This window comes from Mesorhizobium sp. B2-3-2 (assembly GCF_006442295.1).
GTDB lineage: Bacteria > Pseudomonadota > Alphaproteobacteria > Rhizobiales > Rhizobiaceae > Mesorhizobium.
The window spans coordinates 733,376-957,884 of the sequence record NZ_VFWA01000001.1 but is presented as its reverse complement, the minus strand read 5'-3'; the positions used below and the strand labels follow the sequence as shown (position 1 = coordinate 957,884).

General features: G+C 63.6%; 221 protein-coding genes, 3 tRNA genes and 1 riboswitch (2 of these 225 cut by a window edge). Of the genes, 131 read left to right on the top strand and 93 right to left on the bottom strand.

Annotated elements, in window-relative coordinates; translation table 11 throughout:
* The 7 genes from fabF to FJ964_RS04715 form a co-directional block, all read left to right on the top strand.
* A protein-coding gene (gene fabF, locus FJ964_RS04745) for a beta-ketoacyl-ACP synthase II (RefSeq protein WP_140494455.1) crosses the window boundary here: on the top strand, positions 1-579 show its 3' portion. 684 nt of this gene lie to the left of the window's left edge; 579 of the gene's 1,263 nt are visible here — the last part of the coding sequence; its start codon lies off the left edge, out of view; its stop codon occupies positions 577-579.
* Between the two features lie 102 nt (positions 580-681).
* Complete coding sequence (gene mltG / locus FJ964_RS04740; protein ID WP_140494453.1) at positions 682-1,890, top strand: endolytic transglycosylase MltG; 1,209 nt, start codon at positions 682-684, stop codon at positions 1,888-1,890.
* Between the two features lie 166 nt (positions 1,891-2,056).
* Complete coding sequence (locus FJ964_RS04735; RefSeq protein WP_140549286.1) at positions 2,057-2,947, top strand: YicC/YloC family endoribonuclease; 891 nt, start codon at positions 2,057-2,059, stop codon at positions 2,945-2,947.
* Between the two features lie 3 nt (positions 2,948-2,950).
* Positions 2,951-3,607, top strand: a complete 657-nt coding sequence (gene gmk / locus FJ964_RS04730) for a guanylate kinase (RefSeq protein WP_140494448.1) — start codon at positions 2,951-2,953, stop codon at positions 3,605-3,607.
* Positions 3,608-3,830: 223 nt separating this feature from the next.
* The gene (locus tag FJ964_RS04725; protein WP_140549285.1) at positions 3,831-5,207 is read left to right on the top strand and encodes a c-type cytochrome; all 1,377 of its coding nucleotides are present in this window, start codon (positions 3,831-3,833) and stop codon (positions 5,205-5,207) included.
* On the top strand, positions 5,204-5,707 hold the full coding sequence (locus FJ964_RS04720) for a (2Fe-2S)-binding protein (RefSeq protein ID WP_140494444.1): 504 nt from the start codon (positions 5,204-5,206) through the stop codon (positions 5,705-5,707). Before FJ964_RS04725 ends, FJ964_RS04720 begins: the two co-directional genes overlap by 4 nt.
* Entirely contained in the window at positions 5,707-7,956 is a 2,250-nt protein-coding gene (locus tag FJ964_RS04715; RefSeq protein ID WP_140549284.1) for a molybdopterin cofactor-binding domain-containing protein, read from the top strand. Before FJ964_RS04720 ends, FJ964_RS04715 begins: the two co-directional genes overlap by 1 nt.
* Positions 7,957-8,013: 57 nt before the next feature.
* On the opposite strand, the gene rsmA is transcribed toward FJ964_RS04715, so the two are convergent.
* From rsmA to lptF, 6 genes are all read right to left on the bottom strand, one after another.
* Positions 8,014-8,850 carry a 16S rRNA (adenine(1518)-N(6)/adenine(1519)-N(6))-dimethyltransferase RsmA gene (gene rsmA / locus FJ964_RS04710; protein ID WP_140549283.1) on the bottom strand — a complete coding sequence of 279 codons (837 nt, stop codon included), beginning with the start codon at positions 8,848-8,850 and terminating at the stop codon, positions 8,014-8,016.
* Between the two features lie 10 nt (positions 8,851-8,860).
* Complete coding sequence (gene pdxA, locus FJ964_RS04705) at positions 8,861-9,877, bottom strand: 4-hydroxythreonine-4-phosphate dehydrogenase PdxA (protein WP_181172358.1); 1,017 nt, start codon at positions 9,875-9,877, stop codon at positions 8,861-8,863.
* A gap of 13 nt (positions 9,878-9,890) precedes the next feature.
* Complete coding sequence (locus tag FJ964_RS04700) at positions 9,891-10,823, bottom strand: peptidylprolyl isomerase (RefSeq protein WP_181172357.1); 933 nt, start codon at positions 10,821-10,823, stop codon at positions 9,891-9,893.
* 88 nt (positions 10,824-10,911) lie between these two features.
* Complete coding sequence (locus tag FJ964_RS04695) at positions 10,912-13,332, bottom strand: LPS-assembly protein LptD (protein WP_181172356.1); 2,421 nt, start codon at positions 13,330-13,332, stop codon at positions 10,912-10,914.
* Positions 13,332-14,417, bottom strand: a complete 1,086-nt coding sequence (gene lptG, locus FJ964_RS04690; protein ID WP_181172376.1) for an LPS export ABC transporter permease LptG — start codon at positions 14,415-14,417, stop codon at positions 13,332-13,334. The genes FJ964_RS04695 and lptG overlap by 1 nt, the downstream gene beginning before the upstream one ends.
* Positions 14,414-15,616: an LPS export ABC transporter permease LptF gene (gene lptF / locus FJ964_RS04685; protein WP_140549278.1), complete on the bottom strand. Its 1,203-nt coding sequence runs from the start codon at positions 15,614-15,616 to the stop codon at positions 14,414-14,416. The genes lptG and lptF overlap by 4 nt, the downstream gene beginning before the upstream one ends.
* A 362-nt stretch (positions 15,617-15,978) precedes the next feature.
* Here lptF and FJ964_RS04680 point away from each other — a divergent pair, with 362 nt between their 5' ends.
* Positions 15,979-17,499, top strand: a complete 1,521-nt coding sequence (locus tag FJ964_RS04680; RefSeq protein ID WP_140549277.1) for a leucyl aminopeptidase — start codon at positions 15,979-15,981, stop codon at positions 17,497-17,499.
* Between the two features lie 9 nt (positions 17,500-17,508).
* Positions 17,509-17,958, top strand: a complete 450-nt coding sequence (locus FJ964_RS04675) for a DNA polymerase III subunit chi (protein ID WP_140549276.1) — start codon at positions 17,509-17,511, stop codon at positions 17,956-17,958.
* A 6-nt stretch (positions 17,959-17,964) separates the two neighbouring features.
* On the opposite strand, the gene FJ964_RS04670 is transcribed toward FJ964_RS04675, so the two are convergent.
* From FJ964_RS04670 to FJ964_RS04660, 3 genes are all read right to left on the bottom strand, one after another.
* Positions 17,965-18,573: a T6SS immunity protein Tdi1 domain-containing protein gene (locus FJ964_RS04670; RefSeq protein ID WP_140549275.1), complete on the bottom strand. Its 609-nt coding sequence runs from the start codon at positions 18,571-18,573 to the stop codon at positions 17,965-17,967.
* 205 nt (positions 18,574-18,778) lie between these two features.
* Positions 18,779-19,378 (bottom strand): YdeI/OmpD-associated family protein, encoded by a 600-nt coding sequence (locus tag FJ964_RS04665; protein WP_140549398.1) that lies wholly within the window; start codon positions 19,376-19,378, stop codon positions 18,779-18,781.
* Positions 19,379-19,518: 140 nt separating this feature from the next.
* Positions 19,519-19,983: a carboxymuconolactone decarboxylase family protein gene (locus tag FJ964_RS04660; RefSeq protein WP_140549274.1), complete on the bottom strand. Its 465-nt coding sequence runs from the start codon at positions 19,981-19,983 to the stop codon at positions 19,519-19,521.
* A gap of 85 nt (positions 19,984-20,068) precedes the next feature.
* Between FJ964_RS04660 and FJ964_RS04655 the strand changes: the two genes are divergently transcribed.
* From FJ964_RS04655 to FJ964_RS04645, 3 genes are read left to right on the top strand one after another with little or no spacing between them, the layout of a single operon-like run.
* On the top strand, positions 20,069-20,728 hold the full coding sequence (locus tag FJ964_RS04655) for a TetR/AcrR family transcriptional regulator (protein WP_140549273.1): 660 nt from the start codon (positions 20,069-20,071) through the stop codon (positions 20,726-20,728).
* A gap of 37 nt (positions 20,729-20,765) precedes the next feature.
* Positions 20,766-21,377: a hypothetical protein gene (locus FJ964_RS04650; protein WP_140549272.1), complete on the top strand. Its 612-nt coding sequence runs from the start codon at positions 20,766-20,768 to the stop codon at positions 21,375-21,377.
* Positions 21,374-22,222 carry a 23S rRNA (adenine(2030)-N(6))-methyltransferase RlmJ gene (locus tag FJ964_RS04645; RefSeq protein ID WP_140549271.1) on the top strand — a complete coding sequence of 283 codons (849 nt, stop codon included), beginning with the start codon at positions 21,374-21,376 and terminating at the stop codon, positions 22,220-22,222. Before FJ964_RS04650 ends, FJ964_RS04645 begins: the two co-directional genes overlap by 4 nt.
* A gap of 59 nt (positions 22,223-22,281) precedes the next feature.
* On the opposite strand, the gene FJ964_RS04640 is transcribed toward FJ964_RS04645, so the two are convergent.
* Positions 22,282-23,088, bottom strand: a complete 807-nt coding sequence (locus FJ964_RS04640; RefSeq protein ID WP_140549270.1) for an AraC family transcriptional regulator — start codon at positions 23,086-23,088, stop codon at positions 22,282-22,284.
* Between the two features lie 183 nt (positions 23,089-23,271).
* On the opposite strand from FJ964_RS04640, the gene FJ964_RS04635 reads away from it, so the two are divergent.
* The 5 genes from FJ964_RS04635 to FJ964_RS04615 all read left to right on the top strand — a co-directional run bounded on the left by FJ964_RS04635 (position 23,272) and on the right by FJ964_RS04615 (position 26,209).
* Positions 23,272-23,712 carry a VOC family protein gene (locus FJ964_RS04635; RefSeq protein ID WP_140549269.1) on the top strand — a complete coding sequence of 147 codons (441 nt, stop codon included), beginning with the start codon at positions 23,272-23,274 and terminating at the stop codon, positions 23,710-23,712.
* An 18-nt stretch (positions 23,713-23,730) separates the two neighbouring features.
* The gene (locus tag FJ964_RS04630) at positions 23,731-24,096 is read left to right on the top strand and encodes a DoxX family protein (RefSeq protein WP_140549268.1); all 366 of its coding nucleotides are present in this window, start codon (positions 23,731-23,733) and stop codon (positions 24,094-24,096) included.
* 113 nt (positions 24,097-24,209) lie between these two features.
* A complete protein-coding gene (locus FJ964_RS04625; RefSeq protein ID WP_140549267.1) occupies positions 24,210-24,662 on the top strand; it encodes a hypothetical protein in 453 nt (150 codons plus the stop codon).
* 132 nt (positions 24,663-24,794) lie between these two features.
* The gene (locus tag FJ964_RS04620; RefSeq protein ID WP_140549397.1) at positions 24,795-25,376 is read left to right on the top strand and encodes a TetR/AcrR family transcriptional regulator; all 582 of its coding nucleotides are present in this window, start codon (positions 24,795-24,797) and stop codon (positions 25,374-25,376) included.
* The gene (locus FJ964_RS04615) at positions 25,373-26,209 is read left to right on the top strand and encodes a DMT family transporter (RefSeq protein ID WP_140549266.1); all 837 of its coding nucleotides are present in this window, start codon (positions 25,373-25,375) and stop codon (positions 26,207-26,209) included. Before FJ964_RS04620 ends, FJ964_RS04615 begins: the two co-directional genes overlap by 4 nt.
* A 51-nt stretch (positions 26,210-26,260) precedes the next feature.
* On the opposite strand, the gene FJ964_RS04610 is transcribed toward FJ964_RS04615, so the two are convergent.
* Positions 26,261-26,572 (bottom strand): transcriptional regulator, encoded by a 312-nt coding sequence (locus tag FJ964_RS04610; RefSeq protein ID WP_140549265.1) that lies wholly within the window; start codon positions 26,570-26,572, stop codon positions 26,261-26,263.
* 541 nt (positions 26,573-27,113) lie between these two features.
* On the opposite strand from FJ964_RS04610, the gene FJ964_RS04605 reads away from it, so the two are divergent.
* Positions 27,114-27,560, top strand: coding sequence for a histone (locus FJ964_RS04605; protein WP_140549264.1), 447 nt, complete (start codon positions 27,114-27,116; stop codon positions 27,558-27,560).
* Positions 27,561-27,942: 382 nt separating this feature from the next.
* Positions 27,943-28,539: a glutathione S-transferase family protein gene (locus FJ964_RS04600; RefSeq protein ID WP_140549263.1), complete on the top strand. Its 597-nt coding sequence runs from the start codon at positions 27,943-27,945 to the stop codon at positions 28,537-28,539.
* Positions 28,540-28,601: 62 nt separating this feature from the next.
* Here FJ964_RS04600 and FJ964_RS04595 read toward each other — a convergent pair whose 3' ends face one another.
* Positions 28,602-29,258 carry an outer membrane protein gene (locus tag FJ964_RS04595; RefSeq protein WP_140494406.1) on the bottom strand — a complete coding sequence of 219 codons (657 nt, stop codon included), beginning with the start codon at positions 29,256-29,258 and terminating at the stop codon, positions 28,602-28,604.
* 411 nt (positions 29,259-29,669) lie between these two features.
* On the opposite strand from FJ964_RS04595, the gene FJ964_RS04590 reads away from it, so the two are divergent.
* The 6 genes from FJ964_RS04590 to FJ964_RS04565 all read left to right on the top strand — a co-directional run bounded on the left by FJ964_RS04590 (position 29,670) and on the right by FJ964_RS04565 (position 34,845).
* Complete coding sequence (locus FJ964_RS04590; protein WP_140549262.1) at positions 29,670-30,431, top strand: SDR family oxidoreductase; 762 nt, start codon at positions 29,670-29,672, stop codon at positions 30,429-30,431.
* Positions 30,428-32,491 carry an excinuclease ABC subunit UvrC gene (gene uvrC / locus FJ964_RS04585; protein WP_140549261.1) on the top strand — a complete coding sequence of 688 codons (2,064 nt, stop codon included), beginning with the start codon at positions 30,428-30,430 and terminating at the stop codon, positions 32,489-32,491. The genes FJ964_RS04590 and uvrC overlap by 4 nt, the downstream gene beginning before the upstream one ends.
* Positions 32,492-32,653: 162 nt before the next feature.
* Positions 32,654-33,250 carry a CDP-diacylglycerol--glycerol-3-phosphate 3-phosphatidyltransferase gene (pgsA, locus tag FJ964_RS04580; RefSeq protein WP_140494400.1) on the top strand — a complete coding sequence of 199 codons (597 nt, stop codon included), beginning with the start codon at positions 32,654-32,656 and terminating at the stop codon, positions 33,248-33,250.
* Positions 33,251-33,252: 2 nt separating this feature from the next.
* Positions 33,253-33,507 (top strand): molybdopterin converting factor subunit 1, encoded by a 255-nt coding sequence (gene moaD / locus FJ964_RS04575; protein WP_140549260.1) that lies wholly within the window; start codon positions 33,253-33,255, stop codon positions 33,505-33,507.
* 1 nt (position 33,508) lies between these two features.
* On the top strand, positions 33,509-33,988 hold the full coding sequence (locus tag FJ964_RS04570; protein WP_140549259.1) for a molybdenum cofactor biosynthesis protein MoaE: 480 nt from the start codon (positions 33,509-33,511) through the stop codon (positions 33,986-33,988).
* A gap of 92 nt (positions 33,989-34,080) precedes the next feature.
* Positions 34,081-34,845 carry a YbaY family lipoprotein gene (locus FJ964_RS04565; RefSeq protein ID WP_140549258.1) on the top strand — a complete coding sequence of 255 codons (765 nt, stop codon included), beginning with the start codon at positions 34,081-34,083 and terminating at the stop codon, positions 34,843-34,845.
* Positions 34,846-34,871: 26 nt separating this feature from the next.
* Here the strand turns inward: FJ964_RS04565 and FJ964_RS04560 are convergent, their stop codons facing one another.
* Together FJ964_RS04560 and ndk are read right to left on the bottom strand one after the other, a co-directional pair.
* A complete protein-coding gene (locus FJ964_RS04560) occupies positions 34,872-35,480 on the bottom strand; it encodes a class I SAM-dependent methyltransferase (protein ID WP_140549257.1) in 609 nt (202 codons plus the stop codon).
* A gap of 132 nt (positions 35,481-35,612) precedes the next feature.
* Positions 35,613-36,035, bottom strand: coding sequence for a nucleoside-diphosphate kinase (ndk, locus tag FJ964_RS04555; RefSeq protein WP_010915217.1), 423 nt, complete (start codon positions 36,033-36,035; stop codon positions 35,613-35,615).
* A gap of 243 nt (positions 36,036-36,278) precedes the next feature.
* Here ndk and FJ964_RS04550 point away from each other — a divergent pair, with 243 nt between their 5' ends.
* Positions 36,279-36,527: a DUF2934 domain-containing protein gene (locus FJ964_RS04550; protein ID WP_224713240.1), complete on the top strand. Its 249-nt coding sequence runs from the start codon at positions 36,279-36,281 to the stop codon at positions 36,525-36,527.
* Positions 36,528-36,591: 64 nt separating this feature from the next.
* Here the strand turns inward: FJ964_RS04550 and FJ964_RS04545 are convergent, their stop codons facing one another.
* Positions 36,592-37,284, bottom strand: coding sequence for a glutathione S-transferase family protein (locus tag FJ964_RS04545; protein WP_140549255.1), 693 nt, complete (start codon positions 37,282-37,284; stop codon positions 36,592-36,594).
* Positions 37,285-37,349: 65 nt separating this feature from the next.
* Between FJ964_RS04545 and FJ964_RS04540 the strand changes: the two genes are divergently transcribed.
* The 3 genes from FJ964_RS04540 to FJ964_RS04530 all read left to right on the top strand — a co-directional run bounded on the left by FJ964_RS04540 (position 37,350) and on the right by FJ964_RS04530 (position 40,646).
* Complete coding sequence (locus FJ964_RS04540; protein ID WP_140549254.1) at positions 37,350-37,862, top strand: DinB family protein; 513 nt, start codon at positions 37,350-37,352, stop codon at positions 37,860-37,862.
* A gap of 320 nt (positions 37,863-38,182) precedes the next feature.
* On the top strand, positions 38,183-38,632 hold the full coding sequence (locus FJ964_RS04535; protein WP_140494381.1) for a MucR family transcriptional regulator: 450 nt from the start codon (positions 38,183-38,185) through the stop codon (positions 38,630-38,632).
* 136 nt (positions 38,633-38,768) lie between these two features.
* Positions 38,769-40,646, top strand: coding sequence for an ABC-F family ATP-binding cassette domain-containing protein (locus FJ964_RS04530; RefSeq protein ID WP_140549253.1), 1,878 nt, complete (start codon positions 38,769-38,771; stop codon positions 40,644-40,646).
* Positions 40,647-40,698: 52 nt separating this feature from the next.
* Here FJ964_RS04530 and FJ964_RS04525 read toward each other — a convergent pair whose 3' ends face one another.
* Together FJ964_RS04525 and FJ964_RS04520 are read right to left on the bottom strand one after the other, a co-directional pair.
* Positions 40,699-40,986 carry an addiction module antidote protein gene (locus tag FJ964_RS04525; RefSeq protein ID WP_140549252.1) on the bottom strand — a complete coding sequence of 96 codons (288 nt, stop codon included), beginning with the start codon at positions 40,984-40,986 and terminating at the stop codon, positions 40,699-40,701.
* A 1-nt stretch (position 40,987) separates the two neighbouring features.
* Positions 40,988-41,272, bottom strand: coding sequence for a type II toxin-antitoxin system RelE/ParE family toxin (locus FJ964_RS04520; RefSeq protein WP_140549251.1), 285 nt, complete (start codon positions 41,270-41,272; stop codon positions 40,988-40,990).
* Positions 41,273-41,366: 94 nt separating this feature from the next.
* Between FJ964_RS04520 and FJ964_RS04515 the strand changes: the two genes are divergently transcribed.
* The gene (locus FJ964_RS04515; RefSeq protein WP_140549250.1) at positions 41,367-43,475 is read left to right on the top strand and encodes a molybdopterin oxidoreductase family protein; all 2,109 of its coding nucleotides are present in this window, start codon (positions 41,367-41,369) and stop codon (positions 43,473-43,475) included.
* Positions 43,476-43,609: 134 nt separating this feature from the next.
* Positions 43,610-44,413: an agmatinase family protein gene (locus FJ964_RS04510; protein ID WP_140549249.1), complete on the top strand. Its 804-nt coding sequence runs from the start codon at positions 43,610-43,612 to the stop codon at positions 44,411-44,413.
* 76 nt (positions 44,414-44,489) lie between these two features.
* On the opposite strand, the gene FJ964_RS04505 is transcribed toward FJ964_RS04510, so the two are convergent.
* Both FJ964_RS04505 and FJ964_RS04500 read right to left on the bottom strand, forming a co-directional pair.
* Positions 44,490-45,632 (bottom strand): NAD(P)/FAD-dependent oxidoreductase, encoded by a 1,143-nt coding sequence (locus FJ964_RS04505; RefSeq protein WP_140549248.1) that lies wholly within the window; start codon positions 45,630-45,632, stop codon positions 44,490-44,492.
* A gap of 66 nt (positions 45,633-45,698) precedes the next feature.
* On the bottom strand, positions 45,699-46,184 hold the full coding sequence (locus FJ964_RS04500) for an Lrp/AsnC family transcriptional regulator (RefSeq protein WP_181172375.1): 486 nt from the start codon (positions 46,182-46,184) through the stop codon (positions 45,699-45,701).
* Positions 46,185-46,280: 96 nt separating this feature from the next.
* Here FJ964_RS04500 and FJ964_RS04495 point away from each other — a divergent pair, with 96 nt between their 5' ends.
* From FJ964_RS04495 to FJ964_RS04485, 3 genes are read left to right on the top strand one after another with little or no spacing between them, the layout of a single operon-like run.
* Positions 46,281-47,489, top strand: coding sequence for a diaminopropionate ammonia-lyase (locus tag FJ964_RS04495; protein WP_140549246.1), 1,209 nt, complete (start codon positions 46,281-46,283; stop codon positions 47,487-47,489).
* Entirely contained in the window at positions 47,486-48,712 is a 1,227-nt protein-coding gene (locus FJ964_RS04490; protein WP_140549245.1) for a Zn-dependent hydrolase, read from the top strand. The genes FJ964_RS04495 and FJ964_RS04490 overlap by 4 nt, the downstream gene beginning before the upstream one ends.
* Before the next feature lie 17 nt (positions 48,713-48,729).
* On the top strand, positions 48,730-49,887 hold the full coding sequence (locus tag FJ964_RS04485) for a M20 aminoacylase family protein (RefSeq protein WP_140549244.1): 1,158 nt from the start codon (positions 48,730-48,732) through the stop codon (positions 49,885-49,887).
* Positions 49,888-50,099: 212 nt separating this feature from the next.
* Here FJ964_RS04485 and FJ964_RS30910 read toward each other — a convergent pair whose 3' ends face one another.
* Positions 50,100-50,240 (bottom strand): hypothetical protein, encoded by a 141-nt coding sequence (locus FJ964_RS30910; protein ID WP_181172355.1) that lies wholly within the window; start codon positions 50,238-50,240, stop codon positions 50,100-50,102.
* A 111-nt stretch (positions 50,241-50,351) separates the two neighbouring features.
* Here FJ964_RS30910 and FJ964_RS30905 point away from each other — a divergent pair, with 111 nt between their 5' ends.
* The 6 genes from FJ964_RS30905 to FJ964_RS04460 all read left to right on the top strand — a co-directional run bounded on the left by FJ964_RS30905 (position 50,352) and on the right by FJ964_RS04460 (position 54,254).
* Positions 50,352-50,525, top strand: a complete 174-nt coding sequence (locus FJ964_RS30905; protein WP_181169231.1) for a hypothetical protein — start codon at positions 50,352-50,354, stop codon at positions 50,523-50,525.
* A 69-nt stretch (positions 50,526-50,594) separates the two neighbouring features.
* Complete coding sequence (locus FJ964_RS04480) at positions 50,595-52,688, top strand: ATP-dependent helicase (protein ID WP_140549243.1); 2,094 nt, start codon at positions 50,595-50,597, stop codon at positions 52,686-52,688.
* Positions 52,598-52,996, top strand: coding sequence for a hypothetical protein (locus FJ964_RS31770; RefSeq protein WP_318013064.1), 399 nt, complete (start codon positions 52,598-52,600; stop codon positions 52,994-52,996). The genes FJ964_RS04480 and FJ964_RS31770 overlap by 91 nt, the downstream gene beginning before the upstream one ends.
* A 353-nt stretch (positions 52,997-53,349) precedes the next feature.
* Positions 53,350-53,553, top strand: coding sequence for a DUF680 domain-containing protein (locus FJ964_RS04470; RefSeq protein WP_140494361.1), 204 nt, complete (start codon positions 53,350-53,352; stop codon positions 53,551-53,553).
* 43 nt (positions 53,554-53,596) lie between these two features.
* Positions 53,597-53,824, top strand: coding sequence for a DUF680 domain-containing protein (locus tag FJ964_RS04465; RefSeq protein ID WP_140549242.1), 228 nt, complete (start codon positions 53,597-53,599; stop codon positions 53,822-53,824).
* Between the two features lie 190 nt (positions 53,825-54,014).
* Positions 54,015-54,254 (top strand): DUF680 domain-containing protein, encoded by a 240-nt coding sequence (locus FJ964_RS04460; RefSeq protein ID WP_140549241.1) that lies wholly within the window; start codon positions 54,015-54,017, stop codon positions 54,252-54,254.
* A gap of 48 nt (positions 54,255-54,302) precedes the next feature.
* On the opposite strand, the gene FJ964_RS04455 is transcribed toward FJ964_RS04460, so the two are convergent.
* From FJ964_RS04455 to purM, 3 genes are all read right to left on the bottom strand, one after another.
* Positions 54,303-54,818 carry a histidine phosphatase family protein gene (locus tag FJ964_RS04455; protein WP_181172354.1) on the bottom strand — a complete coding sequence of 172 codons (516 nt, stop codon included), beginning with the start codon at positions 54,816-54,818 and terminating at the stop codon, positions 54,303-54,305.
* 193 nt (positions 54,819-55,011) lie between these two features.
* Complete coding sequence (gene purN / locus FJ964_RS04450) at positions 55,012-55,725, bottom strand: phosphoribosylglycinamide formyltransferase (RefSeq protein WP_140549239.1); 714 nt, start codon at positions 55,723-55,725, stop codon at positions 55,012-55,014.
* Positions 55,722-56,798: a phosphoribosylformylglycinamidine cyclo-ligase gene (gene purM / locus FJ964_RS04445; protein WP_140494348.1), complete on the bottom strand. Its 1,077-nt coding sequence runs from the start codon at positions 56,796-56,798 to the stop codon at positions 55,722-55,724. Before purM ends, purN begins: the two co-directional genes overlap by 4 nt.
* Before the next feature lie 172 nt (positions 56,799-56,970).
* Here purM and FJ964_RS04440 point away from each other — a divergent pair, with 172 nt between their 5' ends.
* Genes FJ964_RS04440 through hdaA form a run of 3 tightly spaced genes read left to right on the top strand, consistent with a single transcriptional unit; the run spans position 56,971 to position 59,426 of the window.
* Positions 56,971-57,528: a CDP-alcohol phosphatidyltransferase family protein gene (locus tag FJ964_RS04440; RefSeq protein WP_140549396.1), complete on the top strand. Its 558-nt coding sequence runs from the start codon at positions 56,971-56,973 to the stop codon at positions 57,526-57,528.
* Positions 57,500-58,687 carry an AI-2E family transporter gene (locus FJ964_RS04435; RefSeq protein ID WP_140549238.1) on the top strand — a complete coding sequence of 396 codons (1,188 nt, stop codon included), beginning with the start codon at positions 57,500-57,502 and terminating at the stop codon, positions 58,685-58,687. Before FJ964_RS04440 ends, FJ964_RS04435 begins: the two co-directional genes overlap by 29 nt.
* Before the next feature lie 34 nt (positions 58,688-58,721).
* On the top strand, positions 58,722-59,426 hold the full coding sequence (hdaA, locus tag FJ964_RS04430) for a DnaA regulatory inactivator HdaA (RefSeq protein ID WP_140549237.1): 705 nt from the start codon (positions 58,722-58,724) through the stop codon (positions 59,424-59,426).
* A gap of 382 nt (positions 59,427-59,808) precedes the next feature.
* Here the strand turns inward: hdaA and FJ964_RS04425 are convergent, their stop codons facing one another.
* The 4 genes from FJ964_RS04425 to FJ964_RS04410 form a co-directional block, all read right to left on the bottom strand.
* Positions 59,809-60,819: an ABC transporter substrate-binding protein gene (locus FJ964_RS04425; RefSeq protein ID WP_140549236.1), complete on the bottom strand. Its 1,011-nt coding sequence runs from the start codon at positions 60,817-60,819 to the stop codon at positions 59,809-59,811.
* Between the two features lie 27 nt (positions 60,820-60,846).
* Complete coding sequence (locus FJ964_RS04420; protein WP_140549235.1) at positions 60,847-61,635, bottom strand: ABC transporter permease; 789 nt, start codon at positions 61,633-61,635, stop codon at positions 60,847-60,849.
* Complete coding sequence (locus FJ964_RS04415; RefSeq protein ID WP_140549234.1) at positions 61,635-62,501, bottom strand: ABC transporter ATP-binding protein; 867 nt, start codon at positions 62,499-62,501, stop codon at positions 61,635-61,637. Before FJ964_RS04415 ends, FJ964_RS04420 begins: the two co-directional genes overlap by 1 nt.
* A gap of 304 nt (positions 62,502-62,805) precedes the next feature.
* Positions 62,806-62,882 (bottom strand) — tRNA-Pro (locus tag FJ964_RS04410).
* Positions 62,883-63,022: 140 nt separating this feature from the next.
* Here FJ964_RS04410 and FJ964_RS04405 point away from each other — a divergent pair.
* The 5 genes from FJ964_RS04405 (at position 63,023) to FJ964_RS04385 (ending at position 66,325) form a co-directional block, all read left to right on the top strand.
* Entirely contained in the window at positions 63,023-63,328 is a 306-nt protein-coding gene (locus tag FJ964_RS04405; protein ID WP_140494338.1) for an ETC complex I subunit, read from the top strand.
* A gap of 58 nt (positions 63,329-63,386) precedes the next feature.
* Positions 63,387-63,463: transfer RNA gene (locus FJ964_RS04400), tRNA-Arg, on the top strand.
* 288 nt (positions 63,464-63,751) lie between these two features.
* On the top strand, positions 63,752-63,976 hold the full coding sequence (locus FJ964_RS04395; protein WP_140549395.1) for a hypothetical protein: 225 nt from the start codon (positions 63,752-63,754) through the stop codon (positions 63,974-63,976).
* Between the two features lie 186 nt (positions 63,977-64,162).
* Positions 64,163-64,951 (top strand): GGDEF domain-containing protein, encoded by a 789-nt coding sequence (locus tag FJ964_RS04390; protein WP_140549233.1) that lies wholly within the window; start codon positions 64,163-64,165, stop codon positions 64,949-64,951.
* Positions 64,952-65,104: 153 nt separating this feature from the next.
* Complete coding sequence (locus FJ964_RS04385; protein ID WP_140549232.1) at positions 65,105-66,325, top strand: anion transporter; 1,221 nt, start codon at positions 65,105-65,107, stop codon at positions 66,323-66,325.
* Between the two features lie 98 nt (positions 66,326-66,423).
* Here FJ964_RS04385 and FJ964_RS04380 read toward each other — a convergent pair whose 3' ends face one another.
* The 5 genes from FJ964_RS04380 to FJ964_RS04360 form a co-directional block, all read right to left on the bottom strand.
* A complete protein-coding gene (locus FJ964_RS04380; RefSeq protein WP_140549231.1) occupies positions 66,424-66,744 on the bottom strand; it encodes a cupredoxin family copper-binding protein in 321 nt (106 codons plus the stop codon).
* Positions 66,741-67,265 carry a DUF4142 domain-containing protein gene (locus FJ964_RS04375; protein ID WP_140549230.1) on the bottom strand — a complete coding sequence of 175 codons (525 nt, stop codon included), beginning with the start codon at positions 67,263-67,265 and terminating at the stop codon, positions 66,741-66,743. Before FJ964_RS04375 ends, FJ964_RS04380 begins: the two co-directional genes overlap by 4 nt.
* 115 nt (positions 67,266-67,380) lie before the next feature.
* Positions 67,381-68,049: an RNA polymerase sigma factor gene (locus FJ964_RS04370; RefSeq protein WP_140549229.1), complete on the bottom strand. Its 669-nt coding sequence runs from the start codon at positions 68,047-68,049 to the stop codon at positions 67,381-67,383.
* Positions 68,050-68,138: 89 nt separating this feature from the next.
* Positions 68,139-69,227 (bottom strand): HPP family protein, encoded by a 1,089-nt coding sequence (locus tag FJ964_RS04365; protein WP_140549228.1) that lies wholly within the window; start codon positions 69,225-69,227, stop codon positions 68,139-68,141.
* A 211-nt stretch (positions 69,228-69,438) separates the two neighbouring features.
* Positions 69,439-70,623 carry a cystathionine beta-lyase gene (locus tag FJ964_RS04360; protein ID WP_140549227.1) on the bottom strand — a complete coding sequence of 395 codons (1,185 nt, stop codon included), beginning with the start codon at positions 70,621-70,623 and terminating at the stop codon, positions 69,439-69,441.
* 589 nt (positions 70,624-71,212) lie between these two features.
* On the opposite strand from FJ964_RS04360, the gene FJ964_RS04355 reads away from it, so the two are divergent.
* From FJ964_RS04355 to FJ964_RS04335, 5 genes are all read left to right on the top strand, one after another.
* The gene (locus FJ964_RS04355; protein ID WP_140549226.1) at positions 71,213-72,241 is read left to right on the top strand and encodes an amino acid ABC transporter substrate-binding protein; all 1,029 of its coding nucleotides are present in this window, start codon (positions 71,213-71,215) and stop codon (positions 72,239-72,241) included.
* A 65-nt stretch (positions 72,242-72,306) separates the two neighbouring features.
* Entirely contained in the window at positions 72,307-73,494 is a 1,188-nt protein-coding gene (locus FJ964_RS04350) for an amino acid ABC transporter permease (RefSeq protein WP_140549225.1), read from the top strand.
* Positions 73,495-73,498: 4 nt separating this feature from the next.
* Positions 73,499-74,656 carry an amino acid ABC transporter permease gene (locus FJ964_RS04345; RefSeq protein ID WP_140549224.1) on the top strand — a complete coding sequence of 386 codons (1,158 nt, stop codon included), beginning with the start codon at positions 73,499-73,501 and terminating at the stop codon, positions 74,654-74,656.
* A gap of 15 nt (positions 74,657-74,671) precedes the next feature.
* Positions 74,672-75,475: an amino acid ABC transporter ATP-binding protein gene (locus tag FJ964_RS04340; protein ID WP_140549223.1), complete on the top strand. Its 804-nt coding sequence runs from the start codon at positions 74,672-74,674 to the stop codon at positions 75,473-75,475.
* A gap of 114 nt (positions 75,476-75,589) precedes the next feature.
* Positions 75,590-76,249, top strand: a complete 660-nt coding sequence (locus tag FJ964_RS04335; RefSeq protein ID WP_140549222.1) for a TIGR02117 family protein — start codon at positions 75,590-75,592, stop codon at positions 76,247-76,249.
* Positions 76,250-76,337: 88 nt separating this feature from the next.
* On the opposite strand, the gene FJ964_RS04330 is transcribed toward FJ964_RS04335, so the two are convergent.
* Both FJ964_RS04330 and FJ964_RS04325 read right to left on the bottom strand, forming a co-directional pair.
* The gene (locus tag FJ964_RS04330; protein WP_140549221.1) at positions 76,338-77,576 is read right to left on the bottom strand and encodes an FAD-dependent monooxygenase; all 1,239 of its coding nucleotides are present in this window, start codon (positions 77,574-77,576) and stop codon (positions 76,338-76,340) included.
* An 18-nt stretch (positions 77,577-77,594) separates the two neighbouring features.
* Positions 77,595-77,840, bottom strand: coding sequence for a zinc-finger domain-containing protein (locus FJ964_RS04325; RefSeq protein WP_140494310.1), 246 nt, complete (start codon positions 77,838-77,840; stop codon positions 77,595-77,597).
* Between the two features lie 200 nt (positions 77,841-78,040).
* Between FJ964_RS04325 and FJ964_RS04320 the strand changes: the two genes are divergently transcribed.
* Both FJ964_RS04320 and ppx read left to right on the top strand, forming a co-directional pair.
* A complete protein-coding gene (locus tag FJ964_RS04320) occupies positions 78,041-80,233 on the top strand; it encodes an RNA degradosome polyphosphate kinase (protein WP_140494308.1) in 2,193 nt (730 codons plus the stop codon).
* Positions 80,233-81,768, top strand: coding sequence for an exopolyphosphatase (ppx, locus tag FJ964_RS04315; protein ID WP_140549220.1), 1,536 nt, complete (start codon positions 80,233-80,235; stop codon positions 81,766-81,768). The genes FJ964_RS04320 and ppx overlap by 1 nt, the downstream gene beginning before the upstream one ends.
* Positions 81,769-81,772: 4 nt before the next feature.
* Here ppx and FJ964_RS04310 read toward each other — a convergent pair whose 3' ends face one another.
* The 5 genes from FJ964_RS04310 to FJ964_RS04290 form a co-directional block, all read right to left on the bottom strand.
* Positions 81,773-82,177, bottom strand: a complete 405-nt coding sequence (locus tag FJ964_RS04310) for a DoxX family protein (RefSeq protein ID WP_140549219.1) — start codon at positions 82,175-82,177, stop codon at positions 81,773-81,775.
* A gap of 164 nt (positions 82,178-82,341) precedes the next feature.
* The gene (locus FJ964_RS04305; RefSeq protein ID WP_140549218.1) at positions 82,342-82,764 is read right to left on the bottom strand and encodes a DoxX family protein; all 423 of its coding nucleotides are present in this window, start codon (positions 82,762-82,764) and stop codon (positions 82,342-82,344) included.
* Between the two features lie 179 nt (positions 82,765-82,943).
* Positions 82,944-84,341 carry a class II fumarate hydratase gene (fumC, locus tag FJ964_RS04300; protein WP_140549217.1) on the bottom strand — a complete coding sequence of 466 codons (1,398 nt, stop codon included), beginning with the start codon at positions 84,339-84,341 and terminating at the stop codon, positions 82,944-82,946.
* 142 nt (positions 84,342-84,483) lie between these two features.
* The gene (locus FJ964_RS04295) at positions 84,484-85,257 is read right to left on the bottom strand and encodes an SDR family oxidoreductase (RefSeq protein ID WP_140549216.1); all 774 of its coding nucleotides are present in this window, start codon (positions 85,255-85,257) and stop codon (positions 84,484-84,486) included.
* Between the two features lie 221 nt (positions 85,258-85,478).
* Entirely contained in the window at positions 85,479-86,267 is a 789-nt protein-coding gene (locus FJ964_RS04290; protein ID WP_140549215.1) for an NIPSNAP family protein, read from the bottom strand.
* Between the two features lie 118 nt (positions 86,268-86,385).
* Between FJ964_RS04290 and FJ964_RS04285 the strand changes: the two genes are divergently transcribed.
* From FJ964_RS04285 to FJ964_RS04255, 8 genes are all read left to right on the top strand, one after another.
* Complete coding sequence (locus tag FJ964_RS04285) at positions 86,386-87,051, top strand: TetR/AcrR family transcriptional regulator (RefSeq protein ID WP_140549214.1); 666 nt, start codon at positions 86,386-86,388, stop codon at positions 87,049-87,051.
* A 111-nt stretch (positions 87,052-87,162) separates the two neighbouring features.
* Positions 87,163-88,296, top strand: a complete 1,134-nt coding sequence (locus FJ964_RS04280) for a metallophosphoesterase (RefSeq protein WP_140549213.1) — start codon at positions 87,163-87,165, stop codon at positions 88,294-88,296.
* Positions 88,297-88,770: 474 nt separating this feature from the next.
* On the top strand, positions 88,771-88,980 hold the full coding sequence (locus FJ964_RS04275; protein WP_010915421.1) for a cold-shock protein: 210 nt from the start codon (positions 88,771-88,773) through the stop codon (positions 88,978-88,980).
* A gap of 331 nt (positions 88,981-89,311) precedes the next feature.
* Positions 89,312-89,539: a hypothetical protein gene (locus tag FJ964_RS04270; protein WP_140549212.1), complete on the top strand. Its 228-nt coding sequence runs from the start codon at positions 89,312-89,314 to the stop codon at positions 89,537-89,539.
* Positions 89,539-89,943: a hypothetical protein gene (locus FJ964_RS04265; protein ID WP_140549211.1), complete on the top strand. Its 405-nt coding sequence runs from the start codon at positions 89,539-89,541 to the stop codon at positions 89,941-89,943. Before FJ964_RS04270 ends, FJ964_RS04265 begins: the two co-directional genes overlap by 1 nt.
* A 1-nt stretch (position 89,944) precedes the next feature.
* Complete coding sequence (locus FJ964_RS30900; protein ID WP_181172353.1) at positions 89,945-90,112, top strand: hypothetical protein; 168 nt, start codon at positions 89,945-89,947, stop codon at positions 90,110-90,112.
* Positions 90,113-90,116: 4 nt separating this feature from the next.
* A complete protein-coding gene (locus FJ964_RS04260) occupies positions 90,117-90,500 on the top strand; it encodes a YkgJ family cysteine cluster protein (protein WP_140549210.1) in 384 nt (127 codons plus the stop codon).
* A gap of 74 nt (positions 90,501-90,574) precedes the next feature.
* Entirely contained in the window at positions 90,575-91,186 is a 612-nt protein-coding gene (locus FJ964_RS04255) for a LysE family translocator (RefSeq protein WP_140549209.1), read from the top strand.
* A gap of 99 nt (positions 91,187-91,285) precedes the next feature.
* Here FJ964_RS04255 and FJ964_RS04250 read toward each other — a convergent pair whose 3' ends face one another.
* The 4 genes from FJ964_RS04250 to FJ964_RS04235 form a co-directional block, all read right to left on the bottom strand.
* Positions 91,286-91,564 carry a hypothetical protein gene (locus tag FJ964_RS04250; protein ID WP_140549208.1) on the bottom strand — a complete coding sequence of 93 codons (279 nt, stop codon included), beginning with the start codon at positions 91,562-91,564 and terminating at the stop codon, positions 91,286-91,288.
* Between the two features lie 106 nt (positions 91,565-91,670).
* Positions 91,671-92,057 carry a nuclear transport factor 2 family protein gene (locus FJ964_RS04245; protein ID WP_140549207.1) on the bottom strand — a complete coding sequence of 129 codons (387 nt, stop codon included), beginning with the start codon at positions 92,055-92,057 and terminating at the stop codon, positions 91,671-91,673.
* A 19-nt stretch (positions 92,058-92,076) separates the two neighbouring features.
* On the bottom strand, positions 92,077-92,523 hold the full coding sequence (locus tag FJ964_RS04240; protein ID WP_140549206.1) for an OsmC family protein: 447 nt from the start codon (positions 92,521-92,523) through the stop codon (positions 92,077-92,079).
* Between the two features lie 36 nt (positions 92,524-92,559).
* Complete coding sequence (locus tag FJ964_RS04235) at positions 92,560-93,570, bottom strand: NAD(P)-dependent alcohol dehydrogenase (protein ID WP_140549205.1); 1,011 nt, start codon at positions 93,568-93,570, stop codon at positions 92,560-92,562.
* A gap of 99 nt (positions 93,571-93,669) precedes the next feature.
* Here FJ964_RS04235 and FJ964_RS04230 point away from each other — a divergent pair, with 99 nt between their 5' ends.
* Positions 93,670-94,281, top strand: coding sequence for a TetR/AcrR family transcriptional regulator (locus FJ964_RS04230; protein ID WP_140549204.1), 612 nt, complete (start codon positions 93,670-93,672; stop codon positions 94,279-94,281).
* Positions 94,282-94,381: 100 nt separating this feature from the next.
* On the opposite strand, the gene groL is transcribed toward FJ964_RS04230, so the two are convergent.
* From groL to FJ964_RS04215, 3 genes are all read right to left on the bottom strand, one after another.
* Positions 94,382-96,037 carry a chaperonin GroEL gene (gene groL / locus FJ964_RS04225; protein ID WP_140494274.1) on the bottom strand — a complete coding sequence of 552 codons (1,656 nt, stop codon included), beginning with the start codon at positions 96,035-96,037 and terminating at the stop codon, positions 94,382-94,384.
* Positions 96,038-96,106: 69 nt separating this feature from the next.
* On the bottom strand, positions 96,107-96,403 hold the full coding sequence (gene groES / locus FJ964_RS04220; protein WP_006203049.1) for a co-chaperone GroES: 297 nt from the start codon (positions 96,401-96,403) through the stop codon (positions 96,107-96,109).
* 393 nt (positions 96,404-96,796) lie between these two features.
* Positions 96,797-97,423, bottom strand: coding sequence for a TetR/AcrR family transcriptional regulator (locus FJ964_RS04215; RefSeq protein ID WP_140549203.1), 627 nt, complete (start codon positions 97,421-97,423; stop codon positions 96,797-96,799).
* Positions 97,424-97,546: 123 nt separating this feature from the next.
* On the opposite strand from FJ964_RS04215, the gene FJ964_RS04210 reads away from it, so the two are divergent.
* The 3 genes from FJ964_RS04210 to FJ964_RS04200 are packed head-to-tail and all read left to right on the top strand — an operon-like array spanning position 97,547 to position 101,169.
* On the top strand, positions 97,547-98,728 hold the full coding sequence (locus tag FJ964_RS04210; protein ID WP_140549202.1) for an MFS transporter: 1,182 nt from the start codon (positions 97,547-97,549) through the stop codon (positions 98,726-98,728).
* A 12-nt stretch (positions 98,729-98,740) separates the two neighbouring features.
* Entirely contained in the window at positions 98,741-100,033 is a 1,293-nt protein-coding gene (locus FJ964_RS04205; protein WP_140549201.1) for a D-arabinono-1,4-lactone oxidase, read from the top strand.
* A complete protein-coding gene (locus FJ964_RS04200) occupies positions 100,030-101,169 on the top strand; it encodes a DSD1 family PLP-dependent enzyme (RefSeq protein WP_140549200.1) in 1,140 nt (379 codons plus the stop codon). Before FJ964_RS04205 ends, FJ964_RS04200 begins: the two co-directional genes overlap by 4 nt.
* A gap of 64 nt (positions 101,170-101,233) precedes the next feature.
* Here FJ964_RS04200 and FJ964_RS04195 read toward each other — a convergent pair whose 3' ends face one another.
* The 5 genes from FJ964_RS04195 to FJ964_RS04175 all read right to left on the bottom strand — a co-directional run bounded on the left by FJ964_RS04195 (position 101,234) and on the right by FJ964_RS04175 (position 106,189).
* Positions 101,234-102,277 (bottom strand): ABC transporter permease, encoded by a 1,044-nt coding sequence (locus FJ964_RS04195; protein WP_140549199.1) that lies wholly within the window; start codon positions 102,275-102,277, stop codon positions 101,234-101,236.
* Positions 102,274-103,071, bottom strand: a complete 798-nt coding sequence (locus FJ964_RS04190; RefSeq protein WP_140549394.1) for an ATP-binding cassette domain-containing protein — start codon at positions 103,069-103,071, stop codon at positions 102,274-102,276. The genes FJ964_RS04195 and FJ964_RS04190 overlap by 4 nt, the downstream gene beginning before the upstream one ends.
* A gap of 85 nt (positions 103,072-103,156) precedes the next feature.
* A complete protein-coding gene (locus FJ964_RS04185) occupies positions 103,157-104,164 on the bottom strand; it encodes a substrate-binding domain-containing protein (RefSeq protein ID WP_140549198.1) in 1,008 nt (335 codons plus the stop codon).
* 85 nt (positions 104,165-104,249) lie between these two features.
* Positions 104,250-105,155: a sugar phosphate isomerase/epimerase gene (locus tag FJ964_RS04180; protein WP_181172352.1), complete on the bottom strand. Its 906-nt coding sequence runs from the start codon at positions 105,153-105,155 to the stop codon at positions 104,250-104,252.
* Between the two features lie 2 nt (positions 105,156-105,157).
* Positions 105,158-106,189, bottom strand: a complete 1,032-nt coding sequence (locus FJ964_RS04175; RefSeq protein ID WP_140549196.1) for a Gfo/Idh/MocA family oxidoreductase — start codon at positions 106,187-106,189, stop codon at positions 105,158-105,160.
* Between the two features lie 180 nt (positions 106,190-106,369).
* Here FJ964_RS04175 and FJ964_RS04170 point away from each other — a divergent pair, with 180 nt between their 5' ends.
* The 7 genes from FJ964_RS04170 (at position 106,370) to FJ964_RS04140 (ending at position 114,360) form a co-directional block, all read left to right on the top strand.
* Positions 106,370-107,395 carry a LacI family DNA-binding transcriptional regulator gene (locus FJ964_RS04170; protein ID WP_140549195.1) on the top strand — a complete coding sequence of 342 codons (1,026 nt, stop codon included), beginning with the start codon at positions 106,370-106,372 and terminating at the stop codon, positions 107,393-107,395.
* Between the two features lie 62 nt (positions 107,396-107,457).
* Positions 107,458-107,668, top strand: a riboswitch (cobalamin riboswitch).
* Positions 107,669-107,923: 255 nt separating this feature from the next.
* A complete protein-coding gene (locus FJ964_RS04165) occupies positions 107,924-108,712 on the top strand; it encodes an ABC transporter ATP-binding protein (RefSeq protein WP_140549194.1) in 789 nt (262 codons plus the stop codon).
* A gap of 46 nt (positions 108,713-108,758) precedes the next feature.
* Positions 108,759-109,706, top strand: coding sequence for an ABC transporter substrate-binding protein (locus tag FJ964_RS04160; RefSeq protein ID WP_140549193.1), 948 nt, complete (start codon positions 108,759-108,761; stop codon positions 109,704-109,706).
* Between the two features lie 41 nt (positions 109,707-109,747).
* A complete protein-coding gene (locus FJ964_RS04155; RefSeq protein WP_140549393.1) occupies positions 109,748-110,734 on the top strand; it encodes an iron ABC transporter permease in 987 nt (328 codons plus the stop codon).
* 129 nt (positions 110,735-110,863) lie between these two features.
* Positions 110,864-111,343 (top strand): MarR family winged helix-turn-helix transcriptional regulator, encoded by a 480-nt coding sequence (locus FJ964_RS04150; RefSeq protein ID WP_140549192.1) that lies wholly within the window; start codon positions 110,864-110,866, stop codon positions 111,341-111,343.
* Positions 111,340-112,518: an HlyD family secretion protein gene (locus FJ964_RS04145; RefSeq protein ID WP_140549191.1), complete on the top strand. Its 1,179-nt coding sequence runs from the start codon at positions 111,340-111,342 to the stop codon at positions 112,516-112,518. Before FJ964_RS04150 ends, FJ964_RS04145 begins: the two co-directional genes overlap by 4 nt.
* A 309-nt stretch (positions 112,519-112,827) precedes the next feature.
* Entirely contained in the window at positions 112,828-114,360 is a 1,533-nt protein-coding gene (locus tag FJ964_RS04140) for a DHA2 family efflux MFS transporter permease subunit (protein WP_140549190.1), read from the top strand.
* A gap of 35 nt (positions 114,361-114,395) precedes the next feature.
* On the opposite strand, the gene FJ964_RS04135 is transcribed toward FJ964_RS04140, so the two are convergent.
* Positions 114,396-114,902, bottom strand: a complete 507-nt coding sequence (locus FJ964_RS04135; protein ID WP_140549189.1) for a CAP domain-containing protein — start codon at positions 114,900-114,902, stop codon at positions 114,396-114,398.
* Between FJ964_RS04135 and FJ964_RS04130 the strand changes: the two genes are divergently transcribed.
* Both FJ964_RS04130 and FJ964_RS04125 read left to right on the top strand, forming a co-directional pair.
* The gene (locus tag FJ964_RS04130; protein WP_140549188.1) at positions 114,889-115,095 is read left to right on the top strand and encodes a hypothetical protein; all 207 of its coding nucleotides are present in this window, start codon (positions 114,889-114,891) and stop codon (positions 115,093-115,095) included. The genes FJ964_RS04135 and FJ964_RS04130 overlap by 14 nt on opposite strands.
* 136 nt (positions 115,096-115,231) lie before the next feature.
* The gene (locus tag FJ964_RS04125) at positions 115,232-116,056 is read left to right on the top strand and encodes a DUF2189 domain-containing protein (RefSeq protein WP_140549187.1); all 825 of its coding nucleotides are present in this window, start codon (positions 115,232-115,234) and stop codon (positions 116,054-116,056) included.
* 26 nt (positions 116,057-116,082) lie between these two features.
* Here FJ964_RS04125 and FJ964_RS04120 read toward each other — a convergent pair whose 3' ends face one another.
* From FJ964_RS04120 to FJ964_RS04110, 3 genes are all read right to left on the bottom strand, one after another.
* A complete protein-coding gene (locus tag FJ964_RS04120) occupies positions 116,083-116,715 on the bottom strand; it encodes a LysE family translocator (protein WP_140494241.1) in 633 nt (210 codons plus the stop codon).
* A gap of 114 nt (positions 116,716-116,829) precedes the next feature.
* Positions 116,830-118,806 carry a TadE/TadG family type IV pilus assembly protein gene (locus FJ964_RS04115; RefSeq protein WP_181172351.1) on the bottom strand — a complete coding sequence of 659 codons (1,977 nt, stop codon included), beginning with the start codon at positions 118,804-118,806 and terminating at the stop codon, positions 116,830-116,832.
* 194 nt (positions 118,807-119,000) lie between these two features.
* Positions 119,001-120,914, bottom strand: a complete 1,914-nt coding sequence (locus tag FJ964_RS04110; RefSeq protein ID WP_140549186.1) for a pilus assembly protein — start codon at positions 120,912-120,914, stop codon at positions 119,001-119,003.
* A gap of 248 nt (positions 120,915-121,162) precedes the next feature.
* Between FJ964_RS04110 and FJ964_RS04105 the strand changes: the two genes are divergently transcribed.
* Together FJ964_RS04105 and FJ964_RS04100 are read left to right on the top strand one after the other, a co-directional pair.
* Complete coding sequence (locus FJ964_RS04105; protein ID WP_140549391.1) at positions 121,163-122,023, top strand: TIGR01459 family HAD-type hydrolase; 861 nt, start codon at positions 121,163-121,165, stop codon at positions 122,021-122,023.
* A gap of 6 nt (positions 122,024-122,029) precedes the next feature.
* The gene (locus FJ964_RS04100; RefSeq protein ID WP_140549390.1) at positions 122,030-123,010 is read left to right on the top strand and encodes a bifunctional riboflavin kinase/FAD synthetase; all 981 of its coding nucleotides are present in this window, start codon (positions 122,030-122,032) and stop codon (positions 123,008-123,010) included.
* Positions 123,011-123,183: 173 nt separating this feature from the next.
* Here the strand turns inward: FJ964_RS04100 and FJ964_RS04095 are convergent, their stop codons facing one another.
* Positions 123,184-123,738, bottom strand: coding sequence for an HdeD family acid-resistance protein (locus FJ964_RS04095; RefSeq protein WP_140494237.1), 555 nt, complete (start codon positions 123,736-123,738; stop codon positions 123,184-123,186).
* Between the two features lie 229 nt (positions 123,739-123,967).
* Here FJ964_RS04095 and FJ964_RS04090 point away from each other — a divergent pair, with 229 nt between their 5' ends.
* The 3 genes from FJ964_RS04090 to FJ964_RS04080 all read left to right on the top strand — a co-directional run bounded on the left by FJ964_RS04090 (position 123,968) and on the right by FJ964_RS04080 (position 128,864).
* Positions 123,968-124,738, top strand: a complete 771-nt coding sequence (locus tag FJ964_RS04090; RefSeq protein ID WP_224713236.1) for a MipA/OmpV family protein — start codon at positions 123,968-123,970, stop codon at positions 124,736-124,738.
* A gap of 234 nt (positions 124,739-124,972) precedes the next feature.
* Positions 124,973-127,936 carry an isoleucine--tRNA ligase gene (gene ileS, locus FJ964_RS04085; RefSeq protein WP_140549184.1) on the top strand — a complete coding sequence of 988 codons (2,964 nt, stop codon included), beginning with the start codon at positions 124,973-124,975 and terminating at the stop codon, positions 127,934-127,936.
* Between the two features lie 247 nt (positions 127,937-128,183).
* Positions 128,184-128,864, top strand: a complete 681-nt coding sequence (locus tag FJ964_RS04080) for a hypothetical protein (protein WP_140549389.1) — start codon at positions 128,184-128,186, stop codon at positions 128,862-128,864.
* Between the two features lie 41 nt (positions 128,865-128,905).
* Here FJ964_RS04080 and FJ964_RS04075 read toward each other — a convergent pair whose 3' ends face one another.
* Positions 128,906-129,355 carry a nucleoside deaminase gene (locus FJ964_RS04075; protein ID WP_140549388.1) on the bottom strand — a complete coding sequence of 150 codons (450 nt, stop codon included), beginning with the start codon at positions 129,353-129,355 and terminating at the stop codon, positions 128,906-128,908.
* 182 nt (positions 129,356-129,537) lie between these two features.
* Here FJ964_RS04075 and FJ964_RS04070 point away from each other — a divergent pair, with 182 nt between their 5' ends.
* The 5 genes from FJ964_RS04070 to FJ964_RS04050 all read left to right on the top strand — a co-directional run bounded on the left by FJ964_RS04070 (position 129,538) and on the right by FJ964_RS04050 (position 135,888).
* Positions 129,538-131,571 (top strand): pseudouridine synthase, encoded by a 2,034-nt coding sequence (locus FJ964_RS04070; RefSeq protein WP_140549183.1) that lies wholly within the window; start codon positions 129,538-129,540, stop codon positions 131,569-131,571.
* Positions 131,568-132,122, top strand: coding sequence for a 16S rRNA (guanine(966)-N(2))-methyltransferase RsmD (gene rsmD, locus FJ964_RS04065; protein WP_140549182.1), 555 nt, complete (start codon positions 131,568-131,570; stop codon positions 132,120-132,122). The genes FJ964_RS04070 and rsmD overlap by 4 nt, the downstream gene beginning before the upstream one ends.
* Positions 132,123-132,260: 138 nt before the next feature.
* A complete protein-coding gene (locus FJ964_RS04060; protein WP_140549181.1) occupies positions 132,261-133,643 on the top strand; it encodes a pitrilysin family protein in 1,383 nt (460 codons plus the stop codon).
* A 2-nt stretch (positions 133,644-133,645) separates the two neighbouring features.
* Positions 133,646-135,022, top strand: a complete 1,377-nt coding sequence (locus FJ964_RS04055; RefSeq protein ID WP_140549180.1) for a pitrilysin family protein — start codon at positions 133,646-133,648, stop codon at positions 135,020-135,022.
* Positions 135,019-135,888 carry a patatin-like phospholipase family protein gene (locus tag FJ964_RS04050; RefSeq protein WP_140549179.1) on the top strand — a complete coding sequence of 290 codons (870 nt, stop codon included), beginning with the start codon at positions 135,019-135,021 and terminating at the stop codon, positions 135,886-135,888. The genes FJ964_RS04055 and FJ964_RS04050 overlap by 4 nt, the downstream gene beginning before the upstream one ends.
* A 92-nt stretch (positions 135,889-135,980) precedes the next feature.
* Here the strand turns inward: FJ964_RS04050 and FJ964_RS04045 are convergent, their stop codons facing one another.
* Both FJ964_RS04045 and efp read right to left on the bottom strand, forming a co-directional pair.
* Complete coding sequence (locus tag FJ964_RS04045; protein ID WP_140549178.1) at positions 135,981-136,523, bottom strand: dihydrofolate reductase family protein; 543 nt, start codon at positions 136,521-136,523, stop codon at positions 135,981-135,983.
* A 184-nt stretch (positions 136,524-136,707) separates the two neighbouring features.
* Positions 136,708-137,277: an elongation factor P gene (efp, locus tag FJ964_RS04040; protein WP_140494213.1), complete on the bottom strand. Its 570-nt coding sequence runs from the start codon at positions 137,275-137,277 to the stop codon at positions 136,708-136,710.
* Between the two features lie 123 nt (positions 137,278-137,400).
* Here efp and epmA point away from each other — a divergent pair, with 123 nt between their 5' ends.
* Entirely contained in the window at positions 137,401-138,447 is a 1,047-nt protein-coding gene (gene epmA, locus FJ964_RS04035) for an EF-P lysine aminoacylase EpmA (RefSeq protein ID WP_140549177.1), read from the top strand.
* A gap of 26 nt (positions 138,448-138,473) precedes the next feature.
* On the opposite strand, the gene FJ964_RS04030 is transcribed toward epmA, so the two are convergent.
* On the bottom strand, positions 138,474-138,890 hold the full coding sequence (locus tag FJ964_RS04030; RefSeq protein ID WP_140549176.1) for a VOC family protein: 417 nt from the start codon (positions 138,888-138,890) through the stop codon (positions 138,474-138,476).
* 157 nt (positions 138,891-139,047) lie between these two features.
* Between FJ964_RS04030 and FJ964_RS04025 the strand changes: the two genes are divergently transcribed.
* The 6 genes from FJ964_RS04025 (at position 139,048) to lpxK (ending at position 144,640) form a co-directional block, all read left to right on the top strand.
* Positions 139,048-140,391, top strand: coding sequence for a TldD/PmbA family protein (locus tag FJ964_RS04025; RefSeq protein ID WP_140549175.1), 1,344 nt, complete (start codon positions 139,048-139,050; stop codon positions 140,389-140,391).
* Entirely contained in the window at positions 140,378-141,181 is an 804-nt protein-coding gene (locus tag FJ964_RS04020) for a 3'(2'),5'-bisphosphate nucleotidase CysQ (RefSeq protein WP_140549174.1), read from the top strand. The genes FJ964_RS04025 and FJ964_RS04020 overlap by 14 nt, the downstream gene beginning before the upstream one ends.
* A gap of 76 nt (positions 141,182-141,257) precedes the next feature.
* Positions 141,258-141,503, top strand: coding sequence for a DUF4170 domain-containing protein (locus FJ964_RS04015; RefSeq protein ID WP_140549173.1), 246 nt, complete (start codon positions 141,258-141,260; stop codon positions 141,501-141,503).
* A gap of 5 nt (positions 141,504-141,508) precedes the next feature.
* A complete protein-coding gene (locus FJ964_RS04010; RefSeq protein WP_140549172.1) occupies positions 141,509-142,300 on the top strand; it encodes a lysophospholipid acyltransferase family protein in 792 nt (263 codons plus the stop codon).
* Positions 142,297-143,613, top strand: a complete 1,317-nt coding sequence (gene waaA / locus FJ964_RS04005; protein WP_140549171.1) for a lipid IV(A) 3-deoxy-D-manno-octulosonic acid transferase — start codon at positions 142,297-142,299, stop codon at positions 143,611-143,613. Before FJ964_RS04010 ends, waaA begins: the two co-directional genes overlap by 4 nt.
* Before the next feature lies 1 nt (position 143,614).
* Entirely contained in the window at positions 143,615-144,640 is a 1,026-nt protein-coding gene (gene lpxK, locus FJ964_RS04000; protein WP_140549170.1) for a tetraacyldisaccharide 4'-kinase, read from the top strand.
* Here the strand turns inward: lpxK and FJ964_RS03995 are convergent.
* Positions 144,637-144,870 (bottom strand): DUF2093 domain-containing protein, encoded by a 234-nt coding sequence (locus FJ964_RS03995; protein ID WP_140494196.1) that lies wholly within the window; start codon positions 144,868-144,870, stop codon positions 144,637-144,639. The two genes, lpxK and FJ964_RS03995, sit on opposite strands and share 4 nt — an antisense overlap.
* A 172-nt stretch (positions 144,871-145,042) precedes the next feature.
* On the opposite strand from FJ964_RS03995, the gene FJ964_RS03990 reads away from it, so the two are divergent.
* On the top strand, positions 145,043-145,585 hold the full coding sequence (locus FJ964_RS03990; RefSeq protein WP_140549169.1) for a hypothetical protein: 543 nt from the start codon (positions 145,043-145,045) through the stop codon (positions 145,583-145,585).
* Positions 145,586-145,588: 3 nt separating this feature from the next.
* On the opposite strand, the gene FJ964_RS03985 is transcribed toward FJ964_RS03990, so the two are convergent.
* Complete coding sequence (locus FJ964_RS03985) at positions 145,589-146,515, bottom strand: LysR substrate-binding domain-containing protein (protein ID WP_140549168.1); 927 nt, start codon at positions 146,513-146,515, stop codon at positions 145,589-145,591.
* A gap of 93 nt (positions 146,516-146,608) precedes the next feature.
* On the opposite strand from FJ964_RS03985, the gene FJ964_RS03980 reads away from it, so the two are divergent.
* The 3 genes from FJ964_RS03980 to FJ964_RS03970 all read left to right on the top strand — a co-directional run bounded on the left by FJ964_RS03980 (position 146,609) and on the right by FJ964_RS03970 (position 148,931).
* Positions 146,609-147,502 carry an EamA family transporter gene (locus FJ964_RS03980; protein ID WP_140549167.1) on the top strand — a complete coding sequence of 298 codons (894 nt, stop codon included), beginning with the start codon at positions 146,609-146,611 and terminating at the stop codon, positions 147,500-147,502.
* A 163-nt stretch (positions 147,503-147,665) separates the two neighbouring features.
* The gene (locus tag FJ964_RS03975; RefSeq protein ID WP_140549166.1) at positions 147,666-148,541 is read left to right on the top strand and encodes an alpha/beta hydrolase; all 876 of its coding nucleotides are present in this window, start codon (positions 147,666-147,668) and stop codon (positions 148,539-148,541) included.
* Between the two features lie 63 nt (positions 148,542-148,604).
* Positions 148,605-148,931 carry a hypothetical protein gene (locus FJ964_RS03970; RefSeq protein WP_140549165.1) on the top strand — a complete coding sequence of 109 codons (327 nt, stop codon included), beginning with the start codon at positions 148,605-148,607 and terminating at the stop codon, positions 148,929-148,931.
* A gap of 21 nt (positions 148,932-148,952) precedes the next feature.
* On the opposite strand, the gene mutL is transcribed toward FJ964_RS03970, so the two are convergent.
* Together mutL and FJ964_RS03960 are read right to left on the bottom strand one after the other, a co-directional pair.
* Entirely contained in the window at positions 148,953-150,842 is a 1,890-nt protein-coding gene (gene mutL, locus FJ964_RS03965; protein WP_140549164.1) for a DNA mismatch repair endonuclease MutL, read from the bottom strand.
* Between the two features lie 67 nt (positions 150,843-150,909).
* Positions 150,910-151,812 (bottom strand): LysR substrate-binding domain-containing protein, encoded by a 903-nt coding sequence (locus tag FJ964_RS03960; protein ID WP_140549163.1) that lies wholly within the window; start codon positions 151,810-151,812, stop codon positions 150,910-150,912.
* Positions 151,813-151,904: 92 nt separating this feature from the next.
* On the opposite strand from FJ964_RS03960, the gene FJ964_RS03955 reads away from it, so the two are divergent.
* The 5 genes from FJ964_RS03955 (at position 151,905) to FJ964_RS03935 (ending at position 158,465) form a co-directional block, all read left to right on the top strand.
* Positions 151,905-153,452: a trimethylamine methyltransferase family protein gene (locus FJ964_RS03955; protein WP_140549162.1), complete on the top strand. Its 1,548-nt coding sequence runs from the start codon at positions 151,905-151,907 to the stop codon at positions 153,450-153,452.
* Between the two features lie 39 nt (positions 153,453-153,491).
* Entirely contained in the window at positions 153,492-155,141 is a 1,650-nt protein-coding gene (locus tag FJ964_RS03950) for an ABC transporter substrate-binding protein (protein WP_140549161.1), read from the top strand.
* Between the two features lie 117 nt (positions 155,142-155,258).
* Positions 155,259-157,241, top strand: a complete 1,983-nt coding sequence (locus FJ964_RS03945; RefSeq protein WP_140549160.1) for an FAD-dependent oxidoreductase — start codon at positions 155,259-155,261, stop codon at positions 157,239-157,241.
* A 140-nt stretch (positions 157,242-157,381) separates the two neighbouring features.
* On the top strand, positions 157,382-157,861 hold the full coding sequence (locus FJ964_RS03940; RefSeq protein WP_140549159.1) for a DUF3828 domain-containing protein: 480 nt from the start codon (positions 157,382-157,384) through the stop codon (positions 157,859-157,861).
* Positions 157,862-157,865: 4 nt separating this feature from the next.
* Positions 157,866-158,465 (top strand): hypothetical protein, encoded by a 600-nt coding sequence (locus FJ964_RS03935; RefSeq protein ID WP_140549158.1) that lies wholly within the window; start codon positions 157,866-157,868, stop codon positions 158,463-158,465.
* Between the two features lie 9 nt (positions 158,466-158,474).
* On the opposite strand, the gene queF is transcribed toward FJ964_RS03935, so the two are convergent.
* Positions 158,475-158,936 carry a preQ(1) synthase gene (queF, locus tag FJ964_RS03930; protein ID WP_140515582.1) on the bottom strand — a complete coding sequence of 154 codons (462 nt, stop codon included), beginning with the start codon at positions 158,934-158,936 and terminating at the stop codon, positions 158,475-158,477.
* 142 nt (positions 158,937-159,078) lie between these two features.
* On the opposite strand from queF, the gene FJ964_RS03925 reads away from it, so the two are divergent.
* Positions 159,079-161,124, top strand: a complete 2,046-nt coding sequence (locus FJ964_RS03925; RefSeq protein WP_140549157.1) for an NADH:flavin oxidoreductase — start codon at positions 159,079-159,081, stop codon at positions 161,122-161,124.
* Positions 161,125-161,259: 135 nt separating this feature from the next.
* Here the strand turns inward: FJ964_RS03925 and FJ964_RS03920 are convergent, their stop codons facing one another.
* Positions 161,260-161,667 (bottom strand): hypothetical protein, encoded by a 408-nt coding sequence (locus FJ964_RS03920; protein ID WP_140549156.1) that lies wholly within the window; start codon positions 161,665-161,667, stop codon positions 161,260-161,262.
* 146 nt (positions 161,668-161,813) lie between these two features.
* Here FJ964_RS03920 and FJ964_RS03915 point away from each other — a divergent pair, with 146 nt between their 5' ends.
* The gene (locus FJ964_RS03915; protein ID WP_224556790.1) at positions 161,814-162,212 is read left to right on the top strand and encodes a MarR family transcriptional regulator; all 399 of its coding nucleotides are present in this window, start codon (positions 161,814-161,816) and stop codon (positions 162,210-162,212) included.
* 54 nt (positions 162,213-162,266) lie between these two features.
* Here FJ964_RS03915 and FJ964_RS03910 read toward each other — a convergent pair whose 3' ends face one another.
* Together FJ964_RS03910 and FJ964_RS03905 are read right to left on the bottom strand one after the other, a co-directional pair.
* The gene (locus FJ964_RS03910; RefSeq protein ID WP_140549154.1) at positions 162,267-163,001 is read right to left on the bottom strand and encodes a polysaccharide deacetylase family protein; all 735 of its coding nucleotides are present in this window, start codon (positions 162,999-163,001) and stop codon (positions 162,267-162,269) included.
* 71 nt (positions 163,002-163,072) lie between these two features.
* Positions 163,073-165,145, bottom strand: coding sequence for an EAL domain-containing protein (locus FJ964_RS03905; protein ID WP_140549153.1), 2,073 nt, complete (start codon positions 165,143-165,145; stop codon positions 163,073-163,075).
* A 308-nt stretch (positions 165,146-165,453) separates the two neighbouring features.
* On the opposite strand from FJ964_RS03905, the gene FJ964_RS03900 reads away from it, so the two are divergent.
* Both FJ964_RS03900 and tdh read left to right on the top strand, forming a co-directional pair.
* Positions 165,454-166,641: a glycine C-acetyltransferase gene (locus FJ964_RS03900; RefSeq protein WP_140549152.1), complete on the top strand. Its 1,188-nt coding sequence runs from the start codon at positions 165,454-165,456 to the stop codon at positions 166,639-166,641.
* A 52-nt stretch (positions 166,642-166,693) separates the two neighbouring features.
* Positions 166,694-167,728 (top strand): L-threonine 3-dehydrogenase, encoded by a 1,035-nt coding sequence (gene tdh / locus FJ964_RS03895; RefSeq protein ID WP_140549151.1) that lies wholly within the window; start codon positions 166,694-166,696, stop codon positions 167,726-167,728.
* 39 nt (positions 167,729-167,767) lie between these two features.
* On the opposite strand, the gene FJ964_RS03890 is transcribed toward tdh, so the two are convergent.
* From FJ964_RS03890 to FJ964_RS03875, 4 genes are all read right to left on the bottom strand, one after another.
* Positions 167,768-168,415, bottom strand: coding sequence for a CDP-alcohol phosphatidyltransferase family protein (locus tag FJ964_RS03890; protein WP_181172350.1), 648 nt, complete (start codon positions 168,413-168,415; stop codon positions 167,768-167,770).
* An 82-nt stretch (positions 168,416-168,497) separates the two neighbouring features.
* Entirely contained in the window at positions 168,498-169,448 is a 951-nt protein-coding gene (locus FJ964_RS03885) for a phosphatidate cytidylyltransferase (protein WP_140549149.1), read from the bottom strand.
* Positions 169,445-170,083 carry a lysophospholipid acyltransferase family protein gene (locus FJ964_RS03880; RefSeq protein ID WP_140549148.1) on the bottom strand — a complete coding sequence of 213 codons (639 nt, stop codon included), beginning with the start codon at positions 170,081-170,083 and terminating at the stop codon, positions 169,445-169,447. The genes FJ964_RS03885 and FJ964_RS03880 overlap by 4 nt, the downstream gene beginning before the upstream one ends.
* A 158-nt stretch (positions 170,084-170,241) precedes the next feature.
* Positions 170,242-170,685, bottom strand: a complete 444-nt coding sequence (locus tag FJ964_RS03875; RefSeq protein WP_140549147.1) for a MarR family transcriptional regulator — start codon at positions 170,683-170,685, stop codon at positions 170,242-170,244.
* 99 nt (positions 170,686-170,784) lie between these two features.
* Here FJ964_RS03875 and hmgA point away from each other — a divergent pair, with 99 nt between their 5' ends.
* The 3 genes from hmgA (at position 170,785) to FJ964_RS03860 (ending at position 173,809) form a co-directional block, all read left to right on the top strand.
* Positions 170,785-172,098, top strand: a complete 1,314-nt coding sequence (gene hmgA / locus FJ964_RS03870) for a homogentisate 1,2-dioxygenase (protein ID WP_140549146.1) — start codon at positions 170,785-170,787, stop codon at positions 172,096-172,098.
* A gap of 119 nt (positions 172,099-172,217) precedes the next feature.
* Positions 172,218-173,231 (top strand): fumarylacetoacetate hydrolase family protein, encoded by a 1,014-nt coding sequence (locus FJ964_RS03865; RefSeq protein WP_140549145.1) that lies wholly within the window; start codon positions 172,218-172,220, stop codon positions 173,229-173,231.
* 17 nt (positions 173,232-173,248) lie between these two features.
* Positions 173,249-173,809 (top strand): DinB family protein, encoded by a 561-nt coding sequence (locus FJ964_RS03860; RefSeq protein ID WP_140549144.1) that lies wholly within the window; start codon positions 173,249-173,251, stop codon positions 173,807-173,809.
* Here the strand turns inward: FJ964_RS03860 and FJ964_RS31285 are convergent.
* The 3 genes from FJ964_RS31285 to hppD form a co-directional block, all read right to left on the bottom strand.
* Positions 173,788-173,979: a type II toxin-antitoxin system VapC family toxin gene (locus tag FJ964_RS31285; protein ID WP_224713235.1), complete on the bottom strand. Its 192-nt coding sequence runs from the start codon at positions 173,977-173,979 to the stop codon at positions 173,788-173,790. The genes FJ964_RS03860 and FJ964_RS31285 overlap by 22 nt on opposite strands.
* Before the next feature lie 177 nt (positions 173,980-174,156).
* Positions 174,157-174,372: a type II toxin-antitoxin system prevent-host-death family antitoxin gene (locus FJ964_RS03850; RefSeq protein ID WP_224713234.1), complete on the bottom strand. Its 216-nt coding sequence runs from the start codon at positions 174,370-174,372 to the stop codon at positions 174,157-174,159.
* A 70-nt stretch (positions 174,373-174,442) separates the two neighbouring features.
* A complete protein-coding gene (gene hppD / locus FJ964_RS03845) occupies positions 174,443-175,555 on the bottom strand; it encodes a 4-hydroxyphenylpyruvate dioxygenase (RefSeq protein ID WP_140549142.1) in 1,113 nt (370 codons plus the stop codon).
* A gap of 135 nt (positions 175,556-175,690) precedes the next feature.
* On the opposite strand from hppD, the gene FJ964_RS03840 reads away from it, so the two are divergent.
* Positions 175,691-176,158: an Lrp/AsnC family transcriptional regulator gene (locus FJ964_RS03840; RefSeq protein WP_140549141.1), complete on the top strand. Its 468-nt coding sequence runs from the start codon at positions 175,691-175,693 to the stop codon at positions 176,156-176,158.
* On the opposite strand, the gene FJ964_RS03835 is transcribed toward FJ964_RS03840, so the two are convergent.
* The 4 genes from FJ964_RS03835 to aztA form a co-directional block, all read right to left on the bottom strand.
* The gene (locus FJ964_RS03835; RefSeq protein WP_140549140.1) at positions 176,155-176,493 is read right to left on the bottom strand and encodes a TIGR01244 family sulfur transferase; all 339 of its coding nucleotides are present in this window, start codon (positions 176,491-176,493) and stop codon (positions 176,155-176,157) included. The two genes, FJ964_RS03840 and FJ964_RS03835, sit on opposite strands and share 4 nt — an antisense overlap.
* Before the next feature lie 142 nt (positions 176,494-176,635).
* A complete protein-coding gene (gene aztC, locus FJ964_RS03830; RefSeq protein WP_140549139.1) occupies positions 176,636-177,577 on the bottom strand; it encodes a zinc ABC transporter substrate-binding protein AztC in 942 nt (313 codons plus the stop codon).
* 27 nt (positions 177,578-177,604) lie between these two features.
* Positions 177,605-178,480 carry a zinc ABC transporter permease AztB gene (aztB, locus tag FJ964_RS03825; RefSeq protein ID WP_140549138.1) on the bottom strand — a complete coding sequence of 292 codons (876 nt, stop codon included), beginning with the start codon at positions 178,478-178,480 and terminating at the stop codon, positions 177,605-177,607.
* Complete coding sequence (gene aztA, locus FJ964_RS03820) at positions 178,480-179,313, bottom strand: zinc ABC transporter ATP-binding protein AztA (RefSeq protein WP_140549137.1); 834 nt, start codon at positions 179,311-179,313, stop codon at positions 178,480-178,482. Before aztA ends, aztB begins: the two co-directional genes overlap by 1 nt.
* Before the next feature lie 221 nt (positions 179,314-179,534).
* On the opposite strand from aztA, the gene FJ964_RS03815 reads away from it, so the two are divergent.
* Positions 179,535-179,879: a RidA family protein gene (locus tag FJ964_RS03815; protein ID WP_140549136.1), complete on the top strand. Its 345-nt coding sequence runs from the start codon at positions 179,535-179,537 to the stop codon at positions 179,877-179,879.
* 101 nt (positions 179,880-179,980) lie between these two features.
* Here the strand turns inward: FJ964_RS03815 and hutC are convergent, their stop codons facing one another.
* Positions 179,981-180,727, bottom strand: a complete 747-nt coding sequence (hutC, locus tag FJ964_RS03810; RefSeq protein WP_140549135.1) for a histidine utilization repressor — start codon at positions 180,725-180,727, stop codon at positions 179,981-179,983.
* Between the two features lie 13 nt (positions 180,728-180,740).
* Complete coding sequence (locus tag FJ964_RS03805) at positions 180,741-182,096, bottom strand: formimidoylglutamate deiminase (protein ID WP_140549134.1); 1,356 nt, start codon at positions 182,094-182,096, stop codon at positions 180,741-180,743.
* A gap of 96 nt (positions 182,097-182,192) precedes the next feature.
* Between FJ964_RS03805 and hutI the strand changes: the two genes are divergently transcribed.
* The 8 genes from hutI (at position 182,193) to FJ964_RS03765 (ending at position 200,199) form a co-directional block, all read left to right on the top strand.
* Complete coding sequence (gene hutI, locus FJ964_RS03800) at positions 182,193-183,428, top strand: imidazolonepropionase (RefSeq protein WP_140549133.1); 1,236 nt, start codon at positions 182,193-182,195, stop codon at positions 183,426-183,428.
* Positions 183,425-184,960 carry a histidine ammonia-lyase gene (hutH, locus tag FJ964_RS03795; RefSeq protein ID WP_140549132.1) on the top strand — a complete coding sequence of 512 codons (1,536 nt, stop codon included), beginning with the start codon at positions 183,425-183,427 and terminating at the stop codon, positions 184,958-184,960. The genes hutI and hutH overlap by 4 nt, the downstream gene beginning before the upstream one ends.
* Before the next feature lie 220 nt (positions 184,961-185,180).
* Complete coding sequence (gene hutG / locus FJ964_RS03790; protein WP_140549131.1) at positions 185,181-185,996, top strand: N-formylglutamate deformylase; 816 nt, start codon at positions 185,181-185,183, stop codon at positions 185,994-185,996.
* A gap of 25 nt (positions 185,997-186,021) precedes the next feature.
* Positions 186,022-187,695 carry a urocanate hydratase gene (gene hutU / locus FJ964_RS03785; protein ID WP_181172349.1) on the top strand — a complete coding sequence of 558 codons (1,674 nt, stop codon included), beginning with the start codon at positions 186,022-186,024 and terminating at the stop codon, positions 187,693-187,695.
* A gap of 11 nt (positions 187,696-187,706) precedes the next feature.
* Positions 187,707-188,294 (top strand): HutD family protein, encoded by a 588-nt coding sequence (locus FJ964_RS03780; protein WP_140549129.1) that lies wholly within the window; start codon positions 187,707-187,709, stop codon positions 188,292-188,294.
* A gap of 267 nt (positions 188,295-188,561) precedes the next feature.
* Positions 188,562-197,138, top strand: coding sequence for a glucoamylase family protein (locus FJ964_RS03775; protein ID WP_140549128.1), 8,577 nt, complete (start codon positions 188,562-188,564; stop codon positions 197,136-197,138).
* A 354-nt stretch (positions 197,139-197,492) separates the two neighbouring features.
* Positions 197,493-199,265: a glucan ABC transporter ATP-binding protein/ permease gene (locus FJ964_RS03770; RefSeq protein WP_140521731.1), complete on the top strand. Its 1,773-nt coding sequence runs from the start codon at positions 197,493-197,495 to the stop codon at positions 199,263-199,265.
* Between the two features lie 169 nt (positions 199,266-199,434).
* Positions 199,435-200,199 carry a heme ABC transporter permease gene (locus tag FJ964_RS03765; protein ID WP_140549127.1) on the top strand — a complete coding sequence of 255 codons (765 nt, stop codon included), beginning with the start codon at positions 199,435-199,437 and terminating at the stop codon, positions 200,197-200,199.
* A gap of 24 nt (positions 200,200-200,223) precedes the next feature.
* Here the strand turns inward: FJ964_RS03765 and FJ964_RS03760 are convergent, their stop codons facing one another.
* On the bottom strand, positions 200,224-201,282 hold the full coding sequence (locus FJ964_RS03760) for a D-TA family PLP-dependent enzyme (RefSeq protein ID WP_181172371.1): 1,059 nt from the start codon (positions 201,280-201,282) through the stop codon (positions 200,224-200,226).
* Between the two features lie 186 nt (positions 201,283-201,468).
* Between FJ964_RS03760 and FJ964_RS03755 the strand changes: the two genes are divergently transcribed.
* Complete coding sequence (locus tag FJ964_RS03755; RefSeq protein WP_140549125.1) at positions 201,469-202,155, top strand: D-lyxose/D-mannose family sugar isomerase; 687 nt, start codon at positions 201,469-201,471, stop codon at positions 202,153-202,155.
* Positions 202,156-202,251: 96 nt separating this feature from the next.
* Here FJ964_RS03755 and FJ964_RS03750 read toward each other — a convergent pair whose 3' ends face one another.
* The 5 genes from FJ964_RS03750 to FJ964_RS03735 form a co-directional block, all read right to left on the bottom strand.
* Entirely contained in the window at positions 202,252-203,121 is an 870-nt protein-coding gene (locus FJ964_RS03750; protein WP_246676167.1) for a L,D-transpeptidase, read from the bottom strand.
* Positions 203,122-203,287: 166 nt separating this feature from the next.
* Positions 203,288-203,542 carry a hypothetical protein gene (locus FJ964_RS30895; protein ID WP_181172348.1) on the bottom strand — a complete coding sequence of 85 codons (255 nt, stop codon included), beginning with the start codon at positions 203,540-203,542 and terminating at the stop codon, positions 203,288-203,290.
* Positions 203,543-203,604: 62 nt separating this feature from the next.
* On the bottom strand, positions 203,605-204,099 hold the full coding sequence (locus FJ964_RS03745) for a hypothetical protein (RefSeq protein ID WP_224713233.1): 495 nt from the start codon (positions 204,097-204,099) through the stop codon (positions 203,605-203,607).
* Between the two features lie 152 nt (positions 204,100-204,251).
* A tRNA-Gln gene (locus FJ964_RS03740) sits at positions 204,252-204,325 on the bottom strand.
* A gap of 123 nt (positions 204,326-204,448) precedes the next feature.
* Complete coding sequence (locus FJ964_RS03735) at positions 204,449-205,381, bottom strand: lysylphosphatidylglycerol synthase domain-containing protein (protein ID WP_140549124.1); 933 nt, start codon at positions 205,379-205,381, stop codon at positions 204,449-204,451.
* 401 nt (positions 205,382-205,782) lie between these two features.
* Between FJ964_RS03735 and FJ964_RS03730 the strand changes: the two genes are divergently transcribed.
* Positions 205,783-207,129 carry a Ppx/GppA phosphatase family protein gene (locus tag FJ964_RS03730; protein WP_140549123.1) on the top strand — a complete coding sequence of 449 codons (1,347 nt, stop codon included), beginning with the start codon at positions 205,783-205,785 and terminating at the stop codon, positions 207,127-207,129.
* Positions 207,130-207,154: 25 nt separating this feature from the next.
* Entirely contained in the window at positions 207,155-207,868 is a 714-nt protein-coding gene (locus FJ964_RS03725) for an RlmE family RNA methyltransferase (protein WP_140549122.1), read from the top strand.
* Positions 207,869-208,029: 161 nt separating this feature from the next.
* On the opposite strand, the gene FJ964_RS03720 is transcribed toward FJ964_RS03725, so the two are convergent.
* Positions 208,030-209,451, bottom strand: a complete 1,422-nt coding sequence (locus FJ964_RS03720) for an MFS transporter (protein ID WP_140549121.1) — start codon at positions 209,449-209,451, stop codon at positions 208,030-208,032.
* A gap of 210 nt (positions 209,452-209,661) precedes the next feature.
* On the opposite strand from FJ964_RS03720, the gene FJ964_RS03715 reads away from it, so the two are divergent.
* The 5 genes from FJ964_RS03715 to FJ964_RS03695 all read left to right on the top strand — a co-directional run bounded on the left by FJ964_RS03715 (position 209,662) and on the right by FJ964_RS03695 (position 213,021).
* Entirely contained in the window at positions 209,662-209,907 is a 246-nt protein-coding gene (locus tag FJ964_RS03715) for a type II toxin-antitoxin system prevent-host-death family antitoxin (RefSeq protein ID WP_140549120.1), read from the top strand.
* The gene (locus FJ964_RS03710) at positions 209,904-210,353 is read left to right on the top strand and encodes a PIN domain-containing protein (RefSeq protein ID WP_140549119.1); all 450 of its coding nucleotides are present in this window, start codon (positions 209,904-209,906) and stop codon (positions 210,351-210,353) included. Before FJ964_RS03715 ends, FJ964_RS03710 begins: the two co-directional genes overlap by 4 nt.
* A 137-nt stretch (positions 210,354-210,490) precedes the next feature.
* Positions 210,491-211,993 (top strand): IMP dehydrogenase, encoded by a 1,503-nt coding sequence (gene guaB, locus FJ964_RS03705; RefSeq protein WP_140494114.1) that lies wholly within the window; start codon positions 210,491-210,493, stop codon positions 211,991-211,993.
* A 31-nt stretch (positions 211,994-212,024) separates the two neighbouring features.
* Positions 212,025-212,573, top strand: a complete 549-nt coding sequence (locus FJ964_RS03700; protein WP_224717411.1) for a hypothetical protein — start codon at positions 212,025-212,027, stop codon at positions 212,571-212,573.
* Positions 212,574-212,601: 28 nt separating this feature from the next.
* Positions 212,602-213,021, top strand: coding sequence for an MAPEG family protein (locus FJ964_RS03695; RefSeq protein ID WP_140549117.1), 420 nt, complete (start codon positions 212,602-212,604; stop codon positions 213,019-213,021).
* Between the two features lie 33 nt (positions 213,022-213,054).
* On the opposite strand, the gene rnd is transcribed toward FJ964_RS03695, so the two are convergent.
* The 4 genes from rnd to FJ964_RS03680 form a co-directional block, all read right to left on the bottom strand.
* Positions 213,055-214,206, bottom strand: a complete 1,152-nt coding sequence (gene rnd / locus FJ964_RS03690; protein ID WP_140549116.1) for a ribonuclease D — start codon at positions 214,204-214,206, stop codon at positions 213,055-213,057.
* Between the two features lie 74 nt (positions 214,207-214,280).
* Entirely contained in the window at positions 214,281-215,525 is a 1,245-nt protein-coding gene (locus FJ964_RS03685) for an MFS transporter (protein WP_140549115.1), read from the bottom strand.
* Between the two features lie 96 nt (positions 215,526-215,621).
* Positions 215,622-215,879 (bottom strand): EamA family transporter, encoded by a 258-nt coding sequence (locus tag FJ964_RS31765; RefSeq protein ID WP_318013066.1) that lies wholly within the window; start codon positions 215,877-215,879, stop codon positions 215,622-215,624.
* A gap of 15 nt (positions 215,880-215,894) precedes the next feature.
* Positions 215,895-216,533, bottom strand: a complete 639-nt coding sequence (locus tag FJ964_RS03680) for a DMT family transporter (RefSeq protein ID WP_318013063.1) — start codon at positions 216,531-216,533, stop codon at positions 215,895-215,897.
* Between the two features lie 122 nt (positions 216,534-216,655).
* Here FJ964_RS03680 and FJ964_RS03675 point away from each other — a divergent pair, with 122 nt between their 5' ends.
* The gene (locus FJ964_RS03675) at positions 216,656-217,492 is read left to right on the top strand and encodes a LysR family transcriptional regulator (RefSeq protein WP_246676166.1); all 837 of its coding nucleotides are present in this window, start codon (positions 216,656-216,658) and stop codon (positions 217,490-217,492) included.
* 366 nt (positions 217,493-217,858) lie between these two features.
* A complete protein-coding gene (gene aspS / locus FJ964_RS03670) occupies positions 217,859-219,649 on the top strand; it encodes an aspartate--tRNA ligase (RefSeq protein ID WP_181172369.1) in 1,791 nt (596 codons plus the stop codon).
* 124 nt (positions 219,650-219,773) lie between these two features.
* Here aspS and FJ964_RS03665 read toward each other — a convergent pair whose 3' ends face one another.
* Complete coding sequence (locus tag FJ964_RS03665) at positions 219,774-220,964, bottom strand: hypothetical protein (protein ID WP_140549112.1); 1,191 nt, start codon at positions 220,962-220,964, stop codon at positions 219,774-219,776.
* Between the two features lie 309 nt (positions 220,965-221,273).
* On the opposite strand from FJ964_RS03665, the gene parC reads away from it, so the two are divergent.
* Together parC and FJ964_RS03655 are read left to right on the top strand one after the other, a co-directional pair.
* Positions 221,274-223,526, top strand: a complete 2,253-nt coding sequence (gene parC / locus FJ964_RS03660) for a DNA topoisomerase IV subunit A (RefSeq protein ID WP_140549111.1) — start codon at positions 221,274-221,276, stop codon at positions 223,524-223,526.
* 243 nt (positions 223,527-223,769) lie between these two features.
* Positions 223,770-224,509 carry the 5' portion of an AI-2E family transporter gene (locus FJ964_RS03655; protein WP_140549110.1) on the top strand. Its footprint extends 460 nt past the window's final position, so 740 of the gene's 1,200 nt are visible here — the first part of the coding sequence; its start codon is at positions 223,770-223,772; its stop codon lies off the right edge, out of view.

Genomic DNA, 224,509 nt, shown 5'->3' with positions numbered 1-224,509 from the left:
CCCTATGACCGTGATCGCGACGGCTTCGTCATGGGCGAGGGCGCCGGCGTCGTCGTGCTTGAAGAACTCGAGCATGCCAAGGCACGCGGCGCGAAAATCTATGCGGAGGTGACCGGCTACGGCCTGACCGGCGACGCCTATCACATCACCGCACCGGCTGAAGACGGCGACGGCGCATTCCGTTGCATGACGGCGGCGTTGAACCGGGCAAAGCTGACGCCCGCCGATGTCGATTACATCAACGCGCACGGCACTTCGACCATGGCCGACACGATCGAGCTCGGCGCCGTCGAGCGGCTGGTCGGCAACGCCGCATCGAAGATTTCGATGTCGTCGACCAAATCGTCGATCGGCCATCTCCTCGGCGCGGCAGGGGCTGCCGAAGCGATCTTTTCGATCCTCGCCATCCGCGACAACATCGCGCCGGCAACCATCAACCTTGACAATCCGGAACGTGAAACCGCGATCGACCTGGTGCCGAACAAACCGCGTGCCCGCCAGATCGACGTGGCGTTGTCCAATTCCTTCGGCTTCGGCGGCACCAACGCTTCACTGGTCTTCCAGCGCTACAATGGCTGACCGTCCGCCTGCCGGACGGCGCTTCGGCGTGTCGTCAATTTTGCCATATTCGCCCCTACTCTGCCGCAGGGGATTCGTTGAGAGATCAAACGGTAGGGCGAAATGAACACAAATCCGGCCGGCAACGGAGAGTTCGGGCAAGGGCAGGCGACATCGGGGCCGATCGTGCCGAAGACAGCCGCCGAAGCCTTGCGTCCGGAGGCCGGCACGCCGCCGCCGAAGCGCTCGCGTGCTTCGCGCAGTCAGGTCGTCGTGTTCATGAACTTCGTCATCTCCTTGGTGATGCTGATGGTTCTGGCGGCGGGTATCGCGCTTTACTTCGGCAAGCAGGAATTCACCGAGCCCGGCCCATCGGCTAATGGCGACACCTTCCTGGTCAAGCCGAACACCGGCGTCCAGGATATCGCCGACCAGCTCGAGCGGCGCGGCCTGATCAGCGACGCCCGCATATTCCGTCTTGGCGTGCGCGCCTTCGGCAATGATTCGGCGCTGAAGGCCGGCGAATACGAGATCAAACCCAGGGCGTCCATGCGCGACATCATGGAATTGCTGAAGAGCGGCAAGTCGGTCATGTACTCGCTGACCATTCCCGAAGGGCTGACCGTCGAGCAGGCGCTGGCGCGCATCGCAGGCGAGCCCGCCTTGAGCGGCGACATGCCGGCCACCGTGCCTCCAGAGGGCAGCCTCGCCACCGATACGCTGCGCTTCACGCGCGGCGCCACGCGCCAGCAGATGATCGACAAGCTGCTGGCCGACCAGAAGAAGCTTGTCGAGGAGGTCTGGCAGCGGCGCGCCGCCGACCTGCCGCTCGCCAGCATTGATGAGTTCGTCACGCTGGCCTCGATCGTCGAGAAGGAAACAGGCAAGGGCGATGAGCGTTCGCGCGTCGCCGCGGTCTTCCTGAACCGGCTGGCCAAGGGCATGCGCCTGCAATCCGATCCGACCATCATCTACGGTCTGTTCGGCGGCAAGGGCAAACCCGCCGACCGGCCTATCTATCAGTCGGACATCCAGAAGCCGACGCCCTACAACACCTATGTGATCAACGGCCTGCCGCCGACGCCGATCGCCAATCCCGGCCGCGCGGCGCTGGAGGCGGTAGCCAATCCATCAAAGACCGACGACCTCTATTTCGTTGCCGACGGCACAGGCGGACACGTCTTCGCCGCCACGCTTAACGAGCACAATGAGAACGTCGCGCGCTATCGAGCCCAGCAGAAGAAGCAAGTCGACGACGCGGCCAAGGCTGATGCCAAGGTGGAGGGGCAGACCGACGCTCCCATTGACGGCGACGCGGGGGCGGCCCAGTAGCGGCGCACGGTTTTCCAACTCGTCCACGCTGGTTGAAGGCAGGAGCGTTGGATTTTATCGGAGCGCCTCGCAAGCCGGTTGGCAGGCGGGCATTTCGGCTTTCTGAAGGTGCGCGAAGCCGGGTCAAGCAGTATCCGCAGTACGCGCCAGGGGGTATGCAGGCACGATGAATTTGCAGAGCATGACCGGATTTGCGCGTGCTGTCGCCGAACATGACGGCACCTCGATTGCCTGGGAGGTCAAATCCGTCAACGGCAAGAGCGTCGAGGTGCGGCTGCGGCTGCCGCAGGGTTTTGAGCGGCTGGAGCCGGCCATCAGGCAGACGCTTCAGAAACGTTTCGCGCGCGGCAATTTTCAGGCGACGCTGACCATCACGCGCGCCGTCGGAATGCAGTCCCAGCCCGTTGTCAACGAGGCCTTCCTCAAGGACCTGGCCGGGCTCGCCAAGCGGATCGAAGAACAATTTGGCGTTGCTCCTGCGACCGCCGACGGACTGTTGTCGCTGCGCGGCGTGCTCGAAATTCCCGAGACCACCGAAACCGAGGATGTAAGGACAGCGCTCGACAACGCCGTCATGGCGGCCCTTGAGGCGGCGCTGGAGGGGCTGGAGCGGTCCCGCCAGGGTGAGGGCGCGGCACTTCGCACGCTTCTGCTGGGCCATATCGACGCCATAGAAGCGCTGACGCTGGGCGCCGAAGCGGATCCGTCGCGCGAACCGGCGGCGATCCGCGAACGCCTCGCCGAACAGGTGCGGCTCTTGATGGATGCTTCGGCCAATCTCGACGCCGGCCGCTTGCACCAGGAAGCCGCCTTCCTCGCCACCAAGGCGGACATTCGCGAGGAGATCGACCGCTTGAAGACGCATGTGGCGTCGGGTCGGGCATTGCTTTCCGGCGGCGGCGCCGTCGGCCGCAAGCTCGATTTTCTGGCACAGGAATTTAACCGCGAATCGAATACGCTGTGCTCGAAATCGAACGCCGCCGCGGTCACCGCCATCGGACTGGAACTGAAGGCCGTGGTCGATCAATTCCGTGAACAGGTCCAGAATCTGGAGTAGCCGATGGTCGCCAGGGATTTGGGGTCCCGCATTCGCCGCCGGGGCCTGATGCTCGTGCTGTCGTCGCCGTCGGGCGCCGGCAAGTCGACGATTGCGCGCAACCTTCTGGAAAGCGATTCCAGCCTTGAACTCTCGGTCTCCGTCACCACCAGGCCGCGCCGCGGCTCGGAGATCGAAGGCGTTCACTATCATTTCCGCACCATGCGCGAGTTCGAGCGGCTGCGCGATTCGGACGCCCTGCTCGAATGGGCGGAGGTGCATGGCAATTGCTACGCGACACCGCGCGAACCTGCGGAACTTGCGCTCGCTCAAGGGCGCGACATGCTGTTCGACATCGATTGGCAAGGCGCCCAGCAGCTCAAGGAGAAGATGCGCGCCGACATCGTCTCGATCTTCATCCTGCCGCCCTCGATGAAGGAGTTGAAGGCAAGGCTGAAGCGCCGCGCCGAGGACCAGGAAGCAGTGATCGAGACGCGGCTGAAGAACGCGCGCAACGAGATCGAGCACTGGAAGGAATATGATTTCGTCATCGTCAACGATGACCTCGATCGCGCCTTCGCCGAAGTGCGCGGCATCGTTGTCGCCGAGCGGTTGCGGCGCGATCGTCGGCCCGGGCTCTTCGACTTCGTCTCGGGACTGTTGGACGAGAAGACGAGCTAGCACTTTCCTCTGCCCATAAAGATGGGCCGGCGGACAAGTCGAAGGCCGGCAGGCACTAAACGATGTGCCCGAGCAGGTCGCGCCAGATGCATTTTTCGGCGACATAAATCAGACAATTGACGAAGAGGGCAACGCCCCTAGTTTCTCCGGCACGAGAGCGCGCGCGTGGTCGGTAACGGCCGGTTCGGCGGCGTCTCACCGTAGCCATGAGGGAGAGCAGATCTTGAAACGCTTCTGGCTGGGCGTTCTTGTCATCGTCATTGTCTGCGGCGCCGGATTTTTCGCCTATGCGTGGAAGCCGGCGATCGATCCTATCGAGCCGCCGCAACGATCGTCGTTCGACCCGGCGTTGATCGAGAAAGGCGCTGTGCTGGCCTCGGTCGGCAATTGCACCTCCTGCCACACCAGGCCCGGTGAAAAGTCCTTTGCCGGCGGGCTCGCCGTGCCGACGCCGTTCGGCACCATCTATTCGACCAACATCACGCCAGATCCGCAGACCGGCATCGGCCGCTGGTCGCAGGCAGCCTTCAACCGCGCCATGCGCGAAGGCGTCGACCGCGAGGGCAGGCATCTCTATCCGGCCTTCCCATTCGATCATTTCACGCGTGTCTCCGATGAGGACAACCGTGCGCTCTACGCCTATCTGATGACGCGCCAGCCGGTGAACAACCAGCCGCCTCCGAACGAGCTGCCTTTCCCGCTCGATATGCGCCTCGTGCTGGCCGGCTGGAAGCTGCTGTTCTTCGACAGGGGCGCCTATCAAAACGATGCTTCGCAAAGCGCGCAGTGGAACCGCGGCGCCTATCTGGTCAATGGGCTCGGCCATTGCGGCGCCTGCCACACGCCGCGCAATCGGTTCGGCGCGGAAGAGAAGGGTTCGCACATGGCCGGCGGCGAGGCGGAAGGCTGGACGGCCTTTGCGCTCGACGGCACTTCACCGGCGCCGATACCATGGACGCATGACAGCCTGTTTGCCTATCTCAGGCAAGGCTGGCATGCCGACCACGGCGTCGCCAATGGCCCGATGGGCGAAGTGACGGGCAATCTCGGCCGGCTTCCCGATGCCGACATCGACGCCATGGCCACTTACGTCATGTCGCTCATGGGCGAACCATCCGCCGAACGGACGGCAGCCGCGCAGGCTATCCGCGGCCGCGCCGCAGCCGACCCGGCGTCCACCGCCGCCGTGGTGCCGACATCCGCCGATACGCCGGCGGCGCGTGGAGCTGTCATTTACCAGGCAGCATGCGCCACCTGCCACGACGGCAGCCGTCCGCCGCCTTTTGGCGGTATCAATTTCCATCTGTCGAGCGCGGTCAACGCGCCCGATCCGCAGAACGTCATCAACACCGTGCTGTTCGGCCTGCCGGCGGCGGGTGGACGCCCGAGCGCGATCATGCCGGGATTCGCGGCGACGCTGAAGGACGACCAGGTGAACGACTTGCTGGCCTATCTGCGCGATGCCTTTGCCGGCAAGCCGGCCTGGCAGGAAGCGGCGGCCAGGATCGCCGACACCAGGAGCGGAAAATACCAGGTCAGCGTCCGGCCCTCGGACGGCATCGAGCGCGGCCCGGACAATGTAGGAGCGAAGGACAGATGATCAATCTCAACGTCAACGGCATCTCTCACGACGTCGACGTCGATCCCGCGACGCCGCTGCTTTACGTGCTGCGCAACGATTTGAAGCTGAACGGCGCCAAGTTCGGCTGCGGCCTTGGCCAATGCGGCGCCTGCACGGTGATGGTCGACGGCAAGCCCGTCTTCTCCTGCCTGACGCCAGCGATGCTGGTGGAAGGCCGTGAGGTCAAGACGGTCGAGGGTTTGGGCACGATCGAGAACCCCGGCCCGATGCAGAAAGCGTTCATCGAGGAGCAGGCGGCGCAATGCGGTTATTGCATCGCCGGCATGATGATGCGGGCGCAGGCGCTGCTCGAGGCCAAACCCGATGCCGGTGACGCCGATATCAGGCAGGCGCTGGAACCTAACCTCTGCCGCTGTGGCACGCATATGCGCATCCTGCGGGCGGTGAGCCGCGCGCGCGACCTGATGAAATCGAAATCGGCCGGCTTGGCGCCGGCTGCGGCCGCGGGGAGGGCATGATGAACGCGTCAACCTTTCCCGAGCTGACACGACGCGGCTTTCTCGCCGGGACCGGCGCGCTGGTCGTGTCCTTCACCATCCCCGTGCAGGCTCAGGAGGCCACGCCCTCGGCGCAAACGCCCGCGACACCGGTCCCGGCCAAGAAACTGCCGGGCAGCCTTGCCGATACCCCCTCGCTCGACGCCTGGATCAGGTTGGATGCCGACGGTTCGATCACCGTCTTCACCGGCAAGGCCGAGCTCGGCCAGGGCACCAGGACGTCGCTGCGCCAGATCGCCGCCGAAGAACTGGAGGTCGAGCCGGCTTCCATCAAGCTCATCACCGCCGACACCGCGCTCACGCCGAACGAGGGCTATACCGCCGGCAGCCAGACGATCCAGAACAGCGGCACCGCTATACGCTACGCCTCGGCGCAGGTGCGCCAGATCCTGGTCGCCAAGGCCAGCGAAAAGCTCGGCGTTCCGGCCGACCAGCTCAAGGCGGCAAGCGGCAGGATCACCGGGTCGGACGGGAAGTCCGTGGGCTATGGCGAACTCGTGGTGGCGGATTTGCTGCATGTGGACGCATCGGCCGACACGGCGCTGAAATCGCCGGACAGTTATCACGCGATCGGCAAGCCGTTCGCCCGCGTCGATATTCCGGCAAAGGTGACGGGCGGCGAGGCCTATGTGCAGGACATGCGGCTTCCCGGCATGGTGCATGCCCGCGTCGTTCGCCCGCCAAGCTATTCGGCCAAGCTCGTCAGCGTCGACGAGGCCGCCATCAAGACGATGCCCGGCGTGGTGGCGGTGATCCGCGACGGCGACTTCCTGGCCGTGGTGGCCAGGCAGGAATTCCAGGCGGTCCGGGCCATGCGCGCCATGGCCGCCAAGGCGAAGTGGCAGGAGCAGCCGGTCTTGCCGGACCAGGACAATATCCCCGCCTTCCTCGAACGCTCGGTCGCCGAGGTCGGCACCGTGACCTCGGTCGGCGCGGAAACGGCAGCCGGCGCAAAGACGCTGCAGGCGCAGTTCACCCGCGCTTACCAGATGCATGGGTCGATCGGCCCCTCCGCTGCCGTTGCCCTGTCAGACAAGGGCCTGATCACGGTGTGGACGCATACTCAAGGCGTCTATCCAGACCGCAAGGCGATCGCCGAGATGCTCGGCGTCGGACCGGAAAAGGTGCGCTGCATCCACACCGAGGGATCGGGCTGCTACGGCCACAATGGCGCCGACGACGCGGCGGCCGACGCCGCACTGATCGCACAGGCGCTGCCCGGCACGCCGGTGCGCGTGCAGTGGATGCGCGATCAGGAGCATTTGTGGGAGCCTTATGGCCCTGGCATGCTGACGCGCGCCAGCGCAACGCTGGACGCCGGCGGCAAGATCGTCAACTGGCACTATGATCTGTGGAGCAACAGTCACGGCACCCGGCCGGGAACGGCAGGTTCGCTGATCGCCGGCCGGCTGGTGGCGAAGCATTTCCCGCCGGATCCGGCCAAGCTGCAGATCTCGCCGCTCGGCAATGGCGATCGCAATGCCATCCCGCTCTACGACGTGCCGAACCAGCGGGTGAACTGGCATTTCGTTGCCGACATGCCGGTGCGCGTCTCGTCGCTGCGCGGCCTCGGCGCCTACTGCAACGTCTTCTCGATCGAAAGCTTCATGGACGAGCTGGCCCTCGCGGCCGGCGCCGACCCGGTGGAATACCGGTTGAGGCACATGAAGGATCCGCGCGCCAGGAAGGTGATCGAGGTTGCGGCGCAAAAATTCGGCTGGAGCAATGATCCTATGCCGGAGGGCCGCGGCCGGGGGTTCGCCTTCGCCAAGTACAAGAACCACGCCGCCTATCTCGCAGTCGCGCTTGAAGCGGAGGTCGATCGCGACAGCGGCGCCATCGCCATCTCGCATGTGGTTTCGGCGGTCGACTGCGGCGAAGCGGTGGCGCCGGATTCGATCGTCAACCAGACCGAAGGCGGTATCCTGCAGTCAATGAGCTGGACGCTCTACGAGGCCGTCCATTTCGACGACACCCGCATCCTGAGCGCGGATTGGTCGGCCTATCCGATCCTGCGCTTCAGCGCCGTTCCCGACAGCGTGGAAGTGCATGTCGTCGACAATCCCGGCACGCCCTATCTCGGCGTCGCGGAAGCAGCGCAGGGCCCGACCGCCGGCGCGATCGCCAACGCCTTCCGCCATGCCGCGGGAAAACGCATTTATGATCTGCCCTACACGCGCGAGCGCGTCAAAGCGGTGTTGGGCGTGTAGTTCGAAGCATGCGCTCGACAAGGATCAGATTTCGCCGCGCTTCGACGGCCGGCGGCCCTACACCGCATTGGTCAGCCGCACGAACTCCTCGACATCGAGCGTCTCGGCGCGCCGGGTCGGGTCTATTCCCGCGCGTTCGAGCAGGGCCTCGCCGCCGAGGCTCTTCACGCTCTGCCGCAGCATCTTCCGCCGCTGGCCGAAGGCGGCTTCCGTGACGCGGCCGAGTTTTTTCACGTCGGCGCATAGCGGCGTCACGCGCGGCTCGAGATGCACGACGGAAGAGGTCACCTTGGGCGGCGGTGTGAACGCCTGGGGTGGCACGTCGAACGCTATCCTGGCCTGCGCGCGCCACCCCGCCAGCACGCCGAGCCTGCCATAGGCCTCGCTGCCAGGCGCGGCGACGATACGCTGGGCCACCTCGCGCTGGAACATCAGGGTCATCGAGGCATAGAAGGGAGGCCACTCCGCGACGGTCAGCCAGCGGACCAGCAGTTCCGTGCCGATATTGTAGGGCAGGTTGGCAACGATCCTGACCGGCCCGCCGTCACCGGCGGTCGCGGCAAGCGTCGGGAAGTCGATCTTCAGAGCGTCGCCGGAAACGACCTCCAGCCGGCCGGGATAATGGGCCGATATCTCGGCGAGGGCCGCCAGGCAGCGTTCGTCGCGCTCGATGGCGACGACCTTGCGCGCGCCGTTGAAAAGCAGGGCCCTTGTCAACCCGCCGGGGCCGGGGCCGACCTCGATCACGGTCGTCTCCGCCAGGCTGCCGGCGGCGCGCGCTATCTTGCCGGTCAGGTTGAGGTCGAACAGAAAATTCTGGCCCAGTGCCTTCTTTGCCTGCAAACCGTGGCGCTCGATGACCTCGCGCAGCGGCGGCAGCCCATCCATGCTCATGAGTTGAGCCTCATTGCGTGACGAATTTGGCGCCGGCGTCGGCCAGCTGCCGTGCAAGCCGCAGCGCCGCCATCAGGCTGTCGGGCCGGGCGATGCCCTTGCCGGCGATATCGAAGGCGGTGCCGTGGTCGGGCGAGGTGCGGATGAAGGGCAGGCCGAGCGTGACATTGACCGCTTCATCGAAGGCGAGCGCCTTGGCCGGTATCAGCGCTTGGTCGTGATACATGCACAGCGCCACGTCGTAGCCGGCCCGGGCCCGGGAATGGAACAAGGTATCCGCGGGCAATGGCCCGAACGCGTCGATGCCTTCGGCTCGCAGGATCTCGATCGCCGGTCGGATGATGCGCTGGTCCTCCAGGCCCATGGCGCCATCCTCGCCCGCATGCGGGTTGAGGCCGGCGATGGCGAGCCGTGGGTTGGCGATGCCAAAGCGGTCCCTGAGGTCGGCGGCGGTGACCCGCGTCGTGGCGAGGATCAGGTCGGTGGTCAGCGCCTTCGGCACTTCGGCCAGCGCGATGTGAATGGTGACGGGAACGGTGCGCAGGTCGGGGCCTGCCAGCATCATCACCGGCATCGCTTCCACGCCGCTGTGCCGCGCCGCCAGATGCGCCAGATATTCGGTATGGCCGGGAAAGCGGAAGCCGGCGTCGTAGAGCGGCTTCTTGGCGATCGGGCAGGTGACGACGGCCGCGGCGTCGCCGGCGAGGCTCGCGGCCACCGCCCGATCGATCGCTTCGATGATGCCCGCCGCATTGGCCGGATCAGGCTGGCCGGGGCTGTCGATGAAGCCGGCAGACAGCGTAACGACCGGCAGTGCGCGACCAAAGACCTCGGTCGCCTGCGCTGGCGTCGTTTCCTCGATAGGCAGCGAAACGCCGATGCGGCGCGCCCGTGAGGCGATCAGCGCGGGATCGGCGAGGAGATAGAAGGGCGGAAGGGCTGCGGCTGTACGCGCCAGAAACGCGGCAATCGCGATTTCCGGCCCGATGCCGGATGGATCGCCGACGCTCAACGCCAGCGCGCGCATCGCCCTGTCCACCTCAGCGCTTGACGATGCGGGCTTTTGCCTTCAGCTCGTCGACATATTTCTTGCTGAGATCGTCGGCCGCCTTGTCGTTGGAGCCTTCGCTCTGGAACACCATCTGGGCGACCTTGTCGTCGGACACCTCGCGCGACGAACAGATGCCGATGAACTCGACACCGCGCTCCGTTTGGCGGGTAGGCGTGGCGCCGCCAACCTTGGTGGCCTTGATCTGCTCGGCCCAGTCCGGCGGCAGTTGCGGCGCCAGCACCCGGCCGAGATCGCGAACCGTGACGTCGATCAGGCCCTTGGCGAACTGCCGCGTCGTGTTGCAGCCGTTGAAGCGGGCACGCATGGCGTCTGCTTCGCGCTTGCGCTTGCCCAGCGTCGCGCTGCGTTCGGCCGCCGGCACGACGAAGATGACCTGCTGTAGCATGTATTCAGTGGCGCTCGGCTTGGAGCCGCCCTTGTCGAGCATGCGCCTGACCGCGTCCTGTTCGGTCACGCTGCCGCCTTCGCCGGAACGGTACCGCGCGCTCAAGGCCTGATTCCAGGCCATCTGGGCGCGGATGAACTCCTTGAAATGGCCCTTGCTGACGCCGGACTTTTCCATGACGCCGTCGAGCTGGCTGAGCTGCATCTTGTTGCTCGAGGCAAAGCGCTGGTACGCGGCCTCGACCTGCGCGTCGCTGATGCGGATCCCAAGCCGTCTGGCTTCGGCCATGCGCAAGGTCTGATCGATCATTTCCTGGCCGGCGTCACCCTTCTTGCGCTGAAGCTTGAGGAAGGCGGCGCGATGCGCGATGTCGCCGCTGGTGATCGGTATGTCGTTGACGACGTACTTGATCTCGCTGGCGAAAGCCGGCGGCGTGATGACGGTCATCGACACGGATGTCGCCGCCACAAGCAGCGCCAACCCTGCTGAAAAGAGGTATTTCCTCATCGCAAACATCCCAATTCTGTCCCGGTCCGCCCAACTTCATCCTTCTTCGGGGTTTGTGAAGTCCCTGCCAGCCCTATGCGGCGAAACGATGTCGCGGCTACTGGGTGGTGTCGAAGGCGCTGCTCGACGATCCGAAATCGCCGAGGGTGCGGAACGACAGGTTGAAGCCGACGCTCTGCGTCACCTCCCTGGTGTGCAGGTCGCGCGACTGCGAGTACGTCATCAGATAGGTGAAGCAGGAATCATTGTAGGCGAAACCAACCCCGTCCTTGACCAGCAGGGTTTCCTCCAGGTCATAGGTTCCCGTCCCGAACACGCGCCAGTTCTCGGCAAGATGCGTGGACGCGCCGAGCGTGACCTCGTGGCGGTCGGTGGTGAAGCCATAGAGCGGCTGAGCCTGGATGAAGGCGTATTTGGCGCTCAGCGACACCGGCAGGCCGGAATAGGCGGCCTTTACCTCGGCGCGGCGAACCTCGAAGCTCTGCTCGTCGAAACGGCCGCTGACCGAGGCGGCGAACCCGTTCGGGCTGCTGACGCCAAACAGGCCGACATAGTCCGACTTGGTGTTTTCGAGGCCCGAATAGGCGCCGACATTGACCAGGTCCGGCGCGTCGAAGGAATTCTCGCCGCCGATCTGGTAGGACTGGCCGAAGATGGCATTGGTGCCCCAGCCGTTGATGTAGGAGCCGGAATAGCGCAGGCCGACATTGGCGCGCGAGCCGCCTTCGATGCGGTCATAGCCGGAGAACTTGTCGCGCTCGAACAGGGTGCTCGCGTCGAAGACCATGCTCTGGGCGTCTTCGTTCGGCACGGCGAGGCCGCCGACATATTGTTCGTTCGGGCGCAGGAACACCTGCGCCATCGGCTCGAACACATGACTGGAGCCGCTGGCCATGGAAAACAGCAGCGGCCAGCTCATCTCGAGTCCGGCGGTTGCCATATAGCGGGCGAAAGACGAGCGCATATCATCCTGCTCGCCCAAATTCGTCGCCATCTGGTTGACGGCTGCGAGTGATGCTGATGACGCGTTGACATAGTCGACGTCGCCCTGCAGCGCCAGCAAGGGTGTCAGCACCAACCCGTCATCGGTGACAAATGACCGCTTCCACTCGGCTTGGGCGGTGAGACGGCCGGATTCGCCCTCGATGCCGCGCACACGTTGGGTGCCTGAAGGGGGGAAGTAGGGGGTGAAATAGGTCTCGTCGAGGTCATCGCGCCGGATAACCCGCGAATTGACGTTGAACGACAACTGGCCGCCTGCGACCGACGTATCCGGAATGTAGGCATAGTCGAGCGAGGGCAGCACCCAGGGCTGCTGGCCGCTTCGCGCAGCGATGTTGCTGTCGAGCGTGTCTTCCTGCACCTCGAAATGCATGGCGCGCAGGTCGAAATAATTACGGCCGTCAAGCCCCGTCAGGTAAACCGACGACTGGTGAACGGACCCGTTGTATTTGTCGATGGCGTAGGTGTTCGAGAAATTCTTGTCGGTCTGCAGCAGCACGTCCCAGCCGAAATTCCAGCGCGCATTGATGGCGAACTGGCCCTGTGTGCCCATCATGCCGCGGAATTTGTTCGGATCGCCCGCCTCGCCCGAATCGACATTGCGGCCGGCGGCATCGATGAAGGCATCGGGATCCCGCTGCTGAATGCCCGCGATCTTCAGGCTGTATTCGCCATTGTTGAAGCGCTGGCGCCATTCAGCCTCACCGAGAAAGCCCTGCTTGGTAAAGCCGGTGCCGGTGACGGTCAGGTCGTAAGTCGGCGAGAGCGCGAAATAATAAGGGACCTTCACCCCCACGCCCAGATCGCTTTTGAAGACGATGCCGGGGATCAGGAAGCCGCTCTTGCGCTTCACCGTCGGGTCGGCGATCTCGAACGCCGGCAGGTAGGCGAGCGGGAAGCCGAAGAATTCGAAATTCGCGTTCTCGAAACGGACCGTCTTTTTCTCGCCGTTCCAGATGATCTTCCTGGCCTTCACGCGCCAGGTCGGCGCCTTGTCGGGCTTGTCCTCGCACGGTTCGCAGGCAGTGTAGACGCCATTGTGGAAGGTGGTCAGCACGCCGCCCATGCGTTCGGCGCTTTCGGCGGCGAAATAGGCCTTGTCGATGGTTTCGACCCGGAGCGCGTTGACGAAACCGTCGGCGAAGTCGTCGGTGATGTCGATATGATCCGAATTGATCTTGGTGCCGTCGCTGTTGATCACCTCGACATTGCCGCTTGCGACCATGCGCTTGGTGTTGCGGTTGTACTCGACCTTCTGCGCGACAAGTCGGTTGCCGCCATAGTCGATCTGGACGCCGCCGACGGCGGTCACGGTCTGGTTGTCGTTGTTGTAGACCAGCGTATCGGCCGCCAGCAGCATCTGCGAGCCGGACGGCACCTTGGTCGCCATCTCTCCGACATCCTGCGCCAACGCAGGCAGCGGAACCGCGCATGCAAACAGGCATGCCAAGGCGGTCGCCGCATAGAGGCGCGCCAAACCGGCCTGCCTGTTACTGGGCAAAAAGGCCTCCCTCACTAGCCGTCTTCCTTGTATAGCAGGAAAGTCACCCCGAAGAACATAGCTACCACGACCGGCACCCAGGCAGCTACGACAGTCGGCACGAACCCCGCCACGCCGAATGCCTTCACCAGCACCGAAACGACATAAAGCAGAAACCCGGCAACGACGCCACCCAGAATCATCGTTGCCGATTGCCCCATCCTCGCAAATCGCATTGAAACTGTTGCCGCAATCAGCGTCATGGCGACGAGCAGGAACGGCAACGCCACCAGCGAATCGAACTGCATGGCAAAGGCATTTGCCTTGAGGCCGAAGGAACGGGCAACCTCGATTTTTCCCGGCAGGTCGTAGAATGGAATGGTCTCCGGGCGCGCCAGCCGCTCCTGCACGAATTCGGGCTTCAGATTGGTCGGCACGCGATCGTTTGCCGCAGGCTGGATGGTGCCGTTCTTGAAGGTCTTGACGTCCTGCAATTCCCAGTAGCCGTCCCGCAGGTAGGCGCGCGCGGCATCCTTGCGCTCGACGATATCGCCTTGCGGGTCGAGGATGAAAAAGACCGCGTCAGCCATCTCCAGGCCCTGGTTGAGGATGGCGCGGGCTCCGATGATGGTGTCTCCGGAGCTGGTTTTCTGCCGGATCCAGGGCGCGGCGTCGGCCGACACCGTGTTCGACTTGCCCGAGCGCAACTGCGTTTCGATCTGTTCGGACCAGGAAAAGGCGTGCGCGGCGAGCGGGTTGATGAGACCGACCGACAGGACGCCGAACAACAGCGCTCCGATGCAGCACGGCAGAAGGAACTGCCAGGCCGAAACGCCGGCCGAGCGCGCTATGACCAGTTCATACCTGCGGTTGAGCGAGACCAGCGTCGCCATCGCCGAGAAGAGACCGACAAACGGCACGGTCTGCAGCATGATCATCGGCATCCTGAGCCCGGAAATGGCCACCGCCGTTCCGTAGGTAAAGCCGGGCAGGCCGGTCGTGCGGCCGGAAAGCTCGGTGAAATCGATCAGGAACACCAGCGCAAGCAGGCCGATGAAGAACCACACGGTGATGGTGACATAGCGGAAGAAGAAATAGCGTCCCAGCGTCCAGCCCATCAGCTGACCCCCTGGCCCGAGGCGCTGCGCCGGGACAGGCGCAGCTTGACGGCATTCCAGGCGTCAGCCATCCGGCTGGCGAGATTCGTCAGCCAATCTGCCCAGGCCACTGGCAGTTCCATCGTCCGGTTGGAGGCGATGAACCAGATTGCCACCGCCGACGACACGATCGGCACGCCGTAGACCATATACGCATATTGCGGGACCTCGCCGGCCTTGCCGGCGGCGAAGAAACCCAGCCAGCGCACGAACAGCGATATCGCGATGGCCGTGATCAGCGGATTGACGCGCGCCTCGCGATGCGAGCGTGCGTCTCCGGCGACCGCGAGTGCGATCAGCGCGAAGACCATCGAATAGAGCCATTCCGAGAACCGCTGGTCGACCTCCGCCCGGTATTCGTTCGGGCGCTGCTGATAGACCTTGTCATTGGCACTCGGGTTGAGCAGGTACTGGGTCGTCTGGTCTTTTGGCATCAGCGTCACCTCCGACGCTGCCGCCATGAAGGCCGACATGTCGAAGGCATAGGAGGTGAAGCGGATGACCGAGAGGTCGCCGGTCAGCGTCTTTCGATGGATGACGCCGTCATTCATCATCAGCACCTTTTCGCCGCCGCGTTCGACGATGCTGCCGGTCTTGGCATAATAGACGAGGTTGACCCCTTCCTCGCGCGAATCCGCGACGAAGATGCCGCCCAGCCGGTTGTCGGGGAGCCGCTCGCCTATCTGCAGGAACAGCCCGTCATCGATCTTGCGGAATGTGCCTTCCTGGATGATCAGCGACAGAAGATCCGCGCGTGACTCCGCCACCAGCATCCGGTTCTTCTGGCGCGCATAGGGGTCGATGCCGTTGTCGACGGCGAAGGAAAAGACGCTGGCCGCGGCCGCGAGAATCATGATCGGCCGCACGATGGTCCAGCGCGAGGCGCCCGCTGCGTTGACGACGGCGAGCTCCGAATCCGAATTCATGACGCTGAGCGTCTGGGCAACCGCCACCACGAGCGCGAAGGGCACCACGATCGGAATGATCGAGGGAAGAATGAGGGCCGCGACCTCGAAGAAGGTCAGCGCCGACTGGCCGCTGTCGGTGACGAGGTCGATCTTGGCCAGTACTTGCGTGGTCCAGACAATGGCCAGCGTCCAGGCCAGCGCTGCAATAAAGACCACGAAAGCGCGGCGCATGATGTAGCGTTCAACGACCTTCATGAAGGCTTTTCTCAATTTTCTCGAACGGCATCATGCCACCGGATAAGGGTAGCCGTCCGGCGACGCCCGCACAACTGGCTGCGTCGGGCTCTGTCAGGCAGACGATCCGGTTCCCGTCCCATATCGCGCGCCACGTTGGGGCGGAGTGTCGGCGGGATTGGATAAGAAAGGGCGAACATCGATGGTTAACAACAGGTTGCGGCCAAAAAGCGGAGCCGTGCCGCGACGAATCGCCATCGATTCATGTGCCATATGGGGAGCCCGTTTGGCAAAGTCTTGCCAAATGCCGGAAAACGACCAAATGTCGCGGATCGCTTCCAACCGCTTCGCGCGAGCCGCGCATTCCCCGAAAGCAGGACATGATGAACCAGAAACCCTCGATCGCCTTCGCAAAATTCGCCGCGCCGCAGACCGCCGCGAACAGGAAGGGGACGGTCTTCGTGCTGGCGACGGATGATGGCGGCCTGAGCGAAACCGCCGCGGCGTATGATCCTGGCAAGACGCTGGAACGGGCCTTCCCGGTGGCCGAATTCACGGCCAAGTTTGCCAGCGTGGTGGAAGTGCTGACGCCGCAGGCAAGCTCGCTCGACAGGCTGGTCGCGGTCGGCGCCGGCAAGGTATCGGGACTCGACGAATACGCCTGGACGAAGCTTGGAGGCACCATCGCGGGGTCGCTGCGCAAGGCGACTGACGTGGCGGTGGTGCTCGACGTGGTCGGCGCCTCGTCAAGCGGTGCGCAGGCGGCCAGCCTTGCCGCCGGTATTCTTCTGCGCAGCTATTCCTTCGACAAGTACAAGACCAGGAAAGACAAGGACGATGGCGAAGGCGACAAGGCCGAGCCGAAAAAGCCGGCCAAGATAACCATCCACACCGCCGATCCGGCGGGTGCGAAGAAGGCCTTCGCCGAGACCGAGGCGGTGATCGACGGCGTGCTTTTGGCGCGTGACCTCGTCAACGAGCCGGCAAACGTCCTGGGACCGGTCGAGTTTGCCGCCCGCGCCAAGGAACTGGAGGCCCTCGGCGTCAAGGTCGAGATCCTGGCTGAGAAGGAAATGAAGAAACTCGGCATGGGGTCGCTGCTCGGCGTCGCGCAAGGCTCGCCGCGCGGCGCCCGCATGGCCGTCATGCAGTGGAACGGCGGCAAGGCCAAGGACAGCCCGGTCGCCTTCATCGGCAAGGGCGTCACCTTCGACACCGGCGGCAATTCGATGAAACCGGCATCCGGCATGGAGGACATGAAGGGCGACATGGGTGGCGCCGCGGCGGTGACCGGACTGATGCATGCGCTCGCCGCCCGCAAGGCGAAGGCCAATGTCGTCGGCATCATCGGGCTGGTGGAAAACGCCGTCGACGGCCACGCGCAGCGTCCCGGCGACATCGTTACCTCGATGTCGGGCCAGACCATCGAGGTGCTCAACACGGATGCGGAAGGGCGCCTCGTGCTGGCCGATGCGCTCTGGTACTGCAATGACCGCTTCCAGCCGAAGTTCATGGTCAACCTGGCGACGTTGACCGGCGCGATCATGGTCGCGCTCGGCCAGCACTACGCCGGCCTGTTCTCCAACAATGACGAACTGGCGGAACGCCTGGCGACAGCCGGGCAGTCGACGCAGGAGCGGCTGTGGCGCATGCCGCTCGGTCCCGAATACGACAAGCTGATCGATTCCAAGAATGCCGACATGAAGAACATCGGCGGCCGCTATGGCGGCGCCATCATCGCCGCGCAGTTCCTGCAGCGCTTCGTCAAGGACACGCCCTGGGCGCATCTCGACATCGCAGGCACCGCCATGGGGGCGCTGTCGAACGAAATCAACCAGTCCTGGGGTTCCGGCTTTGGCGTGCGGCTGCTCGACCGGCTCGTGCGCGACCACTACGAGAACTGATCGGGACCCATGGCCGACGTGCTGTTTTATCACCTGACCGAATCGACGCTGGAGGATGCGCTACCCGGCCTTCTTGAGCGCAGCGTCGATCGCGGCTGGCGCGCCGTGGTGCAGACCGGCACCGAGGAGAGGCGCGACGCGCTCGACCAGCATCTGTGGACGTTCCGTGACGATTCTTTCCTCGCGCACGCCACCGACCGCGAAGCCCATCCTGCCGAGCAGCCGATCCTTTTGACCACGGCCGAAGTCAACCCGAACGTGGCGCAGATACGTTTCCTGGTGGACGGAGCGGCGCCGCCGGACCTTGGCGGCTACGAGCGCGCCGTATTCCTGTTCGACGGCCACGATGCCGCCCAGGTCGAGGCCGCCCGCAGGCACTGGAAGACGATGAAAGACGCCGGCCACGCGGTGACCTACTGGCAGCAGACGCCCGATCGCCGCTGGGAGCGCAAGGCTTGAGGGATGTCAGCGGTCGCTGATCGTCACCTTGTTGATTTTCGTGCCGGGCGGGAGATCCTTCACCTGACGGTGAATTTGCCCCGCAATGTGCACCTTCACGACGAAGAAGGTTTTTTCCATCTGCCCAACGCTCATTTCACCACCAATCACGGGCGGCTGTTTAAAGTCATAACATTCGCCAGCGCCAAGGATCATTCCCCTTTTTCGCGCCGCGATCACCAGACCAGCCAACACCAGATCGTCTCGGCGACCGGCGTCCTCCATCTGTGCTGCAAACTCCGCCCAACTCGCGGAAATCGGGGACAATCGCCCCTCGATCATGTCGAGATGATGGACCGAGCCATCAGCGGCGCGGAAGAAGATGTCGCCAAAGGCTGAAACGGCCGCCGGCTCCAGGCCGTCCAGGCCGATCCACGTCCAGCCGTCAAGCGCTTCCGCGACATCCTTGCCCGACGGTTCGATAAAGAAAAGCTGGAGATCGCGAGGCCATGCCGACCTGACCAGGCCGGTTGCTCGGGCCGCGCCTGTGTTGCTGCGTCGGCCGTCAGACCGATCACGTGCAGTACGAAAGCCGCCCAGAATTGAAGAAATAAACTTCCAAAGAGAGTTGCTCATAAAATCGTCCCCCAACCCATGTATACTTGCGGTTGGCTTTGACGGCAATCCGACGCGCGCCTTTCAGATGCATTCGGGGATCGAATGATGGGCATTGCTCCTGATCTGATTGTATATAAATGGCGCGAGGCCGTTGGCGGAATGGTAAATGCGGATCGCGATCATTGAACCGGAAGAAACCTGTCGGCTCGTTACATGAACAGCCTTACTTCTTCCCCTGCGGATGGATCGTCTCGCCGCGCTTGAGCATCTCGACAAAGGTCTCGATCTTCTTCCTGCGCCCGGCTTCGGTCTTCATGTTGTGGATACGGAAGGCGAGCGCGAAGCGGTTTTGCGCGCTGAGTTTTTCGAGCATTTGCCGAGCCTCTGGCTCGGCGTCGATCGCGGCCTGCAGGTCATCGGGAATTTTCATGTCCTTGCCACTGGCATAGGCGCGCGCCCAGCGCCCATCGGCCTTGGCGGCCTCGACCTCGGCCAGCCCATGCCGCGTCATCCGGCCGTCGTCGATCAGCCGGGCGACATTGTCGATGTTGATCTGGCTCCAGATGCTTTTCTTCGTCCTCCGCGTGTAGCGCTGCAGGAAGCTCTTGTCGTCGAGCCCCTTGCGCACCGCGTCGATCCAGCCCCAGCACAGCACGACGTCGATCGCTTCCTTCGGCGAGATCGACCTCAGTCCCGAGCCGGTCTTGTGGATTTTGATCCACACCTCGGTTTCCCTGTCATGATGCTCGCCGAGCCAGGTATAAAAGCTCTCGGCGTCCTCGAATTCGTGCACCTTGTCGGGGTCGACCTTGACCGGCGCCATTTGCGGCCTCGTCCATGCTTGCGATTGCACTTTCAATGCGGCATTTCCCGCGGGATGACAATCGAAGGCGAAGATGACGGCGCTGCCGGATGACGGCAGGTCCGCGGTGGCCCGCAGGCGCGGACCACCGCAGCGTCGTTTCATTGCCCGCCCATTTCCTTCTTGAACGTGTCGAAATCGACCTGCATGCCATTGAAGATGGTGCTCCAATGGCGGGTCAGCGCCGCCATCGCCACCGCCTCCTGGATTTCCTCATCGGTAGCGCCGGCGCGCTTGGCGTCTTGCGTGTCCGACCAGATGCAGTAGTTGCACGGGATCTGCGCCGCCACCGCCAGCGAAATCAATGACTTTACTTTTGGCGGCAGCGCCGTCTTGTCGCTGAGTTCGATGGCCTTGACCTCGGCCCAGGCGCCGGGCAGACCCGCTTTGGGAAGTTGCTTCACAAAGCTCGGCACGCCGCCCATGGTCGACTGGATGTCCTTTATGGTTGCATCGTAGTCATCGGCATAGGCAGGGGCCGCGGCGAGGACGCAGGCCACGGCGGTTAGAGCCAACGCACGATGGAAGGAAGAATGCACGGATTTGGCAATGCGATGGTGTGACATGTTTTCCTCCTCTGGTCTTTGTTAGCCTTACTGTGTAAGGTGAAATGAAAAATGAACCTTACGCTGTAAGTTGTCAAGCGCGGCCATGGACTCATCGATCAAAAAAAAGCGAGCACGCGCACGGCTGTCCCGCGAGATGATCGAGGATGCCGCTTTCGAGGTGATCGAGAAGGAGGGTCTTTCCGGTTTTTCGATGCGCAAGCTCGCCGCCGTGCTCGGCTGCGAGGCGATGAGCATTTATCATCACTTCCCCTCACAAGCGCACCTCTACGAGGCGTTGGTCGATCGCCAGGTCAGCGGGATGGTTATCCCCGACGACAGCATGCCCTGGCGCGACAGGATTAGGATGGTCATGCATGAGTTCCGCCGTGTTGCGAGGGAGCACCCGGCCTTCGCACCATTCCTTGTCGTCTACCGGATGAATTCGCCGCCTTGTCTGGCCATGCTGAACGGCGTCATCGGCCTGTTCGAGGCTGGCGGTTTCGGCCCGGAACTCAGTGCCAGGCTGTTTCGCACCGCCAGCTATTATCTCATGGGCGCAATCCTCGACGAGACCGCGGGCTACGCCAAGGGCCCGTCGGCGGTGACCACCGTCGACGACGAGCAACTGGCGAAGGATTTCCCCAGTGTCATGGCGGCCGGGACCTATTTCGGCACCGGCGGTTTCGACAAGACGTTCGAACTCGGCCTCGACATGCTATTGGACGAAATGGAGCGCCTGCGCGACAGGGCCAATGCAGGCTGATTGTCCGGCAACGCCCGATTACAAGGTGATTCCCTGAATGCGCTTTCTGTTCCTGTTGATCCTGCTCGCCGGCATCGGCGTCAGCGCCATCTATCCATGGGCGATGACCAATTTCTCCGGTCACCAGATCGGCAGCTGGCGGGTCTATGATGGCGGCCGCTTCAAGCAAGTCACCGTGCCGCTTGCCGCGCGCGACGCGCCGGTAAGGGTGCTGGTCGACTTGACCGCGAGGGCCGAGCGCATCGTTTCGCAGCAGCGCACGGTGCTGACGCTGACAGCCGCCACCGGCGGTCGCACGGTGCTTGCCTCGACGCTTCAGTTCAATCATTCCGACAATCCGCGTCAGGCGAGCCCGCAACTGCCCGACAAGATCTTCCGCGATGAGGCCGGCGTGATCGGGACCGTCGGCCCCGGCCCCTATGTCTTCACCGTCGGTCCCGGCGACGCCGAGGACATTCCGATACGCGCGGTCGATCTTGTCTTGCGCTCCGGTGTCGGCGAGACCGACAGCCGTGCGCGACCGGTTGGCTTCGCGCTGATGGCGATCGGCCTGATCGGCTTCCTGATGTCCTTGCGTTCTGCCGGCGGCCGGCCGCAAAATCCGAATTCACAGCCACCGCCGCCACGCTGGGGCAGGGGCGCCACATGAACTATCGCCACGCCTATCACGCCGGAAATTTTGCCGACGTCGTCAAGCACGTCGTGCTGACGCGGCTGCTCGAATATCTGAAGCAGAAGGACAAGGCCTTTCGCGTCATCGACACCCATGCCGGCATCGGCCGCTACGATCTGTCCTCGCTCGAGGCGCAGAAGACCGGCGAATGGCAAGGCGGCATCGGCCGACTGGTCGATGCTGCGCCCGAAGCCCAGGCCGCAATGCTGCTCGCGCCCTATCTCGACGCGGTGCGTGCGTGCAACGCAGACGGTCAATTGAAAAAATACCCGGGCTCGCCGCTGGTCGCGCGGCACCTTCTGCGCAAGCAGGACCGGCTGTCGGCGATCGAACTGCACCCGAAGGATGTCGCGAAGCTGAAGACGGAATTCGCCGGCGATTTCCAGACAAGGGTGATCGAGCTCGACGGCTGGCTGGCGCTCGGCGCGCACCTGCCGCCGAAGGAAAAGCGCGGGCTGGTGCTGATCGATCCGCCATTCGAGGAAGAGGGCGAGTTCGGCCGCCTCGTCGACGGGCTGGCGAAGGCGCACAAGCGCTGGCCGGGCGGCATCTATGCGCTGTGGTATCCGATCAAGGACCGCAAGGCGGTGATTGGCTTCCGCAAGGCACTGAAGGAAACCGGCGTTCCGAAACTGCTCGACATCGAATTCGAAATCCGGCCCGCTTCGCAAGAGCCCAGCCTCGACGGCAGCGGCCTGGTCGTGGCCAATCCGCCCTTCACACTGGAAGGTGAATTGCGCATTCTCCTGCCGGCCCTGCACAAATTGCTGGTCTTGGAAAAGCCGGCGCACTGGACGCTGAACTGGCTGGCAGGGGAATAGCGGCGGCGGCGGAATGCCGGTTGCAGGCGGCGTCCTTGCAGATGCGCCGCGACAAACAGTTAAAGCGGTTCTGCGGCCGGCCCGGCTCCGCTCCGATTCCGCGATATGCCGTGCGCCAATGCCGAGGGCGTTATGCCCGACAGCCGCCGGCTTTCGCGGATGAGATGAGCCTGGTCCGAATAGCCGGCTTCCGCCGCCAGCACCGCGGTCGAGACATCGCCGGACACCCGTTGCAGGCGACGGAAGCGATGAAAGCGCAGGATGCGGTCGAGCGTCTTCGGCCCGTAGCCGAAACTCTCTTCGAAGCGGCGGCGCAAGGTCCTCTCGCTCAGGTGCAGCGCGCGAAGCAGAAAGGGCACCAGAGGCGCGCCGGCCGGCAGGCCGCGGTTAATGGCGTCATAAGCGTGATGCATCACCGGATCGAGGACCTCATGCCCGTCGCCGGATTGGCCGACGGCGTTCTCCAGGGATTTCACCAGGACAGCGAGATCGGGATTTGCACGGACATGGCCCGCGAGCTGGCGTGCCCTGGCACCCCATAACTCATTCAGGTCGAGCCGCTGTCCGACGATCTCGCTCGCCGGCATGCCCAGCCAGGCCGCGGCGGCACCTGGTCGGAAGCGGAAGCCGATGACCAGGGCGCCGGAGGGCAGCGCCTCGACCTGCGGCTCCTTGTCCGGGCCGGCGATGCGGAACCGGCCGTCGATCCATTGCAGGTCGATCGTCGCATCCGGCGTGATGATGACGGGTGGCGCGTCCTTTTCCTGCATGGAGTGGACCCATACCGAAGCGAACGCGCCGCCCAGCCGCGGATGCGCGGGGCGTTCACGGAAAAAGCCGGTGGTCTGTGCCGGTACCGCTTCCATTCATCCGCCTTCGTCGGCTTTCCAATTTGGCCCCAGCGTCGGCATTTTGGCCGAAATCTTCAATTCGCGGCGCCTCCGCCATGGCAAATCAAACGCAGCCTGTCGGGGATGGTTGCGCGGACCAGTCATACCCGCTCCCCGCCCGGCGGCGAAACAACGCTGACCCTTGAAAGGAGAATCGATATGAAAGCCCGAATAAGTGTCATCACGCTTGGCGTCGACAACCTGGAAGCATCGCTCGAATTCTATCGCACCGGGCTGGGGCTTCCGAGCGAAGGGATCATCGGCCGCGAGTTCGAGCACGGCGCCGTCGCCTTCTTCACATTGCATGGCGGATTGAAGTTCGCCATCTTCGAGCGCAGCAGCATAGCACACGATGCAGGCATCGCCCATGATGCGGGCATCGGCCAGAGCGGCCGCAGCCCGACCGAGCTCACCCTCGGCCATAATGTGGCAAGCGAGACCGAGGTCGATGCGGTGATGGCTGAGGCGATCAAAGCCGGCGCGCACCTGGTCAAGCCGGCCCAGAAGACTTTCTGGGGCGGCTATGCCGGTTACTTCCAGGATCCTGACGACCATCTCTGGGAGGTCGTCTACAATCCTGCCTTGGTTCCCGAAGACTGAGGCGGGCGGAGCCTGGCCATGGTCACCGATATCGCATCGGCGTTCGGCCTGCTGCTGATCGGCGGCGTTTTCCTTTGGGCCGGGGTCGAGCATTTCGTCAGGTTCAGGGCGATCTGCGAAGACCTGGCGGCGCGGCGGCTTCCGGCTCCGGCCTTCCTGCTCGCCGCCGGCTCGGTGCTGGAGGTGGCGGCCGGCTTCTGCCTCGCCATCGGCATCGTGGTGCCCTATGCCGCCGGCGCGCTCATCCTGTTCACGGTGGCGGCGAACCTGCTCGTCCTGCCTTTCTGGCGCCATCACGGGCCGGAAAGGCAGGTGCTGAGGTCCGCCTTCCTGGTCAACATCGCCGTTATCGGCGGGCTGCTGCTGGCGGCGCGCCTCGGCTGATGGCCGGTGGCCAAAGCTGGCGGCCACACCCTGGAAACCATTGTCAATGCAATCGCTTGACCGCCGCCCGGCGAATCCCGCACAGTGCACGCAATCGACCTTGAGAGGCTGCCATGACTCGCTTCGCCCGCTCCGCCCTTGCCGCCCTGATCTCGCTCTGCACGCCGTTTGGCACATCGCTTGGCTTCACCCAGGCGGCGCAAGCCGCCGATCTTGCCGTCTATTCTGACGAGGACAGCGGCATTTGCGGCGAAGCCTGGGTGCTGAACAAGATCACCAGCCGCTTCTCCTACCAGGTGCGGCACGTGCCGCACCTGCCGGATGTCGCGATCACCGATTTCCACCGCATCCACCAGAATCGCTACTTGCCGGCCAGCGAGGAATGGCCGATCGGCCGTCGCTATTGCGGCGCCACGGTCGCCCTCTCGGATGGCCGCGACCGCGCCATCTGGTACCTGATCGAGGAAGGCCAGGGCTTTGCCTCGATCGGCGACAATGTCGAATTCTGCGTCTCGGGCTTCGACCGCTGGATGGTCTACAACGGCCGCTGCCGCATCCTGCGCTAGCAGGCGGTTTCCAGTCTCGATTTCGTTAGCGCCTGCGGCTCCCAGCCGCGGGCGCCTTTGTGTTGTCTTGACAGAAGACGGAATCGATCGCATCGTGATGAGACAGACCTGTCTCATCACCTGGTGATCACTGTGGCATCATCGCCTGTCTCCGACAAACGCCAGCATGTCGTCGAAACGGCCTATGCGCTGTTCAAGCGCGCCGGCTTTCATGCCACTGGGATAGACCGGATCATCGCCGAGGCCGATGTGGCCAAGATGACGATGTATCGCCATTTCCCGAGCAAGGACGAGTTGATCGTCGAAGTGCTCGATCATCGCGCCAGGCGTTTTGAGTGTCAGCTCGATCGCTTGGCCCGGGAGTGCACCACGCCGGAGCAGAAAATCGGAAAAATCCTCGACTGGCACGAGCGCTGGTTCCACAGCCCGGATTTCCACGGTTGTCTGTTTGCTCATGCGCTGGCTGAGTTCGGCGACCCCCAACATCCGGTGTTCAAAGCTGCCGCCAGGCAGAAGAACGGCCTCAGGCAGCGTATGCAAGCAATCCTTTCGGAGGTAATGCCGCGCGGGCGGGCCGGGAGCGTGGCAGCGGCACTGCTGATGCTGATCGAAGGTGCCACCCTGATGGCGCAGATGGGACAGGCGGATATAGCCATCCGCGCCGCCCGCAAGGCGGCCCTGGGCATCATCGCCACTTCGCGCAAGCCGCAATGAGCCCGCTGGTCGTCGGGCTCGCGCTCTTTGCGGCGCTCCTGCACGCAAGTTGGAACGCTTTCCTGCGAACGGGAACTGACAGGTTGTGGACCGTCACTGTCATGAGCTTCTCCAGCACGGCCCTCGCCATTCCCTTCGTGATTTTCCATGCTCTTCCGGCCGCGCCGGCCTGGCCCTATGTCTTGTTCTCAGCCTGTCTTCAGGTCAGCTACAGCATGTTTCTTGTGGCCGCTTACAGACATGGCGATCTGGGGCAGGTCTATCCGATCGTGCGCGGCAGCGTGCCATTGCTGGTCACGCTCGGTGGATTTCTGCTCGCTGGCCAGCGGCTCACCATTCCAGAGACGGTAGGTGTCGCCCTCGTTGGGGGTGGAATCATGGGTCTTTCAATTGGTCGAGGACGAGCCACCGCCAAATCGATCCTCTATGCGCTCGCAACGGGAGCAATCATTGCCGCCTATGCGACCGTCGACGCGATCGGCGTTCGCGCGGCGGGCAATGCTGGCGCGTACACTGCCTGGGTCCTGCTGATCTACGGCTTGTTGCTGCCCGCGGCGTTCGTCGTCTGCCGCGGCCGGTTGGCCGTCGATCCGCAGGCGCCGGAAACCTGGAAGGCGCTCGGCGGCGGCGTGTTTGCGCTTTTAGCTTACGGTCTGGTGGTGGCGGCTTTCGCCTTGGGACCGGCCGGCCCCATCACCGCGATCCGCGAGACCAGCGTCGTCTTCGCGGTCTTCATCGGACGCCTGTTTCTCGGTGAGACGCTGACACCGCGGCGGGTCGGCGCCTGCGCAATCGTCGCGCTCGGTGCCATCTGCCTCGGATATCAGCCGTGACGAAAATGTGTGCCGGCATTTCGCGCCGACAACGCTTGCGCGATCGCAGTGCTACTTCCTGCCCCGCGTCGCTTCGGCTTCGCCGATGATCTTTCGAAGAAAGGCGATGTGACCGCGAAAAGCGCGGCGCCCGATCGTCGTTGCTCTGATCCGTGTCCGCGGCCGCCGCCCGATGAAAAGCTTTTCAACATCGACGTAGCCCGCTTTGGCCAGCGTATCGAGATGCGCGCCGAGATTTCCGTCGGTGGTTTCGATCATGGCCTTCAGCTGCGTGAACTCCAGCGCCTCGCGTCTTTCCAGCGTGTTCAGGGCGGCCATGATCCTGAGCCGTGTACTCTGATGGATGATGTCGTCGGCACTCATCAATTGGCTCCAATGCTGCGGACCTTGATCTGTCACCCCTATGGCTCTGCTGCCTCGGGCAGTACTAAGCCTTCGCCTTAGTGAACGACATCGAACGCACTTGCCAGAATACTCTGGCATGCAGAGTAATCTGTCAATTCAGTGATGAAGCCAGGCTTGACAAGGTGATCTCCAGATCGGCGCATCGCATTGCACTTGTAATCCGAAGGGACCGGTCGTCTGCAAAAGATGATCATTCTCTATAAGCCGCAGCTCATGATATTCGCGGCCGAAGATCGATGCGCGAAGCTGCTTCCTGATCTTTGCAGTCTCATGGCAGGCGCGCTCTCGCAGCGTATCGAGAATGTCGGTGCCAAATTTCTGGCGATATCGGAAGATCACGCCATATTTTTGCGACGATGAGTGCGATCATGTGTCGATCGCAACGAAAATTTAAGCTGAGAAAATCATATCATTGCTTCGCTGGCTAGCGAGGCGCGAGTCAGATAAGCATGACACGCCGGGCCATTAACGGTCGTCGGCATAACGCAAGGGGCATCGCATGGCTAAGCAGTCATCAAAAGCGCCGGCATCCAAGGCACCGGCAAAGAAAGCACCTGTAAAAGCGGCAGCGGCGAAAGCCGCGACCGCAGTCAAGAAAGCAGCACCCGCTGCCAAGCCGAAGGCGGCAGCGCCCAAGGCGAAGGCGGCACCGGCCAAGAAGCCGGCAGCCAAGGCCGCCGCGAAACCGGCGGCGAAGAAGGCAGCGCCCGCCAAGGCCAGCGCCGCATCCGCAAAGAAGGCTGCACCGGCCAAGAAGGCCGCTCCGGCAAAGAAAGCCGCTCCGGCAAGGAAACCCGCTGCCAAGGCCGCGGCCAAGCCCGCTGCGAAGAAGGCAGCTCCGGCCAAGGCTCCGGCCAAGGCCGCCGCGGCGAAGTCTTCGGCACCGGTGAAGAAGGCGGCACCCACCGCCAAGAAAGCAGCGCCGGCGAAGGCCGCGAAGAAGTAGTCACGTTTCTTCGCGCCGGGGACCGTGTCGGCAGAAATGAGGGCAGGTGCCGCTGAGGCCCTCGCCCTCTGCTCCGGCATTGGGGCGCAACGAGAGGGGCGGACGCCAGATATCTTTCGCAGCTCCCAGGACTTCGCCGCAGGGCGAAGTCCGGTGGGCTTTTGTTGCGCGCTATTGTGCGGCAGCGGAACGATCGTTGGTCTTGTCCGGCCTGTCGGAGTGTTGCCGTCATCACATGTGGCGCATCCGGATCAAGGCGTACAAGAGACCAAGGCATGCAGGAGTGGTCGCCGGCTGCTGGCGGCTGGTTTTTCCGCTTCTGGCTGTTGCGCGGGTAAGGGCGCCCGGTCAACAGTGGCGGCCTGCCAACAGGAACCCGACCATGCCGAAGCTGCTTTACGCCTCCACGTCCCCCTACAGTTCCAAGGTACGAATGGCGGCACTTTATGCCGGCATCGCCGTCGACCTGGCGCCTGTCAAAACCGAAGACAAGCCGGCCGAACTGATCGGCGCCAATCCGCTGGGCAAGATCCCCGTGCTGGTGCTCGACGACGGCCGCTCGATCCACGACAGCCGAGCCATCACCCAGCAGCTCAACCGGATGTCGAAGAGCGCGCTGTTTCCGCGCAATCCCGACAAGCGGCTGGAAGCGGAAGTGCTGGAAGCGTTGGCGGACGGCATCTGCGACTGTGCGCTATCGATGGTCTATGAGCGCCGCACGCGGCCCGAGGAGATGGTCTACCAGCCCTGGCTCGATCGCCAGTGGGCGAAGATCACCGCCGCGCTCGATCTGCTCAATGCCAATCCGCCGAAACTGCCGAAGAAGATCACCGCCGGCCAGATGGCGCTGCGCGCCTGCCTTGGGTACCTGACGCTGCGTTTCGCCGGGAAATGGGAAAAAGGCCGCAACCGGCTGGTCCGCTGGGCCGCGCGCTTCGATGAGAAATTCCCGGACCTGAAGCCCTGCGTTCCCGCGTGAACGGCCGACAATAAAAAAGCCGGGCGCGAGGCCCGGCTTCTTCGTGTCGTGGCTTGAACGACTTAGAACTTCATACCGACGCCGAAGGTGACGCGGTTGTCGGTGGCCTTGACCTTGCCGATGCCATCGAAGTCCTTGCTGCCGAAGTCGGTGTAGCGGTATTCGACGCGGCCGAACACATTGTCGGTCAGCTTGATGTCGGTACCAAGACCGGCGGTCCAGCCGATCATGGTGGCGCGGTCGCTGGCGCCGAGGACGCTGTCCTCCACCTTCAGGCTCCTGCCGGCGAGACCACCGGTGCCGTAGAGCAGGATTTCCGGGGTCACAGCGTAGCCGAGACGGGCACGCAGTGAGCCTTCGAAGCCGGCCTTGGAATCGATGCCATTATCGTCGCCCTTGACGCCGTTGTAGCCGAGTTCGGCTTCACCGCCGTAGACGAAGTTCTCCTGCTGCCACTGATAGCCGCCGAAGACGCTGCCGATGAAGCCCTTGGTATCGGTTTCAACGTCGAAATCCTTTTCCTTGGTACGGCCGCTGAAGCCATAGCCAAGATTAAGACCGGCATAGGGGCCGGCCCAGGACGCGACGGGCAGTTCGGCGACCGGGGCAGGCGCCGGCGGCTCTTCCTGGACCACATCGGCGGCATAGGCAGTTCCACCGAGGGCGAAGAGCCCGAGCGCTACGGCCAGGGGCCGTGCGAATTTGAGATTGGCTTGCATTGTTGTTTACTCCTTAAGCCACAGGACACAGGCTTGTTCTTACGATCGCCCATCAACCCGTCCGGGGGGTGAAACGGATCTGGCGTTCGTCGGTTCCAAATGTCGTGTCGAAATACGGCTGAAGCGAACCTGAACTTGGGTCATTCCCCGGCGCGAATAAGGCAGAAATTTGGCGTTGCATCTTCGCAACAGCGAAATGTCAGCAGATTGGCCGTGCTGCACCGCAGGTCGCTTGGTGCAAGGAGTCCAGCCTCCTATATTGTGTTGAGGCCGGCTCATTGCGGGCCGGCTCGAGATGCGGAACCGGCCGTTTCGCCACAATGTTGCCGCAGCTGCGAACGCCATTTAACGGGTGGCGGGCCATAATTTGCCGGCGCCTTCCTTCGCGCCGAAACCGAGGATTGACAACAGATGAGCAAAGCCACCGCGGCGCTGGTGACGGGCGGGGCAAAACGGATCGGTAGCGCGATTGTCGAGGATCTCGCCGCCCACGGTTTTGCCGTCGCCATTCACTGCAACCGCTCGCGCGATGACGCGGATGCGCTTGCCCAGCGGATCAACCGCGCCGGCGGCCACGCCGCCGTGGTCGCCGCCGATCTGACCGACATGGCTGAGGTCGGCCGCCTGATCGGCCGCGCCGAAGCCGCGCTCGGGCCGATCTCGCTGCTGGTCAACAACGCTTCGCTGTTCGAGGACGATTCGGTCCTTGACTTCGACTGGCAGGGCTGGGACCGCCACTTCGCCATTCATGTGAAGACCCCGGCGCTGTTGGCGCAGAACTTTGCCCGGGCTCTGCCAGCCGGGCAGGAGGGACTGATCGTCAACATGATCGACCAGCGTGTCTGGCGGCCGACGCCGCGCTATTTCTCCTATGCGCTGTCCAAGTCCGCCTTGTGGACGGCAACCCAGATGATGGCGCAGGCGCTCGGCCCGCGCATCCGCGTCAACGCCATCGGTCCCGGCCCGACCTTGAAGAACGCGCACCAGGACGACAGCGACTTTGCCGCGCAGCTCGCCGGTCTCATTTTGAAACGCGGCCCGCAATTGCCGGAATTCGGCGCCACAATCCGCTATCTCTGGGAAGCCCGCTCGGTTACCGGGCAGATGATCGCGCTTGATGGCGGCCAGCATCTTGCATGGCGCACGCCTGATGTGACAGGCATGACGGAATGAGTCCCGCAGAGCAGAAACACAAGATGCGTGGCGGCGCCGACGACCTGCCTCCCGAAATCGACCTCGAGGACGAGGCGGCGGAGGAGATCGTCGAACCGGCCGGCCCGGACGTCGCCTTCACCGCCATCGACTGGACGCCGCATGCCGGCGATGCCGACGGCATGGTCGGCGCCGAGGTGATCCAGACGCTGGTCAAGCGGCTGCCCAATGCGCCGGGGGTCTACCGCATGATGAATGCCAATGGCGACGTGCTCTATGTCGGCAAGGCCCGCAGCCTGAAGAAGCGCGTCACCAACTACGCGCAAGGCCGCTTCCACACCAACCGCATCGGCCGCATGGTGCGCGAGACCGCAACGATGGAGTTCGTCGTCACCCGCACCGAGATCGAGGCGCTGCTGTTGGAGGCCAACCTCATCAAGCGGCTGCGGCCACGTTTCAACGTGCTGATGCGCGACGACAAGTCGTTTCCCTACATCCTCTTGACGGGCGACCATGTCTCGCCCGGCATCTACAAGCATCGCGGCGCGCGTTCGCGCAAAGGCGATTATTTCGGTCCCTTCGCTTCCGCGGGCGCGGTCGGCCGCACCATCAATTCCTTGCAGCGCGCCTTCCTTCTGAGGAGTTGTACCAACTCCTTCTACGAGAACCGCACGCGGCCTTGCCTGCTCTATCAGATCAAGCGCTGCGCCGGTCCGTGCACCGGCGAGATCTCGCATAGCGACTATGCCGAACTGGTCGCCGAGGCGAAGGATTTCCTTTCCGGTCGCAGCCAGAAGGTGAAGACCGAGATTTCGGCCGCCATGCAGCAGGCCTCGCAAGACCTCGATTTCGAGCGCGCCGCCATCTATCGAGACCGGCTGGCGGCACTCTCGCACGTGCAGAGCCACCAGGGCATCAATCCGCAGACCGTCGACGAAGCCGATGTCTTCGCCATTCATCAAGAGGGCGGCCAGGTCTGCATCCAGGTGTTCTTCTTCCGCACCGGCCAGAACTGGGGCAACCGCGCCTATTTCCCGAAGGCCGATCCGGCGCTGGAAGGGGCCGAGGTGCTGGGCTCGTTCCTGGCGCAGTTCTATGACGACAAGCCGACGCCGCGCGCCATTCTGCTGTCGCACGCCGTCGAAGACCAGGAACTGTTGGCCGAAGCGCTCTCGACCCGCGCCGGCCGCAAGGTATCGATCTCGGTGCCGCAGCGTGGCGAGAAGAAGGACCTGACCGACAACGCGTTGCAAAATGCTCGCGAGGCGCTCGGCCGTCGGCTGGCCGAAACCTCGACGCAGGCCAGGTTGCTTGCCGGCTTCGCAGAGACCTTCGGGCTCGAAAAGCCGCCGGTGCGCATCGAGGTCTACGACAATTCGCACATCATGGGCACCAACGCCGTCGGCGCCATGGTCGTCGCCGGGCCGGAAGGTTTTGTGAAGAACCAGTACCGGAAATTCAATATCCGCTCGACCGAGATCACGCCCGGCGACGATTTCGGCATGATGCGCGAAGTGATGGAGCGGCGCTTTTCACGATTGCTCAAGGAGCATGGCGATGTGGCGCCCGACGATGCCGCGGCAGGCGAGGCGGATAGCGATGAGGGCGACATGTCAGGCGGTTTCCCTGCCTGGCCCGACGTCATCCTGATCGATGGCGGCCAGGGCCAGATGAGCGCGGTGCGCAAGATCCTCGCCGATCTCGGCATCGAGGATCGGGTCGTGGCCATCGGCATCGCCAAGGGCCAGGACCGCGACGCGGGCCGCGAGCGCTTCTTCGTCAAGGGCAGGGATTCGTTTTCCCTGCCGGTACGCGACCCTGTGCTCTATTTTGTCCAGCGCCTGCGCGACGAGGTTCACCGTTTCGCCATCGGCTCGCACCGGGCACGCCGCAAGAAGGAGATGGTCAAGAGCCCGCTCGACGAGATCGGCGGCATCGGCCCCAGCCGCAAGCGGGCGCTGCTGATGCATTTCGGCACCGCCAAGGCGGTCGGTCGCGCGGCAATCGAGGACCTGGTAAAGGTCGACGGCATTTCCGAGCAGGTGGCCAGACTGGTTTACAACCATTTCCACGAGAACTGATGCATGTCGCCCGAAAGCGGCCGTCAGCTCCCGGGCGAAGCAAGGGCGTAGCCCGCGAGATGACAAGATTGGCCTATTTTTGCTGGCCAATCGATTTTGGCCTGTTGACCCCCTACATCAGCTTCTGATTTGAGTACGCAGGCAGAAAGAGTTCCCCCGGATATGGCTCAGCGCGCGTTCAACCTTCCGAACATCCTCACCTACGCCCGCATTATCGCGGTGCCGCTGGTGGTGCTGTGCTTTTTCCTCGAGGGACATCTGAAGTCGAGCGACTTCGCCCGCTGGTCGGCGTTGATCATTTTCCTGCTGGCGTCCATCACCGATTATTTCGACGGCTATTTCGCCCGCGCCTGGAAGCAGACCTCTAACATCGGCAAGATGCTCGACCCCATTGCCGACAAGCTGTTGGTCGCGACATGCCTGCTGCTGCTCGCCGCCGACACCGACCGCCATGCCGGCATTGCCGGCTGGTCGCTGTGGGCGGCGATCATCATCCTGTGTCGCGAAATCCTGGTTTCGGGCCTGCGCGAATATCTGGCGGCGCTCAAGGTCTCCGTGCCGGTGACGCAGCTTGCCAAATGGAAGACCACCATCCAGATGGTCGCTATCGCCTTCCTGCTCGCCGGTCCGGCCGGCGACAAGATTTTTCCGCTGACCACGCAGACCGGCCTGGTGCTGTTGTGGATCGCGGCCCTGGTCACGCTTTACACCGGCTATGACTATTTCCGTGCCGGCCTCAAGCACATCATGGACGAATAGGGATGACGAAGCTCATCTACTTCGCCTGGGTGCGGGAGCGTATAGGCAAGCCGGACGAAGACGTGGACTTGCCGCATGGCGTCGACACCGTCGCGGACCTCTTGCGCTGGCTGAAGTCTCGCGGCGAGGAATACGAGCGTGCGCTGCAATATCCCGACGTGATCCGCGTCGCCATCAACCAGGAACATGTCGAGCACGGCGAGACGATATCAGGCGCGCGCGAGATCGCGCTGTTTCCGCCGATGACCGGGGGCTGAGATGGCCGGCGCGGTCGTACCTGTCGTGCGCGTCCAGCGCCCAGATTTTGACGTCGCCGCCGAAATCGCCAGACTGACGCGAGGCCGCGCCGACATCGGCGCTGTGGTCACCTTCTCGGGCCTGTGCCGTGACGAGCAGGGGACGCTCTCGGCCCTTGAGCTCGAGCATTATCCGGGCATGGCAGAGGCCGAAATCGCCCGCATCGCGGCCGAAGCGGTTCAGCGCTGGCCGCTGCAGGGCATCACCGCCATCCATCGTCATGGCAAGATCCGGCCAGGCGAGAACATCGTGCTGGTGGTGGCGGCCTCCGCGCATCGGCAAGCCGCGTTCGAGGCGGCGAATTTCCTCATGGATTATCTGAAGTCGCGCGCTCCCTTCTGGAAGAAGGAGCATCGCGCCGACGGCTCCGAAGGCGGTTGGGTCGAGGCCAAGGAGAAAGACGAACAGGCGGCAGGGCGCTGGAGGCCACCGTCCGAATAAATTCGGCCTCAGCCACGCATTGACCGCAATCCTTTGGCCAATTCGCTGTTGGTCAGCCTGGGCTGTGGCCAGCCCGGGGAAGGGAAATGGTCATGCTGGACAGGATAGCGGAGTTCTTCGTCTTCGGTTTCGTGCCTCTGGTCGTCGGTATACTTGCCGTGCCGGAACTCTCCATGGCCGCCGAAAAAGCCCTGAAAGGCGAGGTGACCTACCGCGAGCGCATCGCCTTGCCGCCCAATGCCGTGCTCTCGGTCCAGCTTGCCGATGTCTCGTTGGCCGATGCGCCCGCCAAAATCGTCGGCGAACAGAAGCTGACGCCGGCAGGCCAGGTGCCGATCAGCTTTATGGTCACATTCGATCCGTCCCGGATCCAACAGAGGATGACCTATGCGCTGCAGGCCAAGATCACCGTCGGCGACAGGCTCCTGTTCATCTCGGATGAGCGCCATCAAGTCGACCCGCTGACCGATGCGCCGCAAACCATCATGCTCAAGATGGTGACGCCAAGCACGGAGCCCATGGCTTCCGTTCTTGGTCAGCTTTGGCTGCTCGATTATGTCGACGGCATCGGCGCCATCACCGCGCCGCAAGCGACGTTCCGGGTGAGTGAAGCAGGCAAGGCCGGCGGCAACGGTCCTTGCAACAGCTATTTTGCCACCGCCAACCTCGATGGCCAGAAGATCGCGATCAGCGACATCGGCTCGACCTACAAGGCCTGCGCGCCCGAGGTGATGGCGGAGGAAAAGGCGCTGTTCGAGGCTCTGGCAAAGGCGGCTTCGTATAAAGTCGATGCCGGCAAGTTGACCATCGCCGACGGGAACGGCCGCGAGATCCTGCGTTTCAGCGCCGCGAGCTGATGCCATGAAACGGCTGTCGGCGGAGGTCAGCCGCCCATTTTTTCGAACACGGCGCCATAGTGGTAGGGCGGTACCTCGACCAGCTCGATGAATTTGAGGCCGGCCGCCTCGACGGCCGTGATGGTCTGTTCCGGCGACATCCTCAATTCGGTCTTCGGCCCGCGGGGCTCGCCGAGCACCGTGGTTTGTTCACGCGGCTGCCGATGCCAGTTGACGACAACAAAGCGTCCGGCACGGACGAGCGCTTCGCGCACGGCTCGCGCCAGCCGTGGCCGGTCGGGCACGCCGTGAAAGGCGTTTGCCATGAAGATGAAATCGACGGGGCGGGACAGCAGGCTCGCGAGTTCATAGGCATCGCCCGCTACGAGATCGAAATTCCTCGTGCCGTTTTCATTGAGCCGGCGACGGGTGACGTCGAGCAGGTCGGTATCGATATCGATGCCGACGACATGGCGGGCGACCTTGGCGATGGGCAACGCAAACCAGCCGTCGCCACAGCAGAGGTCGGCCACCTCCATGCCCGGCTTCAGCCCCGTTGCCGAAAGCACGGCACCGGGGTCGGGCCACAGCACCTCCCACCAGCCGCTCGATGGCATCTCGGTGCCCTGGAAGAAGCCGGGAATGGTGCTGGTCATGCTTCGTCGGCTCCCTGTGCCTGACCGATTTTAGCGCGGGCAAGGGTTCAACGGCAGTGCCGGATCGATCCGTTTCAATGAAAAAAGGCCGGCAATCCGCCGGCCTTTTTCGGTCACAATGCCAGAGTCGACTCAGCCGACGATCTCGGTGTCGGAGAACCAGTACTTGATCTCCTGCGCGGCGGTTTCCGGCGCGTCCGAACCGTGCACCGAATTCTCGCCGATCGACAGCGCATGCACCTTGCGGATGGTGCCTTCGGCGGCGTTGGCCGGGTTGGTGGCGCCCATCACCTCACGGTTCCTGGCAATAGCGTTCTCGCCTTCCAGCACCTGCACGATCGTCGGCGCCGACGACATGAATTCCACCAGTTCGCCGAAGAACGGACGGTCCTTGTGGACGGCGTAAAAACCTTCCGCCTCGCGGCGGCTCATCCACACGCGGCGCGAAGCGATGACGCGCAGACCGGCATCTTCCAGCATCTTGGTGATGGCGCCGGTGAGATTGCGCCGCGTTGCGTCCGGCTTGATCATGGAAAAGGTGCGTTCGAGCGCCATTGGGTCGTCCTTGTCTGGTTGGATTGGGAGTGGCGGGCTCTATACAAGCCGGCCGGCCCATTGCCAAGAGGAAGTCGATAGAGGTGTCGACAGGGGAAGTCGACGCCATGCGCGTTTGCATGCCGGGCCGATTATCGGCGATGCCGCCGCCAGCCCGAGATCGGACGGCTGCAATATAAGGCTTTGCTTGCTATAGTTGCGTGTCGGCGCCGCGCTGAGGTCGGCCCGTATGGAGACATGACCATGACAGACGACCGCCAGGAGCGCATTCGCAACCGCGCACATCAGATCTGGCAGGAAGAAGGACAACCTGCCGGACAGCATGAGCGCCATTGGCAACAGGCGACGGCCGACATCGACCAGGAGGATGCGGGGTCATCCGCGGTGAAGAAGGCAGCAAGAAAGGCGCCCGTCGCCGGCAAGGCAAAAACCGCGCCCAAAGAGGCCAAGACCGCCGCCAAGCCCGGCAAGCCAAAAAAGGCGGCCAAATAAGACCTGGCCATATCGGAGCCGATGGCTCGTCGTTAGCCCTGCCGCAAGGTCAGGTGCTAAGCTTTCACGCGGCCGCCGCAACCTTGCGCCCCAGCCCGCCATGCAGGTCCAGGCAGCGGGCGAACCACTGCGCCACGGCATCGTGGTCGTCGAGCAACGGGTAGGGCGAGGCGATGCGTGCCCATTGCAGCGCGCCGAACACGATATAGTCGGCAAACAGGGGCGAATCTCCCCCGATGAATTGCTGATAGGCGAGCATGGAGCGCAGCGGCTCCAGCGAAGCCCTGAAAGTGCCAAGTCCGGCATCCCGCGCGGCCATCACGTCTTCCAGCCTCTTGCCCAGGCGCTGCTCCCGGCTCTGGCGGAAATAGGCGGCGTTCTCCGTATCCTGCATGGCATAAAGGTCCATGATCGCGGCGGTGGTCACATAGGGATGGATGGTCAGTTGCGACCAGCGCTCGATGAAGCGCGCCATAGCCTTGCCGCCTTCGCCGCCGAACAGCGACGGCCGCTCCGGATAGGTTTCGTCGAGATAAAGCGCGATGGCGAAGGAATCCGCGACGACCGTCTCGCCGTCGCGGATCACCGGCACGAGTTTCGATGCGCCGCCCTCGACGCGGGGCACTTCGAGAAAACGCGTCGGCACCGCGCTGATCTCCAGCCCCTTATGCGCCAGCGCCATCGTCGCCTTCCAGCAATGCGGGCTGAAGGGGCGGCTGGCGTCGCGTCCGACGAGATCATAAAGCAGAATGGTCATTGGCGGCGGCTTCCCTGCGGTTTAGGTATCCCGCAACGCCTCGACACAGGCCGGCGGGAGAAAAGATGAAACGGCACTTCATGATGTTTGCGGCCTATAATCAATGGGCCAATGGCCGCATCTACGATGCAGCCGCCGATCTCGACGAAGAGGAATTCAATCGCGACGTCGGCGCTTTCTTCGGCTCGATGAAGGGCACGCTCAACCATCTCCTGGCCGCCGATCGCATCTGGATGAAGCGCTTTACCGGCGAGGGCGATGCGCCGACGGCGCTGGACGCCATACTGTACCAGGCATTGCCGGGCCTGCGCATGGCGCGCGAGGCGGAGGACCGGCGGATCGTCGACTGGGTTGGCGGTTTGAGCGACAAGGCGCTGTCGGGCCGCTTTACATACATGACGGTATCGGACATGCGCACCGTCTCGCAACGGCTAGCTCCGGCGCTCGACCACGTCTTCAACCACCAGACCCACCACCGCGGCCAGGCCCATATGATCCTGACGGTTCTGGGCCGCCCTTCCGTGCAGCTCGATCTGGCGCATTTCCAGCGCACCGAAGAAGGGCGCGCATACGCCTGATTTCGGCCGCCGGCTCCGATAGAGCAGTTTTCACCGTCTCACGGAAACTGCGAACTGAAGGCCGAAAGACGTTGGAGCGCGTCATGACCGGCGGCGCGTGTTTTAGAGATATTGGCCTTCCAACCGGACCGCCTAAGTCTGCCGACCCCAAAAAATAGCTTTTCTAATTTGCACGGAGCCGATTTCCGTAAAAAATATTTGACTGCAAGTCTTGATTCGTTTTGAGATTTGCTGGTCCGTTTGGGGGACGCGGTTAAATAAATGCATCGACGAAATTCTTCTCTGGGGTAGATGATTTTGTCGCAAATAGGGTGAAAGATTTGTCAAATATCGAGGATAAGACCGTTATCGAGCTGACCGCTGACATTGTCTCGGCCTATGTCGGCAACAACCCGCTGCCGGTTTCCGGCCTGCCTGACCTGATTGCCAGCGTCAGTGCCTCGGTGCGAAAGCTCGGAGGTGCCGTTGTCGCGGAAAGCCCAAGCCTGGTTCCTGCGGTGAACCCGAAGAAGTCGGTTTTTCCCGACTACATCGTCTGCCTGGAGGACGGCAAGAAGTTCAAGTCGCTCAAGCGGCACCTCAGGACGGACTATGGGCTGAGCCCGGATGAGTATCGCACCAAATGGGGCCTGCCGCCCGACTATCCGATGGTCGCTCCGAACTACTCAGCGACACGGTCAGCGCTGGCGAAGTCGACGGGACTTGGCCGCAAGCCGGCAGCGCCGGCCCCCGTGGCCAAGGCGACAAAGCGCGGCAAAGCCAGCGCCTGAGCGCGGCCGACCGCAGCCGGAAGCCACTGAGCTGCAATGTTGACGGCGCCATTGCGCGCGCCGTTTTCATGCCTTGCGTGGCCAACCGGCCCGCAAGGTCTTGCGAAGCGCCGGTCTCCCGTGCAAAAGCGCGGCCATGCTTATCATCAACGACCTCTCGCTGCGCATGGCGGGGCGCTTGCTTCTCGACCATGCCTCGCTGACCTTGCCGGCCGGCACCAAGGCCGGACTTGTCGGCCGCAACGGCACCGGCAAGACCACGCTGTTCAAGGCCGTAACAGGCGATTTCCCCTCCGAGACGGGCTCGATCAGCCTGCCGAAGAACACGCGGATCGGCCAGGTGGCGCAAGAAGCGCCCGGAACCGAGGAGCCGCTGATCGAGATCGTGCTCAAGGCCGACCTCGAGCGCACGGCGCTGCTCGAGGAGGAAAAGACGGCGACCGATCCGCACCGCATCGCCGACATCCATATGCGGCTGGCCGATATCGACGCGCATTCGGCCGAGTCGCGCGCCGCCACCATTCTCGCTGGTCTCGGCTTCGACGACGCGGCGCAGCGCCGCCCCGCCTCCTCGTTTTCCGGCGGCTGGCGCATGCGCGTGGCACTCGCTGCCGTGCTGTTTTCCGAACCCGATCTTCTGCTGCTCGACGAGCCGACCAATTATCTCGATCTCGAAGGCACGCTGTGGCTCGAGAACTATGTTTCCAAATATCCGCACACAGTGCTGCTGATCTCGCACGATCGCGACCTGCTTAACCGCGCCGTCAATTCGATCGTCCATCTCGACCAGAAGAAGCTGACCTTCTGGCGCGGCGGCTACGATCAGTTCGAACGCCAGTACACCGAGCAGAAAGAACAGCAGGAAAAGGGCCGTATCAAGCAGGAAGCTGCCCGCAAGCATATGGAATCCTTCGTCGAGCGTTTTCGCGCAAAGGCATCCAAGGCAAGACAGGCTCAGTCTCGCATCAAGGCGCTTGAAAAGATGAAGCCGATCACGGCCATCGTGAACGACACGGTGCGACCATTCTCTTTCCCGGAGCCGGTGAAGACGGTGGCCTCGCCAATCGTCGCGCTGAACAATGTCAATGTCGGCTATACCCCCGGTGAGCCGATTCTGAAGAAGATGACATTGCGCATCGATGCCGACGACCGCATCGCGCTGCTTGGCGCCAATGGCAACGGCAAATCGACCTTCGCCAAGCTTCTGTCTGGCCGCCTGAAGCAGGAGACCGGCACCATGACCGTGGCGCCCGGGCTGAAGGTGGCGATCTTTGCACAGCACCAGCTCGACGATCTCAGGCCTGGGGAAAACGCCTACGAACATGTTCGCAGGCTGATGCCGGAAGCGCCGGAATCGAAAGTGCGCGGCCGTGTCGCCCAGTTTGGGCTCACCACCGAAAAGATGAACACGGCGGCGAAAGACCTGTCCGGCGGCGAGAAGGCGCGGCTGTTGATGGGGCTGTCGGCCTTCGAAGGGCCGAACCTGTTCATCCTCGACGAGCCGACCAACCACCTCGACATCGACAGCCGCGAATCCTTGATCCATGCGCTGAACGAGTTCCCCGGCGCCGTCATCCTGATCTCGCACGACCGCCATCTCCTGGAAGCGACGGCGGACCGGCTGTGGCTGGTCAAGGATGGCGCCGTCAACCCCTATGACGGCGACCTCGAAGACTATAAGACGCTTGTCACAGGCGTGTCCGGCGACCGGCGCGAGCGGCGCGAGGCGGAAAAAGCCTCGAAGGCCGACCGCCGCCGCGAGGCGGCCCAGCGCCGCGCCGCCTTCGAGCCCCTGGCCAAGGAGATCCGCGCAACCGAAGCGCTGATGGACCGCATCCGCAAGCGCATCGACGGTATCGAAGACGAGCTCGCCAATCCGGCAGTCTACGAAAAGGACCCCTCGACGGCGACAAGGCTGGCCAAGGAGCGCTCGCAATTGGCACAGCAGCTTGCCGCGCATGAGGACAAATGGCTGACCATGTCGGCTGAGTATGAGGAAGGCACGGCGGAGTAGCTGCGCCTTCTATCGCTCCGCAGTCGGGAGAATGGAATTGCGCTTTATGACGTCAGGGATGTGGCCTCGTGGTCAATTGCATCCCCAAGGCATTCATCACGGCAATCGTCGTCTTCAATGTTGGATTGCCGTCGCCGCTGAAGGACCGATAGAGCTGTTCGCGCGATAACCCCGTCTGCTTGGCGATTTGTGTCATGCCTTTGGCGCGCGCCACCACGCCGAGCGCATGTGCGATATATCCGCTGTCTTCGGTTTCGAATGCTTCTGCCATGAAGATGGCGATGGCCTCATCGGAGGTGAGATCTTCGGCGGGGTCGTATGTCGTCAGTTTTTCAGGCATGTCACTCACTCCAATCGCCTGAAAGGCGTTTTGCTGTTTTTATGTCCTTGGCCTGGCTGCCTTTGTCTCCGCCGCAAAGCAATATCAGCACCGTATTGCCGTATCTGCGATAGCCAGGCCCGTAGTGGATGCGCAACTCACTGATCCCATCACCAACTGGCTCAGCGTCTCCCGCGTGACCGAAAGCAAGACGATCCAGGCGGGAGGCGATCAATGTGCGTGCACGTTCGTCCTTGAGCTTCATTCGCCATTTGCGAAAAGTCTCCGTCTGCTTCAGCTCAAACATCACTTATTGTAGTTTTTAAACTACCAATCGTCAAGTTTTTGATTGCGCCGGTCTGGCCCTACACGCCGCTTCCGAAACCCGCTAGACACACGTCATGAACCAGCACGCCAAGCTCCGCATCGGCCATTCGGCCTGTCCGCATGACTGCCCGTCGACCTGTGCGCTAGAGGTCGAGTTGCTTGACGGCAACCGCATCGGCCGCGTCCATGGCGCCAAGGCAAACACCTACACGTCGGGCGTCGTCTGCGCCAAGGTCGCCCGTTACGCCGACCGCGTCCACCATCCCGACCGCTTGCTGAAGCCGCTGGTGCGCAAAGGCGCCAAGGGCGAGGGCGCCTGGCAGGAAACAAGTTGGGAGGCGGCGCTGGACCTCGTCGCCGAAAAGTTCATCGCGGCCGAGGAAAAATACGGCTCGGAGACGGTCTGGCCCTATTTCTATGCCGGCACGATGGGGCTGGTGCAGCGCGACGGCATCGAGCGACTGCGGCATGCGAAGAGATATTCGGGCTTCTTTGGCTCGATCTGCACCAACCTGGCCTGGACCGGCTGGATGATGGGGGCGGGCGCGCTGCGCGGTCCCGACCCGCGCGAAATGGCCAAGTCCGATTGCGTGGTGATCTGGGGCACCAATGCCGTGGTGACCCAAGTCAACGTCATGACCCACGCCATCAAGGCGCGCAAGGAACGCGGTGCCAGGATCGTCGTCATCGACGTCTATGAGAACGCCACGATGAAGCAGGCCGATATGGGCCTTGTCCTGAAGCCTGGCACCGATGGCGCGCTGGCTTGCGCGGTCATGCATGTGCTGTTCAGGGAAGGCTTGGCCGACCGCGCCTATCTCGAGAAATACACCGACGACCCGAAAGGTCTGGAAGCCCACCTGCGCACGCGTTCACCCGAATGGGCGGCCGCGATCACCGGATTGACCGTGGCCGAGATAGAGAATTTTGCCCGTCTCGTCGGCACGACCAGGAAAACCTATTTCCGCCTCGGCTACGGCTTTGCCCGCCAGCGCAACGGCGCAGTCAACATGCATGCCGCCTCCTGCATCGCCGCGGTCACCGGCGCCTGGCAATATGAGGGCGGCGGGGCCTTCCACTCCAATTCCGGCATCTTCAAGCTCAACCAGGAGGTGCTGGAGGGCACGCGCATGCGCGATCCCTCGATCCGCCATCTCGATCATTCGCGCATCGGCCCGGTGCTGACGGGCGCGCCGGATGCGCTCTATGGCGGGCCGCCGGTGACGGCGCTGCTCATCCAGAACACCAACCCGGCCAATGTTGCGCCCGAGCAGCGGCTGGTGAAGCAGGGTTTCTTGCGCGACGACCTGTTCACCTGCGTGCACGAGCAGTTCATGACCGACACGGCCAGGCTCGCCGACGTCGTGCTGCCGGCAACGATGTTCGTCGAGCATGACGACATCTATAAGGGCGGCGGCAATCAGCACATCACGCTCGGCCCGAAGCTGATCGAGCCGCCGGAAGGGCCGCGCACCAACCATTTCGTCATCGAGCAATTGGCCGAACGCCTCGGCGTCGCCGACAGGCCGGGCTTCGGCCTCACCGAGCAGCAGCATATCGACATCATCTTGGGCAAGCGCGGGCTTGGCAGCTTCGCCAGCCTGAAAGAGCAAAAATGGATCGACCTGCAGCCGGATTTCGAAGCCGCGCATTTCACCAAGGGCTTCGGTCATGCGGACGGCAAATTTCGCTTCCGCGCCGATTGGACCGGGCAAGCCGCCCCCAACCGGCCGCCCAAAAGCATGGGCCTGTTCGGCCCGGTGGAGCAGTTGCCGCAATTTCCCGATCATGTCGACCTGATCGAGGTTGCCGACGAGGCGCATCCGTTCCGGCTGGCTACGTCGCCGGCGCGCAACTTCCTCAACTCGACCTTTTCCGAAACGCCGGTGTCGAAGGCCAAGGAGGGCCGGCCGGAATTGCTCTTGCATCCCGACGATGCCGCCGCACACGGTTTGGCAGACGGCGACCGTGTCGAAATCGGCAATGCGCGCGGCGAGGTGGTGCTGCATGCACGGCTGTTCGACGGCATCAAGCGCGGCGTTGTGATCGCCGAAGGCATCTGGCCGAACAGCGCGCATGAGCGCGGCGAGGGCATCAACGTGCTGACTGGCGCCGATGCGCCCGCACCCTATGGCGGTGCGGCATTCCACGACAACAAGGTGTGGCTGCGCAAGGCGGGGTGATCCAGGCGTCCAGCGCCGGCGGTTTTCAATTCCGTCCGTTACGGATTTCGACATCTGGTCCAAGCGCCGGCGGTCGCGAGCACCCGCTCGCACACGTATAAAGGTGCTCGGTCTGACAGGAGGGAAGAGCGTCGATGGGAGCCGGAATTTCGCTTCTGGGAATACCGCATGACGGGAATTCGTCCTATCTGCGGGGCGCAGCCGAGGCACCGGCCCTCATCAGGCGCGAATTGCACAGCGACGCCTATAGCTCATGGTCGGAAACCGGCTTCGATCTGACAGGCCGCTTCATCGACCACGGCGACATCGATTTCAAGCAGCCCGGCGACCCTTGGCAGCGGATCGAAAGCGAGGTCGGCCGCGCTATGGACGGCGGCCATCCGCTGATCTCACTCGGCGGCGATCATGCCATATCCTGGCCAGTGCTGCGCGCGGTGCGTCGCCGTCATCCCGGTTTGACGATCCTGCACATCGACGCTCACCCCGATATCTACCATGCCTATGACAACAATCCGCGCTCGCATACCTCGCCCTTCGCACGCATCATGGAGGAGCGTCTGGCCGACCGGCTGATCCAGGTCGGCCTGCGCACGGTCAACGGCCATCATCGCGACCAGTTCAGGCGCTTCGGTGTCGAGGTGGTGGAGGCGGCGCGCTTCAGGGAAGGCCTGCGGCTCGATCTCACAACGCCAGTTTATATTTCAATGGACCTCGATGGGCTCGATCCCGCCTTTGCCCCGGGCGTCTCCCACCGCGAGCCCGGCGGCCTGTCGACCCGGCAAGTCATCAACTTGATTCAAAGCATCGACCAACCGATCGTGGCCGCTGATATCGTTGAGTATAATCCGAGCCAGGATCTCTCCAACCTGACGGCGCTCGTGGCCGCCAAGCTGTTGAAGGAGATTGCCGGAATGATGCTGAAGACTGCTCTTGGATAGAGCAGGCCGCCAGACGCGGTGATTTCGATCCGCAAGGGACGGAAGCCGCCGGGAGGTTTCGCCTTTTCGGCGCAAGTCACACCGGCAGGGTTTCGGCCGTCCTTTTTCTGTTCTGCCGGAGACGGATGTCGTCGGCGATCGCCTGGGCTTCGATTCCGATTTCGCGCAGCAGGCCGGTAACCGAATTGTGGAAGCCGACGAGATAAAGACCGAGTTCCGAAGCGCGCGCATTGACGCCGCTGCCGCCGGGCTCGACGCCGGGTCCGAGGAATTTGGCATAGGCTGGGCGGTAGCCGGTAGCGAAAATGATCGCGTCGAAGTCGCTGTGCCGACCATCGACGAAACGGGCGCCGCCTTCTGATATCTCGGCAATGTCGGGCGCTACCTTAATCGCGCCTTCGCGGATCTTGCCGATGGTGCCGACATCGATCACCGGGATGCGCGACGCCAGGGATATCTGCTCCAGCAATCCCTGTTTGGGCCGTTTGAGCCCATATTTCTCCAGCCTGCCCAATACCAGATCGAGGATGATAGGAAAGACGGCGTCGTTGACGCGCCGCGGCCCCAGGCGCGTCGCCATGCTGACGACCTGGATGGGCACGCCGAGCAATTCGCGCGGCACGATATGGACGCCGCCGCGCACGGAGATAGTGGGTTTCGCCCCGCCCTCCGTCAGGTCGAGCGCGATCTCGGCGCCGGTGTTGCCCATGCCGACGACCAGCACCGACTGGCCGGCAAACGGCGTGTTGTTGCGGTAATCCGCGCTGTGCAGACTTTTGCCCTTGAAACTGCCGGCGCCGGCGAATGCCGGCATCAGCGGCTCGGCATTGTATCCTGACGCAATCACCACATGGGAAGCGCGCACGGTGCCTGATGTCGCTTCGACGCCCCAGCTTCTGCCCTGCCGGCTGATCGCCCGCACCGCTTCCCCAAAGCGGGGCCGCAGATCGAAGCGCTGCGCATAGGCATCGAGATATTCGACGAACAGGTCGCGCGGCACATAGCGCGGGTAATGCCTCGGGAAGGGCACGAAGGGCAGGGACGAATAGCGCTTGGTCGTGTGCAGGTGGACGCGCTCGTAATGGCGCCGCCAGGCGGGAGCGGGCTGCTGCTCTTTTTCAAGCAGGATGAAGTCGACACCGGCCTGCCGCAGGCATGCGGCAACGGCCAGGCCCGCCGGCCCGGCACCGATAATCGCAACCGGGGTGGTGTCGTCCAAGCGCGCCTCCCGCCAATTCGCGATGCGGAGAATGGCGAAAGCATGCCAGACATGCAACCCGGTCGCTTATCCCGGCAGCGGCACCGTCAGGCCGACCTTGACGCGGTCCATGGCGACGAAGGTGCGAAATTTGCGGACATTGTTGCTGTCGAAGAACAGGCGCCGCGTCAGCGCCTCATAGGCGCTCATGTCGGCCACCGTAATGGCCAGGATGAAGTCGGCCTCGCCTGTCACATAGTAGCATTGCTGGACTTCCGGTGCCGCCAGGAATTGCCGCTTGGCCGCGTCGATCAGTTCGGCGCGTTCGCTTTCGAGTTCGACCTCGACGAAGATGGTGATGGGCTGGCCGACCGCCGCCGGTTCGATGACCGCGACATTGGCCGCGATGACGCCGGCCTGTTGCATGCGCTTGATACGGCGCTGCACCGCCGGCGCCGACAGGTTGACGGCCTCTCCGATCAGCCGCTGCGGCGTCGTGTTGTCCTTCTGCAGCACGGCGAGAATGGCGAGGTCGAAACTGTCGAGCGAGGCTGGCAATGCGGGCAACGGCATGTCCTGAAGAAACAAACTTGCATTTCGAGGCCTTGAATACAGCGCTTTTTGCGCCTGTCTTGCAATATAGTCTCGTTGTCAGCCAAGGAGGCCTTGATGTTCCTGCTCAACCGCAATGCCTTGCACGGCAGCCCACTCGATCCGGTCGACGCCGGAATGCTGGGGATTGCGGGGGCCGACGCGGCCGAGCGTTTCCTGTCCCATCGCGACATCAATCGGGAGACGCCGCTGGATGCGTTGCCGGCGCTGGCCGCGGAACTGGGCATTGGCGCTATCCACCTCAAGGATGAGGGGTTTCGCCTCGGTCTCGGCAGCTTCAAGGCGCTTGGGGGTGCTTATGCCGTCGTTCATCTGGTGCTGGAGGAAGCCGGCCGCCGGCTTGGCAGGCCGCTCGACATCGCCGATCTCGATGGGCCCGACGTCAGGGCGGTTGCCGCCACCATGACGATGGCTTGCGCGACCGACGGCAATCACGGCCGCTCGGTGGCACAGGGCGCCGAACTCGTCGGCGCGAGGGCGGCGATCTTCGTCCATGCCGGCGTCAGCCGCGAACGCATCACGGCTATCGCCCGCTATGGCGCCGAGATCATCCGCGTCGACGGCAACTACGATGATTCGGTCAGGCAAGCCGCGCAAGTCGCGACGGACAAGGGCTGGACCGTCGTGTCCGACACCTCGTGGCCCGGCTATGAGCGCATTCCGGGCCTCGTCATGCAAGGCTACACCGCGATCATGCGCGAGGCGTTGCGCCAGCTCGGCGAACCGCCCACCCACGTCTTCGTTCAGGCTGGGGTCGGCGGCATTGCCGCTGCCTTGGCTGGCCATCTCGCCATCGTGCTCGGCGATGCCAGGCCGGTCTTCACGGTGGTCGAGCCCGAACGTGCCGCTTGCATCTTGGGCGCCGCCAAGGCTGGCCACCCGGTCAAGATCGCGCATGGCGAAGCGACTGTCATGGCGATGCTCGAATGCTACGAGGCGTCGCCTGTCGCCTGGCGCGTGCTGGCGCGGGCCGCCGATGCCTTCATGACCGTCGACGAGGAGGATGCGGTCGCCGTGATGCGGAGGCTTGCGCGGCCGGCCGGCGGCGATCCGGCCATCGTTGCCGGCGAAAGCGGCGGGGTCGGCCTGGCCGGACTGATCCGGGCGCTGGCCGACAACAGGGCCGAACTCGGCCTCGACCGGACCTCGCGGGTGCTGGTCGTCAACACCGAAGGCGCCACCGATCCCAAGCGTTATGCCGAACTCGTCGGCGTGGCCGCCGCGGACGTGCTTGCGGGCAAGGTACTTTCAGGAGCAACGCCATGATCTCGGTCGACGCGCAGCGGCTGCTTGGCCGTATTCGGGACCTCGGCGCCATCGGCCGCGACGGCGAGGGCCGGCTGGTGCGGCTTGCTGCCTCGGACGCCGACCGGCAGGGCCGCGACCGCTTCGTCGGCTGGTTGCGCGAGGCGGGGCTCGAAGTCGCCATCGACCGCATGGGCAATATTTTCGGCATCTGGCGCACGCCAGAGAATGCCGGGCAGGCGCCGATCCTGATAGGCTCGCATATCGACACGGTCATAGATGCCGGCATTTATGACGGCTGCTACGGCGTGCTGGCCGGGCTGGAGGCAATCGAGACACTGAAGGCGTCAGGCTTTGTCCCGTCGCGCCCGTTGGCCGTCGCCGCCTTCACCAATGAGGAAGGCGTGCGCTATTCCCCCGACATGATGGGCTCGCTGGTTCATGCCGGCGGCGTCGCGATCGACGAGGCGCTGGCGGCCGTGGGGACCGACGGCAGCGTGCTCGGGCAGGAACTGGCGCGCATCGGCTATGCCGGCGACGAACAGCCGGGCTTCCTAAAGCCGCATACCTATCTCGAACTGCATATCGAGCAGGGCCCCGTGCTGGAGCGCGAAGGCGTGCCGATCGGCGCGGTGGAAAACCTGCAAGGCATCTCCTGGCAGCGCATCACCATCGACGGGGTCGCCAACCATGCCGGCACCACGCCGATGTCGATGCGCACTGACGCCGGCCATGCGGCCGCGCGTGTCGTCACCTTCCTGCACGATCGTGCCAAGGCTTCGAACACGCCGACCGTCGCCACCGTCGGCACGATGCGTTTCGAGCCCAACGCCATCAACGTCATTCCCTCGCGAGCGGTCTTCACCATCGACCTGCGCGATCCTTTCGAGCACCGGCTGCAGGCGGAGGAAGCAGCACTAGCCGCTCACCTCGAAGAACTCGCCGCCGCCGAAAGCGTGACGATCTCGGTCGAGCGGCTGGCGCGCTTCGAGCCGGTGATCTTCGACATCCGCATCGTGGAGCTGATCGAGGCCGCTGCCATCAATCGCGGGCTGGTTTCGAAGCGCATGACGTCCGGCGCCGGCCATGATGCGCAGATGATGGCGCGTATCGCACCTGCCGCGATGATCTTCGTGCCGAGCGCCGGCGGCATCAGCCATAGTCCGCGCGAACACACCGAAGATACCGAGCTCGTCGCCGGCGCCAACATTCTGCTCGATGTCGTCACCCGACTTGCAACCTAGTTGAGAGGGGCGGAGTAATGGCCAAAATCGATCTCGATGCCTTGAAGCAGGAGATGACCGGCTGGCGGCGCGATCTGCATGGCCATCCGGAATTCGGGTTCGAGGAAAAGCGCACCGCGGCCTTCGTCGCCGCCAAATTGCGCGAATTCGGCCTCGACGATGTGACCGAGGGCGTCGGCGGCACCGGTGTCGTCGGCACGCTGAAGCGCGGCAGCGGCAACAGAGCGATCGCGCTCAGGGCCGATATGGATGCCCTGCGCATCACCGAGCAGTCGGCCGTGGCCTATCGCTCGCAAAATCCCGGAATCATGCATGCCTGCGGCCATGACGGCCACACCACCATGCTGCTCGGCGCGGCAAAGCTGCTGGCCGGGGAGGGTGGGTTCAACGGCACGGTGCGCTTCATCTTCCAGCCGGCCGAGGAGTGGGGCAAGGGCGCGCTGGCCATGCTCGACGATGGCCTGATGCGCCGCTTTCCCTTCGATGAGATTTTCGGCCTGCACAATCTGCCCGGATTGCCGATTGGCCATTTCGAAACCCGCCCCGGCCCGATGATGTCGGCCGAGGACGTCTTCGAGATCGTTCTGAGAGGTCTTGGCGGCCACGCTGCCGGGCCGCAGGACGGCCAGGAGACACTGGTCGCCGCTTGCGCGCTGGTTACCAATCTGCAAACCATCGTCTCGCGCCGGCTGAGCCCGGCCGACATATCGGTGGTCTCGGTGACCGAACTGATCACCGACGGCACCGGCAACGCGCTGCCCGGCCTTGCCCGTATCCTGGGAGACGCCCGCAGCTTTCGCCCCGAGGTCAGCGCCGAGATCGAAAAGCAGATGCGCACCATCGCCGCCGGCACCGCCGCCGCCTACAACGTCACCGCCGAGGTTGCCTACAGCAGGGAATTCGTGCCGCTGCACAACGACGCCGAATTGGTCGACGAGGCCTTTGCAGCCGCCGGAAACGTGTTCGCGCCCGAAGACATCGCCGTCGCCCGCGAGCCGATGACCGGCTCCGAGGATTTTGCCCGTTTCCTCGATCACGTGCCCGGTTGCTTTGTCTTCCTCGGCAATGGCGACACGGCGCCGCTGCACAATCCGAGCTACGACTTCAACGATGACGGCCTGCTGTTCGGCACGAATTTCCATGCCGCGGTCGTCAGACGGCGATTGGGAGCATGAACGGCGCGGTCTTTCCAGAACTTTGCGGGAAGCCAAAGGGGTGGAATCCCCATGACGCTGCGGCAAGACTCAGCTAACATCCACTTGCGGCGGACCTGATATCCGCCTGGCCGGCGCTATCAGGCACCTCCCAAGCGGCGCCGGCCGTCCTTTCCAGGCTGTGCTTTGTGCTGTCCCGCTGTGGTCCGCGCCATTGCTGCACGCATGCCAACTCATTTGCCGGTCTTATCGGCTACAGGGTTGCCGGCGGCGTGCGGGTTTTCCGCTGCCGGAGCTTTGGTTGGCGGGACGTTGTTGTCGCAGGCCGAGACTGCCAGACTGATCAGCAAGAGGCCTAGGGAGAGCTTCTTCATCGCTACCTCCTCTCGCCTGACAACGGGACGACCTCGGTTTGGTTGCGACGATCAAGCCAGGGGAACAAAACCCCATGTCCCCGGTTGGATCAGGCAAAGGAGGACTGCTGGATGATCCGTCTGCTCTTGGCCTGCACCATCGCCTTTGTCACTTACCGCCTCGCGCGCAAGCTGATCGAGGACGTGCCCGACACCGTCGATCCCCTGTTGCTGCCGGTCCCAAAGAATGATCGGGAGGCATTGCGCAGGCAGTCTGCGGCCATGGGTGTCGATCCGGAACGCTGACCTGTCGACGCTGAGCTCGTTGCGCCGCTTCCTTGTTGCGAACAAAGCGGAAACGATGCTTGATGGGCGATGAACCTCGCCGCTCATGATTCGACATTTTCGGAATCGACTTCCCAGCCCGCTTATCTCGCGAGGCTGAACGACGCCCAGCGCCAGGCCGTCGAGCATGGCGACGGCAGGATCGCCGGACCGCTCCTGGTCATTGCCGGCGCTGGCTCGGGCAAGACCAACACGCTGGCGCATCGCGTCGCTCACCTGATCGTCAAGGGCGCTGATCCGCGCCGCATCCTGCTGATGACGTTTTCACGTCGCGCCGCCTCCGAAATGGCCAGGCGCGTCGAGCGCATCGCCGGCGAGGTGCTCGGCCGCGATGCCTCTATCGTCACCGATGCGCTGACCTGGGCCGGCACCTTCCATGGCATCGGTGCGCGGCTGTTGCGCGATTACGCGCAGGAGATCGGTCTCGACCCGGCTTTCACCATCCACGATCGCGAGGATTCGGCCGACCTGATGAACCTGGTGCGCCACGAGCTCGGCTTCTCGAAGACGGAAGCGCGCTTTCCCACCAAGGGCACCTGCCTTGCCATCTATTCGCGCGCCGTCAACGCGCAGGCGCCGCTCGGCGAGGTGCTCGGCTCCGCCTTTCCGTGGTGCGCCGGTTGGGCCGAACAGCTGAAGCAGCTGTTCGCCGGCTATGTCGAGGCCAAGCAGGCGCAGAACGTGCTCGATTACGATGACCTGCTGCTCTACTGGGCGCAGATGACGGCAGAACCGGAGATAGCGACGCACCTGGGCGGGCGCTTCGACCATGTGCTGGTCGACGAATACCAGGATACCAACCGGCTGCAGGCCTCGATCCTCATGGCGCTCAAACCCGATGGCGCCGGGCTGACGGTGGTCGGCGACGATGCGCAATCGATCTATTCGTTCCGTGCCGCTGAGGTGCGCAACATTCTCGATTTTCCCAAGCAGTTTGCGCAGGCCGCCGATGTGGTGATGCTGGAGCGCAACTACCGCTCGACCGAAACCATTCTGGCTGCCGCCAATGCGGTGATCGGCGAGGCCTCGGAGCGCTTCACCAAAAACCTGTGGTCGGAGCGCAAATCCGCCGCCAAGCCGAGGCTGGTGACGGTGCGCGACGAGGTCGAGCAGGCCAATTTCGTCTGCGAGGCGATCCTGGCCGAGCGCGAGGCCGGCACGGCGCTGAAATCGCAGGCGGTGCTGTTTCGCGCCTCGCACCACAGCGGGCCGCTGGAGATCGAGCTGACGCGGCGCAACATTCCCTTCGTCAAGTTCGGCGGGCTGAAATTCCTCGATGCCGCTCACGTCAAGGATGTGCTGGCGGTGCTGCGCTTTGCCGAAAACCCGCGCGACCGCGTCGCCGGATTTCGCGTGCTGCAGCTTTTGCCGGGCATCGGCCCCTCGGCCGCCGCGCAGATCGTGGAGACGATGACATCGGCGCTGGATGAGGCGATGGGCCTCGCCGGCTGGCGGCCGCCCCAACGCGCGGCGGATGACTGGCCGGGCTTCGTCTCGCTCTACACGGGCCTGCGTGCAGGCGCCAGATGGCCGGCCGATCTCGAGCAGGTCAGGCTCTGGTACGAGCCGCATCTCGAGCGCATCCACGAGGACGCAACCACACGCCGGGCCGACCTTCTGCAGCTTGAGCAGATCGGATCCGGCTACGCTTCGCGCGAACGGTTCCTGACCGAGCTGACGCTCGACCCCCCGGACGCGACCAGCGACCAGGCCGGGCCGCCGCATCGCGACGAAGACTATCTGATCCTGTCCACGATCCACTCGGCCAAGGGCCAGGAATGGAAGAACGTGTTTGTGCTCAACACTGTCGATGGCTGCATTCCGGCCGATCTCGGCGTCGGCACCAGGGAGGATATCGAGGAGGAGCGCCGGCTGCTTTACGTGGCGATGACAAGGGCCAAGGACAGTCTCAACCTGGTCATGCCGCAGCGCTTCTTTCCGCATGGCCAGGCGGCGCGCGGCGACCGCCATGTCTATGCCTCGCGCACGCGCTTCATCCCGGCTTCCCTCCTTGCGGCGTTCGAACAGACGATATGGCCGGCAGCGCAAGCAGCACCGGGCAGGGCGCCTCGGCCGGAGATACGCGTCGACATTGGCGCGCGCATGCGCGGCATGTGGAAATAGCCGCGGCGATGGCGCCAGTCAGGATCGCAATTGCCGGTGCCCTCGGCCGCATGGGGCGCCAGATGGCGGACGCCGTGCAGGCCGACTCGCGGCTGGCGCTCACCGCCCGCTTTCATCGAACGGCATTGCCGGCGATGGGCTGGTCAGCCGCGACGAGGCGCTCGGCCTGGCCGATGTGGTCATCGATTTTACCGCGCCGGCGGCATCGGCCGATTGAAGGCTCGGGCCTGCCACGGCGAGTGCGAAGCCACCCCGTGGAGAATACGGCGCGCCTCTGGGCCGTCCTCCACCCCGTTTGCAAGCCATAATCCCGACCCAGCTCAACGCCCGGATGCCGCTCGCGCGACCGCTCTTGCATAAAACCGAACCGTTCGGTTCGATTTCTGTTGACGGACCGTGCATCAAACGGTGAACGCAGGCTCCGCAAAAAACGGGTAGGCGCAATAGAGTTCCCTCAATAAGCCCCTGAATAGAAAAGATAAAATTGTGTCACGCAGCGAGGGTTTTCAATTTCAAGGGTCATTCCCAGAGCTTTTTCGGCACATTTTCGTGACTGGAAACGACAACATCGCAGACCCATCTCGGGGTGGTCCGAGCGACGCGAAATCCTCCCAAGGGCACGCCACTAGACGGACAGAACAAACATACTGGAGTAACCAAAATGACCAAGATCGCTCTTACCGCCGCTGCCATCCTCGTTGCCACGGGCACCGCTTTTGCCGGCAGCGACAATTATGGTTCGGCCAACGCCAATCAGCCCGCCGCCGCTGTCGACCATTCCGTCACCGCTTCGATCTCGAAGACGAACGGAACCGTCCAGGCCCCGGCTTCGCAGGGCGCCGACCGCAACCTTTTCGGCCGTTGATCGCGACTGCCGACATCAATCACTTGAACTCAGGAGTAAAGAAATGACCAAGATCGCTCTCACCGCCGCCGCCATTCTCATTGCCACGGGCAGCGCCTTTGCCGGCAGCGACAATTATGGTTCCAACAATGTCAACCAGCCGGTTGCCAACCAGTCGACCTCCAACATCGACACCACGCATACCGGCTCGATCGCCAAGTCCGTAAAGGCGCAGGGCGACGCGAACGCCAACGTGCCGGCTCAGTCTGGCCAGGGCATCTGGGGCCGTTGATTCTGTAAGTCTTCGACCACAAAGAGCGGTGGGCCTGGCCCGCCGCTCTTGTTTTTTGCGCATGACCAATCCTCCAAGCTCGGCAGAAAACAATCCGAGCCCAGGAATAAAACAGGACTGCCTGGGGTCTTGTCCTTAGCGGAACCGTCCTCCCAAGACGCCGCCTAACCGATGAACCCAGGAGATTGAAATGAACAAGATCGCCCTCGCCACCGCCGCCATCCTCGTTGCGACCGGCAGCGCCTTTGCCGGCAGCGACCACTATGGGTCCGACAATGCCAACCAGCCCGTCGCCCCGATAGCGGGCGTGGACCACGTTGTCACCGGCGCGCTCAAGGATACCGGCATGGCCGGTCACGAGACAGGCGATGCCGAGACGAAGCCCGCTACCGGCTGGCCCGAACCCGGCCAGGGCATCTGGGGCAATTAACGTCCCGCGCATGCAGCGGCCTTTGGCTGCCAGCTTAACCCCGGATTTCTAGCGCAGGTCCTTCGGACGCAGGCAATGCGTCAGCCGCGCGGACGACAGGTTGGACCAGGCGCCCTCGAAAACGAGGCGCGCAAAGGCTGCCGTTGGAAATTTTCCTTCGAGCCTCCTGCGCGCCTTGGCCTCTGACCCTGGCCCGGCAAGTTGTTTCGCCAGATATTGCAGGCCGGGATTGTGGCCGACCACCAGCAAGCTGCCGTTCGAGGGATCGACGTGACGAATCTGGCTCAGCATATCCGTCGCCGAGGATTCATAAAGCGCCTCGGAGAACGCGACCCGTGGATGCGCCGGCAACTCCGCGTCCACCAGCCGCCAGGTCTCGCGGGTGCGCAGCGCCGGCGATACCAGCGCCTGGTCCGGCAACCACCCGCGCGCCGCGAGTTCGCGCCCTATCAATTGGGCCGCCTTCAATCCGCGTTCGGCGAGCGGCCGATCGAAATCGTCGAGATCCGGGTCGTCCCAACTCGACTTGGCATGGCGAAGCAGCAGAAGCTGTTTCACCGGCATTGGTCAGGGCCGGCGAAGCTGGCCAGACGAGTGCGGGCCTTGTGCTTGATCGCCTCTATGTCGAAGGAACCGAATAGGCCGCTTTCCAATCCTTCAAGCCAAGCTCTGCGTAGCCTATCCGTTTCGATCTGGTGTGAATTCTGATTTAGCGATTCCGAGCCAAGCGACATGCCATCATTCCCGATCTGAGTCCCTACGGCGTGATCCGCGCCAATTGCTCGAAATCGATTTCCTCGCGCAGCGGGCTCGGTGCAATGATCGTCGAGGTTGCATTGTCGGCATCGTCGGCGAAGCGGGCAAACACGGCGCGGCCCTTTTCCATCCGGACCTTGCCCTCGGCGACCAGCCCCAGCGCCAGCGGATAGAGCTGGTGTTCCACCTTCAGCACCCGTGCGGCAAGTGTGTCGGCATTGTCGCCGACCATTACGGGCACCGCCGCCTGTGCGATGATCGGGCCGTCATCCATCTCGGACGTGACGAAATGCACCGTGCAGCCATGGATGCGCATGCCGGCGGCAAGCGCGCGCGCATGCGTGTCGAGCCCCTTGAAGGCCGGCAGCAGGGCAGGGTGGATGTTGATCATGCGACCCTGCCATTTCTGGACGAGGCCGGTGGTCAGAATGCGCATGTAGCCGGCCAGCGCCACGATCTCGGCATTGAAGGCCGCGAGCGCCGCATCGATCGCGGCGTCATGGGCCTGCTTGCTGGCGTGGTCGGACCGGGAAATCACCTGGGTGGCGATGCCGCGCGCCCTCGCCATGCCGAGCCCGGCGGCATCCGTCTTGTCGGAGATGACGCCGACGATTTCGGCGGGGAAAGCCGGGTCGCTGGCGGCGGCGATCAGCGCCGTCATGTTGGAGCCGCGCCCCGAGATCAGGACGACAGTGCGTTTCTTCTGCGCGCTCATAGACCGATCGAACCCCGATAGATGACGCCGGCGTCGCGGCGCGGCACGATCCGGCCGATCGGCGTCACCGTCTCGCCGGCTTCCTGCAAGACGGCGGCGACCTGCGCCGCCTGGCCGGACGCCACCGCCAGGATCATGCCGATGCCGCAGTTGAAGGTGCGCATCATCTCTTCGGGCGCCACACCGCCGGTCTTGGCCAGCCATGAGAACACAGGCGGCACGTCGATGGCGTCGAGATCGAGCTCGGCCGAGAACTCCTTCGGCAGAACGCGCGGAATGTTTTCAGGGAAGCCACCGCCGGTGATATGGGCCAGCGCCTTGATACCGTGCGTGTTGCGGATCGCCTTCAGGATCGATTTCACATAGATCCGGGTCGGCTCGAGCAGCGCCTCGGCCAGTGTGGCCTCGTCATTGAAGGGAGCCGGATCGGTCCATGCCAGGCCGCTGGTCGCAACGATGCGGCGCACCAGCGAAAAGCCGTTGGAATGCAGGCCCGACGAACCCAGCCCCAGCAGCACGTCGCCCTCGACGATGTCGTCGGTGGGCAGAAGCTGGCCGCGCTCGGCCGCGCCCACGGCAAAACCGGCAAGGTCATAGTCCTTGCCGTGATACATGCCCGGCATTTCCGCCGTCTCGCCGCCGATCAGCGCGCAGCCGGCCTGCCGGCAGCCCGCGGCGATGCCGCCGACGATCGCCGCACCCTGGTCCGGGTCGAGCTTGCCGGTGGCGAAATAGTCGAGGAAGAACAGCGGCTCGGCACCCTGCACGACGATGTCGTTGACGCACATGGCCACCAGGTCGATGCCGATCGTGTCGTGCTTGCCGGCGTCGATGGCGATCTTCAGCTTGGTGCCGACACCGTCATTTGCTGCGACCAGCACCGGATCGGTAAATCCGGCGGCCTTGAGGTCGAACAGGCCGCCGAAACCGCCGATCTCGCCATCGGCGCCCGGCCGGCGCGTGGCCTTGACCAGCGGCTTGATCTTCTCGACCATGAGATTGCCGGCATCGATGTCGACGCCAGCCTCGGCATAGGTGAGCCCGTTCTTACGCTTGACTGTATCGCGCTTCATATCTGGCTTGTCGCTGTTTCCTTTGCGGCTCTTCGCATGAACGGTTTCGGTCCGCAAGGAAAACGGCGCTGAAACTGCTGCTCCCCACCAGGGGAGGCTCGGCAGCTTCTCTCTTGCGCCTATCCCCCATCTCCATCATCTATCGTTCAGACAGAAGCGACGGGACATGCGCTTGACCATCCCCAACCTGATCACAATCATGCGCCTTGTCCTGATGCCTGCCGTGGTGCTGGCCATGCTCCAGGCGCGCTGGGATTGGGCCTTTGCCGGGTTCCTCGTTGCCGGCATCTCCGACGGCATCGACGGCTTCATCGCCCGCCGGTTCAACCAGCATTCCAAGCTCGGCGCCTATCTCGATCCGGTGGCCGACAAGCTGCTCCTGGTTTCCGTGTTCGTCGTCCTTGGCTTCATCGGGCAATTGCCGCTGTGGCTGGTCGTCACCATGGTATCGCGCGACGCGCTGATCATTTGTGCGGTGCTGTTGTCCACCGTGATGGCCCACCCCGTCGAGATGAAGCCGCTCCTCGTCTCCAAGGTCAACACCGCCATCCAGATTGTACTGGCGGCGCTGGTGCTGGGTGAGCTTGCTTTTTCGATCCATCTCGATCCACTTCGTCCCGCCCTCATAATGCTGTCCGGGGTCTTGACCGTGGCTTCGGCCGCAGCCTATCTCGTGGCTTGGCTGAGGCATATGAGCGGCTATGGCGAAGGCTCCACCCCGGGCACCTGACAAAGAAGTTGCGGCGAGCGCGCCGGCGGCAGCCGGTGATGATCCATCCGCCGGATTCCGCCGGCAGATCTTCTTCTGGCTGGCCGGCGTCGCCGCGCTCGCGCTTTTCCTTTATGTTTTCAGCGCCATCCTCTTGCCCTTCGTGGCCGGCATGGTGCTCGCCTATTTCCTCGATCCGGTGGCCGACCGGCTGCAGCGGCTCGGCCTCAGCCGTTTCATGGCAACGGTAGTCATCCTCATCACCTTCCTCGTCGTGCTGGTGCTGGCCTTCGTCATCCTCATCCCGGTGCTGGCGACGCAGATGGCCGATTTTGCCGGCAAATTGCCTGAGTACCTGACCCGGCTGCAGAGCCTGATCACCTCGTTCGATCCGAAATGGCTCGAACAGAAATTCGGCGTCAACGCCAATGGCCTGCGCGACGGATTGAACTCACTGCTGACATCCGGCTTCGGTCTGCTGACGACCGTGTTCACCTCGATATGGAGTTCGGGCGTGGCGCTGGTCTCGGTGGTCAGCCTGTTCGTGGTGACGCCGGTGGTCGCCTTCTACATGCTGCTCGACTGGGACCGCATGGTGGCGGTGATCGACAGCTGGGTGCCGCGCGACAATGTCGCCACCGTGCGCGCCATCGCCAGGGACGTCAACACGGCAACGGCCGGCTTCGTGCGCGGGCAGGGCACGCTGTGCCTGGTGCTGGGCGGCATGTATGCCACCGGCCTGACGCTAACCGGTCTCAATTTCGGCATCCTCATCGGCCTGTTCGCCGGGCTGATCTCCTTCATCCCCTATGTAGGCTCGCTGACCGGGCTGGTGCTGGCCGTTGGCGTTGCCTTCGTCCAGTTCTGGCCGGACTGGACCATGATCGTCGCGGTCGCGGTGGTGTTCTTCATCGGCCAGTTCGTCGAGGGCAATATCTTGCAACCGCGGCTGGTGGGCAAAAGCGTCGGTCTGCATCCGGTGTGGCTGATGTTCGCGCTGTTCGCCTTCGGCGCGCTGTTTGGCTTCGTCGGCCTGCTGATTGCGGTGCCTGCATCGGCCGCGGTCGCGGTGCTGGTGCGCTTTGCCATTGCGCGTTATCTGGAATCGCCGCTCTACAAGGGTCGCGGCAAGGCCGTGCCGCCATTGCCGGCCGATCGTCGCAAAGGCATCAATCCATGATCCGACCTTGCCGGGTCGCGCGGCTGAGCCTGGCATGAGCGACCAGAGGGCCGACCCGCCGCGCCAGCTGCCGCTCGATCTCGGCCATGGCACCGGCTATTCGCGAGACGAACTCGTCGTCTCCGGCACCAACAGCCAGGCAGTGGCGCTGGTCGACCGCTGGCCGGAATGGCCCTCGCCGGTTGTCGTGCTGGCCGGCCCGGCCGGCTCCGGCAAGACCCATCTGGCCTCGATCTGGCGGGCACGGGCGGATGCCGTTCAGGTCGACGCGCGCCGCGTCGGCGACAGCATCGCAAATCTGGGTGCCCGGCCGGCGCTGATCGACGATGTCGATACCGGCACCGTCGACCAGCAGGGTTTGTTTCATCTGATCAATGCGGTGCGCGGCAGCGGCTCGCACTTGCTTTTGACGGCGCGCCGCTTTCCCTCGGCCTGGGGCGTCACGCTGCCGGATCTGGCGTCGCGGCTGAAGGCTGCGGCAACCGTCGAGATCCACGAACCCGACGATCTCCTGCTGGCAGGTGTCATCACCAAGCTGTTCGCCGACCGCCAGGTCGAGGTCGAGCCGCATGTCGTGCAATATCTGGTGCGCCGCATCGAGCGCTCCCTGGCGACGGCCATGCGCGTGGTGGAGCGGCTGGACCGCGCCGCGCTCGAACGCAAGACGCCGATCACCCGGGCGCTGGCGGCTGAAACCGTCAGCGCCATGGACGAGGGGCAGGGCGAGTTCGAGGTCTAGCGCGCGATGGTCGCCGGCCGGCAAACGGTGGTTCCATGTCCCTTTAGCCGTCCCATTTCGGGAAACAAAAGCTGGCACCGATCTTGCGATACAAGCTTGCCGGCTGACCCCGGTCCTGATTGCGTTCCAAATCAGGTTGTAGGCTCGCCGGGAGTGGGGCGGTTGGGGTTCTCGCCCGGCGAGCTTGCCTTCATGTGACTTCAGTCACCCTCACTATTGCCGCGCGTTCGGTTTGCCTGCGCAAATGCCAAGCTACGTGAGAGAAGAACGGGTATTTACCCAAAACGGCGGCGAGGCCACCGAGTCGCTGAAATGCCGGCGCTCGGTGAACTCCGTGGCTAAGGCGAACGAGCCATATGCCCGCTGCTTGGCGTTGATCTCGTCAGTTGGCCTTCTTCGCCTTGTTCACATAGTCGTTCGTGTACGTCTGCGTGATGTCGATCTTGGCGTTGGCCACATCGGGCGAACCGAGAGAGAAAACGTCGAGCACGGCCTGCGCGCCTTTTGGATCCATGAGCCCAGTGGTCGAATACATGGGGAGCGCATTTTTCAACGCGGCCAGGTAGGCATCCTTGTCGCTGCCGATCAGATTGTCGGGGATCTGGGCCATGATCTCTTCGGCGCTGTGGGAGTGGATGTAATCCAGCGTGGCAAGCATGGCATTGGTCAATCCCTGCGTTGCCTGGGGATGCGCGGCCATCCATTCCGGCCGGGTGTAGAGCGCTCCGCCGGGATAGTCGCCTCCGAATACCGCCTCCGTATCTTTCTGGGTGCGCGTGTCCGCCAAGATGGTCAGGTCCTTATGCCTGGCCTGAAGCACGGTGACGGCCGGATCGAGCGTAACCACGGCGTCGATCTGCCCTTGCTCCATGGCGGCGACGGCGGTAGCGCCCAGCCCAACGCCGATCACGGCGGCGGATGTCGGGTCGATGCCGTTCTTCTGCAAAAGGAACTTCAGGAAGAAGTCGGTCGAGGAACCGGGAGCGGTCACGCCGACCTTTTTGCCAGCAAGGTCCTTCACTGATTTGATCTTGCCGGTCTGGCCCGGCGCCACCGCCAGCACCAGTCCCGGGAACTGGTCGTAAACGACGAAGGATTGCAGGCGCTGGTTCTTGGCGGTCAATTTCACCGTGTGATCGAAATAGCCGGACACAACATCCGCGCTGCCGCCCAGTACTGCGGTCAGTGATTGAGAACCGCCCTTGAAATCGACGAGGTCTGCATCGATGCCGGCTTTTTCATAGGCGCCGATCTGTTTGGCGAGCACGGTCGGCATGTAGCAGAGGCATGACGCTCCGCCGATCGAAATGGTGACCTTTTCGGCAGCGCCCGCGCTTGTGGCCGCCGCAAGCAACACGACGGCGGCGGCCGCCAGTTTCGAAATGATCCTCATGATCTCCTCCTTGAGCTGGATTGGGCCCTATCGGCCTGGTTTCGAGAATTCAGGCCGCCAGACAAGCAGCCTTTTTTCGACCAGCGTGACGATCCAGTCGATCAAGAGCACAAAAGCGGCGAGGACGAACATTCCGGCAAAGACGCCCGCCACGTCGAACACGCCTTCGGCCTGCTGTATCAGATAGCCCAGTCCGCCGGCGGCACCGAGATATTCGCCGACCACGGCGCCGACCACGGCAAATCCGACGGAGATATGGAGCGATGAAAACACCCAGGACAATGCCGATGGCATATAGACGTGGCGCAGCAATTGCCGTTCGTTCATGCCGAGCATTCGAGCATTGGCCAGCACCGTCGTGTTCACCTCCTTTACGCCCTGGTAGACATTGAAGAAGACGATGAAGAAAACCAGCGTCACGCCCAAGGCAACCTTGGACCAGATGCCGAGACCAAACCAAAGCGTGAAGATCGGCGCCAGCACGACGCGGGGAAGCGCATTGGCCGCCTTCACATATGGATCGAAGACGGCGGCAAGTGTCGGCTTGCGGGCAAACCAGAAGCCGATCGCGATCGCTGCCAGCGAGCCGATGGCGAAGGCCAGCATGGACTCCCACAGAGTGATCCACAGATGATGCCAGATCGTCCCGGTGGCAAACCACTTCCATATCTGGCCTGCCACCGCCAACGGGGTCGAGAAGAAGAAGGAAATGTTGTTCGGATCGCCGATCAGGTGCGTCGTCGACGCTGCCTGCCAGAGCGCGATGACGATGACGGCCACGGTTAGCTGTGCGAAAAACAGAGTCGTCCTTTTCATCAGATCGCTCCTTCTTCAATCTCGTCGTAAGCCTTGAGCACTTCCTTCTTCAGCATGTGCCAGATGTCGCGATGCAATTCCTGGAAGCGCGGTTCCAGCCTGATTTCCGAAATATCGCGTGGACGCGCCAGCGGGATTGGAAAGTCGCCGATGATGCGTGCGGAGGGACCGGCCGACATCACCACCACGCGATCAGCCAGCGCGATCGCTTCCTCGAGGTCGTGGGTGACGAACATCACCGCCTTGCGGTCATCCGACCACAGCTTGAGCAGAAGGCCGCCCATGATCAGCCGCGTCTGTGCGTCGAGCGGTCCGAAGGGTTCGTCCATGAGGATGATCTTGGGGTCGCGGATCAGCACCTGCGCAAGAGCAACGCGCTTTTTCTGGCCGCCTGAAAGCATGTGAGGGTAGCGCTCGCAGAAAGCAGCCAGGCCGACGCGTCCGAGCCATGCTCGCGCGCGTTCCTTTGCTTCGGAAGAGGGCACGCCTGCCACTTCCAGCCCGATGGCCACATTGTCCAGAGCGGTCTTCCAAGGCATCAATGCATCCTGCTGGAAGAGGTAGCCAGCCTGTCTGTTGAGACCGCGAAGCGGGGCGCCGAACACACGGACGCTGCCTGCCGAAGGCACGAGAAGCCCTGCGCCGGCATTCAGCAGCGTTGACTTGCCGCAGCCCGTCGGACCAATGATCGCCACGAATTCCTGGTCGCCGACTTTCAGATCGGCGCGGGAGACCGCCTGGAAGCTACGCCCAGCCGCCAATGCGAAATCTATGGTCACTCCATCGAGATCGACGGCGATGCCGGGTCCGGCTGGCGGCTGCCTGAATTTTCTCTCCGTGCCGCCCGTGGCGGTTTCCGTCGTCATGCTGAATGCCGCCCTGCGCCGAGACGGGTGGGTGTCCAACTGTCGCTCATGGTTCCTCCGTGAGGCTTTAGCGGAGACCGTCGATGTCCGATGGTCATCTGTCGCCCCACACAGTGTCGTGTTCCGGCTCACAATAGTCGATGCGGTGGAGCAGGCAACTTTGCCGTCCGTGGCTTTTCTTGCGACCGTGACATGCAGCAGCAAAGACCACTGGGCGCGCGGAGATTGCCGACAGCCCCATTCTGCACCCGACACATTGCTATTCGCAGGCGCCAACGCCCTCGATTGCCTTTTCTGTGTGAGGTGGTCGGAGTGGAGAGATTCGAACTCCCGACCCTCTGGTCCCAAACCAGATGCGCTACCAGGCTGCGCTACACTCCGAACGGTCTGTTGCCTATTCATTTCAGTGTTGCATGGCAAGTGCAAAAACCTGCAGGTGCAAAAACCTTGCCGCCGTCGGCATTGCGCAGTAATGACGGCGAAGAGGCGGCCATGCTGCCTTGCACAGCAATGAGGTGGTCATGTCCGCGCGCATTTTCAGTCCAGCCAAAACCGCGATGCAGTCCGGCACGGCCAAGACCGGCCACTGGGTGCTGGAATTCGATCCCGAGATGCGCAAGAAGATCGACCCGCTGATGGGCTACACCACTTCCGGCGACATGAGGAGCCAGATCAAGCTGACCTTCGACACGCGCGAAGAGGCCGTGGCCTATGCCGAGAAGGAAGGGCTCGCCTACCGCGTCGAGGAGCCGAAAGAGCCCAAGCGCCGCCAGATTTCCTATGCGGAAAATTTCCGCTATGACCGCAGGACGCCCTGGACGCATTGACCGGCAAAGCCCGGGCGGGCGCCAGCGCAGACATCTTACCGGCTCCGAGCCGGCCAGCGGTCCCGTAGCTCAGCTGGATAGAGCACCGGCCTTCTAAGCCGATGGTCACAGGTTCGAATCCTGTCGGGATCGCCAATTTTTTCAATGGCTTAGCTACTCCGGAAGGGAAAAGTTCCAACGAGGGCAGGAACCCGGTTGGACCTTTTCGTCCCTTTCCGTCTTCACGAATGCGCTTGCAGCCGAGCCGGCGGGACCCCGCCGCCGCCGCGCCCTTTCCGTATTATTTCGTGACCTTGTCGCGCGGGAACCTTCGCAAGGATCAGGCGTTCGGGGCCTTGTATTCGCGGCGTCTCATAAACATAAGCATGCGGGCTGCGAATGGCGGGCAAACAAATATGGGTTGGGGAAGGAGAGAACGCCGTCATGTCGAAACGTGAAATTGGAACGTCGCCCGCCTTGGGGCGACGTATCGCCGAGCTCAAGGCCAAGATGCAAACCGCCCGGATTTCCGACCATGAGATGAAGGCCTTCCACAAGGTTGCCGCCATCATGGGGGCCGGCGAAGGCTCTCTAGGCCTGGATGCCGACGATCTGATCGCGGCATCCTTTGTTGCAGAGACGCTGGGCGAATCGGCGCCCAACGGCTGACGGCAGGACCCTCCTGTCGTAGGTCCGGATCGATCATCCGGACAAATCTTCCAAACGCAGGCCGGAGGCGGCCGCCGGTCCGGCGGCCGTGATCCTGCGACTTCCGCTGTCGAATTGAAGGGAAAGTCTTATCCTTTTGTTTGCGTTAGCGCGTCATAGTAGACGCGGCTAACGGAGTACAAGGGAATGAAGCTCGACCTGTCGCCGACGAGTTGGGGCAGGGTGATCGCCGTCACCGCCGCCGGCACGGCCTTCTTCATTGGCGTGGCGTTTTTCGTTGATTCGTTCAATTTCCCCTATCTTTCGCCCGAGGCTGTGTGGCGGGCACAGCTGACCGACATTCTGTTGCCGCTGGTGCTGGGTGGATCGTTTCTCTTCTTCCTGATGTGGAAGATACGCCAGTTGGCCATTGCCCAGCGTGACCTCAGCGTCGTTGCCGCCACCGACAGCCTGACGGCAGTCCTCAACCGGGGCGCTTTCTCCATGCTTGTCGAAGCCTATCTCGAACAGGTCCGCAAGCAGGCGTCGGCCAATTCCGGTGCGCTGCTGATCATCGACGCCGATCACTTCAAATCGATCAACGATCGGCTTGGGCATGACTGCGGCGACCAGGCGCTCAAACTGATCGCGCAGACGATCAAGGATCAGCTCCGCGGCACCGACATCGTCGGCCGCATCGGCGGCGAGGAATTCGGCGTGTTTCTTCCCGGCGTCGATCCCTCGCAATCCTGGCTGGTTGCCGAAAGCATCCGCCGGCGAATTCGTGAGGTGGAATTTTCGCCGGGCGGCCGGTCCTGTCCGCTTTCCGTCAGCATTGGCGGCACCGCCTTTAACGGCCCGACCACCTATGAGGAGATATTCTCGGCAGCCGACAGGCGGCTCTATGCCGCCAAATCAAATGGACGCGACCAGGTCAGTTTCGATCCGATGGTTTCTCAGCAAACGCCGCCAGCCGCGACAATCACGGTTCACTGAGGCGGATCCGGCCAGCCACCGGCGCCGGGGGCGCGTTGCTGGGGATTTCTGCAGCCATCACGCAGAAGGTATTTTCGCTTTGCGCGCCGCCCGCTAAAGGTGGTGGCCACAGCTCCGGCCGGGGCTGAATGCATCGGGCAGGGCCTTCTTCGCATGACATTGATGGGCACGGCGGCACTGCTGATCCTGGTCCTGACCTATGCCGGCGTCGCTGTCGGCCGCATACCAGGCCTGCGTCTCGACCGGGCGGGCATCGCACTGCTCGGCGGGGCCGCGATGATAGCCATCGGCGCGATCAGCATGGAGGACGCCTATCGCGCCATCAATTTCGACACCATCACGCTTTTGCTCGGCATGATGATCGTGGTGGCGCATCTGAAGGTCTCGGGCGCCTTTCGCGGCCTTGGCGCCATCGCCATCGAGCACGCGCATGCGCCGTTCATGCTTTTGGTTATGGTGACGCTGTTGACCGGCCTGCTGTCGGCTTTCCTGGTCAATGATGCCATCTGTCTTGTCATGGCGCCGATCGTCGTTCACGTCACCCGCGCCATCAAGCGCAATCCGGTTCCTTACCTCATCGCGACCGCCACCGCGTCGAATTGCGGCAGTGTCGCCACCATCACCGGCAATCCGCAAAACATGGTCATCGGCGCGCTGTCGGGCATTTCCTATCCGGCCTTTTCAGCGGCTTTGGCTCCGGTTGCGCTGTTCGGTCTCGTCGCGGTCATCGCCATTGTTGGCATCGTCTACCGGGCCGAATTCACGCGCAACGGCGAATTGACGCCGCAGGTCTCGCGCGGCCGCATGCATCGCCGCCAGGTGCTGAAAGCGGTGGTGGTTTGCATCGGACTGGCCGTGGCCTTCTTCGCCGGTGTGCCTGTCGCCAAGGCGGCGCTCATCGGCGGCGCCATCCTCCTGCTCACCCGCGCCATCAAACCAGAGCGCATCTATCGCGAGATCGACGGGCCATTGCTATTCATGTTCGCCGGCCTGTTCATCGTGGTTGCCGGCGCCGAAAGGACTCTGCTGACACCGGACATCGTTGCCTCGGCCAAGAACCTCGGGCTGGACGACGTCTGGCGCCTGTCCGGCTTCACCGCCTTGCTCTCCAATGTAATGAGCAACGTGCCGGCCGTGCTGGCGCTGCGCCCCTTCATCCCCGGCCTGGAAAACCCCGAGCGCGCCTGGCTGGTCGTCGCCATGAGCTCGACGCTGGCCGGCAATTTCACGCTCCTGGGTTCGGTCGCCAACCTGATCGTTGCCGAGCAGGCGCGCGCGGCCGGCACGTCGCTGTCGTTCGGCGCTTTCTTCAAAGTCGGCCTGCCATTGACGCTGCTGACGCTGGCGGCCGGCACGGCATGGCTGGCGCTCTGATCCCGCGACTGTTCCGTGCTCAATTGCTCCGGAGTGACGGTGCTCCGGAGTGACGGGGCTTGGTTTTTGCCGCCAAGTCCCGCCACTGGCCTAGATTTTCAGGGCGCCACTACCAATCGGCCTTTCATGTTGGGATGGAAGCGGCAGAAATAATCAACCGCTCCCGCTGTCTTGAGGGTCAGTTTTCCCTTCGCCTTCGGCGGGATCATCACCTCCCAGCCGCCCTTCACCGTGGCCGTGTGGGCGAATGCGTCCTTGTTGACCCACTCGATCGTATCGCCAACCTTGGCCTCGATATTTACCGGCGAGAAGACGAGCTTGTCGATCGTCACCTCGATGGTCGCGGCCGGCGCCGGGCCGGCGGCAAGCACCAGTGCCAGCCCGGCAAGGAGCGGTCGGATCAGCGCGGCCGCTTTCATTTCAACATGCCGGCGACATGTTCGGCATGCTGCTCATGCCCCTGGAAGATCTTGAGGCCGGTTTCGAGCAGGCTCTTCAGCTCGGCATTGCTGGCTGACGGAATGAGCAGGGTTTCGAGCGCTCCATTGACCTGCTTGTGGTAGGCCACCTCGTTTTCGATATAGGCCTTGTCGAAGGCCGCCCCTTTCAGCTTGGCGAGCTTGGCATGTTCCTCTTTCGCCGCCTTGGTCAGCGCCTGGCTGGTGGCATTGTCTTCCGGTTTCACCTTGAGCTTCTTGAGCAGGTCGAGCGCCTGCTTGTTCACCGCTTCATGGTCGCGCTCCATGTCCTTGGCGAAATCGACAACCTGCTTGTTCTTGGATTTCTTGATTGCCTGCTTGGCCGCCTCGATGTCGATCATGTCGGCGGTGTAGGCGATGTGGGCGATCTGTGGGTCGGTCGGCTTGTCGGCCGCTTGCGCGAATGGGGCAGCGCCAAGCAGCAAGAGGGCGGCAAGCGCTGCGGTGTGTCGGATAAGCATTGCATCTCCTTCTGCCCGACAGCCTGGGCAGCGGGCTTCATCTGGGTTGACATTCATTGGATGAGGATGGCGCGGAAACGTTCCCGACAATCGGCGAAAGATCCGGCCTTGAAGTTCAGCCCTCGAATCCGAGCCGCTTCATCACGGCCTGCGTCAGCCGCTCGCAGCGCCGGCCGGCGAAGGGGAAGGCGTCGAGCAGCACCGGCCCGATCTCGTCGTCCAGCGCCTTGCGCAGCAAAGCGCGGGCGCGGTGCAGTCTCGTCTTGACGGTCTCTGGCCGCACGCCAAGCAGGTCGGCGGTCTCCTCGATGCTGAGGCCCTCGATAACGCGGGCTACGAACACCGCGCGATAGGCGTCGGGCAGGCTGTCGGTCGCCCGCTCGACAAGAGCAAGAATCTGCCGCTGCGCCATCGTCCGCTCCGGATCGTCGCTTGGGTTGAGGGGAAACCGGATGATCTGCGCTTCCGGGTTTTCAGGCATTGCCACGGTTCGTCGTCCTTTGCGAAGCCGCCCGAGCGCTTCGTTGATGACGATGCGCGACAGCCAGGTGGAAAGCGAAGCATCGCCGCGATAGGTGCCGAGATTGGCGAAGGCCCTGACATAGGCCTCCTGCACGATGTCCTCGGCCTCGCTGTCATTGCGCACCATGCCGCGAGCCAGTCGGTAGAGCCGCTGGTTGTTCAGCTTCATGATCTTGCGAAAGGCATCGCTGTCGCGGGCGAGCGCGCGGGCTACGAGCCGCAGCTCGTCCGTCGCGGTTGATGCTGCCGTCAGCGCGGGCATGTGTCCTCCATCGATCCTTGCACGTAAGATTGGATGCAGGTTTCGAAAAAAGGTTCCCGAAAAGTCACGCCAGGCGCTCGCCTGGCGGCCTATGCTAGCACTTTGGCCGGCTCCCTGCCGGTGTTTTGCATCCGCGCCGTCGCGGCCAGCAGATCGGTCTGCGTGATCAGCCCGAGGATGTGGTTTTTATCGTCGACGATGATGACGGCGTGGCTGCGCCCGTCGGTCAGCACCGGCAGCAGCGCCATGGCGGCCGAGCCGGCAGGCGCGGTTGCCGCCGGCGAAATCACGGTTCCGACCGTGCCGGCCGCCAGCGTCAGTTCCCGCAAGCCCACGGTTCCGGCCAGCCTTGCCTCGGCATCCACCACCGGCAAGGTGCGTATGTTGTGGTCAAGCAGCAATTGGCGCGCAGCGGCGGCTGACGTGTGCTCGTCCACCGAAATGACGTCGCGCGACATGATGTCTTGGCACCGCAACGTCGCATGCTCGCGCACCATGGCCTGCAATTCGACCTGCCGCAGCAGCCGGTCGAGATCCCCCCGGTCGATGTCGAAGGTCTCGTCGAGCGCTCCAAGCGCGGCATCGATGTCCTCGGAGCGAAAGCCGACGCGCAATTGCGCCGGCGGATCGATGGTGCCGTGGCTGTTTACCGGCGCCGGGGCCGGCACGTGCGGGTAGTTGCGCCGGGCCAGCTTGTGGAAGCCGTAGCCAAGCGCCACCAGCAGCATCGAATTGACCGCCACCGGGATGAAGGGAAACAGGAAGCCGGCGCTGATGACGGCTGGACCGCCGAACACCGCGGTCAATGCCGCCGCACCCCCGGGTGGATGCAGGCAGCGCGTGAACGACATGGCGGCGATCGCCAGCGCTACCGCAATGCCGGTGGCGAGCACAGGCTGATGGACGAACTGCACCACGATCACGCCGACAAGCGCCGAGATCGTGTTGCCGCCGATGATCGACCAGGGCTGCGCCAGCGGGCTGGCGGGCACAGCGAACAACAGCACCGCCGATGCTCCCATCGGCGCCACCAGCAGCGGCACATGTGGCCCGCTGCCCAGCGTAAGCCCGCTGATCGCGCCAGTCAGCGCAATGCCGATCATCGCACCGACACAGGCGATGATGCGTTCGCGCAGCGTCGCGCCGGCAAGAATGGGAACAAAGAGGCGGAACGCCATGGGCAGGCTCTTGGTGCGGTGGCTGGGGAATGATTTCCGCTGCCGCAATGAAGCGGAAGCCGGCAATTTGGAAGTCAAACAAATCCGCAAAACTGCGGATGGGGAGAATAATATTGCCGACATGGCCGAACCGGGGTGCCGCGAGCGGCCCCCGTTTGCTCAATCGCGTCAAGGCGTTGCGGGCGTTGCTGGTATGGTCCGGAAGGTCGCGTCAGGCCGCTGCGGCGGCGGCGAGCCCGCGAAGAATATCGGTCATGAGGTCCTCGACATCCTCGAGGCCGATCTGCAGACGAATCAACGGCCCTTGATAGGAGCCCTTGGCAACGACGCGGTCGCCGAGCCAGACCGGCACGGCAAGGCTCTCGTAACCGCCCCAGGAGTAGCCGAGACCGAAGATCCGCAATGCGTCGAGAAACGCGTGCTGCTGTTTCTGGCCGCCGCCGGCAAGCACGATGGAAAAGATGCCGCTGGAGCCGGAAAAGTCACGCTTCCACAGCGCGTGGTCGGGATGGCTGGGAAGGCCGGGGTGGAGCACGCGCGCCACGCCCTTCTGGCCTTCCAGCCATGCCGCGATGGCAAGCGCGCTGCGCTGATGGTGATCAAGGCGCACGCCCATGGTGCGCAGGCCGCGCAGCACCTGGTAGACGTCATCGGGTCCGGCGCAGCAGCCAAGCGTGCAGAAGCTTTCATACAGCTGTTTCCAGCAGGCCTCGGTGGCCGACACCGTACCCAGCAGCACGTCCGAATGGCCGGCGGGATATTTCGTCGCCGCATGGATCGAGATGTCGACGCCATGGTCGAGCGGACGGAAATAAAGCGGCGTCGCCCAGGTATTGTCCATCATGACGATGGCACCGGCGGCGTGCGCGGCCTTGGCGATGGCTGGTATGTCCTGTACCTCGAAAGTGTTTGAGGCTGGCGATTCCGTGAACACCACCTTGGTGTTCGGCTTGATCAACGCGGCGATGCCCGCGCCGATGCCGGGAGCATAATACTCGACCTCGACGCCGAGCCGCTTCAGCATCGTGTCGGCGAAGTTGCGCGTCGGATGATAGACGCTGTCGACAATCAGCAGGTGGTCGCCCGCCGAAACGAAGGCGAGCAGCGGCACCGTCACCGCCGCCAGGCCCGACGGGACCACGATCGTGCCGGCCGACCCCTCCAGCGCGTCTATGGCCTGGGCCAAGGCGTCGGTGGTCGGTGTGCCGCGCGTGCCGTAGGTGTATTTCTGGTCCCGTCCAGCCATCGAGGCGGCATTGCGGAACAGCACCGTGGAGGCGTGCACGACAGGCGGATTGACGAAGCCGAAATAGTCGTGCGGATTGTTGCCCGAATGGGCAAGCCGCGTGTTGATGCCCATTTTGCCAGTCACCGGCTCGTTGCCGTCTTTTGCCATTCGTCGTCGCCTTTTTGGTAAGCCGCTAGCCATAGTGCGGCGACATGGACCGCGCAACAGCCGGCTTTCGCCAGGAGCCGGACTTCGAATGTGCCAATTGCCGAGCTGCCACAGGCCGACTGCAAGCGGCAATGCCACGGCCAGAAAGCCTGCCGACGGCAGCGGCATGCGTCTCCTGATAGCGCAAAGCGCACCTCACCATAAGCCAGATCCAGCCAGAGGGCGCAGACATCGGCACGCAACCGGCCGGCGGAGCACAGTAACGCAGAGTAATCCCGGCGGATGGATTTTTGCCGACATAGCGCAGCCTGGCGTTGGGCGAGCTTCGCCGGCTTTATTCGCCCTTGTGACTAAATTGCGGGCGCGTTTGTCTGCGATTCAGGCAATTGCGGCAAACGATTTTCAAACCCATCTGAATTCGGTCATTTTCCTTGACCTCACAGGAATTATCGCCTTCGATGCTGTTCGTGAATGGGAGGCGGCGCGTCGACTGCGATGCGGGGTTCCGGAAATGGGCTGGAACGGAAAGCTGCGTTCACGCGGGAAAAAAGATCAGGTTTACCTGAAAACAGAAAAGGGTCTGTGGGTCATGAAACACATTGCAATCGGCATCCTTGGGGCCGCCGCGCTTGGAGCCGTGGCTTCAACGGCTTCAGCCACCACGCTCGACACGGTCAAGCAGAAGGGCTTCATCCAGTGCGGCGTCTCGACAGGCCTGGCCGGCTTCTCGGCGCCGGACGACAAGGGTGACTGGCAAGGCATCGATGCCGATTTCTGCCGCGCCGTGGCGGCAGCCGTCTTTGGTGACGGCTCCAAGGTCAAGTTCACGCCGCTCAGCGCCAAGGAGCGCTTCACCGCACTGCAGTCGGGCGAGATCGACATCCTGTCGCGCAACACCACCTGGACCATAAACCGCGACACGGCGCTTGGCCTGAACTTCATCGGCACCACCTACTATGACGGCCAGGGTTTCATGATCAACGCCAAGAAGCTGCCGGGCGTCAATTCGGCGCTTCAGCTGTCCGGCGCCGCCGTCTGCGTGCAGAGCGGCACCACCACCGAGCTCAACCTCGCCGATTACTTCAAGGCGAACAAGATGGAGTACAATCCGGTCGTTTTCGAGAAGCTCGAAGAGGTCAACGCGGCCTATGATGCCGGCCGCTGCGACGTCTACACCACCGACCAGTCGGGCCTTTACGGCATCCGCCTGACGCTGGGTTCGCCGGCCGATCACGTCGTGCTGCCGGAGATCATCTCCAAGGAGCCGCTCGGACCGGCGGTGCGCCAGGGCGACGACCAGTGGTACCATATCGTCAAGTGGACCTATTTCGCGCTGCTCGACGCCGAGGAACTCGGCATCACCAAGGCCAATGTCGACGAGATGAAGAACTCGGCCAGCCCTGAGATCAAGCGCGTGCTCGGTCAGGAAGCCGACACCAAGATCGGCACCGATCTCGGCGTCTCCAACGACTGGGTCGTCAACATCGTCAAGGCGGTCGGCAATTACGGCGAAATGTTCGACCGCAATGTCGGCTCGGGCAGCCCGCTGAAGATCGCCCGCGGCATCAACGCGCTGTGGACCAAGGGCGGCCTGCAATACGCTCCGCCGATCCGCTGATCGAAATGTGATCCGGAAGGCAGAACCATCTGCCTTCCGGTTTCTCTTTCACAGGGGACGGTGATATGGCATCGCAGGAAATCCTTCGCGAGGACACAAGTCGCGGCTCCTTTATCAACGACCCGAAAGTCCGCAGCCTCTTCTTCCAGACACTGGTCGTCGTCGTCCTGTTCGGCTCGGTCTGGTGGATCGTGCAGAACGTCATCGACAATCTGCAGCGTCTTCACATCGCCTCCGGTTTCGGCTTCCTGAGGGGCCGCGCCGGATTCGACATCTCGGACACGCCGATCGCCTACACGTCCGATTCGACCTATGGTCGCGCCATCATTGTCGGCCTGATCAACACCATCATCGTCGCCGTGGCCGGCATCGTCACCGCGACCATCATCGGTTTCGTCATCGGCATTGGCCGGTTGTCGCAGAATTGGCTGATCCGCAAGATCTGCACGGTCTATGTCGAGATCTTCCGCAACATCCCGCCGCTGCTGGTCATCTTCTTCTGGTATTCGGGCGTGCTGGCCGTGCTGCCGCCGCCGCGCGAGAGCTATAATCTTCCGTTCGGCTCTTTCCTCAACCAGCGCGGCTTCTATTTCCCGCGTGCCGTCTGGGGCGAGGGTTCCTGGCTGATCTTCGTCGCGTTCATCGTGGGCATCGCCATGGCCTGGTTCGTCGCCCGCAAGGCGCGACAGCGGCAGATGGCGACGGGTCAGCAGTTTCCCGTGTTCTGGACGTCCGTCGCGCTGATCGTCGGCCTGCCGCTGCTCGCCTACGCGCTGAGCGGGTTTCCGCTGAGCTTCGATTTTCCGAAACAGTCGACCTTCAACCTGACCGGCGGCTTCCAGGTCAAGCCGGAGTTCCTGTCGCTCTACCTCGCGCTGTCCTGCTACACAGCGGCCTTCATCGCCGAGATCGTGCGTGCCGGCATCAGGGGCGTCAGCAAGGGCCAGACCGAGGCCGCCGCCGCACTTGGCCTGCGCTCGGGATCGATCCTGCGGCTGGTCGTGGTGCCGCAGGCCATGCGCATCGTCATCCCGCCGCTGACCAGCCAGTATCTCAACCTGACCAAGAACTCCTCGCTGGCCATCGCCATCGGCTATCCGGACCTGACGGCGACCGCTGGCACGGTGCTCAACCAGACCGGCCAGGCGGTCGAGGGCGTGCTGATCATGATGATCGCCTATCTCATACTCAGCCTGGTGACCTCCGCCGTGATGAACGTGGTCAATGCCAGAATGGCGCTGGTGGAAAGGTAGGGCCATGCAGGAACACGACATGTCCTGGGTGCGCACCGAAATGGCCCTGGCGGAGCCGGCGCCGATCAGCGAGCGTGGCCTGTATGCCTGGGTCCGCAAGAACCTCGTCGGTTCGGTCGGCGACACCATCCTCACCATCCTCGGCATCATCATCGTCGCCTGGGTCCTGCCGCAGGTCATCAACTGGGCCTTCATCAATGCCCAGTGGACCGGGCCGGACCGGACCGTCTGCGCGACAGTGGCGCAGGGCGGCATCCAGCCCGACGGCTGGAGCGGTGCCTGCTGGGCCTTCGTCAACGCCAAGTTCGGCCAGTTCATGTTCGGCACCTATCCGGTCGAGGAGCGCTGGCGGCCGATCCTGGTCGCCATCCTGTTCGCGGCGCTGCTGGTGCCGATGCTGATCCCCAGCGTGCCGCGCAAGGGCCTGAACGCCATCCTGCTGTTCCTGGTGCTGCCGATCGTCGCCTTCTTCCTTCTGGTCGGCGGCGTGTTCGGCCTGCCGCATGTCGAGACCTCACGGTGGGGCGGACTGCTGATCACGCTCAGCCTGTCCTTCGTCGGCATCGCCGTGTCGCTGCCGCTGGGCACCGTGCTGGCGCTCGGCCGGCGCTCCAAGATGCCGATCGTCAAGATGTTGTGCATCATCTTCATCGAAGCCGTGCGCGGCATCCCGCTGATCACAGTGCTGTTCTTCGTCAGCGTCATGCTGCCGCTTTTCCTGCCGGCCGGCGTCACCTTCGACAAATACCTGAGAGCCCTGATCGGCGTGTCGCTGTTTGCCGCCGCCTATATGGCGGAAGTGGTGCGCGGCGGCCTGCAGGCGATCCCCAAGGGCCAATATGAGGGCGCCGATTCGCTCGGCCTCGGCTATTGGCAGAAGATGGGGCTGATCGTGCTGCCGCAGGCGCTGAAGCTGGTCATTCCCGGCATCGTCAACACGTTCATCGGCATGTTCAAGGACACCAGCCTGGTCCTCATCATCTCGATGTTCGACCTGCTCGGCGTCGTCAAGCAGAACTTCTCGGACGCCAACTGGGCGACGCCGCAGACCGCGAAATCCGGTCTCGTCTTCGCCGCCTTCGTGTTTTGGCTGTTCTGCTTCGGCATGTCGCGCTATTCAATGTATACGGAACGCCGGCTCGACACCGGTTACAAACGATAAAAAGGGGATTGGTTCATGGCCACCGAAAACGCCGTCAGCGCGGAAGAGATCAAGGTCAATGCCGCGAAGATGCACATCTCGACCACCGATGTCGCCATCGACATCATCGCCATGCACAAATGGTATGGCGAGTTCCATGTGCTGAAGGACATCAACCTCAAGGTGATGCGCGGCGAGCGCATCGTCATCTGCGGCCCGTCCGGCTCCGGAAAGTCCACCATGATCCGCTGCATCAACCGGCTCGAAGAACACCAGAAGGGCAAGATCTTCGTCGATGGCAAGGAATTGACCAACGATCTCAAGAAGATCGACGAGGTGCGCCGAGAGGTCGGCATGGTGTTCCAGCACTTCAACCTGTTCCCCCACCTGACCATCCTGGAGAACTGCACGCTGGCGCCGATCTGGGTCCGCAAGACGCCGAAGAAGCAGGCCGAGGAAATCGCCATGCATTTCCTCAAGCGCGTCAAGATCCCCGAACAGGCCAACAAGTATCCGGGCCAGCTCTCCGGCGGCCAGCAGCAGCGCGTGGCGATTGCCCGTTCGCTCTGCATGAACCCGCGCATCATGCTGTTCGATGAGCCGACCTCCGCTCTCGACCCGGAAATGATCAAGGAAGTGCTGGAGACCATGGTTAGCCTTGCCGAGGAAGGCATGACCATGCTGTGCGTCACCCACGAAATGGGCTTTGCGCGGAAAGTCGCCAACCGGGTGATCTTCATGGATCAGGGCCAGATCGTCGAGCAGAACACGCCGGCCGAGTTCTTCGACCACCCGCGCCACGAGCGCACGAAGCTGTTCCTGTCGCAGATATTGCACTGAGCGGTGCTTCATCGAAGTCGAAAGAGCCCGGCCGCGCCACGGTCGGGCTTTTCACACTTGGCCGCTCGGATCGTTTCGATTGAAACGTGATGGAATCGCAAGAACTATGCACGGATGAGAAAACGCCTTCGTTTGCTGGCCGTGCTGGTTGCCGCGGTGGTGCTGGTCGCGGCACTCGGCACGCTGGTGCCGCGACCACTCTGGCCGGCTGCCGCGGCCGGCGAGGGCGTCAGGCACATTCTGGTGCTTAGCAATCCGATCCACACCGACATCGCCATTCCCGTCGATGACGGCGTGCGCCGACGCTTTCGCTTCCTCGCCGCTGCCGGCCAGCCTTCCGATGCGCCCGAGGTGCGCTACATCGTCTTCGGCTGGGGCGGCCGCGCCTTCTACCTGGAGACGCCGACCTGGTCGCAGCTGAAGGCGATGCCCGTATTCAAGGCCCTGACGCTTGACGCTTCAGTGATGCACGTCGAGGTCGCCGGCGATATCTCCGGACCCGATGTCGCCGGCTTCGACATCCCGGAAGACCGCTTTGCCGCATTGCTCGACTTCATCGATGCGAGCTTTCAGCAAGGACCAGGCGGGCCGATCGTCATCGCCGGGGCCGCCTATTCCGATTTCGACCGCTTCTATGAGGCGAACGGCCATTTCAATGCGCTGGTCGGCTGCAACACCTGGACGGCCGCCGCCTTGCGAACCGCCGGCCTGCGCACCGGTTGGTGGAACCCGCTGCCGGTCTCGCTCGACCTGTCGATGCGGCTGTATAATTGATGATCCGGCCATCAGCCGATGTCATATGGCTGAAGAGCGCAGTTCAGAACATGGGCGCTGTCCCGCCAGCCTGTCGCGGCTGCGTTTTTCACCGCCATACAATCTTCCGCTCCTCCCATCCATAGAGCCAGTCCAGATCCGCCGCGAGCTTCTCCGCCGGCCGCGCCGCCAGGATCAGGTTGCGGGCGATCGCCACCGGGCCCGAGGCATGCCACGCAAGCCGGTTGAAAGCGCCGCGCCGGATGACCTTGGCGACGCGCGGTCGCCGCAGGTTCTCCCAGATGGTGAGGCTTTGCCCTGGGTCGGCTGGGAAGTCGGCGATCAAATTGGCAAGCGTTACCGCATCCTCGATGGCCATTGCCGCGCCCTGCGCCGCGAAGGGCGTCATGGCATGCGCCGCGTCGCCGATCAGTGCCACCCCCTCCGGCATCGTCCAGCGCCTTTGCTCCACGGTGTGGATCGGAAAGGCGGTCCATGGACCGGCTAAGGTGACGAGTCTCGCCAGCGCTGGCGACGTGCCGCGCATAGCACCGGCAAGGATGGCGGGATCGGCATGACCCGACCAGCCTTCGGCAATGCGCTTGCCCTTAGTGAAGGCGACCAGGTTGAAGGCGCTGCCCCTGCTGACGGGGTAGGCTACCATGTGGAAATCGGGATGCAGGAAGGTGGTGACGCAGTCGGCGGCGCCGAGCGCGGCAAAGGCTCGCCCTGCTTCGCTGTCCGCGCCGACCGTGGCGCGCCAGGCCAGCTCGCCGGCGAAATGGCTATTCGCGAAGCCGGCTCCGCCGCCTGGACTGGCAAACCTCCGCACTGCTGACCAAACGCCATCGGCACCGACCAGCAGAGATTCTTCGGTGTCGATGACCTTGCGGCCGCCCCCGTCTGTCATGGTGATAACGAGTGAACCGGTGGCCACGCTGCTGACCTGCGCGCCGGCGGTGAGATGGATGCCAGGCATCTGGGCAACACGCGCCATCAGCGCGTTTTGCAGGTCCGCTCGATGCGCCACGAGGTAAGGCGCACCCCAGCGCGCCTCGCCGGCTTGCCCAAGCGGCACGCGCGCCAGTTCACGCAGACTTGCGGCATCCTTCAGCACCACGGCTTCCGGCTTGACGGCATTGGGAAGAAGTGCGTCGAGTACGCCGAGCCCACGCAGGATGCGCGTGGCGTTGGGCGAAAGCTGGATGCCGGCGCCCGCCGCCTCGAGGCGCTGCGCCTGTTCGAAGATCCGTACGGGATATCCGCGCCTGGCGAAAGCCAGCGCCGCGGTCAGCCCCGCAATACCCGCCCCGGCGATGATGACTTGCCGGGACTGTGCGTCTGCCATTGGCCCGGCCGCTGGAGGTCAGGCGGCCTGGTCGATGTAGAGGCAGCCGGCCGGCAGCGTTTCCATGGCCGTCAGCTTCGGCGAATAGCGGTAGAGCGTCGAGCAGTAGGGGCAGACCTTCTCATTGTCGTCGCCCATGTCGAGAAAGACATGCGGATGGTCGAAGGGCGGGTTGGCCCCGGTGCACATGAATTCCTTGACGCCGATATCGATCGCCGGATGGCCCGCATCGTTCTGGAAATGGGGAATGGAACCGCCTGCCATCGTCGTCTCCTTTAGCGCAGTCTGCTCAGCGTTTGGATCATAACCGGCCTGTTTGCAAGTTCGATGAAATGAAACTGTCGCAAAAGCCTGTCAGAGGATAAGTTAAGCCGGTTAATCGGCTGGAGCATCGCGGCCAGGCGCAACAGCCTGGGCGCCGCCCGAAAGCGGCGAAGCAACCAGACGTGGGAAGAGCAGGAACCATGAACGAACTGAAGCCGGTCCAGAGCGAGTTCATCAATGCGGAAGCGGCAAGCCCGGAAGGCAATCCGGATCGTTTCGTCAATCGCGAGTTCTCCTGGTTGCAGTTCAACCGCCGCGTGCTCGAGGAATCGCAGAACACAAACCATCCGCTGCTGGAGAGGGTACGTTTCCTGTCGATCTCCGCAGCCAATCTCGACGAGTTCTTCATGGTGCGCGTAGCCGGTCTCGCCGGCCAGGTTCGCGAAGGCATCGTGTTGAGAAGCCCGGACGGGCGTACCCCCGAACAGCAGCTCGAACAGCTGCTGCGTGAGGTCGAACGGTTGCAGGAAGACCAGCAGAAGAGCCTTTCGGCTCTGACCGTGCTGCTCAACAAGGAAGGCATCGAGAGCATCACCCGCGACGCGCTGACCAAGGACGAGAAGGCCTGGCTGGAGGAGCACTTCCAGGATCAGGTGTTTCCTGTTCTCACGCCATTGTCGATCGACCCGGCGCACCCATTCCCGTTCATCCCCAATCTCGGCTTCTCGATGGCGCTGCAGCTTCGCCATCGCAAGAACGGCGAGGAGATGAGCGCGCTCTTGCGCCTGCCGGTGGCGCTGAAGCGCTTCATCCGCCTGCCGGACCGCAAGCACCATGTCCGCTTCATCCCGCTGGAAGAGGCGGTCGGCCTTTACATCGGCAAGTTGTTCCCGGGATACGAGGTCAAGGGCTCCGGTACGTTCCGCATCATCCGCGACAGCGATATCGAGGTCGAGGAGGAATCGGAAGATCTCGTGCGCCTGTTCGAGACCGCGCTGAAGCGCCGCCGCCGCGGCTCCGTCATTCGCATCGAGTTCGACATGCTCATGCCGGCCGAACTGCGCGAATTCGTCGCCGGCGAACTCGGCGTCTCATCGAGCCGCATCAGCGTCCTGACCGGTCCGCTGGCGCTCAGCCAGATTTCGGAGATCGTGGCCGTTGCCCGCGACGACCTCAAATTCACGCCCTACAATCCGCGTTTCCCCGAGCGCATCCGCGAGCATGGCGGCGACTGCTTCGCCGCCATCCGCGAGAAGGACATCATCGTCCACCACCCCTACGAATCCTTCGACGTCGTGGTTCAGTTCCTGCGCCAAGCGATGGCCGACCCGGAAGTGGTGGCGATCAAGCAGACGCTTTACCGCACCTCCAATGACAGCCCGATCGTGCGTGCGCTGGTCGATGCGGCCGAGGCCGGCAAGTCGGTGACGGCCCTGGTCGAGCTCAAGGCGCGCTTCGACGAGGAGGCCAACATCCGCTGGGCGCGCGACCTCGAACGCGCCGGCGTCCAGGTCGTGTTCGGCTTCCTCGAGCTCAAGACCCACGCCAAAATGTCTCTGGTGGTGCGGCGCGAGGACGGAAAGCTGCGCAACTATGTGCATCTGGGCACCGGCAACTACCATCCCGTGACCGCGCGCATCTACACCGACCTGTCCTTCTTTACTACCGATGCCACGATCGCGCGCGATGTCGCCCAACTGTTCAACTTCATCACCGGCTATGCCGAGCCGACCGCCGAAATGCGGCTGGCGATCTCGCCCTTCACGCTGAGGAACCGCATCCTGCAGCACATTTCCGATGAGGTCGCCCACGCGCTCGAGGGACGCCCGGCGCGCATCTGGATGAAGATGAACGCCCTTGTCGATCCGATCATCATCGACGCGCTCTACGACGCCAGCCGCGCCGGCGTCGAGATCGACCTCGTCGTGCGCGGCATATGCTGCCTGCGGCCGCAGGTACCGGGCCTGTCGGAAAACATCAGGGTCAAGTCGATCGTCGGCCGTTTCCTCGAGCACAGCCGCATCTATTGCTTCGGCAATGGCCATGGCTTGCCATCGGACGAGGCGGTCGTCTACATCTCCTCGGCCGACCTCATGCCGCGCAATCTTGACCGTCGCGTCGAGACCATGGTGCCGATCACCAACCCAACTGTGCATGAACAGGTGCTGGGCCAGATCATGCTCGGCAACATCATGGACAATCAGCAAAGTTTCGACGTATTGGCTGATGGAACCTCCCGGCGCGTCGTGCTCGAGGAGGGCGAGGAACCGTTCAACGCACAGGAATATTTCATGACCAATCCGAGCCTGTCGGGACGGGGTGATGCGCTGAAATCGCATGCGCCGAAGCGGATCGCGCAATTCAAGCGCCGCAAGAAGAACGCCGCCGCCTGATGCTGTCCGATTCCCAGGGCCGGCTGCAGGATCGCCGACCGCTGTCCATCATCGACATCGGCTCGAATTCGATCCGCCTTGTCGTCTATGAGGGGCTGGCGCGCTCGCCGACCATGCTGTTCAACGAAAAGATGCTGGCGGGCCTCGGCCGCGGCATCGTGTCGACGGGGAAGCTCGACCCCGAGGGCGTGACGCGGTCAATGGAGGAGTTCCGCCGCTTCCGCGCGCTCTCCGACCAGGCCGGCGCCGAGCACATGTACGTGCTGGCGACCGCGGCTGCCCGCGAGGCCGTCAACGGCCCCGATTTCATCCACCGCGCCGAAGACGTGCTCAAGACCGAGATCCGCGTGATCAGCGGCCGCGAGGAAGCCTATTATTCCGCGCTCGGCGTCATCTCCGGCTTTCATCCGGCCAACGGTATTGCGGGTGACCTCGGTGGCGGCAGCCTTGAACTGGTCGACGTCAATGGCGAAGCGATCGGCGACGGCATAACGTTACCGCTGGGCGGCCTGCGCCTGCAGGACATGGCCAAGAACTCGCTTGCTCAGGCGGCGAAAATCGTGCGCGACGAGCTGGGGCGGGCGAAGCTGCTGAAAGGCGGGCAGGGCAGGCCTTTCTATGCCGTTGGCGGCACCTGGCGAAATCTCGCCAGGCTGCACATGGAGATGACCAACTATCCGCTTGGCGTCATGCACCACTACGAGATCGGCGTCGAAAGTGCCGCCAATTTCCTGCGGCAAGTGGCGAAAGGCGAGATCGAGAAGATCAAAGGCATCGAGGGCGTTTCGAAGAACCGCCGCTCGCTCCTGCCTTACGGCGCCATCGTGCTGCAGGAAATCATGGCGGCGATGCAGCCGTCGAAGATCATCGTCTCGGCGCTCGGCGTGCGCGAAGGCTTCCTCTATTCCCTGCTCGACCAGGCTGAGCAGAAGGCCGATCCTCTGATCTCGGCATCGGAGGAACTCGCCCGGCTGCGCTCGCGCTCGGTCACCCATGCGCATGAACTCGTCGACTGGACGGCCAGCACCTTTGCCGCCTTCGGCATCGACGAGACCGAGGACGAGGCGCGCTACCGCCACGCGGCGGCATTGCTGGCCGACATCGGTTGGCGCGCGCATCCCGAATATCGCGGCAAGCAATCGCTCAATATCATAGCCCACGCCTCCTTTTTCGGCGTCGACCACCCTGGCCGCGCCTATCTGGCGATGGCCAACGCGTATAGGCACGACGGCATCTTCAACGAAGCCATCGCGCCCGAGATCAAGGCGCTGGCGACACCGCGCTATCTGGAGCGGGCGCGGGTGCTGGCGGCGTCGATGCGCGTCGTCTACCTGCTGACCGCCTCGATGCCCGGCGTCATGCCGAGGCTGAAATGGGAGCAGCGCGGCAATGGCGTGCTGGCGCTGGTCTTGCCGGCATCTCTGGCAGATCTCTACGGCGAGCGGCCTGCCGGGCGCCTGGCGCAACTGGCGCGAATCACCGGCCGCCGCCTGGTACTGGCGGTCGAAGGCGGCCCGAGCGTTTCGGTGAAGTAGGGCCTCACGCCGAACCGCGGCCGTCGATCGACCAGGCGCCGGCCCCGGCCATCGCCAGCGCCAGGAAACCGCCCGCAATGGCGATGTCCTTCATCAGCATCTGCGAATGCAGCAAGGCGAGCATCGCGTCGTCGCCGCCTTGGCCGTAATGGCCGATGAAACCAGCGACGATGCAGAAGGCGGCGAGCAGCAGCGCAACGACCCTGGTCTGGAAACCGACCAGGATAAGCAATCCGGCGATCAGCTCGAACAAGCCGGTTCCCCAGGCGGCAAGCGTCGGCAACGGCAGGCCGAGGCCGGAGAAATAGCCCGCCGTGCCGGCAATGTCGCTCAAGGCATGAAAGCCGGACGGGACAAACAATGCGGCCAGCAGCAGCCGGGAAAGCAGAAGCAGCGCGTTGCGAGGCATGTTGGTTATCCTCCATCGTCGGCGGTCGCCGGCTCTGCTCGACATCCCGATTCTAGCAGAAATTGCCGACTGGCGGAAAATTCCGGCCGGTATATCCCGACAACGAAAAGGCGGCGCGGAAAATTCCGCGCCGCCTTTTGGTTCAGCTATTTGCCAGGGTGGCTTCAGCCGCGCTTGGCGTCGATCGAATAGGCGCCGGCGCCTGAGGAGGCCAGCACGAGGAAGCCGCCGGTGATCGCCAGGTTCTTCATGAAATTGATCATCTGCATCTGGTCGGCCCAGCCGGTGTGGGCGACCAGGGCCGTGGCGAGGGTGAAGATCGCCAGCACCCAGGCGGCAATCCGGGTCTGGAAGCCGACGAGAATGGCCAGACCGCCGAGCAGTTCGATGAGGCCGACGACGAGGGCCGTCACGGTCGGCAAGGGCAGGCCGAGGCCGCCGAAATAGGCCGCGGTGCCGGAAAGGGCGCTGAGCTTGCCGAAACCGGAAAGCAGGAAAATGACCGCGAGCAGGATGCGGCCGAGCAGGATCGTGACAGAACTGTTGGACGCGGTGCCGGTGCCGGCGAAGGAAGTGTTGGTGGACATGGTGGCTCTCCGAATAGGTTGATCGCCCGTCAGATAGACCATGCCGACTGTTCACCAAAGCCGCCTGTCTGGCGACACATTGTTCACAGTACATACATTTCCGTGAACCGGTGAAAAACGGAAATTCGTGCCGGTTGATGCGGGAGCGGGAGGATATTCTCCCGCCGAAAACAATGCCTTTATCCCGGATGGGTCATATCTTCGGGCCGCACGATCCGGTCATAGTCGGCTTCGCTGACCAGCCCGGTGGCCAGCGCTTCCTCGCGCAGCGTGGTGCCGTTCTTGTGCGCGGTCTTGGCGATCTTGGCAGCGTTGTCGTAGCCGATGGTGGGCGCAAGCGCCGTCACCAGCATCAGCGAGCGGTCGAGGGCCGCCTTGATGTTGTCTTCACGCGCCTCGATGCCGACGACGCAATTGTCGGTGAAGGAGACCGAAGCGTCGGCGAGCAACTGCACCGACTGCAGGAAGTTGTAGGCCATCAGCGGGTTGTAGACGTTGAGCTCGAAATGGCCCTGGCTTCCGGCGAAGGTGAGGGCTGCATTGTTACCGAACACCTGCACGCAGACCTGGGTCATCGCTTCGCACTGCGTTGGGTTGACCTTGCCCGGCATGATCGAGGAACCCGGCTCGTTTTCCGGCAACGACAACTCGCCAAGACCCGAGCGGGGCCCTGAACCGAGGAAGCGGATGTCGTTGGCGATCTTGAACAGCGCGGCGGCAGCGGCGTTGATGGCACCATGTGAGAACACCATGGAATCATGGGCTGCCAGCGCCTCGAACTTGTTCGGGGCAGTGACGAAGGCGATGCCGGTGATGGCGGCGATGCGGTCGGCCACCCGTTCGGCGAAGCCGACGGGCGCGTTGAGGCCGGTGCCGACCGCGGTGCCGCCCTGCGCCAGTTCCTGGAGGCCGGGCAGCGTCAGCTCGATGCGTTTGATCGACGAAGCGACCTGCGCGGCGTAGCCCGAGAATTCCTGGCCCAGCGTGAGCGGGGTGGCGTCTTGCGTGTGGGTGCGGCCGATCTTGATGATATGGTTGAACTCTCTGCTCTTGGCGGCGAGCGCCTTGTGCAGGTGCTTCAACGCCGGCAACAGGTCATGCACGATGCGCTCGGCGCAGGCGATGTGCATGGCGGTCGGGTAGGTGTCGTTCGACGACTGGCTCATATTGACGTGGTCGTTCGGGTGCACCGGCTTCTTGGAGCCCATGACGCCGCCCAGCATCTCGATCGCCCGGTTGGAGATCACCTCGTTGGCGTTCATGTTGGACTGCGTACCCGAGCCGGTCTGCCAGACCACCAGCGGGAAATGGTCGTTGAGCTTGCCGTCGATGACTTCTTGGGAGGCTTCGACGATCGCCTTGCCGATCGCCGGGTCGAGCCGCTTCAGCTCCATATTGGCTTCCGCCGCCGCCCGCTTGACGATGCCGAGCGCGCGCACGACGGATGCCGGCTGCTTCTCCCAACCGATCTTGAAGTTGCCGAGCGAACGCTGCGCCTGCGCGCCCCAATAACGGTCGGCGGCGACCTCGATGGCACCGAACGTATCGGTTTCGGTTCTGGTCTTGGCAGCGCTCACGGCAAGTCTCCGGTCTGTCGATTTGGGCAACGGCGTATCGCGTTGCACAAAACGCATCAAGCGGAGATTGCGGGCGGTGAAGATGCAAATCGGTTGAAGACGGAGCCACTCTCCCCGCTCGTGGGGAGATCGGCTGGCCCGCTCACCCCGCCGTATATCCGCCATCCACCGCGAAAATCCCGCCGCTGGTCCATGCCGCCTCGTCGCTGGCGAGATAGATCGCCATGCCGGCGAGATCCTCCGGTCGGCCGATGCGGCCAAGCGGGTAGCTGCGCTCGACATAGGCCTCGAGCTCAACCTTTGCCTGCGCCGGCAGATTGTCGACGGTCCTGCGCCGCATGGCGGTGTCGACGGTGCCGGGCGCAATGGCGTTGACCCTGATGCCACGCGGACCGAGTTCGAAGGCGAGTGACTTGGTCAGCGAATTCAGTGCGCCCTTCGACAGGGAATAAAGGCTCGACGGCCGGTTGGGGATCATCTTGTTGGCGAAGTAGGAGGAGATGTTGATCACCGATGCGCCGACCGGGAGATGCGGCAACAGCCCTTGCGTGAGGAAGAACGCCGCCGCCACATTGAGCGCGAAGGATTGCTGGAATTGGTCAATGCTGACAGTCTCGAACGGCACGAGATGGGCGACACCGGCATTGTTGACGAGGATGTCGCGTGGTCGGCCGCATCCATTCACGTAGTCGACAACAGCCGCGACGCCGGTGCTGGTGGCGAGGTCGGCCGACAGCGTTTCGACGGCGCCGTTCGGATGGGAAGCCGTGAGTGTTTCGCGGGCCGCCTCGAGTTTTGCGATGTCGCGCCCGATGATCAGGACCTCGGCACCCTCGCGCAAGAAAGCGTCCGCTATGGCAAGACCGATGCCGTCCGAACCGCCGGTCACCAGCGCGCGTTTGCCGGAAAGTCTCATTGAACGCTCCAAGCCTGTTTGGTGACGAGAGCACCGCATATCGGCGGTCGAGGTCAAGCCGGCTGCCTATCCCATGATATGAACTTCGGCGGCGGCCGGCGTTGGGTCAACTGCCGGCGCTTGCATTCGCAAACTGGGCGGGGAGCCAGGGGGCATTTACGCCTCGCCTCGATGGCGGGGAGATTCGGTCGAGCTTACGCCGCTTCCGCGCGGACTGGGGATCAGCAACAAAGCCGCGAGCGCGGTGTCGCCGACAGGCGCAAGATTTCGGTCGGTCTGGTCAGGTCATGTCGGACGGCGTGCGAGAAGGCCTGCCATGCAGGTGAGGCGGCAAGCGCGGTTTCATGCAGGGCGTGCGTTTCTTCGCCATCAAAACCCATCACACTGATGAAAACATTCTCAGTCGCTCGCACCGGCAGGCGTGGAAAGCTGTTTTCCGCATGCTCCGTGACGAAAGCGGCGAGCAGCCGCGCACCGGGTGACGCCGTCATCGGCGCGACTTCGGCCCCGAAGCGGCTGGCGAACGCGGCTTCTGCGCCCGGCCGCAAATGATCAATCCGAATCACGACGATGCCTGACAGCGGCGTGCTTCTGCCTGGCTTTTCGTCGGCGGCCAAGCCCGCGCGCAAGCGCAAGGCGCCGGAGAGATCGAAGCCAGCCCCGGGCCACGCAGGTTTGAGCAGCAGCACATCGTCGGAATCGATCATCGTGGCGTTGGCGGCATTGCGGTGCGCTGCCCATACCGGACCGTCATAGAAGGCGCTCAGGGCACGTTTCCGCGCCCCCATGTCCTCGAAGCCGCGCAGCCAGACGAACATGTCGGGGCGATCGAGATCGCGGAACTGGCCGATGATGGTCATCCCGGCCTCTTCCTGGCCTTCGATCAGCTTGCCGTCGAAGAGGTCGATAAGGGTATCGCGCTTGCCGGGCTTCAGCGTGTACTGCCGCAGTTCGACGACCGGCGAGGCGAGCGCCGCCGTCTCCGAAGGGGCACTCAGGGGCAGGCTCATAAGCTCGTCTCCAAAAACAGGGTGATCATCCTGTTTATAAAACAGACCGGTTGTCCTGTTTTGTCAATGTGCTAGCTTCTTTTTCTTCCCTCCTGGAAGGAGAAGGTGGAGATTCGCGATGGCAGGGCACGCCCAGAAGCGTACCAATGATCCCGAAGGCATGCGCAACAGAGTGCTCGATGCCGCGCAGGAGTCATTCCAGACGCGCGGCTATCACGCCTCCAGTCTCGGCGACCTGATGGCGGCGGCGGGTGTCAGCGGCGGCGCATTGCATCATCATTTCCCGACCAAGAAGGCGTTGGCGCTGGCGGTGATCGAAGAGCGTGTGGCCGCGGCGGTCGAAGAGACATGGGTGGCGCCTTTGCGGGCGGCGGCTTCGGCGCGCGAGGGCGTGCGTGCAGCCTTCGAAGCCGTGGCGGCGGAGCTTGAGCGGCAAGGTTTCGTGCGCGGCTGCCCGCTCAACAACCTTGCGCATGAACTGTCGCTCGCCGATGCCGAATTGCGCACCGCCCTTGCCGGCATTTTTGCCGGCTGGCGCCAGGTGATCGCCGACAAGATCCGGGCCGATCAGCAGGCGGGCAGGGAGCAGGACACCGATCCGCAGCGTTTCGCCGCCCTGGCGGTCGCGGCCTATTCCGGCGCGATGTCGATGGCCAAGACGGCGCAGGATGCCGGCATGTTGCGCGATTGCCTGGCGGGGCTGGAGCAGAATGTCGCCCAAGCTTCGCCCGTGGCTGCAACGAGGCGGCGTCGCAGGATATTGCTGCCACCGGGAAACCTTTGATGCCGAGGACGAGAACGATCCCTACAACTCGGTTCGGTTCTGGGGGAAGGGCAGCCGTGGGCCGGGCGCCGAACTTTACTGCTGGCCGGTGTCCGTGCTGAACTTCAACCCATGATGAAGCGCTTCTCGCCAAAATCGGTATCACGACGCCGTTTTCTGGCGCGGGCCGCCGGTCTTGCCACGGCCCTTGCGCTTCCACGCCCGGCGCTCGGCCAGACCGGGCAGCGCATTCAGCCTGTAGACGCCACCTTCCTGTTCATCGCCGATGTCCATGCCTGCCGCATGGCCAGCGGCTTGAGCCCCAATTGCCAGCAGGAAGGCAAGACCGATGCTGCCTTGCTGCGCAATGTGGCGGCTCTGAACGGCATTGGCGACAAGACATGGCCCGTCGAGATCGGCGGCGTCCCGACGGGCCTGCGCTCCGCCGGCAGCCGAATCGGCACGCCGCTCGGCCTGGTCATCGGCGGCGACATGACCGACGATGGTGGCGGCCAGATCACCCAGCCGAGCGAAGGCACGCAATTGCTGCAATTCAGCCAGCGTTACCAGCAAGGCATGGGGCCTGACCGCGTGCATGTTCCAGTCTATGTCGGGCTCGGCAATCATGACCTCGACCAGAACGGCCCGCGGCATCACGTCGACTGGTACCGGCGCGAAATGCGCGACTATGTCGAAGTCAATCACCGTGCCGGCGTGTTCTTCAAGCCACCGGTTCCGGCCACCGACTACGATGTCGAGACCGACTGCTATGCGTGGGACTGGGGCGGGCTGCATCTTGTCCAGACCCACCGTTTCGCCGGCGACACCGGCCATGGCGCGGACAGCAGCCTGCCCTGGCTGAAGCAGGATCTGGCGACCTATGCGGCGGACGGCCGCCCGGTCATCCTGTTTCAGCATTATGGCTGGGATAGTTTTTCGACTGAGCGATGGGATCCCGCAAAAAAGGCTTTCGACGACGACGGCAAGGGGCCGCCGCATTGGTGGAGCGATGCGGACCGTCAGGCACTGCTTGCGGCTCTGAAGGGCTATAACGTAATTGCCGTCTTCCATGGCCATCAGCACGAGGTGCCGATGATCTATCAACGCGACGGTCTTGATCTCTTCAAGCCAAAGGCGGCCTATATGGGCGGGTTCGCACTGGCGCGGGTCACCAATGATGGCATGGACGTCGTGCTGGGCGAAGCCAGCGACGATCACGGCGAGGTCACATTCACCAACGCTTTCAGCAAACCGTTTCAGACATGAAAGCCCGCAGCCCCGGACGCTGACTGTCGCGACCCGCCGGTGGCTCGGGCGGCGGCTTTCGCCTGCCGATGACGACCGCCGTGACGTAAGGGCCGAGAGAAAACGCCCCTCGCACCTTTTATCGTGCGGGGGGCGTCTTTGCCGTCAACTTTTCCTTCAATTGCTCTCGTGAATTGCTGACGACAACCATGAAACGCGCTTCGACCGAAATGGCTCCCGGCGCGTCCGGATTTTTTTTGAGGGCTGCCACCTTGTTCAGTGCCCGGTTGGCGCGGCCCATTGCGGCGGATGAGCCAAGAATTGACATGGCCGTTTAAATAGCTTACAAGACATTTGTCGATATTTGTTGACCGACTTTTGTTATCCGCGTTTTGCAGCGCGCCTTTGACGAACTTCCCACACAAAAAATCGAGACAAACGACGTTATGCATCCGCATGGCGGCGAACGAGTATTTGCCATGGAAAGGGTTCGTCATGAGCACCGGCACAGTTAAATGGTTCAACGCCACCAAAGGTTTTGGTTTTATTCAGCCTGACGACGGCTCTGCCGACGTTTTCGTCCACATCTCGGCCGTAGAGCGCGCCGGCATGCGGGACATCGTCGAGGGCCAGAAGCTCGGCTACGAGATGGTCCGCGACAACAAGTCCGGCAAGATGTCGGCCGACCAGTTGAAGGCGGCCTGAAAAAGGATTCAGCCCTCCCGGTGACCACGGATGTACTGGCACCGGTGAATGGCGAATTCGGGCGCATGGCGGCGGAAACCTGAGTTTTCGCACCGTGCGCACCGGGGCGTCCTGTGCATCCACTGGATGCGCGACGCTCTCATGGAAGGTCAGGCGGTGCCTGGCCTTTTTTATTTTACGCGTCCTGCCGCCGAAAATGCGCTGCATCCCGGTCTGAACGTGCTAAGGGACGCTTAAACAATTGATCCGCCGCCCCAATGCTTTTGCGCAGGGTCCTGACTGAAGACCGGTCTTGCCCTATCGGCACGAGACTCCTGACAGGAGAAAGATTTTGACCGCCAATTCGAAAACAGCTGCTGATCAGGCAGTGCCCTTGTTCAGCAAGACGCAAACCCAGTCGATGTCGCTCAACCGCATCATTTCCGAACGCGATGCCGTCACCGAGGCGCGTGAAGCCAAGACCGCGCGGTTGCGGGAACTGCGTCTGGAAAAAGAGGCTGATGACATGGCTGCGGCGGTCGCCCAGGCGGCGTTGCCGAAACGGGTCGGAAGACGCTGATGGCCACCAAGCGCGTATCTCAGACGCCCATCGCCACCGATGCGACCATCGCCGACATGGTCGAAACATTGGACAAGCCCGTCGAATATGTCCGGCGTGTGCTGGAAAAACTCGAACGCTGCAAGCGCGCCCATGGCGATGCACAGGTGCGCGTTGGCGTGCGCGGCCGCGCCGAGTGCCCGAACTATTTGATCGAATATGTCCGGCAAGACGCCAAGACCCGTGAGCCGGTGATCCATCAGGACGCCGCCTACAGCGGCAGCACGCATCGCGAATTGGCGCCGCATCACATCGCGGAGGCGAGAAACTGGTCGCCTGAGGAAATGAACATAACGGCGGTTTCGGCTCTGATCGGCCGTTTGCGCAGTCCGCGCGCACCGTCGCGCTTCGCCGACGAGGACTGACATGGCCATAAAATTCTCCGCCAAGGACCACCCGCCGGCGCCAGCCGCCGCTGCAAAGCCGGTCAAGCCGGGCGCTGCGCCGAAGGCCGATGCAACTGCCGAGGCCGCGACCGATCTATTCAAGTCGCCGGCCGAGGCGCCGTCGCGCAAGGCAGGCAAGAAGAAATAGCGCCTTGCCGCAAGACGCCGACCGCAATCCTGCCGCGCAGGGGCTGTTCGCCTCGGCGACCGCGGCAGGTCTTTCCTCGTTGCAACGAGACACCATCCCCGCATTCGATTGCCAGAGCTGCGGCGCCTGTTGTTCCTACTCGGCCGAGTGGCCGCGCTTTTCCACTGAGGACGACGCGCAGCTCGACCGTATTCCTGAGAAGTATGTCGCGGCCGATCTGTCGGGTATGCGCTGCGAGGGCGCGCGCTGTTCGGCCCTCTGTGGCGAAGTCGGCAAGGCAACCGTTTGCGGCATTTACGAGCTTCGCCCGGATGTCTGTCGCGCCTGCATGCCCGGCGACGAGGATTGCCTGATGGCACGCCGGGCGCACGGGCTGCCTGTCCTCTGAAGCTGATGGCGCCGGCTTGTGCGCGGGGATTTCGCTGCTACGCTGGGTCAGGCAGGACAGCGGAGGATCAAATCGTGAGCATCGAATTCTTGTTGACGTCGCTGATCGTGGTGGCTTCGCCCGGCACCGGCGTTCTCTACACGCTGAGCGCCGGGCTTTCCCGCGGCGCCCGCGCCTCAATCGTCGCCGCTTTCGGCTGCACGCTCGGCATCATCCCGCATATGGCTGCCGCCATCACGGGCCTCGCCGCGCTGCTGCACACCAGCGCGGTCGCTTTCGAGACGCTGAAATATCTGGGCGTCGCCTATCTCCTTTACATGGCCTGGAACACGCTGAAGGAGAGGGGCGGTCTGAGCGTCGAGGACAATGTCGCGCCGCGTTCCACCGGCAAGGTGATTGCCACCGGCATCCTCGTCAATGTGCTCAACCCGAAGCTGTCGATCTTCTTCTTCGCCTTCCTGCCGCAGTTCGTCAGCACGACCGAGCCGCATGCATTGTCGAAGATGCTGGAACTGAGCGGCGTCTTCATGCTTTTGACCTTCGTCGTCTTCGTCGGCTATGGCATCTTCGCCGCCTCGATCCGCAGCCATGTCGCGTCGCGGCCGATGGTGCTGACCTGGATGCGCCGCACCTTCGCCGGCGCGTTCGTCATGCTCGGCGCCAAGCTTGCCCTGGCGGACAGGTAGAATTTGTCCGCGTCGCCTCGGCACGCAATCGATGCCAAACAATGAGAAGGCGAGCCGGGCCCGCCTTCTTCTGTTCTTCAACTCCGGGCCAGCCGGCAATCACTTGTTCGCGCCGCCGAGCGCCTTCAATTTTTCGCAGAACGGGGCATACGGCTTGCTCATCGCCGCATCCTGACATTCCTTCATCATCATGGCCTGGTCGTCCTTGGACATCGCTGACCAGGCAGCCTTCATCTCGGCGTCGGATTTCATCGTCTTCATGTTCGCATCGGTGAAGAACGGTTCCATCATCTTGGGCGAGTCGAGCGCCCCGGCAAGTGCCGTGCCGCTGAGGACGGTCAACGCGAGTGCTCCAAAGCAGGCGGTTCTGATGTTCATGACATTAGTCCTCCCTATGGTCTTTCTCGATCGTCGAATGGCGGTCGGGCTCAATTCCTAGCACAAACCGGTGTGTATTAGGAGTAACTCATATGGTGAAGCCGGCCTATCCCTTGACGTAGCCCATGGCCTCGACGATCCGACCGCCCTCGACGCGCATCAGATTGACGCCACGCAATGAATTGCCGTCCGCCATCCAGTAGCGCCAGCGGATCGTCGCCCGCTCGCCCGCCACGAAGGTCTCCTCGAGGTCGAAGCGCGTGCCGGCCTGGGTCGCGATCGCCGTCCATAGTCCGACGCAGGCTGACTTGCCGGCATGGCGCGCGCCGTCCGGCGCCGGCACGGTGTTTTCGATCACGCAATCCTCGCCCACCAGTTCGGCCAGCGCCGACGGGTCGTGCAACTGGAACACATCGTTGAAGCGCCGCATGATTTCGGCCGTCTGCCGCGACTGGACGTCGGGGTGGATGTCCATGATGCCGTCCTGTTTCATCTCTTGTTTCTCCTTATTTTCATTGTTTCGTGGCGGTACCCACGAGGGTCGCCTTGAGGTTGATCCGGGGCACGCCGGCCAGCGCGCGCGAGACGAGACAGCTTGCCTTGGCGGACTGGGCAAGGCGCTCGAACTGGTCTTCGGCGAGCCCCGCGACCTCGACCGCCGTTTCAAGGTCGATGCGGGTGATGGTCGGCCCGGCCTCCGTCGCTCCGAGGTGCACCCTGGCGATGGTGCGGATGTCCCGCGGAATATGACCTCCCTGGCCAAGGATGAAGGTCAGCGCCATCGAGAAACAGCCGGCATGCGCGGCCGCGATCAGTTCTTCCGGGTTGGTGCCGGGGCCGTTCTCGAAACGCGACGGAAAGGAATAAGCGCCTTCGAACACACCGCTGCCGAGCCGCAGCCGGCCTGAACCTTCCCTCAGCGTGCCTTGCCACTCGGCCGAAGCTTCACGAATTGTCATTGCTGTTCTCCCTTCAGGTTCGATCGATGTTGAAGATCAGGCGCCGTCGATGACGACCTTCCCGAAGACGTCTCCTTGCTGGAAATAGCCGTAGGCATCGCGGGCCTCGGCGAAGGGGAAGATTTTGTCGATCACCGGCCTCAACCCGTGCGCCGAGACGGCGTTGAGCATCGTTTCGAGGTTCGCGCGGCTGCCGACGAACAGACGGCCGATGGTGGCGAGGCTGCGCCGATAGACGGCGCCCGGAATCTGTACCGTTGCGCCCTTCGCATCCTGAATGGTGAGCAGCACGATGCGCCCGTAAAGCGCGCTGGCGATCATCGACTGCGCGAAGGTCGGCGGGCCGCCGGTTTCGACGGCAAGGTCGACACCGCCGGTCTCGCCACGCACCATCGCCCCCCATTCCGGCATGTCGATCGAGGAGACGACGAGGTCAGCCCCCATCGCCCGCAGCCTGCCGGCCTTCTCGGCGCGAGAGGTGACGGCGACGACGCGGCAGCCGAGCAGCTTGGCGAACTGCAACGCGAACAGCGAGACGCCGCCCGAGCCGATGACTAGAACCCATTGGCCGGGCTTGGGAATCTCCGCCCCGGTCAGTGCGTTCCAGGCTGTCAGGCCGGCGCAGCTCAGCGTTGCCGCCTCGCGCCAGTCGAGATGCTCGGGAAGTCGCACCGCCCATTGCTCGTCAAGCACGGCGTATTCGCCGAGCATGCCATCCAGCGTGCAGCCCAACTGGTCGATCAGTCCGGCATTGATGCGGCCATCGATCCAGCGGGCGAAATAACTGCCGGTGACGCGGTCACCGACGGCAAAGCGTGTGACATCATCGCCGATGGCGACAACCTCGCCGGCGCCGTCGCTCAGCGGAACGATCCCGCGGCGCGGCGTCAAGGGGTAGGTGCCATTGAGGATCATCGTGTCGCGTCGGTTGAGCGAGGTGGCGCGCACCCGCACCACGATCTCCTGGGGCCTTGGCTCCGGCCGCACCTCTTCCCACATCACCAGACATTCGGTTCCGCCCGAACCTTCAAGACGATAGCTGCGCATTTGGGTTCCACTGAATATATAGACTGATCTACATATTATGTAGACCAGTTGTCATATTCCTGGCAAGGCTTATAACGATCTCTCCTGACAGAGGTTGACATGGCAAACGACACGAGAGCCCGCATACTCGAAACGACCGGATTGCTGCTCAGGCGGCGCGGCTATCACGGCACTTCGCTCAACGATATTTTGAGCGCCAGCGGTGCCCCGCGCGGCTCGCTCTATTTCCACTTTCCCGGTGGCAAGGATCAGCTGGTCGTAGAAGTGACGCGCGCCAGCGTGGCCGAGGTGACTGAGAGGCTTGGCGCCGAGCTGGCGGCGGAAAGCGATCCGGCGGTTGCCGTCCACCACATTTACCAGTCGGTCGCTCGCATGCTGGAGGACAACGAATTCTCGCTCGGCTGCCCGGTCGCGCCGGTCGTGCTGGATGCGCCGAACGACGTGCCGGACTTGGAGGAAATCTGCCGCTCCGCTTTCGAGCAGTGGATTGGCCTCCTGCGCCAGGCGTTTGTCAGGGCAGGGGTGGTCGAGCGCCGCGCCCGGGCGCTGGCGCTGTTAGTCGAGTCCTCGCTGGAAGGCCTGATGGTGATTGCCCGCGCCACCCGCGATCGCTCATCGATCAACGTCGTGGCCGATGAGGTGGCTGCCCTGATCGAGCAGGCGGTCCTCGCGGGCAAGGCGACGCGGCAAGCAGAGAACACAGCTGTCTGACGCTGGTTCCAACCGACTACGGTGGAGCAAAGCCTGAATGTGCAAAGAAAAGGGCGGCATCGCTGCCGCCCTTTCCGCATGCATAAAGCAGATGGCTGGATTAGAAATCCATGCCGCCCATGCCGCCCATGCCGCCGCCGCCCATGCCGCCAGGCATGCCGCCGCCAGCCGACTCCTTCTTCGGAGCCTCCGCGATCATGGCTTCGGTGGTGACCAGCAGGCCGGCGACCGAGGCCGCGTCCTGGAGAGCCGTACGCACGACCTTGACCGGATCGACGATACCCATGGCGATCATGTCGCCATATTCGCCGGTCTGGGCGTTGTAGCCGAAGGTCGCGCCCTTGTTCTCGAGGATCTTGCCAGCAACGATCGATGCTTCCGCACCGGCGTTGGCAGCGATCTGACGGGCCGGAGCCTGCAGTGCGCGGCGCACGATGTTGATGCCGGCGGCCTGGTCGGAGTTGACGCCGGTGGCCTTGAGGTTGCCCGAAGCGCGCAGCAGGGCCACGCCACCGCCGGCAACGATGCCTTCTTCCACGGCCGCGCGGGTCGCGTTGAGGGCGTCATCGACGCGGTCCTTCTTTTCCTTCACTTCCACTTCGGTCGCACCGCCGACGCGGATCACGGCAACACCGCCGGCGAGCTTGGCCAGACGTTCCTGCAGCTTCTCCTTGTCGTAGTCCGAGGTGGTCTCCTCGATCTGCTGCTTGATCTGGGCAACGCGGCCCTGGATCTCGGCCTTCTTGCCGGCGCCGTCGACGATGGTGGTGTTCTCCTTCGAGATCGACACCTTCTTGGCGCGGCCGAGCATGTTGAGGCCGACATTCTCAAGCTTGATGCCGAGGTCTTCGGAGATGACCTGGCCACCGGTCAGGATGGCGATGTCTTCCAGCATGGCCTTGCGGCGGTCACCGAAGCCCGGAGCCTTGACGGCGGCGATCTTCAGGCCGCCACGCAGCTTGTTGACGACCAGCGTGGCCAGGGCCTCGCCTTCGACGTCTTCGGAGATGATGAGCAGCGGCTTGGAGGTCTGCACGACCGCTTCCAGGACCGGCAGCATGGCCTGCAGGTTGGAGAGCTTCTTCTCGTGGAGCAGGATGTAGGCGTCCTCGAGATCGGCAACCATCTTATCGGGGTTGGTGACGAAGTAGGGCGAGAGATAGCCGCGGTCGAACTGCATGCCTTCGACGACCTCGAGTTCGGTCTCGGCGGTCTTGGCTTCCTCGACGGTGATGACGCCTTCGTTGCCGACCTTCTGCATCGCTTCCGCGATCATCTTGCCGACCGACTCGTCGCCATTGGCCGAGATCGTGCCGACCTGGGCAACTTCCTCGGAGGTCTTGATCTTCTTGGCGGCCTTGCCGAGAGCTGCGACCACTTCGGTCACGGCCAGGTCGATGCCGCGCTTCAGGTCCATCGGGTTCATGCCGGCGGCAACCGCCTTGTGGCCTTCCTGGACGATCGACTGCGCCAGAACGGTCGCGGTCGTGGTGCCGTCGCCGGCGATGTCGTTGGTCTTCGAAGCGACTTCGCGGACCATCTGCGCGCCCATGTTCTCGAACTTGTCCTCAAGCTCGATTTCCTTGGCGACGGTGACGCCGTCCTTGGTGATGCGCGGTGCGCCGAACGACTTGTCGATGACGACGTTGCGGCCCTTGGGGCCGAGCGTGACCTTCACCGCGTCGGCGAGGATGTTGACGCCGCGCAGCATGCGCTCACGGGCGTCGCGGGAGAATTTTACGTCTTTGGCAGCCATGTTCAACTCCTGGCAGGGGCTCGGATCGAGCCCGAAGATTCAAGATTCAGGTGACGGAAAGGCCGGTATTCAGCCGATGATGCCCATGATGTCGGATTCCTTCATGATCAGAAGGTCTTCGCCATTGAGCTTGACTTCGGTGCCCGACCACTTGCCGAACAGGATGCGGTCGCCAGCCTTGACGTCCAGGGGCACGAGCTTGCCAGCTTCGTCGCGGGCGCCGGAGCCGACGGCGATGATCTCGCCTTCCTGCGGCTTTTCCTTCGCCGTGTCCGGGATGATGATCCCGCCGGCGGTCTTGGATTCGGATTCGACCCGGCGTACGACCACGCGGTCATGAAGCGGGCGGAACTTCGACTTTGCCATGTTTTCTTCCTCGATGAGAACGGTGAGAAACAGTTCCTCCGTCCGGCGAAGCCGGACAATCTACAAAGCCCGGCGGAGCCGGGCCTGTGGTTAGCACTCACCAAGGGCGAGTGCTAACGTGGCGGTGAAATAGGCTGCTGGCCGGCGAGAGTCAAGGCGCGTGCGATCGGACAGCGGCGCGAAATTTGTTTTCCGTCAGAGCCTCCTCGCAGAACGCGCCGGTTGCCGCTGGCCTTTCATGCAAAATGCGCCGGTTCCTCCCGCAATCGACGGCGAAACAAGGCGCGGAGGGTGCTCTGCCGCTGCCGGTCAGAGATCCTGCCGCCCGACACTTCGATACGCAAGACGTGTCGACGTCACCGGAGAGAGGGGCGCGAAAGCCGCCGCCGAAAACTATAGAAACAATCTCAACTGCGTATGGATGATGGACCTGTAGTCGTCGATCGTGCGGCGACCCTCCTTCTCGTCCTGCGTCAGTGCCAGCCGCACGACCCCGCCGGCAAGCTGGAAGATCAGGAACACCACGCGCGCGAAGTCTTCGCGCCGGTCGGGCCGCAGCATCGGAGCGACGTGGTCGCAGAACATCTTGGCCTGGTGCCTTGTCTCTGCGATGTCGAGGTTCTGCAGCGCCTTGTCGGCCTGGATCGCGTTCTGCAGATCCTGGATGGCCGGGTCGTCGGCAACGCGCCGGTAATAGTCCTCGAGCATGCGGTCCGCGGCAGTCGTTACGTCCTCAAGCCCGCTTATTTCTGTGATGATCGCACCGAAGCGTGCGCGGCTTTCCTCCGAGAAGCGCTCATAGAGCATCGCCAGGATCGCCGATTTGTTGGGAAAATAATGGTAGACGGTGGCGATCGGTCCACCCGCCAGAGCACCCACCTCCTTCATCGTCACGGCGTCGATGCCTTTTTCGCCGATCAGCCGCATGGTCGTCGAAAGGATCGCGTCGATGCGTTCGCGGCTCCGCTCCTGCTTGGGCCTGCGCCTCGGCTCCGTCCCCGTCCGCCTTGCTTCCGCCATGCGCCAATCTCTCGAGAGAGCTGCAAATCCCGGTTGACAAGAAACATGATCAAGTATCAGTTTCGTAATGCTGACAAGTTGTCAGTTTTTTTATCGCGCTGCAAGGACGTTGGGAGGCGCCTCGTGACTGCGACACAAGCCGCACAAGCGGAAAATGGCGATTGGCTGGTCGGCAATCCGACCGGCGTCGAGCTCGGCTCCGCATTATGGATCGGCTCGGTCGGGCTGCTGATCCTCGGGCTTCAGCCCGTGCTGCTTGGCGCGCTCTACACCGAGGGCCATGTCAGCGGCGATGAACTGGCGCTGGTCGCCACGGCGGAGATGATCGCGATCGCCATCGGTTCAGCCGTGGTGGCGATGCTGCTTTCCGCGCGCAACATGCGCTGGAAAAGCGCCGTCCTTTTGATCCTGCTGGCCCTGGCGAATGTATGGACCGCCCATGCCGCAAGCGCCAATGCGCTGATCGCCGCCCGCGCCATAGCCGGGCTGGCTGAGGGCGGCCTGGTCGCGATCGCCACCGAATTGATCGCCCGTTCGCGCCGGGCCGAGCGCATCGGCGGCTATTTCGTGACGCTGCAGACCCTGGCGCAATGCGCGCTCGCTCTGCTTTTGGCGCTCTATGTCATCCCCGCCGCCGGGTCGTCCGGCGGCTTCATCGTGCTTGCCGTCGTCTGCGTCGTTTCGCTGGCGGCCGCTTTCACCGTACCCGGCGACTACGCCGACCTGCCGAAAGAGGAGAACCTGGCCAATGTGCTGACGGTTCCGTCGATCACCGCGCTATTGTCGGTCTTCTGCTACTTCATGTTCTTCGGCGCGATCTGGGCCTTCCTGGAGCCGCTCGGTGCGCAGTATGGGATTGATAGCTGGACCGTCGGCCTGATCGTCTCGGCCAGCCTGGCGACGCAGGTCCTGGGCGCGATGACGGCAACCGTGTTCGAGGCGCGCATCGATTACCGGATTGCCATTACGGCCATCGGTGCCGTCGCGCTGGTCTCCTCCCTTGTTCTTGCCAGCGCACCTGGCCTGACGACATTCTGGATCGCCGCCTTGGTCATGGGCTTCATCCTGTTGTTCATCGTGCCCTACCAGATCCGCCTGGCGATCACCGCCGACGAGACGCGCACGGCCGTGCTGCTGGTGCCGGCGGCACAACTCCTCGGCCTGGCGATAGGCCCGATCGCGGCGTCGTTGCTGATCGACGGCAAGGATTTCCGGCCGGTGCCGGAATTCGCCGCTGCAAGCGCCTTTGCCAGCGTGGCGCTGCTTGGCGTGTTCGTGACCATAACGCGCCGTCGGCGCGCGTGACGGGACGGCCGGATGTCGACGATCACCGCGCAAAACTGGGGCAACTGGTCGGGCTTCGTGCGCGCCGAGCCGATGCTCGTCGCCGCCCCCGCCGACGCCGGCGAGCTTGCCTACCTGGTGCGCACGGCTCCCGGACCTCTGCGCGTGGCGGGTGCTGGCCACTCCTTCACGCCGCTGGTGGCATCGCAAGGCTCGATCGTTTCCCTGGAGAAGATCGAGGGGCTGGTCTCGCACGACGTACAAAGCCATCGCGCGCGGGTGCGGGCAGGGACGCGGCTCGGCCCGCTGATGCACATGCTGCAAGGCATCGGCCAGGGCCTGCCCAATATGGGCGACATCGACCGCCAGGCGATCGGCGGCGCGCTGGGCACCGCCACCCATGGTTCCGGGCTGACGCTGGGCGCTTATCACACCCGGTTGGAGACGGTGCAGATCGTGGACGGGCGGGGCGAGTTGCGCGAATTCGATCGGACCCGCGACCAGGATATGATCCATGCGATGGGCGTTGCGCTCGGCGCCTTCGGCATCTTGAGCGAAGTCACGCTGAACAACATCGCGACCTACCGGTTGCGCCGCCGCAAGTGGGTGCTGCCGATCGCCGACATGCTGCGCGATTTCGAGACGATGATGGCCGCGCACCGCTCGGCCGAATTCTACTACATTCCGTTTTCCGGCTACGCGCAGTTCATCGCCAGCGACCTCAGCGACGCAAACTCGACCACCAGGCCTACCGAGGACGACGAGGCCGGCCTGGCGACGCTGCGCAAGCTGAGCAGGGCGCTGCGCCGGTTGCCGTGGCTGCGCCGCTCATTGATCCGCGGCGCCGTGAAAAAGGTGCCGGCCGAGGATTATGTGCAGGACTGGCTCAACGTCTATGCCAGCGACCGCCAGACCAAGTTCAACGAGATGGAGTATCATCTGCCCTTCGAGGAGGGGCCGAAGGTGATCACGCAGATCATCGAGCTGACCGAGAAGCACTTTCCGGAAGTTTATTTTCCGATGGAGGTGCGCTCGGTGGCACCCGACATGTTCTGGCTTTCGCCCTTCTACAAGCGTCTGACCTGCTCGATCGCCATTCACCACGATGCCGCCAACGACCCTGAGCCCTTCATGCGGGCGGCCGAGCCGATCTTCCGCAGGCATGGCGGCCGGCCGCATTGGGGCAAGATGCACAGCCTGAAGGCGGCGGATTTCAAAAAGCTCTATCCGCGCTGGGATCAGGCCATGGCCGTTCGGCGAGACATCGATCCCGAGAACCGTTTCGTCTCGCCCTACATGGCCGGCCTGTTCGGCATCGGCCAATGAGCGGCTATTTCACCGCCTTGTCGGATGCATTGAGGGCGGCCAGCGTCTTTCAGCCCTGTCTCGTGCTCGACCGCGACCGGCTGGACCGCAACATCGACCTGGTGAAGCAGAGACTGGCGCCCGGCCTTGCCGTGCGGCTGGTCGACAAGTCGCTTGCTTGCCTGCCGCTGCTTTCGCACATCGCCGGAGCGCTCGGCACCCGTCGCTTCATGACGTTTCATCCGCCGATCACAAGAGCCGTGCTCAACGCTTTTCCCGATGCCGACATGCTCTACGGCAAGCCGATGCCGGTCGGCGCGGCAAGGCAAGCGATTTCAAGCGGCACCGCCGACTGGTCGCGCGTCTGCTGGCTGATCGACAGCGAGGAGAGGCTGGCGGAATACGGCGCTCTGGCCGCCGAACTGGACGTCGGCTTGCGCATCGCTTTCGAGATCGATGTCGGGCTGCATCGGGGCGGGTTCGCGGAACCGCAGGCCCTGTCGAAGGCATTGAACGCGCTGCCCGCCCGGCTGCGCTGCGAAGGCGTCATGGCCTACGAGGCGCACGCGCCGCACATTCCCGGTCTGTTCGGCGGTCCCAAAAAGGCGCTGGCAGAGGCGTCGCAGCGGGCCGCGGCGTTCATCGCGGCTCTCAGCGAGGACCAGCGCCGAACAGTGAACATCGGCGGCTCGAAGACCGCGTTGCTTCATCGTGGCGGCGTGGCCAACGAAGTGTCGGTCGGGTCGGCCTTCGTGCTGCCCGGGGATTTCGACACGCCCGGCCTCGACGGCTTCCAGCCCGCGGCCTTCATCGCCACGCCTATCCTCAAGGTGGTCGAGGCGGTGTTGCCAGGCCCGCCGGCCGTCACCCGCCTGCTGCAGGCGCTCGGCCGGTTTCCGCGCAAGGGCTGCTATCTCTATGGCGGCAAATGGATGGCCGAACCGGTGTTTCCCGAAGGCATGAAGGCCCATGGCCTGCTTGGCCATTCCTCGAACCAGCAGTTCATGGGCCTGCCCGGCGATGCCACCACCAGGTCCGGCGACTACGCCTTCCTGCGCCCAACGCAGAGCGAGGCGGTGCTGCAGCAGTTCGGATCGATCGCGGTGTTTTCGGGCGGCAGGCTCGTGGACCGCTGGCCCGCGCTGCCGATGGGGTAGGGCATTGCGGCCATTGCTGTCACCACTTGGATGAGCTCGGACGGTCGTGCCGAACGGCAATGCTTCAGCGGTAGCGCGCCTGGTTCCAGCGGTGGCCGAGCAGTGACAGGATGATGATCAGCCCGTTGAAGAACTGCACATAGAAGCCGCTGAGGCCGGCGGCGACGACGCCGGTCTGGATGAACGCCACGGTCAGCGCGCCGATCGCGCCGCCAAGCACGGTACCGATGCCGCCCCAGGTCGGCGTGCCGCCCACGAACACCGAAGCCAGCACCGGCAACAGATAGCCGTCGCCGGCGGTTGGCCACCAGGTGAAGTTGATCATCGTCGAGAAGGTGCCGCCGATCGCGGCCCCGATGCCGACGAAAACGAACACCTTGACCTTCACCCGCTTGACGTCGATGCCCATCTGCTGGGCGCTGTCGGGATTGTCGCCGACCACCTTCACCTGCGCGCCGAAGCGGTGGCGGTTGTAGAGCAGCGCGGCGAAGACGACGAAGGCGAGCGCCCACAGGATCTGCACCGGAATCCCGTAAACCTGGCTGGAGAAGATCGTATAGGTCCAGCTTTGCCCGAGCGTCGGCAGCGCGGTCGACTTGCCTTCGTTGATGATCTGGATCAGCCCGCGCAGCAGGAAGTTCATGCCGAGCGTGGCGATCAGCGACGACAGGCTGCCATAGACGACCAGCACGCCGACCAGGAAGCCGAGCAGCATGCCGGTGGCGAGTGCCGCGACGATGCCGAGGAACGGATCGTAGCCGGCCTGAACGACCAGCGCGAAAACCCAGGAGGCAAAACCCATCGTGGCCGGAAACGACAGGTCGATCTCGCCGGCGGTGACGACAAAGACCAGCGGCACGACCACGAATAGCGCCACCGGCAGCGTGGTCAGCACGGAGCTGTAAAGAAACCAGGTGGTGAACACCGTCGGATTGGCGATGGTGAAGGCGACCATCATCACCACGAACACGCCGAGCGTGCCCAGCGCCGCGCGATTGTCGAGAACGAAGCCGCGCAGCAAATGATCGGACGGGTGCTTCCACGCCGCTTCACCCATTTCGGTATGGGGCGACGGGGGCTGGCGATTGGGTTCGGCGATATTGCTCATGGCCTTGTGTCCTCCGCGCGCTGGGCTTCGCTCAAGCCGGGCAGTCCGCCGGGATGCGCGAGGTCTTCCATGAAATTGACGAGCGTGTCGGCCGACTTGATGTCGCGTTTGTCGACCTGTAGCGCCACAGTGCCGCGATCGAGCACGACGAAACGGTCGGCGATGTCGAAGACATGATGTATGTTGTGGCCGATGAACAGGATCGAGCGCCCGCTCGCCCGCACCTGGCGCACGAAGTGGAAGACCTTGGCGGTTTCGGTCAGCGACAGAGCCGTCGTCGGCTCGTCGAGGATGATCAGGTCGGCCTGCTTGTAGATGGCGCGCGCGATCGCCACGCCCTGGCGTTCGCCGCCGGAAAGCTGGCCGACGACGGACTGCGGCGTGAACACTTTCGAGGTGAAGCCGATCTCGCGCATCAGCCGGCTCGCCTCCTTGATTTCGGTGCCGACCTTCAGCCAGCCGAGGAAGCCGGTGAGTTCGCGTCCCATGAAGATATTGCGCACGATGGTCTGCTGCACGGCCAGCGCACGGTCCTGGAATACGGTCTCGATGCCGGCGTCGCGCGAGCGCGACGCGTTCCAGCCGGTGACCGGCTTGCCGCGAACGAGGATCTCGCCACTGGTTGGCTTGACCGCGCCGGCAAGAATCTTGATCAGCGTCGATTTGCCGGCGCCATTGTCGCCGATCAGTCCGACCACCTCGCTGCGGTCGACGCTGAGATTGACCCCACCAAGCGCATAGACCTGGCCGTAGGATTTCGTGATATCGCGCAGTTCGATGATGCGTTCGGCCATCGGGTCCTCGCTTGCTTGTCGCATGCCGGCTCTCGCCGGCGGTCCCGCCGGCCGGGCCTGAGCCCCCGGCCGGCGGCTTGGGAGGTCAGCGCAGTGCCTGCTTGGCCAGTTCGGCGACGATCTTGTAATTCTCAGGCGTGACGAAGCCGGCGCCCGTATCGACATTCATCGGTGCCAGCCCCAGCACCACTTGCTGGCAGAGGCTGAGGATCGGCAGATAGCCCTGCATGAACGGCTGCTGGTCGGCGGTCAGTTGCACCCAGCCGCCCTTGAAGGCCTCGACGATCTGCGGGCTGGTGTCGAAGCCGAAATTGAAGATGTCGCCCGGCTTCCGGCCCGCCGCCGTCATATAGGTCTGGACGTTGCCAAGCATCTGCCCGCCGGGATAGCCGACGGCCTTCACGCCGGGATTGTTGAGCAAGGCGGCGGTGATCACCGGGATCGCCAGATTCGGATCGGCTGCCCACTCGGTCGCGGAATTGATTTGAACGACATCGATGCCGGCCTCTTTCAAGGCGGAGACGGTTCCACGCTCGCGCGCGCCGCGGCTCTCATTCTCGAACGGGCCGATCATGATCGCCTTGTCACCGGCCTTGAGCTTGGCGAGCTTGAAGGCTTCCGCGCCGAGCGCGCGGCCCTGCTGTTCCTGCTGGGCGCCGACATAGCCGCCGCCGAAGGCCGCCACCACCGTCGGCACCGGCACGTTCTGGTACATCATCTTGATGCCGTCCTTATGCGCCTGTTCGGCCAGCGGCATGATGGCGGCGTCGCCGGGGTGGCCCATCATGGCAATGCCGTTGGGCTTGACGGCGACCGCCTCGCGCAGCTGCTGGACCATCTTTTCGATGTCCCAGCCTGAGAAGATGTAGTCGACCTTCGGTCCGAGATCGGCCGCAGCCTGCTTGGCGCCATTGTAGACGATGGTACCGAAGGCGTCGCCCTCGGCGCCGCCGACGAAGAAGCGGATGTGGACGTCCTTGCACCATTGCGCGTCGAGCGCCTGTGCCGGCAAGGTGGAGATGGCGGCGGCGAGCGCCGTGGCGGCCGCCACGACGCTCGTGCGCAGAAGTGTCGTTCTCTTGGCGATGCTCATGCACGTTCCTCCCTTTTGTCCTCGCGAGCGAGGGTTTCGACATCTGCTTCGGCAACCCTGGCCGGCTCCTCGCGGCGGCCAATCCTCACGTCGGGTTCGGCAGGTAGCTCACGCCTCCCCTGCATTGCTGGAGGTATTCCAGCGCGCGGACCTGGCCTGTCATTTCGAGATCGTCGCGGTAGACCGGGTCGTGCCAGCCTTCGATGTCGATGGCGCCGCGATAGCCGGCCAGGCGCAATTCGCTGATCACGCGCGTCCAGTCGCTGTCGCCGAAGCCGGGCGTGCGCATCTGCACGAAGGGCAGGCGGCCGAAAACGCCGTGCTCGCGGATGACATCCCAGCGCACCGTCGCGTCCTTGCCGTGGACATGGAAGATGCGCGGCGCCCATTTGCGGATCTGCGGGATCGGGTCGATCAGATAGACCAACTGATGGCAGGGCTCCCATTCCAGGCCCAGATTCTCATCCGGCAATTCGTTGAACATCAGTTCCCAGGCGTCCGGATTATGGGCGATGTTCCAGTCGCCGGCGGCCCAGTTGCCATCCATGGCGCAATTCTCGAAGGCGATGCGCACGCCCTTGTCGGCCGCGCGCCTGGCCAATTCTCCCCAGACTTCGCGGTAGCGCGGCAGGCTGTCTGTCAGCGGCTTGCCGCGGATGCGGCCGGTAAAACCGCTGACCAGATTGGTGCCGAACAGATGCGCGCTGTCGATCACCGTTTCCCAAGCCTTGAGCACGCCGCGGTCGGTGTCGCCGCTCTCGAGTGGATTGCCGAACACGCCGATCGAGCTGACGCTGACATCGGCATCGCCGATGGCGTCGCGGATTTCGCCGGCGAGCCGCCCCAGATCCTTGCCGCCCAGCGTCTGCCAGAAGAAGGGCTGGACGCTCTCGAAACCGAGCGGCAGGATCTGCCTGATATAGGCGGCCGGATCTTCGAGATTGGCCCGCACCATGGTGCCGATCCTGATGTCGAGAAGCGGGTTCGGCATGGTCATCCTTCCTGCCTGGGGATTTCGATCCGGCGCCCGGTCTCGGCGCTTTCGATCGCCGCGAAAACCATGGCCAGGCTCTTGATGTTGTCGGCGCCGCGCGTCTCCGGCTCGGTGCCGGTTTCCACGGCGCGGACGAAATCCTCTATGACGCCGAGATGCCCGCCGATGCGGTCGGCAGGGTCGAGCGGCGGCACCGCTACCGGCACGACCTTGTCGAGCAGGCCTTCGCGTTCCGGCAGCACGGCTTCGGCCTTCAAGTCGTCATGACCATCCCAGGTCAGGCTGCCGCGTTCGCCGACGATGCGCCAACTGCCTTCCCAACTGGTGCGGAAGCCGTCGGCGCACCAGCTGCCGCGATAGGTGAACATCTTGCCTTGGCCGAGTTCGAAGGTGGCGCTTGCCGATGATCCCTGCCTGTACCAGGAATTGGCCGGCTCCCATTCCCGGCAATACACTTCGGTCGGTTCGCCATCGACCATGTAGCGGGCGGCGTCGAACGTATGGATCGCCATGTCGAGCAGCAGCACGTGGCGCATGTCTTCGCGGAACCCCCCGAAATGCGGCGCAACGAAAAAATCGGCGTGGATGCTGGTCGCAGCGCCGATGGCGCCGGAATCGAGGAAGCGCCGGATGCGCCTGACATTGGCGACATACCGGCGGTTCTGCACGACGGCATGAACACGCCGGGCGCGCTGGGCCGCGCCGATGATGGCGCGCGCATTGTCCGGGCTGTCTGCGAGAGGCTTTTCCGTCAAAAGATGACAACGATGGGCGAAGGCGGAGTTGGCGACGTCGCGGCGGGCGGCGGGCACGACCACGTCGAACACTGCATCGGGTCTGGTCTGGTCGAGAATGGCGTCGAGATCGGTCCCGATCGCGACCCCGGCGAGGTCATATTCGCGGGCCCGCTGGCGCGCCCTGTCGGCGTCGAGGTCGACGAGGCCGACGATCCTGACGGCAGGGGATTGGCGGGCGGCCTCGAGCCAGGTTTTGCTCATGGCTCCGCACCCGACCAGGACGACGTGCATCATCCAGCGCTCCTCCGGCCAACCCCTCCTGGCTGGCACCACGGTAGTCCGTAAATGACTTCCGTAAACGTTTACGATGACACACCCGATGGCGTATATTGTCAATCGGATTTGTACCGTCGGTTCTGAAACGCCTTGGCCGCACGACCGGCTGGTGCTAGCCAGAAGCAGGAGGGGGAGGTCTTGGCATCCAGCATTCACGATCTTGCACGGCATCTGAATATTTCGATCGGCACGGTCTCGCGCGCGCTTAACGGGCGCGCCGACGTCAATGCCGAGACGCGCCAGCGCGTGCTAGACGCGGCGCGGCAACTCAACTATTCGCCGAACCAGTCGGGCAGGAACCTTCGTCGTGGCACCACGCATGCCGTGGCCTTCATGCTCCAGCCGCATCCGGGCGACCAGGAATATGGCGAGCCGTTTTTCATCCCGTTTTTGAGTGGGCTGCAAGCGGCACTGGCCGAACATGGGCTCGACCTGATCATCGTCATGGGCGCGCCGGGCGACTATCAGCAGGAGCGCCTGCGCCGTGTCGTCGAGACACGTCGTGCCGATGCCGTCGTGCTGGCCTGGACGCGGCGCGAGGACGATCGCATCGACTATCTGAGCAAGGCAGGCTTTCCCTTCGCGACGCTCGGCCGAAGCCGGTCCGGCGACGACAACTATCCTTCTCTGGACCTGGATTTCGAGAAGGCGGGCGCCGATGCAGTCGACCGACTGGTCGCGCGCGGCCACCGCCGCATCGCCGCCATCCGGCCGTCGCTTGACCTGAATTTCGGTTATCTGTTTTTGGAGGGCTATGGCAAGGCGCTGCGGCGGCACGGCATCGAAGTCGATCCCGCCCTGATTGTGGATGGTTTCATCAACGAAGCCGGTGGCTACGCGGTGACACCGCAAGTCATGCGGTCGAAGGATCCGCCGACCGCGATCATCTTCAACAACGACTCGATGGCGCTCGGCGGCTGCAAAGCGCTCGCCGAAATGGGGATCAAGCCCGGCCATGATGTCGCGGTGATCGTCATCGTCGACACGCCGCTCTGCCGTTATTTCTCGCCGGCGCTGACCGGCTTTCGTCCGAGCCTGGATCCGATGGGGCGGCGGCTTGGCGAAATCCTGCTCGCCTCGCTCCCGGCTTTCGCCGGCGCGAAAGGGCCAGAGATCATTCGCGAGGTCTGGCCGCTGGAACTGGTGGCACGCGATAGTGATTGACCATGCGAATGTATTGTTATAACAGAACATACATCGACCTTGCCTTGACGCTGCCTGCATCCTAGGCTGCGACTCGTGATGGTCCCCGCGCCGCAAGGCGAGGGGTGAAAAGGGAACATGGTGAGGCCCACCTTTCGGGTCGAAGCCATGGCTGCCCCCGCAACTGTAAGCGGCGAGCAAAATCCGAAAAAGCCACTGGCCGGCAAGGCTGGGAAGGCAGGATGGCGCAACGACCCGCGAGCCAGGAGACCTGCCATCTGCATGAGTTGACCGGACGGGGTGTGCCGGGAGGAGACGCGGGTTCGGTCTTGTCGACCGGTTCAAGCCAGCTTCCTTCCGTCGCCATTTTTGAAAGTGACGGAAGTTGGACGGCGCCATCGATCGCATTCACTGCATTCCCATGCATCGCATCGTCGTGTGCACGCTTTGCCGCGATATCGCCACCGAGGTGAATTCAGGCCAGCGTCCGGCAGGACTGGCAGGCAAGACGCTGGCCCGTATTCCGGCAGGCCCTGCAAGGAATTGCCCATGACCGCGCCGCTTCTCGAGGCCCGCGATCTGGCCGCGGCGGCGGATGGCCTGCATCTGGTGCATCCGGTCAGCCTTTCGGTGGCGGCGGGCGACCGTCTCGCCATCATCGGTCCCAACGGCGCCGGCAAGACGACATTGCTGCGCATGCTGTCGGGCATGCTGCGGCCGAGTTCGGGCGAAGTGAAGCTCACCGCGCGCCGGCTCGACAGGATTTCGACCGCCGAGCGGGCGCTGCACATCGCCGTCGTCGGCCAGACCGATCAACCCGATCCACGACTGGCGGTCATCGATTATGTCGAGCTCGGCCGGGTTCCGCATGCCGGCCGCAGGCACAGGAGCGAGGAACGCGACATTGTCGTCGAGGCGCTGCGCCGGACCGGGCTGTTGCCGCTGCTTGGCCGCACCATCGGCTCGCTGTCGGGCGGCGAGCGCCAGCGCGCCCAGCTTGCCCGCGCCATCGCGCAGGAGCCGAAGATCCTATTCCTCGACGAGCCGACCAACCATCTCGACCCGCGGGCGCGCAGCGAGTTGCTCGAACTGGTGGCAGGCCTCGGCATGACCGTGATCGCGGTGCTGCACGATCTGGCGCTGGTGACGCCTTTCGCCACCAGGGTCGCGGTGATGAGCCATGGCCGCTTGCATGTGCTGGCGCCGCCACGCGAAGCACTCACCCAGCAGCTGATCCGCGAGATCTTCGGTGTCGACGTCTTTAGGTTCCGCCACCCGACGGAGGACCGCGAGCTGACGGTGTTCGAGGTTCCGAACCGTGCCGCGCCATCTTCGTGATCGAAGCCATTTCCGGCAGATCCTGTTCAACAAAGGAGCAACATCCGTGAAACGCCTTGCCGTGTCTCTTGCCTTCTCCCTGCTGGCCTCTACGGCCTTCGCCTTTCCGGTGACGGTCGACAACTGCGGCAAGCCGCTGACGTTCGACGCGCCCCCGAAGCGTGCCGTCATTCACGATCTCAACATGGCCGAGATGGCCTTCGCCCTGAAGCTGCAGCCGTCGATCGTCGGCCTGACCGGCATCACCGGATGGTACAACGTCGGCCCCGAATTCAAGGCCGAGCAAGGCTCGATCCCGGAACTGGCGCCCAAATATCCGACGCTGGAAAACCTGGTCGCTGTCGAGCCCGACTTCTTCTTCGCCGGCTGGTACTACGGCATGAAGCCGGGCGGCGAGGTGACGCCCGATACGCTGGCGCAGCACGGCATCAAGACCCTGGTGCTGACGGAAAGCTGCGTCCATCTCGACAAGAACCGGCCTGCCGCGTCGATGGAGCTGCTCTATGGCGATGTCGAGAAGCTGGGCAAGATCTTCGGCAAGGAGGCCGAGGCGGATAAGCTCGTCTCCGGCTGGAAGGCGCAGCTCGCCGAAATCACGGCCAAGGTCGGCGACCGCAGGGGAACGCGCGTGTTCCTCTATGATTCCGGCGAGGACAAGCCGTTCACATCAGGCAAGTTCGCCATTCCCAACGCCATGATTTCCGCGGCCGGCGGCGACAACATCATGGCCGACATGAATACCAGTTGGGGCAACACGGATTGGGAGACGGTGGCCTCGCGCAATCCGCAATTCCTCATCCTGCTCGACTATCAGGATGGCGGCGGCTACCGGAAGCTGCTCGATTTCCTGAAAGCGCATCCGGCAATGAAGGAGACGGACGCTGTCAAGAACGAACGCTTCGTGGCGCTTCGCTATGCCGAACTGACACCCGGGCCGGCCAACATCGAAGCGATCGGCAAGATCGCCAGGGCGATGCATCCGGAAGCTTTTTGACCGGGAACATGACCTTGCGGCACAAGGCATTCCTATTGGCCATGACGGCGGCCGCGTTGGCAATCGCCGCGCTCGCGCTGCTGTCGATCGCCTATGGCTCGACGATGATCCCGCTGGGCGACGTCGTTGCAGCGCTTGGCCATGCGATCGGATTGAAGGGACATGACGTGTCCGGCCCGGTCGGCAGGATCGTCGTGGACCTCAGGCTGCCGCGCACCATCCTGGCCATCTGTGTCGGCGGCGGCCTGGGCGTGGTCGGCGCGCTGTTGCAGACGGTGACGCGCAACGATCTTGCCGATCCGTTCCTGTTCGGCCTCTCGTCGGGAGCCGCCGCCGGCGCTGTCTCCGTCATCACCGTCTTCGGCGACAGTTTCGGGATCTGGACGCTACCGGTCGCCGCATTCACCGGCGGTATTCTGGCTGCGTGCGTTGTGCTCTTGCTGGTTGCGCGGGTGGGGGGACAAGGCCCCGAACGGCTGATCCTCGCCGGGCTTGCGGTCTCCTTCATGTTCACCGCATTGACCAATTACCTGGTCTTTGCCGGTGACCAGCGCGCCGCCCATTCGGTGCTGTTCTGGACGATGGGCGGGCTCGGCCTGGCCCGGTGGGACAATATCTGGCTGGGGGCGCTTGGGGCCGGCACGATTGCGGCGTACGGGCTGTGGAATCATCGCCGGCTGGACGCTTTCCTGGCCGGCGAAAATGCCGCCGAAAGTCTTGGCGTGCCGGTGGCGCGAATGCGACGGACGACGTTTCTGGTGGCCGCGTTTTCGACCGCGATCCTGGTTTCGGTGGCCGGCGTCATCGGCTTCGTCGGCCTCATGATCCCGCATCTGTCGCGGCCGCTGGCCGGCGCGCTGCATCTGCGCCTGATCGTAAGTTGCGCGCTGTTCGGGGCGGTGCTGTTGCTCGCTAGCGACCTTCTGGCGCGCACATTGCTGCCGCCGCAGGAACTGCCGATCGGCATCATCACCAGCTCGCTCGGGGCTTTCTTCGTCGTCACCACGCTGATCCGCAACCGCTTGTGATGGGTGTCGCGGCAACCGAAACTCATCGGACGCGGCCATGATTGTGCTGCACGGCTGCCATGCACGTTTGCCGGCTTCTGGAACAATGCCGGGCTTGAATAGTAAGCACGCTTATTATATATCCCACTCATGGTTTCCGAAGGCATAGACAGATTGGGATTTTTGATCCACGACGTGCAGCGGCTGATGCGAAAGCGCTTCGAAGCGCGCGCCAGCGGCCTTGGCCTGTCCTCGGCGCAATGGCGCCTGATGGTTCGCGTCGCCAAGGAAGCGGGCGTCTCGCAGGCGCGGCTTGCCGAACTGCTCGAAATCGAGCCGATCAGCGTCTCACGGCTGGTCGACCGGATGGAGGAGGGCGGCTGGATAGAGCGCCGCTCCGACGCCGCCGACCGCCGCGTGCGCATGATCTTCCCAACCCCCAAGGCAAGCGCCGCCTATGCGGAGGTCAAGAGCCTCGCCGGCGAAGTCTATGAGGAGTCGCTGACCGGCGTTTCGCCGGACGATCGCCGCGTCCTGATCACGGCATTGGATGCGATGGCACAGAATCTCGCGGATGGCGATTCACCGTCCTGCGACAAGGTCAAGAATACGGAAGGCGCAGCAGCATGAACGCGGTAGCCAAGGTCGACGAAAACGCCGCCAAAGTGGAAATGGAAGCGCCGCAGCAGCCGGCCGCGGCCCCTGTTACAATGGCTCCTCCGGTGGAGCCGGCGCCGGCGCCAAAGAAGAAGCGCCGTCTCGGCCGCTTCTTGTTGATGTTCGCCCTGCCGGCGGCTCTGGTCATCGGTGGCGGCTATGTCTGGGTCACTGGGGGGCGCTACCAGGAGACGGAGAACGCCAACCTGCAGCAGGCCAAGGTATCGATCGCCTCGGATACGGCGGGCCGCATCGTTCAGGTCGCGATCTCGGACAATCAGAGGGTGAAGCAAGGCGATCTTCTCTTCGCCATCGACCCCGAGCCTTACCGGATCGCGCTTGCGCAGGCCGACGCGGCGGTGGCCGCCGCGCGGCTCAACGTCGAGCAGCTGCGCGCCGCCTACAGCCAGGCCATGGCACAGGAGAAATCCGCCAGCAGCGAAGTTGCCTATGCCCAGTCGCAATACGACCGTGCCGCCGATCTCGCCCAGAAAGGCATCAACGCCAAGTCTTCGCTCGATGAGGCCAGGAACGATCTCGACAAGGCAAAGCAGCAGCTTGCCGTTGCCGAACAGGGCATCGTCAGCGCCAAGGCCGCGCTTGGCGGCAATCCCGATATCGAAACCGACAAACATCCGACCGTGATGTCGGCGCTCGCCGCGCGCGACAAGGCTGCTTACGACCTGGCGCAGACCACCGTGAAGGCGCCCGCCGATGGCGTCGTCTACCAGGCCGCGTCCTTCAAGGTCGGCCAGTATGTCGGCTCCGGCACGCCGCTGTTTTCGCTGGTCGAGACCGGCGATACCTGGATCGACGCCAATTTCAAGGAAACGCAGCTGACCAATATGAAGCCGGGCCAGAAGGCCGAAATCGTGGTCGACACCTATCCGGGCAGGACCTTCGAAGCGACGGTCAAGGCCATCGGCGCCGGCACCGGCGCGGATTTCTCGCTGCTGCCCGCCCAGAACGCCACCGGCAACTGGGTCAAGGTCACCCAGCGCATTCCGGTCCGTCTGGAGCTGAGCGATCCCGACGCCAAGATGATGCTGCGCACAGGCATGAGCGCGGCCGTCACCGTCGACACGGGCGTGGCCCGCGGCCTGCCTGGCATTTTCGGCCACGCCACGGCTGGCGAGCCCGCGAAGTAAATCAGCGGAAGCCCGGGTGGATCATGCGGGTGGACGCACAGAGCAGGGGATTGGTCTGATGGGAGGAGTGGAAGGGTCAGCCTTCGGGTCAAACCGCATCGCGGTTTGATCGAAAGCTGAGATCTTCGACACGGACCCGTCGGTCCTCATGTTTCCGGGCGGCAGGCATCCGCTCAATCGAGACTTTCGGTCGATGTAACCCCCACATCGACAATCGCGTCCCACCGCGATGAGGGTCTCTCAACGGAAGGCTTTGCCGCCCGGAAACCCTGTGTACACGTTTTTGTTACCGGCTGGAAGTTCCGCATCATGAGCACGCCAGAACCTTTCAAAGAAGTGCCGCATCGCGGCCTGATCACGGTTGCGCTCATGCTGGCGACGATCATGCAGGCGCTCGACACCACGATCGCCAACGTCGCGCTGCCGACCATGACGGGCGATCTCGGCGCCTCGCCCGACAACATCAACTGGGTGCTGACCTCCTACATCGTGGCGGCGGCGATCATGACGCCGGTCACCGGCTGGCTTGCGGACCGTTTCGGCCGCAAGGAACTGTTCCTGACGGCGGTGGTCGGCTTCACCATCTTCTCGATGCTGTGCGGTCTGGCCTGGAGCCTCGAAACCATTGTGTTGTTCCGGCTCATGCAAGGCGTGTTCGGCGCCGCGATCGTGCCGCTGTCGCAGACCTTCCTGCTCGACATCAACCCGAAGGAACGCCACGGCCAGGCAATGGCCATCTGGGGCGCCGGCATCATGCTGGGGCCGATTCTGGGTCCCACGCTCGGTGGGTGGCTGACCGAGAATTTCAGCTGGCGCTGGGTGTTCTTCATCAACCTGCCGGTCGGCATCGTCGCCTTCCTCGGCATGGCCGCTTATCTGCCGGCCATTGCGCGGCGGGTGCGAAGCTTCGATTTCTTCGGCTTCGCCATGATATCGCTCGGCGTCGGCGCGCTGCAGCTGCTGCTCGATCGTGGCGCCGAGGTCGACTGGTTCTCGTCAGTCGAGATCTGGATCGAGCTTGGCCTTTCGATAACCGGCTTCTGGGTGTTCATCATCCACACGATGACCGCGGAGCATCCCTTCATCGACCCCAAGATCTTCCTCGACCGCAATTTCGTGACCGGGCTGGCGTTCATCTTCGTCATGGGCGTGCTCATCCTGGCGAGCATGTCGCTGCTGCCGCCGATGCTGTCGACCATCTTCGGCTATCCGACCATCACCATCGGCATCGTGATCGGGCCGCGCGGCGTGGGCACGATGATCTCAATGCTCGTCGTCGGCCGGCTCATGAGCAAGGTCGACGCCAGAATCCTCGTCGTCATCGGCTTCCTCCTGACCGCGCAGTCGCTCTACACGATGGCCGGCTTCTCGCCGCAGATGGACAACTGGCTGATCATCACTTCCGGCATCATCCAGGGCCTGGGAATGGGAATGGTATTCGTGCCGCTGTCGACGGTGGCCTTCGCCACGCTTGACGTGCGCTTCCGCACCGACGCCACGGCTTTGTTCAGTCTGGTGCGCAACCTCGGCTCGTCCATCGGCGTATCGGTCGTGACGGTGCTCATGGTGCGCAATACACAGATAAATCACGCCGAGCTTTCCGCCTTTATCAATCCGTTCAACCCCAATCTGTGGGCGGTTTCGCCGGCGGCGGCCGGCGGCGACCAGATGGCATTGTCCCAGGTCGACAGGATGGTGAACATCCAGGCGATGATGATCTCCTACGTCAACGACTTCAAAATCCTGATGATCATGACGCTGGCCGCCATTCCGTTCGTGATCCTGCTGCGCAAGCCGAAGGCGGCGCCGGCCGGCGGCGCGCCGGCGGCACATATGGATTGATATTCGACGGCTGTCCGCTGCCGGCGACGGCTTTGCTACCTTCCGAGCACCAGGGCCCAGTAGCGCAGACTGGGGTCGCGGCCGTCGCGGACATAGGCAAGCCCGAAACGGCTGAAGTCCGGGTCGAGTATGTTGCGCCGGTGGCCGGTCGAATGCATCCAGATATCGAACAGTTTCTGCTGGTCGAAGCGGCCTTCGGCGATGTTCTCGGCCGCAGCGCCGCGCACGCCATTGTCCTTCATGCGCGAGGCGAAATCCTTGCCCCAACCGGTGGTGTGACTCATGCGCGTCCGCGACGCCATGTAGCCGGCCTGCTGCAACGCCGCCTGTTCGAGCTGGGTGTCCGCGGTCAGCGGAGTCCGCCCGGCCGCGGCGCGCAAGTCGGCTAGGGTGGCCGTGGCGGAGGAAGAGACACCTGCGCCCTCACCGGTGGGCACGGAAACGGTGCTGCAGGCGGCAAGCCCGGCAATGGCCGCGAGACCGATCAGCAAGGAGCGCCTTGTCCGGCGCGGTTCTGGAGGGAGGTCGATGACAATGCTCATTCCTGCCTGCATAGTCGCGATCATGGCTTTTGACGGGCAAGCCGAAGAAACTGTCGAGGAAATTGATGCCTTGGCCTTCGCTGATCGCACCGCGTCGTCTTCAAACGTTGCGTTTGGCCATCCAGCTTCGAATGGCCCATCATCAGAGAAATCCGATACCGAAGATCGCGCGGCTTCTGCCGGGCAGGGATGACAATCCCGTGATGGCCTGTCCGGAACCATCGATTTGGCGACAGCCCCTGGCAAATCGGGTATGCTGTTACATCTACTAGTGGCAGCTACGGGCGGCCATCACGGTGGTGACCGCCCCCGACAAAGGGAGGAAGCTTATGGCCAGCTTTCATGTCATGGCGGACGCGCGTGGAATGCATGTGCAGCCCATGGTGCGCCACATCACCACATCGGACCTCTGGGATGCGCTGCGGCTCGGTGCCGAGGATTTCTGGGCAAAACCGTCTCACTACGTTTTCCTGTGCCTGATCTATCCCGTCGTCGGCCTGATCCTGACGCAGTGGACGTCTGGCTCCAACGCCATTCAGCTCGTCTATCCCTTGATGTCGGGATTCGCCCTTGTCGGCCCTTTCGCCGCGCTCGGCCTCTACGAGATCAGCCGCCGGCGCGAACTCGGCATGAACACCAACTGGCGGCATGCCCTCGATGTCCGCCACTCGCCGGCGGTGCCTTCGATCGCGGTCATCGGCATCATGCTTTTCGTGCTGTTCCTGTTGTGGCTGTTCACCGCGCAGTCGATCTACACCAGCCTGTTCGGCGACCAGCCGCCGGCTTCGATCGGCGCCTTTGTCCGCGACGTGCTGACGACCAGCAAGGGCTGGACCTTGATCCTTCTCGGCAACGCTGCTGGCTTCGTTTTCGCCGTGATCGTGTTGGCCACCACTGTCGTCGCCTTCCCGCTGCTGCTCGACCGTGATGTCGGCGCCGTTTCGGCCATAGAAACCTCGGTGCGGGCGGTGACGGCAAACCCGCTGCAGATGGCTCTTTGGGGCCTGACGGTCGCGGTTCTGCTGGTGATCGGTTCGATCCCGCTGTTTGTCGGGCTCGCGGTCGTTATGCCTATCCTTGGCCATGCCACCTGGCACCTCTACCGCAAGGTGGTGGAACCGGAGCGGACCCAGCAGACAAGGCGGCCGATGTAGACCAACGCCGACGCCGCAGCCCGCCCTCAGCGCTGTGCGTCGGTCGCCATCTTCAGCGCCAGCGCCGTCAGCACGCCTCCCATCATCCAGCGCTGGATGACCAGCCACAAAGGCCGCCCGGCGAGAAAGGCCGCGATGGAGCCCGCCGTCACCGCGATGATGGCATTCACGGTCAGGCTGATCGAAATCTGCGTCGCGCCGAGCACAAGAAGCTGAGACAGGACGTGGCCTTTGCCAATGCTGATGAACTGCGGCAGCAGCGACAAGTAGAGCACCGCCACCTTCGGATTGAGCAGATTGGTCATCAGGCCCATGGCGAACAGCTTGCGCGGCCCGTCTTTCGGCAGGTCGCGCACCTGGAATGGCGAGCGTCCGCCCGGTTTCACGGCCTGCCAGGCCAGCCACAGGAGATAGAGCACGCCGGCAAAGCGCAGCGCGTCATAGGCGAAGGGTACGGCCAGCAGCAGCGCCGTGATGCCGAATGCCGCCGACAGCACATAGAAGAGAAAACCGACGGCGACCCCGCCAAGCGAGATCAGTCCGGCCTTCGGCCCTTGCGAGAGCGAGCGCGAGATCAGGTAGATCATGTTTGGACCCGGCGTCAGCACCATGCCCAGGCAGACCAGCGCGAAGGCGAGGTGGTTGGCGGTATCGGGCATTGTTCGTCCCCAGGCGTGCCGCGATGGATGCGATCCAGCGTGCGGCCACTATGTGCCCGTTGCGGCAGGCGCCCACAAGGGCTTGGCGGCGTCGGGCGTTGCGCCAGAGTTCGCTTAACCGACCACGCGCAGGTTCGACAATTCGTTGCCGATTTCCTTGAAATCGTTCGACAGGCTGGCGCCCGTCGCATTCCAGAACAGCTTGGCGGGTTTGCTCGGATCCGCCGGGTCCTTGCGGAAGCGCGATTCCGACGAGCATGATTTCAGCGCATCGATGGCGTTCTTGTCGCTGGTCTTGGTCGTGGACAGGTCGAGAGCCACCGTCATCACCATGATGTTGGCCGTCTTGGCGTTGTTGCAAAGCGTCGTCATCTGCTCGTTGAGCGCGCTGGTGTAATTGCCGTTCGAATAGTCGAACTGGCCGATGGCGCTGGATGTGCCCATGAACAGGCGCCCGACCGAGGTGCCGGCATAGCCGGGCTTGAGATAGCCGTAGGACGCGTAGGTCGACTTCGAATCGGCGGGGTCGGAATAGCTGAGCGAGGAAGGCGTGTAATAGGTGTTGGCGCCGTCGGTGAGCACGATCACCACCTTGTCGTTGCCTTTTTCTGTTTCCGGGCGCCCCTGCGTGAACGGCTCGCCGCTCGAGACCACTCGCCAGCCCCAGCCCATGCCCTCGGGAACATTGGTGCCGCCATCCGGCTGCATCAGGTCGATCGCGGCCTTGATCGTGGCGAGCCCATCGGCGACGCTGACGTCGGTCAGCGGCGTGATCGGGTTGGTGGTGCAGCTGTAGTTCGGGCCGTTGCCTGCGGGCAATACCGGCGCATCGATCGGCCGCGGCTGGAAATATTTGGCCATGTTGCGCAGCCGGGCTTGGCCGCTGCTGCTCGACGGATCGTCGTTCCACCAGCTGTTGATGGCGCCATAGGTCTTTGGCGCGGCTTCGTTGGGATCCTGGGTGATCTTCCAGTGATTGCCGGGTTCATCCGGGGCGAACATCGGCACGAACATCGTCGCCGGATCGCCCACGCCTATCCCGGTGTTGGCCGAGCCGCCGGACGGCGGGGCGTCGTTGACATTATAGGGGTAGGGCCGGGCTTCGACACAGCCTTGCCAACTGGCGAACGGACCGTAGGAATCGACATAGTCGTATGCGTCGTAACTGCGCTTGCAGGTATTGTTCCAGTTGTATTCAGCACAAACAACGTGCTTGCTGTTTTTAACACGCTCATGGCTGGTGACGACCTTCATGTCGCGGTAGAGCGAAAACCGGGTCAGCATCTGGCCTTCCTCGTCGCCCCAGCCGGTGCCGCGTTTGTACCAGATGCCGTTGGTCTGCTGGGCGTATTTGTTGGCGGCGTTCAGCGTCGACCAGTCGAAATTCTCGTTGGACACCGGTGACAGGCCTTCGGTGTCCATCCAGGACGCGTTGCCGTTGCCAGGACCGACATTGACCGAGGCGGCAAAGGGTACGAGGCCGAACTGCACCGGCTTGTCGACCTGCTTGATCATCGCGGCCTGCTGGGCAAGCGTGTCGACCAACTGCTTCGCCGCGGTCTTGAGGAGATCGATGCGCTTCTGTCCCGAGCCGGTTCCGGGCGTGACCATCGAACCGGAATTGTCCAGCACCAGCGCTACTTCGAGCGTGTTCTTCAGCCGCACTTCAGAGCATGCGGTGAAGCCGATATTGGTGGCGCCGGTGCCGCCGAGCAGTATCTTCGCCGTCGGCAGGAAGTAAGGATTATAGGTCAAGGTGCCGCAAAGCTTCATTGTTCCGCCGCCAGCGGCGTTGCTGGGCAAAGTCAGGTTGAGCGTCGTGTTGGCGGGATCGACATCGTTCAGATTGGCGTTGAAGAAGTCGAGCGCATAGGCTCTCAGCTGGTCGTCGGTGGCGCCTTCCGTCAGGCGGCGCGCCGTGGCGAAGTTGGCGGCGTCGAGCGCGTTCAACACCGTCTGCTTTTCGCGGTTCATTTCCGTGAAGTCGACCGCGAGCGCCAGCCCGCCCATCAGCGGGACCATCGCGAAGGCCGTCATGAGAGCATAGTTGCCGCGCCTGTCGCGGCGGAACTGACGCCAGATTTCACGCATGTCTTGCAGCGGCCCCCGCCGGCGGATTCTCGATCGACGCCAGCTTTCCACAAAACGCTGAAGGACGGGTTTGGGAAACCGCTCGATTGCTTGGTTCGCGCTTCACCAAGCACTAACCAATCTGGAGCGGCCCCCCGGTGCCGTCCAGAACGACGCCCCACCGGATGCAGGGCATCGACGTGGAATTCGTCGGATCAGCTGACGATGCGCAGGTTGGACAGCTCGTTGCCGATCGCCTTGAAATCGTCGGACAGCGTTGCGCCCGTCGAATTCCAGAACAGCTTCATCGGCTTGCTCGGATCGGTCTTGTCCTTGCTGAAGCGGGAATCAGAAGAACAGGCCTTCAGCGCATCCATCTGCGTTTTCTCCGCCGTCTTGGTGGCGTCCAGATCAAGCGCGATGGTCATGACCATGACCCCGGCGGCCTTGGCGTTGTTGCAGAGCGCGGCGAAATGCTCATTCATCGCCTTGGTGTAGTTGGCGTTGCTGTAGTCGTCCTTGGTGACATCCGTTCCGAGGAACATGCGGCCGTAGCTGTAGCCGTTGCTGTAGGGGACGACGTAACCGAGAGCCGAATAGATCGCCTTGCTCCCAGCCAGGTCGTTACCGCCATAATTCCAATTGGTTCCAGAGTAGGTCTGCGCCGTCACCGAGGTCGGCGTGTAGTAGGTGTTGGCGCCGTCGGTCAGCACGATCAGTACCTTGTCGTTGCCTCTTTCCGTTTCGGGCCGGCCCTCGGTGAAGGGTGCCGTGCTGGAAAGGGTTCGCCAGCCCCAGGCCATGCCTTCCGGCACGTTGGTGGCGCCGTCGTCGGCCATGGCATCGATGGCGTTCTTGATCAAAGTTGCGCCGGCTGTCGTGGAAACATCGGTCAGTGGCGTGATTGCCGTCGTGCTGCAGCTTGTATTCGGCCCGGCGTCCATGCCGTAGGCCGGCGTCACCTTGTTCACCCAGTCGAAATATTTTGGCATATAGCGCTGGCGTGCGGCGTCGGACGCGCCTGAACTCACTGGGGCGTCGACATCCCAATTGTTATTGGCTGGCCTTGAAGAGCTATCGACGCGGTCGGTTTCGTCGGGCGCGAACATTGGCACGAAAAGCGTTGCAGGCAGTGTTGTCGATGCAGCTGTGTCCTGGATATTGTATGGATATGGGCGCGACTCGACGCAGCCACCCCAACTCGCGACCGGCGCATAGGTGAAGGTCGCGTTCGATGCACAGGTACCGTCCCAATTCTTGAGACTGCACGCTGAAATGCGTTTCATCTGTTTGTAGATCGAGAACCGGGTCAGCGGCTGGTCTTTCTGGCTCGCGTCCCAGCCGGTGCCTTTCGCGTACCAGATACCGGCAATCTTCTCTGCGTATTTGGTGGACGAAAAGGACGAACTCATGGTCGTCCAGTCGAAATTCTCATGATGGATAGGCGAGATGCCGGTCGTGTCCATCCACGCCGCCGAGGCGTTGCCAGCACCGACATTCACGGAGGCGGCGAAGGGAACGAGGCTGAACTGGACCGGCTTGGTGACCTGCCTCATCTGCTGGGCCTGGCCGGCCAACTGGTCGACCAGCTGCTTGGCGGCGCTCTTGAGAAGGTCGAACCTCACCTTGTTCGAGCCTTTGCCGAGCTCCTTCATCGAACCGGAATTATCGAGCACCAGCGACACTTCCAGCGTGTTCTTGAGGCGCACTTCGGAGCAGGTGCTGAAGCCAATATCGGTGCTGCCGGCGCTGCCGCCCAGCAGCAATTTAGCCGTCGGCTCGAAATAGGGCTTGTAGACCAAGGTAGCGCAGAGCTTCAGCGTCCCGCCGCCCGTGTTGTTGTTGGGCAGCGTCACGGCCAGCGTGGTGTTGGCCGGATCGATATGCGCGAGATTGGCTTCGAAGAAATTTTTGGCATAGGCCACCGCGTCGGCGTCGCTGGCGCCGGCAACGATCTGCTGGGCCGTGGCGAAGCCTGCCGCGTCCAAGGCATTCAAGGCGTTTTGCCTTTGACCCACCATTTCCGTATAGTCGACGGCGATAGCCACGGCACCCATCAGCGGCACCATGGCGAGCACGGTCATCAGCGCATAATTGCCACGCCGGTCGCGTCCGAATCTTCGGATCATTGTCACAGCTGCCCCCGCGAAATCGATTGCCAGTGGGGACGGTGTCATAAATCGTTAAATTTCAGGTTTCTGGAATATATCCAAGGTCAGGCCTCACCTTCAAAGCTCGTTAACCAACCGGTGAACGGTGGCGGATGTCCGGTTAAGGGCGAAAGCTGGTGACAGGCTGGGCCGGTTCGGATAATTCCAACCGGCTGCGGCGAACCGTCGGCTGCGGCACCGCAACGATCATGACTGAAGGATACGGCATGGCGGCCTCGCCTGACATTATCGGTTCGCTCGAAGACGTGTCGAAGAACTATTCGGCCATTCTCTGCGATGTCTGGGGCGTGGTGCACAATGGCGAGACGCATTTTCCGGCGGCGGCTTCGGCGCTGACGGCAGCCCGTTCGGCCGGCATCCCCGTCGTCCTGATCACCAATTCGCCGCGCCGCAGCGCCGACGTCGTGGCCCAGATGAACGCCATCGGCGTTCCCCCATCGGCTTACGATCGCGTGGTCACCTCGGGCGACGTGACCCGCGACCTGATCGTGGAAGGCCCGCGAAAGATCTTCCATGTCGGCGCCGAGCGAGACTTCACCCTCTATGACGGGCTCGACGTCGATCTCGTCGAGGAGTTCGAGGCATCCGGCGTCGTCTGCACCGGCCTGTTCGATGACGAAGTGGAGAAGCCCGAGGACTATGCGGAGCTGCTGCGGCGGCTGCGCGCCAGGAACCTGCCTTTCATCTGCGCCAACCCGGATATCATGGTCGAGCGCGGCGAACGCATCATCTGGTGTGCCGGCGCCCTGGCGCGCGACTACGCGCAGCTCGGCGGCCGCACGCTGATCGCCGGAAAACCTTATGCGCCGGTCTATGATGTGGCGATGAAGGAGGTGGCGGAGATCCTTGGCCGGCCGGTCGAGCGCCGCCAGGTGCTGGCTATCGGCGACGGCATGCTGACCGATATCAAGGGCGCGGCCGACAACGGTTTCGACGTTCTCTATGTCTCGGGCGGCATCCATGCCCGCGACTATGGCGATGCATCGCAGCCGGATCCGGCACGGCTTGCCGCGTTCCTTGACAGGCACGGCTATCATCCAGTGGCCGTCATTCCCAGGCTGCGGTAGATGGCGATGGACGCTTTCCAGCACCTTTCGGCAACCGCGCCGCTGCCCGCCGGTTTGCGCGGCGGCGTTGTCGCGATCGGCAATTTCGACGGCGTCCATCGCGGTCATCAGGCGGTGCTCGAACGGGCATTGGCGGAGGCGCGTCGGCGTGGCGTGCCGGCGCTGGTGCTGACTTTCGAACCGCACCCGCGAAAGATATTCAGGCCCGACATACCGCTGTTCGTGCTGACGCCGCCGCCGATGAAGGCGCGGCTCCTGTCGCTGCTGGGCTTTGCCGCGCTCGTCGAACAGCCTTTCACGCGCGACTTCGCCTCGCTGTCGGCGGAAGCCTTCGTGACCGACGTGCTTGAGAGAACGCTTGGCATCACCCATGCCGTGACCGGCTTCGATTTCCATTTCGGCAAGGACCGCCAGGGCGGGCCGGCCTATCTGATGGCGGCTGGCGAGCGCCATGGCTTCGGCGTCACGCTGGTCGATGCATTTCGGGACGAGAGCGCCGAGGTGGTTTCATCGAGCCGCATCCGCGCCTTGCTTTGCGATGGTGAGGTAGCCGAGGCCGCCGGCCTGCTCGGCTATCGCTTCACGGTGGAGAGCGAAGTCGTGGACGGCCAGAAACTGGGGCGAACGCTCGGCTTTCCGACCGCGAACATGAGGCTTCCCGCCGAGGCCGCCCTCAGGGAAGGCATCTATGCCGTTCGCTTTCGCCGCGCCGACGGAAGGCTGCATGACGGGGTTGCCAGCTTTGGCCGCCGTCCGACCGTCGACGATGATGGCGCGCCGCTTCTGGAAACCTTCGTCTTCGATTTTTCCGGTTACCTCTATGGCGAGATCTGCCAGGTGTCGTTCTTCGGCTACCTGCGCAGCGAGATCAAGTTCGACGGACTGGATGCGCTGGTCACGCAGATGAAGCGCGACGAGGCCGAGGCGAGGGCACTGCTGGCCGGCGTCAAGCCGCTTTCGCAACTCGACGCGGCCATGGCTTTTTGAAGCATGATCCCGAAAAGTGGAGCCCGGTTTTCGGGCAAGATCATGCTTTAACAAAATGACCATGATCCCGAAAAGTGGAGCCCGGTTTTCGGGCAAGATCATGCTTTAACAAAATGAGCATGATCCCGAAAAGTGGCGCCGGTTTTCGGGTTAGATCATGCTCGAATCAGACGTTACTTTTTCAGCGCCAGACCGACGGCGATGAAGGTCCAACCCTGGAAGATCAGGTCGATTGCCAGGAACAGGCCGAGCACCCATACGCTGTTGACCGGCCAGCCCATGGCTATGATCAACCCTGCGATCGCGCTGATGGCGCCGGCCGCGACGATCCAGCCCCAGCCGCGCTCAGGCCGGTGGCTGTAGCCGACCCAGGCGCGCAGCACGCCGGAAGCGACGAGCGCGACGGCCAGCAGGAAGGTCAGCACCGCCGAGGCCAGCAGCGGGTTGTCGAAGGCGAAAAAGCCTGCGACCGCGTAGAGCAATCCGCTGAGCAGCCAATAGAAGAAGCGGCCCCACGTCTTGACCCCGAAGGCATGCATGATCTCGATGATGCCGGCCACCAGCATGAGCCACCCCACGACATAGACGGAAGCCACCGTGGCGATGAAGAGGTTGCCGAAGGCAATGCCGCCGAGGATCAGCAGCAACACGCCAAGGCCAACAAACCACCCCCACTTTGCTCGCGTTTGCCCGATCGCGTTCTTCAGTGCATCGCCGTGCAAGGTCATGTCGCCATCTCCATCGAGGACCGCCAGCAGGGAATGAAGTTACCCTTGGTGCCGACCCGCGTCCAGCCGACGGCGGCCGGATGGTGCAAGCAATGCGAGCCGGACGTCTCGACCTTAAATCAAATTTTACCAAAGCCTCTTCAAAGCTGTGACCGAAAGACAGTCGTATCGTGTTAGTGGGGTAGTCATGAGTCCGGTCGGGAAAATTTCTGCAGCCTTGGCTACCGTCATGCTGGCTACCTCGGGTGCGGCCGATGCCGGCGAGGGCGCCTTCGGCTGGCTGTCCGGCGATTGGTATCTGACGGTGGGCGCCACCGGCATGGTGGCGCCTAATTTCGAGGGCGGCAAGAAGTACCTGCTCAGCGCCTCGCCGATCATCTCCTTGGGCAAGGCTGGCCCGGCGGCCCGCTTCACCTCGCGCAACGACAACATTTCGCTGGCGCTGGTCGACGATGGCGGCGTCCGCGCCGGCCTGACCGGCAAGTTCCTGTTCTCGCGCGACGACGGCGATGCGGATGAGCTGAAAGGCCTCGATCCGGTCCGCTGGGGCGGCGAGGTGGGCGGCTTCTTCGAATTCTATCCCACGGACTGGATACGTGCGCGTGCCGAGCTGCGGCACGGTATCCGCGCCCATAACGGCTTCGTCGCCGACATCGCCGCCGACGCCTTCTACGACGTGACGCCAACCGTCAGGATTTCTGGCGGGCCGCGCGTCTCGTTCGCCTCCGCCAAATATTTCGACGCCTATTACGGCGTCAACGCGCAGGAAGCCGTGGCCTCGGGGTTGAACCAGTATAATCCCGGCGGCGGCCTGAAATCGGTCGGCCTCGGCGGCGCGGTGACGTGGAAGGTGACCGACCCGATGACCGCCAGCCTGTTCGGCGAATATTCGCGCCTCGAGGGCCCGGCCGTCGATTCCAGCCTGGTCAAGGAGCGCGGCGACCGCAACCAGTTCATGATCGGCGTATCGACGACCTATCGCTTCGATTTCAAGATGTAGGTGAATCGAACGAGACGCTTTATTCCTGCGCTCATCTCCGCTAAAAGCCCACTAATGACGAGCTTTTCGCGTTCCGTCGCGATTACGATGCGAATTACCAGCCCGGTGTTCCGGACGGCCTGAGAGCTGTCGGAGCCGCCGGGAATCTTGCGCGCGACCCCTCGCGCTTTTTCCAGATCATGATAGTTCAGGCCCGAGCTCCCTTGCCGCCGGGCAATCCACAATGGCAGACCAATGACCGACACAGCTGAGACGATCGACTATTCCAAGACGCTTTACCTGCCGCAGACGGATTTCCCGATGCGTGCCGGTTTGCCCGAGAAGGAACCGGTGCTGGTCAAGCGCTGGCAGGAGATGGATCTCTACCGCAAGCTGCGCGAGGCCTCCGCCGGCCGCCCGAAATACGTGCTGCATGACGGTCCGCCCTATGCCAACGGCAACATCCATATCGGCCATGCGCTGAACAAGATCCTCAAGGACGTCATCAACCGCTCCTTCCAGATGCGCGGCCGCGACGCCAATTACGTGCCCGGCTGGGACTGCCACGGCCTGCCGATCGAATGGAAGATCGAGGAGCAGTACCGCGCCAAGGGCAAGAACAAGGATGAGGTGCCGGTCAACGAGTTCCGCAAGGAATGCCGGGATTTCGCCGCTCACTGGATCGGCGTTCAGGGGGCGGAATTCCAGCGCCTTGGCGTCATCGGCGACTTCAAGAACCCGTATACGACCATGGCCTTCCACGCCGAGGCGCGCATCGCCGGCGAACTTTTGAAATTCGCCATGTCGGGCCAGCTCTATCGCGGCTCCAAGCCGGTGATGTGGAGTGTCGTCGAGCGCACCGCGCTGGCCGAGGCCGAGATCGAATACCAGGACTACGAGTCGGATACGATCTGGGCGAAGTTCCCGGTCGCCAGTCTGGTGCGCCCCGTCGCTGACGGAGAGGCCGCACTGACCGAGGGCGCTCTCGATCTGCTGCAGGCCCATGTCGTCATCTGGACGACGACGCCCTGGACGATTCCCGGCAACCGTGCCGTCAACTATTCGCCGCGTATCAACTACGGTCTCTATGAGGTCACGGCAGCCGAGAACGCCTTCGGCCCGCAGCCGTGCGAAAAGTTGATCTTTGCCGATACGCTGGCTGAAGAGGCTTCGGCCAAGGCCAAAGTCACGTTGAATCGTCTTCGCAGCGTGTCGGCGCAAGAGCTTGGAAGTCTTACGCTTTCGCATCCCTTCAAGGGTCTTGGCGGCGGTTACGGGTTTCCGGTGCCCATGCTTGCCGGCGACCATGTCACCGATGATGCGGGCACCGGGTTCGTTCACACGGCGCCGGGCCATGGCCGCGAGGATTTCGACGCCTGGATGGATGCGGCACAGAACCTGCGTGCGCGCGGCGTCGATACCGCGATTCCGTTCACCGTCGACGATGCCGGCTTTTTCACCAAGGACGCGCCGGGCTTCGGACCGGATCGTGAGGGGGGCGCGGCGCGCGTTCTCGACGACAACGGTAAGAAGGGCAATGCCAATCAGGCGGTCATCGAAGAGTTGATCAAGCGCAACGCCCTGTTTGCGCGCGGTCGCCTCAAGCACAGCTATCCGCATTCCTGGCGGTCGAAGAAACCGGTCATCTTCCGCAACACGCCGCAATGGTTCGTCTACATGGACAAGGACCTCGGCGACGGCACGACGCTGCGCAGCCGTGCGCTGAAGGCGATCGACGACACCCGTTTCGTGCCAGGGGCGGGGCAGAACCGCATCCGCGCCATGATCGAGGAGCGGCCCGACTGGGTGCTGTCGCGCCAGCGCGCCTGGGGCGTGCCGATCGCGGTCTTCGCCGATGCCGACGGCAATGTGCTCCAGGACGAGGCGGTCAACCAGCGCATCATGGACGCTTTCGAGAAAGAGGGCGCCGATGCCTGGTTCGCCGCCGGTGCCAAGGAACGTTTCCTCGGCAATCACGATGCCTCCAGATGGAAGCAGGTGACGGATATCCTCGACGTCTGGTTTGATTCAGGCTCGACCCACGTTTTCACGCTGGAGGATCGTCCGGACCTCAAATGGCCGGCCGATGTCTATCTCGAAGGCTCCGACCAGCATCGCGGCTGGTTCCACTCCTCGCTGCTCGAAAGCTGCGGCACCAGGGGCAGGGCGCCCTACGATACCGTCGTCACCCATGGTTTCACCATGGACGAGGACGGCCGCAAGATGTCGAAGTCACTCGGCAACACCGTCGTGCCGCAGGACGTGATCAAGCAGTCCGGCGCGGACATCCTGCGCCTGTGGGTGGTGACGACCGACTATTGGGAAGACCAGCGGCTCGGCAAGAACGTGCTGCAGACCAACATCGACGCCTACCGCAAGCTACGCAACACCATCCGCTGGATGCTGGGCACGCTCGCCCATGACGATGGCGAGGAGGTGCCGCTGGAAGGGATGCCGGAGCTGGAACGGCTGATGCTGCATCGCCTCGCCGAACTCGATGAGGTGGTGCGCCAGGGCTATGATGCGTTCGAGTTCAAGCGCATCACCCGTGCGCTCCTCGATTTCATGGTGGTCGAGCTGTCGGCCTTCTATTTCGACATCCGCAAGGACGCGCTCTACTGTGATGCGCCGTCGAGCGCGAAGCGCAAGGCCTCGGTTCAGGTGGTACGCCACCTTTTCGACTGCCTGGTGAGATGGCTGGCGCCGATGCTGCCCTTCACCATGGAAGAGGCCTGGCTCGACCGTCATCCCGATGCCGTCTCGGTGCATCTCGACCAGTTCCCGGCGATCCCGGAAAACTGGAAGAACGAGGCGCTGGCGGAGAAATGGCGTAAGGTGCGGCAGGTGCGCCGTGTCGTCACCGGTGCGCTGGAAATCGCGCGTGCCCAGAAAGTGATCGGCTCGTCATTGGAAGCGGTGCCGGTCGTTACCATCGACGATGCGGCGCTCGAAGCCGCGATATCGGATGTCGACATGGCCGAGATGGCGATCACCAGCGATCTCGTCATCGCCCATGGCGAGGCGCAACAAGGCGCCTTCACGCTCGACGACGTCAAAGGCGTCGCCGTGGTGATCGAAAAGGCCGAGGACCGCGGCCTGGTCAAATGCGCGCGGTCGTGGCGTTACACCGCCGATGTCGGGCAGGATCCTGCCTTTCCCGATGTCTCGGCGCGCGACGCCGCCGTGCTGCATGAGCTGAAGGCGCTGGGAAGGCTCTAGATGCATGTCGCCCAAAAGTGTGCCGCGGTTTTGGGACAACGACATGCATCAATGAAATCGTGCACAAATGTCACGCCGGACGGGCGAAACCCGTCCGTGCGTTGCCCTTAACGAGTGGTTGAGGTAAACACGCGAAACTCCGGAAGACAAATTGTCGCCGGATTTCCGTCGCAAGTGCTTGGACGATGGGGGCCGGACCTTGGGACCGGCGGCGATCGAGAGGCTGTCTAGAGTGGGACTTTTTGGCATGACCGAGAGATTTAACGCGCGCCTCGCGCTGTTGGCGCCGCTTGTCGCATCGGGACTCGCTCTGTCCGGCTGTGTCGGTTCTCCGACCTACGGCACCGACAAGACCGCCGGCGAACAACTGGCCGGCGATCTCACCGGCGCTTTTTCGTTCGCCCCCAAGCGCAAGGAACACATCGATTACAAGCCGCGTCCCACCCTGGTGAAGCCGGCGCCTGGTCAGAAGGAAGCGCTGCCGGCGCCACAGGAGAGCATCGAGACCGCAAGCGCCGAATGGCCCGAATCGCCCGAGCAGCGCCGTGCCCGCCTGCGCGCCGACGCCACCGCACACCAGGATGATCCGTCCTACCAGTCGCAGATCGTCGACGACGTGCAGACGGATCCCGCCTCGGTGAAGAAGGCGATGGAGGAATCCGGCTCAAGTCACCCGCCGCGCTGGACGCCTGCCGATTCCGACAAGGGCCGGGCCGCCGACATCCAGCGCCGCCTCGCCGAAAGCAAGCAGGGCGATCCGAATACCCGCAAATATCTGAGCGAACCGCCCCTTGCCTATCGCGTCGCATCCGACACGGCGCCGCAAAACGAAGTCGGCGAAGACGAGTATAAAAAGGAACGCCGCCTCAAGAGGGAGGCGGAAGGCAAGAAGGGCAGCGGCTGGTTCGACTGGCTGCCGTCTCTGTAAAGAGCGGGCCGCGTTTGCTTGCCGACGAATATTGCCTCGGTTCAGTCCCGGCGCTCCCGAAAGAAATCCCTCAGCAGTAGGGCTGCTTCGGCCTCCGCCATGCCCGCATAGATGTCGGGCGTGTGATGGCAGGTCGGCGAAGCGAAGAAGCGCACGCCATTGACCACCGCGCCGCCCTTTTCGTCCGCGGCGCCAAAGTAGAGCCGGCGCAGCCTGGCGAAGGAGATGGCGCCGGCGCACATGACGCAAGGCTCCAGCGTCACATAGAGATCGGCTCCGGTGAGCCGCTCGCTCGACAGCCTGCGGCAGGCTTCGCGGATGGCCAGCATCTCGGCATGGGCCGTTGGATCGGCAAGCTCGCGGGTGCGGTTGCCGGCACTGGCCACGACCGTGCCGGCGCTGGCGATGACGGCGCCGACCGGCACTTCGCCACGCGAGGCTGCCGCTTGCGCCTCCTCCAGCGCCAGCGCCATGAAATCAGGCCGCTTCACGCGGGTTTCCATTCCGATTATCTCCTCGCCACTCGACGGTGATCCTGTTATTGAGCGCATAACCTCGAAAATCGGGTACGGTTTTCGGAAATGATCATGCGCCAAATCAAAAATGCTACAGCGTTCGTTGCGCGCCCGAAAGGATGCGCCACGCTGTAGCAGCGCAAACGGGCAAAGGCCACATGGACGACAACGACAAGAAATCTCCGCGCCAGAAGGGTCCGGGCAAAAGTGGTCCGAAACCGGCGGCGGCGCGTGGGCGCGATGCCGGCAAAGGCGGCAAGTCGGCCTTCGGCGCCAAGAAACCATTTGCCAAGCATGGCGACGGCGGCAAGCCCTTCGAAAAGCGCGAAGGGCCGCGCAAGCCCTACGCGCCGCGTGGCGAGCGGCCAATGGCGGCCGATGGCGAACGGCCGCAGAAGCGCGAGTACAAACCGCGCGAGGGCGGCGAAGGCGGGCGCTCGGAGCGGCCGTTCAACAAGGCTCCACGTCCGGAAGGCAAGCCTTATGAGAAGCGCGAAGGGCCCCGCAAGCCCTACGCGCCGCGTGGGGAGCGGCCGATGGCAGCCGATGGCGAACGGCCAATGAAGCGCGAGTACAAGCCGCGCGAGGGCGGCGAAGGCGGGCGCTCGGAGCGGCCGTTCAACAAGGGTCCGCGTCCGCAAGGCAAGCCTTATGAAAACCGCGAAGGGCCGCGCAAGCCCTATGCGCCGCGCGGCCGCCCGACCGAAGGTGCAGCGGGCGAAAGACGCTTCGATCGACCTAAGCGTGATCTTGCCGATCGGCCCAAACCCGACTTCTCTGACCGTCCAAAGCGCGATTTCGCGGACCGTCCGAAGCGCGATTTCGCTGCCGACCGGCCGCAAGGCGGTTTCAAGCCCCGTCCGCGTCCTGCGGAGGCGCCCGAGGAAGCCGGCGAGCGCATCGCCAAGCGGCTGGCTCGCGCCGGGCTTGCCTCGCGCCGCGACGCCGAGGAGTTGATCGCGGCCGGCCGCGTCAAGGTCAACGGCCGGGTTCTGTCTTCGCCAGCCTTCAATGTGATGCCCGACGACATCATCCATCTAGACGGCATGGAGATCCCGCCGATCGAGCGCACTCGGCTGTTCCTGTTCCACAAACCTGCCGGCGTCGTGACCACCAACCGCGATCCCGAGGGCCGCAAGACCGTCTTCGACGTGCTGCCGGCTGAATTGCCCCGGCTGATGACCATCGGCCGGCTCGACATCAACACCGAAGGCCTGCTGCTGCTCACCAATGATGGCGGCCTGTCTCGCGTGCTCGAACTGCCGGCCACCGGCTGGCTGCGCCGCTACCGCGTGCGCGTCCATGGCAAGGTCGAGGAAAGTGCGCTTGCGGGCCTGCGCGAAGGCATTGCCGTGGACGGTGTCTTCTATGGCGCCATCGAGGCGAGCCTCGACCGCGAGCAAGGCTCGAATGCCTGGCTGACGATCGGCTTGCGCGAAGGCAAGAACCGCGAGGTCAAGAACATCCTCGGCGCGCTCGGCCTCGACGTGACGCGGCTGATCCGCATCTCCTACGGCCCGTTCCAGCTCGAGGATCTTCCCGAAGGCCATGTGCTGGAGATCAAGGGCAAGGTTTTGCGCGATCAGCTCGGCGAACGCCTGATAGAGGAATCCGGCGCCAATTTCGATGCCGAGATAACAAAGCCGTTTTCCAACCTGCCGGTGCGGCGGGTCGAGCCGCGCCGCGAGGAGGCCGAGCGGCCGAGATTTTCGCGCGAGGGTGACCACCGGCCGGCCGGCGAGGGCGGCCTGATCAAGAACCGCAAGCGCCGCGAAGGCAGCCGCGACGAAGCGCTGGGCAAACTGTCGACCAGTCCCGACAGAAGCGCCAGGTCGGAAAAAAGCTTTGGCGACCGCGGCCCGCGACCCGAGCGCGGTGGCTTCGGCGACAAGCCGCGCGGCGGTTTTGGCGGCAAGCCGGGCGGCAAGAAATCCGAGCGCGAGCAGCGGCCGATCGAACCGCCGGGCCAGCGCAAGGCCAATGTCTGGATGGCGCCGGGCGCACGGCCAATCGGCAAGGGCAGGGCGGAGGCGGATGCTGCCAAAGCCGCTGAAGCCAAGGCCCGCAAGGCGTCTTTCAAGCCGGCTTATGGCAAGCCGGGCGGCTCAAAGCCGTTCGGCAAGCCGCGTGGCGAGCGTTCGGGTGGCGGCGAGCGGCCGCGCGGCGGTCCCAAGGGTCCCAGGGCGAAATGAGGATCGTCGGCGGCGAGTTTCGCGGGCGCCCGCTGGCGACGCCCCGCGGCAGCGCCATCCGCCCCACGACCGACCGCACCCGCGAGGCTGTTTTCAATGTGCTGGCGCATCGCTTTGCCGATCGGTTGCAGCGCGCGCGCGTGCTCGACCTGTTCGCCGGAACGGGCGCGCTCGGTCTCGAGGCGCTGTCGCGCGGTGCGTCCTATGGCGTCTTCATCGAGGAATCGGCCGAAGGCCGCGGCCTGATCCGCGACAATGTCGAGGCCTTCGGGCTGACCGGCCGCACCAAGATCTTCCGGCGCGACGCAACGGCTCTGGGCGAGGCCGGCACGCTGGCGCCGTTCGACCTCGTTTTCGCCGATCCACCCTACGGCAAGGGTCTTGGCGAGCGCGCGCTGAGGTCGGCCAGGCAAGGCGGCTGGCTGCGTCCCGGCGCGCTGTGCGTTGTCGAGGAGGCAGCGGCGGCGCCTTTCGAGCCGGGACCGGGATTTTCGGTTGTCGACGAGCGCCACTATGGCGAGACGCTGATCCGGTTTGTCGAGGCCGCCTGAGTTAAGCTTCATTTGCCGGCGAGGATGAAACGCGACCCCTTCTTCCCAGGGAGCAGGTTGTGCCATGCCAATGATCAACAATTCACTTTCCCAACATCGGCTCGCCGCCTATCGTCCGTCATGAAACCGGAGCCATTGATGACATTTCAGGCTGAACGGCTGCGCAAGACCCTCTTGGCGACATCGCTGGCTTTCGTCATTGCCGGGCCGGCCCCGGCGGCCTTCGCCGCCGACAAACGGCCGGCCGAATTCAAGGTGGCGGATTTCCTGCTCGACAACGGCATGGAAGTGGTCGTCATTCCCGACCATCGCTCGCCGATCGTCACCCATATGGTGTGGTATAAGGTGGGCAGCGCCGACGAACCGCCAGGCAAATCCGGCATCGCCCATTTCTTCGAGCATCTGATGTTCAAGGCGACTGCCAATCACGCCGCCGGCGAGTTCGACCGCGCCGTCTCCGACATAGGGGGCTCCAACAACGCCTTCACCTCCTACGACTACACCGCCTTCTACGAGACGGTGGCGCCCTCGGCGCTCGAGCTGATGATGAGCTTCGAGGCCGACCGTATGCGCAACCTCATCCTCACCGACGATGTCATCAAGACCGAGCGCGACGTCATCCTGGAGGAGCGCCGCTCGCGCATCGACAACAGTCCCGAGGCCGTGCTCGACGAGGAACTCGACGCCACGCTGTGGCAGAACCAGCCCTACCGGATTCCGGTCATTGGTTGGATGCAGGAGATGGAGCAGTTGAACCGCACCGACGCCATCGCCTTCTACAACAAATACTACCAGCCCAACAACGCGGTGCTGATCGTGGCCGGTGACGTCGAGCCCGACACGGTCAAGGCGCTGGCCGAGAAAACCTATGGCAAGATCGCGCGCGGGCCCGACCTGCCGCCGCGCGTGCGCCCGGTCGAACCGGAGCAGAACACCCGGCGCACGGTGACGCTGTCCGACGCCCGCGTCAGCGTGCCGAATTTCTCCACCCAATGGGTGGTGCCGTCCTACCACACGGCCAAGCCCGGCGAAGCCGAGGCGCTCGACCTGCTGGCGGAGATACTGGGCGGCGGCAACCGCAGCCGGCTCTACCAGGCACTGGTGGTCAGGCAAGGCATCGCTTCCAACGCCGGCGCCTATTTCCAGGGCACCATGCTGGACGACACCAACTTCACCGTCTATGGCACGCCGCGCGGCGACGCCAGGCTCGTCGACGTCGAGGCGGCCGTAGACGCGGAGGTCGCGCGCATCGCCAGGGATGGCGTCACCGTCAAGGAGCTGGACAAGGCCAAGGACCGCTATGTCCGCTCGATGGTTTTCGCCCGCGACAAGCAGGATTCGATGGCCAATATCTATGGCGCCGAGCTCGCCACCGGCGGCAATGTGCAGGACATCGAGCAATGGCCGGAGCGCATCCGCAAGATCACCGCGGGCGAGATCAAGGCCGTCGCCGCGCGCTATCTGGTGCTGGCCCACGCGACGACCGGCTATCTCTTGCCGCAGCAACAGGCGGGGAATTGACGATGAATAGCGAGCACCACGGCTTTCTCCCTTCTCCCACAAGGGGAGAAGGGAAGGCACGCGCTGCGCTTGTCACTTTACTCCTCACCATCTTCTTCCTTGTCCTGCCGGCGCTTGCCGCCCGCGCCATGGACATCCAGCAGGTCACCTCGCCCAAGGGCGTCACCGCCTGGCTGGTCGAGGACTATTCGGTGCCGATGGTCGCCGTCCGCTTTGTTTTTGGCGGCGGCTCGACGCAGGATCCGCCGGGCAAGGAGGGGCTGGCCAATCTGATGACCGGTCTGTTCGACGAAGGCGCAGGCCCTCTGGACAGCGACGCTTTCCAGGTGAAGCTCGACGACGCCGGCGCCGAGATGAGCTTCGAGGAGACCCGCGACGGCATCTACGGTTCCATGCGCATGTTGGCCGAGCAGCGAGACGAGGCGTTCGACCTGCTGCGGTTGGCGGTCAACGAGCCGCGTTTCGACCAGGCGCCGATCGATCGCATCGGCGCCCAGATCCTGTCCGGCATCATCGCCGGAGAGAACGACCCCGACACGATCGCGCAGGACAGATGGGCGCGCGCGCTCTATGGCGATCACCCTTATTCGCGCTCCGACCAGGGCACCAGGCAGAGCATCGCCGCCATCACGCGGGACGATTTGAAGGCGCTGCACAAGGCGGTCTTCGCGCGGAGCGGGCTGCATGTCGCGGTGGTCGGCGCCATCGACCCGGAAACGCTGAAGAAGAAACTGGACATGGTGTTCGGCGACCTGCCGCGGAACCAGGCGCTCGCGCCCGTCCCCGACGTCGAGCCGCATCTGGCGCGGCATGTCGAGGTCGACTACGACCTGCCGCAGACCTCGCTGCAGCTTGCCTGGCCCGGCGTGAGGCGCAAGGCGGCCGATTTCTTCCCCACGGTTCTGATGAACGAGATCCTCGGCGGCGGCACTTTCACCTCGCGCCTTTTCCAGGAGGTGCGCGAGAAGCGCGGTCTGGCCTACAGCGTCAACTCCTCGCTGATCAATCAGGACCATGCCGACGCGCTGATCGTCACCACCGGCACGCGCTCGGACCGCGCCGCCGAAACCCTCGGCATCGTGCGCGACGTGGTCAGGCGGCTTGCCGAGGACGGCCCTACCGAGGCGGAACTGGCGGCGACCAAGAAATACCTGATCGGCGCCTACGCCATCAGCAACCTGGACTCCTCCAGCGCGATCGCCGCGACCCTGGTCGAGCTGCAGGTCGACGACCTCGGCATCGATTACATTCAGCGCCGCACCGGCCTCATCAACGCGGTGACGCTCGACCAGGTCAAGGCCGCGGCGAAGAAGCTTTTGTCGGCCGAGCCGACCATCATGGTCGTCGGACCGCCCTTGGCCGGAGCCAATAAGGGATGAGCCTGACCTTCGGCATCGCCTTTGGCGGCGGCGGCGCGCGCGGTCTGGCGCATATCCATGTCATCGAGGCGCTGGACGAACTGGGCATCAGGCCGGTCGCGATCGCCGGCTCGTCGATCGGCGCCATCGTGGGCGCCTGCATGGCCTCCGGCATGACCGGCAAGGACATTCATGACTATGCCCGCTCGATCCTCGGCCGCCGCGCCGAGGTGGCGAGCCGCATGTGGCGGGCGCGGCCCGGCACGATCGCCGAGGCCATGCAGGCCGGCATCCGCGTCAGCCAGTTCAATGTCGAACGCATCCTCAAAGCCTTCCTGCCCGGCGCCATCCCCGAAACCTTCGCCGAGCTGAAAATTCCGCTGAAGGTGACGGCGACGGACTATTTCGGCCACAAGCTGGCCGTGCTCGCCGATGGCGACCTGCATTCCGCGCTCGCGGCTTCAGCGGCCATTCCCGCCGTGTTCCGCCCGGTGATGCGCGACGGCCGGCTGCTGATCGACGGCGGCATCTACAACCCCGTGCCCTTCGACCTGATCGAGGAGGATGCCGACATCATCATCGGCGTCGATGTGGTCGGCGCGCCGGAAGAGGCCGACCGCAGGCGGCCGACCTCCGTCGACCTGATGTTCGGCGCCACCCAACTGATGATGCAGTCGATCATCGCCAACAAGCTGAAGCAGTGCCAGCCCGATATCCTGATCCGCCCGGCGGTATCGAAATACCGCGTGCTCGACTTCCTGAAGATCGAGGTCCTGATGACCGAGACGGCGGATATCAAGGACCAGCTGAAGCGCGAGGTGGAGCGCGTTGTGGAGGTTAGGGAAAGTGCTGCCGTCGAGCAAAGACGGGGAAAGCAGACCGGGTGACGCGAGGTCCATAGGTTGCCTCACGTCACAGCTATAGCTTTGATCCCGAAAGCCATGCGCCCTCCAGTCTGGAAGAAGGGCACTCTAACCGATTACGATTTCGCCAGCACCGGCGCATACTCCAGCGCCACCACGCCGTTGCTGAATGGCTTGGCGTAAATCAACTCAAGCGACACCGGATCGCCGGCCGGAAACAGTTTTTTGCCTTGGCCGACGGTGCCGGGATAGCTGAGCAGCCTGACGCGGTCGACCAGACCATGGCGCAACAGTTCCTGCGCGACGCTGAGGCTGCCATGCACATAGATGTTGCCGCCGCTACCTTGCTTCAGTGTCCTGACCGCCTCCGGCAGCGGCCCCCTGAGCAGCTCGGCCGGTTTCCAGTCGAGCACCTTCAAACTGCTGGACGCGACATATTTCGGCAGCGCGTTGAACCGGTCGGCGAAGCCTCCGGTTTCGCTCGGCCAAGAGCCGGCGAAGATCTCGTAGGTCGTGCGCCCCAAAAGCATGGCGCCGCTGTCGGCGAGCTCTTCTTCCTTGAACCTGTTCATCTCGTCGTTCCAGGTCACACCGGGAAGTTTCTCGACCTCGGCGATTCCGTCGACGCTGATGAATTCGGTGACGATAAGCTTTCTCATTGGCGTTCTCCTTTCCACAAGGACGAACGATGATGGCTTTGTGCGACACGCTTCTGGAAATAACGCTGCGCTTGTTGTTTGGCCGGGCAGCGTCGGCCTCGGCCGGCGCCAATTGGCGATGCCGCCGCTCATCGTCAGCGGCTAAAAAATAGGGTCCGGCTGAAAAGCTCGCGACGCTAGCCCCTCAGTCCTTCGCCCGCTCCACATAGGATCCATCGGCCGTCATCACCACCACGCGGGTGCCTGGAGCGATGTGCGGCGGCACGGCGGTGCGCACGCCGTTGGAGAGCAGGGCGGGCTTGTAGGAAGAGGACGCCGTCTGGCCCTTGGTCGTCGGCTCGGTCTCGACCACTTCGAACGTAGCGCGCTGCGGCAGCACCAGGGAGATGGCGATGCCGTTGAACTGCGAGACCTGAACCGGCATGCCTTCCTGCAAATAGGGGGCGGCATCGCCGACAACGGCTTCCGACACCGCCACCTGGTCGTAGGTCTCGGGGTTCATGAAGTGATAGCCTTCGCCGTCGGCGTAGAGGAAGGTGTGCTCGCGCTCCTCGACATAGGCGCGCTCCACCTGTTCGGTGGTGCGGTAGCGCTCCGAAACCTTCACCCCGTCGCCAATGCGGCGCATGTCGAGCTGCGTCACGGGCGTGCCCTTGCCTGGGTGGATGTTTTCGGCAAAGAGGATCACATAAAGCTTGCCGTCCTTGTCGACGACATTGCCTTTGCGGAGCGAACTGGCGATGACTTTCACCACGGTTTTTCATCCTGCGAGAGTTGACGGGCGTTTGCCGGCTTGCGCGGCGCTGGATGGGGGCCTAGCGCATCTCGGCGCGAACCGCCAGCCCCCAACGCGAACCAGCGCGCCTTCAAACCGCCCATGACCGGCGCTTCGCCCTGGTGGACGCCGCATGTCCATGCCGATCGCCGCCCGCGCCTGATGCTGCGCAACGGCCTTGCCGCCGCCTTGCGTGACTGGTTCGCCCGCCGCGATTTCATCGAGGTGCAGGCATCGGCCCTGCAGATATCGCCCGGCAATGAGGCGCATCTGGCGGCCTTCGCAACCGAGGCGGTCGCGCCGGACGGGCAGCGCAAGCCGCTCTATCTGCACACGTCGCCGGAATTCGCCTGCAAGAAGCTGCTCGCCGCCGGCGAGACCAGGATCTTCAGCTTCGGCCCGGTCTATCGCAACCGCGAGCGTGGCCCTTTGCACCATCCCGAATTCACCATGCTCGAATGGTACAGGGTCGGCGAAACCTATGAGAGCCTGATGCGGGATTGCGCGGATCTGCTGGCGCTGGCCGCGACAAGGGCAGGGGCCACGCGTTTCAGCTTTCGCGGCCGCGACTGCGATCCTTTCGCAGAGCCAGAGCGACTGACGGTGGCGGACGCCTTCGCCCGCCATGCCGGCATCGATCTGCTTGCGACGGTCTGCGCCGATGGCGTCACCGACCGCGATTCGCTCCATCAGGCCCTGACCGGTGCCGGCCTGCGTACCGCGCCCGACGACGGCTGGGCCGACCTGTTCAGCCGGGTGATGGTGGAGAAGATCGAGCCCAACCTCGGTATCGGCCGCGCGACCATCCTGTGCGAGTATCCGGTCGCGGAGGCGGCTCTGGCGCGACCGAGCCCACGCGACCCCCGCGTTGCCGAGCGCTTCGAGCTCTATTGCTGCGGCGTCGAACTCGCCAACGGCTTTGGCGAGTTGACGGACGCCGACGAGCAGCGCCGGCGCTTTATCATGGAAATGGACGAGAAAGAGCGAGTCTATGGCGAGCGCTATCCGCTGGACGAGGATTTTCTCGCGGCACTTGCGGTCATGCCACAGGCCAGCGGCATCGCGCTCGGCTTCGACAGGCTGGCGATGCTGGCCACGGGCGCGCAAAAAATCGAGGATGTGATCTGGACGCCTGTTGCCGAGTCCTGAGTCCGCGCGCCACGGCTTGCGCCGTCTCAATGCGCGAAAATCTGCTCCAGCGAACGAAAACCCTTGAATTCCAATGCATTGCCCGAGGGATCGCGGATGAACAGCGTCGCCTGTTCGCCGGGCTCTCCCTTGAAGCGGATCATCGGCCGCTCCAGCCAGTCTATGTCGGCGCGTGCCTCCAGCCGCGCGGCAAGCCGCTGCCAGTCGTCCATCAGAAGCACGGCGCCGAAATGCGGGATCGGCACCGCCATGCCGTCGACCTTCCCGTCACTGGCGGCCGGCGCGGCCCGTGGCCGCAGATGCGCCGACATCTGGTGGCCGAACAGATCGAAATCGACCCAGGTCTCCGAAGAGCGGCCGATGGCGCAACCCAGCACCTCGCCATAGAAAGCGCGTGTTTCATCGAGATCACGGACCGGGAAGGCAAGATGGAAAGGCGTCATTGGAAATGCTCCGTGCTGGCGATGCGGTGCCGCGCTTCGCGATGGGCGGCTGAACCGATGCATTCTGATTGAAGCTTGTGCCATTGCACAAGCCGGACCGGAACAATAGATGGGGGACGGCGGCTTCCGGGCCGGCCGCAACAGCAGGATCACGCGCATGAGCGATATATCGGACGCATCAAGATTGACCGACCGCGTCGCGGCTTTGGTCGAGGCTGCCAAAAAAGCCGGCGCCGATGCCGCCGATGCCGTCGCGGTGCGTGGCCGCTCGACCGGCGTGTCGGTGCGGCTGGGCAAGGTCGAAAACACCGAGGCGTCGGAAGGCGACGACGTTTCACTGCGCGTCTTTGTCGGCCAGCGGGTGGCAAGTGTTTCCGCGACTGCCGCGTCCGACCCGAAGGCGCTTGCCGAACGTGCCGTCGCCATGGCCAGGGTCTCTCCCGAAGATCCCAACCAGGGCCTCGCGGATCCGGCGCTGCTGGCCAGGCAGACGCGCGATCTCGACCTGTTCGATACAACAGAAGTATCGGCCGACCAGTTGAAGGAAGCGGCATTGGCCGCGGAAGCGGCGGCTCTGGCCGTCAAAGGCGTGACCAATTCGGCGGGCAGCAATGCCAGCGCCGGGCTCGGAGGGCTGGTATTGGCCACCTCGCACGGCTTCCTCGGCCATTATGTCGCCTCGCGCTTCTCGCGCTCCACGAGCGTCATCGCCGGCGAGGGTACCGGCATGGAACGCGATTATGAATTCTCCTCGCGCCAGCATTTTGCCGACCTGGACGCGCCGGAAGACATAGGCCGCAAGGCCGGGGAACGCGCCGTGCGCCGCCTCGGCGCTCGCAAGGCCGCGACCGGACAGGTCGACGTGGTGTTCGATCCGCGCGTGGCGCGCGGCATTGCCGGCCATCTCGCGGGCGCCATCAACGGCGCTGCCGTCGCACGTAGGACGTCGTTCCTGCGCGACATGATGGGCAAAAAGGTGGCTGCATCGGCCATTACCGTTACCGACGAGCCGCTGAGGCGGCGCGGCCAGGCCTCGCGTCCGTTCGACGGCGAAGGTGTCGAAGGCGACAAGCTTTTGATGGTCGAGAACGGCGTGCTCAACCACTGGTTCCTGTCGACCTCGGCGGCGCGAGAACTGGGTCTTGTCACCAATGGACGCGGTTCGCGCAGCGGCTCCTCCGTCTCGCCGTCTTCGACCAATCTTGCCATCGAGCCGGGTGAGCGCTCGCCGGAAGAACTGATTGCGTCGCTGAAGACCGGCTTCTACGTCACCGAGGTGTTCGGGCAAGGTGTCGACATGGTGACCGGCGAATACAGCCGCGGCGCTTCCGGGTTCTGGATCGACAACGGCCAGCTTGCCTATCCCGTCGCCGAAGTCACGATCGCCTCCAACCTGAAGACGATGTTCCTCAACATGGTGCCGGCAAGCGACCTCGATCGCAATTTCGGCACCGCTGCCCCTACGCTGCTGATCGAAGGCATGACCCTTGCCGGAGCATGATCTGACCACGACCGGCGCCACGGAGGATCTGCCGCTACTGCGCGATGCTGCCCGCGAGGCGGGCGCCATCGCGATGCGCTACTTCGGCAACAGTCCGCAAGTCTGGATGAAAGGCGGCACCTCGCCGGTCAGCGAGGCCGATCATGCCGCCGATGCGTATCTTCGCCAGACCCTGCTTGCGGCGCGGCCGGATTATGGCTGGCTGTCCGAGGAGACGGTCGACGATCCAGTACGGCTTTCGGCGCGCCGAACCTTTGTCGTCGATCCGATCGACGGAACGCGCGGCTTCCTGGAAGGCCAGCGCACCTGGTGCGTCAGCGTTGCGGTCGTCGAGCATGGCCGCTCGCTTGCCGGCGTACTCGAATGTCCGGCGCTCAACGAGACTTACTGGGCGCTGCCTGGCCAGGGTGCCTTCCGCAACGGCAGGCGCATCACGGTGCGCCAGCCCGGCGACAAGGCCGAAATTTCCGGGTTGAAGCAGTTGCTCGACAGGATACCGACCGGCTGGCAGGAACGGTTGAAGCGGGCGCCTTACAGTCCTTCGCTTGCCTACCGCCTGGCGATGATCGCCAATGGCACGCTCGACGCCACTTTCGTCAAGCCGAACGCGCACGACTGGGATATCGCCGCCGCCGACCTTATCCTGCGCGAGGCGGGCGGCCTGTTGCTCGACCCGCATGGCCGCGCGCCGCTCTATGCCGGCGAGGTGACCCGCCACGGCGCGCTCGCCGCCGGCAGCGGTGAGTTGCTGGCGGTGCTGGTGGGTGTCATTGCCGGACTAGGTGATTGAAAGCGCTATCGAAGGTTCCAAAGTCGGCGGCTTTGGTCTAGACCTGTCACAAACTCACAATATGTGAAGGACCGAAATGGCCGCGGAAGACGGAAAGAAACAGCTTTTGCACCTGGTGTTCGGTGGCGAACTGAAGAAGCTTGGCGGCACCGAATTCCGCGATCTCGACGCGCTCGACATCGTCGGCATCTATCCCGACTATCAATCCGCCCATACGGTATGGAAAGCCAAGGCGCAGGCCAGCGTGGACAATGCCCATATGCGTTATTTCGTCGTGCACCTGCATCGGCTCCTGGACCCCGACCACAAGGCTGTCGGTTGACTTCGATGGACAATGATCTGGCGAAAGCGCCGCCCGGCCAGGCTACGCCGACGGGCCGGGGCCGCAGCCGGGCCACCAAGGCCTTCTGGCGCAGGATCCGCAAGCCGTTGGCGCAGTCGCGATTCGTCAAGAACATCATCGTCGGCCTGCTGGCGCAGTTCGTTCGGCTGGTGCGCCTGACCAACCGCGTCGTCGACGGCTCGGCGAAATTGACCGGCGGTGCCTATGCCCAGTTCGAGCCGGGCATCATTGCGCTTTGGCACGGCCAGCATCTGTTGACGCCGGCCTACTACCCCAAGGGCAGGCCGTTGGTCGCCATGGTGTCGCGCAGCGCCGATGCCGAGCTCAACGCCCTGATGATCGAGAGATTCGGCATTGAAGCCGTACGCGGATCCGGCGGGCGCGATAACGCCAAACATCTCGACAAGGGCGGCGCCAAGGCACTGATCGCCCTGAAAAAGTCGCTCGTCGCCGGCAAAAACGTTGCCATGATCGCTGACATCCCCCATGGCACGCCGCGCGATGCGGGGCTTGGCATCGTGCTCCTGGCGCGGCTCTCCGGCCGACCGATCCTGCCGGCGGCCATTGCCACCAGCCGCCGCAAGGTGCTGGAGAAGAGCTGGGACAAGACGACCATCAACCTGCCGTTCGGCCGCTCGTCCATCATCATTGGTACACCGGTTTTTGTGCCGGCCAATGCCGATGACGCCGAAATGGAGCGCAAGCGCCTGGAAGTGACGGCCGCGCTCAATGCCGCGACCGCCGAGGCCTACCGTCTCGTGGATGCCCCGCGATGAGCGGTCGCTGGGCGCGCACAATGCTGTCGGCATATCGTTTGGCGGGCGCTGTCGCCTATCCGCTGGTCGGACCCTATGTTGCCTGGCGCACCTCGCGCGGTAAGGAAGACCGCAACCGCCGCCGCGAACGCTACGGCGTCGCCGGCCGGCCTCGCCCCGATGGGCCTGTTATCTGGATCCATGCCGCGAGCGTCGGCGAAACCATAGCTGTCGTTCCCCTGGTCGAGAGCATACTCGACTACGGCGTCAATATCGTGCTGACGACCGGCACCGTAACGTCGGCCAAGGTCGCCGACGAGAGATTGGGCGACCGCATCATCCACCAATATGTGCCACTCGACCTCAAGCCGGCGGTCAGCCGTTTCCTCGACCATTGGAAGCCGGATCTGGCGATCATCGCCGAATCCGAGATCTGGCCGATGACGATTCTCGAGCTTGGCGCCCGCCACGTGCCGCAGGTTCTGGTCAATGGCAGGCTGTCCGACCGCTCCTTCACGTCCTGGAAGAAGCGCCCCAACATCGCCGAGGCGCTGTTCGAGAACCTTGCCCATGTCGTTGCCCAGTCCGATGTCGACGGCGAGCGTTTCCGCGCGCTCGGCGCCCGGCCGGTAACCGTCTCCGGCAATCTCAAGGTCGACACCAACCCGCCGCCGGTCGACGAACGGGCGCTGGCCATCTTGCAGCGGCAGATTGGCGGCCGTCCGACCTGGGCGGCGATCTCCACCCATGACGGCGAGGAAGTCGTCGCCGCCGAGGTTCATGCGATGCTGCACAAGCGTCACCATGGCCTGCTGACGATCGTCGTCCCGCGCCATCCCGCCCGTGCAGAGGCCTTGGCCGAGCAGATTTCCAGCATGGGCCTCAAGGTCGCGCGGCGCAGCAAGGCCGACAGGATCGGGGCCGATGTCGACATCCTGCTCGGAGATACGATCGGCGAGATGGGGCTCTACCTCAGGCTGACCGAGATTGCCTTTGTCGGCCGTTCGCTCACCTCCGAAGGCGGCCAGAACCCGCTCGAACCGGCCATGCTCGAGACGGCGGTCCTTGCCGGACGCAACGTGCAGAATTTCCGCGAGGCCTACCAGCGCCTGCTCGACAGCGGCGGCGCCAAGCTGGTGCGCGACCGCGACATGCTGGCCGGTGCCGTCAACTTCCTGCTCACCAACGAAGTGGCGCGCCATGAGATGATGGCTGCCGGCGCCGCGACCGTCGATGAGATGCGCGGCGCGCTGGCGTGCACGCTGAAATCGCTTGAGCCCTATATCCAGCCACTGGTCGTCAAGGCGCGCCTGAAGGGCGCGAACGGGCGCTAAGATGGCCTCCGAAGCACCGCCATTCTGGTGGGAGGAGCCGGACTGGCGCGTTTTCGCGCTGTCGCCGCTGTCGGCCGCCTATGCATTTGTCGCCGGCCGTGGCATGCGGCGGGCGAGGCGCGAGAAGATCGAAGCGCCGGTTCTGTGCATCGGCAATTTCACCGTCGGCGGGACGGGCAAGACGCCGGTGGCGATCGCCATGGCCGAACACGCCAGGCGCATGCGGCTCAAACCCGGTTTCCTGTCGCGCGGCCATGGCGGCTCCTTCGCCGAGCCGCATGTCGTCGACATCAAACACGACAGCGCCAGGCATGTCGGTGACGAGCCGCTGCTGCTGGCCGAACACGCGCCCGTGGCAGTGACGCCGCACCGCGCCGCCGGTGCCCGGCTGCTCATGGAAAACCATGGCTGCGATTTCCTGATCATGGATGATGGCTTCCAGAGCGCTCGCATCCATATCGACTATGCGCTGGTCGTCGTCGATGCGCGCTACGGCATCGGCAACGGCCGTGTCATCCCGGGCGGACCGCTCAGGGCCAGGGTCGTCGATCAACTGGTCTTCACCAGCGGGTTGTTGAAGATGGGTCACGGCACCGCCGCCGACGCGGTGGTGCGCCAGGCGGCGCGCGCCGGCCGCCCGATCTTCGAGGCTCACACCGAGCCGAGCGGCAAGGAACGCCTCGCCGGCAAACGCTATCTTGCCTTCGCCGGCATCGGCCATCCCGAAAAATTCTTCGACACGGTAGAGGAGGCCGGTGGCGAGGTGGCTTTGAAGCGGCCGTTTCCGGATCATCATTTCTATGCCGAGGATGAGCTTGCCGAACTGGTGGCCACCGCGCGCGCCGGAGGGCTCGGGCTGATCACGACCGCCAAGGACGCAGCCCGGCTGCGCCATGGCGCTTCGCAGGACTTTCTCGATCGTCTCGACGTGCTGGAAATCGACGCGGTCTTCGAGCTCGACCACGTGCCTGAACGTATCATCGAGGAGACGCTCGATGCCTGGCGCCAGCGTAAGCTTAAGCGTTAGCTTCGCTTGCGCAATTCCGGGTGCGCCTCGATCTCGCGGCGCAACGAGGCCGCGGCGTTGATGTAGGGCTCCTGCCTCTCGACGCTCCAGTATTTCAGCTCGTCGAGCGGAATGCTTTCGCCGGTCACGGCGCAGCGCACGAACGCGCCGGGACTCGTCACCTGGAAGTCGCCGTCGAGATAGCGGATACGGGCTTCCTTGCCGCCGGGGCCTTCGAAACGGTTCATCATGCTTTAGTGCCGAGTTTCATGCCGAGTTCATCGCCACAAATTGCCGGCAAGGTCAAGCATGGGACAAGCTCGAGGCAATGCTGATATCCTATTTGATGAGCCGAAGAGTACCATTGGTGGGAACATGATGGACGTTTCTTCCGCTCGGCTGGCTTCCTTGCTTAAGGAGGCGATGACGCCGCAGGCGGTGCCGTTGGCGAAACCCGATGCGGTCAGCGCGGCGCTGGTCAAGGTGGCGTTGCGACCGCCGCTGCCGGCCTTGCGCGCGCAACCGGCCGTGGAAACGCTGGCGGCCTTGCCGCCCGCGCCGGCCGCGACGTCGCAGCAATTGGCCGCACAGCAGATCGTAAGGGCCTACCAGGCCGTGATGGAGCCGGACATGGACACCGCCGGAAAGACCGTTCCCGAGATTGCGGCGCGCAAGCAGGCGTCGCCAGGTGACGAGGCTCAGCGCGTCGTGCCGGTGGCCGTGACAAAATCCGAAGACGCCGGCGCTGCCCGGCCCGCACTGCTCTCATGGCTGGCGTTCGTCTCGCCGCAGATTTCTGTGGTGCAAAAGGCGTCGGCCGACAATGCGGTGCCCGGGCGCATGGCCGGCCAACCAAAGGACGCCGCACCAGGGAATCGCGAACAAGGCGCGGTCGGCATCGGCCCCATCGCAACGGGCCTGCTGGTTGCCGCGCTCATCGCATTTGCCTGGCTGGCCATTCGCTGAAACCTACGTGTCGGCTTCGATGAAGTGTTCGATCCTTTCCGCCGATACGCCGGCATGCGCCGCGATGCGGCGCGACAGGTCGGCGGCAGCGGCGCGGGGCCTCCCGGCGGGACGATCGAGCCAGTAGGAAACGGGATTGAGAACAACGCGGTCGTCGACGGCCACGACGCGCCCCGACCGTATCTGGTGTTCGGTGAGCGGCGGGCGTGCCAGCGCGATGCCCAGGCCGTGTGCGGCGGCGTCGAGCACCAGATTGTAGTCTTCGAAGCGGCGATCCTGCGGGCGCGGCCGGTAATCCATGTCCTGCGCGGCGAACCAGGCGCGCCAGCCGGATGCGTCGGAATCGTTGATCAGCGGGAATTTGAGCAGCCGGGCCGGATCGCCGCCGCCGATCTCCCGCGCGAGGCTCGGCGAGGCGATGGGAAATAGATACTCCTCGAACAACTGCATCGAAACGCGGCCCGGGATGCGGCCGCGTCCGCAGCGAACCGACAGATCGATGCCTTCGTCGGCGAGGTCGGCCTGGCGGTTGTCGACGTCCAGCACGATGCGCAGGCGGGTGGGATCGTTCTCAAGCGCAGCCATGCGTGGCATCAGCCAAAGGCCGCTCACCGATGGGATCGAGGCCAGCCGCACCACTGCGGTGCCGCGTGGTTCAACCCAACGATCCGAATTGACCGAGATCAACGCAAAGGCTTCGGTGGTCCTGAGATGCAGGCGATTGCCTTCGTTCGTCAGCGTCACGCCGCGCGCCCCGCGTTCGAAAACCTTCAGGCCAAGCCAGTCCTCCAGCTTGGCAATCTGCCGGCTGACAGCGCCATGGGTGAGGTTTAGCCTCTGCGCGGCTGCCGAAAAACTCCCCGTGCGTGCCGCAGCATCGAAGGCGCGCAGTGTCTCGAGCGGCAAGATGCCGTCTAAGCTGTGATTCATAGTCACAGCTGACCCTCGATTTGGTCGTTTGTCAATTGGTCCGAAAAGGCGTTTTCTCCGCGTCGAGAGGCGAAAGAACGGGAGACCGGTGAGATGAGGGCGATGACGAGCACGTTGAATCCAGCACAGCGGATGGACACCACAGCCGCCATAGCGGTGGCGCTGACGGTGGTTGGCTGGGCCTCGGCCTTTCCGGCGATCCGGGCTGGTCTCGCCGCTTTCGGGCCGCTCGAACTCGGCGCCCTGCGCTTTGCCATCGCCGCGGTACCTGCGGCGATCTTCCTTGCCGTCAGGCGGCCGACGCTGCCGCGCATAGGCGAGTTGTGGCGCCTGGCCTTTGGCGGCGCCGTTTTCGTCGCGCTCTACACCGCCATGCTCAATTTCGGCGAGCTGACGGTTTCGGCCGGTGCTGCCGGCTTCATCATCAATGTCAGCCCGATCTTCACCGCCATCATGGCGATGGCGCTGCTCGGCGAACGATTCTCGGCCATGGCCTGGGTCGGCACCGCCATTTCCTTCAGCGGCATCGGCATTATCGCCATGGCCGACGGACAGGGCCTGCATTTCGACACGGGTGCGCTTCTGGTTCTGGGATCGGCGCTCTGTTCGGCCGTCAACACCATCGTCCAGAAGCCGCTGTTTGCCCGCCACCATCCACTGACCATCGCGGCCTCGAATATGGTGCTCGGCGCGCTCTGCCTGGCGCCCTTCCTGCCGGCAGCTTTTTCGCAGGCGGCGGTCGCCGATACGGCGGGGCTGGGCGCGGTCGTCTATCTCGGCGTCGTGCCGAGCCTGATCGCCTACGCCGCCTGGGCGACGGCGCTTTCGCGCCTGCCTGCGGCGCGTGCCTCGAACTTCCTTTATCTGGTCTCCCCCATGTCCGCCCTGATCGGCTTCTTCTGGCTGGGCGAAGTCCCGACGCTGCTCGGCCTGCTTGGCGGCGCGCTGGCACTGGGGGGCGTCATCGTGGTGAATTTGAAGAGATGAATCGCTGCTCCCTTGCTCTCTGTCCGACCGGCTGAGACGCGGCGTGATCATCCCGAACGCCGCTTTGTCCGAAATCCGGTCCATACCGGCCGCCCGCACCATTGATGCCGGAACGTTTCCCAGTTGAAGGCGTTTAGCCGGTGTTTATTCGACGGAGGCCCGAATGGTGGGTGCAACGACGCACCGACGCATGCAACTGGCTGATATATCCATTTTTTACCGCGAGGCAGGGCCACCCGAAGCACCTGTCTTGCTCTTGCCGCACGGCTATCCCTGCTCCTCATTCCAGTTCCGCCGACTGATGCCCGCGCTCGCGGACCGCTGGCGGACGATTGCGTTCGACTGGCCCGGCTTCGGATACAGCGGCACGCCCGACCCTGCCGCCTTCGGCTATGATTTCGACGCCTATGCCGACCTGCTTGCCAAACTTGCCGACGCGTTCGGTCTCGAGCGCTACGCCTTATGGCTGCATGACTATGGCTCCCAGATAGGACTCCGGCACGCGATCTCGCATTCGGATCGGATCAGCGCGCTCGTTATCCAGAACGGCGACATCTACGAGGATGTGCTCGGCCCCAAATACGCGGCAATCAAGGCCTGGTGGGCCGACAAGACGCCCGACAAGCACCGTCCGCTCGAGGCGGCGGTGAGCGAGGATGGGTTCCGGGCCGAGTTCATCGGTGAAGTTGCGGACGACGTCGCCACGCGCCTACCTCCCGATCTGTGGAGCCTTCACTGGCCATTGATGAACACACCGGTTCGTCGGCGGATCGCCGTCGGTCTGATGGAGAAGCTGGAGGCCAATCTCGGCTGGTTTTCGCGCTATCAGGCCTATTTGCGCGCTCACCATCCGCCCACGCTGATCGTCTGGGGGCCAGAGGACGGCTATATGCCCGCAGCGTCAGCGCTTGCCTATTATCGCGATCTGCCCGATGCGGACCTGCATCTGATCGATGGCGCCGGTCACTGGCTGCTCGAGACGCATTTTGACCACGCGTTGCCACTGGTTCGCGATTTCCTGGCGCGTGTCCACGGCTGACTGCCGGCCTAGGCTCGGGCCTGTTGTGCTCATTTTCTGTCAGCCTGTCTGAAGGAGACTATCATGCCGACCAATCCGACCATCGCGCGCATCTGGCGCGGTCGCACCCGCCGCGATGTCGCCGACGCCTATGAGCCGTATCTGCGCGCCGAGGGTATTCCGCCACTCGAGAAGACGGCGCTCGGCGTCCAATTGCTGCGCGAAGATCGTGGTGACGAGACGTGGTTCACAACCATCTCATATTGGGCCGACATGCAGGCGATGACCGCCTTTACAAAAGGCGAACCGACTAAAGTCCACCATCTTGACCGCGATTCCGAGTTCCTGATCGAACTGCCGGAGCGGATCGAAATTCACCGGATACTTGTCGATCGTCAGGGACTGCGCTGAGGCGATGCTCTTAGCAGTCAGCTATCGCCGCCCGAACAGCCGCTCGATATCCGCCAGCTTGAGTTCGATATAGGTCGGGCGGCCGTGGTTGCAGGTGCCGGAGCCGGGCGTCGCCTCCATCTGGCGCAGCAGCGCGTTCATCTCCTCGGCCTTGAGCAGCCGGCCCGAACGCACCGAGCCATGACAGGCCATGGTGGCGGCGATCTTGTCCAGCCTTTGCTTCAGCGTGTCGACCGTGTCGTTGTCGGCGATCTCGTCGGCAAGGTCGCGCACCAGTTGCTGGACGTTTGTTTCGCCCAGCATCGACGGTGTCTCGCGCACGGCGACGGCGCCCGGCCCGAAACGTTCGATGCCGAGCCCGAAGCGGGCGAGCGTTTCGGAATGCATGGCGAGCCGTTCGGCGTCCTCTTCAGGCAGGTCGACGATCTCCGGCAGAAGCAGCATCTGCGACGGCACGGCGCGCGCGTGCAGCGCGTTCTTCAGGGCCTCGTAAACCAGCCGCTCATGCGCGGCGTGCTGGTCGACGATGACGAGTGAGTCCCTGGTCTGGGCGACGATGTAGTTCTCATGCACCTGCGCCCGTGCCGCGCCGAGCACCGTGCCAAGCAGCGTCTCCGCCGCTTCGCCCTGTCCCGCCCGGGCGTCGGCGCTGGCGATCGGGCCGGCATCGAACGCCGCCTGCTCGTTTTCGCCGAACCCGCCGTTTCCTGTACGCGCGCGTTCGAATCCTGAACCCTGGAACTCCATGTCGAGTGGCCGTTGCGGCGAGCGTTCGGGGTCGAAACGGGCAGAGCCCGAGGCGTGGTAGGCCGCTTCGTAGCTGCGATGACCATTGGCCGGGCCGCCATGAGCGTAGGACGCCGCTCCCGGCCGGAACGCCGCCATCATGCCGGAGGCACCGGAAGTGGCAGCGCGGATGCCGGCTTCGGCAAGCGCCTGGCGGATGGCGCCGACGATCAGTCCGCGCACCAGGCCGGGGTCGCGGAAGCGGACATCTGCCTTGGCCGGGTGGACGTTTACGTCGACGATCGCCGGATCGAGCGTCAGGAACAGCACCGTGACCGCATGGCGGTCGCGTGGCAGGACGTCGGCGAAGGCGCCTCTGATAGCGCCGGCGATGAGCTTGTCGCGCACCGGTCGGCCATTGACATAGGCATATTGCTGCAACGCGTTGGCGCGGGTGAAGGACGGGATCGACACATGACCGGTCAGGCGCACGCCTTCGCGTATCGCATCGATGGCAATGGAATTATTGGGAAATTCGGCCCCCATCACCTGGGCGATGCGGCGCAGGCGGCCATCCGCGCTGTCCTCGGTCGCCGGCAATTCCAGCGTAGAGCGGTCGGAACCGGTAAGCGTGAAGCGAACGGTCGGAAAGGCGATCGCGATGCGCTTGACCACGTCGCTGGTCGCCGAGCTTTCGGCGCGCTCGCCTTTCATGAATTTCAGCCTCGCCGGGGTGGCGAAGAAAAGGTCGCGCACCTCCACCGTGGTGCCGCGATTGGCCGCTGCCGGCCTGACGGGCGAGATCCTGCCGCCCTCGATGCCGATCTCGGCGGCGCTATGGGATGAAGCTGTGCGCGAACGGATCGACAGCCGCGATACCGAGCCGATCGACGGCAGCGCTTCGCCGCGAAAGCCAAGCGAGCGGATGTCATGGATGTCTTCGGCAAGCTTGGAGGTGCAATGGCGTGCGATCGCCAGCGAAAGCTCCTGTTCGGGGATGCCGAAGCCGTCATCGGTGACACGGATCAGGTTCAACCCGCCGCCCGACGTGACGACCTCGACCTTTCCCGCACCGGCATCAAGCGCGTTCTCGACCAGTTCCTTCACCACGCTTGCCGGACGCTCGATGACTTCGCCGGCGGCGATCTGGTTGATCATCGTTTCGGAGAGCTGGCGTATGGGCATGGTGACAGTATAGGCGGATTCGTGCCGAGCGGGCGAGGGTGAAGTACGGCGAAAACAGTGAACGGCCTCACGCTTGCGCTGCCAGCCAATCCCGTACCTTGCGGGCGTTCTCGCTAAGCTCCCGGTTCTTCGGCCAAATGACGTAGAACGCCTTGCCGGTCTTGAGCACATGGTCCGTCACCGGCACCAACAGTCCCGTCGCCAGCATCCGCTCGGCAAGGTGGCGCCAGCCGAGCGCGATGCCTTGCCCTTCCATGACGCCCTGGATTACCAGCCCGTAGTCGTTGATGCGCAGGCCGCGCGCGGTATCGCCGAGACGGGCGCCGGCCGATTCGAACCACTCATTCCAGCTCGCCGCCTCGCGATAGGGCTCCTCGAGATGGATGAGACGGTGCGTGGCCAGTTCCGCGACCGATTTGGGCAGGCCGAACTTCGCCGCGTAGCTGGTGCCGGCGACGGGAAATATCTCCTCGTCGGCAAGCGGCAGCGAATGATAGTCCTGCCAGTCCCTCGGTTCGCCGCCGCGCACGGCAAGCGGGATGCCCTCTGCGATGATGTCAAGATCGCGGTCGGCGGTCTGGATGCGCAGATCAATGCCCGGCAGTTCGTCGCGGAACTGCTGCAGCCGCGGCATCATCCAGAAGGAACCGAAGGCGGTTGAGGCGGCAAGCGTCACGTGGCCTCCGGTCGCCTGCAGGCGCAGATCCTCCGCCGACTTGCGGATGTGGGACAGGCCCAGCGAAACGTCGGCGTGGAAACGCTCGCCGGCCTCCGTCAGGCTGACCTGCCGGTGACGGCGCTGGAACAGCTTGGCGCCGAGCTGTTCCTCCAGCCCGCGTACCGCGTAGGAAACGGCGGCCTGGGTCATGCCGAGCTCTCGCCCGGCCGCGGTGAAGCTCGACAGGCGGCCCGCCGCCTCGAAGACGATCAGGCTGCCCGCCGAGGGAAGGAGGTGGCGCAGGTTTCGCATAAGCAGAGCTTATACAAGAGATCAGGATTTTCCAGCGTCACATTCCTGTTTTGTGCGTCTAGGCTGCGAGGTATAAGAGGAATGGAGTTGCCATGAACGCACCGGCCGCTGTGACCGAACACGCCAATCGTCGAGCCGGCGGCCGCCTGGGGCGCAAGGCGCTGCGGGGAGCTCCGGTAACGTCGTTTCCGACACTGGTCCGCCAAATCCCCGTCTATCAGATGGTGCCGGACGAGGCAGTGGAACTCATACACCAGGAATCGCTCGCCATCCTGGAGGACGTCGGATGCGAGTTCCGCGACGATGAGGCCATCGAAATGTGGAAGGCCGCCGGCGCGGACGTCTCCGAGACGAGAGTGCGGATCGACCGCGCTTTGCTGATGGAGCTCGTCTCAAAGGTGCCGTCGGAGTTCACGCTCAACGCGCGCAACCCTGAGCGTACGGTGCGCGTGGGCGGAAAGAATTCCATCTTCGTGCCGATGTATGGCGCGCCTTATGTGCGCGACCTCGACAATGTCAGGCGCTACGGCACGCTCGCCGACCTCAACAATTTCCACAAGCTCGCCTACATGGCGCCGGCCCTGCATTCCTCGAGCTCGATCATCTGCGAGCCGATGGAAATAGCGGTGCCCAAGCGTCACCTCCACATCATCCATTCGGCGCTGAAGCATTCCGACAAGCCGTTCATGGGCATCGTCACGTCGAAGGATCGGGCGGAAGACACGATGGCGATGGCGGGCATCGTGTTCGGTGACGATTACGTGCGCGACAACCCTGTGCTGGTGTCGATCACCAACTGCAATTCACCGCTGGTATGGGATGCCACCATGCTGGATGCGATGAAGGTCTATGCCCGTCACAATCAGCCGCTGATCCTGGCGCCCTTCGCGCTCTGCGGCGCCTCGACCTCGGCATCGGCCGTGGGGGCGGTGGCGCAGGTCAATGCCGAGGCGCTTGCCGGTGTAGCGTTCACCCAGCTCCTGCGTCCCGGCTCGCCTCAAGTCTACGGCCAGTTCATGGTCACGGTCGACATGAAGACCGGCGCTCCGATGGGCGGCACGCCGGAGGCCGCGCAGATGATGTACCTAATGGGCGCGCTGGCGCGGAAATACGGACTGCCGTGGCGCACGTCCGGCTTCCATGTCGGCTCGAAGCTGAATGATGCCCAGGCCGGCTACGAGGCGAACATGCTCATGCATGCCGCCATCCTTGCCGGCGCCAACTATATCTGGCACTCGGCCGGATGGCTCGAGGCGGGGCTCACCTGCGGCTATTCCAAGTTCGCGACCGACTGCGAACAGCTTGTCGGCTGGTACAAATATGCCGGCGGGCTGCCGTTCGACGATTTCAAGGAAGCCATGGCCGCCATTCGCGAGGTGGGGCCGCAGGGCCATTTCCTCGGCACACAGCACACGCTCGATCATTTCGAGCGGGCCTTCTTCATGCCCAGCATCATGGATTTCAACTCCTACGAACAGTGGAAGGCAGAAGGGGCGAAGGACCATGACACGCGCGGCCGCGAGAAAGCGCGCAACATGCTGGCCGATTATGAGGAGCCGAAGCTCGATGAGGGCATCGCGGACGGTCTCCGGGATTTTATCGCGCTGCGCGAGGAGAAACTGCCGGACAGCGTCAGCTGACAGGACGAAGACCTTAAGGGAACCACAAGGGAGGAAAAAATGACGCTTTTCAAAAGCAATGGTGATCGTGTTCCAGCCGCCATCGAGGCGATGGCAAAGGAGGCGCGTGCGGACCGGGTCGACCGGCGCGAATTCCTGGCGCTGGCAAGCGCCTTCGGGGCATCGACGGCTCTGGCCTATGGCATGATCGGCCTTGCCGCGCCGACAAACGCCTTGGCCGAGGAGCCGAAGAAGGGCGGAACGCTGCATGTCTCCATGTCGGTGAAGGCGCAGAAGGATCCGCGCACCTATGACTGGGTTGAGCTTGCCAACATCTCGCGCACCTGGCTGGAGCCGCTTGTGCGCTATACCAGGCAGTTCACCTTCGAGCCGGTGCTGCTCGAAAGCTGGGACATCAACGACGACGCCACCGAATATACGCTGCATGTGCGCAAGGGCGTCACCTGGAACAATGGCGATACCTTCAACGCCGATGACGTGGTCCACAATGTGACACGCTGGTGCGAGAAGGGCGTCGCCGGCAACTCCATGGCCGCGCGCGTCGGCGCGCTGATCGACGCCAAGACCGGCAAGGCGAGGGACGGCGCGATCACCAAGGTCGACGACAACACGGTCAAGCTGAAGCTCTCCGAGCCCGACATTTCGCTGATCCCGAACTTCACCGACTATCCGGCACTCGTCGTCCACCGCAACTTCGATGCCGATGGCGCCGATCCGATCAAGAAGCCGATCGGCACCGGACCCTTCGAACTGGTCTCTTACGATGTCGGCCAGAAGGCCGTCGTCAAGCGCCGCGAGAACGGCAAATGGTGGGGCGGCGAGGCTCCGCTCGACGGTGTCGAATTCATCGACTACGGCACCGACTTCAACGCCACGGTGAATGCCTTCGATTCCGGCGAGATCGACCTCAATTTCGAGTCGCCCGCCGATTTTATCGACATCCTCGACAAGATGGGGCTGGAGAAATCGGAGGTGGCGACCGCGACCACCCTGGTTGCGCGCACCAACGTCACGCACAAACCCTATGACGACAAGCGTGTTCGCAATGCGCTCCAGATGGCGGTCGACAACAACGCGGTGCTGCAGCTCGGCTACAGCGGTCGCGGCACGGTCGGCGAAAACCACCATGTCAGCCCCATCCATCCGGAATATTACCCGCTGCCCAAGAAGGAGCGTGATGCCGCCGGCGCCAAGAAGCTGATGGCGGAGGCGGGTCAGGCCGACTTCGAGCATGAGCTGATCACCATCGAGGATGATTGGCAGAAGAACACCGGCGATGCCATCGCGGGCCAGCTGCGCGAGGCCGGCATCAAGGTGAAGCGCACCGTGCTGCCGGGCTCGACCTTCTGGAACGATTGGACGAAATATCCCTATTCGATGACGATCTGGTACATGCGCCCGCTCGGCGTCCAGGTGTTGGCGCTCGGCTATCGCACTGGCGAGGCCTGGAATGAATCGGCCTATTCGAATCCCGAGTTCGACGCCAAGCTCAAGCAGGCGCTATCGCTGATCGACGTCGCCAAGCGCAAGGAGGTGATGAAGGATGTCGAGCAGATCCTGCAGGATTCCGGCGTCATCATCCAGCCGTTCTGGCAGAAGCTCTACAGTCATACGAGCAAGAAGGTGAAGAACTACGGCGTCCACCAGACCTTCGAAATGGACCTCCAGAACGTCTGGCTGGACGCCTAGCTGCAATGACTGGCGAATGCCGGCACCCTTTCAGGTGCCGGCTGTCCGGCAAAATCGAGTTTGGCTGCGGGCGCTGGCGCTCGGGTGCTGCCGCTAAGGCTTTTTGAGGAGCGGTACATGTCTGGGCAGGTCTTCAACCGGTTGTTCACGCCGATTGCCCTGCGCGGCAGGACCTTACGCAACAGGATCGTGTTCGGAGCCCATACCGCGAACATGGCGGTAGAGGGACTGCCGACAGAACGGCATGTCGGCTATTATGCCGAACGCGCTATCGGCGGCGCCGGCATGATCGTCGTCGAGCCAATGCCGGTACACCGGGCCGCCGTTCTTACCCGCGGCAACTTCCGTCCTTCCGACGACAGCGTGATCCCCCATTTCCGCAAAGTGACGGAAGCGATCCGCGGCAACGGCGCCGTCGCCATCCAGCAGCTCTACCATGTCGGTCAGCACGCGGACGCCGACAACTCGTTCCATGCCGGCTGGTCTCCTTCCGGACTGCCGAGTTATCACGATTCTGACGGTTCGCATCGAATGTCCGAAGCCGAGATCGAAGAAACGATCGACGGTTTCGTACAGGCGGCGCGCCGTTGCCGCGAGGCCGGTTTCGACGGCGTCGAGGTCTGGGCGGCGTATCATTCGATGCTGGACCAGTTCTGGACGCCCTGGTCGAACCGCCGCGACGACCGATGGGGCGGCAGCCTTCAAAATCGCACCCGGATGAGCCGTGAGGTGATGAGCAGAATTCGCCGGGAATGCGGCGACGATTTCATCATCGGCCTTGCGGTCAACGATGAACCGGAAGTCGAAGTGGCGCTGAAGCGCGAAGCATTGGCCGAGATAATCGACCTCCACGACCGCGATTCCTTGATGGATTATGTGACTTGTGGAACGGGCTCCTATTTCGATTTCTACAAGATCATCCCGACCTTTGTTTATCCGGAAAAGCTCGGCGCCGACCTGGCGTCCGTGCTCAAATCCACCGTGCGCCACGCGTTGATCACCGCCGAGAGCCACATCCGCACGCCCCAGAACGCCGAAAGCGTACTGAGCGAAGGCCACGCTGATCTGGTTTCCATCGTGCGTGGGCAGATCGCCGATCCGCACCTGGCCACAAAGGCTGCCGCCGGAAGGCCGGAAGACATTCGCGGGTGCCTGTCCTGCAACCAGATGTGCTGGGGCCGACGCAGCCGCGACTATTGGATCAGCTGCGTCATCAATCCCTCGGCGGGGCGGGAATGGGAGTGGGGTGGAGATCGCTTCGCCCCGGCTAGCCAACCCAAGCGCGTGCTGGTCGTCGGCGGCGGTCCCGCCGGCCTCGAAGCGGCGCGTGTAGCAGCCGAACGCGGTCACCGCGTTGCGCTGGCCGAGGCTTCCGACCGCCTTGGGGGGCAGTTCCGCCTTGCGGGGCTGCAACCGCGCCGCGCCCAGATTCTGGATCTGATCGACTGGTACCAGCGCCAGCTCAGCCAGCTCCAGGTCGACGTCCGGTACGGACAGTTTGTCGAGGCGGAGGATGTCGAGCGCGAAGGCGCGGATCACGTCATCATCGCAACCGGCTCGATGCCGCCGGACGGCGCTTTCCAACGGGCATTGCCGCAGTGGGAAAGCATCCCGGGGGGCGGGCTGGTTCTCTCGGCCGAAGCCGTGATGGCCCGTGAGGCGAGGCCAGGCAAAAATGTTATCTTGCTCGACGATGGCGGCAATTGGAAAGGGTGCGGCACCGCCTGGAAACTCGCCGAGGACGGTCACAATGTGACGCTTGTGACACCTGACGCCCTGGTTGGCAAAGAGCTTCAGCGAATGGCCGTCGACGCGCCGCTGCGCCGCGCACTCGCCAGGCTGCGGGTGCGGTTTCTGACCGAGAGCGCCATCGTTCATTGGGACGGCAAGGCGGCCAGGGTCGCTTCCCTGCTCTACGGAACCGAGCAGGACGTCGAAGCCGATGCGCTGGTCTTCGCCACGACGAGTATGGCAGCCGACATGCTTTCCATCGAACTCGACAGGCGCAAGATTGCCCACACTTCGATTGGTGATTGCGCCGCTTCAAGGCAGGCGGCTTTTGCAATCCATGATGGCCGCAAGGTGGCGCTTGGTCTCTGATCGCAGTCTTGGCACGCGCGCCTGTCGGATGACCTGCACCGGCGGCGAGCCGCCCTCGGGCTTCATGAGCCGCAAAAAAGCCGATATGCAGGATGCGTGCTACTGGATTGCGCCAAGCCATCAAAAGCCGGAGATTCTGCATGAGACTGACAGTGCTCCTTGCCGCCCTTTCGACGGCCTTTCCCGCCGTCGCCCTGGCCGGTCCGGCGTCGGACGCCGTGAGGTTCTTCTATGTTCCGGAGGTCAAGTTCGAGGCCGACGCAAAATACCGGGATCGCTTCACCGAGCCGGTGACGAAACTGTTCGACCTCAACGATCAGGCAACGAGGAAGAATCCGGACCAGGTCGCCTGCATCGATTTCGACCCGGGCCTCGATGCGCAGGATTTCGACCAGAAGACCGTCTCCAAGACCCTGAAAGTATCCGAGATGGTGGATGGCGACACCGCCCAGGTGGTGGCGAGCTTCAGTCTCTTTCCGGAAGGAGACGATGCACAACGCGAAATGCACTGGTCGCTGAAGAAGATCGACGGCAAGTGGAGGATATCGGACATCGCATCGAAGACCAATGACTGGACGCTGAGCCAGCTCGAATGCCTGGCGGGCCAAGATCCGGAGTGATCCGATGGCCCGCCGCCGGTTCTTGGCACTGTCGGCCGTGTGCATGATGATGGCGGCGGACTTGAGTAGCGGCGCCGCGCAGGGGCTGCTCGGCGCGCCGCCGGCAAACGCTCCGGCGGCCACCGCGCCCGATGACAACGAGTCGCCGCCACCTCGCGGAGCCGCCGAGCCGGCAACGCCACCGGCTGCCTCGCCGAGCGAACCTGCCGTCCCAATTCAGCCGGGCTCGCCGACAGCGGTGGTCCGGCCATTCTACGACCAGGTCGGCTTGGAGGTCGATCCGTCGCAGCGCCGCCATTTCGTCGATCCGGCGAAAACGGTGCTCGACAAGAGCGATGCGCTGCGCAAATCCGGGCAGGGCGAGTGCCTCGACCCCAACATGGCGCTCGACAATGCCGACTATGACAAGGACGAGATCGACAAGAGCCTGAAGACTATCGAGGCGATCAATGGCGACCAGGCCAAGGTCATCGTCGCCTTCGTCGTCGCCGGCAACGCGCACCGCCTCGAGTGGAAGTTCAAGAGGGTCGACGGCGAATGGAAGATATCGGACCTCTTGTCGGTGACCGGTGAATGGGCACTCAGTCAGTACCAATGCGAATGATGGTTCGAGCTAGCCTCGCCCGCGATAGGGTGCCACTCCGGTCTCAGGCAGCCAGGCGCCTTCCGGCGGCGCGCCCGTCTGCCAGAACACGTCGATCGGAATGCCGCCGCGTGGATACCAATAGCCGCCGATGCGCAACCATAGCGGGCTCGTTGCCGCCACGATGCGGCGGCCGATCATGACGGTGCAATCCTCATGGAAAGCACCATGATTACGGAACGAGGTCATGAACAGCTTGAGCGACTTCGATTCCACCAGAGCAGCGTCGGGTGCGTAGTCGATGACGATGTGGGCGAAATCAGGCTGGCCGGTGACCGGGCACAGCGACGTGAATTCCGGGCAGGTGAAGCGCACGATGGCCGGCGGGCCGTCGCCGCGCGAAAACGGCACGGTTTCCAGGACCGCCGCTTCCGGGCTCTGTGGCGTCTCGACATGCGCGCCGAGCTGGGTGAGGGTTTTGGTATCGATCATGGACGGCTCCTTGCCTGCCTGTCGCCGGAAGCACGATTCCATGGCGGTCGGCGCGAAACGAAGGTTGGAATAAACGCCGCAATCCATTCAGGGGCGGCGCATCTGGCCGCTCAATAACATAATTTGAACCCGCAGGAAGACGATGACCAGCAACGATCCGCTTCTCCAGCCCTATCAGCTCAAACATCTGACGTTGAAGAACCGGGTGATGTCGACCAGCCACGAGCCCGCCTATTCGGAAGACGGCATGCCCAAGGCGCGCTATCGGCTCTACCACACGGAGAAGGCCAAGGGCGGCATGGCGCTGACCATGACCGCCGGCTCGGCCATCGTCTCGCGCGACAGCCCGGCCGCCTTCGGCAATTTGCATCTCTATGATGACGGGATTGTGCCATGGCTCGCGGAACTGGCCGACGCCTGCCACGAGCATGACTGCAAGGTGATGATCCAGATCACCCATCTCGGCCGTCGAACCGGCTGGAACAAGGCCGACTGGCTGCCCGTGCTGTCGGCTTCGCCGGTGCGGGAGCCGGCGCATCGCGCCTTTCCCAAGACCATCGAGGATTGGGATATCGAGCGCATCGTTTCCGACTATGCTTCCGCCGCGCAGCGCTGCCAGGCCGCCGGTCTCGACGGCATCGAATTCGAGGCTTACGGCCATCTGATGGACGGCTTCTGGTCGCCGGCCACCAACCATCGCGACGACGAGTTTGGCGGCTCGCTCGACAACCGGCTGCGCTTCACCGACATGGTGCTCGACGCCGTGCGGGCGGCGGTCGGCGAGAAATTCGTCGTCGGCATTCGCATGGTCGCCGACGAGGATTTTTCGCAAGGTCTCTCGAAAGAGGAGGGCGTCGAGATCGCCAGGCGGCTGGCCTTATCCGGCAAGGTCGATTTCCTCAACATCATCCGCGGCTCGATCGAGACCGACGCGGCATTGACGAAGGTCATTCCGGTGACCGGCATGCGCTCGTCGCCACATCTCGACTTCGCCGGCGAGGTGAGGGCGGCGACGAAATTCCCGACTTTCCACGCGGCGCGAATTTCCGACGTCGCCACCGCGCGCCACGCCATCGCCACCGGCAAGCTCGACATGGTCGGCATGACCCGCGCCCACATCGCCGACCCGCACATCGTCCGCAAAGTGATGGAAGGGCGCGAGCACGAAATCCACCCGTGTGTCGGAGCCGCCTACTGTCTCGACCGCATCTACGAAGGCGGCGAGGCGCTATGCATCCACAACGCGGCGACCGGCCGCGAGGCGGACATTCCGCATATCATCACCAAGGCCGAGGGACCAAAGCGAAAAGTCGTCGTCATCGGCGCTGGTGCAGGCGGACTGGAAATAGCGCGCGTGGCCGCCGAGCGCGGACATCAGGTGACGGTGCTGGAGGCATCGGGCCAAGCCGGCGGGCAGGTCAGGCTGGCGACGCAGAATCCGCGCCGCAAGGAGTTGATCGGCATCGTCGATTGGCGGCTGGCCGAACTCGACCGGCTCGGCGTCGAGATCCGCTACGACAGTTGGGCGGAGAAGGACGACGTTCTGGCGCTGTCGCCGGAGGTCGTGGTGATCGCCACCGGCGGACTGCCGCAGAATCCCCCGCTGGCGGCGGGCGACACTCTCGTCACGTCGAGCTGGGACATCATGGCTGGCAGCGTCAAGCCGGCTGAAAACGTGCTGCTCTATGACGACAATGGCGGCCATCAGGGAATGGGCGCTGCGGAACTCGTCGCGGCTGCCGGTTCGAAGCTGGAACTGGTTTCGCCGGAGCGATTCTTCGCGCCGGAAATGGGCGGCATGAACCACGTACCCTACATGCGCGCCTTCCAGGAGAAGGGGGTCATCATCACGATCAACACAAGGCTGCGCTCGGTGCGCCGCGAGGGCAATCAACTGGTTGCCGAGCTTGCCTCCGATTTCGCCGACGGCTGGCGCGGCGAGCGGCGGGTCGACCAGGTGGTGGTAGAACACGGCACGGCGCCGCTCGACGACCTTTACCTCTCGCTGAAGTCATTGGCGAAGAACGGCGGCGCCATCGACTATGAGCGGCTGGTGAGTGGCGGCGACATTTTTCCCGAGCGCAATCCGGAGGGCTCTTTCGTGCTGTTCCGCATCGGCGATGCCGTCGCCTCGCGCAACATCCACGCCGCCATCTATGATGGGATCCGGTTTGGGCTGAGGATTTGAAAGGCTGCCATCGCTAACAATTCCGGGGAAAGTTGAGGCGCGCAACGGAACCTCCGCAAGGAGAGCCATCTGCTGCCTTGGTTCGTTGCGCGCCGCGCACGCCGCCTGCTTGCGCCGGCACCGTACGGTCCGTGATCAGAACATTCTGGCGGTGGCCATGCAGAGCACGGTGAGAACCAGAAGCCAGGCGGCGATTCGCTCGCCTTGGGCCATCTTCGCGCGCAGGGCAGGTTCGGTGGCCGCGTCGGCGCCAGCAAGCTGCGTGCTGGTGCGGCGGACCATGGTGCTGAGTACGCCAGCCGCGGCGAAGGCGGCAACGATGCCGAGCGCCAGCACCATTTCCGTCGAGCCGAAATAGGCGCCATGGAAGAAATACCAGAGCAGCGCACCGGTGAGAAACACCATGCCGGCCGCTCCCATTTGCGGCCCAATGAAGCGTTCAGCCCGGATCTCGGGGTCGCGCGCCAGCGTGATGGTGGTGCCGGCCCAGAACACCCCCGCCATGACGTGAAGACCGATGGTGATGATGTAGACATATTGCATACCAGCTCTCCTCTCTTGCCCGCCGTCGCCCAAATAGTTAGATATCTAACTGTTAGATGTCAATGTATAAAAGGACGCCAGTTCCATCCGTGGAAAACACCGTCTAGTGTCTTGCCATGACGCCCTTTGAACGCCCGCCGGTCGGCATGAATCTCGGCCGCACCGCCAAGCTTGTTGCACAGGCCTTCGACACCGCTTTGGTTGAAGCGGGCGGCACGTTGCCCGTCTGGCTTACTCTGCTGTCGGTCAAATCGAGCGAGCTAGCCAACCAGCGCGAGCTCGCCGGAATGATCGGCATACAGGGAGCGACGCTCACCCATCATCTGAACGCGATGGAGGCGCAAGGATTGCTGACGCGCCGCCGCGATCCCGTCAACCGCCGGGTCCATCTGGTCGAATTGACAGAGGCCGGAGAAGCGATGTTCGAGACACTGCGCAAGGCGGCGATTGCCTTCGACAAGCGACTGCGTGCCGGCCTGTCAGACGACAGGCTGGCGGAGTTTGCGCAGGTACTGGCGACCTTGCGGGCCAATGTGGAAAGCTGACGAAGGCGCGCCGCGTGAATCTCTTTCGACATGACGCGCTTTAGGAATCACCGCTCAGTCGTCATAGCTCTGGATTGTGCCAAAAGCATAGCCGCGCTGCTTCAGCGCGGTGATCAGCTGGGTCAGTTTCGGCTTGCCGTCGAAGCTGTCCTGGAACATCTCGTCATGCATGAGCAGGATCATCTTTCCGCGCTTGACGAAGCGGCCATAGCCGAACAGGTGATCGATCTCGCTGACCAGGTGGTCGACGCTCTGCACCGGCTTGCCTGTGTCGTCATGCACCCACTCATGGTCCCAGCCATAGAGATAGAACCCGGAGGCGGCGACGAATTCGTAGTCCGGCTCCTCCCGGCCTTCCTGCGCAAGGCCGAGCGAGGTGTCGTTCTTCGACATTGAGGGCAGCCTGAACACGTCGCGCCCAGGCAGCCTCGCATGAACCGCCGGAGCGAGCCCAAGCACGACGTTGGCCCGCAGCATGTCGGCCACAACGCCTTCGGTATCGGCATAGAAATGTTGGTAGCGGTTGTTGGCGTGGCTGTAGCTGTGATTGCCGACCGTCACCAGCGGCAGAGCTTTTGCGCGTCTGACCAATGCCTTGTTGCCCGCGCTCGCCTGCGCATGCATGCCGACCATGAACAGCGTCGCCGGCACCTGCTGCGCCTCCAGCACGTCGAGGATGTTGCTGGTGCCGTTCAGCGGCCCGTCATCGAAGGTCAGATAGATGGTGCGATCCGCTGCGTAAGCGGGAAATGCGGCGAGCATGGTCAGCAAAGCAAGCAGAAGCGGCATGGGGACTACCCGTTTGCGATCGTCACAGGGGCCATCTCGGTGATGAGTTGTCAAGCGCGGGTAAGGGCAGCCTACGCCAGGCTTCCCTGCAGCACCGTCAGCCTGGCCTTCTTCGGCATGCGGGCGCTCAGCCAGTCACGGGCTTTGTCCTGCGGCATCGGGAAGGCGATGGAGTAGCCCTGCACCTGGTCGCATCCGATCGCCATCAGTGAATCGAGTTCGGCTTCGGTCTCGGCGCCCTCCGCGACGATCGAGATGCCAAGGCCGCGCGCGAGCTCGGTGATGGCGCGCACGATCTTGGAGTTGTCACCGTTCTCATGGATGTTCTGGACGAAGCGGCGATCGATCTTCAGCCGGTCGATCTCGTTGGGATTGACGTGGCTGAGCGAGGCGTAACCGGTGCCGAAATCGTCGAGCTCAAGATGGACGCCCGCGGCCCTGATATGGCGTAGCTTTGCCGCGATGCCTGTCTTCTCGTCATCGAGAATGACGGATTCGACGATTTCCAGCGACAGTTTCTGCGGCGGCAGGCCGGCCTTCTCGAGCGTCTCGAACAGGAAAGCGTCGAAGTCGTGCTCGCGCAATTCGGTTCCGGATACGTTGACCGCAAGCCGTCCGAAAGCAATGCCGGCGCGGTTCCATTCGGCGGCTTCGTTGATGGCCTTGCTGATGACGATGCGGCCGATATCAGGCATGAAACCGCATTTCTCGGCGACGGGAATGAATTCGCCAGGCGAGATCATGCCGCGCTCGGCGTGGTTCCAGCGCACCAGCGCCTCGATGCCGCTGATCGTCCCGTCGCTCAGTGAAACCTGCGGCTGGAAATAGACCTGGAATGCCCGCTGTGAAATGGCGAGCTTGATGTCGTGCTCAAGTTGCTTGCGATAATCGAGTTCGCGACGCAATTCCTCGGAGAAGAACGAGAAATTGCCGCCGCCCATCTTCTTGGCGGAGTAAAGCGCCAGATCGGCGTGGACCAGCAGGTCCTGGGCGTTGTCGGCGTCGATCGGATAGACGGCGATGCCGCCGCTGGCGCCCGGCAGAATGGTCGTGCCCTGGAAGACGATCGGCTCGTTGATGTGCGCAAGAATGCGCCGTGCCAGCATGTTGATGTCCTCGGTGCCGCCGGCGCCGTTGAGGATCATCACGAACTCGTCGCCGCCGAGGCGCACGCACAGATCCGACGCCCGGCAGGAATCGCGCATGCGCTGGGCCGTGATGACCAGCACATAGTCGCCGGCGGCGTGGCCGAGCGTGTCGTTGATCTGCTTGAACCGGTCGAGATCAAGCTGCACCACCGCAAGACGTTCGCGCCGACGATGCGCGCTCTTGATCAGCGTGTCGAAATGGTCGGTCAGGAATGTGCGGTTGTGCAGACCGGTCAGCCCGTCATGAACGGCGATGAAAGCCATCGAATTTCGTGCGTCGACGAGTTCGCGCGTCTTGCGCAGGATCGCGTTCGACATGGGTCGGAAGATGAACAGTGCCACCAGCACGATGACGCCGATCGTGGCGTAAAACAGCGTGCGGTGCAGATCGAGCATCTTTTCGGATCGTTCGTCGGCGAAAGCGCTGATGCGCTGGCCAAGCGCCGAATAGCCCGACAATGTTGCGTTGGCGACCGAGGCGTCGAGGGTGACGCGTTCGTAGCCGCCCTTGTAGCCGCCATTGTCGCCGAGCGCGAGTTGCGACGAGAATGCCGATATCAGGCGTTCGCCATTGGCGACCAGCCCGACGGAAAAATAGTCGAGATGAAAAGGCTTGCCGAAAAGGACGTTCTCGATCGTCTTCGGATCGAGCCTGGCCGGCGACTTTGGATCGGCGGCCGTCTGCTTGAGCAGAAGGTCATAGTTGGTTTCGAACTCCGCCGTCGCCTGCTTGAGCGCGTTGACGAGCGCCGGCTGCTTGTCGCGCGAAGCAGCACCGGTCGCACCGGCGAGGAAGACGATGCGCTGCGACAGCGTCTTTTGCGTGCTGACGATATCGAGCAGCGTATGGTTGTGCCGTTGGGTGGCCATCACCTGCTGCAGCAGGATGAAGGAAGCCACCACCATGGCGGCGATGATCAGCAGCGCCAGCCAGTAGCCGGCCTTGATCAGCAGTATGAGCTTGCCTGAAACGGTTTGCACCGGCTGCTGCGACATCTTGGGGGGCGGCCCTCTCGCCAACGGATTCCTGTATGAGCACCATTGAACCGCAAACATTAACAGGACTGGAAATCGACGGCTCGCCGACAAGGGGAAAGACTTAAAGATCGCGAAATGGTTATCGGCCTCTTTCGCGGCCGGTCCGTATTTGAACATTCGCCGGCCCCAATGTGATCCGGATCGTCTCTCGAGCCATGCCTGCGGCATCGGTTCGACATTGCCCAGCCACCTGATCCGGTCGCTTTTGCGGTGGATTTTTTGTGCGTGCGGGACGACAGTCTGCCCACGTCAAACGAGGCACGATCATGACCGCAGCATTTCTCTCCCATATCGACGGCGAACTTGAGGGGCTCAGATCGGCCGGACTGTACAAGTCCGAGCGGGTGATTTCCTCCACGCAGTCGGCTGAGATCGAGGTCGGCGGCGAGAAGGTACTGAATTTCTGCGCCAACAACTATCTCGGCCTCGCCGACAGCCCCGACCTGCGCGAGGCGGCGAAGCACGCGCTCGACCGCTACGGCTACGGCATGGCTTCGGTGCGTTTCATCTGCGGCACGCAGGAGGAGCACAAGCAGCTGGAAGCGACGATATCGTCCTTTCTCGGCATGGACGACACCATCCTCTACGGCTCCTGCTTCGACGCCAATGGCGGCCTGTTCGAGACGCTGCTCGGCGAGGAGGACGCCATCATCTCCGATGCGCTGAACCACGCCTCCATCATCGACGGGGTCAGGCTGTCCAAGGCCAAACGCTTCCGCTACGCCAACAACGATATGGCGGATCTCGAGGCGCGGCTGAAGGAGGCGAAGGATTGCCGCTTCCGGCTGATCGCCACCGATGGCGTGTTCTCGATGGATGGCATCATCGCCAATCTCGCGGGTGTGTGCGATCTGGCCGAAAAATACGATGCCATGGTCATGGTCGACGACAGTCACGCGGTCGGCTTCGTCGGCAGGAACGGCCGCGGCTCGGCTGAGCATTGCGGCGTCGAGGGCAGGGTCGACATCATCACCGGTACGCTTGGCAAGGCGCTGGGCGGCGCTTCCGGCGGCTACACGTCCGGCAAGAAACAGGTGGTCGACTGGCTGCGCCAGCGCTCGCGGCCCTATCTGTTTTCCAACACGCTGATGCCGGCGATTGCCGGCGCCTCGATCAGAGTGTTCGACATGATCCGCAATGGCGATGCCTTGCGCGAGCGCCTATATGCCAATGCGGAACGGTTCCGGATCCAGATGGGCAAGCTCGGCTTCACGCTGGCGGGCGCCGGTCATCCGATCATCCCGGTCATGCTGGGCGATGCCAGCTTGGCGCAGGAGATGGCGGCGCGCATGCTGGAGCGCGGCATCTATGTCATCGGCTTCTCCTTCCCCGTGGTGCCAAAGGGCCAGGCGCGCATCCGCACCCAGATGTCGGCCGCGCATTCCAGCGCCGACATCGATCGGGCGGTCCAGGCTTTCGGTGCGGTTGGCAAGGAACTAGGTGTGATTTCCTGAGCGACCGGCACCGCAAACCGCATCCGGATCAATAGATTCAAGGGACAAAAGAATGTCGAACATGATGAAGGCGCTGGTGAAGGCCAAGGCCGAGCCGGGCATCTGGATGGAAGAGGTGCCGGTGCCGGAAATCGGCCCCAACGACGTCCTGATCAAGGTGAAGAAGACCGCGATCTGCGGCACAGACGTCCACATCTACAATTGGGACCAGTGGGCGCAGAAGACGGTGCCCGTGCCGATGGTGACCGGCCATGAATTCGTCGGCACCGTTGCGGATTTCGGCGCCGCGGTCACCGAATACAAGGTCGGCCAGCGTGTGTCGGGAGAAGGCCACATCGTCTGCGGACATTGCCGCAACTGCCGCGCGGGCAGGGGGCATCTCTGCCGCAACACGCTCGGCGTCGGCGTCAATCGCCCGGGCGCGTTCGGCGAGTACCTGGCGATCCCGCAGCACAATGTCGTGCCGATCCCCGACGATGTGCCGGACGAGATCGCTGCGATCTTCGACCCGCTGGGCAATGCGGTTCACACCGCATTGTCCTTCGATCTGGTCGGCGAGGACGTGCTGGTCACCGGCGCCGGCCCGATCGGCATCATGGGCGCGCTGGTGGCACAATGCGTCGGCGCCAGGAAGGTCGTTATCACCGATATCAATCCGGTTCGGCTGGATCTTGCGCGCAAGCTTGGCGTCCAGCATGTCGTCGACGCCTCCAAGGAAAAACTGCGCGACGTGATGCCGGCGCTCGGCATGACGGAAGGTTTCGATGTCGGCTTGGAGATGTCGGGGGCAGCCCCCGCCTTCCGCGACATGATCGACACCATGAACAATGGCGGCAAGATCGCCATCCTCGGCATTGCGCCGACCGGGTTCGAGATCGACTGGAACAAGGTCATCTTCAAGATGCTGCATCTCAAGGGCATCTATGGCCGCGAGATGTTCGAGACCTGGTACAAGATGATCGCCCTGGTCCAGGGCCCGCTCGACGTTTCAGGCCTGATCACCCACCGCATCGGCATCGATGATTTCCAGGTTGGGTTCGATGCGATGCGCAGCGGCAGTTCGGGCAAGGTGGTGATGGACTGGTAATTGATGCGCTGGGAGTTTCAGCCTTTGAGGCAGGCGGTGCTAGAGTCGCCTGGTTTTCAGCCATCGCACCTGTCGCCATGCGCGCCGCAATGCAGTTGCGGCGGCGCCGATCGCAATGATGGCGAGCGCGAGCGTCAACACTTCGTTGTGGCCATTCCAAAGGAATTCTCCGGCCGATAGCAGTGCCGCGACGGTTGCAACTGCCATGCGATGTGGCTTGGCCATCGGTCCGGTGAAATCGCTCGGCCCCTCGTTGGCCCGCCCCAATTCCCGTACATAGGCGGTGAGAACCGAAAAACAGGCCGCCGCCCAGCCTAGGCCAGGCATGCCGATGCCGTAGCCTATGCCGACCATGATGGCGATATCGGCGATCCTGTCCGGGAACTCGTTCCAGAACGGCCCGTCGGCCGACGCCTTGCCGCCCTCGACTGCGACCATGCCATCGAACAGATTGCACAGCAGGCGAAGCTGGCAAAACAGCGCCGCGCCCAGCAACAGGAGCAAACGAGAAGTGCCCCCGCTCTGCCCGCCAACCCAGAAGGCCACGCCTGCCAGCGCGCCGGCGAGGATACTGGCCTGCGAAATCCGGTTGGGGGTCACGGAGAGTGCGGCGAGACGTCTGGCCGTCGCTTGTGCCCAGCGTGTGTCGCGGCTTGCAAGTGGTCTGCGATCGCCCGTGCTCATCACTGTCTCATCGCGTTTCGGAACGTGGATCGGTCGCGGGTCGCTGCAAACCTCAACCACTCTGAAAGATCGCGCGAATGGAATGTCATGACAGCGACCAGAAATAACGCGTGAGATGGAAGAAGATCGGAGCGGAGAAGACCACCGAATCCAGCCGATCTATCAGGCCGCCGTGGCCGTCGATCAGATGGCCCCAATCCTTCACGCCGCGGTCACGTTTGATGGCGGACATCACAAGGCCGCCGAAAAAACCCATCAGCGTGATCAGGAAGGCCATCGCGCCCGCTTGAAGCGGAGAGAACGGCGTGATCCACCACAGGCCAGCGCCGACGAGGCTGGCGCTCGCAACGCCGCCGAGGAAACCTTCAAGCGTCTTGGACGGCGAAAGGTTTGGTGCGATCTTCGTACGCCCGATCGCCTTTCCCCAGATATATTGCAGCACGTCGCTCAATTGCACGACGATGACAAGGAAGGCTATCAGAAGCACATTGCGGCCATCGTAGCCGGGAATATGCAACGTCAGAAGAGCCGGGACGTGGGAGGCACAGAAAACACAGATCATCAGTGCCCATTGCACCTCGGCAATTCGAACGAGGAAGTGCTGGGTGTCGCCCCGTATGGCCGAGATGATGGGCATCAACAGGAAGGCGTAGACCGGGATGAAAACAGAAAAGATCTCGTAGTCCTCGATCCAGAGCAGCACATACTGTACCGGCAGCACGAGGAAAAACGCCGTGGCCAGCGCCCAGTGGTCGGCACGCCGGGTATTGGTCAGCGTCACGAATTCGCGAAGTGCGGCGAAGGAACAGAAGCCGAAGAGAAGCAGGACGCCGATCCGCCCGGCGATGAATGCTATGGCGATGAGAATCGCCATTACCCACCAGGCATTGATACGGGCGTTGAGGTTCTCGATGGCTGGATTGGAGCCTTCCGGCGACAGCCGTCGCTCCAGGATATGCCCCACGAAAGAGGCCACGAGCAGGATCCCGCAGACGCCGAGCACGAGAACCATCATATCGAATTGGGTTGAGTTCATTCCGCTGCCTTTTTCGGTGCCAGCGCCAGCAGCGCCCCACGTGCCCGCTCGAGGAACATATCCTTGCTCTCGCCGTCAGCCAGGTGCATTGCCTCGCCGAACGTCACCGTGCAAATCAGCGGGATAGGCACGAATTCCCCTTTCGGCATCACCCGGTTGAGATTGGCGATCCATACCGGCACCAACTCGAAATCCGGGTGCGATGCCGCCAAATGGAACAGGCCGGACTTGAATGGCTGCAAGGACGCGTCGGATTGGTTGCGCGTGCCTTCCGGGAAGAGAATGAGCGAAGAGCCTTCTCTCATCGCCTCTCCCATGCTTTCGACAGGATCCATCGTGCGTCCATGGCGATTGCGCTCGATCAGGACGGCATTGAAAACGTCGCGGCCGATGAAGGCCCGGACTTTTGATTTCAGCCAATAGTCGGCGCCCGCTACGGGACGCACCCTCCGACGCAGGCGCGGCGGCAGAACAGCCCAGATCAAGATGAAATCGCCATGGCTGGAATGATTGGCAAAGAAGATCGAGCGACGCCGAGGCAATCTGCCTTCATGCCAAAACGGCCGCACAGCGGTGATAGCTCTGGCAAACAGCAAGACGACCACGGCCACCGGCCTCGCGAGCAGCGACTTCATCCTTCCCCCCAATTCGCCCGTCGATGATCACTGGCTTACATACAGCGCTGAAAATCCGCCATCGGGCAAGCAGGGATCGAAAATGACCGCCAGACCGTCTCTGCTTCAAGGCGCTGTCGCGTCGAGCCACCGTCTCCTATTCTATCTGGCGATAGCCGCTATCTCAGACCCAACGCGCTTTCCAACGACGCGACGCCTTTGACGATGGAGGCTTGCTGGTCGGCCCTCAGCTGGGCCAGCAACTCCCGTTCGAACGCCTTCGCCAGCGGCACCATCTCGCTATAGGCCGCAAGTCCGGCCCGGGTCAGCGCCAGGTGCTCGACGCGGCGATCGTTCTCGTCAGTGGTTCGGATGAGCCAGCGGCGACGCTCAAGCTCCGCCACAGCACGCGAAACCTTTGTCTTGTGCATCGCCGACTGCGCGCCGAGTTCCGTCGCGGTCATTGTGCCGTGCTGGCCAAGCCCCGAAAGCGTACGCCATTCCGGCCGCGTGAGGCCGTGACGCTCCTTGTAGATCCGGGAGAATTCGCGGCTTATGGCATCGGCCAGCCGATACAGCCTGTAGGGCAGAAAGCTTTCGAGTTCCAGGATTTCGGATTCCATGACCAGCCATCGGGAAATGCCCGCGCACGGCATTGATAGTTACATTTTCGATGGTTACAAATGAAACCAATTTGGTCAAGCATTCGCGAGGAGGAAGCGATGGCCTTTTCCTACATGCCGGGCTTCGGCAACGATTTCGAAACCGAACGCCTGCCGGGTTCGCTGCCGCACGGGCGCAATTCACCGCAGCGGCCGGCCTACGGCCTCTATGCCGAGCAGCTCTCCGGTTCGCCCTTCACCGCGCCGCGTGGCACCAATGAGCGCTCCTGGCTTTATCGCATCCGGCCGAGCGTCAAGCATACCGGGCGCTTCAAGTCGGTGAGTTATCCCTTCTGGAAAAGTGCGCCCAATGTCGGCGATCATGAGCTGGCGCTCGGCCAGTATCGCTGGAGCCCGGTGCCGATGCCGAAGGAGCCGACCGATTTCATAGCCGGCATGCGCTCGATCACCACCGCCGGCGACGTTCTTGGGCAGACCGGCATGGCGGCGCATGTCTATCTCGCCAATAAATCGATGGTCGACGACCATTTCTTCAACGCCGACGGCGAGTTGCTGGTGGTGCCGCAGGTGGGCGCCTTGCGCTTCGTCACCGAGATGGGCGTCATCGAGCTCAGGCCGGGTGAGATCGCGGTGCTGCCGCGCGGCCTCGTCTTCAAGGTCGAACTGGTCGATGTCGAAGTGCGCGGCTATGTCTGCGAGAACTACGGCGCCAAGCTGACGATGCCCGACCGCGGCCCGATCGGCGCCAATTGCCTGGCCAATCCGCGCGATTTCAAGACGCCCTGCGCCTGGTTCGAGGAGAAGGAGACGCCCTGCCGGCTGACCGTCAAATGGTGCGGCCATTTTCATGCCACGGAAATAGGCCATTCGCCCCTTGATGTGGTGGCGTGGCACGGCAACTATGCGCCCTACAAATATGATCTGGCGACGTTTTCGCCGGTTGGTGCGATCCTCTTTGATCACCCCGATCCGTCGATCTTCACGGTGCTGACCGCGCCGAGCGGCGAGGAGGGCACCGCCAACATCGATTTCGTCATCTTCCCGCCGCGCTGGCTGGTGGCCGAAGACACGTTCCGTCCGCCCTGGTATCACCGCAACATCATGAGCGAGTTCATGGGTCTGATCCACGGCCAGTACGACGCCAAGGAAGAGGGTTTCGTCCCCGGCGGAATCAGCCTGCACAATCTGATGCTGGCCCATGGCCCGGACGCGCCTGGCTTCGAAAAGGCCTCCCGCGCGGATCTGAAGCCCGTCAAGCTCGACAACACCATGGCCTTCATGTTCGAGACCCGGTTCCCGCAGATGCTGACCCGCTACGCCGCCGAACTCGACACCAGGCAGGACAATTACATCGACTGCTGGGCCGATCTGAAGAAGCGCTTCAATGGCACGCCCGATGGCGATTGGTCCTGAATGGATCGCTGCCGTCGGAAAACTGCCTTCAGGAAAGTTAAGCCGGCGGCTTGACGATTGCCCATAACAGCTTTGTTGTGGGCCAAGCGGCGCAAGGCCGCGTCAGGAGAGGAAACCGCATGAAGCTTGCTACATTGAAGAACGGGACGCGCGACGGAAAGCTCGTCGTCGTCTCGCGCGATCTTACACGCTTCACCGATGCCTCCTTCCTGGTGCCGACATTGCAGGCGGCGCTCGACGACTGGCGGCGGATTTCGCCGCATCTGGCCGCAATGGCGGAGTCGCTCGAGAACAATGCGGTGCCGTCAGCGCGCTTTCACGAACACAATGCCCATTCGCCGCTGCCGCGCGCCTATCAATGGGCTGACGGTTCGGCCTATGTGAACCATGTCGAGCTGGTGCGAAAGGCGCGCGGCGCCGAAATGCCGGCGAGCTTCTGGACGGACCCGCTGATTTATCAGGGCGGCTCCGACAGCTTCATCCCGCCGCGAGACCCGATCCGCATGGCCGACGAGGCCTTTGGCATCGACATGGAGGCGGAAGTCGCGGTCGTTGTCGATGATGTGCCGATGGGCGCCGGCCTCGAAAGGGCACGGGAGGCGGTTCGCCTGGTGATGCTGGTCAACGACGTGACGCTGCGTGCCATCACCGGACCGGAACTCGCCAAGGGGTTTGGCTTCTTCCAGTCGAAGCCGTCTTCAGCCTTCTCGCCGGTCGCGGCGACGCCGGACGAGCTGGGCGAGGCTTGGGACGGCGGTAAGGTCAGCCTGCCGCTGCTTGCCGACCTCAACGGCAAACCTTTCGGCCGGGCGAATGCCGGCGTCGACATGACCTTCGATTTCCCAGCGCTCATCGTCCATGCGGCGAAAACACGGCCGCTGGCGGCCGGCACCATCATCGGCTCCGGCACCGTCTCCAACAAGCTCGGCGGCGGGCCTGGCAAGCCTGTCTCAGCCGGCGGCGCAGGCTATTCCTGCATCGCCGAACTGCGCATGATCGAGACCATCGAGAGCGGAGAGCCGAAGACGCCGTTCCTGCGTTTCGGCGACACGGTGCGCATAGAGATGAAGGACAAGGCCGGGCATTCGATCTTCGGCGCCATCGAGCAGACGGTCGAGAAATATGAAGGGTGAGAGCCGCAAGTTGAAGAATGAACCTGCTTGACCATCTGCGCCGCATGGCCGGCAACAATCTTTGGTCGAACGACCGGCTTTACCGGGCCGTGCTCGCGCTCAAGCCGGGCGAATTCGCGGCCGGGCGCACCGGCTTCTTCCCGTCGATCAAAGCGACGCTCAACCACATACTGGCGGTCGATCTTCTCTACCTCGATTTTCTTGAGGAGGGCGGCGTTGGCGCTCCGGTGTACGATGATTTCGTGCCGTTCGACAACGCAGCCGATTTGTCAGCGGCCCAGATCAGGTTCGACCGCAGGCTGATCACCTTCTGCCATGCCCTGTCGGAGGCCGATATCGACCGCCATGTCATCACCGATCGGCGCGGGGACGGTATGATCCCGGAGAGGATCGGCGATATCCTCGCCCATCTTTTCCTGCATGACATCCACCATCGCGGCCAGGTGCACGCGATGCTGTCCGGCACGTCGGTCGCGCCGCCGCAACTCGACGAATTCCTGCTCGATTATGACCTCAGGCTCAGGAGTGCCGAGGTGGAGCGGCTAGGCCTGGGCGATCAGACCAATGCAACGTCATAGGCTGAGAAATGCCGATCTGCTGTGACCAATGTCAGGCCTTCAATTTGAGCTTGTGCAATAAGCAGACGATCAAAGGGATCGCGATGATGGAGCGGCAAATGCCGAAGCCTCGCTGCGTGGAGTTCGTTTACACCAGGGATTGGAATCCCGTTCGATCGCAGTATGTCCACGATGTCGCCTGAGAGCGTGACTTGCCGAGCGATCTCTTGATGGCAATCTCCGCTACCGAGATGGCGCTGACGATCATATCCTTGCCTGCGACAAAGATGTCGCGATGATGATCCGAAAGACGTGAATCTGCGTTGAGCACCCAAAGCAAATGTGAGTGTCGACCAGATATTTGCGGCTCATTTAATATACTCGTCCCATTCGGGACCAAGTTCATCAAAATCATCCGATATCCAAATTTGGCCTTTCAGGGCTCCCAACAGGCGCTTGCTGCCGCCGGGCCGAGCGGGAGCACTCAAGGTCGCGACCACCTCTCCATGCCGGGTCAGATGGATTTCTTCGCCGGCCTGGGCACGCTTTAGCAACTCGGAGAACTCGGCCTTCGCTTTCGCCATCGGCAAAACCAATTATGACCTGAATTCAGGTCATAATTGGCCGAACCGCAAGAACTCCGAGTCCATCAGACTATTCCGCCGCCTGCACCTTGATCACGCCGCGCTTGATCTGGTCCTGCTCGATCGATTCGAACAGTGCGCGGAAATTGCCTTCGCCAAAGCCTTCGTCGCCTTTGCGCTGGATGAATTCGAAGAAGATTGGTCCGATCACGGTCTTGGAGAAGATCTGCAAGAGGATCTTCGTCGTGCCGCCGTCGACCACGCCTTCGCCGTCGATCAAAATGCCATGCTTCTTCATGCGTTCGATCGGCTCGTCATGGCCGTTCACGCGTGCATGCGACATCTCATAATAGGTCTCCGGCGGGCCGGGCATGAATTTCAGCCCATTGGCGGCAAGTTTGTCGGTTGCCTCGTAGATCGCGTCGGTTCCCACCGCTATGTGCTGGATGCCCTCGCCATTGTACTTCTTCAGATATTCGGCGATCTGGCTGGTGTCGTCCTTGGATTCGTTGAGCGGAATGCGGATCTTGCCGCAAGGTGAGGTGATCGCCCGGCTGACCAGCCCGGTGATCTTGCCGTCGATGTCGAAGAAATGGATCTGCTTGAAGCCGAACAGGTCGCGGTAGAAATCCCACCATTTGTCCATGTTGCCGCGATAGACATTGTGCGTGAGGTGGTCGAGGAAATAGAAGCCGACGCCTTCCGGCCTGGGGTCACGTTTGCCCAGCCATCCGAATTCGGCATCATAGGCCGAACCCTTCTCCCCATAGGTTTCGATGAAGTAGAGCAGCGAGCCGCCGATGCCAACGATCGCCGGCACGTCAAGCGCCTTGTCTGCGCCTTCGTAGGGCGTGGCTCCTTTCGATACAGCGTGTTCGAAGGCATGTTTGGCGTCCACGACCCGCCATGCCATCGAGGCGGCGCATGGGCCGTGCTTGTCGACGAACTTCATCGCATGCGAGCCCGGCTCGGCGTTGACGACATAGTTGATGTCGCCCTGGCGCCAGACGGTGATGTCCTTGGTGCGGTGCTTTGCCACCGCTACATAACCCATGCGGGTGAACAATTCGGCCAGCTTCCGCGGCTCCGGATGTGCGAATTCGACGAATTCGAAACCATCGGTGCCGGCGGGGTTGGCCTTGCTGATCTTGGCGGGTGGAGCGTCGTGCGGAAAGGGACCCATGATTATCCTCCGGGAGCGGGCATTGGCCTAGGCCGTCTCATGTCATCATAGCGCCGGCGCGCCGCACGGTGCTTGCATTCAAACGCTTGAAATGTTTACCTGATGCGTGAAATGTGCACGATCTGAGAAAATATCATGGATGACGCGCGCCTTGATCAGTTTGATCGCAAGATACTGGCGCTGTTGCAGGGTGACGCGCGGCTCACCAACAACGATCTTTCGGAGCGGGTGAACCTCTCGGCCTCGCAGTGCTCGCGCCGCCGCCAGCGGCTGGAGGAGGACGGCTACATCAAGGGCTATCGCGCCGTGCTTGACCGCGACCGGCTGGGCTTTTCGCTGGTCAACGTCATCTCGGTGACCTTGGCCACTCACAACCGCGACAATGCGCGGCGCTTCGGCGAACTCGTGGCGCGGCTGCCCGAAGTGCAGGAGGCGCACGCGCTGACCGGCGAAATGGACTACATCTTGAAAGTTGTCACGCCTGACCTGAAATCGCTGTCGGATTTCGTCAATGGCGTACTCTTGCCGCACGAATCCGTGCAGCACGTCAAGACGGCGATTGTGCTCGAGACGCTCAAGGAAACGGGCGCGCTGCCGATCTAACCCTTCGACTGCTGGATCAGCCCATAGAGATTGGTGCAGCGGGCGCCGGAACGGCAATAGGCAAAGACCGGGCCTTCCAACTCGTCGAGCGCTTGTCCCTGGTCCTCGACATTCTCGGCCGTGATCTGGCCGCTGATGACGGGGATGTAGCGGAAGGCAAGCCCGGCAGCCTCGACTGCGGCCTTGAGCGTGTCGGCCGAAGGCTGGCCGGGCTGCTCGTCGTCCGGCCGGTTGCAGATCACGCTCTTGAAGCCGGCTGCCTTGATGGCGGCGACGTCCTCGGGCTGGATCTGGCCCGAGACCGAATAGTCCTCGCTTATCTGGCGGTATTCCATTGTGGTGTCCTCGCAATCTGGTTGGGCAGTCTTGCCACTCCCCGGCGCGGGCGGCAATCCACGCCGAGGGATTTCTCTGCCAAATAGCGAGTGCCGACTGGAAAATCCAACCGGGTCTCTGGGCCCGGTTGGAGCGAACGGCTCAACTGCCGAGGATCGCGCCTTTGATCTGCGTGATGTTGTTGTGCATCATGTCGATATAGGTCGAGGCCGGGCCGTCGGGCTGCGACAGCGCGTCCGAATAGAGCGTGCCGCCGACCTTGATGCCGGTCTCGCTGGCGATCTGCTCGATCAGGCGGGGGTTGGTGATGTTCTCGACGAAGATCGCCGCCGCCTTGTCCTGCTTGACCTGCTCGACCAGCTTGGCGACGTCGGCGGCCGACGGCTCGGAGTCCGTCGAGATGCCCTGCGGCGCGAGGAAGATGAGGCCGTATTCGTGCTCGAAATAGCCGAACGCGTCATGCGAGGTGATGACGACGCGCTTCGCCTGGGGGATGGACTGGATCGCCGCCTTCACTTCGCCTTCGAGCGCGTCGAGCTTCTTTGTGTAGGCCGCGGCATTGGTCTGGTAGCTGACGCAGCCGTCATTGTCGGCCGCGCAGAACGCCTCGGCAATGTTCTTCACATAGATCCTGGCGTTGGCGATCGACTGGAAGGCATGCGGATCGGTGACCGTCTTGCCGCCGCCGGTACCCGCGCCCTCGGCTGCGTCCGCATCGGCGAATTCCGGCTTGAAATCGATCGGCGTCACGCCCTTGGTCAAGGTGACGATCGAGGCCTTGGTGGCGCTGGCATCGACCAGGCGCTGTAAAAAGCCCTCGAAATGCAAGCCGTTGACCAGCACCAGATCGGCGCCCGCCATCGCGACCGCATCGGCCGGGCTCGGCTCGTAGACATGCGCATCGCCGTCGGGTCCCACGATCGTGGTGATGTTGACGCGGTCGCCGCCGACATTCCTGGCGAAATCGGCAATGACAGTGAAACTTGCGACCACTTTCAAGGGCGCCGCAAAGGCCGACGATGCGCCGAAAGCAGTTAATGTTATAACGCTCATCACCAGGGCGGCGCGGAACGATTTCAACATGGGCGGTCTCCTTCAGAGGTGAATGAATCAGGCCGTCCGATGACGGTGATGGACGATGCGGGCGCGCAGCGCGCCGCGCGTGCCGAACACGATCGAGGCGAAATAGACGACGCCGGCCGACAGGATGATGGCTGGGCCGGAAGGCAGTGAGGCGTGGTAGGATAGAAGCAGTCCGGCGATGCAGGAAGCAAAGCCGATCAACACGGCCAGCACGCACATCGGTTCGACGCGGACAGTCCAGAAACGGGCGGCTGCCGCCGGCAGCATCATCAGCCCGACCGACAGAAGCGTGCCCAGCGCCTGGAAGCCGCCAACGAGATTGAGCACGACCAGGCCGAGGAAAATGAAATGCACCGGACTGCCCCACCGGCTGACCGAGCGCAGGAACAGCGGGTCGAGGCATTCGGCGACCAGGGCTCGCCAGAAGACGGCGAGGCTGGCAAGCGTCACCAGCACGATGCCGCCGATCAGCGTCAGCGCTTCGTCGTTGAGCGCCAGCACCGTGCCGAACAGCACATGCATGAGGTCAACGCTGGAGCCACGGATCGAAACCATCAGCACGCCGACGGCGAGCGAAATCAGGTAGAAGGCCGCCATCGAAGCGTCCTCGCGCTGGATGGTGAATCGCGAGACGGCGCCCGCGCCGAGCGCAACGACGATGCCGGCGATCAGGCCGCCAATGGTCATCGGCAGGATTTCCAGCCCGTAAAGCAGGAAGCCGGCGGCGGCGCCCGGCAGGATGGCATGTGCCATGGCGTCGCCCGAGAGGCTCATGCGCCGCAACATCAGGAAGACGCCGACAGGACAGGCGCCGAGCGACAGCATCAGCGAGCCGAACAGCGCCCGCTGCATGAACGCGAAATCGGCGAAAGGCGCGATGAAGAGGTCGTAAAGGAAGCTCATCAGGCAGCCCTTGGTCCAGCGCCATGATGGTGGTGATGGTCCTGCGCGTGGGCAGGCTCGTCATGATCGTGATCATGTCCGTCATGGTCATGATCGTGCCCGCCCGGCTCGCACCACGGCGCGTTCTCTTCCCATGCTTCATGGAAGCGCCTGGCCCGCAGGAGATTGTCGGACCGCAATGTCTCCTTCGTCTCGCCCCAGGCGACAGGCTGGCGGGCCAGCAGCAGCGTCTCGGGAAAATTCTGCCGGACAAGGTCGAGGTCGTGGACGACGACCATGATGGTGCGTTCCTCGCCATGCCAGCGCTTGATCAGCGCGATGAGATCGCCCACCGTTTTTGCATCGACGGCGTTGAACGGCTCGTCGAGCAGGATGAGATCGGCATCCTGCAACAGCACGCGGGCAAACAAAGTGCGCTGCAACTGGCCGCCCGACAGAGTGTCGATCGGGCGTGTCTCGAAGCCGCCAAGACCGACCGCCATCAGCGCCTCGCTGACGGATCGGCGATCCTCCTTCGTATGGCGGCCGAGCAGCCCGCGTTTCGGCCACAGGCCGAGCGAGACCAGATCGACGACCCGGGCCGGAAAGCTGCGGTCGAGTTCCGACTGCTGCGGCAGATAGGCGGCGCGCACGCCGGGCGCCCGCGTCACGGCGCCGGCCATCGGCTTCAGCACGCCGACGATGCCCTTCATCAACGTCGACTTGCCCGAACCGTTGGCGCCAACGACCGCGGTCAGCGAGCCTTTGCGTATGACGCCGTCCAGATGATGAATCGCCGGATGGCTGTTATAGCCAAGCGTCAGGTCACGGAATGTCAGGCAGGTTTCGGTCATTTGACGGTCCGTGGGGGCGGAAGTGCGGCTGCCGGGCAGCGTCGACTGGATATGTGATGTTATTACATTAGTCAACAAGCCAATCGAGCGGAATTGTGGCTGCCGGCTCAACTTGCCGTGACTCTCCGGCGCCGCTGGTCCAAGGGGATTTGGAGCGCTCGGCCTTGCCCGAAGCCGATGCCAACTCTAAAGAGGCGCGACCACAAAGGAAGGAACCTACCATGAGCATTCGTCGCATCGATGTTGGCCCGCGCATGAGCCAGATCGTCATTCACGGCAACACCGTCTATCTGGCCGGCCAGGTTGGCGAACCCGGCGGCAATGTCGCCTCGCAGACCCGCGATATTCTGGCGACGATCGACGAATTGCTGGCCAAGGCGGGCACCGACAAGACCAAGATCGTCCAGGCGATCATCTGGCTGGCCGACATGGGCACCTTCGCCGAGATGAACTCGGAATGGGACAAATGGGTGCCCCAGGGCCACACGCCCGCCCGCGCCACCGGCGAAGCCAAGCTCGCCGGTCCGCAATATCTGGTCGAGATCATTATCACCGCGGCGATCTGAGCTCTTTAACCTCCCCTTGTGGGGAGGGTCGCTGCGCAGCAGCGGGGTGGGGGGCGGTGCTCACCGTCACCCGTCTCGCCGCAAGGGGAGGTTCGCAGGCGCTATCCCTGTGACGGCGTGAACCTTGCCACAAGCGTGTGGCTCTCGGCTGCATAGGTGAAGCGCACATGGGTGACCGGGTGCTCGGCACTCCATGTCCGGCGCTCGACCACAAGACAGGCCGCGCCAAGGCCGATGTCGAGGGCCTCGGCAACACGCTCGTCGGCGGCAATGGCACGAATGCGATGCTCGGCCTCGCTCCACGGCACACGGCCGATCAGCCATGGACCCGGCGCAATGTCGAGGAACTCTTCCTCGTCGGCTTCCGTGACGGCGGAGAGATTGATCAGCCGCTCTTCAAGCGCGAAGGGCCGTTCTCCGGCGAAATGCAGGCATTCCAGCGATAGCACCGAACCCGAGGCGGAAAGCCCGAGCAGCGCCCGGTCTTGCGCGCTGCTGCGCCGCTTCAGGCGCGCAAGCCGCTCGTAGCGATAGGGCAGGCCGAGCGCTTCGACCTCGATCCTGATGTCATGGATTTCCAGCACCGCCGCCTGCGATTGCGGCTGGCGCACGAAACTGCCTGAGCGCCGACGGCGTTCGATCAGTCCTGACTTGGCAAGCTGCGACAGCGCCTTGTTCACCGTCATGCGCGAGCAATCATATTCGGCCGTCAACTCGTGCTCGAACGGGATGCGATGCCCAGGCGCCCAGGCGCCGGACAGGATTTTCTCGCTTATGTCGGACAGGATGCGCTGATGCAGCGACACCGTCTCGCCGCCCTCCGTCTCCGCTGTCGCCACCATGCTCATGGGATGTCCCTGATCAGCCTGCCGAAAGCGCGGTCATGACATTGCGGAAACGCGCCGCTATGGCGTCGCGCCTGGCGTGCCTGCCGCCGCTGACTTGCCTTTGGCCGTGCACCCAGACGCAATCGACCTTGGCGCCGTTGGCGAAGATCCAGGCGTCGAGGATCGCGTCTCCGGTCTTGCTGGCGAGCGAGGGACTTTCTGCATCGAGCGAGACGAGATCGGCGGATGCGCCAATGGCGATCCGCGAGACGCCGGCGCCAAGGGCGACGCTGCCGCCGTCAAGCGCGGCGTCGAACAGCGCGCGGCCCGTCGAGCCGCCGGCGACCGCCAGCACGTTGCGGGCGCGGTGGGCAAGGCGCTGCGAATATTCGAGTTGCCGAAGCTCGTCCGGCAGGCCGATCAGCACGTTGGAATCGGAGCCGACGCCGAAGCGGCCGCCATGTTGCGTGAGCAGCGGCGCCGCAAAAGTGCCGTCGCCTAGATTGGCTTCGGTGATCGGGCACAGCCCCGCGATCGCGCCGCTCTTTGCCATCGCCACGGTCTCGGCATCGGTCATATGGGTGGCATGGATCAGGCACCAGCGCGGGTCGACATCGGCATGGCCAAGCAGAAATTCGACTGGACGCGCGCCCGACCAGGCAATGCAGTCCTCGACCTCCTTCACTTGTTCCGCGACGTGGATGTGGATCGGTCCGCCCGGCGCCATCGCAGCGACTTGTCGCAACTCCTCGACCGTCGCGGCACGCAAACTATGGGGGGCGACGCCGATGACCGCTTGAGTCAAGGCGCGAACGCATTCGCTAGACTTCTCAACCAGGCGTGAGAACCGGTTCACATCATTTATGAATCTGCGCTGGCCTTCGCTGGGAGCCGCGCCGCCGAAAGAAGAGTGCGCATAGAAGACCGGCAGCAGCGTCAAGCCTATGCCGGTTTCGGCGGCGGCGGCCGCGATGCGCTCGGCCATTTCGGCGATGTTGGCGTAGGGCTTTCCGTCGCGGTCGTGATGCAGATAATGAAATTCGCCGACGCGCGAGAAGCCGGCCTCCAGCATCTCGACATAGAGTTGGGCGGCGACCGCCTCGACCTGATCGGGCGTCATCGACAGCGCGAAACGGTACATCACCTCGCGCCAGCTCCAGAAACTGTCGGCCGACGGGCCGCGCAGTTCGGCAAGCCCGGCCATGCCGCGCTGGAACGCGTGGCTGTGCAGGTTGGGCATGCCCGGCAGGACGATGGCGTGGCGCTCGTCGCCGACGTTCGGCGCAACCCCGGCGTCGATTGCCGCAACGCGCCCTTCGCCCAGCGCGATGCGCACATTGCTTCGCCAGCCTTCCGGCAGAAGCGCCTGTTCCGCAAAGATCGTCGTCAATTTGTTCTCCGAATCCTGGCTTATGATGACAATAGCACTTGCGGTGCTTTTTAATATGTATATACATAACTGCCATCCTTTCAAAGGGAAAAGATGATGGCTGGAGAGAGAGAGGGCCGGACGGCGGCGGTTCGCATATGGCGCAATGCGCGCCTGGCGACCTTTGCCGAAGGGGCGGCGGGGCAGGGCGTCGTCGAAAAGGGCGCCATCGCCGCGCGTGACGGCATCATCGTCTATGCCGGCGCCGAAGCCGATATTCCGGCGGCGTTCGAGCAGCATGCCGAGATCGTCGATTGCGAGGGCCGCTGGATCACGCCCGGCCTGATCGACTGCCACACCCATCTCGTCCATGCCGGCAACCGCGCCAACGAATTCGAGATGCGGCTCGCCGGCGCCACCTATGAGGAGGTCGCCAGGGCCGGCGGCGGCATCGTCTCGTCGGTCAGGGCCTTGCGTGCCGCGGGTGAGGACCAATTGGTCGCCCAGACACTGCCACGTCTCGATGCGCTCATTGCGGAGGGCGCTACCACCATCGAGGTCAAGTCCGGCTATGGCCTTGACCTGGAAAACGAGAAAAAGTCGCTGCGCGCGGCGCGCCGTTTGAGCGCAGAGCGCCCGGTGACGATCCGCACGACCTTCCTCGGTGCCCATGCCTTGCCGCCGGAAGCCAAGGGCGACAAGGACGCCTTTATCGATCTCGTCGCCGCCACGATCCTGCCGGCCATCGCTGCCGACGGGCTTGCCGACGCCGTCGATGGCTTCTGCGAAGGCATCGCGTTTTCGATCGAGCAGATGGCACGGGTCTTCGACGCCGCCAAGGCGCTTGACCTGCCGGTAAAACTCCATGCCGACCAATTGTCGAACTTGCATGGCGCCGAGCTCGCCGCGCGCTATGGCGCGCTGTCGGCCGATCATCTCGAATATACCGACGAGGCAGGTGCGACGGCAATGGCCAGATCGGGCAGCGTGGCGACCATCCTGCCCGGCGCCTACTATTTTATTCGCGAAACGAAGAAACCTCCGATCGAATTATTCCGCAGGCATGGCGTCAAGATGGCCGTCGCCACCGACAACAATCCCGGCACCTCGCCGCTGACGTCGTTGCTGCTGACCATGAACATGGCGGCGACCCTGTTCGGCATGACGGTCGATGAATGCCTTGCGGGCGTGACCCGCGAAGCCGCCCGCGCGCTGGGCCTGCTCGGACAGACCGGCACGCTGGAGGCGGGTAAATCCGCCGATCTTGCGATCTGGAGCATCGAGCGCCCGGCCGAACTCGTCTACCGCATGGGCTTCAACCCCTTGCACGCGCGCATCTGGAGAGGACAATGACCGCACTCGTACTGCAGCCCGGCAACGTGACCCTGGCCGACTGGCGCGCCATCTATCGCGGCGCCGTACCCAGGCTCGACGATGCCTGCCGGCCAAAGATCAGGGCGAGTGCGGAGGCTGTCGCACGCATCGTCGCCAAGGGCGAGCCGGTCTATGGCATCAACACCGGTTTCGGCAAACTGGCCAGCGTCCGCATTCCTGCCCAGGATCTCGAAGCGCTCCAGCGCAACATCGTGCTCTCGCACGCCGCCGGCGTCGGCGAGCCGATGCCGGTCGCCGTTTGCAGGCTGATGATGGCCTTGAAGCTTGCCAGCCTGGCGCAAGGCGCCTCCGGCGTGCGGTCGCGCACCATCGAGCTGCTGGAAGCGATGCTGGCCAACGATGTCATTCCGGTGGTGCCGGCGCAAGGTTCGGTCGGCGCCTCCGGCGACCTCGCGCCCCTTTCGCACATGACGGCCGTGATGATCGGCGTCGGCGAATGCTTCACTCCGCATGGCCGCTTCCCGGCCAAGGTCGCCTTCGTCTCGCATGGGTTGGAGCCCGTCGTCCTTGGCGCCAAGGAAGGGCTGGCGCTGCTCAACGGCACGCAATTCTCGACCGCATACGCGCTGGCAGCGCTGTTCGAGGCCGAAGTTCTGTATCAGTCGGCACTGGTCGCGGGAGCATTGTCCACCGACGCCGCCAAGGGCTCGGACGCTCCCTTCGATCCGCGCATCCATCTCTTGAGGAAGCATCGCGGCCAGATCGAGACGGCGGGTGCGCTGCGAAATCTGATGGCCGGCAGCGCCATCAGAGAATCCCACCGCGTCGGCGACGAGCGCGTGCAGGATCCCTATTGCCTGCGCTGCCAGCCGCAGGTGATGGGGGCCGCCCTCGACGTGTTGCGCAAGGCGGCCGACACGCTCGGCACGGAAGCAAATGGCGTCACCGACAACCCCTTGATCTTCGCCGAGGACGACACGGCCTTGTCGGGCGGTAATTTCCATGCCGAGCCGGTGGCTTTCGCCGCCGACATGATCGCACTCGCCGTCTGCGAGATCGGCTCGCTGTCGGAGCGCCGCATCGCCATGCTGGTCGACCCGGCGCTGTCGGGCATGCCGGCCTTTCTGACGCCGAAGCCGGGCCTGAATTCCGGTTTCATGATCCCGCAGGTGACGGCGGCAGCGCTGGTTTCCGAAAACAAGCAGAAGGCCTATCCCGCAAGCGTCGATTCGATCCCGACCTCGGCCAACCAGGAGGATCACGTTTCGATGGCGGCGCACGGTGCGCGGCGGTTGATGGGCATGGTCGAGAACGCCACGGCCGTCATCGGTATCGAGTTGCTGGCCGCGACCCAGGGCTGTGACTTCCACGCGCCGCTCGCCTCCAGCACCGCGCTCGAAGCAGTGCGCAAATTGGTCAGGGCCGAGGTGCCGCATCTCGACAACGACCGGCATTTCCATCCCGACATGGAGAAAGCCATCGCCATGGTGCGCAGCGGTGCGGCGGTGAAGGCGGCGAGCGCGGTGGCGCTGCCGGGGATTGCTTCATGAAAATGCTCGCCATGGTAGGCCGCGTCCCTTCGCGCCTCCCTCTGTCATGCCGGACATCTCCCCCACGAGGGGGGAGATTGGCTGTCATCGAGGCTTTCGCCAATCTCCAACGTTGCAGGTTTGAGCGAGGCGCCGAAACTGCCAATCTCCCCCCTCGTGGGGGAGATGCCCGGCAGGGCAGAGGGGGGCGCCGTAGAGCGCCAGTTTGCGGAGATCTCGCATGACACCTTCCTGGCTCACGGTCACGCGCGGCACCGCACCCCTGCTGGTCTCGATCCCGCACACCGGCGTCGACCTTGCCGGGCTCGACGGCCGGCTGGTGTCACCCTGGCTTGGCCGGCGCGACTGCGACTGGTGGATCGACAAGCTCTACGACTTCGCCACCGATCTCGGCGCCACTGTCGTCCATACCGCGATCTCGCGCACCGTCATCGACGTCAACCGCGATCCGTCGGGGGTTTCGCTCTACCCCGGCCAAACCACAACCGGCCTGTGCCCGACCGAGACATTTGACGGTGATCCGCTCTACCGCATGGGCGAGGAGCCGACCCCGTCCGAGATCGACCGGCGCCGCGAGACTTATTTCGCGCCCTACCATGCCGCTTTGCAGGCCGAGATCGACCGGCTGCGCGGCATGCACGGGAAGATCGTTCTCTACGACTGCCATTCGATTCGCTCGGTGCTGCCGCGCCTGTTCGACGGCACGCTGCCGGTGTTCAACCTCGGCACCAATGACGGCAAGAGCACCGACCCGTCATTGCAGGAAAAGGTGGCCGCCATCCTTGCCGCGACGGGCGAGAGCTGGGTCGTCAATGGTCGCTTCAAGGGTGGCTGGATCACACGCCGCTTCGGCCAGCCGATCGAGGGCGTCCACGCGCTGCAGATGGAACTCTCCAACCGTGGCTATATGCGCGAGCCCGACGAGAAGGGCAGGCCGGGCAATTGGCCGGTGCCCTACGATGCCGGGTTTGCAGCACCAATCCGCGAAACGCTGAAGCAGATTCTTCAAACCGCCATTGACTGGGCCGGGCGCTGACGCACCGCCCCATCCGAAAGGGACAATGATGACCGATCCTCGCCACAATATCCGCGAAGTGCGCAGCCCCCGCGGCGACAAGCTCAACGCCAGGTATTGGACGACCGAAGCGCCGCTGCGCATGCTGATGAACAATCTCGATCCCGATGTCGCCGAAAACCCAAACGAACTGGTGGTCTATGGCGGCATCGGCCGAGCGGCGCGCACCTGGAACGATTTCGACCGCATCGCCGCTTCGCTGAAGACGCTTGGCGAGGATGAGACGCTGCTGGTGCAGTCGGGCAAGCCGGTCGGCGTCTTCCGCACCCATCCCGACGCGCCGCGCGTTTTGATCGCCAACTCCAACCTGGTGCCGCATTGGGCGACCTGGGAGAAATTCAACGAGCTCGATAGGAAAGGCCTGATGATGTACGGCCAGATGACGGCCGGCTCGTGGATCTATATCGGCACGCAAGGCATCGTGCAGGGCACCTACGAGACCTTCGTCGAAGCCGGCCGCCAGCACTATGGCGGCGATCTCAGGGGCAAATGGATTCTGACCGGCGGCCTCGGCGGCATGGGTGGCGCCCAGCCTCTCGCCGCCGTCATGGCCGGCGCCTGCTGCCTGGCCATCGAATGCGATCCCGACCGCATCGATTTCCGGCTGCGCACCCGCTATGTCGACGAGCGTGCCGATACGCTTGACGAGGCGCTGGAGAAGATCGCGCGCTGGACCAAGGCGGGCGAGGCGAAGTCGGTCGGCCTGGTCGGCAACACCGCCGATATCGTGCCCGAGCTGGTGCGGCGCGGCGTGCGCCCGGACATGGTCACCGACCAGACTTCGGCGCACGATCCGCTGAACGGCTATCTGCCTAAGGGGTGGACGCTGGCTGAGTGGCGCGAGAAGCGCACTTCCGACCCGAAAACAGTCGAGAAAGCCGCCCGCGCCTCGATGCGCGAGCATGTCGAGGCGATGGTGGCGTTCTGGAACGTCGGCGTGCCGACGCTCGACTACGGCAACAACATCCGCCAGGTGGCGAAGGAAGAAGGCTTTGAGAACGCCTTTGCCTTCCCAGGCTTCGTGCCGGCCTATATCCGGCCGCTGTTCTGCCGCGGCATCGGCCCGTTCCGCTGGGCGGCCCTCTCCGGCGATCCGGAGGACATCTACAAGACCGACGCCAAGGTGCGCGAACTGACGCCTGGCAACACGCATCTGCACAACTGGCTGGACATGGCGCGCGAGCGCATCGCTTTCCAGGGCTTGCCGGCGCGCATCTGCTGGGTCGGCCTCGGCGACCGCCACCGGCTGGGCTTGGCCTTCAACGACATGGTAGCCAAAGGCGAACTCAAGGCGCCTGTCGTCATTGGTCGCGACCATCTCGATTCCGGCTCGGTCGCCTCGCCGAACCGCGAGACGGAGGCGATGAAGGACGGCTCGGACGCGGTGTCCGACTGGCCGCTGCTCAACGCCTTGCTCAACACCGCGTCGGGCGCCACCTGGGTGTCGCTGCACCATGGCGGCGGCGTCGGCATGGGCTTTTCCCAGCATGCCGGCATGGTCATCGTCGCCGACGGCACGCCTGAGGCCGCCAGGCGCCTGGAGCGGGTGCTGTGGAACGACCCGGCGACTGGTGTCATGCGTCACGCCGATGCCGGCTACGACATCGCCATCGACTGCGCCAGGGAGCATCAGCTCAACTTGCCCGGCATCCTGGGCTAACGGGCCGACCGATGCGCGTCCTGCGGGCAGCCGGATACAAATCGATGCCATGGAAGAACGGCGGCGGCGTGACGACGGAAATCACCGTCTCGCCGGCCGATGCCGGGCTCGACGCCTTCGACTGGCGTGTCTCGATGGCCCGCGTCGAGAGGGGCGGGCCGTTCTCCAGCTTTGCCGGCATCGACCGCACGCTATCGGTGCTGGAGGGCGAGGGAATCATTCTTGATGTCGCCGGCCAGCCGCCGGCGCGCCTGACCGCCGCTTCAGCCCCGTTTTCCTTTCCGGCCGATCGGCCGACCGGCGCCGAACTGATCGCCGGCCCGATCACCGATCTCAACGTAATGACCCGTCGCGGCCGCATGAGGCATTCGCTCGAACGTCTCGTGATTTCGGCCCCTGCGGAAATCGGGACTGAAAGCCGCGCGACCCTCGTCCTGTGCCTGGGTGGGGAAGTCGTGGTTTCCGCCGCCGAGCCTGTTCGCCTTGGCCACCTCGACGCGCTCCTGACTGCCTCAGCCGCAGCAGGCCTGCGCATCCAGCCGACCGACGACACGACAGTATTCGTGGTCCGGATCGATTGCATTCGAGCCAACGATTAACGCTTGTTTCCAAACATGATCGCGATGCCGGCGAAATATAGGGTAAGCTCCAGCCGGGATCACGAAAAAGCCTGAATCCTTTCCGTCGATCGGTCTCGGCGGGAGTGAGAGGCGTTCGTCTTTGAAACTGTCGAAAAGACGGTGCCTTGTCGTGGTGCGGAAACAATTTTCGGCAAAAGCTGGGCATGCAACCAATTGCATTTGAATCGGTTTTAGGGCCATTGCCGTGGCGGTGACGCCGCTGAGTGCCCGCTTACGGAATTTTCAATGAATATTCAGACGAATCCAGCACAGATCGAAAAGACCAGCGCGAGCTTCCCGCCCATCACGGAAGAACCGATAAGATCCATTTTCCTGCCAGAGGAACGCCTTCGGCTGCTCGGTGAAAGCCTGGCCAAGGGCGATCTCGCGGATCTGTTCGGCCTGACGCCGTTCGATTTCCAGGCCCGCATCCGCGACAGTGCCAAGAAGATCCTCGAAGTCTACCGTTCGACCAACGCCGCGCAGGCGAGGGGCGAGACCATCACGCCCGCGGCGCAATGGCTGCTCGACAACAACTATCTGGTCGAGGAAACCATTTTCCAGGTCAAGCGCGACCTGCCGCGCCGCTTCTATCGCCAATTGCCGACACTGAAGCTGCCCGACGGCGGCAGCGAGCCGCGCGCGCTGGCGCTGGCCTGGACCTATGTGGCGCATTCCGACAGCTCCGTCTCCGCGACCATGTTCAAGGCCATCGTCCAGGGCTTCCAGTCGGTCGAGCCGCTGAAGATCGGCGAACTCTGGGCGCTACCGTCGCTGTTGCGCTTCGTTCTGATCGAAAATCTTCGCCGCCTGGCGGTGAGGGTCAACCGCACCCGGCAGATGCGCCAGATCGCCAATGATGTCGCAGACAAGGTGCTGGCGACCGACGATACGCGCGACCGCCAGGCGATCCTGGCCAATTTCAGCGCGCATGCCCAGGACACCACCTTTGCCACGCAACTGCTCTATCGCTTGCGGGACGGCTCGCAGAATGCAGGCAAGGCGCTGGAGTGGCTGGAAGGCGAACTCGAGAAGACCGGCTCGGACGCCGAGGAAATCATCATTTCCGAGCATCATACGCTGTCCAGCGGCAATGTGACGACCGGCAACATCATACGCGGCCTGCGGCTCATCAACGATATCGACTGGACGGTGTGGTTCGAGGGCGTCAGCCGTATCGACACGGTGCTGCGCGAGCGCACCGACTTCGCCGCGCTCGATTTCTTCTCGCGTGACCAGTACCGGACCGCGATCGAAGAGCTGGCCCGCCGCTCGAATCTCTCGGAATATCGCGTCGCCGAAAAGGCGATCGAACTGGCTGGCCAGGTCGCTAACGAGAATCCATCGGCCGCCGGCGACGCCGCTGGCGTTGCGGTTCCGCACGCGCACACGGATGTCGGTTTTTTCCTTGTCGGGCCACGCCGGCTGGAACTGGAAAAGGCGATCGGCTACCGGCCGACCGTCAGTCAGACCGTCAAGCGCACCTTTGCCAAGACCGGATGGCTGGGCATCGTCCTGCCGGTCTTTGCGCTGACCGTTCTGCTGCTGGTGGTTTCCGGCAATGCACTTGCCAATCTGGGCCTGTCTGTGCCTTCGATCGTCTTGATGCTGGCGCTGTTTGCCGTGCCGGCCAGCGAAGGCGCGCTCGCTTTCTTCAACACCGTTGTCTCGCTGTTCCTCAAGCCGACGCGCCTTATCGGCTATGACTATCGGCACGGCGTGCCGTCCGAGGCACGCACGCTGGTGGTGGTGCCGTCGCTGATCGGCTCGCGCGACGACGTCGAGGAAAACATCCGCAACATCGAAGTGCACTATCTCGCCAATCTGGCGGATGAGATCCACTTCGCCCTGCTGTCGGACTGGCCCGACAGCAAGACCGAGATCGACGCGGCCGACACCGAGATCCTCGAATTCGCCCGTGACGAGATCGCCCGCCTCAACGCCCGCTATCCCGCCGAAGGCGCACCGCGCTTTTATCTCCTGCACCGGCGCCGGCTCTACAATGCCGCTCAGGGATGCTGGATGGGCTGGGAGCGCAAGCGCGGCAAGCTGCACGAGCTCGACCTGCTGCTGCGCGGCGACAGCGACACCACCTTCCTGCCGCTCGATGTGCCGCTGCCGGAAAAAGTCGTCCACGTGATGACGCTCGACGCCGACACGCGCACCACCCGCGACGCGGTCGCCACGCTCGTCGGCAAGCTCTGCCATCCACTCAACCGCCCGCATTTCGATGCCACCAGGCGCGTCGTCACCTCGGGCTACACGATCCTGCAGCCACGCATCACCGCTTCGCTGACCAGCGGCGACGAGGCGTCGTTCTTCCAACGGGTCTTCTCGGCCAATCGCGGCCTCGATCCTTATGTCTTTGCGGTGTCCGACCTGTACCAGGACGTCTTCGGCGACGGTTCTTTCACCGGCAAGGGCCTCTACCATGTCGATGCCTTCGAAGCCGCGTTGCAGGGCCGCATCGAGGAAAACACCATCCTCAGCCACGATCTGCTCGAAGGCGCGCTGGCGCGTTCGGCGCTCGTCACCGACGTCGAACTGGTCGAGGATTACCCGACCCGCTATTCGGTCGACGCCTCGCGCCACCATCGCTGGGCGCGCGGCGACTGGCAGCTCCTGGGCTTCATCCTCGATCCGCGCTCCGGCGTCCCGGCGCTGTCGCGCTGGAAGATGGTCGACAACCTGCGCCGCTCGCTGACGCCGATCTTCTGGGTGATGGCCGCGATCGCCGGCTGGACGCTGCTGCCCTTCACGCAGGCAGCACAATGGCAGGCATTGCTGATCCTCAGCCTGTTCATGGCGCCCACTTTCGACGTCGTCAACGCCATACTGCCCAAGAGCGGTGACCAGACGCCGCGCGGCCATTTCTCCGCGCTGGCGCGTGACGTCGCCTTCGGCACCGCCATGGTGGCGTTGAAGATCGTGCTGATGGCGCATAATGCCTGGATGATGGGCGACGCCATCGTGCGCACGCTCTACCGGCTGTTCGTCAGTCGGCAGAACCTGCTGGAATGGCGCACCGCCTCGCAGGCGCACAAGGCCGGCGACAACGACACCGGCTCCTACTACGGCATGATGTACGGCGCCGTGATCATCGGCTTCGTCGGCCTCGCCATTCCGGTGCTGGCCGATTCCACCGGCGCCTTCGTCGCCTTCTTCTTCGCGCTGTTCTGGATCGGCTCGCCGGCGATCGCCAGCTGGATCAGCCGCTCGGCCGAAACCGAGGACCGGTTGCGCATATCGCAGTCCGACATCCATACGCTGCGCACCGTGGCGCGGCGCACCTGGCACTATTTCGAAACCTTCGTCACGGCGGAGCATCATCATCTGCCGCCGGACAATTTCCAGGAGAGCCCGGCGCCAGTGGTCGCGCCGCGCACCTCGCCGACCAATATCGGCGTCTATCTCCTGTCGGTCGTCTCGGCCCGCGATTTCGGCTGGATCAGCCTGTCCGACGCCATAACCCGCATCGACGCGACGATGACGACCATCGAGAGCATGCCGCGCAATCGCGGCCATCTCTTCAACTGGTACGACACCACCACGCTGAAGCCGCTCTATCCGCTCTACATCTCGGCTGTCGACAGCGGCAATCTCGCCGGCCATCTGGTGGCGGTGGCGGCGGCCTGCGCCGAGTGGGCCGAGGCGCCGTCGGTTCATCTCCAGGGCGATTTCGAAGGCATCCTCGACACAGTGACTATCCTCGGCGAGAGCCTGGACGAGCTGCCCGACGACCGCCGTCAGCTGCGGCCGCTGCGCCAGCGCCTGGCCGACCGCCTCGACGGCATGCGGCGCGCCGTTGACACGATCAAGGCGCAGCCGGAAATGGCCTCTATCCGGACCATCAATTTGGCCGTGCTGGCCGGGGAGATCCGCAAGCTCGCCACCGCCATCCATACCGAGGCGGCATCGCCGCAGAGCGACGTCATCGTCGACTGGGCAGCCAGGCTCGAAGCCACCTGCGAGGCGCACGTCCACGACGCCCACAGCGACGACAATGCCGTCGAGGCGCTGCGGGCCAAGCTGCTCACCTTGCGCGAGCGCACGCGCCGTTTCGCCTTCGAGATGGAGTTCTCGTTCCTAATGCGACCGGAGCGCAAGCTGCTGTCGATCGGCTACCGGGTCGAGGAGCACCAGCTCGACGAGAGCTGCTACGACCTTCTGGCCTCCGAGGCGCGGCTGACCAGCCTGTTCGCCATCGCGAAGGGCGACCTGCCGACCGAGCACTGGTTCCGGCTCGGCCGGCCGATCGTCGAGATCGGCTTCCAGGGCGCGCTGATGTCCTGGTCCGGCTCGATGTTCGAGTATCTGATGCCGCCGCTGGTGATGAAGGAACCGCAAGGTTCGATTCTCAACCAGACCAGCAAGCTGATCATCAAGCGCCAGATCCAGTACGGCCGCCAGAAGAACGTGCCTTGGGGCATTTCGGAAGCGGCCTACAACGCCCGCGACCGCGAGCTGACCTACCAGTACACCAATTTCGGCGTGCCCGGTCTCGGCCTGAAGCGCGGTCTTGGCCAGAACACGGTGATCGCGCCTTACGCCACCGTGCTCGCTGCGCAATTCAACCCTCGTGAAGCGGTGCAGAATCTCGCGCGCCTGCGGGAGCTCGGCGCGCTTGGCCGCCATGGTTATTACGACGCGGTCGATTTCACGCCGCAGCGCGTGCCGGAAGGCACCGATCACGTCGTCGTGCAGAACTACATGGCCCACCATTCCGGCATGTCGATCGCGGCGGTCGCCGATGCCATTTTCGAGGGTCGCCTGCGCGACCGTTTCCACAGCGATCCCGTCATCGAGTCGGCCGAACTTCTGCTCCAGGAGAGGGCGCCGCGCGACATCCCGACCGCGACCGTCAGGACCGAGGCGGACGAACGGGCGAAGGACGAGACCGAAACCGAGAGTCCCGACACCCGCATCGTGCTCGATCCTGTGCGGGCGTTGCGTTCGACCAATGTGATGTCGAACGGCCGCTATTCGGTGATGGTCACCGCGACGGGCTCCGGCTACAGCCGGTGGGGCGATCTGTCCGTCACGCGCTGGCAGCCGGATCCGACCGAGGACCGGCTCGGCTCCTACATCTTCCTGCGCGACGCCGGCACCGGCGACTGGTGGTCGGCGACGGCGGAGCCCAAGCGCGCGGCCGAGGAACGCGCCCAGACGCTGTTCTCCGACGACAAGGCGAGCTTCGTCAAACTGGTCGGCACGCTGCGCTCCGAGGTCGAATGCATCGTCATCTCGGAAGGCAATGGCGAAGGCCGGCGCGTGACGCTGTTCAACGAGGGACCGACCGACCGCCACATCGAAGTGACCTCCTTCGCCGAGCTGGTGCTGGGCCTGGAAGTATCCGACAATGCCCATCCCGCCTTCTCGAAAATGTTCGTGGAGACCGAAATTGCCCCAAACAATGGGGCGATCTTCGCCACGCGGCGCAAGCGCGAGACCAGCGAGCCAGACGTGACGATGGTGCATTTCGTCACCGACCCGTCCGGTCCGGCGCGCGACGCCGAAGCCGAGACCGACAGGCGCGCCTTCATCGGCCGCGGCCGCACCATCGTCGACGCTGCGGCTTTCGATCCGGGCGCCCGGCTTGGCGGCCATTCCGGCTTCACCCTGGACCCCGTCGCCTCGCTGCGCAGGCAAGTGCGTGTGCCCGCCAACAAGAAGATATCGCTGACCTTCTGGACCGTCGTCGGTTCCAACCGCGCGGAGCTGGAGGAGGCCATTGCCCGGCTCGATCACCCGGAGAGCTTTGCCCGACAGGCCATGCTTGCCTGGACGCGCAGCCAGGTCCAGACCCGGCATCTCGGCCTCAGCCTGGCCGACGCCGCCAACGTACAGAAGCTGGCGCGCTATCTGATCTATCCGGATCCGTTCCTGCGCCTGCCGGCCGAATCCATCGCTTCGGGACTGGGCAAGCAGTCGAGCCTGTGGCCGACCAGCATCTCCGGCGATTTCCCGATCTTCCTGGTCAGGATCGGCGACGTCGCCGATCTCGAAATCGTCGCGCAGGCGCTGCGTTTCCAGGAGTACATGCGCACCCGTGGCATGATGATCGATTTCGTCGTCGTCAACGAACAGGCCTCCTCCTATGTGCAGGACCTGCAGCGAGCGGTCGAATCCCTGTGCGAGAACAGCCGTTTGCGCGGCAAGGAGCTCGGACCGCGCCAGCACATATTCGCGGTGCGCCGCGACCTGATGGACGAGACCACCTATAAGACGCTGCTTGCGGTTGCCCGCGTGGTTCTGCACACGCGCAACGGCACCATCTTCGATCAGATCGAGCGTGCCGAGGTGGCCGCCTTGCAGGCGCGCGACGTCCAGCAGCCGGCGGCATTGCCGGAATTGGCGTCTATGACGCATTCCTTTGGCTCGCAGGCCCTGGCGGCGGACGGGCACGGGCTCAGCCAATGGAACGGGTTCGGTGGTTTCGAGGGCGACGGGCGGCATTATGTCGTGCGCCTGGCCGGCCGCAGTACCACGCCGCAACCCTGGATCAACGTCATTTCCAACGCCTCGTTCGGCTTCCACGTCTCCGCCGAAGGCGCTGCCTTCACCTGGAGCCGCAACAGCCGCGACTACCAGCTGACGCCGTGGTCGAACGATCCGGTTTCGAACCGGCCCGGTGAGGGCATCTATATCTATGATCACGCCAGCGGCCGGGCCTTCTCGCCGCTCGCCGCCGTGGTGCGCGATCCGTCGATGACTTACGAGACGTGGCACGGCCAAGGGTTCTCCACCTTCCGGTCAAAGCGCGGCTCACTGTCGATGGACCTCACCCATGTCGTCGACCCGGTCGATCCGGTGAAGATTTCCCGCCTGCGCATCCAGAATGCCGGCCCGGCGCCGGCCAGGCTGCGCGTTTATGCCTATGCCGAATGGGTGCTGGGCGGACATCGCTCGCGCACGGCGGCGACCATCGTTCCGTCGCGCGATGCCGCCACCGGCGCCTTGCTGGCGCAGAACCCCTACGGGCTCGATTTCGGCGAGCGGGTCGCCTTCCTCGCCGCTGATGACGGCGTGCATTCGGTGACAGCGGACCGGACCGAGTTCCTGGGCCGGCACGGCACCAGCGAATTTCCGCAGGCGGTGCTGAGCGGCGCGGGATTGTCAGGCCGCGTGGAGGCCGGCGACGATCCCTGCGCTGCAATCGCTCGCGACATCGATGTTCCGGCCGGCGGCGACGTCACGCTGTTCTGGCTGCTCGGGGACGCCGGCTCGGCCGCGGAAGCGAGCGCCTTGGTGCGCAAGCATCGGGGCAGGGATTTCGACCAGCGTCTGGCCGACAACGAGCGCGAGTGGCGCGGCTTTCTCGACACGATCCAGGTCGAAACGCCGGACAAGGCGCTCGACGCCATGGTCAACCACTGGCTGCCCTACCAGAGCCTCGCTTGCCGCATCCGCGCCCGCTCTGCCTTCTATCAGGCCAGTGGCGCCTTCGGCTTCCGCGACCAGTTGCAGGACACGCTGGCCCTGCTGGCGCACGATCCCAAGCTGGCGCGAGACCAGATCCTCAACGCGGCGCGGCGGCAGTTCCCCGAAGGCGACGTGCAGCATTGGTGGCTGCCGCGCACCGGGGCGGGCGTGCGCACGCTGATCTCCGACGACGTGGTGTGGCTCGCCCATGCCACCGCGCGCTACCTGCTGGTGACGGGTGACGCCACCATCCTGAAGGAGCAACTGCCTTTCATCGATGGGCAGGCGCTGGGCGAGGGCGAGCACGATGCCTTCTTCACGCCCGAGATTTCCAAAAAGACGGCGTCCCTCTACGAGCATTGCGCGCGTGCGCTCGATCTTGCCATTACGCGCAGCAGTCCCGCCGGGCTGCCACTGATCCTCGGCGGCGACTGGAATGACGGCATGAACCGCGTCGGCGAGCAAGGCAAGGGCGAGAGCGTCTGGCTCGGATGGTTCCTCCTGCGGACGCTCGGCGACTTCGCCGCCGTGGCCAAGACGGAGGGCGATGCCAAGCACGCGCAGGCCTGGGCAAAGCATGCCGACGCGCTGAAACGCGCGCTGGAGAGCACGGCGTGGGACGGCGAATGGTATCGGCGCGGCAGTTTTGACGATGGCACGCCGCTCGGTTCGCGCTCATCCCAGGAGTGCAGGATCGACTCCATCGCCCAGTCCTGGAGCGTGCTCTCGGGCGAGGGCGATCCGGCGCGTTCGACGACGGCGATGCAGCAGGCGACCAAGCTGCTCGTCGACGACGAACTTAAGATCCTCAAGCTGTTCACGCCGCCCTTTTCGAAGACGAAGAAGGATCCGGGCTACATCAAGAGCTACCCGCCGGGCGTTCGCGAGAATGGCGGCCAGTATACCCATGCCGCCACCTGGTTTGTCATCGCGCTGGCCGAAATGGGGCTGAACGACGAGGCCTATCGCTGCTTCTCGATGCTGAACCCGGTCAACCACGCCTTGGACGAGGCCGCGGCCGAACGCTACCGCGTCGAGCCCTACGTGGTTGCGGCCGACATCTACGCCGGTGACGGCAATGCCAGCGACAACAAGGGCGGCCGCGGTGGCTGGACGTGGTACACGGGCTCGGCGGGCTGGCTGTACCGGGCGGCGGTCGAAGGCATTCTCGGCATCGAGCGGCGTGGAAAGCAGATCACGTTTAAGCCGAAACTGCCCAGCCACTGGGATGGCTACGCCGCCACGCTCAAAATGCTGGGGGCCGAAGTCACGGTACATGTCCTCCGCGACAAAAAGACCAAGTCGATCTCGCTTGAAGTCGATGGTTCGAAGACGAAATCCGCGTCTTTCCAACCGAAGGCCGGTAGCAAGGTCGAAGTCGTCGTGAAGATACCTTCGTAAAATCAACAGCTTCAACCCTATCCCGCGCATCCTCCGGAACGCGCGGGATAGTCTTTTGTCTATTTGCAGATCTCCGCTTCGGCAGCCGGCGCACCCGGTCGGGGCATGCCGGGCAAGTTCCCCGTGATTAAAAATGTGGCAGCGCTCAGCGGCTGCCATGATTTTGCCGCAAGGCTGACATTTCACCTTTTATCTCAACCCGTTAGGTGATCACGTGAGATTTCGCATCGTCGTCATCTTTTGTTCGCTAAACGGGAACGGAAGGGATAGACGGGCATTGTTTTGCGACGCGTTAACCGATACGTGTCAAGAAATGGTGCAGTGCACAATAAATGTTTTGGCGGAGTAGCTGAAGTGTCCCTTCTGCAAATCTACTGGCGAGCGCTCGGTTATTTGGCAGCTGACAGGAAACGCGTGGCGCTGATCTGCTCGGCCAATGTCGCGCTGGCCATCATCGCCATCCTGGAGCCGATCATGTTCGGTCGCGTGATCGACGCGATTTCCGCACACGGCTCCGTCTTTTCGACGCTCGCCCTCTGGGCCGGCCTCGGCGCCTTCAACATCATCGCATTCGTTCTTGTGGCTCGGGGCGCCGACCGCTTCGCCCACGCCCGGCGCAGCGAAGTGCTCTGCGACTCCTTCGAGCGCGTCATAACCATGCCGCTCGCCTGGCATCACCAGCGCGGCACGTCCAATTCCCTGCACACGCTGCTGCGTGCCGTGGAGACCTTGTTCAGCCTCTGGCTCGAATTCATGCGCCAGCATCTGTCCACCGCCGTCGCGCTGTTCCTGCTGATCCCGACCGCGCTCAGCATGGACGTGCGCATGTCGATGGTGCTGCTGGCGCTTGGCGTGCTCTATGTTGGCATCGGCCGGCTGGTGATGAAGCGGACCAAGGCGGGCCAGGCCGCCGTGGAGCGCCACTATCACACCGTATTCGCCCATGTGACGGACTCGGTCAGCAACGTCGCCGTTTTGCAGAGCTACAACCGCCTCGGCCATGAGGCCGATACGCTGCGCCGTTATGTCAAGAACCTGCTCGATGCGCAGAACCCTGTGCTCGACTGGTGGGCCATGGCCAACGCACTGCATCGCCTGTCGTCGACGATTTCGATGATGGTGGTGCTTTTGATCGGCGCCTATCTGGTCACCCACGGCCAGCTGCGCATCGGCGACGTCATCGCCTTCACCGGTTTTGCAACGCTGCTGATCGCCCGTCTCGACCAGATGTCGGCATTCGCCAACCAGATTTCGGAGGCCCGCGCCAAGCTCGAGGATTTCTACCATCTCGAGGACTCGGCGGCCGACGCCGCCGAACCGGACGGGCTGCGCGATCTCACCAACGTCACAGGCCATGTCCGTTTCGAGAATGTCGGCTTCGAATTCGCCAATTCGGGGCAGGGTATCCACGACGTCTCGTTCGAGGTCCAGGCGGGCCAGACCGTAGCCATCGTTGGGCCGACCGGCGCCGGCAAGACCACGCTCATCAATCTGTTGCAGCGCGTCTTCTCGCCGTCCACCGGTCGTATCCTGATCGACGGCATCGACACCCGCACCGTGACCCGCAAGTCGCTGCGCCATTCGATCGCCACCGTGTTCCAGGATGCCGGCCTGCTCAACCGCTCGATCGAGGACAACATCCGCGTCGGCCGCTCCGATGCGACCAACGACGAGATCCATGCCGCCGCCGACGCGGCTGCCGCACAGGACTTCATCCTGGCCAAGAGCAATGGCTACGACACGGTGGTCGGCGAACGCGGCGGCCAGTTGTCCGGCGGTGAGCGCCAGCGCATCGCCATTGCCCGCGCCGTGCTGAAGGATGCTCCGATCCTGGTGCTGGATGAGGCGACCAGCGCGCTCGACGTCGAGACAGAAGACCGCGTCAAGGAAGCGATCGACGAGTTGCGCCGCGACCGCACCACCTTCATCATCGCCCACCGCCTGACCACCGTCCGCGACGCCGATCTGGTCGTGTTCATGGACAAGGGCAGGGTGGTCGAAATGGGCGGCTTCGCCGAACTGTCGCTGCGCAACGGCCGTTTCGCCAGCCTGCTGCGCGCGGGCGGCCTGCTCAACGACGAAGAGGTCCGCCGCCTCAGCCGCTCGATACAGGGCGAGGCCGCCTGAGCGGGTTCTTTTACCTCCCCTCGTGGGAGGTCGGACCGAAGGTCCGGTGGGGGAGCGCCGCCACCGCCACCCCGCTGCTTCGCAGCGACCCTCCCACAAAGGGGAGGTGACAAGGCCTGCGACACTCCCTCGATTGCCCCAGACGCATAGCCGGGCTATTTAAAGCGGCATGAGCGACAGCACTTCACGCCTGAGCGGCTGGACCGATCTTGCCAACCCGACACGGTTCGTGGCGCTTGCCGACCGGGTCGTGCCGTGGCTGGCGACGATTGCGGCGCTGATCCTTGCCGCCGGGCTCTATATGAGCTTCACCGCGCCCGAGGACTTCCAGCAAGGCATCACCGTCCGCATCATGTACATCCATGTGCCTTTCGCCTGGTTGGCCATGATGTGCTACACGCTGATGGCGCTCTCGGCGCTCGGCACATTGGTCTGGCGCCATCCGCTGGCCGATGTCGCATTGAAATCGGCGGCCCCCATCGGTGCCGTCTTCACCGCGCTGGCGCTGATCACCGGTTCGATCTGGGGCAAGCCGATGTGGGGCACCTGGTGGGTGTGGGACGCGCGGCTGACTTCGGTTTTCGTGCTGTTCCTGATGTATCTCGGCATCATCGCGCTGACCCGCGCGCTCGATGACGCCGGCCGCGCCGCCTGGGCCGCCGCCATCATCACGCTGGTCGGCTTCATCAACATCCCGATCATAAAATTCTCGGTCGATTGGTGGAACACGCTGCATCAGCCGGCCTCGGTGTTCCGCATGGGCGGATCGACCATCGACCCCTCGATGCTGTGGCCGCTGCTGGTGATGGCCATCGGCTTCACGGTGCTGTTCTTCGCGCTGCACCTGATGGCGATGCGTACCGAAATCCGCCGGCGGCGGGTCATCGCCATGCGGCGGGTCGCGGCCCGGCAGGCTGAGCGTCAGCCGGCTTGAATCACCCGCGCCTGGCCAAAGAAGTCATCCCATCCGCCCGCGCGCGGCCACCGGCAGGGTTTCCAGCACCGTCTCGCCGTCGATCAAATTGACCTCATTGAACAGGTTTGTCACCACGCAGCAATGATCGGGCACCACGCGCACGCGCTCGCCGATGCGAAGCTTGCCATCGCCCGACAGCGTGACCGTGCCGTGTTCCTCGCTCAAGCCCGTCACCCGCGCTCCCGCAACGCCGAGCAGCTCACCGAAATCGGCGAGCCCCAGCGTGTCGCTCGACAGCGCCTTGCTGCCGGCGTCGAGGATGGCACGCGTCGCCGTTGGATGGCTGACCACGGTCGACAGCACTGTCAGCGCGCAATCGTCGAGACTGCCGACGCCCTTGGCGACCTGGTAGCGGTCGAGATAGATGTAGGTACCGGGGCGGTATTCCGTGACGACGCTGTCTTCGCCGGAGCGCCACATGTCCGGCGTGCCGCCGCTGGAGACGCGCTCGCAGGCAAAGCCGCACGAGGCCAGCGCCTGCCTGGCGTCGGCGAGCCAGACCTCGGCCTCCGCCGCACGGCCCGCGGCCGGATAGGTCATCAGCCCGCCAAAGGCGAGGCCCTTTGCCGTGTCGATCTGTCTTGCCAGCCCGATCGCTTCTCCAGCCGTCTGCACGCCGCAGCGGCCCATGCCGGTGTCGCACTCGACCAGGACCGGCAGGGGATGGCCGGCATCGGTGAAGGTGGCGGCCAAGCCTTCGATCGTCTCCATGCTGTCCGCCGTCACCGATAGGGTGACGCGCCCATGCAGCGCCTTCAGCCGCTCCAGCTTGGCGCGGCCAAGGATGTTGTAGGGGAGAAAAATGTCGGTCAGCCCGGCATCGGCCATCACCTCGGCCTCGCCGATCTTCTGGCAGGTGATGCCGACCGCGCCCGCGGCGACCTGCTTCTTCGCCCAATAAGGCAGCTTGTGGGTCTTGATGTGCGGCCTGAGCTTCAACCCGTGACGGTCGGCATGCGCCTGCGCGCGGGCAATATTGGCTTCGGCGCGCGCGGCATCGATCAGGATCGATGGCGTATCGAGGTCGTGGATGGTCGGCATCATCTGTCACCCTGTGGAATCCGCAGCGGTTATGGCCCTGAAAGTGCCTTGTGTCACCCGGCCAGCCGAGCGGATCCGTGGTTCCATGCGTCCCGGCCGCAAGCCGGGGCGGGGCAATACGGATCGACACCGCATCGCCGTTCGGCTATGCGATTTGTCGGAAAAGTCGACACGAGGACCACGATCATGAAACGCTCCGCCATCAACGACATCATCCGCGAAGCCGACGCTTTCATCCGCTCGTTCGGCTACATCATGCCGCCCTTCGCCTATTGGCCGCCGGAAGAGATGAAGGCGCGCCAGGCCGATTCCTCTGCGATCTTCACCTCACGGCTCGGCTGGGACATCACCGATTACGGCCAGGAGAAGTTCAAGGAGCTCGGCCTGTTCCTGTTCACCGTGCGCAACGGCCGCTACGAGGACATGAAGAAGGGCATGGGCATGCTCTATGCCGAGAAGATCATGATCTCGCGCAAGGACCAGCTGTCGCCGATGCACCGCCACAACATCAAGGCCGAGGACATCATCAACCGTGGCGGCGGCAAGCTGGTGCTGGAACTGTTCATGCACGATCGCGACGGCGGCATCGATCCCAAGGCCGAGGTGTCGGTGCCGGTCGACGGAACCATCCACCGGTTGCCGGCGGGCGGGCTGCTGAAGCTTGATCCGGGCCAGAGCGTCACGCTGCTGCCCGGTGTCTGGCATGCCTTCTGGGCCGAAGGCAAGGACGTGCTGATCGGCGAGGTGTCGACCGTCAATGACGATCTCACCGACAACGTGTTTCGCGAGCCGATCGGCCGCTTCGCAGACATCGACGAGGACGTCGCCCCGCTGCACCTGCTGGTATCCGACTATGAGAAGTGGCTGGGGTAGATCAGCCGTGAATTGAGGCGCCGGCCGGCTGACGGTCAAGGTGGCAGCGCCTTAGGGACAGCAGCCAAGTCGAAGCGAGTCGCTCCCGGGATGCCGCTACGGCGATCCCTGGGTGATTGATCCCACCGGCTCGCCGGTGAAGATGACCTTCGTGCCTTCGTGCGCTTCGGAGGCGAGGTCTTCGGCGTCCCAATTGGTCAGCCTGATGCAGCCATGCGAGAAGGTTTTCCCGATCTTGCTTGGGTCGGGTGTCCCGTGAATGCCGTAACTTTCGATGGACAAATCGATCCAGACCGAACCCACCGGATTGTTTGGCCCGGCGGCGATCGTGAAGGGGCGTTTGGTCCTCACCCCCTTGAAGGCGAAGTCGGGATCGTAGTGATAGGTTGGGTTGTGCACCACGCGTTTGACCTCCGCTTGGCCGCTCGGCGCCGGCTTCTCCTGGCTGCCGATCGAGGCGGGGTACACCGCAAGCACTTTGCCGGAAGGGTCGCGCACGCGCAGCTGGCGGGCGCCCTTGTCGACCTCGACGTCAGCAACACCTGCGGGCGGATCGCCTCGGGTGACGGCAGGCACCAGCACCTTTTGCCCGGCCTTCCTGAAGCCGACGCCGGGGTTGAGCCGTTGAAGCAATTGTTGGCTGACGTGGAAGCGCTCCGCTATTTTTTCCGCCGCGTTGTGGTAGCCGAGCCGGCGCAGGCGGGCCATTCTCTCCATGCGCGCCGGAATTCGCCTGGTAAACGGTCCGCGCACATCCTTGCGCGTCAACTCGTAGGTCTCGAGCACCGGGCTCGGGGACGTCGCGGCCAGCTTGTCCCAGGTCTCGCGCGTGAGCTTGCCATCGGCAGGCAACCCGTTGGCCGCCTGAAATGCCCGGACCGCCTTGGCAAAGTTCTCTGCGGCGCGGCCGTCGATCAGGCCCGGCGAGAAGCGTGCTCGATCCAGAAGGATTTGCGCCTTCAGCACGGTCGCACTGACGCCTTTTGCTTCGCTGTCGTCGAATTGCGCGTTGTTGACGGTTGCGGCATCCAGCTTTGCCGCCGCTGATACGCCGCACGCCATGGCAAGCACAACCGCCGCGACGAGAAGGAGCCTGGTCATCGACGTCACACTCCTGCATGAGCACCTGCTTCTATGACGTTGCAGGATCGATCTGGTTCCATTCCTCTGCACCCGGGTCGCGATCACCGACTGCCAGCAAGCGAACTCGGATCAGGAGCGCCCGGTCGTCGCGGATGCATGTGTCGATAGGCCTCAACGGCAGCAGTTCGGCGCCGGCTGCACGCTCGTCCTGCACGGGCATGACGAACTGATCGGCACATCCGCCTTGGCCAACCTTGCCTGCAGTGCCGGCAACGCGTCGCTCTCGCCGCGCCATGTCACGCATTGCACCAGCCCGTGCAGCGCCTATGGCAACGCCGGGCTCACCGCGCCGGTGCCGAACGCCCCTCAACTGCCAAGCCTGGCCTTGTTTTGTTTGCGTGCATAGACGACGCATGCGTCGACGGCGCTGACACACAGCCCATCGCGGCGGTTTGGAAGGTTGTTGTCGCCGGCATAGGCCACCTCAGCCACACGGCCATCGACGATGCGCACCTGTGTGTTGCAATAACCGCCCGGAGCGACATTCAACGAACCGCCAACGGAAGGGATAGGGCCCACCGCGAAGGTAGGAAGCACGACATTGACATTGCCCCGCTGCACCGCGCGCTCGTAGCTCCAGATTTGTCCCGATGCTCCTTCGTCGGCGGTGGCGGTGGGGAACCCCGCGCACATTCGCAGATCCGCTTCGCTGAGACCGACCATTTCCTTTTGGGCGGCTGCCGTCGTGGGATCCTCTTTCGCAAGCTTGGACGTATCGTCGGGAACGACGCAGGACCAGAGCGTGACCATGCCGGTGAGAAGAAACAGGATAGCCGGTAGTCGAATCCCGCGAGACGCCAAAACCGCTCTCCGATCTGCTGGATTGTTCGCCCGCCCTTCACGGAGGTAAGAGGCCGCCCCGATATTTCAACCTGTGATGATCGGGCTGCCTGTTTGATCGCGAGACGGACGGATCAGGCTGGTTGGTCTGGTGCGGACGGTGAGAGTGAAGCTGGCTGGGGAACCTGGATTCGAACCAGGACTAACGGAGTCAGAGTCCGTGGGTCTACCGTTAACCTATTCCCCAGCAGGCGCGGTCATGAACCGCGCGGGCCGAGCGGGCGAACCGCTGTGAGCGCTGCCTTGTAGCCGCCAGCGGAAAATAGTCAAGCCTGCCGGTGTTTCAATTGTGATGTTTCGGCGCGGCGCCTCAGCTCCCTGTCCGCCCGAACTGCGAGCGCTCGAAGTAGAGCACGATGCCCAGGCCCAGAAACAGCGGGACGATGAGATAAAACAGCCGGAACACCAGCAGGGCCGCCAGCACGCCCACCCGGTCCATGTCGGAGAGCCCGGCCAGGAACACCACCTCGAACACGCCCAGCCCGCCCGGCGCATGCGAGATCTGCGCGATCGAGAAGGAGACGAGGAACACGCCGAGCACCACGAAATAACCGGGGTTATGGGTTCCAGGTAGGGCAAAGAAGATGATCGCGGCTGCCGCCAGGAGCTCAATCGGGCCGATCAGCAATTGCCGCGCCACGATCGGCAGCGCCGGATAGTGAATCTGAAAGCTGCCGATCTTGAGCGGCCTCAGATGCAGCCAGCTGCCGAAGATGTAGGCGGCGACGACGGCAAGCATGACGATGCCCGCAGCACGCGACAGGCCGTGATGGGCAATGCCCGAGAAGCGATCGATGATCTGCGGCTCGAACACCAGAACGAGGCCGGAGGCAAGTACGGTCGACAGCACGAAAGTAATCCAGCAGATCGCCACCAGCACGCCGACATCCTGTCCGCTCAATCCCCTCGTGCCGTAGGCGCGGTAGCGAATGACGGCGCCCGAAAACACCGAGCCGCCGATGTTGTGCGACAGCGCGTAGGTGGTGAAGGAGCACAGCGTGACGAACAGCCACGACACGCGTTTGCCGATATGCAGGAGCGCGATGTGGTCGTAGCCGGCGAGCGAGGCATAGGCGACAACCGAGCTCAGCCCCGCCAGGATCCAGCCGCTCGCCGGGATCGCCGCAATACCGTCCCAGACATCGTCGAGCGAAATGCCGCGCAATTCGTGCCAGAGCAGCAGGAGCGAGAAAATCACCGCCCCGATGCCGACGACCGGCCAGAAATAGCGTCTCCAGTTCATTGCCTGATTGCCATGCGTTGCGGTCCGTTTCCTTCGCTGTCATTGCGGGAAAGCGGTCGGCGATTCCGATCGCTTTGCCCCCTCATTTCAGAAATGCCTCATCGAAGCCGGCTATTCAACCGCCGGGCCTTGCCGCTCTGGCAAGAGCCGGAAAATCGGCAACCGAGCGGGAATATCGGCCCGGCCATGCGGCCGTCCCCGCATGCATTTGTGCTGAAAGTCGCTGTTTGCTCCCACTTTGCGTAAGACGCGGCAGCAGGCGGTTTGCGGACAGCCGGCAAAATTCGTGCCACGCGGCACTTGGTGATCCGGGCCGGCGCTGTTAGTCTGGCGGCAACTTGAAACAAAGAAGCGCCTGCTGCGTCCGTTCGCCGGTTCGCGCGGCGCCGGAAGGAACGACAGTGGAAGACCGCGACACCGGCGCCGGCGCGCCGGAGGTGGGGGCGTCCAGCGCTTCCCCGGGGCCGGCAGGCCCGGGGACCGCCAAATGGCAGCAACGCCGCCCGACGGAGCCACGCTCCGCCGACGGGCAGGCGAGCGACGCGAACCATCATCAAAAGGGCAAGCCCAAGAAAAGGCGCAAACGCAGGCGCGGGCGCAAGGTTTTTGCGCGCGACGGTGTTCGTCCCGCGGTGAACGGAGCGCCGGCGCCCGGCCCTGGCGCGACGCCTGCACCCGCAGGCATAGCCTCGCCGCCCATCGCGGTGGCGCGGCCCGAACCTGGGGCTCGTCGGCCGCCGATGCCGGAATTGCCGGTATTCGCCGCGCTCGATCTCGGCACCAACAATTGCCGGCTGCTGGTCGCCGTGCCGGCGCGTCATGGCCAGTTTCGCGTCATCGACGCCTTTTCGCGCATCGTGCGCCTGGGCGAGGGGCTCACGGCCAATGGCCGGCTCGGCCAACCGGCGATGGACCGCGCGGTCGAGGCCCTGAAGGTCTGCGGCGAGAAACTGCGCAACCGCAAGATCAGGAAGGCGCGGCTGATCGCCACCGAGGCCTGCCGCTCGGCGGCGAACGGCGTCGAGTTCCTGGAGCGCGTCGAGCGCGAGGCGGGCCTTAAGCTCGAAATCATCGACCGGCAGACCGAAGCCCGGCTCGCGGTATCAGGCTGCGGTTCGCTGGTCGAGCGCGACACGCAGGGCGTCGTGCTGTTCGACATCGGCGGCGGCTCCTCCGAGATCGCGCTGATCGATCTCACCGGCCGCCGCTCGCCGCGGCTTGCCAACCACATCGTGTCGTGGACGTCGCTGCCGGTCGGCGTCGTCTCGCTGGCCGAGCGTTTCGGCGGCCGCACGGTGACGCGCGAAATTTTTGGCGCCATGGTCGACGACGTCGCGGCCCGGCTCGCCGCCTTCGACGGGCGTGACAGGCTAAGCCACCTCAAGGCCAGCCCGAACTTTCATCTGCTGGGCACTTCCGGAACGGTGACGACGCTGGCCGGCGTCCATCTCGATCTCGAACGCTACGACCGCCGCCGCGTCGACGGCCTGTGGATGGACAGGGACAGCGTCGACCGCATGGTCGAAAAGCTGGTCGGCTGGGATTTCCAGCAGCGCGTCGCCAACCCCTGCATCGGCGCCGACCGCGCCGACCTCGTGCTGGCCGGCTGCGCCATCCTGGAAGCGATCCGCGCCGTGTGGCCGTCGGAGCGGCTGCGCGTCGCCGACCGTGGCCTGCGCGAGGGCATATTGAGCGAGCTGATGGCCGATGACGGCGTCTGGCGCAACGATGGACGCGGCAGGACGTGATCCCGCTCAAAACAGAAATCAACCAATGACCAAGAAACCGGAAAAGCCGGGCTCGGCCGGCATTCGCGTGCTGAAGACGCGGATCAAGAAGAAAAGCGGGCTTAAGGAATCGTCGCGCCGCTGGCTGCAGCGTCACATCAACGATCCCTACGTCCAACGCTCCAAGGCCGACGGCTACCGCTCGCGCGCGGCCTACAAGCTGATCGAGATCGACGACAAGCACCATCTGCTGAAACCCGGCATGAAGGTGATCGACCTTGGTGCGGCCCCCGGCGGCTGGTGCCAGGTCGCGGCCGCGCGGACCAAATCGACCGCGGAAAATCCGCATGTCGTCGGCATCGACTATCTCGAGATGGATGCGGTGCCCGGCGCGCCGGTGCTGTTGATGGATTTCCTCGATCCCGAGGCGCCGCGGAAGCTAGCCGAGGCGCTCGGCGGCGATCCCGACGTCGTGCTGTCCGACATGGCGGCGCCCACCACCGGCCACAAGCGAACCGACCACATCCGCACCATGCATCTGTGCGAGGTCGCGGCCGATTTCGCGCTGTCAGTGCTGAAGCCGGGCGGACATTTCCTGGCCAAGACGTTCCAGGGCGGCGCCGAAAACGAGCTGCTCTCGATGCTGAAGAAGAATTTCCGCTCCGTCCACCACGTCAAGCCGCCTGCGTCGCGCGATGAGTCGGTGGAGCTGTATCTACTGGCGAAGGATTTCAAAGGAAGAGAGGCGGGCCGCGAGTAGCGTCTTCCCTTCTCCCCTTGTGGGAGAAGGTGGCCTCGCGCAGCGAGGTCGGATGAGGGGTGTTCCAGGGAACGCCAATGTCTCACTCCGCTGGAACACCCTCAACCGTCTCGGCGCTGCGCGCTGATCCACTTTCTCCCACAAGGGGAGAAGGGAAAAGCTCACTCGCCCGGCGACCTCACCGGTTCCAGCGGCTTGGGCATGGTCAGGCGGCCGTGGCCCGAGACGGCGTTGCCGGCATCGGGCGCGAGCCGCATGAACGACAGCGATGCGGCGGCGGAAATTGCCGCGACGATGAAGAAGGCGGTGTGGAAATCGGCCAGTGTCAGCGACCTGCCATGGATGCTTGTCGATATTTCCAGGATGCCGCCGGCAACCGCCACGCCGAGCGCGATCGACAGTTGCTGGAACACGGCGGCGATCGGCGTTGCCTTGCTCGTGTCCTCGGCCGAAACCTCCGCGTAGGCGAGGGCGTTGATGCCGGTGAAGAACATCGAGCGGATGAAGCCGCCGACCAAAAGCATGGCGAGCATCAGGAGATAGGGCGTGTCGGGCGTGAACAGCCCGTTGACGGCGATCGACGCGGCAGCCACCAGCGAGCCGACGATCAGCACGCGACGAAAGCCGACGACGCGGAAGATCAGCGCTGTGACGAATTTCATGCCGATGGCGCCGATCGCCGAGACGAAGGTTATCATGCCGGACTGGAACGGCGTCAGCCCGAAACCGATCTGGAACATCAGCGGCAGCAGGAACGGCACGGCGCCGATGCCGATGCGAAACAGTCCGCCGCCAAGCACCGAGGAGCGGAATACCTGGTTGCGGAACAAGTCGAGCGCCAGAAGGGGGTTCCTGGCACGGCGCGCATGCATGAGGTAGAGAGCGCCCGACACCAGCCCGACGCCCACGGTGATGAAGCCGGTCGCCGGCGGCAGATAGGGCAAGCTGATCACTGACAGGCCGAACACGACGCCGGACGCCGCCAGCCCGCTCAGCACGAAGCCGATGAAATCGAGCGGCGGCGTCTCCATCGATTCGGTTTCAGGCAGGAAGCGGGTGGCCAGCCAGATGCCGATCAGGCCGATCGGCACATTGATCAGGAAGATCCAGTGCCAGGTGAAGTAGGTGGTGATGAAGCCGCCGATCGGCGGTCCGACCAGCGGGCCCACCAATGCCGGCACGGTCAGCCAGGACATCGCCGCGACAAGTTCGCTCTTGGGCGTGGCGCGCACCAGCACCAGGCGCCCGACCGGCGTCATCATGGCGCCTCCTATGCCTTGCAGGAAACGCGACACCACGAAGGCCGGCAGCGAGCCCGAAACAGCGCAGGCGACCGAACCGACGATGAACACCGCGATCGCGGCGCGGAAAACGTTCTTGGCGCCGAAGCGATCCGCCATCCAGCCGCTGATCGGAATGAAGATCGCCAGCGACACAAGATAGGAGGTCAACGCCAGCTTGAGCGCGATCGGGCTGGTGTGGATGTCGAGGGCGATCGCCGGCAGCGATGTCGCGATGACGGTCGAATCCATGTTTTCCATGAATAGAGCGACCGCCAATATGAGCGGAATGGTTCGGTTCAAAGGAACGCGTCCGGGCTTGATTTCCAGATGTTGCCGACCGGGAGTTTGCCGGCAGGCAGGGCGGTTATCACGGCTGGACACCAATGTCGTGTTAAATTGCTGTCACTTTTATGAGACCGCAACCTCCGGTGGCGGCTGCGATACACAATCGCTTGCAAAAAGCGGACACTATCACTATTGTAGTGAAAATAACTACAGGGCGTTATGATTATGGAAGAGGCCGTTTCGGCAGCCGATGCCAATCGCAGATTTTCTCGCATCCTGCGTGAGGTACGCGAGGGTCAGAGCTATGTCGTGACAAGCCATGGCCGGCCGGTGGCACGGATCGTGCCTGCGGAGAGGCACGAGGGCGTGGCCTCCCGCTCGCGGGCGGCATTGCTGTCGCGGCTCGAACGGCAGCCGATTGCCAATGCAGGACGCTGGACCCGCGATGAGCTCTACGAGGATGACCTGTGAGGGTCGCGCTCGACACCAACATTCTTGCCTACGCAGAGGGCGTTAACAACATAGACAAACGCGACCAGGTTCTCGAACTGCTGCGCAAGGTTCCACAAGATGCTGCCATTGTTCCGGTCCAGGTCCTGGGTGAACTGTTCAATGTCCTCGTCCGTAAGGCCGGAAGGTCGCGCCAGGAGGCTCGGGATGCGCTGCTTAGCTGGCGCGACGCGTTCCCGGTTGCCGGGACGACGCCGGAGATGATGACGATGGCTGTCGATCTTGCGGCGGACCATCGCTTCGGCATCTGGGATGCCGTCATTCTTTCGGCTGCATCCCAAATGGGTTGCCGGCTGCTTCTGTCGGAAGACCTGCAGGACAGCTTTACCTGGGGCGGTGTAACCGTCGTCAATCCCTTTGCATCGCCGCGCCACGCTTTGCTGGACGCTTTCCTTGGTTCGCAATAGAAGCTGAAGCGTCCGCAACGATCGGCTTTTCTTCCGGGCCGGGACGTGGTACCAGCCACCGCCAATCCTGAAAGGGAAGAAGAGAGTCGCGCTGTCCATCCCGGTCCAGCGCTTTTTCCGCATTCAAAGGGCTGGCCATGGCAAAAATCATCGAAACGTCCACCGGCGCGCTGGCGCTCACCTTTGACGACGTGCTTTTGCAGCCCGGCCACTCCGAGGTCATGCCTGGCCAGACCGACATCCGCACCCGCATCGCCGGCGACATCGACCTCAACGTGCCGATCCTGTCGGCGGCCATGGACACCGTCACCGAGGCAAGGCTCGCCATCGCCATGGCGCAGGCCGGCGGCATCGGCGTCATCCACCGCAATTTCTCGCCGGCCGAGCAGGCCGAGCAGGTGCGGCAGGTGAAGAAATTCGAATCCGGCATGGTGGTCAACCCGGTCACCATCGGTCCCGACGCGACGCTCGCCGACGCGTTGTCGCTGATGCGCACCTACTCGATCTCGGGCATTCCGGTTGTCGAGAATGGCGGCTCCGGCGGCCACAAGAGCGGCCGGCTGGTCGGCATCCTGACCAACCGGGACGTGCGCTTCGCCTCCGATCCGGCGCAGAAGGTCTACGAATTGATGACCCGTGAGAACCTGATCACGGTCAAGGAGAATGTCGACCAGGACGAGGCCAAGCGGCTTCTGCATCAGCATCGCATCGAAAAGCTCGTCGTCGTCGACAAGCAGGGCAATTGCGTCGGCCTGATCACCGTCAAGGACATCGAGAAATCGCAGCTCAACCCGCATGCCACCAAGGACGCCCAGGGGCGTCTGCGCGCGGCCGCCGCCACCAGCGTCGGCGACGACGGTTTCGAGCGCGCCGAGCGCCTGATCGAGGCAGGCGTCGACCTTCTGGTCATCGACACCGCGCATGGCCATTCGCAGCGCGTCCTTGACGCTGTCACGCGGGCGAAAAAACTCTCCAATTCCGTGCGTATCCTGGCCGGCAACGTCGCCACCGCCGAGGGCACCCAGGCGCTGATCGACGCCGGCGCCGATGCCGTCAAGGTCGGCATCGGCCCCGGCTCCATCTGCACCACCCGCATCGTCGCCGGCGTCGGCGTGCCGCAGCTTTCGGCCATTATGTCGGCGGTGGAGACCGCGCACAAATCGGGCGCCTCGGTGATCGCCGATGGCGGCATCAAATATTCCGGCGATCTGGCCAAGGCGCTTGCCGCCGGCGCCAGTGCCGCCATGATCGGCTCGCTGCTTGCCGGCACCGACGAAAGCCCCGGCGAGGTCTATCTGCACCAGGGCCGCTCGTTCAAGGCTTATCGGGGCATGGGTTCGGTCGGCGCCATGGCGCGCGGCTCGGCCGACCGATATTTCCAGGCGGAGGTTCGCGACACGCTGAAACTGGTGCCGGAAGGCATTGAAGGGCAGGTTCCCTACAAAGGACCTGTGTCTGGCGTGCTGCACCAGCTTGCAGGCGGCCTGAAAGCCGCTATGGGTTATGTCGGTGGCCGCGACCTTGCCGATTTCCGCGAACGCGCCACCTTTGTGCGCATATCCAACGCCGGACTTCGTGAAAGCCACGCCCATGACGTCACGATCACCCGCGAAAGCCCCAACTATCCCGGCGGAGCCTGATCGGCCCGACCAGGACACGTTCTGGCGCAATTTGGCCGCGACCATCCTGCGGCTGTCGCGCCACGCTGCCGCCCTTTGCACCGCATCGGTGGCGGTTTTCATCGCCATGACGCTCATGGAGTTCTTCTATTTCCGCCAGTTGAGCGGCGGTTTGCCGTCGCTCGACATGCGCGTTTTCGGCTTCACGCCGGATGAAGGCATGGCCTGGCTGACGGCGCTCGGCCGGCGCGGCGGCGAGATCATCCTGGTCTGGCACTATCTGACCTTCGATCTTCTGTTCCCCGCGCTGTTGTCGGTGACGCTGGTCAGTCTGATCCTGGCAACGGGAAGGCGGTTGAGGAATTTCCGCGTGCTTCCGGGCCAGATACAATCGATCTTCGCACTGATCCTGGTGCTGCCCTACACGATCGCCAACTACGCCCAGAACATCGCCGTGGCCCGCCTCCTGTCGGATTTCCTGTCGGCCAATCCCGATTCCTTGGCTCTCGCCTCGGCGCTGATCGTCACCAAATTCGCGCTGCTCGCAATTCCGGTGATCATCATTGCCGTCTTCTGGCTGGTGGCCCAGAAACAGAATTGACCTGTGGGTACCGGGCAGGGGAGGGTTCATGAACCAGACATCGATTTTCTGGCCCATTCTGGCGCACGTGCTGCTGGTCTACATCGTCTATGGCGTCATGGCCCGGCGCAGATATGCCGCCATCGAATCGGGCGAAGCCAAAGTCAGCCAGTACAAGGCGCGCTCGACCGAGCCGGCCTCCTGCGTGACCGTTGCCAGCAATCTCAGCAATCAGTTCGAACTGCCGGTGCTTTTCTATGTGCTGTGCCTGATGCTGCACCTGACCAACGGCGTCAATTATTTGACCCTGGCGCTGATGTGGATCTTCGTCGCGACCCGCTATGTTCACGCCTGGGTTCACCTGAGCAGCAACAATCTGCTCCTGCGCAGCCGGTCTTTCTTCCTGGGGGCAGCGATTCTTTTGCTGGGCTGGATCTGGTTCGCGCTGCATCTGCTCGGGGTGGTTTGAGCAGTACCCTCCCTTTGCGGCAGGGGCGTCCGCCTACAAATCGAATACCGCTATTTTGCGCTTGTCGAACTTGATGCCGATCTCGCCGCGTACCAGCTTCAGCGCCGCCTCTCCGAACACGGCCCGGCGCCAGCCTTGCAGCGCGGGCACGTCGGCATCCTCGCCCTCGGCGGCGATACGGTCGATATCGTCGCTGGACGCCAGGACCTTCGAGGCCACGCCTTGCCTTTCGGCCACGATCCTGAGCAGCACCTTCAACAGTTCCGCGGCGGCACTCGAGCCCTCCGGTGGCTGGAAGGTCTTCGGCAGTTTCGGCATTTGCTCCTTGGGCAATGCAAGGGCGGTGTTGACCGCGCCGAGCAGCGCCGTCGCCGTCGAGGAGCGTTCCCAGCCCTTGGGTGTCGTGCGCAGCTTGGCGAGCGCTGCCGCGTCGCGCGGCGCCTGCTGGGCTACCTCATAGATCGCGTCGTCCTTGAGCACCCGGCCGCGGGGTACGTCGCGTTCGCGCGCCTCGCGTTCGCGCCATGCCGCCACGGCCTGCACGATCGCCAGCTCCTGCGGTTTGCGCAGCCGCATCTTCAGCCGCTTCCAGGCATCCTCCGGATGCGGATCGTAGGTTTCGCGCGAGGTCAGGACGTCCATCTCCTCGTTCAGCCAGTGGGCGCGGTTCTCCCGCTCGAGTTCGGCGCTGAGATGCTGGTAGACCTCGATGAGATGGGTGACGTCGGCAAGCGCATAATCGAGCTGCTTTTCGGACAGCGGCCGGTGGCGCCAGTCGGTGAAGCGCGAGGACTTGTCGAGCCGCGCGCCGGTGACGCGCTGCACGAGCTGATCGTAGGAAACGCTGTCGCCGAACCCGCAGACCATCGCCGCAACCTGGGTATCGAACACCGGATGGGGAACGAGATCGCCGAGATGGACGATGATTTCGATGTCCTGCCGCGCGGCATGGAAGACTTTGACCACAGCTTCGTTGGCCATCAGCCTGAAAAACGGCTTCAGGTCGATGTCTGGCGACAGCGGATCGATCAGCGCCGTTGTGCCGGGCGCCGCCATCTGGATCAGGCACAGGATCGGCCAGAAGGTCGTTTCCCGGATGAATTCGGTGTCGACGGTGACGAAATCCGATTTTTCGAAAGCGGCGAGAACGGTCTCGAGTTCTTTTTGGGTGGTGATGACGTGCATCAAATCGCTTTTGGCAGGAGTAGGGTCTTCCTAGATTTCAGCCGGAAAGGCTTTCGTCAAGCTTTGGCGCTGCGTCACGGTCCGTCCGTCCCGTCCGGATCGCCGTTTCTCCTCGCCAGCCGGGCGAAAACCGTCGAGGTGCGCAAAAGCGCGGTGAAGCGGCTGCGCTTGCCGGCCGGCACGCCCGACCGCGCCCGCATCCGATAGAGGATGACGGCGATGAAGATCGCATAGACAAGGGCGCTGAACACGAAGAGCGCGCTCGGGCCAAAATACTGCATTGCCGTCGAGGCGGCGAAAGGGCCGCCAATGGCGCCGAAGGAATAGAACAGCATCAAGGCAGCGTTGATCAGAACGAACTCGCCTGCGCCGGCGCGGTCGTTGGAATGCGCCGCCGACAGTGAGTAGAGCGGCATGGCGAAACAGCCGAAGATGAAGATGATGATGAAATTCAGAAACGGGTCGGCTCCCGCCACGAACGCCAGCGCCAGTGCTGCCAGCATGGCGCAGCAGGTCGTCGCCAGCAGCACCGAGCGCCGGTCCCAGCGATCGGAGAGATAGCCCAACGGGTATTGGATGAGAGCGCCGCCGAATATTCCGACGCTGACGAAGGTGACGACATCGGCGACCGACATGCCGATCTGCTCGGCATAGACCGGCGAAAGCGTGCGGAACGCGCTGTTGGTGACCCCGACGGCGATGCAGCCGAAACAGCCGAGCGGCGAGATCCGCCAGACGCGCGCCAGGTCGAGCTTGACGTCTTCCGGCGGCGTCGGGTTGGAGCGGTCGCCGAGCGACACCGGCACCAGCGACAGCGTGATCATCATCGACATGATGGCGAAGATGGCGAAACCACCGGCGCCGAAGATCGGGATGAGGAACTGCGCGCCGGTGACCGAGCCGATGTCTACCATGCGGTAGATGGCAAGCACGCGGGCGCGGTCCTTGTTGCTGACCCCGGAGTTGAGCCAGGCCTCCATCACCGTGAACAGGCCGGCGAAGCAGAAGCCGCCGGCAAAACGCACCGCGCACCACATCAACGGGTCGATGACCAGAACCAGGAGCAATGTGCCGGCCGATGCGGCCGCCGCCAGCGCCGAGAAGGTCCTGACATGGCCGACCGCCTTCAGGATGCGGGTGACGGCTAGGCAGCCGAGCAGGAAGCCGGCGAAATAGAACGTGCCCATCAGGCCGATGTCGGAAGCCGAAAAACCTTCCTGCGCGCCGCGCAGCGCGATCAGCGTGCTTTGCAGCCCATTGCCGCCGAGCAGGATGCCTGCGGCGATGAGGAGCGGGATCAGCGGACGGATGGAGGACATCAGGCGATCACATGACTGTGATCCCTTCTTGAACCATCGTTTCCGTCAATGCCAGCGGCAATTCCCCGGGCTAACAGAATGTGCCCGCCTTTCCGTTCAAGGACGCCGGCGACTGCTTTCACCACGTCCCACGGCGAACCCGCCGGCTGCTCCCGACGCGATGGCTATTCCCGCCAGGACCGCGATGAGCCCGACAATCAGGTTTGCATTGACTTGCTCGCCGAGAAAGACAGCGCCGAAGATCGATGCCGTCACGGGATTCACGGCAACCGAAACGGCAACCAGCGTTGGCGGCGCACGTTCAAGCGCGAACGCCCAGAGGAAGAAAACGAGGGCGCCGCAAATTACGGCCAGGTATCCGCTGGCAACCTATTGAGACGCGTCAAGCGCGGCAAGTCGCGTCAAGCCTCCAGTCAAAATCGACAGCGCCAACAGGCAGGCCGTGCCGACGGCCATGCCAAACGCGGCGAATGATGTCGGCGCGCAGCGGGAGAGAAAGGGTCGCGACCAGACATTGTAGAGCGCCATGCAGAATGCCGCCGCCATCATCAGGAGGTCTCCGCGCCATGCGCCCTGGGGAGCTGTCGTCAGGCTGCTGGAAAGCGCGACAGCCACTCCGGCCATCGCGACCAGGACGCCGACGATCTTGCGCGTCGTCGGCGGTTCGATCCCCAGAACCGCGCCTGCCAGCATGGTGAGCACAGGCAGCGTCGAAAGCGCCAGAGCTCCTCGCGCCGCCGTCGTGTAGACAAGGGCCCCGTTGAAGAGCACCGGGAACAGGCCGAAGAACAGCAGGCCCAATGCGGCGGCGCCCGGCCAATCGCTTTTCGCAGGCCACTTGTCCCGCCGCAGAAGCGCTACGGCGGCGAGCACCAGAAAACCACCCCCGAACCGGATCGCGCCGATGGTGAGCGGATCCAGCGAACGCGCGAGATAGCGCGTTGCACCGACCGCGGTGCCGCCAAAGGCGCTGGAGAGAATCGCCGCGAGCACGCCTCCAGTTTCCATCGCTTCCCCTCTGCCAGTTCGGAGCCCAGCGGTATCGGGCAAACCGGGTAAAAGGAATCGAATAAACGCAATGAGCTTGATAAGCTTGCGCTATGAGCAGTCGGAGTCTCGATCCGGAATTGTTGCGGGCTTTCGTCGTCGTTGCCGAGCGGCTCTCTTTCACGCGAGCCGCCGAGCAGCTCAATCGAACGCAAGCCACCGTCAGCTTGCAGGTGAAGCGCCTTGAAGAGCGCCTCGACATTTCGCTGTTCCGTCGCTCGACGGCCCATGTCGAGCTTACGGCCGCCGGGGAGGGGTTTCTGATCGACGCACGCCGCATTCTTGCACTTAACGAGCAGGCGATTGCCCGTGTCTCCAACCAACGGGTGGCGGGACGCATCCGGATCGGCGTCATGGAGGACTACGGCACCAAGATCCTGCCGCGCCTTCTCGCCGATATCGCCGTGCGCTTCCCGCTCATGCAGGTGGAAATGGAGATCGGCCTCACCGCGCGGCTGCTGAAACGGCTCGGCTCTTCATTTGACGCGGTCATCGCCATGCATCCGGAAGGTGCGGCCGAGGGCGATCTGATATGCCGCGAAAGGGCGATATGGGCGGCGGCGAGGACACACTCTGTCGAGGAACTCGATCCACTGCCTGTCGCGTTGTCGGACCCTGATTGCTTGTTTCGCGCGTGGGCGGTTGAGGCGCTCGACAGAGCGCGCCGGCCGTGGCGACTGGCCTATGTCAGCCCGAGTCTTGCCGCGACGGAGGCGATCGTCGAGCAGGGCCTTGCGGTTACCGTGGTCAAGGGCAGCATGCTCGCGTCCGGCCTGCGCGATGTCCATCCTGGCCCTTATGTGCCGCCGCTGCCCGGGGCGGAGATCCGCCTTCATCAGGCCGCAACATCCTCCGCAAGCACCGCATTGGTCGTCGGTCACCTCGCGCGGCGCCTGCGGCTGTCGAGCCTTGGCTCATAGGGTGACCCGGGCCGGGACGGAGTGGTTCAATCCAAGGCTTCCGAAACTCGGGTTTAAGAAATCCGACGACGGCCAGTCCGCTGGTGCCTGTCCGCTGGCGCCTTGACAGGTGAGGGCAGTTAATGCTACAAACTACCTATGGTGCTGATTTGCGCCAGTGACCCGCCACCCAGGCGGGTTTTTCCGTTTAATGCTCCGTCAGCCAGCGCGCCGGCGAACGCTCCAAAGGTAACTCCGTGAACACGGGTTCGTTGCCTGGCCCTCCGCCCACTCGCCTTGACAAACCCGGCCTCCCATGCGCTTTTCGCGCAAATTTTCAGGCGGGCTTCGGCCTGCAACCCAGCACCCCGGACCTTACCAATGACAATGCACCGTTACCGCAGCCATACCTGTGCCCAGTTGAGGAAGAGCGATGTCGGCAGTTCCGTTCGCCTGTCGGGCTGGGTGCATCGCGTACGCGACCACGGCGGCCTGCTGTTCATCGACCTGCGCGACCACTATGGCCTGACCCAAATCGTCGCCGATCCCGATTCGCCGGCCTTCAAGATCGCCGAGACGGTGCGCGGCGAGTGGGTGATCCGCGTCGACGGCGAGGTCAAGGCGCGCTTGCCTGAAACCACCAATGCCAACCTGCCGACCGGCGAGATCGAGATTTTCGCGCGCGAGATCGAAGTGCTTTCGGCGGCCAAGGAATTGCCGCTTCCGGTGTTCGGCGAGCCGGACTATCCGGAGGACATCAGGTTGAAATACCGTTTCCTCGACCTGCGCCGCGAGACGCTGCACAGGAACATCGTGGCGCGCACGAAGATCATCGCCGAGATGCGCAAGCGCATGGGCGAGGTCGGCTTCACCGAATTCTCGACGCCGATCCTCACCGCATCGTCGCCCGAAGGCGCGCGCGACTTCCTGGTGCCGTCACGCATTCACCCCGGCACCTTCTATGCGCTGCCGCAGGCGCCGCAGCAGTACAAACAGCTGATCATGGTCTCGGGTTTCGATCGTTATTTCCAGATCGCCCCCTGCTTCCGCGACGAGGATCCGCGCGCCGACCGCCTGCCCGGCGAATTCTACCAGCTCGACCTCGAAATGAGCTTTGTCGAGCAGGATGACGTGCTTTCCACCATGGCGCCGGTGATGACATCGGTCTTCGAGGCCTTTGCCAACGGCAAGCCCGTCACAAAGGACTGGCCGCGCATTCCCTATGATGTTGCGATGCGCAAATACGGTACCGACAAGCCGGATCTGCGCAACCCGATCGAGATGCAGGCGGTCTCCGACCATTTTCGTGATTCCGGCTTCAAGGTCTTCGCCAACATCCTGGCCAACGATCCCAAGGCCGAGGTCTGGGGCATTCCGGCCAGGACCGGGGGCAGCCGTGCCTTCTGCGACCGCATGAACAGCTGGGCGCAAGGCGAGGGGCAGCCCGGATTGGGCTACATCTTCTGGCGCAAGGAAGGCGAGAAAATCGAAGGCGCGGGTCCGCTTGCCAAGAACATCGGCGAGGAGCGCACCGAGGCGATCCGTCTTCAACTGGGCCTTGCCGATGGCGATGCCGCCTTCTTCGTCGCCGGCGATCCCAGGAAATTCGTCTCCTTCGCGGGCGCTGCTCGCACCCGCGCCGGCGAGGAACTGAACCTTGTAGACCGCGACCGTTTCGAGCTGTGCTGGATCGTCGACTTTCCGTTCTTCGAGTGGAACGAGGACGAGAAGAAGATCGATTTCGCCCATAACCCGTTTTCGATGCCGCAGGGGGGCATCGACGCCCTCAACAACCAGGAGCCGCTCGGCATCAAGGCATTCCAGTACGACGCCGTGTGCAACGGCTTCGAGATCGCCTCGGGCGGCATCCGCAACCATTTGCCCGAAACCATGGTCAAGGCCTTCGAGATGGTCGGCCTGGATCGCCAGACCGTCGAGGAACGCTTTGGCGGCCTCTACCGTGCGTTCCAGTACGGCGCGCCGCCGCACGGCGGAGCGGCGTTCGGCATCGACCGGGTGGTGATGTTGCTGGTGGGAGCCAAGAACCTGCGCGAGATCACCATGTTCCCGATGAACCAGCAGGCTTACGACCTGTTGATGAATGCGCCGTCGGAAGCCACGCCGCAGCAGCTTCGCGACTTGTCACTGCGTGTCGCGCCGATCAAGAAAGAGGCGTGATGGCGCTTCGGACGGCGCTTTAAAGAACCCTCCGAAGCGACTCGTTCGATTTGAGAATCCCAGACAAAAGCCCGGCATCGCTGCCGGGCTTTTCGTATCCTGAAGCAAGTCGAGGTCGCTTCGATCAGTCTTCGTTGGCCTTGACGGTGACGCCGAGCGTCTTCGGCAGGTCGGTTGGATTGGACATGGCGCCCGCCATGATCAGCGCGAACGGCACCGACGCCGGCGGCTTGGCCGAGATTTCGAGGCTCTTCGGGTCGTCGAGATATTTGCCGACCGCCGCCGTTACCTGCGCCGTCAGCTCGGGATTGTTGAGCTGCGCCATGCCGAACGGCACGATCGCCTTGGCCTGGTTGGCGATGTCCTTGCCCGACATGCCTTGCTGCTTGCCGACATAGTCCAGCACCTTGTTGGTCAGCGAATCGTCGTCGAAGCGGATCGAGGCGCTGTTGAAGGAAAGCTGCTGCAGCAGCCCGAGCATGGCCATGCCTTGTGCGGAATTGTCGGCGCCTTCAGGCCGCGCCGCCATCTTCTTCTGCATTTCCTGCAGCGACTTGATGAAATCGAGCGTGTAGCCGCCCAGGTCGAAGGTCATGCCGAGCGTGCCGGCATTCTCGACCGAAATGTTGTATTTCGACAGCTCCATCTTGCCGTCCGTGGGCTGCCAGGTGCCGGCCATCTCGAAATTGCCCGCAATGTTCTGGTAGCCGAGTGCGTTGATGACTTCCTTCGACTTGGGATCCTCGACCAGCGTCAGGTCGGCATTGAACTTCTCGGTGGTGCCGGTGAATTCCATCGCCTTGCCGTCCGCCGGCGGCGTGATCTGGATGGCAAGCCCATCCATAGCGAAAGCCGTCTTGTCGGCGACCTTGACCGTCATGTTCGACAGTTCAGCGGACTTGTACATCATCAGCGGGCCCAGCGGGCCGCTGGCGCCTTCGGCCGGAACCATCATGTCATGGATGACGAAGGGGCTGAGATTGAGGGTGACGCCGTCCTTGCTATGTTCGAAGGCCGAGGTCGACACGGTTGCGATATCATAGCCGCCATTGGCTTCGGTCACGCCTTCGAGTTTGACGTCGCCGATCGGAAAGGCTTCTTTTTCCGCGCCCGGTTTGATGGATACGCCCTGCAACACCATGCTGGCGTTGTCGCCGGTCACGCCGGTCCAGGAGATGTTGACGCCCTGCGCGGCAAGTGCCGCCTTCAGCCGGTCGGCGACCGCGGTGTCCTGGGCGAGCGCCGCGTTCAGCGGCAGTGTGAGCAAGAAGGTCGAAAAGGCGAATTTCCTGAGAGTCGAGCGTTTGATTGTCATCGCGAATGCCCCTGCGAGTGTCCTGAAAATTATTTTTCAATTTTTGGCGCCATCACCCTTCAGTGACGAACTGGACGGGAAAAAGGCGCATCCCGCCACAATGGTCAAAAATCGCGGCGAAAGGCAAACCCGATCCGAACATGCTGGAGACCGGGCCGCCGAGCGTCGCGCTTCGCAATAGAGACGGCATGTAACGGATTGATGTTGGCTGGCGGGCTTGCCTGCGGCTTCGTGTTGCAGGGCAGGGCATGCACCCGCTTCAAGGCTTGCCCTCTTGCCGCGAATCACCCGCTCGGCTAGTTCCAGCCCATGGGAAAAAGGCTTTTGCCGCCTGACAATGGTGGCGGCGATCATATCGAACCGGTCGATCTGAAGAAGGCGCTGGAAGAGCGCTATCTTGCCTATGCGCTGTCGACCATCATGCACCGGGCGCTGCCCGATGTCCGCGACGGGCTGAAGCCCGTCCATCGCCGCATCATGCACGCCATGCGCCTGCTGCGCCTCAACCCCGACCAAGGCTTCGCCAAATGCGCCCGTATCGTCGGCGAGGTGATGGGCAAGTTCCACCCGCATGGCGACCAGTCGATCTACGATGCGCTGGTGCGGCTGGCGCAGGATTTCTCGATGCGCTACCCCTTGGTCGACGGCCAGGGCAATTTCGGCAACATCGACGGCGATAACGCCGCCGCCATGCGCTACACCGAAGCGCGCATGACCGATGTGGCGACCGAGCTGCTCGCGGGCATCACCGAGGATGCCGTCGACTACCGGCCCACCTACAATGAGGAGGACGAGGAGCCGGTGGTGCTCCCGGGCGCCTTCCCCAACCTGCTGGCCAACGGCTCGTCCGGCATCGCTGTCGGCATGGCGACATCGATCCCGCCGCACAACGCGGCCGAACTTTGCGACGCCGCCCTTCACCTGATCGAGCATCGGGACGCGCTCGTGGCCAAGCTGATGGATTTCGTCCAGGGCCCGGATTTCCCGACCGGCGGCATCATCGTCGACAGCCGAGCCTCCATCCTCGAAGCCTATGAAACCGGCCGCGGCGGCTTTCGCGTGCGGGCAAAATGGAGCCAGGAAGACCAGGGCAGGGGCACCTGGAGCATCGTCGTCACCGAAATCCCCTATGGCGTGCAGAAGGCGCGGCTGATCGAGAAGATCGCCGAGCTCCTGATGGCGCGCAAATTGCCGCTGCTCGAGGACATCAGGGACGAAAGCGCGGAGGACATCCGCGTCGTGCTGGTGCCCAAGAGCCGCTCCGTCGATCCCGGTATCTTGATGGAATCGCTGTTCAAGCTCACCGAGCTTGAAAGCCGCTTCCCGCTCAACATGAACGTGCTGTCACGCGGCAAGGTGCCTAACGTCCTGTCGCTGAAAGGCGTGCTGCAGGAATGGCTCGAGCATCGCCGCGACGTGCTGATCCGCCGCTCGAAACACCGCCTCGGCGAGATCGAAAGACGGCTGGAGATCCTCGCCGGCTACCTGATCGCCTATCTCAATATCGACGAGGTGATCAAGATCATCCGCGAGGAGGATGAACCCAAGCAGGTCATGATGGCCCGCTGGTCGCTCACCGACACCCAGGCCGAAGCCATTCTCAACATGCGCCTGCGCGCCCTGCGCAAGCTGGAAGAATTCGAGATCCGCAAGGAATTCGACGGCCTCACCGCCGAAAAGAAGCAGATCGAGGCGCTGCTTGCGTCCGAAGCCAAGCAATGGGCGACGATCAAGTGGGAGGTCGCGAGCCTGCGGGACAAATTCGGCCCCGAGACCGAGCTCGGCAAGCGCCGCACCCAGTTCGCCGATGCGCCCGAGCATGACCTGACCGACATCGCGCATGCCATGATCGAGCGCGAGCCGGTCACCGTGGTGGTTTCGGAAAAGGGCTGGCTGCGGGCGATGAAGGGTCATCTGACCGACCATTCTCAGCTTGCCTTCAAGGAAGGCGACAGCCTGAAACTAGCCTTCCATGCGCAGACGACCGACAAGATCCTGGTGTTCACCACCGGCGGCAAATTCTACACCATCGGCGCCGACCGGCTCCCGGGCGGGCGCGGCCATGGCGAGCCGATCCGCATCATCGTCGACATGGACAACGACCAGGACATCGTCACCGCCTTCGTCCACGATCCGAAGCGCAAGCTGCTGCTGGTCTCGCATGACGCCAACGGTTTCATCGTGCCGGAGGAAGAGGTCGTCGCCAACACCCGCAAGGGCAAGCAGGTGATGAACGTCAAGGCGCCCGACGAAGCCAAGCGCTGCGTGCCGGTCGGCGGCGATCATCTGGCCATCGTCGGCGAGAACCGCAAGATGCTGGTGTTTCCGCTGTCCGACATTCCGGAAATGAGCCGCGGCAAGGGCGTGCGGCTGCAGAAATACAAGGATGGCGGACTTCTCGACCTCAAGCCGTTTACGCTGGAGACCGGTCTTTCCTGGCAGGATTCGGCCGACCGCACCTTCACAAGGTCGCGCGAGGAACTGGCCGAATGGATCGGCGCCCGCGCCTCCGCCGGCCGCATGGTGCCCAAGGGTTTCCCGAGGACGGGGAAATTTGGATAATTTCCCCCCTCGTGGGGGAGATGTCGCCGAAGGCGACAGAGGGGGCTCGACCGGACGCAACCTCATACTTGAACGGAGTATGCTAGCGCCTTACGCAGCGACCCCTCTGGCCTGCCGGCCATCTCCTCTCGAGGGCCCTCGTGGCGGAAATCCGCCGCTTCACCATCACGATTTGGACTATCGTCACGATTGCTGCACTATATCAGTGCGCAGCAGCCGAATGGGCCGGGGAGAGACGAGCGTTTGAAGGAAGCGAAAATCCAGAGACCGGGGCAGCGCCTGTTCGGCCTGTCGACGCCGCTCAGGGCCGCCGTCATCCCACCGCTCTCGGCGGCGCGCTGGCTGCTCGTGCTGATCGTTGCCGCCGGCGTCTATTTCTTCCACGGCTTCCTGTTCCCGGTGCTGGCCGCGCTGGTCATCGCTTTCGCCAGCTGGCCGCTCTACCGGCGGCTTTTGGCCGGTGTCGGCGGCAACCGCACCATCGCCGCCACCTTCGCCATATTGTTCATCCTCGCCTTCCTGGTGATACCGATCGCGCTCGCGGGCACCTACGCCATCAACGAGGTGCGCGAATGGGTCGGCTGGGCGATCGAAACCAATCGGCACGGCGCCCCGACACCGCACTGGATCGCCACGCTGCCTGTCGTGGGAGAATGGCTGAACCAGCAATGGACGACCAATCTCGGCCATCCCGGCGGCATCGGCGAACTGATCCAACTGGTCAGCGGCGCCAATATCGGCAGCATCTATCGCGGCGCCCTTGCCGCCGGCGGCAGCGCCTTCGGCCTGCTTTTGACGCTTCTGTTCATGATGATCGCGCTGTTCTTCGCCTATCGCGACGGCGAGCATTTCGCGGGCCAGGTCGACCGGCTCGGCGAGCGCATCCTGCCGACGAGGTGGGAGCGCATCTCGCGCGTCGTGCCGGCGACCATTTCCTCGACCGTCACCGGCATGACCGTCATCGCCATCGGCGAGGGGCTGGT

Excerpts from the sequence above, each read along its gene's own strand:
- FJ964_RS04550 (WP_224713240.1), top strand. The coding sequence starts at position 36,279 with ATGACAGACGACCGCCAGGAGCGCATTCGCAACCGCGCACATCAGATC.
- FJ964_RS03755 (WP_140549125.1), top strand. The coding sequence starts at position 201,469 with ATGAAACGCTCCGCCATCAACGACATCATCCGCGAAGCCGACGCTTTC.
- FJ964_RS04490 (WP_140549245.1), top strand. The coding sequence starts at position 47,486 with ATGATCTCGGTCGACGCGCAGCGGCTGCTTGGCCGTATTCGGGACCTC.
- FJ964_RS04265 (WP_140549211.1), top strand. The coding sequence starts at position 89,539 with ATGGCCACCAAGCGCGTATCTCAGACGCCCATCGCCACCGATGCGACC.
- FJ964_RS04175 (WP_140549196.1), bottom strand. The coding sequence starts at position 106,189 with ATGATGCACGTCGTCCTGGTCGGGTGCGGAGCCATGAGCAAAACCTGG.
- FJ964_RS03980 (WP_140549167.1), top strand. The coding sequence starts at position 146,609 with ATGAGGGCGATGACGAGCACGTTGAATCCAGCACAGCGGATGGACACC.
- hutH (WP_140549132.1), top strand. The coding sequence starts at position 183,425 with ATGACCGCACTCGTACTGCAGCCCGGCAACGTGACCCTGGCCGACTGG.
- FJ964_RS03880 (WP_140549148.1), bottom strand. The coding sequence starts at position 170,083 with ATGAAGTCGCTGCTCGCGAGGCCGGTGGCCGTGGTCGTCTTGCTGTTT.
- FJ964_RS04415 (WP_140549234.1), bottom strand. The coding sequence starts at position 62,501 with ATGACGACGGAAACCGCCACGGGCGGCACGGAGAGAAAATTCAGGCAG.
- FJ964_RS03950 (WP_140549161.1), top strand. The coding sequence starts at position 153,492 with ATGACGCTTTTCAAAAGCAATGGTGATCGTGTTCCAGCCGCCATCGAG.
- FJ964_RS03775 (WP_140549128.1), top strand. The coding sequence starts at position 188,562 with ATGAATATTCAGACGAATCCAGCACAGATCGAAAAGACCAGCGCGAGC.
- FJ964_RS04640 (WP_140549270.1), bottom strand. The coding sequence starts at position 23,088 with ATGGAAGCGGTACCGGCACAGACCACCGGCTTTTTCCGTGAACGCCCC.
- FJ964_RS04010 (WP_140549172.1), top strand. The coding sequence starts at position 141,509 with ATGGACAATGATCTGGCGAAAGCGCCGCCCGGCCAGGCTACGCCGACG.
- FJ964_RS30905 (WP_181169231.1), top strand. The coding sequence starts at position 50,352 with ATGATCCGTCTGCTCTTGGCCTGCACCATCGCCTTTGTCACTTACCGC.
- FJ964_RS04375 (WP_140549230.1), bottom strand. The coding sequence starts at position 67,265 with ATGCTTATCCGACACACCGCAGCGCTTGCCGCCCTCTTGCTGCTTGGC.
- FJ964_RS03910 (WP_140549154.1), bottom strand. The coding sequence starts at position 163,001 with ATGCCGCTTCTGCTTGCTTTGCTGACCATGCTCGCCGCATTTCCCGCT.
- FJ964_RS03760 (WP_181172371.1), bottom strand. The coding sequence starts at position 201,282 with ATGCCGACCATCCACGACCTCGATACGCCATCGATCCTGATCGATGCC.
- FJ964_RS04540 (WP_140549254.1), top strand. The coding sequence starts at position 37,350 with ATGAAACGGCACTTCATGATGTTTGCGGCCTATAATCAATGGGCCAAT.
- FJ964_RS04570 (WP_140549259.1), top strand. The coding sequence starts at position 33,509 with ATGGCCGGCGCGGTCGTACCTGTCGTGCGCGTCCAGCGCCCAGATTTT.
- FJ964_RS04105 (WP_140549391.1), top strand. The coding sequence starts at position 121,163 with ATGGCGGCCTCGCCTGACATTATCGGTTCGCTCGAAGACGTGTCGAAG.
- FJ964_RS04655 (WP_140549273.1), top strand. The coding sequence starts at position 20,069 with ATGGACTCATCGATCAAAAAAAAGCGAGCACGCGCACGGCTGTCCCGC.
- FJ964_RS03715 (WP_140549120.1), top strand. The coding sequence starts at position 209,662 with ATGGAAGAGGCCGTTTCGGCAGCCGATGCCAATCGCAGATTTTCTCGC.
- FJ964_RS03835 (WP_140549140.1), bottom strand. The coding sequence starts at position 176,493 with ATGGAATACCGCCAGATAAGCGAGGACTATTCGGTCTCGGGCCAGATC.
- FJ964_RS04395 (WP_140549395.1), top strand. The coding sequence starts at position 63,752 with ATGTCGAAACGTGAAATTGGAACGTCGCCCGCCTTGGGGCGACGTATC.
- FJ964_RS04025 (WP_140549175.1), top strand. The coding sequence starts at position 139,048 with ATGAGCGATATATCGGACGCATCAAGATTGACCGACCGCGTCGCGGCT.
- FJ964_RS30910 (WP_181172355.1), bottom strand. The coding sequence starts at position 50,240 with ATGAAGAAGCTCTCCCTAGGCCTCTTGCTGATCAGTCTGGCAGTCTCG.
- FJ964_RS03975 (WP_140549166.1), top strand. The coding sequence starts at position 147,666 with ATGGTGGGTGCAACGACGCACCGACGCATGCAACTGGCTGATATATCC.
- tdh (WP_140549151.1), top strand. The coding sequence starts at position 166,694 with ATGTCGAACATGATGAAGGCGCTGGTGAAGGCCAAGGCCGAGCCGGGC.
- FJ964_RS04720 (WP_140494444.1), top strand. The coding sequence starts at position 5,204 with ATGATCAATCTCAACGTCAACGGCATCTCTCACGACGTCGACGTCGAT.
- rnd (WP_140549116.1), bottom strand. The coding sequence starts at position 214,206 with ATGCACGTCATCACCACCCAAAAAGAACTCGAGACCGTTCTCGCCGCT.
- FJ964_RS04360 (WP_140549227.1), bottom strand. The coding sequence starts at position 70,623 with ATGGCAAAAGACGGCAACGAGCCGGTGACTGGCAAAATGGGCATCAAC.
- aztC (WP_140549139.1), bottom strand. The coding sequence starts at position 177,577 with ATGTTGAAATCGTTCCGCGCCGCCCTGGTGATGAGCGTTATAACATTA.
- FJ964_RS31770 (WP_318013064.1), top strand. The coding sequence starts at position 52,598 with ATGGCCGGCAGCGCAAGCAGCACCGGGCAGGGCGCCTCGGCCGGAGAT.
- FJ964_RS03970 (WP_140549165.1), top strand. The coding sequence starts at position 148,605 with ATGCCGACCAATCCGACCATCGCGCGCATCTGGCGCGGTCGCACCCGC.
- FJ964_RS04150 (WP_140549192.1), top strand. The coding sequence starts at position 110,864 with ATGGTTTCCGAAGGCATAGACAGATTGGGATTTTTGATCCACGACGTG.
- FJ964_RS03905 (WP_140549153.1), bottom strand. The coding sequence starts at position 165,145 with ATGTCGCAGCAGCCGGTGCAAACCGTTTCAGGCAAGCTCATACTGCTG.
- FJ964_RS04245 (WP_140549207.1), bottom strand. The coding sequence starts at position 92,057 with ATGAAACAGGACGGCATCATGGACATCCACCCCGACGTCCAGTCGCGG.
- FJ964_RS03725 (WP_140549122.1), top strand. The coding sequence starts at position 207,155 with ATGACCAAGAAACCGGAAAAGCCGGGCTCGGCCGGCATTCGCGTGCTG.
- FJ964_RS04015 (WP_140549173.1), top strand. The coding sequence starts at position 141,258 with ATGGCCGCGGAAGACGGAAAGAAACAGCTTTTGCACCTGGTGTTCGGT.
- FJ964_RS04460 (WP_140549241.1), top strand. The coding sequence starts at position 54,015 with ATGAACAAGATCGCCCTCGCCACCGCCGCCATCCTCGTTGCGACCGGC.
- FJ964_RS30900 (WP_181172353.1), top strand. The coding sequence starts at position 89,945 with ATGGCCATAAAATTCTCCGCCAAGGACCACCCGCCGGCGCCAGCCGCC.
- FJ964_RS04645 (WP_140549271.1), top strand. The coding sequence starts at position 21,374 with ATGAACTATCGCCACGCCTATCACGCCGGAAATTTTGCCGACGTCGTC.
- pdxA (WP_181172358.1), bottom strand. The coding sequence starts at position 9,877 with ATGCGCGCGCTGGCGTTGAGCGTCGGCGATCCATCCGGCATCGGGCCG.
- groES (WP_006203049.1), bottom strand. The coding sequence starts at position 96,403 with ATGGCAAAGTCGAAGTTCCGCCCGCTTCATGACCGCGTGGTCGTACGC.
- FJ964_RS03850 (WP_224713234.1), bottom strand. The coding sequence starts at position 174,372 with ATGGCGAAAGCGAAGGCCGAGTTCTCCGAGTTGCTAAAGCGTGCCCAG.
- FJ964_RS04115 (WP_181172351.1), bottom strand. The coding sequence starts at position 118,806 with ATGCGTGAAATCTGGCGTCAGTTCCGCCGCGACAGGCGCGGCAACTAT.
- FJ964_RS04090 (WP_224713236.1), top strand. The coding sequence starts at position 123,968 with ATGCTGGCTACCTCGGGTGCGGCCGATGCCGGCGAGGGCGCCTTCGGC.
- FJ964_RS04735 (WP_140549286.1), top strand. The coding sequence starts at position 2,057 with ATGAATTTGCAGAGCATGACCGGATTTGCGCGTGCTGTCGCCGAACAT.
- ppx (WP_140549220.1), top strand. The coding sequence starts at position 80,233 with ATGCTGTCCGATTCCCAGGGCCGGCTGCAGGATCGCCGACCGCTGTCC.
- FJ964_RS04050 (WP_140549179.1), top strand. The coding sequence starts at position 135,019 with ATGAGCCTGACCTTCGGCATCGCCTTTGGCGGCGGCGGCGCGCGCGGT.
- FJ964_RS04135 (WP_140549189.1), bottom strand. The coding sequence starts at position 114,902 with ATGAGCATTGTCATCGACCTCCCTCCAGAACCGCGCCGGACAAGGCGC.
- FJ964_RS03680 (WP_318013063.1), bottom strand. The coding sequence starts at position 216,533 with ATGGAAACTGGAGGCGTGCTCGCGGCGATTCTCTCCAGCGCCTTTGGC.
- FJ964_RS04125 (WP_140549187.1), top strand. The coding sequence starts at position 115,232 with ATGGCCAGCTTTCATGTCATGGCGGACGCGCGTGGAATGCATGTGCAG.
- FJ964_RS04295 (WP_140549216.1), bottom strand. The coding sequence starts at position 85,257 with ATGAGACTTTCCGGCAAACGCGCGCTGGTGACCGGCGGTTCGGACGGC.
- hutI (WP_140549133.1), top strand. The coding sequence starts at position 182,193 with ATGGCTGGAGAGAGAGAGGGCCGGACGGCGGCGGTTCGCATATGGCGC.
- FJ964_RS04480 (WP_140549243.1), top strand. The coding sequence starts at position 50,595 with ATGAACCTCGCCGCTCATGATTCGACATTTTCGGAATCGACTTCCCAG.
- FJ964_RS04340 (WP_140549223.1), top strand. The coding sequence starts at position 74,672 with ATGGCCACCGAAAACGCCGTCAGCGCGGAAGAGATCAAGGTCAATGCC.
- FJ964_RS04030 (WP_140549176.1), bottom strand. The coding sequence starts at position 138,890 with ATGACGCCTTTCCATCTTGCCTTCCCGGTCCGTGATCTCGATGAAACA.
- FJ964_RS04290 (WP_140549215.1), bottom strand. The coding sequence starts at position 86,267 with ATGAGCCTGCCCCTGAGTGCCCCTTCGGAGACGGCGGCGCTCGCCTCG.
- FJ964_RS04100 (WP_140549390.1), top strand. The coding sequence starts at position 122,030 with ATGGACGCTTTCCAGCACCTTTCGGCAACCGCGCCGCTGCCCGCCGGT.
- FJ964_RS04660 (WP_140549274.1), bottom strand. The coding sequence starts at position 19,983 with ATGTCACACCATCGCATTGCCAAATCCGTGCATTCTTCCTTCCATCGT.
- FJ964_RS03900 (WP_140549152.1), top strand. The coding sequence starts at position 165,454 with ATGACCGCAGCATTTCTCTCCCATATCGACGGCGAACTTGAGGGGCTC.
- mutL (WP_140549164.1), bottom strand. The coding sequence starts at position 150,842 with ATGCCCATACGCCAGCTCTCCGAAACGATGATCAACCAGATCGCCGCC.
- FJ964_RS04350 (WP_140549225.1), top strand. The coding sequence starts at position 72,307 with ATGGCATCGCAGGAAATCCTTCGCGAGGACACAAGTCGCGGCTCCTTT.
- lptF (WP_140549278.1), bottom strand. The coding sequence starts at position 15,616 with ATGAAGGTCGTTGAACGCTACATCATGCGCCGCGCTTTCGTGGTCTTT.
- FJ964_RS03735 (WP_140549124.1), bottom strand. The coding sequence starts at position 205,381 with ATGAACTGGAGACGCTATTTCTGGCCGGTCGTCGGCATCGGGGCGGTG.
- FJ964_RS04665 (WP_140549398.1), bottom strand. The coding sequence starts at position 19,378 with ATGGCGCCGGTCAAGGTCGACCCCGACAAGGTGCACGAATTCGAGGAC.
- FJ964_RS03765 (WP_140549127.1), top strand. The coding sequence starts at position 199,435 with ATGAGCGACAGCACTTCACGCCTGAGCGGCTGGACCGATCTTGCCAAC.
- FJ964_RS04600 (WP_140549263.1), top strand. The coding sequence starts at position 27,943 with ATGCCGAAGCTGCTTTACGCCTCCACGTCCCCCTACAGTTCCAAGGTA.
- FJ964_RS04390 (WP_140549233.1), top strand. The coding sequence starts at position 64,163 with ATGAAGCTCGACCTGTCGCCGACGAGTTGGGGCAGGGTGATCGCCGTC.
- FJ964_RS04285 (WP_140549214.1), top strand. The coding sequence starts at position 86,386 with ATGGCAGGGCACGCCCAGAAGCGTACCAATGATCCCGAAGGCATGCGC.
- guaB (WP_140494114.1), top strand. The coding sequence starts at position 210,491 with ATGGCAAAAATCATCGAAACGTCCACCGGCGCGCTGGCGCTCACCTTT.
- hutC (WP_140549135.1), bottom strand. The coding sequence starts at position 180,727 with ATGAGCATGGTGGCGACAGCGGAGACGGAGGGCGGCGAGACGGTGTCG.
- FJ964_RS30895 (WP_181172348.1), bottom strand. The coding sequence starts at position 203,542 with ATGCGTGACATGGCGCGGCGAGAGCGACGCGTTGCCGGCACTGCAGGC.
- FJ964_RS03985 (WP_140549168.1), bottom strand. The coding sequence starts at position 146,515 with ATGAATCACAGCTTAGACGGCATCTTGCCGCTCGAGACACTGCGCGCC.
- FJ964_RS04455 (WP_181172354.1), bottom strand. The coding sequence starts at position 54,818 with ATGCCGGTGAAACAGCTTCTGCTGCTTCGCCATGCCAAGTCGAGTTGG.
- FJ964_RS04335 (WP_140549222.1), top strand. The coding sequence starts at position 75,590 with ATGAGAAAACGCCTTCGTTTGCTGGCCGTGCTGGTTGCCGCGGTGGTG.
- FJ964_RS03990 (WP_140549169.1), top strand. The coding sequence starts at position 145,043 with ATGACGCCGCAGGCGGTGCCGTTGGCGAAACCCGATGCGGTCAGCGCG.
- FJ964_RS04120 (WP_140494241.1), bottom strand. The coding sequence starts at position 116,715 with ATGCCCGATACCGCCAACCACCTCGCCTTCGCGCTGGTCTGCCTGGGC.
- FJ964_RS04325 (WP_140494310.1), bottom strand. The coding sequence starts at position 77,840 with ATGGCAGGCGGTTCCATTCCCCATTTCCAGAACGATGCGGGCCATCCG.
- FJ964_RS04635 (WP_140549269.1), top strand. The coding sequence starts at position 23,272 with ATGAAAGCCCGAATAAGTGTCATCACGCTTGGCGTCGACAACCTGGAA.
- FJ964_RS03860 (WP_140549144.1), top strand. The coding sequence starts at position 173,249 with ATGAACCTGCTTGACCATCTGCGCCGCATGGCCGGCAACAATCTTTGG.
- FJ964_RS03945 (WP_140549160.1), top strand. The coding sequence starts at position 155,259 with ATGTCTGGGCAGGTCTTCAACCGGTTGTTCACGCCGATTGCCCTGCGC.
- FJ964_RS04080 (WP_140549389.1), top strand. The coding sequence starts at position 128,184 with ATGACCGAGAGATTTAACGCGCGCCTCGCGCTGTTGGCGCCGCTTGTC.
- FJ964_RS04385 (WP_140549232.1), top strand. The coding sequence starts at position 65,105 with ATGACATTGATGGGCACGGCGGCACTGCTGATCCTGGTCCTGACCTAT.
- FJ964_RS04330 (WP_140549221.1), bottom strand. The coding sequence starts at position 77,576 with ATGGCAGACGCACAGTCCCGGCAAGTCATCATCGCCGGGGCGGGTATT.
- FJ964_RS04215 (WP_140549203.1), bottom strand. The coding sequence starts at position 97,423 with ATGGCGGAAGCAAGGCGGACGGGGACGGAGCCGAGGCGCAGGCCCAAG.
- FJ964_RS04565 (WP_140549258.1), top strand. The coding sequence starts at position 34,081 with ATGCTGGACAGGATAGCGGAGTTCTTCGTCTTCGGTTTCGTGCCTCTG.
- FJ964_RS04095 (WP_140494237.1), bottom strand. The coding sequence starts at position 123,738 with ATGACCTTGCACGGCGATGCACTGAAGAACGCGATCGGGCAAACGCGA.
- aztB (WP_140549138.1), bottom strand. The coding sequence starts at position 178,480 with ATGAGCTTCCTTTACGACCTCTTCATCGCGCCTTTCGCCGATTTCGCG.
- purM (WP_140494348.1), bottom strand. The coding sequence starts at position 56,798 with ATGAAGCGCGATACAGTCAAGCGTAAGAACGGGCTCACCTATGCCGAG.
- FJ964_RS03960 (WP_140549163.1), bottom strand. The coding sequence starts at position 151,812 with ATGCGAAACCTGCGCCACCTCCTTCCCTCGGCGGGCAGCCTGATCGTC.
- FJ964_RS04515 (WP_140549250.1), top strand. The coding sequence starts at position 41,367 with ATGAACCAGCACGCCAAGCTCCGCATCGGCCATTCGGCCTGTCCGCAT.
- queF (WP_140515582.1), bottom strand. The coding sequence starts at position 158,936 with ATGATCGATACCAAAACCCTCACCCAGCTCGGCGCGCATGTCGAGACG.
- gmk (WP_140494448.1), top strand. The coding sequence starts at position 2,951 with ATGGTCGCCAGGGATTTGGGGTCCCGCATTCGCCGCCGGGGCCTGATG.
- FJ964_RS04345 (WP_140549224.1), top strand. The coding sequence starts at position 73,499 with ATGCAGGAACACGACATGTCCTGGGTGCGCACCGAAATGGCCCTGGCG.
- FJ964_RS04700 (WP_181172357.1), bottom strand. The coding sequence starts at position 10,823 with ATGTTTGCGATGAGGAAATACCTCTTTTCAGCAGGGTTGGCGCTGCTT.
- FJ964_RS04305 (WP_140549218.1), bottom strand. The coding sequence starts at position 82,764 with ATGTCCACCAACACTTCCTTCGCCGGCACCGGCACCGCGTCCAACAGT.
- pgsA (WP_140494400.1), top strand. The coding sequence starts at position 32,654 with ATGGCTCAGCGCGCGTTCAACCTTCCGAACATCCTCACCTACGCCCGC.
- FJ964_RS03685 (WP_140549115.1), bottom strand. The coding sequence starts at position 215,525 with ATGTCCTCCATCCGTCCGCTGATCCCGCTCCTCATCGCCGCAGGCATC.
- FJ964_RS04530 (WP_140549253.1), top strand. The coding sequence starts at position 38,769 with ATGCTTATCATCAACGACCTCTCGCTGCGCATGGCGGGGCGCTTGCTT.
- aspS (WP_181172369.1), top strand. The coding sequence starts at position 217,859 with ATGCACCGTTACCGCAGCCATACCTGTGCCCAGTTGAGGAAGAGCGAT.
- FJ964_RS04250 (WP_140549208.1), bottom strand. The coding sequence starts at position 91,564 with ATGAACATCAGAACCGCCTGCTTTGGAGCACTCGCGTTGACCGTCCTC.
- FJ964_RS04190 (WP_140549394.1), bottom strand. The coding sequence starts at position 103,071 with ATGGCCGAACGCATCATCGAACTGCGCGATATCACGAAATCCTACGGC.
- FJ964_RS04365 (WP_140549228.1), bottom strand. The coding sequence starts at position 69,227 with ATGGCGTTCCGCCTCTTTGTTCCCATTCTTGCCGGCGCGACGCTGCGC.
- epmA (WP_140549177.1), top strand. The coding sequence starts at position 137,401 with ATGACCGGCGCTTCGCCCTGGTGGACGCCGCATGTCCATGCCGATCGC.
- FJ964_RS03780 (WP_140549129.1), top strand. The coding sequence starts at position 187,707 with ATGCGCGTCCTGCGGGCAGCCGGATACAAATCGATGCCATGGAAGAAC.
- FJ964_RS04405 (WP_140494338.1), top strand. The coding sequence starts at position 63,023 with ATGTCCGCGCGCATTTTCAGTCCAGCCAAAACCGCGATGCAGTCCGGC.
- FJ964_RS04230 (WP_140549204.1), top strand. The coding sequence starts at position 93,670 with ATGGCAAACGACACGAGAGCCCGCATACTCGAAACGACCGGATTGCTG.
- FJ964_RS04560 (WP_140549257.1), bottom strand. The coding sequence starts at position 35,480 with ATGACCAGCACCATTCCCGGCTTCTTCCAGGGCACCGAGATGCCATCG.
- FJ964_RS03695 (WP_140549117.1), top strand. The coding sequence starts at position 212,602 with ATGAACCAGACATCGATTTTCTGGCCCATTCTGGCGCACGTGCTGCTG.
- FJ964_RS04510 (WP_140549249.1), top strand. The coding sequence starts at position 43,610 with ATGGGAGCCGGAATTTCGCTTCTGGGAATACCGCATGACGGGAATTCG.
- FJ964_RS04525 (WP_140549252.1), bottom strand. The coding sequence starts at position 40,986 with ATGCCTGAAAAACTGACGACATACGACCCCGCCGAAGATCTCACCTCC.
- FJ964_RS04240 (WP_140549206.1), bottom strand. The coding sequence starts at position 92,523 with ATGACAATTCGTGAAGCTTCGGCCGAGTGGCAAGGCACGCTGAGGGAA.
- FJ964_RS03665 (WP_140549112.1), bottom strand. The coding sequence starts at position 220,964 with ATGACAATCAAACGCTCGACTCTCAGGAAATTCGCCTTTTCGACCTTC.
- FJ964_RS04275 (WP_010915421.1), top strand. The coding sequence starts at position 88,771 with ATGAGCACCGGCACAGTTAAATGGTTCAACGCCACCAAAGGTTTTGGT.
- aztA (WP_140549137.1), bottom strand. The coding sequence starts at position 179,313 with ATGACCGAAACCTGCCTGACATTCCGTGACCTGACGCTTGGCTATAAC.
- FJ964_RS04650 (WP_140549272.1), top strand. The coding sequence starts at position 20,766 with ATGCGCTTTCTGTTCCTGTTGATCCTGCTCGCCGGCATCGGCGTCAGC.
- FJ964_RS03840 (WP_140549141.1), top strand. The coding sequence starts at position 175,691 with ATGGATGACGCGCGCCTTGATCAGTTTGATCGCAAGATACTGGCGCTG.
- hdaA (WP_140549237.1), top strand. The coding sequence starts at position 58,722 with ATGAGCGACCAGAGGGCCGACCCGCCGCGCCAGCTGCCGCTCGATCTC.
- parC (WP_140549111.1), top strand. The coding sequence starts at position 221,274 with ATGGGAAAAAGGCTTTTGCCGCCTGACAATGGTGGCGGCGATCATATC.
- ileS (WP_140549184.1), top strand. The coding sequence starts at position 124,973 with ATGACCGACACAGCTGAGACGATCGACTATTCCAAGACGCTTTACCTG.
- FJ964_RS04045 (WP_140549178.1), bottom strand. The coding sequence starts at position 136,523 with ATGAGAAAGCTTATCGTCACCGAATTCATCAGCGTCGACGGAATCGCC.
- FJ964_RS04420 (WP_140549235.1), bottom strand. The coding sequence starts at position 61,635 with ATGAAAAGGACGACTCTGTTTTTCGCACAGCTAACCGTGGCCGTCATC.
- FJ964_RS04235 (WP_140549205.1), bottom strand. The coding sequence starts at position 93,570 with ATGCGCAGCTATCGTCTTGAAGGTTCGGGCGGAACCGAATGTCTGGTG.
- FJ964_RS04060 (WP_140549181.1), top strand. The coding sequence starts at position 132,261 with ATGACATTTCAGGCTGAACGGCTGCGCAAGACCCTCTTGGCGACATCG.
- FJ964_RS04110 (WP_140549186.1), bottom strand. The coding sequence starts at position 120,914 with ATGATCCGAAGATTCGGACGCGACCGGCGTGGCAATTATGCGCTGATG.
- FJ964_RS04195 (WP_140549199.1), bottom strand. The coding sequence starts at position 102,277 with ATGAGCAATATCGCCGAACCCAATCGCCAGCCCCCGTCGCCCCATACC.
- lpxK (WP_140549170.1), top strand. The coding sequence starts at position 143,615 with ATGGCCTCCGAAGCACCGCCATTCTGGTGGGAGGAGCCGGACTGGCGC.
- FJ964_RS04590 (WP_140549262.1), top strand. The coding sequence starts at position 29,670 with ATGAGCAAAGCCACCGCGGCGCTGGTGACGGGCGGGGCAAAACGGATC.
- FJ964_RS03885 (WP_140549149.1), bottom strand. The coding sequence starts at position 169,448 with ATGAACTCAACCCAATTCGATATGATGGTTCTCGTGCTCGGCGTCTGC.
- FJ964_RS04425 (WP_140549236.1), bottom strand. The coding sequence starts at position 60,819 with ATGAGGATCATTTCGAAACTGGCGGCCGCCGCCGTCGTGTTGCTTGCG.
- FJ964_RS04155 (WP_140549393.1), top strand. The coding sequence starts at position 109,748 with ATGACGGCGGCCGCGTTGGCAATCGCCGCGCTCGCGCTGCTGTCGATC.
- FJ964_RS04435 (WP_140549238.1), top strand. The coding sequence starts at position 57,500 with ATGGCGAAGGCTCCACCCCGGGCACCTGACAAAGAAGTTGCGGCGAGC.
- FJ964_RS04165 (WP_140549194.1), top strand. The coding sequence starts at position 107,924 with ATGACCGCGCCGCTTCTCGAGGCCCGCGATCTGGCCGCGGCGGCGGAT.
- FJ964_RS04625 (WP_140549267.1), top strand. The coding sequence starts at position 24,210 with ATGACTCGCTTCGCCCGCTCCGCCCTTGCCGCCCTGATCTCGCTCTGC.
- FJ964_RS04320 (WP_140494308.1), top strand. The coding sequence starts at position 78,041 with ATGAACGAACTGAAGCCGGTCCAGAGCGAGTTCATCAATGCGGAAGCG.
- FJ964_RS04140 (WP_140549190.1), top strand. The coding sequence starts at position 112,828 with ATGAGCACGCCAGAACCTTTCAAAGAAGTGCCGCATCGCGGCCTGATC.
- uvrC (WP_140549261.1), top strand. The coding sequence starts at position 30,428 with ATGAGTCCCGCAGAGCAGAAACACAAGATGCGTGGCGGCGCCGACGAC.
- FJ964_RS03865 (WP_140549145.1), top strand. The coding sequence starts at position 172,218 with ATGAAGCTTGCTACATTGAAGAACGGGACGCGCGACGGAAAGCTCGTC.
- FJ964_RS03995 (WP_140494196.1), bottom strand. The coding sequence starts at position 144,870 with ATGATGAACCGTTTCGAAGGCCCCGGCGGCAAGGAAGCCCGTATCCGC.
- FJ964_RS04370 (WP_140549229.1), bottom strand. The coding sequence starts at position 68,049 with ATGCCCGCGCTGACGGCAGCATCAACCGCGACGGACGAGCTGCGGCTC.
- FJ964_RS04675 (WP_140549276.1), top strand. The coding sequence starts at position 17,509 with ATGGCCGACGTGCTGTTTTATCACCTGACCGAATCGACGCTGGAGGAT.
- FJ964_RS04520 (WP_140549251.1), bottom strand. The coding sequence starts at position 41,272 with ATGTTTGAGCTGAAGCAGACGGAGACTTTTCGCAAATGGCGAATGAAG.
- FJ964_RS03940 (WP_140549159.1), top strand. The coding sequence starts at position 157,382 with ATGAGACTGACAGTGCTCCTTGCCGCCCTTTCGACGGCCTTTCCCGCC.
- FJ964_RS04680 (WP_140549277.1), top strand. The coding sequence starts at position 15,979 with ATGAACCAGAAACCCTCGATCGCCTTCGCAAAATTCGCCGCGCCGCAG.
- FJ964_RS04630 (WP_140549268.1), top strand. The coding sequence starts at position 23,731 with ATGGTCACCGATATCGCATCGGCGTTCGGCCTGCTGCTGATCGGCGGC.
- FJ964_RS04070 (WP_140549183.1), top strand. The coding sequence starts at position 129,538 with ATGGACGACAACGACAAGAAATCTCCGCGCCAGAAGGGTCCGGGCAAA.
- hmgA (WP_140549146.1), top strand. The coding sequence starts at position 170,785 with ATGGCCTTTTCCTACATGCCGGGCTTCGGCAACGATTTCGAAACCGAA.
- moaD (WP_140549260.1), top strand. The coding sequence starts at position 33,253 with ATGACGAAGCTCATCTACTTCGCCTGGGTGCGGGAGCGTATAGGCAAG.
- FJ964_RS04605 (WP_140549264.1), top strand. The coding sequence starts at position 27,114 with ATGGCTAAGCAGTCATCAAAAGCGCCGGCATCCAAGGCACCGGCAAAG.
- FJ964_RS04610 (WP_140549265.1), bottom strand. The coding sequence starts at position 26,572 with ATGAGTGCCGACGACATCATCCATCAGAGTACACGGCTCAGGATCATG.
- FJ964_RS04495 (WP_140549246.1), top strand. The coding sequence starts at position 46,281 with ATGTTCCTGCTCAACCGCAATGCCTTGCACGGCAGCCCACTCGATCCG.
- rsmD (WP_140549182.1), top strand. The coding sequence starts at position 131,568 with ATGAGGATCGTCGGCGGCGAGTTTCGCGGGCGCCCGCTGGCGACGCCC.
- groL (WP_140494274.1), bottom strand. The coding sequence starts at position 96,037 with ATGGCTGCCAAAGACGTAAAATTCTCCCGCGACGCCCGTGAGCGCATG.
- FJ964_RS03815 (WP_140549136.1), top strand. The coding sequence starts at position 179,535 with ATGAGCATTCGTCGCATCGATGTTGGCCCGCGCATGAGCCAGATCGTC.
- waaA (WP_140549171.1), top strand. The coding sequence starts at position 142,297 with ATGAGCGGTCGCTGGGCGCGCACAATGCTGTCGGCATATCGTTTGGCG.
- FJ964_RS04670 (WP_140549275.1), bottom strand. The coding sequence starts at position 18,573 with ATGAGCAACTCTCTTTGGAAGTTTATTTCTTCAATTCTGGGCGGCTTT.
- FJ964_RS04055 (WP_140549180.1), top strand. The coding sequence starts at position 133,646 with ATGAATAGCGAGCACCACGGCTTTCTCCCTTCTCCCACAAGGGGAGAA.
- FJ964_RS04485 (WP_140549244.1), top strand. The coding sequence starts at position 48,730 with ATGGCCAAAATCGATCTCGATGCCTTGAAGCAGGAGATGACCGGCTGG.
- FJ964_RS03875 (WP_140549147.1), bottom strand. The coding sequence starts at position 170,685 with ATGGAATCCGAAATCCTGGAACTCGAAAGCTTTCTGCCCTACAGGCTG.
- FJ964_RS03955 (WP_140549162.1), top strand. The coding sequence starts at position 151,905 with ATGAACGCACCGGCCGCTGTGACCGAACACGCCAATCGTCGAGCCGGC.
- hutU (WP_181172349.1), top strand. The coding sequence starts at position 186,022 with ATGATGACCGATCCTCGCCACAATATCCGCGAAGTGCGCAGCCCCCGC.
- FJ964_RS04205 (WP_140549201.1), top strand. The coding sequence starts at position 98,741 with ATGTCGACGATCACCGCGCAAAACTGGGGCAACTGGTCGGGCTTCGTG.
- FJ964_RS04130 (WP_140549188.1), top strand. The coding sequence starts at position 114,889 with ATGACAATGCTCATTCCTGCCTGCATAGTCGCGATCATGGCTTTTGAC.
- FJ964_RS03915 (WP_224556790.1), top strand. The coding sequence starts at position 161,814 with ATGAATCTCGGCCGCACCGCCAAGCTTGTTGCACAGGCCTTCGACACC.
- FJ964_RS04310 (WP_140549219.1), bottom strand. The coding sequence starts at position 82,177 with ATGCCTCGCAACGCGCTGCTTCTGCTTTCCCGGCTGCTGCTGGCCGCA.
- ndk (WP_010915217.1), bottom strand. The coding sequence starts at position 36,035 with ATGGCGCTCGAACGCACCTTTTCCATGATCAAGCCGGACGCAACGCGG.
- FJ964_RS04185 (WP_140549198.1), bottom strand. The coding sequence starts at position 104,164 with ATGAGCATCGCCAAGAGAACGACACTTCTGCGCACGAGCGTCGTGGCG.
- rsmA (WP_140549283.1), bottom strand. The coding sequence starts at position 8,850 with ATGAGCATGGATGGGCTGCCGCCGCTGCGCGAGGTCATCGAGCGCCAC.
- FJ964_RS04470 (WP_140494361.1), top strand. The coding sequence starts at position 53,350 with ATGACCAAGATCGCTCTTACCGCCGCTGCCATCCTCGTTGCCACGGGC.
- FJ964_RS04145 (WP_140549191.1), top strand. The coding sequence starts at position 111,340 with ATGAACGCGGTAGCCAAGGTCGACGAAAACGCCGCCAAAGTGGAAATG.
- purN (WP_140549239.1), bottom strand. The coding sequence starts at position 55,725 with ATGAGCGCGCAGAAGAAACGCACTGTCGTCCTGATCTCGGGGCGCGGC.
- FJ964_RS04355 (WP_140549226.1), top strand. The coding sequence starts at position 71,213 with ATGAAACACATTGCAATCGGCATCCTTGGGGCCGCCGCGCTTGGAGCC.
- FJ964_RS04380 (WP_140549231.1), bottom strand. The coding sequence starts at position 66,744 with ATGAAAGCGGCCGCGCTGATCCGACCGCTCCTTGCCGGGCTGGCACTG.
- FJ964_RS04200 (WP_140549200.1), top strand. The coding sequence starts at position 100,030 with ATGAGCGGCTATTTCACCGCCTTGTCGGATGCATTGAGGGCGGCCAGC.
- FJ964_RS03925 (WP_140549157.1), top strand. The coding sequence starts at position 159,079 with ATGACCAGCAACGATCCGCTTCTCCAGCCCTATCAGCTCAAACATCTG.
- FJ964_RS04545 (WP_140549255.1), bottom strand. The coding sequence starts at position 37,284 with ATGACCATTCTGCTTTATGATCTCGTCGGACGCGACGCCAGCCGCCCC.
- FJ964_RS04615 (WP_140549266.1), top strand. The coding sequence starts at position 25,373 with ATGAGCCCGCTGGTCGTCGGGCTCGCGCTCTTTGCGGCGCTCCTGCAC.
- hutG (WP_140549131.1), top strand. The coding sequence starts at position 185,181 with ATGACACCTTCCTGGCTCACGGTCACGCGCGGCACCGCACCCCTGCTG.
- FJ964_RS04595 (WP_140494406.1), bottom strand. The coding sequence starts at position 29,258 with ATGCAAGCCAATCTCAAATTCGCACGGCCCCTGGCCGTAGCGCTCGGG.
- FJ964_RS04180 (WP_181172352.1), bottom strand. The coding sequence starts at position 105,155 with ATGCCGAACCCGCTTCTCGACATCAGGATCGGCACCATGGTGCGGGCC.
- FJ964_RS04465 (WP_140549242.1), top strand. The coding sequence starts at position 53,597 with ATGACCAAGATCGCTCTCACCGCCGCCGCCATTCTCATTGCCACGGGC.
- FJ964_RS04500 (WP_181172375.1), bottom strand. The coding sequence starts at position 46,184 with ATGCCGTTGCCCGCATTGCCAGCCTCGCTCGACAGTTTCGACCTCGCC.
- mltG (WP_140494453.1), top strand. The coding sequence starts at position 682 with ATGAACACAAATCCGGCCGGCAACGGAGAGTTCGGGCAAGGGCAGGCG.
- FJ964_RS03920 (WP_140549156.1), bottom strand. The coding sequence starts at position 161,667 with ATGCAATATGTCTACATCATCACCATCGGTCTTCACGTCATGGCGGGG.
- FJ964_RS04715 (WP_140549284.1), top strand. The coding sequence starts at position 5,707 with ATGAACGCGTCAACCTTTCCCGAGCTGACACGACGCGGCTTTCTCGCC.
- FJ964_RS03935 (WP_140549158.1), top strand. The coding sequence starts at position 157,866 with ATGGCCCGCCGCCGGTTCTTGGCACTGTCGGCCGTGTGCATGATGATG.
- FJ964_RS04280 (WP_140549213.1), top strand. The coding sequence starts at position 87,163 with ATGATGAAGCGCTTCTCGCCAAAATCGGTATCACGACGCCGTTTTCTG.
- hppD (WP_140549142.1), bottom strand. The coding sequence starts at position 175,555 with ATGGGTCCCTTTCCGCACGACGCTCCACCCGCCAAGATCAGCAAGGCC.